Below are 230,686 nucleotides of genomic sequence, written 5' to 3'. Positions count from 1 at the left end.
GTTTTTATTAAATAGTAGATAGAGATTAGAAAAGCATCGCTTAAAGTGAACTCGACAATGTTAGAGATACTTCTAACAATAGAGTTATAGTTCACAGGGCGATGCTTTTTATTAAAGCATTTTTTAGTTAAATTCAAATCCTTTTTTATACATGAAGTCTTTCATATGCGTTCTATTTGGTTCTTCTAGGAAATCGGCCATTTGTTCAGACCAGGTCGTATTTTTTTGATTTGAATCACGACTTGTATAATAATCTTGTATCGTATTGTCATAGGTTGGAATCAGTTCATCATATTGTTTTGTATTATACGTATTTTCATGTAGAACAGCTTGTAATGGTAGACGTGGTTTAACCCCATTGTCTTCGTTGGGTACACCAATTGACATTCCGAACAATGGTACGACACCTTTAGGGAGTTCTAAAATATCGCTAATTTCTTGTATAGCTGTCCGAACGCCGCCTATATAACAAATGCCGTATCCCTTAGACTCAGCTGCAATCGCTACGTTTTGAGCGAATAACCCTACATCGATGGCACCAACTAAAGTATTCTCTGCAACAGAATAGTCAATCGTGCGACCAAGTAGTTTTGCGGCATGTTCCAAACGGTAATAGTCCATACAGAAGACAAGTACTGCTCCGGCAGTATAAAATTGCCGTCTGTTTTTCGATAGTTCGGCTAGCTGTCCGCGCTTCTCGGTATCTGTAACATGGATAACAGAATAAGCTTGTACAAAGTGTGATGTGGCAGCGTGTTGACCAGCAAGAACAAGTTCTTCTACGATTTCTTTTGCAATAGGTTCATCCTTATATTTTCTGACGGATGAATGTGAAGTTAATAAATCAATAACCATGAAATACCTCCTATGATAAGTTTAAATAGTTTAATTACTTAGATGTTAACAGAGTTGAATTGAGTTACACTACTATTAAAGCTTAGAAGGGTGTGCGATATATGAGTTGGTTAGAAAGTATTTCACTTTCCACGACGTTATTAATCATATTTCTTGTCGTTATTCCGATTGCGTTTTTTCTCTTTCTTTACTTATATGATCGAAAACAAAAGCAACATGCCGTTTTACGGAACTATCCAGTATTGGGAAGAATGCGCTATATACTAGAGAAAACAGGCCCAGAGTTCAGGCAATACTTGTTCGATGATGATAATGATGGTAAACCATTTAACCGTCAAGAATATTTAGGAATCGTGCTCCCGGGAAAGTATTTAAATAGTGTCATTGGCTTCGGGTCAAAACGTGATTTTGAAAATCCGGGCTACTATATTAGAAATTCAATGTTCACAAAGCAAAATGAGGAAATGCGTGTAGACAATGAAGACCTAGTCGATACAAAGCGTTATATTGTCGATGAGGATGGATTGTTTACTCGGAAAGAACATCATGAAGAAATTCCTGCATTGCCTTGGCTCTTACTTGAAGAGGACGCAATTGTGATAGGTCCTAATTGTGAGCATCCATTTCGTGTCAGGAGCTTACTTGGTCAAGCAGGTATGAGTTACGGGGCACTAGGTGAAAACGCGATTACGGCTTTATCCAAAGGGATTGGCATGGCTAAAGGTGCGTGGATGAATACGGGTGAGGGGGGATTATCCCAATATCATCTATCAGGCGGTGCAGATATTATTGCGCAAATCGGTTCAGGTCTTTTCGGTTTTCGAACTGAGGATGGGGAGTTTAGTTGGGAGAGATTGCGTGAAAAAGCAGACATGCCAGAAGTAAAAGCTTTTGAGTTGAAGCTTGCGCAAGGTGCTAAGATGCGGGGCGGACATGTTGAAGGACAAAAAGTAACGGAAGAAATTGCAGCTATTCGTAATGTTGTTCCGTTCACGTCAATTAATAGCCCCAATCGGTTTCATCAATTTAGTGATTATCCTAGTCTTTTTGAATTTATTGAAAAAATTCGTAATCACTCAGGAAAACCTGTAGGTATTAAAGTAGTCATTGGTGGGAAACAAGATGCAGAAGAACTTGCTTCCTATATACATGAAACAGGGATAGGGCCAGATTTTATTTCTTTAGATGGTGCAGAGGGTGGATCAGGTGCAACGTATCAAGATCTTGCGGATAGTGTTGGTTTACCTCTTCGGTCTGCACTGATATTACTAGACGATGCGCTTCGTAAATTTGAAGTGCGGGATCAAGTTAAGATTATTGCTTCAGGAAAAATAACGACACCGGATCGCGCGGCGATAGCTTTAGCCATGGGGGCAGATCTTGTACAAATTGCACGCGGCTTTATGATTTCTGTTGGTTGTATTATGACGCACCGCTGTCATGTGAATGATTGTCCAACTGGCGTGGCAACGACCGACAAGAACTTACAAAAAGGCCTTGTTGTCGAAGAGAAGAAGTATCGAGTGACAAATTATATTTTAACTATGCGTGAAGGACTTTTCAGAATTTCAGCAGCAGCGGGACTTGACTCACCAACGAAACTGGAGCGGCATCATATAGTTTATAAAGATAATCAAGGCCGTGTATTTCCGATAGATTAAAATATATGTTACTAAATTCTAAATATTTGGTAAGATAAGGGTATAAGTTTTTACAAAGGGGGAATTGAAATGGCTTTACTTCAAAATACTGTGGGTGAGATTATTCGCCAACAAGCAGTGTTATATCCTGATAAAGAGGCATATGTATATCCCGAACATGGAATACGTAGAACTTATAGGGAGTTTGACGAGGAAACGGATGAACTAGCGAAAGCGTTTATAGGAATGGGGATTAAAAAGGGGGATAATGTAGCAATATGGTCAGACAATAAACCTCAGTGGTTACAGAGTCAGTTTGCGACAGGGAAAATGGGGGCAGTTCTCGTTACGGTGAATACAAATTACCAAGCATCTGAGTTATCTTATCTGCTAAGGCAATCTGATGCAACGACACTTATCCTAGATGAAGAATTTAAAGGAACGAGTTATATAGATATAATACGCCAGGTATGTCCAGAACTTGTTCATCATAAATCGGGCATAATCATGAGTGAAAAGTTACCTCATTTAAAACGGGTAATTATGATGACGGATCGAACAGAATCGGGTATGTATAATTGGAGCGAGTTTGTTGCACATGCTGAAGGTGTATCAGATAAGGTGTTGGAAGAGCATTATCAGTCACTAGATCCTAATGATACAATTAATATACAATATACTTCAGGAACAACAGGGTTTCCAAAAGGTGTTATGTTGACACATAATAATATTGTTAACAATGGCAAGATAATTGGAGATTATATGAAGCTTACTGAAGAGGATCGGGTTTGTATTCCAGTACCATTTTTCCATTGTTTTGGCTGTGTGCTTGGGACACTTGCAGCAGTCACACACGGATCGACTATGATATTAGTTGAGCAATTTGATCCTAAACTGATTCTTCAAGTTGTACAGGGTGAAAGGTGTACGGCGTTACACGGTGTACCTACAATGTTTATCGCTGAACTAAATCATCCGGAATTTGGAAAATTTGATACATCTACTTTGAGAACGGGCATTATGGCCGGTTCTACCTGTCCGATAGAAGTAATGCGTCGTGTAATTGATGACTTGGGAATGACTGAAATTACAATTTGTTATGGACAAACTGAAGCGTCACCAGTTATCACACAGACAAAAACAGATGATCCGATTGAGAAACGTGTATCTACTGTTGGGAAACCTCATCCTTTTGTCGAAGTCAAAATCATTGATCCAGCGACAGGTGAAATGCTCCCGGAAGGAGAACCAGGTGAGCTTTGTACACGGGGATATCATGTCATGAAAGGTTATTATAATGACGAGGAATCAACACGACAGGTAATTTCTGACGATGGTTGGCTTCGTACAGGCGACATTGCAATAATGGATGAAGAAGGTTATATAGATATAACGGGAAGGATTAGAGATATGATTATTCGTGGTGGTGAAAATATTTATCCAAAGGAAGTGGAGGAGTTTCTTTATACTCATCCTGATATATTAGATGTACAGGTTGTTGGTATACCTGATCCGAGGTATGGTGAAGAATTGGTCGCATGGATTATTCTAAAAGAAGGTAAGACATTAGATGAGCATGCTGTGCGTGATTTCTGTAAAGGAAATATATCTCACCATAAAATTCCGAAATATATCCAGTTCACAGATGAGTATCCAATGACTGCCTCAGGGAAAATTATGAAGTTCAGGCTGCAAGAAATGTCTGAAAACTTAATTGTGTAAGAAATAAGCGTATTCTCCTTACCAAAGAAAGGAGAATACGCTTATATTATTTTTGATTCTTTACATGCCATTGTGTGAAAGGTTCTAAAGCATTTTGCGTACTTAAATAGATATTCTGCACTGTACGGTTTTCAGGAGTTTCATTTTGATCAGAATAGAAGTTTGATAACGGATAGTCGATTTTACCTTCAGTCAACGCTTCGGATAATGTGCTAGTATAGTAAATGCTACCAATATTAGCCCAATAAGATGCACCAAGACACATTGGGCATGGTTCTCCACTTGCATATATAATGCAATCCGAAAGGTCGGTTGTAGAAAGTTTTTCACATGCTTCTCTTATAGCAAGTAATTCTGCATGAGCGGATGGATCGTGAAGAATATGAACTTGATTCGTTCCTCTACCAATAATTTCGCCATTTTTTACAATGATTGCTGCAAATGGACCTCCGCCTTCATTTACATTATCGGTAGCCATTTGAACTGTTTGTTCAAGCCATTTTTCGTGAGTCATACTTATTTCCTCCTGTCGTTTTATGTATATTTCCCAGGAAATCGCGTGGGATATTAAGAACTATGTCTATTATACAGTATATTTAAAATACTTTGGTTAGTTAATGATGGATTACTGATAGTGACGATAGGATATACTTGAATATAAATGCATTGTTAGGGCGATAAAATGTTGTGTGTTAAAATGAAAGTAGATACAGATGTTCGAAGGGAGTCATTTAATTGGATATTTTAATGGAACGCGCCGTACTTGTCGGTGTTCAAACTCAAAAAGACGAGCATTTTGAGTACTCAATGGAAGAGTTAGGAAATCTTGCAAAAGCTATAAATGTAGAGGTTGTTGGCCAAGTTAAGCAAAACTTGGAGAGAATTAACCCAGCGGCATATGTAGGGATGGGAAAGATTGCTGAAATTCGCAGTTATTATGAAGAAATGGATGCGAACTTAATTATCTTTAACGATGAACTTTCCTCTTCTCAAATACGTAATTTGGAAAACGGACTTGAATGTAAAGTAATTGATCGTACAATGCTCATACTTGATATTTTTGCAAGACGTGCACAATCGAGTGAATCTAGGATGCAAGTAGAACTTGCACAATTACAATATATGTTACCCCGTCTTATTGGATTACGTGCATCATTAAGTAGACAGGGCGGTGGAACTGGTGGCGGTTTCCAAAACAAAGGCGCCGGAGAAACAAAGTTAGAGCTTGACCGTCGTGTAATTGTTGACCAAATAGCTAAGTTAAAGAGAGATTTAAATAGCATGGAAGATCAACGCGTCACTCAAAGAAAGCAGCGCAAGAAAAGTGGCATTCCTGTTGTTTCACTTGTAGGTTATACCAATGCAGGTAAGTCAACGCTAATGAATGCGGTTTTAGAGAAAATTGATACTGAAGTAGGTAAGCATGTTTTTGAAAAAGATATGCTGTTTGCGACGATTGATACGTCCGTTAGACATGTTAAGTTGCCTGATAATAAAGAATTTTTATTAACTGATACGGTCGGTTTTGTTGGGAAATTACCACATAATCTTGTCAAAGCATTTCGATCTACATTAGAAGAAGCTCGAGACGCGGATTTACTTCTACAAGTTGTAGACGTTTCACATCCGGAATACAGGTTCATGATGGATGTGACAAATAAAACATTAAAAGAAGTAGGCGTTGAGGGTATACCAACAATTAACGTTTTTAATAAGTCAGATCTTGCGGATGTTAAGTATCCAAAAGTTAGTGACGATAATATTTGGTTGTCTGCCAAAGAAGGTGCAGGCTTGGATGAGCTTGCAGAACTTATTATTAAACATATATTTAGTAAATATGTAACATGCAAACTTCTAGTTCCTTTTGATCGGGGAGATATTGTTTCCTATCTAAATGAAAAAGCGAATGTAAAAGAAACCACTTATGATGAATCGGGTACGATAATGACTGTTGAAATGTTTCCGGGTGACCGTGAGCGATTTGATGAATTCGTTTTAATTTATTAATACGAATCAATTTTATAATGACCTTAATCTGCTACAACACGCAACCTATAGTTTAAGAACGCTTCAACTCAACTATTTATTATGATGGTGTAGCAATAAAACCCTGTTATGAAATTGATTAATTCACATGAAAAAATGCACCTTTGACTAATATAGTCATGGGGTGCATTTTTTTATTTTAGAGAAAGGGGGATAACTATAATATGCACATAATAATGGAGAGTTATACGTGTAGATTATTGAAAGATTTTATAGGCAGTGATGGGTCTGTAGACTTAACTCGAAAATGTAATACGTTATATGTGATTTTATTGATTGGTAGATTTAGGGAAATTTAAACTGAATAATGTTGTATAATTGAATTTAATAGTATACAAAAATTGGATTCGGGAAGGGTGTAAGAATTTGAAACATTGGATAAACGCATTTGTGATAGGCCTTCTAATTCTTGTGTTGACTGCATGTGCTAGTACCACTGATGATAAGACTAAGACGGATACGACAGATACGACAGATACGACAACTGTAAAAGGTAAGGCAGACACTAAAATTGTGACGGATGAAAAGAAAAAAAGTGATATGACCGCTGAGGAGATTTTTAATAAAGCATATAAATCCGCAAATAATATTCAAAGTTTACATGCGAAAATGAATGTTATTCAAAACATTAAGTCTGCAAACTTAGAGGCTGAGATAAATAATAAAGTAGAAATGGAAATGGATATGATTTTAGCTCCAGTCTCATTGCGCCAACATACAAAAATCAATATTAACGGTGCTGAACCGGTATCGATGCAAATGTATATGACAGAAGAAGGACTTTTCGTAAATGAACCTGAAACAGGTGGGTGGGTACAAGTTCCAAAGGAGTATTATGAAGGAACTGAAGATTCATTGATAGACGAATTGGAGCCAACTTTAGATTACAAAGTATTTGAAGAGTTTGCAAAGGATTTTAGTTTTGATGAAAATGATCAAGAATATATTATGACTTTGAATGGCTCAGGAGATAAGTTTAAAGTACTGATTCAAGAGGGGTTAGCATCATCAGGACTATCAGATATTCTTGGGGACGGTACAGAGGAATTGGAGCAGATTGTCATTCACCAATTAGATTATAAAATCTTTATTGACAAAAAAACTTTTAACACAACTGCTTATCAAATTGTAATGGATATGGAAATGGGCGTAGATGATAACAAGGCTAGAGTGACTCAAGAAGTTATGTTGGTTACAACGCAGATTAATGAAATTAAAGAAATACAAGTCCCTCAAGACGTTCTTGATAGTGTATTGGAGTAACTAGAAAACCAAACGCATGCAATGTAGTTAGACACATTGTATGTGTTTTTTATTTGTCATGTGGAGTTCCGCGTTGATTGGGTTGCTGTTTATTCTCGTTGCTAGTAGATTTGCCCTCGCAACGTATTGAGTTGGTGTTTGAATTACCTACATGCTACTGCAAGTTATGCCAATTTATGCCAAGTTAAAGATAATTTATTGGATAGTTAAACCCTTAGTGATAATCATTGTCAATTAGTGTTGACATTCATTCTCACCGTGTTATAGTTGTTATTGAGTCTAATTGATAATCGTTTTCAACAGGTGATTCTCATTTAGATTCAAATAATCGATATCGAGGCGTCCCGTCCTATGAAGAAACGTTATTTAATTGTTGCTGTAATTGGCCTATCCTTCTTATCTTTATTTGTAGGAGTGAGTCGTATCACACCGATGGATCTTCTAGATTTCCAATCGGAGAAAACGGAAATATTTTTAATTAGTCGATTGCCTAGACTTGTTGCTATTCTCCTTGCAGGTGCTGGGATGAGTATTGCGGGTCTTATAATGCAACAGCTAAGTAGGAATAAGTTTGTTTCGCCTACGACGGCCGGGACGCTAGACGCAACAAAACTCGGGATATTGGTTTCGATGCTTTTATTCACGAATGCTTCTACGATTGAAAAGATGATTGTTGCATTTGTATTTGCGCTTGCCGGCACGCTACTATTTATGCAAATTCTTGATCGCATTAAATTCAAGGATGCAATATTCATACCTCTCGTTGGGATTATGTTCGGGAATATATTATCATCGGTAACAACATTTTTCGCATACAAAGCAAATGTCATTCAAAATATGTCAGCTTGGTTGCAAGGTGACTTTTCAATGATCATGAAAGGTCGATATGAACTATTATACATAAGCGTTCCAGTCCTAATACTAACTTATTTATACGCCAATCGATTTACGGTTGCAGGAATGGGTGAAGACTTTTCAAAAAACCTTGGACTTGCTTATAGACGAATTGTGAATATCGGTTTAATACTTGTCGCATTAATTACAACAACTGTCGTATTGACAGTCGGGATGATTCCTTTTCTTGGGTTAATTATACCGAATATTGTTTCCATCTTTAAAGGAGATCATTTACAGAAGACGTTACCGCATACCGCTTTACTTGGTGCGATTTTCGTACTCGTTTGTGACATTCTAGGGCGTGTACTTATATATCCTTATGAAATATCAATTAGTTTAATGGTAGGCGTTATCGGTAGCGGAATCTTCCTTTACTTATTGTTTAGGGGGAAAGCCTATGCGTAACTCAACCAAAATGATAATTCTAAGCTTACTTGCGCTCTTGTTCTGTAGTTTATATTTGTTCCAAGGATTAAATGGAAGCTACGATTATGCATTGCCGCGCCGAGGTATAAAAGTCCTCGCAATGGCGCTAACAGGTGTAGCAATTGCTTATGCAACAATCATCTTCCAAACGATTACACATAATCGGATTTTGACACCGAGTATTATGGGGTTTGATTCACTCTATATGTTGTTACAAACACTCATGATTTTCTTTCTAGGTTCAACTAGTGTGACAATTGTCAATAAACATGTGAATTTCCTATTATCAGTAATGGCTATGATTATTTTCGCGTTACTACTATATAAGTTCTTATTTAAATCAGGGAAAAGACCAATTTATTTCTTACTTCTTGTAGGAATTATAGTTGGTACGTTTTTTGGTAGTATCTCAACATTTTTACAGGTACTCATTGATCCTAGTGAATTCCTAAGTGTGCAAGATAAAATGTTCGCAAGCTTCAATAACGTGAGTGGAGATCTCGTTTGGTGGGCGGCTGGAATTATTGTCATTGTAATACTAATTGGATTGAAATCAATGAATGATCTTGATGTTCTTTCTTTAGGTAAAGATACGGCTATTAATTTAGGTGTAGATTATCAAGCGATTGTTCGGAAAATGCTTATCTTATCCTCTGTACTCATCGCGGTATCTACCGCGCTAGTTGGACCAATCACATTTTTCGGTCTTATTGTTGCAAATTTATCTTATCAATTTTTCAAAACATATAAACATAAAGTGCTTATTTTAGGAGCATCGATTATGAGCGTAGTTGCGCTTGTCGGTGGTCAGTGGATTGTGGAAAGACTCTTTACATTTTCTACAACACTAAGCGTAATTATTAACTTCGTTGGTGGCGTGTACTTCATTTACTTACTATTAAAGGAGAGTCGATCATCATGATCAAAGTCCGAGAATTAACGAAATTTTATGGCAAAAAAGCGGTCGTTGAAAATGTTAATGTAGAAATACATCGTGGTAAAATTACATCTTTCATCGGACCAAATGGCGCTGGTAAATCGACGTTACTTTCAATGGTTAGTCGTTTGCTTGATGCAGATACAGGTGAAGTGCTCGTTGATAATCATAATATGAAGAAAATGAAGTCCAACGACTTTGCTAAGCGCGTTTCTATCTTAAAACAGTCAAACTTTATGAATGTCCGTTTAACTGTTCGTGAACTTGTTTCATTTGGTCGTTACCCCCATTCGAAGGGTCGTTTGAATGCAGAGGATTTTCGAATCGTTGAACAATCATTAGATTATATGGAATTGGCGGATATGCAGCATAGCTATCTTGATGAATTATCTGGTGGACAACGTCAGCGCGCATTTATTTCTATGGTTATTGCGCAGGATACTGATTATATATTACTCGATGAACCACTTAATAACCTTGACATGAAGCACTCTGTCCAGATTATGAAGATTCTTAGAAGGCTAGTCGAAGATCTTGGGAAAACAGTCGTAATCGTACTTCATGACATTAACTTTGCCTCTGTTTATTCGGACAGAATAGTTGCTTTAAAAGACGGTAAAGTTGTGAAAGATGGACCGACTAATGATATTATTAACACGGAATCCTTGAAAGAAATTTATGATATGGATATCCCGATTCAACAGCTAAATAACTGTCGCATTTGCGTCTACTTTAACTCTTAAATAGAAAAGGATGATTATATAATGAAGAAGATTTTAATAGCAATGATGATGTTCGCGATGATGGCTTTACTTGTAGCATGTGGAGCTGGAGATAAGAAAACAGATTCATCATCAGAGAAACCGGCTGAAGGAACGGCAGCACCAGAAGAAGAGGCAGCAAGTGATGTTGTTGAAGTGAAACATGAACTTGATGAGTCGCCTGTTGAAGTCAAGAAAAACCCTGAAAAAATTGTTGTTTTTGACTTTGGTACGCTTGATACACTTGATGAGTTAGATATTGAAGTTGCAGGACTTCCAAAGAAAACAATTCCTAGTTACCTTGAAAAGTTTGAAGATGAAAAGTATATAAACTTAGGAAGTTTGAAAGAGCCTGACTTTGAAGCAATTCATGCAATGCAACCAGACTTAATTATTATCTCTAGTCGTCAATCTGACCTATACGATGAATTTAAAGAAATTGCACCAACAATCTATTTAGGTATCGATACTACTAACTATATGGAATCATTTAAAAATAATTTGAATACGATTGGTGAAATATTTAATAAAGAAGATGAAATTGCTTCAGAACTAGCTGATATCGAAGAAGAAATTGCTGAAATTAATGAAAAAGCAAGTGGTGTAGATGGTAAAGCTTTAGTAATTCTTGGTAGTGAAGGTAAAGTAAGTGCATACGGCCCAAGTTCACGTTTTGGTATTATTCATGACGTGTTTGGCTTTAAAGCTGCAGATGATAAAATTGAAGCTTCAACACACGGACAAAATATTACGTTCGAATATATTTTAGAAACAAACCCAGATATTCTTTTTGTTATAGATCGTGATACTGCAATTGGCGCAGATTCTACAGTGAAAGCTACTGTTGAAAATGATTTAGTGAAGAAAACAGCAGCATTCCAAAACGATAAAATTGTTTATCTTGACGGAGAAATCTGGTACCTATCTGGTGGCGGACTTAAATCAATGAAAGAAATGATTGAAGAGATGGAACAAGCTTTATAATATATTTTTTAACATAAGTTGAACAAATGGAGACTGGTTCTTAAGTGAACTGGTCTCTTTTTGATTAAATTAGGTATATGAACCAATTTTATAATTCCTTATTCTAACTAACTCTCCGAACGTTTATGTAGTTTAAGCCTTAATTATAGTGGAAGATTACGTCCGTCTGTAACGGAAATAAAGTTGTTCGGATTCCTAACATGACATATCTATTGTGAAATTGATTCATATTGGATGATTTGTTAAATTAACTGAAGAACCTTACAATAAAAGGATAACTGTACGACTTTTACAATAAGGGGATTGAGCATGGATAAAAACATGGACAAGCAAAATAAAATTTCTCGTAATAAATTACTTGGACTCGCGGGTACTGGTTGGATGTTCGATGCTATGGATGTAGGGATATTATCATTTGTAATTGCGGCGATTGCTATTGAGTGGAACTTAACACCATCTGAGATGGGTTGGATAGGAAGTGTCAATTCAATTGGAATGGCTGTTGGTGCCTTTGGATTCGGTCTTTTAGCGGATCGTATTGGGCGTAAGCAAGTTTTTATGATGACAATCGTTTTATTTTCAGTTGCTAGTGGTTTGTCTGCTTTAGCGATGTCGCTTACGGTATTTTTAATTCTACGCTTCTTCGCTGGTGCTGGGCTCGGTGGAGAATTACCTGTTGCTTCAACGCTTGTTTCTGAGAGTGTAGATGCGAAAGAGCGTGGGAAAGTTGTGGTGTTATTAGAAAGTTTTTGGGCAGTAGGTTGGTTATTAGCCGCGCTCATTGCTTATTTTATTATTCCGGACTACGGTTGGCGAATCGCACTCCTTATTACTGCACTTCCCGCATTTTATGCGATTTATTTAAGAAGAAAGTTACCAGATTCACCGAAATTTGTGGAGGATGGTAAACCAAAACAGTCCGCTGGTGGAAAGCTGAAAATGCTTTGGTCGAAAAAGTATATCAGAAGAACATTAATGCTCTGGATTGTCTGGTTTACAGTCGTTTTTTCTTATTACGGAATGTTCCTTTGGTTACCTAGTGTCATGGTTTTAAAAGGCTTCAGTATGATTAAAAGCTTTGGTTACGTTCTAATAATGACATTAGCACAACTTCCGGGTTATTTTTCAGCGGCAGTACTAATAGAACGAGTGGGAAGAAAATTTGTATTGTCAGCTTATTTAATTGGGACTGCGCTAAGCGCACTCGCTTTTGGGAATGCTGATACGCTTCCGATGTTACTTTTATTTGGTGCGTTATTATCCTTTTTCAATTTGGGTGCATGGGGTGCTTTATATGCGTATTCACCTGAACAATATCCAACTGCTATTCGAGCAACGGGTTCTGGGATGGCAGCAGCAGTTGGAAGAATAGGTGGCATTTTTGGGCCTTTACTTGTTGGATCATTACTTGGAGCTGGCTATGGTTTTGGTTTGATTTTTAGTATCTTCTGTGGTGCTATTATAATCGGTGTTCTAGCGGTTGTGTTTTTAGGGACAGAGACGAAACAATTAGAGTTAGAATAAATAAAGAGCCTACCTTTTATTATGGCGGAAGCAGAAAGCGGAAGTTTCGAATGTAGGATAAAATAAGTACAACGCCAAGGAACTGCTGTGCTATTATGCTCAATTATGACTGTAGTAGGGTATTTATTTTGATATTACCAGTATCTCCTTGCTATAGTTAAAAATGTAAACAAGCAGATAGGAATGAGGAATATACATATGAAAAAAGTATTGCAATCTTTATTATTAGGTATTGTTCTAGTTATCGCACTTACAGCATGTGGCAATGACAAGCAAGATAAATCGAATGAGTCGACTGTTAAAAAGGAAGATGAAGCCAATACTGTAGAAGAAAGCGAAGAGATAGATGAGTTGGTGAATGAAGAAGAGGAAATTCCACAAGAAGAATTATTAATCGGTATCACAATGGATGATTTTAAAAAGAATTTTAATGAGTATAGATCCGAGAATGAAATAGATCTTGAAATTGGGGATTATGAATGGTCTGAACATGAGGGAAGCTTTAAGACGGCATCTGTAGAGTTAACTGATGAATATCGAGTAACGGGTCTTATTTATGAAGACGGACCTGAGTTGACATCCGCACTTTTAGAAGCAGAAGATTATGAATCTAGGGAAATTGTTTTTGGTTTAATTAAAACTTTAATTAAATCAACAAATAAAGAACTATCTGATAAGGATATTAAAGGTATTATGAAGGATTTAAGTTTAACTGATTCTAGTGATGATGGAGATGATTTGGAGATCCAAACGGTTCACCAAGGAGTTAAATATATAGTAAACGATGAAAGCGGTTATTCGCTTGAGTTTGCAATTGCGGATGAAAGAGATCCAAACTTTGAAGTAGAAGAATGAATGGATAGTCGGCCTAGCACATGGGGAAACCTTGTGTTGGGCCGTTTTTAATTAAAAGGAAAGATGAATGCCGGTAGTCTTTTCTTTAGTGGAATGATGATTATTGTTAAACTTAACAATACTGAAAGAGGTGTTCTGATGTTTCGTATTCCAGAGTCGATTGCCGAGCTTGGTAAACAACGAATAGAGGGATTTCCAGTAGAAGGATTTGTGTATGGTGAGGGACCACGCATGCCAGAACTGATGCTAATCGGTGAAGCGCCAGGAGAATTTGAACTTGTTGATGGTATTCCTTTCATTGGTCGAGCTGGTAAAGAGTTGATGAAGTCACTTGCGACAATAGGTTTGACACGAGATGATGTGTATATTTCAAGTGCGGTTCGGAGTAGACCGTATCGTTGGGGAGAGAAAAAAGAACGAGACGGTACTATGACAGAAAGAAAATATAATCGACCACCAAAACAAAAAGAAATTATTGCGCATGCGCCTATACTTGATTATGAACTGTTAAATGTGAAACCAAAATTGATCGTCACGCTGGGGAATGTTGGTTTACAGCGCTTGTTGGGAAAAACCGCGAAAGTGACAGAACTACATGGTCAATTGCTCGAAAAACGAGTTCAGTATTTGGAAAACTTGGACGACCGAACGTTTACATTGACGGATGCAACGTATAAAATTGTTCCGACATTTCATCCTGCATCCGTTTTTTATCGCCCGTCGCACAGACCTTCCTTAGAAGCAGATTGGTTAGAAATTGGTCGGTTACTTGCAAAAATGGATTAGTTCTAAAGTAATGATTTGCCGATATATACTACGTGAGCGCCGATATAACACTTAGTTGCGCTGATATAAACTTATTAAACACTGATATAACACTCGTAAGCGCTGATATACGCGTCAAACTGTCCAATATATTTGATACCACAAATAGGAAGGTAGGAAAACATGAAAAACAAGGGGAAGATGGAAAATACCTCTTCAACAAAGAGCTTTTTTACTCTATTAAAAAGTTTGAAGTGGCCGATAGCTGTGACAGTTATTGCACTAACTTTATCACTTATAGAAACTGTTGCTGGCCTCGTCATTCCACTGATTACGAAGAATCTAGTGGATACATTGACAGAGGCTTTATTTAATTGGAAAACAGCTGCAGTATTGTTCATTATCTTCATCGTCCAAGCTATTTCGGGTGGAGTTTCTTATTATTTATTAACATACATAGGGGAAACCATTGTTGCGGATTTGCGTGGGAAGTTGTGGTTTAAGGTACTTCGTTTACCGGTGTCGTATTATGATGCCAATGAAACCGGAGAGACGATGAGCCGGATTACGCAAGATACGACAACACTGAAAGATCTTGTGACTAATCATTTTGTGACGTTTATATCGGGGACTATTTCAATTATCGGCTCTATTATTATATTGTTTTTCTTAGATAGGGAAATGACACTTATTATGCTTATAAGTATTCCAATTAGTATGGCCATAATTTTCCCGCTTGGTAAAATTATGAACAAAATTGCCAAAGCAACTCAAGCTGAGATGGCGAAGTTTTCAGGACATTTAGGGCGTGTTCTTGGTGATATTCGACTTGTTAAGGCGTATCAAGCAGAACCGGCTGAAGGTAAACAAGGTGAGAAGGCGATTCGTTCATTGTTTAGTTTTGGTTTAAAGGAAGCAAGAATCCAGGCAATTATTTCACCTGTGATGACATTGATTATGATGAGTATTCTAGTTGTAATTCTTGGTTATGGTGGTGCACAAGTTTCGAGTGGGAATTTGACGCCAGGTACACTTGTTGCAATTATCTTCTTTATGTTTCAAATAATTATCCCATTTGCGCAGATGGCATCGTTTTTCACTTCATTCCAGAAAGCGGTTGGTGCTACGGAGCGAATTCAAGCAATGCTTAAAATGGAAAGTGAAGTCGCGGAAGGCGTCAAAACAGTCAGGGATGACAAGATTTGTTTCAATAATGTCTATTTTGAATATGAATCTGGTAAAGAAATTATAGGCGGCATTTCGTTTGAAGCACATCCAGGAACAGTTACGGCTTTTGTAGGGCCAAGTGGCGGGGGAAAGACAACAGTATTTTCGTTGTTGGAAAGGTTTTATAACCCAACTAAAGGGAATATTACAATTGGTGGAACCCCAATTGATACCATTGCACTTTCAACTTGGCGTGCGCAAATTGGTTACGTTTCGCAGGAGAGTCCTTTGCTAAGTGGTTCTATATTAGACAATATTGCTTATGGATTGGATGTACGCCCAACAATGGAAGAAGTTATCCGAGCTGCAGAATCGGCAAACGCTCTTAATTTTATTGAAGAAATGGATGAACAGTTTGAAACGTTAGTAGGGGAGCGTGGCATGAAATTGTCGGGCGGACAAAGACAGCGAATTGCAATTGCGAGAGCACTTCTTCACAATCCTAAAATTCTTTTATTAGATGAGGCAACATCGAATTTAGATAGTGGTTCAGAAACACATGTCCAAGAGGCATTATCAACGTTAATGGAAGGCCGAACGACGTTAATCATTGCGCATCGCTTGGCAACTGTTCTTCACGCTGATCAAATTCTCGTACTCGAAGCTGGGCAGATAACGGGTAGTGGGAAGCATGATGAACTATTTAAATCACATAAGTTATACCGAGAGTTTGCAGCAGGGCAAGGATTGTCTTAACAGGGAGATGAAATTTTGATTAGATTTGAGAATGTAACGAAACAGTTTCCAGACGGGACAAAGGCATTGAAAAATGTTTCGGTAACAATCCCGACGCATCAATTGACTGCAATTATTGGACCTAGTGGTTGTGGGAAAACGACATTAATGCGGATGATTAATAGATTGGAAGAACCGACTGAAGGCGATATATATATAGATGAGCAACTGATTTCCGAAAAGGATGTGGTAGAACTTAGGCGTTCAATAGGGTATGTCATCCAACGTATCGGCCTTATACCACATATGACAATTGAAGAAAATATCTCACTTGTTCCAGAATTATTAGGATGGGATAAGAAGAGAATTGCATCCCGTGTCCATGAGTTACTTGAAATGGTTGATTTGGATCCGACTACATTTAAAGGGCGCTATCCATTTGAACTTTCAGGTGGGCAACAACAAAGAGTTGGTGTTAGTCGCGCGCTGGCGAGTGATCCAGATATTATTTTAATGGATGAACCTTTTTCTGCGCTTGATCCAATTAGTCGGGAACAACTTCAAAAAGAATTAAAAAAATTACAGCAGAAAATAAAGAAAACAATTGTGTTTGTCACTCATGACATGGATGAGGCATTGGAAATTGCGGATTCAATTATCGTGATGCGGGATGGTCATATAGAACAAATTGCAAAGCCGGTTGATTTAATTGAACACCAGGCAAATGATTTTGTGCGTGATTTTATTGGACAGGAAAGAATTGATAGTCGTAGAGATTTTAGTCAAAGACTATTAGTAGAGTTTCAATCGTTTTTTGATGAAACATGGACTGGACATGTTGTTGAATGTGATTCGGCAACAACAGTTCAAGAAGCGATAAATATGTTGGATGCTAACCCGAATAGTCGATTAGCTATTATGGAAAATGGATTGCCAGTTGGGATAGTCGGCCATCATTCTTTATTGAAAGCATCGATGAGAGAGCGGGGCGTTACTAATGCGTAACTTTATAGAAACCGTTAGTAGTCGATCTGATTTAATAACTGAAGCTTTTTTACAACATATATTTCTTTCATTCACAGCACTTGCAATCGGTATTTTAATAGCGTTACCCGCTGGTATTCTTGTGGCTCGTTATAGTCGTTTTGCGGAACCAATTATCGGGATAACAGCGGTTTTACAAACGATACCGAGTCTAGCACTTTTCGGAATTTTGGTACCGATTATTGGGATTGGATCGAAAACGGCACTAATTGCGCTTGTTATTTATGCATTACTACCGATTGTTAGAAATACATATGCGGGGTTAACGGGGGTCGATGAATCGATTATTGATGCAGGTCGCGGCATGGGAATGACCCCGAACCAAATATTAAAGAAGATAGAGTTGCCGATTGCTTTACCAGTTATTATGGCGGGCATTCGCACTGCTACTGTACTTACGGTAGGGGTTGCGACACTTGCAACATTTGTTGGTGCTGGTGGATTGGGTGACGTTATTTATAGAGGATTACAGTCATATAATAATGCGCTTGTTCTGGCTGGTGCAATTCCAGTAGCATTGTTAGCGATAGCTTTTGATTTCATGTTAAAAAGGGTAGAGAAGAAAATAACACCAAAAGGGGGAATTTAATTGAAAAGAAGTTTAGGAGTATTATTACTTTTATTAACAATAATACTAGCCGGATGTGGTCAAAAAGATGAAATAGTGATAAGTGGGAAACCATGGACTGAACAGTTTATCTTGCCGTATGTATTAGGTATATATATTGAAGAAAAAACGGATTACAAAGTAACTTACAAAGATGGGCTAGGTGAAGTAGCGATTATGACGCCAGCTATCGAAAAAGGTGATATTGATTTATATGTTGAATATACAGGTACGGGTTTGAAAGATGTATTGAAAGAGGAATCTGCTGCAGGTGAAAGCGTAGAGAGTGTATATGAACGTGTGAAAAAAGGTTATGAGGACAAGTTTGAAGTGACTTGGCTTAAGCCGTTAGGATTTGAAAACGGCTATACGCTTGCTTATTTAAAAGATGAAGATATAGAGGCTAAAACTTACTCAGAGCTAGCACAATTATCAACAGAAAACGCAATGACATTTGGTGCACCACATGCATTTTACGAGCGTAAAGGTGACGGATTTGAAGATATGGTAAAGACATATGGATATACTTTTGCTAGCACAAAAAGTCTAGATCCAAATGTTATGTATGAAGCTGTAAAAAATGGAGATGTAGATTTAATTCCCGCATTTACAACAGATAGCAGAATTCAACTATTTGAATTAGCGACTACAAAAGACGATTTAGGTTTCTTTCCGAAGTATGAAGCTGCACCTGTTGTTCGTCAAGCTACTTTGAAGAAATATCCGGATCTTGAGAAGGTTTTAAATGAGCTAGGTGGGAAGATTAGTGCTGAAGAGATGATGCAAATGAATGCCCATGTTGATTTGGATAAACAAAAACCTGAGGATGTAGCAAGAGCATTCCTTTTAGATAAGGGTTTAATTAAGGAATAAAAGGAAAGTATTGTTGGTATATATATATAATGGAGGCCATTCACTTATGTATAAACCCATTGATGAATCATTTTTTGAAGTATCAGGTTTGGAGCTGGCTCGAAATTTATTAGGACAGTTTATTGTCCATGAATTGCCCACCGGGATAGTTGTGGCTAAGATTGTTGAAACAGAAGCATATCAAGGTGCTGAGGACCAAGCGGCACATAGTTTTGGTAATCGCAGAACGAAGCGAACTGAAATTATGTTCGAGAAGGCGGGATTTGTATACACTTACCAGATGCACACGCATACTTTAATAAATGTTGTCGGAGGAGATGTTGGAACGCCGCACGCTATTCTCATCCGTGCAGTTGAACCGGTGGAGGGAATAGAGTTTATGAGAGAAAATCGAGGTACTCAATTTAAAGATGTAGACTTAACGAACGGTCCGGGGAAATTGACGAAAGCATTAGGAATAACGAAGGATTATTATGGACATTTTTGGACAGAGCGACCATTATTTATTGCTGAAGGACCTGGTGTTAACGAAATAGCAGCAGGCCCTCGCGTTGGTATAGGAAATTCAGGTGAAGCTGTTCATTATCCATGGCGATTTTATGAGAAAGACAATGCATTTGTCTCTAAATTTCGTTGAGTTATTTAATATTAAGTTTAGGTTTTAAGTAGTTATCCTATTCGAGAAATAAACTAAGAACAGATTTAGCAGCTGGTTCTTTTTGACTTTTGAAGTTTGTAAAACGTACATAGTCGTGTTATGTTTTCGTATATTACCTTTTTTAAGTCGGATAATTAGAACTGATTTTGTTTTAATGCAACTAGAAGAAATGGGATGAAGTAATGGGGAAAGTTTTGAAAATGGCAAGTGCTTTCATAGGAATTATTGTAGGTGCAGGATTTGCTTCTGGTAAGGAAGTTTTACTCTACTTCACGAGTTTCGGTAGTTTAGGAACGATTGCAGCTATAATAGCGTCTGTACTTTTCGCATATTTAGGTATGACTTTAACTAGACTGGGAAGTCGTTTAAGAGCAACGTCACATAAAGACGTCATATATAAAATTAGTGGTCGTTATTTGGGTGTTATTGTTGATTACATTATTATTTTCACCCTTTTTGGTGTCGGGGTCGTAATGATTGCTGGCGCTGGTTCAAATTTAAATCAGCAGTTTGGTTTAGAACCTTTTATTGGAAGTTTACTTATGGTTGTTATGATTTTTCTAACTGCAATGCTAAGTGTTGATAAAGTAGTGGCGGTTATCGGAAGTATTACGCCGTTTCTAATTGTAACGGTAGTCATTGTTGCAATTTATAGCTTAGTAACGATGGATACGTCTTTCAGTGTTCTGGATCCAATTGCGCGTGATGTAAAAACAACGTTGCCAAATTGGTTCATTGCTGGAATTAACTATGTGTCATTTAATATTGCGTTAGGTGCATCAATGGCACTTGTAATGGGTGGGGCAGAAGAAGATGAGAAAATCGCTGCTTGGGGTGGATTAGTTGGTGGCGTTGGTCTTGGTTTGCTAATACTTTTAAGCCATCTTGCTATCTTTTCGAAAGTGGATATCGTTGCGGATTATGATTTACCGATGTTGAAGATAGTATCTGATATATCACCAGTTTTTGGAATACTCATGTCCCTCATACTATTTGGAATGATTTTCAATACAGCTGTTAGTATGTTCTTTGCTTTTGGTTCACGCTTTATGGAAGCGGGTACGAAGAAGTTTAAAGTGTTTATTGTTATATCTCTTGTCATCGGGTTTGCTGCAAGTTTTGTAGGATTTACTGATTTAGTAGAATTCTTTTATCCTTTAATTGGGTACTTAGGATTGTTTCTCGTTGCAGCACTTATTTTAGCGTCATTTAGACTACCGCCTAAAGTTAATAGATAATATGAAGGTCAGCATATAGTCTCGCTATTCAGCGTGATAATATGCTGACCTTTTACTATACATATCTGGGATTGCATTGGATTTATCCGATTAAAAATGTTTTAATAGTACTAAGTACAAGTTACATCGGAAGGATGAAAGACTTGCTTCACTATAAAACATTTGAAAAAAACCCAAGTAACCCGTGGGTAACTTTTCTCCACGGAGCGGGCGGTAGCTCTTCAATTTGGTTTAAACAAATACGCGAATTTAGGAAAAACCATAATGTTCTTCTTTTAGATTTAAGAGGACATGGACAATCTGGTAGAGGTCTTTGGGAAAAAGGGGATACTTTCTCTGATATTTCAAAAGAAGTTATTGAAGTACTAGATGAAAAAAATATTGAGAAAACCCATGTAATCGGCATGTCACTGGGTACGGTTGTGGCACAAACGATGGCTGATAATCATCCTGAACGTGTTGAGTCACTCATTTTAGGCGGAGCAATAATCCGTTTTGATATACGTACAAAACTATTATTATGGACCGCACGTGCGACGAAGTCTTTTGTTCCTTACATGTTTCTTTATAAAACATTTGCCTATATCCTGATGCCGCTAAAAAAGCATGAAGAATCTAGATTAGCATTTGTTAATGAAGCTAAGAAAATGTGTCAAAAAGAATTCATTAAATGGATGTCGCTGACAAAGCTTATTAATCCGTACTTATCAAATCTCCAAATCTCAACAACAGCTATACCTACATTGTTTCTAATGGGGGATGAGGATTATTTATTCATTCCGCCAATTGAGGAAGTTGTCCGTCGGAATAAGGGTTTTGAGTTTGCTAAAGTTGAAGATTCTGGTCATGTTTGTAATATTGATCAACCTGAAGTTTTTAACCGATTATCGATAGCGTATATTAATAAAATAGAACAAAAAAAAGCCGCTAATTGAATAGCGGCTTTTTAATATTTTAAACGTTTGCAGTTTCTAGCGCTATTGCTGGACCGAAGAACTCAAAGTGTAATTTATCTTCAGTAACGCCAATGCTATATAATTCTTTTATTACGACTTGCATAAATGCAACGGGTCCACAAACATAAACGTCGCTGCCTTCTATTACGTTAGATGCGAGGAACTCTCTGTTAATGAAACCATCGCCTTCTTCTGAGTAAAGTGCTTTATATGTTGAATTAGGTAATGAAGCATTAATACTACGAATCTGGTCATCAAATGCTTGGTGTTTACGAGTGCGTGCTGAATGTAAGAATGCGACAGAACGCTCAGGTGAAACTTTTGAAATTGTTTCGTACATGCTCATCATAGGCGTGATTCCTACACCGCCACTAATAAAAGTAACCGGGACTGTACTTTCAGTATCAAGGTGGAAATCTCCAGCAGGTACGCTTACTTCTAAAGTGTCACCAATATTCATTTTATTGTGAAGGTAAACGGAAACGACGCCATTCACTTCAAATTCTGACTCGCGTTTTACAGAAATTCGATACAAGTCACCTGTTTCTGCTTGAGACAAACTGTATTGACGGTTTAAAGTATATTCAGCACCTGGAATTGTAATGCGTACTGTAATGTATTGACCAGGCTTATAAGAAGGAACATTTTTACCGTCTACGGGTTTAAGATAAAACGATGTAATGACGTCACTTTCCTCAACTTTATCAACAATTTTAAAGTCTTTGAAATCTCTCCAACCATCGTCTGCTTGCTCAGCTGTATTGTACATTTCTTTTTCAATGCCGATAAATACCCCCGCAATAACACCGTATGCTTCTCCCCATGCACCAATAATTTCAGGAGTTGCAGCATCACCGAGTACTTCTTTAATTGCGCCTAAAAGATAGTAGCCAACAATCGGATACTGATCTTCTTTAATGCCTAATGATTTATGTTTGTGTGCAATTTGAACGACAGTTGGTAAAATTGCGCCTAAGTTATCGATATTTGCAGCAGCAGCATAAACTGCATTTGCAAGAGCTGTTTGTTGACGACCTTGTGACTGATTCACATGATTGAAAACGTTCAAAAGTTCAGGATGCGCTTCGAACATATTTTTATAGAAAACTGTTGTAATTGTTTTTCCGTGTTCTTCTAAGACGGGTACAGTCGACTTGATAATGTCGATCGTTTCTTTTGATAGCATGGGTAAGCACGACCTTTCTTATTTGTATAAACCAATCATAACAGCTATCATTATTTAAAGATATATATTAAATACATGTTTAAAGAGTGTTGCTTTTTTAGTCACATTCCTTTCACAGTTTCGACATATTGGCTATAATAGCATGAGGAAAAGCGGTGATATTATGCGTTTAACAATGTATACAGATTTTTCTTTACGCGTTCTTCTGTATCTTGGCATTAAGGGAACAGATGAATTATCTACAGTTCAAGAAATTTCAGATACATATAAGATATCGAAAAATCACTTAACGAAAGTAGTACATGAGCTTGGGAAAATGGGCCTCATTGAGACTGTTCGTGGGCGTGGAGGCGGCATTCGGCTAAATGTAAATCCGAATCAAATTAATATTGGTGAAACAGTACGCAAGACGGAAGACGACTTCTATCTTGTTGAATGTTTTAATTGTGAAACGAATCAATGTGTCATTACACCGGTTTGCCGATTGAAAGGCGTTTTGCATGAAGCCTTGGCCGCTTATCTAAAAGTGTTGGATAGTTATACACTTGCTGATTTTGTGGAAAACAATGAAGGACTTGCTGCTATTTTATTAGGCGAGAAATTGTGATAAAGTAGCATAGGATTATAAGAAAGAGCAGGAGGAATTATTTAAATGGAGAAAATTTTAATTTTTGGGCATAAAAATCCAGATACAGATTCAATTTCATCAGCAATTACATATGCGTATCTTAAACAGCAAATTGGTGTGGATGCGGAAGCAGTGCGTTTAGGTGTTATATCAAATGAAACAGCTTATGCATTGGCGCATTTTGGTTTTGAAGGGCCGCGTTTAATCGAAAAAGCTGCACCTGAAGCAAGTAAGGTTATTCTGGTTGATCATAATGAAAAGCAACAAAGTGTGGATGATCTTGATGATGTACAAGTTATTGAAGTTGTGGATCACCACAGAATTGCAAACTTTGAAACGAGCGATCCGCTTTACTACCGTGCCGAGCCAGTAGGTTGTACTGCGACAATATTAAATAAGTTATTTAAAGAGCATAATGTAGCGATTCCTAAAAATATTGCTGGACTAATGCTGTCAGCAATTATTTCGGATTCACTGTTATTTAAATCACCAACTTTTACAGAAGAAGATCGTTTGGCAGCAGAGGAATTGGCTCAGATTGCTGAAATAGATCCGCTTGTGTACGGTCTAGAAATGCTAAAAGCAGGTGCTGATTTAAGTGGGAAAACACTTAAGGAGTTACTATCAATTGATGCAAAAGAATTTACATTGGACGGCGGATTAAAAATTGAGATTGCACAAGTGAATGCAGTTGATATAGCCGAGGTTATGAAGAATCAAAAAGAGTTAGAATTACTAATCGGAGACGTTATTGTTAAAAAAGGATTGGGTTTATTCCTGTTTGTCGTGACAGATATCATCAATAATGATTCGATTGTTTTAGCACTTGGCGAAGAAGCAGTTCGTGCTTGTTCAGCATTTAATGTCATTTTGGTTAATAATACAGCGACATTAAAAGGTATCGTTTCACGTAAGAAGCAAATTGTACCTGTATTAACAGATGTGTTGAAATAATTAAAGTAAGTTTTGGCTACGCTGATTTTATGGCGTAGCCTTTTTTTATTTATCTATTGCTAATTCGAGCTGTGATTTTTCATAAATCTAGTGGCTTCGTTGCGGGTCCTTCTAAAACGGAACCGTCCTTTCTGAAACGGGACCCGTGACATGGGCAATCCCAAGTTTCCTCAGCATTATTCCACCTTGTCTTACAACCCATATGCGTGCAAGTCGGTTCATGTAGACGCATCGTATAACCACTTGCAAGTTCCTTTACAACCAGACCTGTATTTTTAAATGCTTGCAATAATAAAGAACTGAATTCAGTTCGATCAGGTGCATAAAGTTGTATGGCTGGGTTTGTTTTTCCAATAATTTGATCGCTAATAATTTTTGCACTAGCTATAGAATTAGTCATTCCCCATTTTCTATAACCTGTACTTATATAGACATATGGTAGGCTGGAAGAAATTACACCCGCATAGGGAATCATATCGGGCGTCTGTGGATCTTGAGCAGACCAACCAGTTATAAATGTTGATAAATTAAATTGTTTTTTCAAATCGCCGTACAGCATATCATACTTTTCTTGCGTATCGACTTTTGCTCCGGCTGGGTGACTCTCACCTGATAAAAGAAAATAGTTCTTGCCATCAATTTTAGCGGTTCGAATAGAACGTTTGGGCTCATCAACAGCGATATACTGACCGCGCAAAGGCATATCAGCTTCGGCCGCAACGATATACGAGCGATCAACTGAAAGCTTCATAATTTGCATGCCGCGAAGTGCCTCTATAGGATAATGTGTGCAAAGAATGAGTTCGCTAAATTGAACTTCATGTCCTGACTTCATGGACAATAAGCGATTTGCGAAATCCATTTTTTGTACATCAGACTTTTCATAAATGCGCGCACCGGCTTCCACAGCCATACGAGCTAATTTCTGACCAAATCGAACAGGATGAATTTGACTTTCGTTTTTTAAAGTGAGTGTTGCATCTATTGAAATGGGTAATTCAGAATTATTTCCAAATTCACCTGGAATGCCGATTGTTTTGTATGCGCTAAACTCTTCCTGGAGCAGTTCAGTTCCAATACTTGATTGGGAATAAAGGATTGAATCAGCTTCATATAATTCATCATCCGTAGCGATAGACCTGCCGAAATGGATTGCTTCTTCATTGATTTTATAATAAAGTTTTGCATCATCTAGTCCGAATTTCTTTAACAACTTAGCGTAAACTAGATCGTGCTGAGCGGTTAATTTTCCAGTCGAATTCCCTGAAGCACCCGCTAAGAGATCATCTTTTTCTAAAAGAACGACATCTTTTCCTTCTTTTGCAAGAAAGTATGCATTTGCAATTCCGCTTAAGCCACCTCCGATAATGCAGACGTCACATTTAATATCACTATCCAGCGTTGGATAGTGGTCATTTGAATATGCAGTTTGTAACCATAATGATTTTGACATTCCGATAACCTCCGTTTTAACCTTATTCTTCTAGGCATATTCATTGTTGCCTAAAAAGAAAGAATTTATGATTAAAGAGAGGAGTGGTGTAAATAATGAGAATAGAAATTTGGTCAGATTATGTATGTCCGTTTTGTTATATTGGAAAACGAAGATTGGAAGAAGCTTTAAAAAGTACAGGATTGGAAGATAAAGTAGAGATTATTTTTAAAGCATATGAACTTGGGCCTGACTCACCAAAAACATCTGATAAAATGATGCGTGATACACTCGTTGAGAAGTACAATATGAGTGCTGAAGAAGCGAAAAATATGACGGATAATATTGAACTTCAAGCGAAAGAAGTTGGATTAAACTATGACTTTGATAATATGCGACCAGCAAATACTTTTGATGCACACCGTCTAGTCAAACTTGCGGAGACTGAAAAGATTGGCGGAGAAATGGCTGAAAAGCTGTTGCATTCTTATTTTGTAGAGGCTAAGCAAATTGGTGATAACGATGTGCTCGTACAACTTGCTGTAGAGATAGGACTTTCAATTGAGCGAGTGAAGCAGATGCTTGATTCAGATGAATTCGTTCAAGAAGTGAAAGCGGATATTGCAGAAGCAGGGCAAATCGGTGTGAAAGGGGTACCGTTTTTCGTAATTAATCGTAAATATGCGATTTCTGGTGCTCAACCAGCTGAGGCATTTGCAGAAACGCTACTAAAAGTTGCTGAAGAAGAAAATTAACTTAATCACCAGAGACACTGTCACTATTTGTGACAGTGTCTCTGGTTTTTTACCGTGAAAATGTATTTTATTTAAAAAAATGAATAGAATAGAAGTCATCTCAATAACTATTCCTTGTCAAAAACGTAAAATCCAAGCATACTAAAAGAGGTGAAATGGTAATCGAAAGGATTGGGTGTTGATGTCGAAGCATCGTTGGTTTGATGAACTTCAAAAAGAAATTAAAGTAGGCATAATAAAAATAGATGAACCCTTAAGTAAATATACTATGACAAAACTCGGCGGACCGGCGGACCTTCTAGTCATTCCTAGTAATAGTGAAGAGGCGGAAGCTACAGTGCGCTATGCGTATCAAAATGAAATCCCGCTACTTTTACTTGGCAATGGTTCGAACATGGTTGTGCGTGATGGTGGCGTGCGAGGAATAGTCCTTCATTTATCTATGTTGAAGACCATTCAAGTCACTGGAACTTCTTTACATGCTGAAAGTGGTGCAGATATTATTGACGTCTCTAGGCATGCAGCGGCAGCATCGTTGACTGGATTGGAATTTGCATGCGGCATACCGGGTTCAGTCGGAGGTGCGATGGCAATGAATGCTGGCGCATATGGTGGAGAAGTCAAAGACGTTATTGTCAAAGTAACTGTTCTAACGAAGACGGGCGAGAAAATTGTCCTGACGAAGGAAGAACTAGAACTTGGCTACCGGAAGAGCATCATTACGAAAGAAGGCTATTTCGTGTTGTCTGCGGATTTCAACCTCGTAAAAGGAGATAAAGAAGAAATTGATGCGAAGGTGGCGGATCTAACTTACCAGCGTGAATCAAAGCAACCGCTTGAATTCCCTTCAGCTGGTAGTGTTTTTAAGCGCCCACCAGGTTATTTTGCAGGAAAACTTATTCAAGACTGTGGTATGCAAGGAAAAGGTTACGGCGGTGCTGAAGTTTCAACAAAGCACGCTGGTTTTATTGTAAATAAAAGTAATGCAACTGCTTCTGATTACATTCGAACAATTGAGATGGTGAAAGCAAAAGTGAAGCAGGAATTCGGTGTGGAATTAGAGCTTGAAGTTAAGATTGTCGGCGAAGAATCGAAGTAAAGTGAATCATAAACAAAAAAAAAAGGAGTGGAGGTATTTAATATACCTTCCATTCCTTTTTTAATTTAAACAAGTTATTGTAGTAGCATCTAATACTAAGTCATCAGCAATATGCACCTGACACATCTTACTATTATTCATGAATTTGAACACGCCGTTGTTAAAGTCGGTTCCAATTTCCTTGAAAAATATTCCCTCGTATTGCACATTTTTAGAGTAAGTAAACTTAATGCGATAGCCGTCTCCTTCTTCAACCAAGTAAGCGCGAATCCCTTTTTCAAAGATGCCTTCGATTTCATCCTTAATAGAACGATCAACGGAAACAACGTGGAAGTCTACAAATGTAATTTCGCGAAGCAAAACGTTCATAAAAGAACCCTTTGTAATTTCTTCCCATCTGCTTTGTGCAGTCTGCCCAATAATAATTTGCGTAATATTGTTTCGGTGTGCGACTTCTGCAATAACTTTGGCAAAAGGGCGCTTCTCGTTGTCACGAATGAAAAACTCATCCACTTCTAATTCTTCAGCAAGTACTTTCCAACGTTCCACGTATTCTGATTTCTCAGCATCAAATTCATCGAAAGGAGCGGGATCGACTGTCAGTATATAAAGGGGGCAATCCATGATGCTCGCCATTTTATAACCTCTTCTAATTAAACGCTCGCCATTTGGACCGTAGTAGACACAAACTAGGATACTCTCATCCATACGACCTTTTACTTTACCCATGACGGTATTCACCTCTTAACTATTTTTGTCTTTCCAGTGTACTAAATCATTGGAATTTACTGCGTATTAATATGCTTCATAGTGCTTATAGGTAAATAATAGTGTATAATTTCCAGTGTATTCTTATTGAAGAACTTCCCCTTAATTGATTATTAACCCTTTAGGCTAATAAAGCCCTCTATGGCTTTCCATTATCCTGTTTGTCATAGCTCTCGTCAAGTATTCCTTGAAGTATTAGAAGACATCTTACTAACTATGGACTGGAGGTTTATTTTTGCTAACATTGTCGATAGCAATTTTCATCCCCTTTTTGGCAGCTACCCTCATCCCATTCATTTATAAGCGAGTGCCACAAATTAATATAGGTTGGTTTGTACTTATTGTGCCTATCATTCTATTTATCGGATTAGCTCGTTATATACCGACAGTTTCTGCCGGGGAGCAATACATAAAAACAATTTCTTGGATTCCGTCAGTTGGCATTGATTTTACAACACATTTAGATGGGCTAAGTCTTATCTTTGGACTCCTAATTACTGGAGTGGGGAGTCTGGTTATTCTTTACTCCATTTATTATTTATCTGCAAGAGAGTCATTAGGGCATTTTTACGTTTATTTATTGTTGTTTATGGGTGCAATGCTCGGACTTATATTTTCGGATAATATGATGGTGCTCTATGTTTTTTGGGAATTAACAAGTATTTCTTCATTCCTACTCATTGCCTTTTGGTATCATAGAAAAAAATCTAGGTATGGTGCTCAAAAGTCACTTCTAATTACAGTGGCTGGTGGAATGGCTATGCTAGTAGGTTTTATCATTCTTTATCTAATGACTGGGTCATTTAGCATCACGGAAAATATCGCATTAATTGGTGAATTTACAGATCACCCTCTCTTTTTACCTGCAATGATTCTCGTTTTACTTGGTGCTTTTACAAAGTCGGCACAATTCCCATTTCATATTTGGTTACCGGATGCGATGGAAGCACCGACGCCAGTTAGTGCTTACCTGCATTCAGCAACGATGGTAAAAGCAGGTATATATTTAGTTGCACGTTTCACACCTGTTTTTGGTGGGGAAGTGGTTTGGTTTTATGCAGTTAGTGGTGTTGGAATTTTCACTCTCCTATGGGGGTCGCTGAACGCAGTTAAACAAACGGATTTGAAAGCTTTACTCGCTTATTCTACGATTAGTCAGCTTGGACTTGTAATGAGCTTGTTTGGGTTAGGTTCCGCCGCGTTAAACCCTGATTATCAAGTAGATGCTGTTCTATATACTCAAGCAACATTTGCAGCTTTGTTTCATCTTGTGAATCACTCCACCTTTAAAGGTGCGCTATTCATGGTCATTGGGATTGTCGACCATAACGTCGGGACACGTGATATCCGAAGGCTTGGCGGTTTGATGTCGCTAATGCCGGTGACTTTTACAATTGCTTTAATTGGTAGTTTTTCAATGGCAGGATTACCACCATTCAACGGTTTCTTAAGTAAGGAATTATTTTTTGAAGCAATGTTAACCATTCGAAATTTAGAATTCTTTTCAATTGGTGCATGGGGATTACTGTTTCCTATTTTGGCTTGGGTTGCGAGTATATTCACCTTTGTTTATAGTATGATCATCGTTTTCCAAACTTTCTTCGGTGCACATCAGCCGGATAGACTTGATAGAAAAGCGCATGAGGCACCTATTGGCATGTTAATTGCGCCGTCTATCTTAGCTGGTTTAGTAATCGTTATTTTCTTTTTTCCAAATGTGATAGGAAAGTATTTATTAAAACCTGCAATGACCGCAATATATCCTACACTTTCTAAAACGAATGATTTAACACCGAAAATTTCTTTCTGGCATGGTTTTAACAGCGATCCACTGCTCATGACATTTGGTGTTATTATAGTTGGAATTATTTTGTATATGCTGCTCCGTTTTTGGCGACCAATTTATAAGATTGGTCCAATGCGCTGGAATTTAGATACGCTTTATAATGGCCTACTTGCCAAATTGGAAGAAAGTTCTTCATACTTGACGAATACTTATATGACTGGATACTTAAGGGATTATCTTGTTTATATTTTTTCTTTTTTTATACTTGGCGTAGGAGGAATCTTTGTATTAACGGGTGGTTATTCCTTTGATTTATCTAATGATGCCCCAATTACTTTAAATGAATATATTCTTGTCATTGTGATGATTGTGGCGGCTGTTGCTATTCTTTTCGTTCATTCTCGAGTGACAGCGATTTTATTGAATGGTGTACTTGGTTATTCAATTGCGTTATTTTTTGTGTTTTTCCGTGCACCTGATTTAGCTTTAACCCAAATTGTTGTTGAAACTGTAACGACTGCTTTATTTCTACTATGTTTTTACTTTTTACCTGAATGGAAAAGAGAGAAGTCATCTCGACCTTCTAAAGTATTCAATGCTGTGATTGCGGTGTCCGCGGGTGTCCTTGTCACAGCTATCGCGCTTTCTGTACAAGGGAATAAAATGTTTGAATCTGTTTCGTTTTACTTTGAAAATGCGTATGAACTTGCAGGCGGAAAAAATATTGTGAATACGATATTAGGAGATTTCCGTGCATTTGATACGATGCTAGAAGTTGTCGTTCTTTTTATCGCCGGTGTTGGTGTTTATACACTTATTAAGCTCAAGGCGAGAAAGGGGGAGCGGGATGCCGAAAACGAATGATGTGATTTTACAAACGGTAACGAAACTCGTTGTATTTATTATTTTAACATTCGGAGTTGAGTTATTTTTGTCAGGTCATAATAATCCAGGTGGTGGGTTCATAGGAGGTCTCGTTCTGTCTTCAGCGTTTGTCCTACTTTATTTGGTATTTGATATTGAAACAGTTCATCAAGGGATTCCTGTTGATTTTAAACGAGTAGCAGCTCTTGGCGTATTACTAGTTGTTGGGACTGGTGTTGGTGCAGTGTTATTTGGTACGGCATTTTTAAGTCATACATATGGTCATTTTTATTTGCCAGTGTTCGGCGAAACAGAGCTAGCGACAGTTGTTTTGTTCGAAGCGGGTGTAGCTTTGACCGTAATTGGAACGGTTGTGACGATTATTTTAAGTATTAGTGAGGATGTGTAGCGATGGAAACGTTAATAACGATTCTTGTAGGAGTCCTTGTGACCGTGGCCGTGTATTTGCTGCTGTCTCGTAGTTTAATTCGTGTCATTTTAGGGTCCGCCATTTTATCTCATGCCATACACTTGTTGTTAATGGTCATGGGTGGTTTGAAAAAGGGGAGTGTGCCGCTATTAGGTGAAAATGCGGACAGCTACACAGATGCGCTTCCGCAAGCGCTCATTTTAACAGCGATTGTCATTAGCTTTGCTGTGACGGCATTTTTATTAGTGCTGGCGTATCGGACATACAAAGAAACAGGTACTGATGACCTTGATGAATTAAGAGGGGTTTCAGATGAATAATATTCTTGTGATGCCGATGATTATTCCATTATTGACAGCGGTTGTCCTCGTTTTTCTCCGTCCTTATGTGATATTGCAAAGAGTGTTGGCATTCGCCTCAATAGTTGCGACTGCAATTGTAAGTTTTGTTATTTTAAATTTAATTCAAACTGAAGGTGTTATGCGAATCGACTTTGGAGGATGGCTACCACCTTATGGCATATTATTTGTAGCTGATTCATTCGCAATGTTACTTGTGTTAACCACAGCAATTGTTACTGCAATTGTGTTACTTTATGCTTTTTCTACAATAGGACCAGAACGCGAAAATATGTATTTCTATACATTTGTATTGTTCTTAATTGCCGGTGTAAATGGATCATTTATGACTGGAGATTTATTTAATTTATTCGTCTGTTTTGAAGTGATGTTGTTGTCTTCATATGTGCTAATGACACTTGGTGGGCGAAAAGTTCAACTTGTTGAATCAATTAAGTATATTGTAATTAATGTCTTATCTTCCTGGTTTTTTCTACTCGGAATTGCATATTTGTACGGTACAGTAGGTACGTTGAATATGGCACACTTATCGGTACGTATAGCGGAAGTCGGGCAAGGACCTCTATTAACTGTGATTAGTCTTATCTTCTTAGTTGTATTTAGTTTGAAGGCTGGACTGCTTCTTTACTTTTGGCTACCGGGTTCCTATAGTGCACCGCCAACAGCGGTTGCAGCACTTTTTGGCGCATTATTAACAAAGGTTGGTATCTATGCGCTATTTAGAGTGTTCACGCTCATCTTTTATCATGAGCCAACAATTACACATAAGTTAATCGGTATAATGGCTGTACTTACAATGATTGGTGGAAGTATAGGCGCGATTTCATCCAAGGATATACGAAAAATCATTACGTATAATGTCGTCATAACGGTAGGATTTATTCTTGTGGGGCTTACGGTATCAACAGAAGTAGCTATGCAAGGTTCAATTTACTATATTGTGCACGATATGATTATTAAATCACTGTTATTTCTTCTCGCTGGAACGATGATTTATTTAACGGGAACAGCGCGAATTGAAAATATGAGCGGATTAATACAAAACTATCCGGCTCTTGGTTGGTTGTTTTTTATAACGACACTTTCCCTAGCAGGTATTCCACCGTTTAGTGGATTTATTGGGAAGTTATTCATTGGACAAGGTGCGGTTGAAACAGGTTCATATTCATTGCTGTTCATCGCCTTTTTATCGAGTATGTTTGTCCTTTATTCGCTTCTCCGTATCTTCATGAATACATTTTGGGGTGAAACGATTATTAGTGTTGAAGAAGAAACGCCGTTGAAAAAAAGAATTCTTTTACCGTGTGTTTTGCTTGGTGCAGCCACAATAATACTTGGTCTCGGTGTAGAGGCAATTTCACCATATGTTAATGATGCAGCATATGTATTGATGCATCCTGAGGTATATATCGATGCAGTTTTAAATGGAAAAGGGAATGATTGAAGAAGAGGTGGATGTGAATGCCGGCCCAGTTGTTATTGAATATTTTTATCGCCTTTTTATGGATGACGTTGATGGATGAAGATAAGTTGGAATTAACAACATTCTTTACGGGATTTATTGTAGGTATGGGAATTATTTTTCTTATGCATCGATTTTTCGGTTCACAATTTTATTTAAGACGTTTATTTTCAGTTGGTAAATTACTATTTATATTTATTTCGGAATTAACCCAGTCTAGTTTCCTCGTATTGCGACAAATTCTAAGACCTAGATTAAAAATTAAACCTGGCATATTCAAGTATGAAACGGTTCTAAGAAGCGATCTAGAAATTACGATGATCTCACTTCTTTTGACGTTGACGCCTGGATCAGTCGTCATGGAAGTAATGCCTGAAGGAAATATTCTTTATGTGCATGCGATGGATGTAGAAAATGAGCGAGATGCAATTTTAAATCAATTGAAAAACTTTGAGAAGGCAATTATGGAGGTGACCCGATGATAATTGAAATGATGTTAAAAACTTCACTTGTTTTATTCGCTGTAGCAATAGCGATTGCTTTACTGCGAATTATTCTCGGACCTTCAATGCCAGACAGAGTTCTTGCGCTTGATGTAATAGGTGTGAATCTTATCTCTGCGATTGCAGTTTTTTCGGTTTTATTGAATACGACAGCATTTTTAGAGGTTATCCTTATTCTTGGAATATTATCGTTTATTGGGACGATTGCTTACACAAAGTTTGCCGAGAGAGGTGTTATCGTTGAACACAAGCGAGATTATTGAATTTGTTGGAGCGCTTCTCATCCTAACCGGCGGCATTATGAGTGTAATTAGTGTGTTTGGATTAATTCGTTTACCGGATGTGTATACAAGATCTCATGCAGCAACAAAAAGCTCGACACTGGCAGTTTTACTTACTTTATCCGGTGCATTTATTTATTTTTGGGCAGCAAAGCACTTTATAAGTGTCCGCTTAATATTGGGGATTGTATTTGTATTTTTAACAGCTCCAGTTGCGGGGCATCTTCTTGTCCGTGCGGCTTATCGGACGAATGTTCCGTTGGCGGATATTTCGGAGACGGATGATTTATATGAAGTCATACATAAAGATAATGAAGCAGAAAAAACAGGTAAGCAGTGAGGGTTTGTGTAGTTAAATAGAGTAGAGTGTGGGTGGTAAAGGTGAAGTTGGATAGATATTAGCATAATACTGAAAGCGGGACGCCAATTAGGTGTCTCGTTTTTCTTTTTTGGAAGTATACATTCAAATATCTGTTTGATTAACCTTGCAACTTGAAATTTAATTGCATATACTTAATTATAATCAAACGACAATTTGAATGAGGTGCATATAGAATGGTAAAAGAAATATGTGAAGTAACGATTGTTCATGAAGATGTTGTTGAAAGAGTACAAAAGTCAATTCCGAATTTAAGTGCAGTCGTCCCTATTTTTAAAGCGCTTGGGGATGAAACTAGATTGAACATAGCTTATTCATTAATGATTGAGGAAGAAATGTGTGTGTGTGATGTGGCGGCGGTTATTGGGTCGTCTGTAGCAACTGCATCGCATCATTTACGCTATTTAAGGGAGCATTCACTCGCTAAATCACAACGTAAAGGAAAAATGATTTATTATTCTCTGGCTGATGATCATGTTCGGCAACTTGTAACGATTGCCCACGATCATTCGATGGAAGGTGATGGAAATGGCGACAAATGAAAAATCGGAATACCGCTTGGAAAATCTAACTTGCGCAAGTTGTGCAATGAAGTTCGAAAATAATCTAAATAACCTACCGACCGTCGAAGAGGTCATATTAAACTTTGGTGCATCTAAACTGACAATTACGGGTACCGCAACTGTTGACGAATTAGAAGCAGCTGGTGCGTTCGATGGTATTAAGGTTTATGAGGCGAATAAGCGACGAATCGAACCAATTATTCCTTTTTATAAACGGAAAGAAAATATTGTTTCAATGTTATCGCTTATCTTTTTAATTGTAGGCGCTTTTTTATCATTTAAGTATACTGAAGAATATAAACCTGCCATCATCCTTTTTGCAATTTCCATCGCAATTGGTGGGGCTGGAATGTTTAAAACAGGTTTCAAAAACTTAGCAAGACTAGATTTCGATATGAAAACGCTAATGACAATTGCTATAATTGGAGCGGTGATTATTGGTGAGTGGCGTGAAGGAGCAGTAATCGTCTTTTTATTCGCAGTGAGCGAAGCACTTGAAGCTTACTCGATGAATAAAGCGCGTCAATCCATTCGTTCTTTAATGGATATTGCACCGCCTTTTGCTACAGTCAAACGTGGGAATGAGTTATTAGAACTTGCGACAGAAGATATTATAATAGGTGATGTGCTTATTGTGAAACCAGGTAGCAAGATTGCTATGGATGGTATGGTTTTATCAGGTATATCTACAATTAATGAAGCAGCAATAACCGGTGAATCAGTACCGGTCTTAAAGAAAAAAGATGATGAAGTATTCGCGGGTACGATGAACGAGGAAGGTGCATTGGAAATAACCGTCACTAAACTTGTTGGCGATACGACGATTGCGAAAATTATTCATCTCGTTGAAGAAGCTCAAGCCGAAAAAGCACCTTCTCAGAAGTTTGTCGATCAATTTGCGAAGTATTATACACCTGCTATTATCGCGTTAGCTGCACTAGTAGCTGTCGTTCCGCCACTATTGGGAGCGGATTGGCATATATGGGTTTACCAAGGACTGGCGGTGCTTGTAGTTGGTTGTCCATGTGCGCTCGTCATATCAACACCTGTTGCTATCGTAACTGCTATTGGCAATGCTGCACGTCAAGGTGTTTTGATTAAAGGCGGTATTCACCTTGAAGAAACAGGGAGATTACGAGTCATCGCTTTCGATAAAACAGGTACGCTAACGAAAGGGTACCCTGAAGTAACGGATTTCATCTTAGCAAACGGCGTGGATCAGAAAAAACTTCTCCAGTCAATTGCTGCAGTTGAATCCCTATCCCAGCACCCACTTGGAACCGCGGTTACTAAGTATGCATATGAAAATGGTGCGGTGAAAGTTGACTCATCTAATTTTCAATCAGTGACAGGCAAAGGAGCCTATGCTGAAATAAACGGCGAAACAACGTATATTGGTAGTATAGATTGGATTCAAGAACTTACTTCATTACCAATAGATGCAGTAGAAAAAGCTACGGAACTACAAAAAGCGGGTAAGTCAGTTATGGCGATTGCAGTAGATAATTTATACTGCGGATTACTTGCGGTAGCAGATCCAGTACGTAAGGAAAGCCGAGATGTACTTCTTAAACTAAACGAAATAGGTATTCATCATACAGTCATGTTAACCGGAGATCATCCTGCTACTGCGGCAGCTATTGCTGGAGAACTGGGCATGACAGACGTGCGCGGTGGGCTTATGCCGGATGATAAATTAGCTGCAATTAAAAGTCTTAGTGAGAAGTACGGACGTGTTGCAATGGTCGGTGACGGAATTAACGATGCACCAGCACTAGCGGCTGCTTCGGTAGGTATTGCGATGGGTGGCGCTGGAACTGATGCTGCATTAGAGACCGCAGATATCGCATTAATGGCGGATGATTTAGAAAAACTTCCTTATACAATAAAGTTAAGTCGAAAAACGTTGCGGATTATTAAGGAAAATATTATGTTTGCATTAGGGTTGAAAGTGTTGGCTTTACTATTAATTATTCCAGGGTGGCTCACTTTATGGATTGCTATCTTTGCGGATATGGGTGCAACGTTACTCGTTGTTATTAATTCGCTTCGCCTAATGCGTATCAATAAGTAGAATACTGTAATTTTTAATTTTTTCGGAGGCGAGTTTCTATGAGGTTAGAAGAGTGGACAATGGAAGAGCAAGAACAACTTATTCATTTTATGACGACAAACACATGGCCATTTGACGGGGAATCTCATCCAGGTCGAGAAATTGTTGAAAAGGCAATTGAAGAAGGCGGATATGAGTCTGATGAAGTGAAAACATTTTGGGTAGAAAATGAAATAGGTAACAAAGTAGGAATAATTAGAATTTATGATTTACAAGATGAAATTCCACTGTTTGATCTTCGGATTGCAAATGAGTCCAGAGGTCATGGCTATGGCTCTAAAGCGCTTAGACTCGTTGCAAACTATGTATTTAAGCTGCCAGAGCGTAAAATTAGACTTGAAGGTCATACAAGACAAGATAATCTAGCGATGAGAAAAACATTTGAACGTGCGGGATTTGTGAAAGAAGCCCATCTTAGAAATGCTTGGTTTTCTCCGAAAGAAAATATGTATTATGATGCTGTTACTTACGGTATAACGAGGGAAGATTTCTTGGCAGGTACGACGACTCCTGTTGTCTGGGAAGATGATGGCAAAGAGAAGCAAAGAAAAAAGAGAACCTCATCTTTAATTCCGGAATTCCCAAATTCTTTTGAATCAGAACGACTCATCATTCGCGCACCAAAAGTTGAGGATGCGTTTGAAGTATTGAATCAAACGCATAGCTCATTGTCTTCACTTCAAGAGTGGATGTCATGGGCCCAGGATGAGCCAGATTTAAATGTGATTGAAGAAAACTTACGCCAAGCAGTAGCGGATTTTATTACAAGAAAAGATTTACGTTTTCATCTATATATAAAGGAGACTGGCGAGTTTATAGGTGTGACTGGTTTCCATCGCATCGACTGGAAAATTCCTAAACTCGAAATTGGTTATTGGCTTACTACTGAGCGTGAAGGAAATGGCTATATGACTGAAGCTGTTCAGCGCATGACCAGGTTTGCTTTTGTGGAATTAGAGGCAAGAAGAGTTGAGATTAGATGTGATGAAGAAAATACGAAAAGTCGATTTGTTGCAGAGCGTGCCGGCTTTAAGTTAGAGGGAGTATTAAAAAACGATTCCTTGTCCGCGCGTGATAAAAGTTTACGTCACACATGTATCTATGCGAAAATAAGATAATGACTTAGCGGGATGCTTTCAAAGAAATAAAAAAGAAGCCGACAATTAGTTCAGCACTTTATGTGCAAGTCGGCATTCTTTTTACTTTTATTTCATATGCTTTTCATTGATGTTAAATCTAGACGGCTCGTCTACCTGAGATAAGTTGTATGATGAATAGAATGCCGGCAAGTACTAGCAGGAAGTGAATTAAACCACCGCCTAATTTCATAGCGAAACCAATTATCCAAAACGCTATAACTGCTACAATTAAGAACCAAAGTATTTTTCCCATATTATTTCACTCCTTTATTTTATGGCTTGTAATAAGTAGTTACCCCGAAAAAATAGTCATTAAACATTGCGAAGTTTATCATAATCATAAGTTTGTCTTTAAAATTGAATTGGGGGGCATAACTATGGCCACGGTAGGCATGGAAGATTATATTGAGCAAATCTATTTGCATATAGAGGCGAGAGGCGTTGCGCGTGTTTCTGATGTTGCTGAATCACTCGATGTACTCCCTTCATCGGTAACTAAGATGGTTCAGCGACTTGACCGTGAAGGATATGTTAATTATGAAAGATACAAAGGGTTAGAGTTAACAGAAAAAGGGTTAGCATTTGGGAAAAAACTAGTGAAACGTCATGTTATCCTTGAAGACTTTTTACGGATTATTGGTGTAGAAGAAGGACAGATATATGAAGACGTTGAAGGTATTGAGCACCACTTAAGTTGGAATGCGATTGCCAGAATTACTGATCTTGTCGAGCAATTAGAGCTGGATGATAATTTTTTACAGAAGCTTAGAAATAGTGAGAAGTTAGGAAGAGGATGATAAAATGGAAGAGTTAAAATCTGGATATATTAAAGAGTTACTTGTAACTGGTAAAGAAGGTTCAAGATGGATACTAGACGGATACGGTGAGGAAATTATGATGAACGTTTCCGACGCCGATGATGAGTTGGAAATAGACGACAGCGTTGACGTATTTCTTTATGCGAACAGACGAGGCGAATTAACAGCAACTATGAATATGCCAAATATGACTTTTGGTACATTTGGCTGGGCTCAGGTAATTAGAATTGACGAGGATGAGGGCGTTTATGTAGATATTGGCTCTTCTTTTGAGGTGCTCGTTAATCGTGCTGACTTACCACAAGTTCGTTCACTTTGGCCAAGGCAGGACGACGAACTTTATATGACACTCCGTACTGATTTGGGTGGTCAAATATTCGGCAGACTTGCAACTGAGGAAAGAATTATGGAGCATTATACAAAAGCTGAGCCTTCTGATTTTAATAAAAACTTAAAAGCAAGAGCGTATCGCTTGCTACCTATTGGTTCATTTCTTATGAGCATCCCAGAGAACTTTCGTGTCTTCGTACATAATACAGAACAAGAAAAAGAACCACGTCTTGGGCAAGAAGTTAATGTAAGGATTGTCGATGTACATGATGATGGTACAGTAAATGCTTCTATGCTTCCGCGCGCAGAGGAACGCATGACAGGCGATGCAGGTACGATTATGGATTATTTGATAGAAGCAGGTGGCAAAATGCCGTTTACTGATAAGTCAGCACCTGAAGAGATACAAGAAACATTTGCGATGAGTAAAGGTTCATTTAAACGCGCACTAGGCCGGCTGATGAAGGAAAGAAAAATAATCCAAGAAGATGGTTGGACTTCTAAAACAGATTGAGGTTTGGGAACCTTATTTTAATTGAAACGTATTATTTGTAATTAAAAGGAGGCGTGTCGATGAAACGCATGTTAGTAATGATTACTGCAGCAGCATTGTTTTTCGGGGTAATTCTTCCGAGTACAACGCAAGCTGATTCTGTAATTAATGAAAAGCTAGGTGTGCCGATAGTCGTGTACGGGGCAAACTTATCCGATGCTGAAAAGGAAAGTGTGAAGAAAAGTCTTGGTGTTGATAAAGAAGCTGAAGTAGAAGAAATCTCTGTCGATGGAAAAGATTTAATCACATATATAAAGAATGGTAATGCCAGCGCTAGAATGTACTCTTCTGCAAAAATTACTAGACAAGAAGAAGGTAAAGGTCTCGTTATTTCAATCGTAACTCAAGACAATATTACTCAAGTAACACCTGATATGTACGCAAATGCGATGTTAACTGCAGGTATAGAAGATGCAATTGTTGAAGTGGCATCACCGAAAAAAGTAACTGGCCACTCTGCGCTTGTCGGAATCTATAAAGCTTATGAAGTAACTGGCGAAAAATTAGATACTGACCGGACTAATGTCGCTAATGATGAATTAAATCTTTCAACTCAATTATCGGAAGATGGTGGCGTTGATAGCGATAAGGTTTCTGAACTTATGACTGAACTTAAAAAACAAATATCAGAGAAAAATCCCGCGACAAAAGAAGAAGTAGAACAAATTGTTAACGAACAACTGCAAAAGTTGAATATCGAACTTAGCCCAGCTGATCGCCAGCTTCTCATTGATTTGATGGATAAAATTAGAAGCTTAGATATTGACTTCAGTAAATTATCTACTCAGTTATCAGATATGAGTGAGAAAATTAAAGAAAAGCTTGGTGAGATTGATCCAGGATTTTGGGATAAGGTAAAAGCTTTTTTTGCAGATCTTGCAAATTCGATAAAATCAATTTTCAACTAATTTTTATATTTGAACTTAAATTAAAAGCAAAATAATTGTGACAATAAGTGTAGAATAGTAAACTTAAGGTGTTCTACATTTATGCACATATATTTGTGAATGTAGATAGACGATTTAATTAGAGTATATATAAAATAGAAGAGACGAAAGGAGTTACGATTTATGAAGTTAGAACTAGTAGAATTAGATGGAGATGCTTATGCATTTCGCAATATAGTAGATAATAAAATGTTGGCAGAAATTACTTGGACAATGCTCGGGGATGTCATGGTAATGGATCATACATTTGTATCTCCTGAATTACGTGGTCATGGAGCTGCCAAGAAATTACTTGATCGTGCTGCACAATATGCACGTGAAAATGAATTTAGAATGGAACCCATATGCTCATATGTCGTAACGGCTTTTGAAAGATACGACGAATATGATGATATTAAAGTATAAAAATAGGCAATCCGTTTTGTTTCAAACGGATTGCCTTTTTTTATCTATTTTCCATTACAGTAATATTATAAAGTAAGAAATAGCAGTTAGAAGTGAAGCCCCTGTGAGGGCATAGACTACATCAGATTTATTATAAACGAGCTTATTTTCCAATTGTACCTCCGCCTTTCATATGTAGTAGTTTTATCTAGTTCGTTACTTTTAAAATACCCGAAAGATTAAAAGTGAAACATTTTCATTTATGAAAGTGTTTGGAACTTAATTGTTATGGTTAGTTGATGTCTGCAAAAGCTTATTTTAAGTGCTAATTATATAAATAAAGCCCGTATTTAATAAATATTTGAGTTAAGGGATTGAGGGATTTAGTGTAGATTATATAAATGTGGCCCACATTTAATAATCATTTGAGTTAAGGGGTTAAGGGGTTAAGTGATTAAGTGATTAGGTAATTAAGTGATTTAGTGCGGATTATATAAATTAAGCCCATATTTAATAATCATTTGAGTTAAGGGATTAAGGGATTGAGTGTAGATTATATAAATGTGGCCCAAATTTAATAATCATTTGAGTTAGGTGATTAAGGGATTAAGTGCGGATTATATAAATAAAGCCCATATTTAATAATCATATGAGTTAAGGGATTAAGGGATTTAGTGTAGATTATATAAATGGAGCCCACATTTAATAATCTTTACTGAAACTATTTCTCTTGTTATACGTATAGATTGTAGATGATTCAAAGGAAGAGGGAGATTTTTTGAAGAGAACTGCGGAAAAGATATTATCAATTATTGCCGCTGTATTTACAGGAATGTCGATTATTTCAAGTTTTGCGGGTTTGTCTTTATTAAAAAGCTTTGCGGCTGACGAAGGTTTGCAACAAGAATTTAAAGCAGGTCTATTATCTGATCCTACTCTGACGACAGAAGAAGTAGATATGATTTTGTTCTTCATAGACATGATGGAAGGATTAAGTTGGTTTATTATTATTGTTTTGTTTATTAGTTTTATCACAACGATTATTGGTATTATTTTTATATGGAATAATAAAAAGCCGAAACTTTCGGGCATTATGTTTATCATTGCTGGATTATTTACATTCATCCTTTCACCAACGTCAATTCTTCTCTATATTGCAGGCATTCTTTGCTTTACGAGAAAACCACCACTTCAAAGTAAACCAGTATATGAAGATGATGGTTTTGGCAGTTCGATGAGACCACTATAAAAAAAGGACATCACTCAATACGAGTGATGTCCTTTGCTTATTTAGATAGAATAGACGTATTGAGCAGTTTCTACGGGATGACCTTCAAATACTTCTTCAAAGACATCGATTAATTTAAAACCTTGTTTCTCATAAAACTCACGGCCACTAATATTGTTACCATCTACATATACAAATAATTGAATTGCGTCTTCCAACTCGGCTAATGCAACTTGCATTAATTGTTTGCCGAAACCTGTTTTTTGATAATTAGGTAAAATATACATTGCTGTCAATTCAGCATCACCGTCATTATCAACATTTGTGAAGTTTGCGAAGCCAATGGGCGTCCCTTCACATTCTGCAATTAAAAATAATGTTTTCTCCAACCGTTTCAGTAACATCGGATTTGAATAGGAGCGATCGATGAAGCGGTCCTGAATTTCTTCGGGTATAATCCCGTAATATGTCTTCTTCCATGTTACACGGGCAATGTGCTGCACATGCACGATATCTTTTACTGTCATCATTCGTATCATAGCATCATCACCTCATAAGAGCCTTTTTGTTATCATAACAAATATAAGAGAAGAAGACTACAATCGTGATAAAATCCATCATTTTTATAATGACTTAACATATCCAGATTAATATAAGTTTTTAATTAATAGGAACAGGGTATACTAGAACTAGAACAATTAATTAACCTAGGAGGCGTGATATTAATGGTACGTAAGAAGAATAATAAATTATTAATTGCAACCGCAGCAGCAGGGGCATATGCTTATTTTAGCAAAAAAGAAAATCGTGATAAAGCTCAAATTGCTTTTAATAATATGAAAACAAAAGTAGATTCATTTATAAATACTCAAAAAATGAATCGCTCTAGTGAAACAAATATGGGTAATCCGGATCCGTATGATGTTCAAGATAATAAGATGGTAAGTGAAGGTGCACAGACAAGCGTTCATTATTACAATCAAGAAATTGAAGATGATAATAAAGACAAATCAAAAAAAGATGGATTATATAATAAAAGTGATTCAAAATCTTCAGATCAAATTACTGGAAACTAATTGGTGAAAAAACATATTATTTCATGAAAGCACGTCCGAATTGGGCGTGTTTTTGTGAATTCAATTTATAAATCATATAAAATTAAGTTTTATTTAATACGAATTGATAAGATATTTTTCTAATCGACTTCGAATAATTGTAATAAAAGTATAAAGTGTTGTATAATTTTTAGTAGTTTGAAATAGTGGGTGAACCTATTGAAGAAGAAAATTGGATTGTTATCAATAATGGTTTTAACGGCAGTAGTATTGAGCGGTTGTGCTGCGGTTGAGAATCAAGAAGGTATGTTTTATAATTACTTTGTAAAGCCAATGGAATGGTTACTAACATACTTTAGTGACATGTTTAGTGGTAGTTACGGTCTTGCTATTATCATCATTACAGTTTTGATTAGACTTGTTTTATTGCCTTTCATGCTTAAAAATTATAAGAGGCAGCAAGATATGAAAATTAAAATGGATGCACTTAAACCAGAAATGGAAGACATCCAAAAAAAGATAAAGCAAGCAAAAGAAGAAGCGAATAAAGAAGATCAAATGAAGCTTCAGCAGGAAATGATGGGTCTGTATTCGAAGCATGGCGTTAATCCGCTCAATATGGGGTGCTTACCGCTTGTGATTCAAATGCCGGTTATCATGGGACTATATTTTGCGATATTACATTCGCCGGAAGTAAAATCACATCCATTTCTTTGGTTCAGTCTTGGCGAACCAGATATGATTATGATGTTAATTGCAGGAGCTGTTTACTTTGTCCAGGCGCGTGTGTCTCTTTGGACAATGCCTGACCAGCAAAAGCAGCAGATGAAGATGTTTATTTACTTGTCTCCAATCATGATTATGTTCATTTCATTTAAAGCAATGGCTGCGTTACCGTTATACTGGGTAGTAGGTGGTTTGTTCCTCATATTCCAAACATATTTGGGTCGTAAACTTTACTTTAAAGAAGTTGTACCTTTAACAGACGAGCAAATAGCTGAAGCGAAAAAAGAAGCTGAAGCAAATAAAGAAGTAGAAATGAAAAAAGAAGTAGAAACAAAAGAAGTAGAAACAAAAGAAGTAGAAATGGAAAAAGAAGCAGAAACAAAAGAAGCACAATGGAAAAAAGGAATTGAACTTGATAAAGAATAATCAAAAGAATAAAATGAGGCCGGGGTAGTCCCCTCGGCCTTTTTTGGAGGCAAATTTAGTGCAAATAAAATCGTTATTTATAATTGGAATCGCAATGTCTGTCGTTGCTTCATTTTACTATGTGATACAACTTAAGATCAACATGGCAGTAATGCCGATGATGATTTTATTTACGTTAACAAATGCAATGCGCGCAAATTCATTTAAAAAGCAGGGCATGGAACGAGAAGCGAAATGGATGCGTATATTATCTGTTTTTTTTGCAATAGCATTTGTAGTTTTGTTTGTCATCAATGTAGTGCTATAAAAAAGACGTTCCCAAGGGAACGTCTTTTTTCAATAGGAGAACTTCTTTCTTGTTAGAAGAACAATAATAATAGCTGGTACTGTAACGAAAATCATTCCAAAAAAGGCTAGACCTGGTGTGATATCATATAGCCAACCACCAACGAAAGTCAAAGTTGCAACGCTTAAGCTCATTGCCAACGCGGCATACATTCCTTGTGCTGATGGAATTAAATCTTTTGGTAAATTCTTTGAAATGAAATTGATAAATGCAAAGTGAGCAACACCGAAAGAAACTGCGTGCAGCAACTGTGCCGCGATAAACACTGCAGTAAATGGAAATATAAAGATGAGGACCCAACGAATCGTTGAACCGATTCCAGCGATTAGGAACATCGTTGAAACACTTACATTTGATAACCATTTATCAGCCTGCGTAAAAAATATGATTTCCAAAAGAACAGCAACGTTTAAAATAATACCTATATAAAAGCTATTTACGCCAAGGTCGTCCAAAAAGATAAATCCGTAGTTATAGTATGATGCATGTGCACCTTGTAAAAGAATTGAGACAACTAAAATCACGACAAATGACTTCGACGATAAAAGTGATTTAAATTCTGTGCCTCGTTTTTTGGTGAGTAACTTATCGGGTTCTTTTCTTAAAATCTCTGGAGCTGTACGCATAGAAAACAATGAAATTAACGCTAATCCAAAAATCATTAAGTATAGAATTGCGCGTTCATCCCAAATAGAAACGATAGCACCAACAAGAAGTAAAGCGATTGTATAACCAATTGATCCAAATGAACGGCTTTTGCCGTAATTAATATGTTCTGTTTGCATTAGAAGTGAAGCGCCGCTTTCTACGGAAGGTAAAATGATTGGATAAACAATACTAAAGAGCGTTGTAACGATTAATAGGCCTATAAATGACGAATTTGGTATATATAAAATAGCTAATGCGAGCGAAATAAAAGATAGCCATTTAGTAAGCCGTATCAATGTCATCCGCTTTGTAAGGAATGGGAAAATGAAAAGAGTAGAGGCTGATCTGGCAATCATTCCCACACCCATAATGATGCTTGCCTGTGTTACTGTTAACCCTTTTTCAATCGTTAGCCATCCAGTCCAATAGGGAAGGAATACTCCCCATGTAAAGAAAAAGGCAAGAAAACTGAAAGAAAGCCATCTTTGGTTATTCATTTCTCTACCCCTCTGTATTTGTGTGTATGAATCCTATTGTATATTTAAGTTAAATGATAGCATACATACGACGACTAGAAAGAAAAATCATGTTAAACTATAAAGATATTATAAAAAGGTAGGTTACTAAATGAAAAGAAAGCCTAACTATAAATTTAAGTCAACAAAAAAACAACGAAGCAAAACTACCACGTTAGTACTGTTGTTATCGGGTATTATTATGACTGGTCTTGTAATTTGGATTGGCATTAATGATTGGGATGTAGAGAAAAGCTTGGACAGATTTAAAGTAACTACTGATGAGATTACTAATACTACTAAGCAGCCAGAGCCTCCTGTTGAAATAGCGGAACCAGAGGAAGAGGAAGAAGATGCTGAAGTGGAAAAGCCAGCTTTAAATATCGATGCAGGTGGCTATATACATGATCAATTGCTCCCTGCAGAACCTACTTATGTCGATGGCATATTGATTGCGAATAAAAAGTATCCATTACCGGCAACATTTGCTTTGGGTGAAAATCCTGAAGCACGTGCTGAATTCAATAAAATGGCTGCTGAAGCGGCTTTGTCGGGGTTCAAACTTACAGCGTTTAGCACATACCGCTCTTTTGATTACCAGACGGAACTGTATGAACGTTATGTTAATAGGGATGGAAAAGAAGCGGCTGACACATATAGTGCGCGTCCTGGCTATTCGGAACATCAAACGGGTCTGGCCTTTGATATTGGCGAAGTCAATTTAGAAAAGCATTGGGCATCATCAACATTTGGTGATACGGAAGCGGGTATGTGGGTTGCTTCGCATGCACATAAATATGGCTTCATCATGAGATACCCATTAGGAAAAGAAGAAGTGACTGGCTATATGCATGAATCATGGCATTTCCGTTATGTCGGTGCTGACATTGCAACAGAGATATTTAATAAGAACATTACTTTAGAAGAATACCTAGGCATATAAAACGACATATTAAAATGGACATCCACAATGGGTGTCCATTTTACTTTTATAATTATAAAATCGGTGAAATTAAATTTGCAATAGATTCTTTTAATTTAATGACAGTAGAGCGATTGTTGTACATTTCAAGTGTTAATTCTGTAGATAACAGTAGATCTTGTTCAAACAGTTCTGCAAGCTTATGTGATGTTTCGGGATCGTAAATGAAAGCATTTACTTCAAAGTTTAGCTTGAAACTACGAACATCAATATTTGCTGTGCCGACTGTTGACACTTGATCGTCTACCACAATTTGTTTGGTGTGCAAAAAGCCGTTTTCATAAATATATATTTTTGCTCCGGCTTTAAGTAAGTACCCAACATTTGAATAAGTTGCCCAGTAGACAAATATATGGTCTGGTTTATTTGGAATCATAATTCTTACGTCCACACCCGATAAACATGCAATTCGCAGCGCATCAAGAAAACTAACATCAGGAATAAAGTAAGGGGTTTGAATATATATATACTTTTTTGCTAGAAAAATCATCTTTAAATAGCCGTCTTTAATTTGTTCCCATTCCGAGTCTGGTCCACTTGAAACGATTTGCATACCAACTGAACCTTTTTGTGGGATGACCGGAAATAGGTGATCACTATATTTAATTTTATGATGCGCAGAAGCCTGATTCCAATCTAATATGAACCTACTTTGAAGCGGGTGTAGTGCACTACCTTCAATGCGTAAATGTGTATCGCGCCAATACCCAAACTTTTTATTATGTCCTAGATATTCATCGCCGACATTAAAGCCTCCGATGTATCCGATGCGACCATCAACCACGACAATTTTTCTGTGGTTCCGGTAATTCATCCGGGGATTAATAAGAGGTAAAATTGCAGGGAAAAACGCTTCAACTTGGCCACCATTGTCTGTAAGATCTTTAAAATGCCGCTTTTGAAGACCTCTAGATCCCATATCATCATACAATACCCGAACTTGAACACCTTGCTTCGCTTTTCGGATAAGTACATCTAAAATTCTTGAACCTAAATTATCTAGCCTCACAATATAATATTGGAAATGAATATGATCTTTTGCCATTTCTAAATCATGAATAAGGGCTTCAAATTTGGCTTTTCCATCATTAAATATTTGAACATCATTATCCTGAGTAAAAACAGCATGATTGTTACGAAGATGGAGATAAATCATGTCTTGATGTTGTACGGTCTCTTTAATTCGAAATTCCAGTGTGTTGTCTTCAATGGCTCCAATTTGATAATCAATTAGACTGTCAATCCCGATTTTATCTTGATCTTTCCAGCGATAAAAATGTCTTTTACCTAATCGTCTTCCGAATAAAAGATAGATTATGAAACCGAATAATGGGATGAAAAATAATACCATGAGCCACGCCCAGGTCGATGTAGCATCTCTACGTTCTAGAAAGATTAAAGCAATCGCAAGGAATAAGTTCAATATAAGAACAAAGGTTACAGTAAAACTTATAAATTGTGTCATATATGCCTCCCGATAAGTTAATTAAATAGACCTTATATCTAGTATAGCTCAAGCTTTCCTAGATAATGAAGGAATAGGAAGATTTCCATAAATCTATATAAATTTTTAATTCATTTTATCAAGTACTTTAAGTTAAGTTACGGTTTATTACTTATTCGTAATATTTATATTTTTAGTTTCCTTAGATAAATAATTTTCGTAGTTATCAAACTATTTGAAATTATCAGTAGTGCGAACAAGTGAAATTTATTATAATAATAGTGTACGCAGTTTTTTATCCTAGAAGGGTAATCTAAACGGTACAAAAAACTAAATGGGAGGTAGATTATGATTAAATCAATGATGAAATTTAGACTCATTTTCGCACTCGCACTTCTTTTTCAACTAGTTGCATTGCCTTTACAATCAGTAGCTGAAGAAGCTGATACGAAGGCGCCGTCTTGGGTTACCCCTGTCAATTATTTGGCACTAGGCGATTCTCTTGCATTCGGTATCAGTTCCGATGGGCTACCGGGTGAAGGGTATCCTGACTATCTTGCACAGTCACTAAAAGCGACAAATGTACTGAAGTTCTCAAATAAAGGTTTTTCATACCCAGGTTATACAGCAAATGATGTTTTGAAAGACTTTAAAGATAATGTTACAAAACCTGTTATGGGCATTGGTCAAGAAGGACAAAACTTGAAATTGGATCAATCTATCACAGAAGCTAATTTGATAACAATTAGCGTTGGTGCAAATGATGTACTTAAGTATATTAAGCTTGACCCTGTAACTGGAAAAACACAAATTGATTTTCCTGGTATATCTGCAGCGGTTACCCAAGTAGGGGTAGATTATAATTCGATTTTCCAAGAAATCTATAAAATTAACCCTAATGTTCAAATCTATGTAATGGGCTACTACAATCCGTTTCCTCATTTAGATGCTGAACTTCAGCCTCAGCTTAATCAGTTGCTTATTGGGTTAAATGGTGCAATTCGTGCTGGTATGACAGGAACAAGTGCTGTTTTTGTTCCAACAGCAGATGCAATTGCTACTGATTTTATGGCTCACGTACCGAACCCGAAAAATATTCACTTAAGCGAAGCGGGTTATAAAGTTATAGCAACGCAATTTAGCAATCAATTACAAGAAAGTTATAAATGGATTGCAAAAGATACGCTAACAGCTACTGTTAAAAATGATACAACAGTTTCACTAGCTTGGTTGCCAGCAGCCGATGATAAAGCAGTAACCGGCTATGTAATCTATAACGGAAAAGATAAAGTAGGTCGAGTAAGTGGGGATATTCATGCGTTTGATGTGGGGAATCTTACTGCGAATAAAGACTACACATTTACAGTTTCAGCGGTCGATGAGGCAACAAATGAAAGTATTTTAAATCCTAACGTGGCCATTAAATTAGGATCAGCACCTGCAATCTTCTCAGATATCGAAGGTCACGGTGCGAAAGAGTTTATCGAGCAAGCAGTGGCAGCAGGCATCGTTTCAGGTTATTCAGATGGCACATTTAGACCAGAGAAAGAGTTAACACGTGCACAAGCTGCATCAATTCTTGTGCGAACACTAAAAATTAAAGCTGACAAGCCAGCTCCGTTCCAAGACATCTTACATTATGCACCGAAAACACAAGCGGAAATCGCAGCCGCTTATCAATTTGGCATTGTGAAAGGCAAAAATGGTGAATTCAAACCGAATGAATCTGTTACACGTTCGCAACTAGCGCTTATGGTGAAGCGTGCTTACGAACTTGTGAAAAAAGAGCCTTATATTCCTACTGAATTAGCACCGTTTACTGACATCGCTAACTATGATACAGAAGCAAAAAATGCGATATCTATGCTCCATGCATTTGGCATTGTTGATGGAGTGGACGGTAAATTTATGCCGGGTAGCGCAACGAAACGTAGTCATGCAGCGAAAATTTTCGTGAACTATGCTGCATTGGCTAAGTAAAGTTTAATTGAAATGAAAAAGCAAATCCGCCACTCCTTTATATAGGAGGTGGCGGATCTTTTAATTCTGATTGTTAGAAAGAATTACTCAGCCGCTACTTCAACATTACGCAACGACTTTGTTGACTTCCTAAACGCGAAAATTAAACCAATTGACAACACCGCAAGAACCGCTGATAAGAAATACATATTACCTGCTTGTTGTGTGAAAACCCACGTAAACAGAAGTGGTCCGATGATACGCCCGATATTATCCATAGAGTACGTCAAACCAGCAGCTGTGCCGTATTTTCCACCAGATTCCTTCGTTGTCAATGAAACTAAGACAGTACGTGCAAGCGCATTACCTCCAGTGAAGACACTGAGTGCGACACCTGCCCAAAAGAGATTTGAAGTAAACGGGATGAGTAGAAGTCCAATAACTGTGACAAGTTGTCCGCCAATAATCCACTTCGTTTCTGAACCATTTTTTACACGACGAACAACACCGCCCTGAATCGCTGCGTCAACGAACCCGCTCGCCATGAATAAATAACCGAGCTGAAGAGGGGTAATTTCGATTTTATCAATCTGGAAAAGTTGAAACGTCGCTTCAAGTCCCGCAAGAAGGAAAGTGACCATAAATGAAAATAAAAACAAATAACGAATACGGTACTTCCAGAAAACAGTAGAGCCTTTAGGGATAATTGCGCGTTTATTTCCTTCACCGCGACGTTTAGGTTCTTTCAAAATAATGCTTGCATATACGAGAAGGAGCAAGGTTAGTAAACCAGATGCTAAATACGGAAGTTGTAGACTAACATGGCCTAAAATGCCGCCAATTGCAGGTCCAAAGATAAAGCCGAGTCCTATCGACATACCGAGCAATCCCATATACTTATTTCGATTTTCCTCATTTGTCATATCCGCAACAAACCCAGTGACAGCTGTATAGAGAGCACCCGAGAATACGCCTCCGACAACTCGTGAAACATAAAGAAGTGGTAAACTTTCTATGAATAGCGCAAAAAGGAAGAAGCTAAGACTGAAGCCAATAAGGCCGATCAATATAAGTTTTTTTCTTCCAGTCCGATCTGACAATGAACCCCAAAGTGGCGCAGTGAAAAATGAGGAAAGTGCATATACAGTTAGAAGCCCGCCGACATGAACCTCGGAAAAACCTTGGTCCAATATAACTTCAGGAAGAATAGGGATAACAATTCCGAATCCGAGATAAACGAAAAATTGCACAGACATAAGTAAGAGTATTGCTTTCTTCATAGTAAACCCTACTTTCTTTTAATTCGCTACATTCATTCTACTCTTTGATACATATTCAAACAAAGGAAAAGGGCGCGGACTCCAGTTCGCAATGAATTAGAAGCAAGTAACAAATTTGTGAAAGTTCAAAACGCGTTAATCAAAGCATGCAACGAAACCATAAGTACGCAACGTATTTGTGGAACCATGCAACGTGCTAGTTGAAGTACGCAACGTTTTCGGTAAACCTCGCAACAAAATCAGAAGTACGCAACGTATTTGTGGAACCATGCAACGCGTTAGTTGAAGTACACAACGTTTTCGGTAAACCACACAACGAAACCATAAGTACGCAACGTATTCGCGAAACCTTACAACGTAACAATCAAAGTACATAACATATTCGTGGAACTTCACGATATTTGGACAACACCTAACTATACCTCTCAAAAATTTTGTTATTTTCTTTTTATTAAACATGAAAAAACCGTGTAATATCTACACGGTAAGCATTTTCGATTAAAATGGTTTTGAAAATTAAGTGAGAATTATTAACCTGTAACCTTATAGCCTTTATCTTCAATCATAGCTGTAATTCTTTTCAATCCTACAATGCTTGCATTATATTCTATTTCTACATTTCCTGCCTCAAGGTCAACAATAGCCCGAGTAACACCTGGAATTCTATTTATATTTCCTTCAACGACTTCTACACAGTGTGCACAAGTCATACCTTCTACTTGTAATGATGATTTTTCTATCAAAATAATAACCTCCTTTGTTTTTTTCGTAAAATTACATAACAGCACGAACTTTGGAGCAGTATTCTATGCAGAATTATATAATAAAGTATGGCACATATAATTATAAGTAGAATCTTAACTACAGTACTTAAACGTAATACACCTACTGCTGGTATGTCAAATAGTCTGACTTATAATACTTTTTTACAATAAAGATTAAATATTTTACAATAGGTTTACTTTGTAACATAATTGAAAGATTTAAAAATGTATTAAAGTGGTATACTACTATTAACAAAACTTATCGCGGCGTTAAAAATCTGCGATATTAAAAATAGGTGTGCAACATTATTAATTTCAAAACGTTTTAAAATAGAGAAAAGAAAGGTCGAGGTGGATAAAGATGGCTAAAGAAAATGATATAAAAAAAATCATCTCCAACTTGGCGAAGCTAGGTGTTTCGGCTACTATAACAAAATCTCGTTTGGAAATGCTGAAAGCCTTAGTTCCGCCTGTACATGACCCGCACATTCAATCGACATAAAGTGAACGACAATATTTGGGTTTATCTCAATTACCCACCAACTGTCCTTGTGTAAAGGAAAAATAAAAGCTCCGACAGAATCCAATGATTCTGTGCAGAGCTTTTTTGGTTGAGCAATTACTCTTCATCGCCCGATTCGAACATATAAGTACGGTGATGAAATTTCATGCTGAAGATGAGACCAATTGCGAGCATGTTACTCATAATTGAACTACCACCATAACTAATAAACGGTAACGTAATCCCTGTAATAGGAAGTAGTTGAATGTTCATGCCGATATTTTCGAACACATGGAATGTAATCATCGCAATTACACCTGTACAAACGTAAAGGCTAAATGGATCTTTAAGTTCAAGGGCAATCTTCGTTAAATGATATATAAGAACAAAAAACAATCCGATAACTATACTAGAACCTATGAAACCATATTCTTCGCCAATAACTGCGAAGATAAAGTCGGTATGATTTTCTGGAATGTACACTTCACGCCCTTGAAATCCTTTACCGGACATGCCACCAGAACCAATTGCTGTCATAGCTGTTAGCAAGTTATAGCCTTCATTCGAAGGATAAGATTCGGGATCAAACCAAGAGTATATCCTTTTAAAGTGATAAGGTTGAAAACCAAGGGTCTGCATAAAATCTTGTGCATATAGTGCTAAGTATAAAAATACTCCCCCTAGAGTAGCTCCGCCAATAAATAAAGGAACTAGTATTTTCCAGCTAATCCCTGCAACTATAATAACTGCAACGGTAATCGCGATAAACACTAGTGCTGTTCCTAAATCGGGCTGCTTAGCGATAAAAAAGGCAGGTGCAAGAAGGACCAACATAATTTTTCCGAGAAGAAAAGAGTCGGTTTGTAATGATTTCACTATATGCTTTTTATGGTGATCACTTACAAGCCTTGCCATTCCCAAAATAAAGGCGGTTTTTATAAATTCAGATGGTTGTATTTGTCCGATAACCGGAAGGTGAAGCCATCTTTTTGCTCCTTTTCGGATTTCTGCAATTTGACCTTCTCCACCAGGGGCAAAATGAAGAAATATTAATACTAAAACGCCGAATCCATATAAGTACCAAGAAGCCTTTTTATATTGTTCTGGGTCAAAATACATCACCATACCTACAACAAATGCGCCAATAATGTACCAGCGAACTTGTGCTGCAGCATGATTGACGCTGGATACACCTGATGTTTGTGCGGAAGAAATTGCAAACAAACTGACGATACAAAACAGCAATAAGATAAACGCAAGCGTCCAATCAAAACGGTCCGAAGGTTTATTAGGTATTTTCATTACTTTTATCACCTTTAAATTATTTAATTTTTTATACATATAATTGATTTCATATATTACCGAACTATATGTTATATCTATCTAATAACTATACAACAAAAGAGACGTTTGTGCTTGTTGAAAAGTTGCTATTTTTATTAGTACATAGATTTTTTTTGTTAATCATTCATGCCAGCGTGCTGCTCGTGGTAAACTAAAGGAACAAAGAAATTGAATCTTGGGAGGAAATAAAATGAAATTGAAATTAGGATTAGTTTATGGTGGAAAATCAGCGGAACATGAAGTTTCTTTATCAACTGCACGTGCTGTTATGCAAGCCGTAGATTTTAACAAGTTTGAGGTAATTCCTGTTTATATCACATACGAAGGTGAATGGAGAAAAGGGAACCCCCTTGAAAAACCTGTAGAAACTATTGAAGAGCTACGTTTACTAGGCGATGGAAGTACTAAATCAGATAGTATTCATGATTTTTTAAACGGCGATGCTGGAGCTCCAGATGTCATTTTCCCCTTACTACACGGAACTAACGGTGAGGATGGTACTGTACAAGGTTTTTTTGAAGTAATGAATATTCCATATGTCGGAAACGGTGTTCTTGCATCATCAGCAGGTATGGATAAAGTAGTTATGAAGCAATTATTTGCACAAGCTGGACTTGAACAAGTGCCTTATGTCCATTTCATTCGCAGTAGCTGGCGGAAAGATAGTGAACTATTTATTGAACGAATGGAGCGTGAACTAGGGTGGCCTATGTTTGTGAAGCCGGCTAACTTAGGCTCGAGTGTGGGAATAAGTAAAGCGCATGACCGAGAAAGTTTAGTCACTGCTGTGGAGTTCGCACTGAAGTTTGATCGTAAAATAATAGTTGAACAAGGTGTAGTAGCACGTGAGATTGAATTATCCGTACTTGGAAATGATGAGCCTGCTTGTTCAGTTTCAGGTGAAATAAAACCAGTAACTGATTTCTATGATTATGAAGCAAAGTATGCCGATGGAAATACAGCACTTGTCATTCCGGCTGAAGTAACGACTGAAGTCAAAAACAACATGGAAGATATGGCAATTCGTGCATTTAAAGTGCTCGATTGCGCTGGACTTGTCCGTGCAGATTTCTTTTTAACCGCGGATGATAAAGTACTAATCAATGAAGTGAATACGATGCCAGGTTTTACACCAACTAGCATGTTCCCACTCCTATGGCAAAACACGGGTTTAACTTATCCTGAATTAATTAATAACTTAATTGAACTTGCACTTGCGCGTCACGCTGAAAAAGCAAAAATACAATATACGATGGATTGAGGTTTTCTAACTTGAATAAAGCATTAAGAGATATTGCAGACTGGCTACATGCAGACGGGCAAAAAGTGAGCGAAGTTATGATTAATGGCGTTTCAATTGATTCGCGAATTATTAAAGCGGGTGATTTATTTATCCCGTTTCGCGGTGAACAAGTAAATGGCCATAAATATGTAATAAGTGCTTTTGAAAAGGGGGCAGTTGCATCCCTTTGGATGAAAGATGAACCAAATCCTCCAACAGATATACCGCTTCTATTCGTAGATAACACTGAAATTGCATTACAAGAAATGGCGCGTAATTACCGTGAAGAACTTCATTGCAAGGTTATCGGTATTACAGGTTCAAATGGTAAAACATCTACGAAGGACTTAGTCGCAAGTGTTTTGGCACCCTATTTCAATGTGCGGAAAACTGAAGGGAATTTTAATAACGAACTCGGTCTTCCGTTAACTATTTTATCGCTTGATGAAGCAACTGAATATGCAGTTCTTGAGATGGGGATGAGTGGTTTCGGTGAAATCTCCTTTTTATCAATGTTGGCAAAACCAGATTCCGTTGTCATTACGAATATTGGAGAAGCACATATGCTTGATCTAGGTTCGCGTGAAGGAATCGCGAAAGCTAAATACGAAATTATTGATGGACTTATAGATGGTGGGAAGCTTTTCTATGATGGGGATGAACCTTTATTACGTTCGCTAATTAAAGGGCAAGCAATCGTTCAATCTGTTGCATTTGGTAACTGCGAAAATAATGATTTGTCGCTTTATGGTGTCGAATCAACAGATGAGGGAAGTATGTTTAAGACGCAAGGATTAATTGATGGGGAGTTTACAATTCCAGTTTATGGCGCTCATCAAGTGAAAAATACGCTTGCAGCAATCTTAATTGCATTGGAAGCTGGCTTGGATATAACTCAAATTGAATCGGCTTTGAAACAAGCGAAATTAACTGATATGCGCATGCAACCCATTCAAGCTATAAATGGTGCGCTTTTTATAAATGATGCTTATAATGCAGCGCCAACCTCCGTACGTGCTGCACTTTCGTTTATTAAAGAAACTGATTTGCGTAAGAAGAAATGGCTTGTGCTTGGGGATATGTTAGAGCTGGGGGAAGAAGAAAGGGTTTATCATGAATCACTTGCTCTTGATATTAAAGAAATGGATCTTGAAGGGATACTCCTTTATGGACCAAGAATGAAGTGGCTATATGACGAACTTTCTAGACAAAATATTGGCACGCAACTCAATTGGTCAGAAGACGACTACGGATCACTAGTTAAAGTGATACAAACGGAAACAGACAAAGATTCATTAATTTTAGTAAAAGGCTCAAGAGGTATGGCGCTAGAACAAATTATCCTTTCCGTGAATCATATTGGTGATGCCGATTGAAAACGGGCGTTTTATTTATCCATGGTTTTACTGGGGGGACCTATGAAGTACAGCCGCTTATTACATTTGTGAAAGCAAATACAGATTGGGAAGTCGAGGCACCTACTTTGCCTGGGCATGGTGTAACGCTTAACTTGGCTAAACTTTCAGCTGAATCTTGGATGATGGAAGCGGAGCTAGCGCTTAGAAGGCTGCGAAAAAGGGTGGATCGTGTCATAATTGTTGGCTTTTCAATGGGTGGTTTGATTGCAATATATTTAGCACTACGGTATCCGGTTGACCGCCTGGTTTTATTAAGCGCAGCTGTAAAATATGTGAGTCCTCGTGTGCTTCTTGCGGATGTTCGTATTATGTTGACGGAGTCGATTACTCGAAACTATGCACCGAACACGTTTTATCATATGTTTGAGTATAAATTATCGAATACACCACTTCTTTCAACATTTGAGTTCCTTCGAATAGTTGAAATGGTAAAGCCTTATTATGGATCCATTCAAATGCCAGTTTGTATTGTACAAGGAGAAAAAGATGCAGTTGTGCCGGCTTCGGCAGCGGAGCATCTTTATAAAAGACTTGGATCGTCGGAGAAGAAGTTAATAAAATCACCGACTGGACAACACCATATATGCTATAGCGCAGATTGTAATGACTGGTTTTTAAAGGTTTTAGCATTTATGAAATCAGACGATTAGTTATCAACGGAATTGTTCTTCAAGCATAATAATTGCAATGAAGCTAAATTTATGTTATTCTATTAAGAGCATTGGATACATTTCACGGGACTCTTCACTTATTGGAGAGTACTTTTTTTTGAATAAAACGGTTTGTTCATTTCGTTAATTAACGAATGTACTTTGGCCAAACCGCTCGGCAAAAACCGGGCTTTCCCTTTCAACCATAACCTCTGCAATAATACAGAGATTGTAAAATATCGGAAACGTTCCCTTTCAGGCTCGACTTTGCCGCGCTTTCATTTGCAAATGTAACCAATTGTCAAATGAGGAAAAAGGAGATTGAAAAATTTTGACTAAGTTTTCAGAGTTAAATATTAGTGAATCAACACAACGCGCTTTAGGTAAAATGGGATTTGAAGAGGCAACACCTATCCAAGAAGGTACTATTAAAATGGGTATGGAAGGCCGAGATATTATCGGTCAAGCACAAACAGGTACTGGTAAAACAACTGCGTTTGGCGTTCCAATCATTGAAAAAGTAAACACATCTGATAAAAATGTACAAGCGCTTGTTATTGCACCAACACGTGAATTAGCGATTCAAGTTTCTGAAGAAATTTATAGAATCGGTAGTGACAAACGCGTTCGTGTACTTTCAGTTTATGGCGGACAAGAAATTGGTCGTCAAATAAGAGCACTTCGTAATAATCCACAAATTATCGTAGGTACGCCAGGTCGTCTTCTTGACCACATTAAGCGTAAAACTTTAAAGCTTGATAATGTTCAAACGCTCGTTCTAGACGAAGCGGATGAAATGTTGAATATGGGTTTTGTTGAAGATATTACTGAGATTCTTTCAAGCGTTCCAGATAATCGTCAAACACTATTGTTCTCGGCTACTATGCCAGGTCCAATTCGTAAAATTGCAGAAAGATTTATGAAAAACCCAGAAATGGTTAAAATTAAATCAAAAGCAATGACGGTTGATAATATTGAGCAGTTTTTCGTGAAAGCACAAGAACGTGAAAAGTTTGACGTCCTTTCTCGTATTTTAAATGTTCAACAGCCAGAACAAGCAATTATTTTTGGTCGTACTAAGCGTCGCGTAGATGAGCTTTCACACGCTTTATCGATTCGTGGATATATCGCTGAAGGAATTCATGGTGATTTAACGCAAGCTAAACGTATGTCGGTTCTTCGTCAATTTAAAGAAGGAAAAATTGATATTCTAGTTGCGACAGATGTTGCTGCTCGTGGACTTGATATTTCTGGCGTTACTCATGTATATAACTTTGATATTCCACAAGATCCAGAAAGCTATGTTCACCGTATTGGTCGTACTGGTCGTGCTGGAAAAAGCGGTGTAGCTGTTACATTTGTAACGCCACGTGAAATGGGATACTTACGTATTGTAGAAGAGACAACTAAAAAGGCTATGACGGCTCTAGTGCCACCATCTTCAGATGAAGCACTTGTTGGGCAACAACGTCTAGCTGTTGAGCAACTTTCTGAAATAGTTGAGAAAAATGGCTTAAATGACTATACACAACTTGCAACTGAAATGTTAGCTAAGTTTGATGCGACAGATCTTGTTGCAGCAGCGCTTAAAAACATGACACGTGAACCAAGTGATACGCCTGTATCGATTTCTGAAGAACGTCCACTTCCAAGTCGTGGCGGTGGCGGAAGTCGCGGTCGCGGTGGTTATAAAGGTAACCGTAGCAGTGGTAGTGGTGGAAGCCGAAGCGGTGGAGGCGGAAGTCGTCCACCACGCAGTGGTGCAAGTCGTAGTGCTAGTGGAACTCGCAGTAGTGGGGGAAGCGGCGGCAGTGGCGGTGCAGCTCGTCGTACTCGTGAAAGCGGGGCGCGCGGCGGAAGTCGTCCTCGCGGTTAATAAAAAGCAAGTTAAATTATTATTGAATTCGGGAAGCGCATTATGCGTTTCTCGAATTTTTTTGTATAGAAAAAATCTATGTATATAAGACTAAAAAAACGTTGTGTCTGAATAATTTCTTATTTATACAGTGAATTTATTTTAATAAAAAGTTTTTATTCTAAAAAGATATTGATTTAGTGCGTATTTTAACGATATTATGTATAGCTTAGTTGTCGTGGAAAAGTGGATTAAATGAAACGTTATCAATTTTTAATCGTATAGTGTATATAGGGGAAAGGGTGTGACTATATTGAGAGAGAGACCAGTGAATCGTATTTCTGAGAAAGGACTTCGAGTTTGGCGGTTATATGGTATTATACAGACTTTTTTTGTGTTGCTTTTAGCGATTGGTGCTGGGGTTCTAACATACATATTTGAATGGCAATGGTGGATTTATATTCTAGGTATAAGTGTTGTAATTATGTATGCTTATTTATTTGTTTATTTATTCCCGAAGATTAAGTGGTTGCGTTGGCGTTACGAAGTACGTGAATCTGAAATAGAGTTACAACATGGTTTGTTTATCGTGAAGCGGACATTAATCCCGATGGTTCGTGTACAACATGTCGATACATCACAAGGACCGATTTTACGCAAATATAATTTAGCGGGCATCACGATTTCGACTGCTGCTACAAATCACGAAATTCCAGCACTCATTACAGAAGAAGCAGATGAATTGAGGAGCCGAATTTCTGCACTTGCAAGGGTGGCGGAAGACGATGTCTGAGAAACGTTTTAAGTTGCACTGGGTTACAGCAGTAATTGAGTCATTAAAGACTGTGAAAGAGATGTTCTTGCCGTTGATTATACTAATATTTGCAGATGGCTGGAGAGCTAGTGGTTCAGGTCCATGGTATCAAGAATATTGGTCTTTTATTTTATTGAGTGGACTTATAGTTATCTTGCTTGTAAGTGGTCTAATTAAATGGAAACGCTTTGAGTATTGGTTTGAAGAGGATGAACTTAGAATCGAATCGGGTTTATTTATTCGGAAAAAAAGGTATATTCCATTTGACAGGATTCAAAGCCTGGACTATACAGAAGGCATTTTTCATCGTCCATTGAAGCTGGTAAAGGTGAAGGTTGAAACTGCTGGGAATTCTGGAACGTTAAAGGCTGAAGCGGAATTGACGGCAATTACGAAGGAAGCTGCAGACCGGGTTGAAAAAGAGATGTCGAAAGCCAAAAAAAGAAAAATAAATGCTGGGATTGAAGAGCAGGTAATTGAAGAATTCCCGACGAAAACGAATCAGGTTTTCACGATGTCTACACAAGATCTATTGATTTTGGCAACAACATCAGGTGGTATTGGCCTAATTCTGTCTGGTGTAGCCATTTTTATGACGCAATTTGCGAATATGATACCATTTAATTGGATATATGAGGAGATTTCTGGATTTATTAAAAGTGGTTTACTTATCGTTGCAATTGTAGTATTTCTGGGATTCTTCATTGTATGGGGGGTCTCGGTCGTGATGACTTATTTGGCTTATTACAGTTATTCAGTATCTCTAGATAAAGAAGATATCATTATAACAAGAGGATTGATTGAAAAAAAGAGAGCGACAGTTCCGTTGAAGCGTGTGCAATGTGTGCGTGTAATTGAAAATCCTTTTAGACAGCTTTTTGGATATGCTACTGTCGTCATTGAAAATGCAGGTGGGGGTCTCGGTGATGGTGCTACCATTAATCTATTTCCGCTTGTTAAAAAGTCTGCTATTAATGGTCCGTTAAAAGAAATCTTTTCAGAATTAATTATTGAGGAGCCTGCTCGAAAGTTACCTATTCGGGGTAGGCGCTATTTCTATCGTATTAACTTTCTTTGGATGCTGCCAATAGTGGGCGTATTAACTTATCTATTTTACCCGTATGGTTTACTTTCCCTTTTACTTAGCCCCTTTATTGTTCTATGGGGGATGTGGCAACACCGATCTGCTTCGTACGAGATATACGGTAATCAATTAACGATGCGATTTAGAAGATTTAATTTAAATACCGCTTATTTAATGAAAAATAGAATTCAGTCTATGGAAATGAAACAAAATTACTTTCACCGAAAAAAAGGTGTGGCGACTATTTCCGCTCGTGTAAAATCGGGTATGAGGGCTTTTAATGCGCAGGTTAGCCATATGGAGGAAGTTGAAGCTGAACGTATTTTGGGATGGTATGAACCGTCAATGTTTGATTGTGAAAATGAAGAAAAGGACAGTAGGACAGAATAGTCACATCTGTCCTTCTCTTATCTTTTATTCCAACTCAATATTCTCTTAGGATTAAAGTAACTTAGGCCGATTAGAAAACCAACTATGAGCCCAGCAATATGTGCTGTTGCATTAATTCCTGGTTGAAGGAAGGTCATGACAAGACTTATTACTATTATAGGCAAAATTATTTGACGGAGTTCAGGAATTGACTTTTTCGTATAATAAATAAGTGCACCGAACGCACCGAAAATACCGAAAATCGCTCCACTGGCACCAACATGTGCATAGTTAGGCTCTTTTAAAAAGTAAGTGGCTATGTTCCCGAAAATACCTGCGAGCATATAAAGTGTGAAAAACCGCATCTTTCCGCAAACCTTTTCGAGTTCAGGTCCAAATACAAACAGACTAAACATATTAAATAGAATATGTGTAATCCCGGCATGTAAAAACATAGGCGTTAAAAGACGCCACCACTCTCCATCAGAGATAAGGTAGTTAATCCCCATTCCTGCAAAACGAATCTCGCCGCCGATAAACGGGATTAGAGTGATTAAGAATATAGTTATATTTAATACTAGAAAAGTTGTAACCATTGGATAAAATCTGATATATTCGGAAAAGCTTTCTCTACGGGTAAACATTTTTTCACCTCAATCCGTTAGTCTATTATACATATATTTAATGCGTAAAGGAAAGGAGAGAGGTTCGATGATTTCAGGAATTGGGTTGGATATTGTGGAGATAGAACGCATTGAGAAAATAGATGCAAGATCGACTAAGTTCAGATCTAGAATACTTAATAAAGATGAAATGGAAATATATAATTTATTAAAAGACTTTCGTCGACCTGAATTTCTTGCTGGTCGTTTTGCAGGTAAAGAAGCATTTTCCAAAGCGCTTGGTACTGGAATTGGTGTAGATTGTAATTTCACAGATATTGGTATAATCCCTGATTTGAAAGGAAAACCGACACTTTATTTTAAGGGAACTGAAGTTAATGGATTTATTTCAATAACACATACGAAAACAGTTGCAGCTGCTCAAGTAATCCTTCTTGCATAATTGTGTAACCATTCTCATAAGATGACATACCCGATTGAAATGAGAAAGGATGAACAATTTGCGAAGCCGAATATTAGTTTTATTATTAGCAGTGATGGCAATTGTCTTAGTAGGATGTGGAGCACCATCGAAAGAGGATGTAATGAAGAAGCTCAGCGGGAAATGGACTGATACGAAAGGGTATGAGTTACAGGCGACAATGGAGATTAAGACGGGATCAGAGCCGAGAATCTATGATGTGGATGTTTGGCATACAAAACCTGATTTTTATCGAGTTAATGTCTCGCAAAGCGGTAATGATGATTCTCAGATGATTGTCCGTAATAAAGACGGTGTATTTGTCGTAACGCCATCACTGGGCAAGACTTATAAGTTCCAAAGTGATTGGCCTGCACAAAATAGTCAAGCGTACTTAATTGGTGCATTATCAGATGATATTAAAGCGGACAAAAATGCTACTATGACCGAAGAAGACAAAATGTATATTTTTGAGACAGAAACAAGAAACAATCATAAGAAAATACTTCCGACACAGCAAATTCATATTGATAAGAAGACGCTTTTACCGACTTATGTTTCCGTATTAGATGAAAATAAGGAAGAGCAGATTCGTATTACTTTTAAAAAGATAACACTTGGGACAGAGCGGAAAGCAGCAGATTATGATGTTGAGTTATCACCTGAAGAACCTAAGGCTAAAGAAGATGATGAAGCTGGAGAAGAAAGTGAAGATGGAAAAGAAGAAGATGCGTCTGAAGATACAACGGGTTTTAGTGCATACTATCCAACAGTTAAGTGGGAAGGCGTTACATTGGAAGAAGAACAAGTAGGAGCACGTTCATTCTTAACTTATAGTGGAACAAAAGAATACACGATTATTCAGGAACGTGCGACTAAATCTGAATCAAGATTACCTGTTTCTGTTGTAGGTGACCCAGTTGATCTTGGATTCACAGTTGCTGCGCTTACGGATAATTCAATACGTTGGGAGAGTAACGGTATTTCGTTTTTCATAGCATCTGAAACTTTGTCTAAAGATGAAATGATTGAAGTTGCAACGTCTATGTCCGCAAGTGAAATGAAATAAGATAAAATTGTTTGACGAAGAAAGGGAGAAAGACTCATAATAGAACCACTATAGTATAAATGAGGGGTTATTATGGAGACTTCGACAAATTTTCGTCCGACTAAAGCAATTGTTAAATTGTCAGCAATTGAAGAAAATATTAGGTCTCTAAAAAGGTATTTAAATACAGGTACATTGATTATTGTTGTTGTCAAAGCGGATGGCTATGGTCACGGTGAAGTCCAGGTTGCGAATGCAGCGCTTGAAGCTGGTGCCGATATGGTATCAGTTGCAACGCCAGACGAGGCTGTTCAACTTAGAAATAGCGGTGTAGTTGGAGATGTCCTAGTCATGGGTCCTTCACCTGTTTCCTTTGCGAAAGTGGCTGCAAGACTTGATATTATTATTGCGGTGCCAAATGCGGAATGGTTGCAGGCGGCACTTGTTAATGAAAGCCAATTTATAAAACCACTGAAGATTCATATCAAAGTTGACAGTGGAATGGGAAGGATTGGATTGCGCGATGCAGAAGCGCTAAAGGCACTTGAAGAAATCTCGAGAAGTACAAAACAGATTATTATAGATGGCATCTTTACACATTTTGCTTGTGCAGATACAAAGGATCCTACTAGCGCATCTGAACAATTTAAATTGTTTATAGGCTTGGTAAAAATATTAATTGAAAAACCGAGACTTGTCCATGCATCTAATAGTGCAGCTACTCTTCTTTATCCAGATTATGCACTCGATGCTGTCCGTTTTGGGATTAGTGTGTATGGCATTCCGCCATCAGACTTTGTAGGAACACAACTTCCTTTTGAGCTGGAAAGATCATTAGCGTTAGAGACTGAATTAGCGCAAGTAAAATTACTTGAAAAAAATAACCCGGTCAGCTATGGTTCAACGTATAAAACATCCGAAAATGAATGGATTGGAACAATTCCAATTGGTTATGCAGATGGTTTGCGTCGTGGACTTCGAGGGCAGGAAGTATTAATAGGTGGCAAAAGAATGCCGATTGTAGGCACGATTTGCATGGATCAATGTATGGTGAAACTCACTAAGGAATTCGCGGTCGGTGAAAAAGTGGTTTTAATTGGACGACAAGAAGACGAAGAAATTTTGATTGAAGAATGGGCCGAACGCTTAGGCACAATACCATATGAAATCGTAGTTTCAATTACGAAAAGAGTACCAAGAGTTTATATATAATTAAATTATAACGATATGAATGTGAGTAAATTCGACAAACCTTATAATTTTTTGTTGATTCCTGTCAATCTATTTCATTTGATGTCTTCTCTTTGTGGACATTAAATGTTAAGATGAAGGTGTAGAAAAATGAAGAGCGGGTTTGTTGGAGGTGCTGACAATTGCGTGAGAAGAAGAGCGTAAGGGAAGTCATAATGAAGATTCCAAAACGAATGCTAAATGAAAATGAACATACGGTCGTCCATCAAGAGTTGGAGCGCGGGGATTTTGTTTATATTTCGACAAAAGATGAACTAAACATTATTAGAGAAGCTATGATGAAGGGTTATGTCGAAATGTCGCAAATTAATTTAACAATCGCCCATGAGTGCTTGCACATTGAGTTTGAAGCGCAACATACGATGGAACGTCTTGTAAGCGGAGGATGAGAATTTGGCAATAAAACGTGGAGACGTCTTTTTTGCAGATCTGTCGCCTGTCATTGGTTCTGAACAGGGAGGAACAAGACCCGTTCTTGTGATTCAAAATGATATTGGTAATCGGTTTAGCCCGACTGTTATTATTGCAGCGATTACAGCACAAATTCAAAAGGCAAAATTGCCGACACATGTAGAAATTGATGCGGAACGTTACCATTTCGAGCGGGATTCTGTGATCTTGCTCGAACAAGTCCGTACGATTGATAAATCAAGACTAACTGATAAAATTACACAACTAGATGAATTTTTGATGGAGCAGGTTGATGAAGCATTGGAAGTTAGCTTCGGCCTCGTCAAATTTTAATAATACATATAATAGAAACACCATGGGCTCATGCCTATGGTGTTTTTTCATTAATGTTAAAAAGAGTGAAATATTATTAAGTATTCGATATAATGATTACATATATACAATCAAATGTAACTGCAAGGAGGATTCTGGAAAATAGATGAATAAAAAAATGGCTGAAAATGTAAATGTTCATATGGAGGAACTTCTGGAGAATTGGAAGGACATGATGAAGGAAAGCAGTGATGACAGGTTCTTTCACTTCATGCCAGAGGATCTGATTGATAAAACGAGTAAGGAATTTGCTCAGTTAATGACATCAAATCTATTGGAAAGCGATAATATTAGCATTGCTATACTATCCGACTTCACTGGAAAAGTTGTGCGCTTTGGGTGGTCAATAAAGTTTGTTAATAAAGCAATTGATAACTTTTCAGAAGTTACTTTCTCTGTACTTGAAGAGAAAGGAATTATTAATGAATCAAATTTGAGGGCATATATTGGTATCTTTCAAAAGTGGATTACACCACTTCGCGAAAGCATAATTGAAGCGTATTCAGTTCAATGGGAACGTAAAGTGAGCTTGCAAAAAGTGGCGTTACAAGAATTATCAGCCTCTTTAATACCAGTATTCAGAGGTATTTCCGTCATGCCTCTTGTCGGTACAATTGATACAGAGCGTGCAAAGTTAATTATTGAAAACTTACTTGAAGGTGTTGTAAAGCAGCGCGCGGGAGTGGTTTTGTTGGATATAACAGGCGTTCCAATTGTGGATACTATGGTGGCACATCACATTATTCAAGCGGCAGATGCTGTTCGTCTAATAGGGTCAAAATGCATGCTAGTTGGAATTCGCCCCGAGATAGCGCAAACAATTGTAGCACTTGGTATTGACTTGAATGATTTCACTACGACCAGCACATTGCAACGTGGGATGGAGGAAGCATTGCAGCTTACGAATCGTAAAATAGTGGAGGTAGAAAATTGAAAAACATGCGTATTCCGATTTTGAAGCTAAAAGACACGTTAATTGTATCAATTCAGTGGGAACTTGATGACCAGACAGCGCTTCAATTTCAAGAGGACTTATTGAATAAAATGCATAAGACAACTGCAAGAGGTGTTCTAATTGATTTAACATCTATTGATTTCATCGATTCGTTTATTGCGAAAGTACTAGGTGATGTTATTAATATGTCTAAGTTAATGGGGGCCAAAGTTGTTCTAACTGGTATACAACCTGCTGTAGCGATAACACTTATAGAACTAGGTATTCGTTTAGAAAATGTTATGACAGCACTCGATCTGGAAAATGGATTGGATAAACTCCAGACAGAATTGGAGGACTAAATATGAATTACCGGTCTTCTGTAGATATATATACAGAGTGGGATATTGTGGCTGCACGTCAGCTTGGCCGGGATGAAGCGAGGGCAATCGGTTTTGGGACGGTTGATCAAGCGCGTATAACGACGGCGATTAGTGAATTGGCTCGTAATATTTATCTGTATGCTGGAAAAGGAAAGATTGAAATTGAAAGACTTTATGAAAATGGACAGTTTGGAATGTGTGTAATCGCATCAGATGATGGACCTGGAATAGAAGATCATCGAAAAGTGATGACTGATGGATACACAACTTCTGGCGGTCTTGGTGCAGGAATGCCAGGCGTTAAGCGTTTAATGGATGAATTTGATTTAGTTTCAAAGGTAGGAGTAGGAACAACGGTTACTGCAAAGAAGTGGTTGCGGTAGAAAGGGGAACACTGAATGCCTCGCGAAGTAGGAAGTAGATATAAAGAAATTGTGAAACAGTATATTGAAAGTCAAAGTGAAGAAGATTTATACGCGGGTCAAAAAATTAGCAGGGACTTTATTGAAAAAGAGATATCACCTGAAGAAGTTATCAGTATTCATAAAACAGCGCTACAAGAATCTTTTCCGGAACTCTCATCAAAAGTTTGGCATTCATATGACTTTTTAATTGAAATGATGGTTCATTATGGACTCGCTTTGCAGGAGCACCAGAGTCTAATTAGAAAGCAAGAAGAAATCCAAATGGAAATGAATATAGCTGCAAAAGTTCAAGATACATTATTGAAAACAAATGTTCCGAAACTTTCAGGCTTGGATATAGGTTTAATTTCAATTCCTTCAAAACAAATGAATGGAGATTATATCTATTTTGTTAGTGATGAAGAAAAATATGCAAGTGTTGCAATCGCGGATGTCATTGGCAAAGGAATACCAGCGGCTCTATGCATGTCTATGATTAAATTTGGAATGGATAGTTTGCAAAATGAAAAAACATATCCTAAAACTGTTTTAGGTGTCGTTAACCGTGTTGTAGAAGAAAGTATTGACGATTCAATGTTTATTTCAATGTTTTACGGGAAATACAGTTCTATAGACTCGGTGTTTACCTATGCCTCTGCTGGACATGAACCAGCTTTACTTTACAGAGCTTCGGAAGATACTTTCGTTCAACTAGAGGCAAAAGGTCTTCTACTTGGTGTTCAGCCTAATGTAGAGTATGAAGAGCGTTCTATCGTTTTAGAAGACGGTGACTTTATAGCTATGATGACAGATGGCGTAACTGAAACAAGGACTGATGAAGGTTTTATTGATGAAGAACTTATTAAGACGCTTTTAAAAAGCGTAAAAGAAGAAAATGCGCAAACAATCGTAGATACTGTTTACCAGCATCTAGGCGGAATGCAAAACTTTCAATTACGCGATGATTTTACAATTGTTATATTTAAAAAAGATGTCTGATAATGTTTAAACGATCTAAGTAAGTGGTACATAAGCTATATAGATTAGAAACTTTATATATTTAAGAGATAATATGAATTGGGGTGCGGAATTGAACTTACAAGTTAATTTACTAGAAGAGGATAATGTCCAAATTTTTAAGGTTATTGGTGAAGTCGATGCTTTTACAGCGCCAATTTTAAAAGAACGATTGACATCAGTCCAAAATATACCTGGACTTCAAGCAGAAGTCGATCTTTCTGAGGTAGAGTATATAGATAGTACTGGACTGGGTATTTTTGTGGGATTTTATAAGGTACTAAAAGGAAATGGTGGACATGTGAAAATTACGGGTGTTAATAAAAGGCTCAAACGCTTATTTGAAATTACTGGCCTTGATGGGGTATTAGAAATTGTTGGGAAAGAAGGTGCTAATAGTGACGAGACTCTATGATTATGTTGAAATAAAGATACCGGCTAAAGCCCAATATGTTGGAGTTGCCCGATTAACAATTTCTGGATTGGCGAGCCGACTTAATTTCACATTCGAAGAAATTGAGGATTTGAAAATTGCTGCAAGTGAAGCGATTACGAATGCTGTTCAGCATGCTTATAAAGAAGAAGAAAATGGAGAAATTGTTGTGGGATGTGCTCTTTTTGAAGACAAAATTGAAGTAATGGTAGCGGATAACGGTTCAAGTTTTGATTTTGAAGAAACGAAAAAGCATGTTGGTCGCTATAATGATCAAGAAGAAGTTAAGTTTCTCCGTGAGGGTGGACTTGGCTTATATTTAATAGAATCTTTAATGGATGAAGTTAAAGTTTATCACAAGGAGGGCGTGTCAATCTTTATGACCAAGTATCTCGGTGGAGAGCGGGTGGATGGTGATGTCGAAACAATCTCCTCTTAAATCAAGTACTAAAGAAGAAGTTCTTCAGTGGATAAAACAATATCAGGAAACTCAGGACGAAGAAGCGCAGACGAATCTTGTGATGAATTATGAGCGCTTAGTTCATTCGCTTGCTCGCAAGTATTCAAAGGGAAAGCCATATCATGAAGATTTTGTGCAAGTAGGTATGCTTGGTCTTTTAGGCGCAATTCGTAGATACGAACCTGAGTACGGAAGAAGTTTTGAAGCTTTTGCGGTACCCACAATAATAGGTGAAATAAAGAGATTTATGAGAGATAAAACATGGGCAATACATGTTCCCCGTAGAATTAAAGAACTTGGACCGAAAATTAGAGCTACAGTTGAAACGTTAACAATTGAAATGCAACGTTCGCCACTCGTCAGTGAAATCGCAGAGTATTTAGAAGTAGATGAAGAAGAAGTTTTAGAGGCGATGGAAATGGGGAGAAGTTATCAAGCGCTTTCTATGGATCACACATTACAAGCTGATTCAGAAGGTGGAACTGTGACGTTATTCGACTTAGTTGGCTCAAATGATGATGGCTATGAAGCAACTGATCAACGCATGCTCGTAGCAGATGCCCTCGTCGTTTTGTCGGAAAGAGAAAAGCAAGTTATACAGTATACATATATAGAACAATTAAGCCAAAAAGAAACAGGAGATTTACTCGGAATTTCACAAATGCATGTTTCAAGGCTACAACGTAAAGCAATAAAGAAGTTACAGGAGAATATAACTGAATCTAGTGGCGGTGTAAGCTGATGGAAGAAGTTCGAACTAAACATGTTGAGTTATATATCTATCAAGAAGCAAAGCATGGGAATATAGAGTCTGGGGATACGTATTTTACGCACGCAGAAGATGATTACTTTATCTTTGCAATTGCAGATGGTCTTGGGAACGGTCCTATTGCAAGACAGTCAGCAGAAATAATACCAAATGTTCTTAAAGAACATCATAATGAATCGATTGATGAATTACTAAGCCGTTGCAATGAATATATGTTTAAGAAACGTGGCGCTGCAGTCGCGATTGTTAAGATTGATTATAAAAAAAGTACAATTCAATATAGTTGTGTTGGTAATGTTCGTTTTTATATGCTTCAAAATGGCGAGAAAATGATTTACCCACTTCCGGTTATGGGCTATTTGTCTGGTCGGCCTCAAAATTTAAACACTCAGGAGTATGATTACCACGTAGGAGATTTATTTTTTCTACATTCGGATGGCGTTGTACTAAGAAGTCCAAAGTCGGTATTGATGGAAAGTGCTGGATCATACGAGCTTTATCGAAATGTTCTGGATTCAATTGAACACGGCGACGATGCTACGTTTATAGCAGGAAGCTTGCTCATGTAAGACAGGGGTAAGCTTTTTTGTGTTAAAATAGAAAGTATAAAGAAAGGAAGTTATTTAAATGAATCATATTTTGAGACTTACCTCTGAAAGAGCGGCTGTTCGTGCGCAACAAGCTGAAAAGGTGATTAACCTACTTGATGCCGGAAATACAGTACCATTTATAGCTAGATATCGTAAAGAAGAAACGGGATCGTTAGATGAAGTGCAGATTAAAGCGGTTGAGGATGCATATGCCTATGTAAAAGGCCTAGAACAAAGAAAAGAAGAAGTACTTCGTATTATTGATGAGCAAGGTAAATTAGATGATGAACTTAAGAGTGCGATAGAAAAAGCGACAGTTCTTCAACGAGTAGAGGATTTATATCGTCCATATATGCAAAAACGAAGAACTCGTGCAACAATGGCTAAAGAAAAAGGACTTGAACCTTTGGCGACCGAATTATTAGTACTTTCCGACACGAATGTAGAAACCATAGCAGAGCCTTTCGTAGATTCAGAAAAAGAGGTAGAGACAATTGAAGATGCGTTAGCGGGAGCAAGAGATATATTAGCAGAGGTATTTGCTGATGATGCGTCAATTCGAGAAACAATTCGTAAAATCGCATGGGCAGACGGTACAATTGTTTCAGCGGTTAGAAAAGATGCAGAAGACAAAAAGAAAGTATTTGGAAATTATTATGAATACGATGAACCTTTGAAAAAAATTGTTCCGCACCGCACGCTTGCGCTTAACCGTGGTGAAAAGGAAGATGTTTTAAGGGTCGGTATTTCATTTCCAGAAGATAGAATTATTGGCGTGATGGAAAGAGAATTAATTTTAAAGCTGCACTCACCTTCAGCAACGCAAGTAAAAGAGGCAATTACGGATTCATTTAAACGGTTAATTGCACCTTCTATTGAACGTGAAATACGAGGGGAACTTACAGAGAAAGCGGAAGAACAAGCAATCCATGTCTTCTCAGAAAACCTAAAAAGTCTTTTATTACAACCACCTTTAAAGGGGAAAATTGTACTTGGCGTAGATCCAGCATTTCGTTCAGGATGTAAACTTGCAATCGTCGATGAATCTGGAAAGCTACATGAAGTATCGGTTATATTTCCGCATCCTCCAAAACCGGAGAAAGAGAAATCAAAGCAGGCTATATTAGCGCTTTTAAAAAAATATGATGTATCTATTATTGCAATTGGAAATGGAACTGCTTCGCGTGAAACGGAATTATTCATCGTTAACTGCATAAAAGAGGCAGAATCAAATGTATCTTATGTCATTGTAAATGAAGCGGGAGCAAGTGTTTATTCGGCATCTCAACAAGCGAGAGATGAATTTCCGAATCTTCAAGTCGAAGAAAGAAGTGCTGTTTCAATTGCTCGAAGGTTACAAGATCCACTTTCTGAGCTTGTTAAAATTGATCCAGGTTCTGTAGGCGTTGGTCAATATCAGCATGATGTTGCGAAGAAAAGACTAGCAGAATCGCTTTCATTCGTCGTAGAGACTGCGGTCAATCGTGTAGGTGTAAATGTCAATACAGCATCTTCTTCGCTTTTACAATATGTGGCGGGATTATCAAAAACAGTTGCCGAAAATATTGTGAAATCAAGAGAAGAAAATGGATTATATAAAAAAAGAAATGAACTAAAAAAAGTACCGCGCCTTGGTGCTAAGACATATGAACAAGCGATTGGTTTCCTACGAGTACCGGAATCAACAGATCCGTTTGATTCTACCGGAATTCATCCGGAAAGTTATAAAATTGCAGATCAGTTACTTGAGAAAGCCGGCGTTGGGAAAAAGTTACTTGGAAAAATAGAAACAACGGAAGCTCTTTCTAAATTAAATGTTACCGAGTTATCTACGGAATTGGATATAGGAGAAGTAACATTGAAAGACATTATTGATACACTTCAAAGACCAAACCGTGATCCGAGAGATGATTACCCACAACCTTTATTGAAAGCGGATATCCTAGACATAAAAGATTTATATGAAGGGCTTGAAATGCAGGGAACTGTTCGAAATGTAGTTGATTTCGGCGCGTTTGTCGACATTGGGGTGACGGAGGATGGACTAGTTCATATATCTAAATTAAAAAAAGGGTTTGTAAAGCATCCGTTAGACGTCGTAGCCTCAGGAGATATTGTGACTGTGTGGATTGACGGTGTGGATAAAGCAAAGGGTAGAATTTCATTAACAATGCTATCGCCTAAGAAAGTGGATGTATGAATAGGGATGTGATTGGTGATGATGGACAACGAGTTACAAGTTCTTGTTGAACAGATTTCGGTTAACATTTTTAAAAAACCTTTTTTACATCAAGCTCATCATAATGCAAGATTAAGAACGACGGGTGGGCGATACATGCTTGCTGATCATTCGATTGAAATAAATCCAGTAGTTTTAAAAATGTATGGCATTGAAGAGTTGGTTGGCGTAATTAAACATGAGTTATGTCATTATCACCTTCATATAGAAGGAAAGGGTTATAAACATAGGGATGCAGATTTTAAAAACCTATTAACAATGACATCCTCACCTAGGTTTTGCATGCCACTTGCCGAAAGAAATAAGAAGATGGTTTCAGCACATCTATATATTTGTACATCTTGTAATTTGCAATATGTGCGAAAGAGACGAATGAATGTTGATAAGTATAGATGTGGAAAATGTGGTGGGGCTATTGTTTTCGAAGGATAATAAAGTGTCCTAATAGGGTAACGGAATACACTTCGAGGGGATTGAATAGTTAGAGATTTCATCTGTAACCCCGGTCTTAAAGGCAATACCAAGAGTCCAAAAAGATAATTATAATATAAGGTTGACGAGAACGATATTCCTGTCTATAATAGGAAAAGTCGAATAAGAAGTTGCTCAGAACAAATATAAAGCATAAATCTTCTTCGAGATAATTCTATTATAGAAGGCCCCTTGGTCAAGCGGTTAAGACACCGCCCTTTCACGGCGGTATCACGGGTTCGAATCCCGTAGGGGTCATTAAAGATTTTTCAACACGAACCTGTGTTGAAAATATCTACCTTAAATCACTATTCAAAACGAAGTTTTGAACTTAAGGTAATTTCCGAGGAACCAATCGGAAATCGTTTTACCGAAACAACACGAACCTGTGTTGAAAATATCTACCTTAAATCACTATTCAAAACGAAGTTTTGAACTTAAGGTAATTTCCGGGGTACTAACCGGAAATTGTTTACCGAAACAACACGAAACTGTGCTGAAAATATCTAAAACGTTCTTTTCATTAACCTTATGCAATTTGGGAAGAAATCAAAAGAGCTTATAACGAAGAATAAACTTCATATCTCATTACATTGGGGTATAGCCAAGCGGTAAGGCAACGGACTTTGACTCCGTTACTCGTTGGTTCGAATCCAGCTACCCCAGCCAATTTTTAAGATTGCTAAAGCAATCAGAAAAATTTGCGAAGGACGCGAAGCGTTCGAAGAAAATGTCTTTATGCAACTAGTACAACCGAATATCTCCTTATTATAATAAAGAGCCATTAGCTCAGTTGGTAGAGCATCTGACTTTTAATCAGAGGGTCGTAGGTTCGAATCCTACATGGCTCACCATTTATTTCAAAAAAACAATTGACAATTCATTACAAACGTGTAGAATAGAACTTGTCGCTAAATTAATGCGGTAGTGGCGGAACGGCAGACGCGCTAGGTTGAGGGCCTAGTAGGGGTTAACCCTGTGGAGGTTCAAATCCTCTTTACCGCACCATATACTTCCTAAATAGCAAAGAGTTTGATTAGATACAATATCCCGCTTTTGATTGAAAAATCACTGTAGGATGCATTGATAAAATGCGAGTGTAGTTTAATGGTCAAACCTCAGCCTTCCAAGCTGATGATGAGGGTTCGATTCCCTTCACTCGCTCCAATATATTATTTAAAAATAGTTGTTGACAACATAAACAACTAGTGTTATATTTAAGTAGTTGTCATTACGAAGACAATAAACACATGAACCTTGAAAACTGAACAGCAAAACGTCGATATAAGTCATTCGTGTTTACACGATATGATTAATAACTCAGGACGCTTCGGCGCACTTGAGTATAAACGTTTCTATATGAAACAAAATTGTCATTCAATAGATGTAGTTAACGCTACAACTATTAATGCCAGCAAAAAGAAATGAGCTTTCATTTTCTTTATGTTGTTGGCCTCTGTTACATAACGCTATGCGAAGTGTATTGGTAGTCAACTATTATGGAGAGTTTGATCCTGGCTCAGGACGAACGCTGGCGGCATGCCTAATACATGCAAGTCGAGCGAACAAACTTTGGAGCTTGCTTCAAAGTTTTGTTAGCGGCGGATGGGTGAGTAACACGTGGGCAACCTGCCCTGCAGATGGGGATAACTCCGGGAAACCGGGGCTAATACCGAATAATCAGTTCGTCCGCATGGACGAACTCTGAAAGACGGTTTCGGCTGTCACTGCAGGATGGGCCCGCGGCGCATTAGCTAGTTGGTGGGGTAATGGCCTACCAAGGCAACGATGCGTAGCCGACCTGAGAGGGTGATCGGCCACACTGGGACTGAGACACGGCCCAGACTCCTACGGGAGGCAGCAGTAGGGAATCTTCCACAATGGACGAAAGTCTGATGGAGCAATGCCGCGTGAGCGAAGAAGGTTTTCGGATCGTAAAGCTCTGTTGTAAGGGAAGAACACGTACGGGAGTAACTGCCCGTACCTTGACGGTACCTTATTAGAAAGCCACGGCTAACTACGTGCCAGCAGCCGCGGTAATACGTAGGTGGCAAGCGTTGTCCGGAATTATTGGGCGTAAAGCGCGCGCAGGCGGCCTGTTAAGTCTGATGTGAAAGCCCCCGGCTCAACCGGGGAAGGTCATTGGAAACTGATAGGCTTGAGTACAGAAGAGGAAAGCGGAATTCCACGTGTAGCGGTGAAATGCGTAGAGATGTGGAGGAACACCAGTGGCGAAGGCGGCTTTCTGGTCTGTAACTGACGCTGAGGCGCGAAAGCGTGGGGAGCAAACAGGATTAGATACCCTGGTAGTCCACGCCGTAAACGATGAGTGCTAAGTGTTAGGGGGTTTCCGCCCCTTAGTGCTGCAGCTAACGCATTAAGCACTCCGCCTGGGGAGTACGGCCGCAAGGCTGAAACTCAAAGGAATTGACGGGGACCCGCACAAGCGGTGGAGCATGTGGTTTAATTCGAAGCTACGCGAAGAACCTTACCAGGTCTTGACATCCCACTGCCCGGTATAGAGATATACTTTTCCCTTCGGGGACAGTGGTGACAGGTGGTGCATGGTTGTCGTCAGCTCGTGTCGTGAGATGTTGGGTTAAGTCCCGCAACGAGCGCAACCCTTGATCTTAGTTGCCATCATTAAGTTGGGCACTCTAAGGTGACTGCCGGTGATAAACCGGAGGAAGGTGGGGATGACGTCAAATCATCATGCCCCTTATGACCTGGGCTACACACGTGCTACAATGGACGGTACAGAGGGTCGCCAACCCGCGAGGGGGAGCTAATCCCATAAAACCGTTCACAGTTCGGATTGCAGGCTGCAACTCGCCTGCATGAAGCCGGAATCGCTAGTAATCGTGGATCAGCATGCCACGGTGAATACGTTCCCGGGTCTTGTACACACCGCCCGTCACACCACGAGAGTTTGTAACACCCGAAGTCGGTGAGGTAACCCTTAGGGGAGCCAGCCGCCGAAGGTGGGACAGATGATTGGGGTGAAGTCGTAACAAGGTAGCCGTATCGGAAGGTGCGGCTGGATCACCTCCTTTCTAAGGATATATGTCCATAGTCGGATTACACCTTTGGTGTATGAAAGCTAGGCATACGGAAAATCGACGTTTTGCGTTCAGTTTTGAAGGTTTATTAAGTTTAATTAAGCTTTGCTTGATTAAACGACCATAAAACCATTTTTTGTCTTTATGGTTACTAATAATAATTCAAAACTTGTTCTTTGAAAACTGGATAAAACAATAATTGAAACAAATCAAGAATCAACCAAGATAAACAGAACTTCGTTTATCTATGATAAACAGAACTTCGTTTATCTATGATAAACATGTTTTTGTTTATTTTAAAGAACGACCTTTTTACGAAACGTTGATTTTTACATCGCTGTAAAATCACGTTTATTTAAAAGATAAGAATTAGCGACGCAATGCGACGATAAGACCTATTTTTTGGTTAAGTTAGAAAGGGCGCACGGTGGATGCCTTGGCACTAGGAGTCTATGAAGGACGGCACTAACACCGATATGCTTCGGGGAGCTGTAAGTGAGCTTTGATCCGAAGATTTCCGAATGGGGAAACCCACTGCTCGTAATGGAGTAGTACGTTTACGTGAATACATAGCGTAATCGAGACAAACCCGGAGAACTGAAACATCTAAGTACCCGGAGGAAGAGAAAGAAAAATCGATTCCCTGAGTAGCGGCGAGCGAAAAGGGAACAGCCCAAACCAGGAAGCTTGCTTCCTGGGGTTGTAGGACATGCTATACGGAGTTACAAAGGAATGGATTAGGCGAAGCGACCTGGAAAGGTCCGCCGTAGCGGGTAATAGCCCCGTAGTCGAAAGTTCATTCTCTCCAGCATGTATCCTGAGTACGGCGGAACACGTGAAATTCCGTCGGAATCCGGGAGGACCATCTCCCAAGGCTAAATACTTCCTAGTGACCGATAGTGAACCAGTACCGTGAGGGAAAGGTGAAAAGCACCCCGGAAGGGGAGTGAAATAGATCCTGAAACCGTGTGCCTACAAGTAGTCAGAGCCCTTGTTGACTTTCCTTCGGGAGAGTCACGGGTGATGGCGTGCCTTTTGTAGAATGAACCGGCGAGTTACTGATTTCATGCAAGGTTAAGCAGAGAATGCGGAGCCGCAGCGAAAGCGAGTCTTAATAGGGCGAATTAGTATGAGGTCGTAGACCCGAAACCAGGTGATCTACCCATGTCCAGGGTGAAGGTAAGGTAATACTTACTGGAGGCCCGAACCCACGTATGTTGAAAAATGCGGGGATGAGGTGTGGGTAGCGGTGAAATTCCAATCGAACCTGGAGATAGCTGGTTCTCTCCGAAATAGCTTTAGGGCTAGCCTCAAACTTTAGAATCTCGGAGGTAGAGCACTGTTTGGACTAGGGGCCCATCCCGGGTTACCGAATTCAGACAAACTCCGAATGCCGATGATTTATGTTTGGGAGTCAGACTGTGGGTGATAAGATTCATAGTCGAGAGGGAAACAACCCAGACCACCAGTTAAGGTCCCAAAGTCTCTGTTAAGTGGAAAAGGATGTGGCGTTGCCCAGACAACCAGGATGTTGGCTTAGAAGCAGCCATCATTTAAAGAGTGCGTAATAGCTCACTGGTCGAGTGGCGCTGCGCCGAAAATGTACCGGGGCTAAACAGAGCACCGAAACTGTGGACTTACATCTTAGATGTGAGTGGTAGGAGAGCGTTCTAGGGGCGTCGAAGTTAGACCGTAAGGACTAGTGGAGCGCCTAGAAGTGAGAATGCCGGTATGAGTAGCGAAAGAAGGGTGAGAATCCCTTCCACCGAATGCCCAAGGTTTCCTGAGGAAGGCTCGTCCGCTCAGGGTTAGTCGGGACCTAAGTTGAGGCCGAAAGGCGTAGACGATGGATAACAGGTTGATATTCCTGTACCACCTCCCCGCCGTTTGAGTAATGGGGGGACGCAGTAGGATAGGGTGAGCGCGCTGTTGGTTATGCGCGTCTAAGCAGTGAGGTGTGAAATGAGGCAAATCCCATTTCTATAACATTGAGCTGTGATGGCGAGGGGAATTATTCCCTGGAGTCCCTGATTTCACACTGCCAAGAAAAGCCTCTAACGAGGCGGGAGGTGCCCGTACCGCAAACCGACACAGGTAGGCGAGGAGAGAATCCTAAGGTGATCGAGAGAACTCTCGTTAAGGAACTCGGCAAAATGACCCCGTAACTTCGGGAGAAGGGGTGCTCTGGTAGGGTGTTAAAGCCCGAGAGAGCCGCAGTGAATAGGCCCAGGCGACTGTTTAGCAAAAACACAGGTCTCTGCAAAACCGCAAGGTGATGTATAGGGGCTGACGCCTGCCCGGTGCTGGAAGGTTAAGGGAAGAGGTTAGCGCAAGCGAAGCTTTGAACCGAAGCCCCAGTAAACGGCGGCCGTAACTATAACGGTCCTAAGGTAGCGAAATTCCTTGTCGGGTAAGTTCCGACCCGCACGAAAGGCGTAACGATCTGGGCACTGTCTCAACGAGAGACTCGGTGAAATTATAGTACCTGTGAAGATGCAGGTTACCCGCGACAGGACGGAAAGACCCCGTGGAGCTTTACTGTAACCTGATATTGAATTCTGATGCAATCTGTACAGGATAGGTAGGAGCCTTAGAATCCGGAGCGCTAGCTTCGGAGGAGGCGTTGGTGGGATACTACCCTGATTGTATTGGACTTCTAACCCATGCCCCTTATCGGGGCAGGAGACAGTGTCAGGTGGACAGTTTGACTGGGGCGGTCGCCTCCTAAAGAGTAACGGAGGCGCCCAAAGGTTCCCTCAGAATGGTTGGACATCATTCGCAGAGTGCAAAGGCATAAGGGAGCTTAACTGCGAGACCTACAAGTCGAGCAGGGTCGAAAGACGGGCTTAGTGATCCGGTGGTTCCGCATGGAAGGGCCATCGCTCAACGGATAAAAGCTACCCCGGGGATAACAGGCTTATCTCCCCCAAGAGTCCACATCGACGGGGAGGTTTGGCACCTCGATGTCGGCTCATCGCATCCTGGGGCTGTAGTCGGTCCCAAGGGTTGGGCTGTTCGCCCATTAAAGCGGTACGCGAGCTGGGTTCAGAACGTCGTGAGACAGTTCGGTCCCTATCCGTCGCGGGCGCAGGAAATTTGAGAGGAGCTGTCCTTAGTACGAGAGGACCGGGATGGACACACCGCTGGTGTACCAGTTGTCTTGCCAAAGGCATAGCTGGGTAGCTACGTGTGGACGGGATAAATGCTGAAAGCATCTAAGCATGAAGCCCCCCTCGAGATGAGATTTCCCATTACGCAAGTAAGTAAGATCCCTCAGAGATGATGAGGTTGATAGGTCCGGGGTGTAAGTACGGCGACGTATGTAGCTGACGGATACTAATTGATCGAGGACTTAACCAAATAACGTAAGAAGCAAGTGGGCTGATTCCCCTGATTTGTGTAGATTATCTGTTTTATTCAGTTTTGAAAGAACAATTAAATTCTTTCAATATAAGTATGGTGGCGATAGCGAAGAGGTCACACCCGTTCCCATCTCGAACACGGTAGTTAAGCTCTTCAGCGCCGATGGTAGTTGGGGGTTTAACCCTGCAAGAGTAGGACGTTGCCATGCTTGTATATTATTTTGACATTTATATGTAGGTAAAGAGGACTCAAAATTGTTCATCTACATTGCATTGTCAAAAGTAAAGAGACATATTTAAATTTTATTTCTCTTTTACATACTATGGTCCCGTGGTGTAGCGGTTAACATGCCTGCCTGTCACGCAGGAGATCGCGGGTTCGATTCCCGTCGGGACCGTCATTTAACTTTATAAAAAACCGATTGAGGAGTCATTTCCTAAATCGGTTTTTTTGTTGTTTAAAAATAATAGGAAACTGAAGTTGACAATACAACTAGAGATTGGCACTATTAATATATAGCTGAATAAGTGAGGCTGCAACAGAAGTTTCATTTTTGCAGAGAGGAATATGAAAATGATGAAAGAATTTAATGTGTATTCTATAGAAGAAACACAATTATTTGCGATAAAATTGGCAGAACTGCTCACGCCTCCAGATGTAATTACACTTGAAGGGGATTTAGGTGCTGGAAAAACCACATTTACACAAGCACTTGCTAAAGCCCTTGGAGTTACACGAACGGTTAGTAGTCCAACGTTTACAATTTTGAAGCAGTATGAGGGTAAATATCTATTTAATCACCTTGATGTGTATAGATTAGCTGGAAGTGATGAAGATCTTGGATGGGACGAGTTGTTCTACGGAGATGCAATATCTGTTATTGAATGGGCTCACTTAATAGAAGATGATTTGCCTAAAGAACGTTTAGAGATTCAGTTGATTCATAAAGGTGATAATACACGGCAGATTAAAGTAACACCGCTAGGGGAACGATACGAAAAGATTTGTGAGGGGATTTATTTATGATTTGGCTTGGAATAGATACAGCTAATACACCGTTGTCCGTCGCAATTGTAAAGGATGGAGTCTTACTTATTGAAGAGACGGCTTCAATCGCAATTAACCATTCGCTACGTGCGATGCCGGCAATTGCTGAGATGATGGAAAAGGTAGGAATTACACCGAAAGAAATTGATTCCATTGCGGTATCAGAGGGTCCTGGCTCTTATACAGGTGTTCGAATCGGTGTTACAATTGCTAAGACACTAGCTTGGACGCTTAATGTACCGCTAGTTGGTGTTTCTAGTTTGAAAGTGATTGCTTCTAATGGAATATTTTTTAATGGATTAATCTGTCCAATTGTAGATGCTAGAAGATTTAATGTTTATTCAGGAGCTTATCAGTATACAAATGGAGAACTATTTTCAATACTTGAAGATGGGCACTATTCAATGGATGAACTAATTAAAGGTCTTCAAAAGTATGATGATGCTGTACTGTTTATTGGGAAGGATACCCATATGCACAAAGATACATTGCTTAATAAACTTGGGGAACGGGTTGTTATAGCACCTTTTCAGTATAATCTTCCGCGTGCATCATCTTTAATTTATATAGCTGAGAAAACGGAAGAACATCAAAGTGTTCATGCGTTCGTCCCGGAATATAGACGCATTGCTGAAGCAGAGGCAAACTGGCTTAATGCGAAAGGGAAGGGTAGCGAGTGAAAACTGTAATTGAGTACAGAGAAATGATGGAAAAGGATATCTTATCAGTTGTAGAAATTGAGAAAGAATCATTTGGTACGCCATGGACTGAAGAGATTTTTGAACACGAGATGAATGGTAATGATTATGCTCATTATATTGTTGCTTTAGATGGAGATAGAATAATTGGGCATTGCGGAATGTGGATTGTGCTTGATGAATGTCAAATTACGAATGTTGCAGTTCGCAAGGAATTACGGGGGAGAGGTATTGGTGAGGGACTAATGAGACGGGCGATTACTTTTAGCGATGAGATGGGTGTTACATTGATGACGCTAGAAGTCAGGGTAAGTAATGAACCTGCTCAAAGTCTTTACCGTAAACTAGGGTTTCAAGATGGCGGCATTCGAAAAAAATATTATACGGACGACCATGAAGATGCGCTCGTCATGTGGGTGGAGTTTAAATGAAAAAAGATATATATATATTGGGAATTGAGACAAGTTGTGATGAAACTGCGGCATCAATTGTGAAAAATGGAATTGAAATTGTTTCAAATGTTGTTGCTTCCCAGATTGACAGTCAAAAAAGATTTGGTGGCGTTGTTCCAGAGATTGCTTCACGTCATCATGTAGAACAAATTACAATTGTTATTGAAGAGGCTTTGAAAGAAGCAATGTTAGAGCCAAAGGATCTTGATGCCGTTGCTGTTACAGAGGGGCCTGGACTTGTTGGTGCATTATTAATAGGTGTCAATGCAGCAAAAGCATTTGCATTTGCCAATGGGTTACCGATAATAGGCGTTCATCATATCGCAGGTCATATTTATGCAAATGAATTAATGCAAAGAATGACATTTCCGCTACTTGCGCTTATCGTGTCAGGCGGCCATACTGAGCTCGTTTTAATGGAGAAGCATGGTTCGTTTAAACTTATAGGTGAAACGCGTGATGATGCTGCTGGTGAGGCATATGATAAAGTTGCTCGGGTTCTAGGCTTACCTTATCCAGGTGGACCAGAAGTGGATAGATTAGCTTCGGGCAGTGAAGAGGAAGTTGTATTCCCAAGAGCTTGGCTTGAAGCGGGTTCATATGATTTCAGTTTTAGTGGTCTAAAATCTTCGGTTATTAATTATAAACATAATATCGAACAGCGCGGTGAGAAAATAAACAAAGCGCAAGTTGCTGCTGGTTTTCAAAATAGCGTAGTTGATGTGCTAACGACAAAAGCATTGAAAGCCGCGAAAGAGTTTGGCGTAAATCAAGTTATTGCTGCAGGTGGTGTGTCAGCAAATAGACAATTGCGCGATTCGCTTGATGAGGTATTTAAGAACGAATCTATTCCATTTTTCGTACCGACAATTTCACTTTGTACTGATAATGCAGCAATGATAGCCGCTGCGGGATCATCAATGTACTCATATGGTGTTCGAGGTACACTTGAGATGAATGGAAGACCGGGCATGGAACTAGAGTCATGGAATAGTTAATTAATAAAAACACGGAATTTGTCGTATTCAGACAATTTCCGTGTTTTTTTGATTGTGGTTAGTTTTCATTTGTCAAGAGGAACATTCGTACTTATTAACAATTTGTGCATAACATGTGGATAGAAAGCATCGGTGTAGTGATAAACACGTTGGTTTTAGGATAACTTTGTTAGCAAGTAAATTGTTTTCTGTGGACTATGTGCATAACTATGTTGATATGTTGTTTTAATAACATTTGGCCTGTGTATAAGGTTGTGGAAAAGGATTCATCTGGAGTGACAGTATTCGACAACAAAATGAATAAGCGCTTCCCATAAATGAGTCCTAGGGTAGCGCTTTTCAAATTATAAAGTTTCGAGTTCTTCTAGTAAGATAAGCCATTTTTCAGCTGATATATCATGCTCCGTTTGGAGACTATCTATATTAGCTTGGATTTCCATTAATTTTAGATGGTCGTCTGAGAAATCGGGGTGTTCAAGTTCGGTTTGAAGTTGCGAAATATTTTTATCTAGATTTGCAATTTCTAATTCGATTTCTGTGATTGCCCGAGTTAGTCTTCTCTTCTGTTTTTTTAACTCTTTATCATCATCCAGTACAATTTCTTTGGTTTGTGTTTTATTAGCAAGTGCAGCATTTTTGTCTGCTAGAAGCTCGGCTTGCTCTTGCTTTTTGTCAATAAAGTAATCATAATCACCAAGATATTCTACGGCGCCGTTTGCTGAGATATCAATTACCTTTGTTGCTATTCGGTTAATGAAGTACCTATCATGCGAAACGAACATTATTGTTCCTGGGAAGTCATCTAATCCATTTTCAAGTACTTCTTTACTATCCAAATCTAAATGGTTTGTTGGCTCATCTAGAATAAGTGTATTCGATTTTTGTAGCATTAATTTAGCAAGGGAAAGTCGTGCTTTTTCTCCTCCGGATAATGAAGTAACGGATTTTCCAGCATCATCGCCTGTAAATAGGAAGCGCCCTAAAATACCGCGTACATCCTTTTCGTTCATAGTCGGCCAGTCACTCCAAAGTTCTTCTAAGACAGTGCTTGTCCCCATTAGTGTTGCTTGTTCTTGATCATAGTATCCGAATTGGACATTTGTACCGTAGCGAATTTCTCCGCCCAGTGGTTTTTGTATCTTAAAGATTGTCTTTAACAAAGTAGACTTTCCAACACCGTTTGGTCCAATTAACGCAATACGATCGCCTTTATACACGCGCATATCAAGGTTTTCTGATACAGGCTTGTCGGAATAACCAATGGCGAGCTTATCAATTGCCAGAACGTCGTTGCCGCTTTGCTTATCAATTGTAAATCTAAAATTAGCTGACTTCTCGTCGCCATCAGGGGAATCCATCCACTCTGTTTTTTCCAACACTTTGCGCCTACTTTGCGCCATTTTAGAAGTAGATGCCCTTGCTATATTCCGTTGAACAAAGTCTTCAAGATTCGCTTTTTCACTAGATTCACGTTCAAACAGTTTCATATCACGCTCATAGTTTTTCGCTTTTTCATTAAGATAAGTCGAATAGTTTCCGACATACTTTGTTACTTTTCTTCTTGAAACTTCATAAACAACATTTACAATTTCATCTAGAAAATAGCGGTCATGTGAAACAATAAGTAGTGCTCCTTCATAGCCCGTGAGATACTTTTCAAGCCAGCCAAGCGTTTCTATATCTAGATGGTTGGTCGGTTCATCGAGAATGAGTAAATCTGGATTACGCAGTAGCATTTTCGCAAGGGCAAGCCTTGTTTTTTGACCACCAGACAGTAGATTCACGGATTTGTCATAATCCTCAGGATAGAATCGCATACCGTGCAAGATAGAACGTGTGTCAGATTCATATTGATACCCTTTTGCATCTTTGAATTCAGTTTGAAGTTCATCGTACTCGGATGAAACACGAGCAAACTCATCTGGATCCGAATAGACCTTAGCGTCAGCCATCTGTTCTTCAAGTGAGCGAATTCGTTTTTCCATTGCACGAAGGGGTTCGAAAACTGTCATCATTTCATCCCAAATTGTGAGTGCTGAATCAATACCCGAATGCTGTTCTAGATAGCCAACTTTGATGTCTTTGGGGATAATTAAGTCACCAGAGTCTGAAGTATCTTCACCTGCTATTATTTTTAATAAGGTAGATTTCCCAGCACCATTTCGACCGACAAGAGCAACACGGTCTCTTTGGTGAACTTCAAGTTGTACATTATCCAATATGGTCGTTCCCGAAAATGATTTAGTTAATCCATTTACTTGTAATACAATCACATAGAACACCTCTATTCTTATATAGTCTATTATAACTGCAATCTGCTCGCAATAGTCAGCTTTACAATAATAAGCTTTTACGGTACGATAGAAACGATTTTAGAAGCACGCTGGAGGGGTATTATGATTGAAGAAACACCTAAAATTTCACAGGCGACGTCAAAAAGACTGCCACTTTATTATAGATTTCTTCAAAACTTTGCTGCTGCCGGGAAGAAGCGTGTATCCTCAAGCGAATTAAGCGAAGTAATGAAAATAGATGCGGCAACGATTCGAAGGGATTTTTCTAATTTTGGTGCGCTTGGTCGAAAGGGATATGGCTATGATGTCGATTATCTTGTAGACTTTTTCCGCAACACACTTGACCAAGATGAAGAGACGGACGTTGCGTTAATAGGCGTTGGTAGTCTCGGTAGTGCTTTTTTAAAATATAACTTTCATAAAAACCACAATACACGTATTGTACTTGCATTCGATCCGAAAGCACCTATAGAAGGAAAGTTAACGAGTGGAATAGCAGTTTTCCATCCGGACTTGATTCAAGAAAAGATTAAAGAGTACGGAATTGAATTAGTTATTCTAACGGTGCCAGCTCATAGTGCTCAAGAAGTTACGGATGGTTTGGTTGATTTGGGGATTAAAGGTATTCTTAATTTTACACCAGTTAGATTGTCGGTTCCAGATACGATTCGCGTACACACAATTGACTTGTCAGTGGAATTACAAACGCTTATTTATTACATGAAAAATGACGTAAAATATTCATAATTACAAACGTTCATTCATAGCTAAAACAACAGTTTTCATGTAAAATATAATCATACAGAAGATTGAATTTCAATTCTTCTAATAGGGAGGTGTCCGATTATGCCAGGTCCAATGAGTCTAATTATTATCGCGATTATTGCGTTACTTGTATTCGGTCCGAAGAAGTTGCCTGAAATCGGAAAAGCATTTGGTTCTTCATTGCGCGAATTTAAAAGCGCTACAAAGGGTCTCGTCGAAGATGACGATGATACTACTGTGAAGAAGATAGAAGATAAGAAAGAAGAAGTGAAGTAAGTAAGGGTGTTAGTCCGATGAATGAAAAGAATTTAACAATCATTGAACATATAGATGAATTTAGAAAGCGGCTGTTTGTTATCGTCGTTTTCTTTGTTATTGCAGTACTTGGTAGTTTCTTTCTGGCTAAGCCGCTAATTCAATTTCTTCAGATTGACGGTGAAGTTAGAAATATTTCATTAAATGCATTTAATGTTGTCGATCCAATTATGATTTACTTGAAAGTCATCATCTTTATTGCGGTCATTATTATTTCACCGGTTATTATGTATCAGTTTTGGTCATTCATTTCACCAGGGCTTCATGAAAAAGAGCGTCGAGCGACACTTAGTTATATTCCATTTACGTTTTTACTTTCAATAGGCGGCATCTCGTTTTCTTATTTTGTTTTACTCCCTTATGTAATGAAATTTATGATGAACTTATCAGATGACTTGGGGATTATACAAACAATCGGTATTAACGAGTACTTTAGCTTTCTATTTCAGTTAACGATTCCATTTGCTGTGGTGTTTCAATTACCTGTTGTTCTTTTGTTTCTAACGAGGTTGGGTATATTGAATCCCACGTTACTAGTAAAGTTTAGAAAGTATGCGTATTTTGGTTTATTTGTTATCGCAGCCTTTATAACACCGCCAGATATTGTGTCACATTTATTTGTGACAGTTCCGCTGTTTATCCTTTATGAGATTAGTATTGTCATATCCCGTGTTGGATATCGAAAGTATTTGAAGGCGGAGCAACAGCGTCAAATTGATGAAGTTGAAGAACAATAAAAAATTCTTCCATCCGATAAAGGGTGGAAGAATTTTTTTATTGAAATAAGTTGAAGAATGCTTCGTTTAATTTCTGGAACTGCTCTAACTTTTCGATATTAAGTTGAATAATAACAACAAAACCATTCATTAAGAGATGGGCAATTATAGGTGCTAACAATCTCTTTGTTTTATAATAAATGAATGAGAAAACGAGAGCTGGTGCCATATAAACTAGTAAATGTTCAAGCTCACCATGAACTGCAGCGAATACAATAGCGCTAATTATTGCCGCAATGAAGAAGTTTGTTTTTTGATATAACCCACCAAAAAGAACCCGTCTGAAAATGATTTCCTCCAGTAGTGGTGCGAAAATGACCATGGACAAAATAATAATAGGTGAAACCCTGGCGATATCAGAGAGCATTGCCGTATTATCAGAACCAGCCTCTATGCCGAACCAAATCTCTATGTTGGCAGCAATTACTTGACCAAGTAATGCTAAGAAAAAGCCAATGACACCCCATAAAATTGTTTTACCATATGAATACTCTTTTCCTTTGAAAACGTTTAAAAACTTTTTGTTTTTTAAGATTAAAATAATAAAAATTATTGCCGCAACCAGATTCACACTGAATAATGCCCATGCAACACCGTGGTACTTTGCTTCTTCTAATGTTAAATTTGCATCTCCGGTGAAAAATTGAATAAAGGGTTTGGCGAAAATAATACTGCATATATGCATAACGATATATGTCATAATGAGATAAATAGAGATTTTCCAGTTTTTCAAGTTTTCCATCCTTTCCTATAACTAAGTGAAACTGTAAGTCTTTTCGCATGTGAATACTTATGACGTTTAGATTTGTACTTTTGCTATATGGATGATGTTATTTTATCTGTTTTAGAGAAGATAAGCAAAGAGAACAAAATATGAGTGCTTTACTTGCAAATTAAGCAAATGTTTACTATCATTAGAAATGTGTTAGCACTCCATATGGATGAGTGCTAAAAAATGATTTATTAAATTTGAGGAGGTTGTTTTACTTGTTGAAACCATTAGGTGACCGTATCGTAATTGAGCTAGTTGAGGCTGAAGTAAAAACATCAAGCGGCATTGTATTACCAGACTCTGCACAAGAGAAACCGCAGGAGGGTAAAGTAATCGCTTCAGGTACTGGACGTGTTCTTGACAATGGCCAGCGTGTTGAGCTTGAAGTTAAAGAAGGCGATCGCATCCTTTTCTCAAAGTATTCTGGAACAGAAGTAAAATACGAAGGTAATGAATACTTAATCCTACGTGAAAGCGACGTTTTAGCGATTATCGGCTAATTAAAGGTTATATGAAAATAAAAACGTGAAATTTCAGGAGGGAACTTATAAATGGCTAAAGAAATTAAATTTAATGAAGATGCACGAAGCGCAATGTTACGTGGAGTAGATGCACTTGCAAATACAGTTAAAGTAACACTTGGACCAAAAGGACGTAACGTAGTTCTGGAAAAGGCATTTGGCTCACCACTAATTACGAACGACGGTGTAACAATTGCTCGTGATATCGAACTTGCAGATAAGTTTGAAAATATGGGTGCGAAACTAGTTGCCGAAGTAGCTTCAAAAACGAATGATATCGCAGGTGACGGAACAACGACTGCCACTGTTCTTGCTCAAGCAATGATCAGTGAAGGTTTGAAAAACGTTACAGCAGGTGCAAACCCAGTTGGAATCCGTAAAGGTATTGAGCTAGCTGTATCAACTGCTGTTGCTGGATTAGAAAGCATTTCTAAGTCAATTGAAGAAAAAGAAGAAATTGCACAAGTTGCTGCTATTTCATCAGGTGACGAAGAAGTTGGGAAACTAATCGCTGAAGCAATGGAGCGCGTTGGTAACGATGGTGTTATTACAATTGAAGAGTCAAAAGGATTCACAACTGAACTCGACGTTGTAGAAGGTATGCAATTTGACCGTGGATACGCGTCAGCTTATATGGCTACTGATACGGACAAAATGGAAGCTGTATTGGACAACCCTTACATCTTAATTACAGATAAAAAGATTACTAATATCCAGGAAATCCTACCTGTACTTGAGCAAGTTGTTCAAGAAGGAAAGCCACTACTAATGATCGCTGAAGACGTTGAAGGTGAAGCACTAGCTACACTAGTTGTAAACAAACTTCGCGGTACGTTTAATGCTGTAGCGGTTAAAGCACCAGGATTTGGTGACCGTCGTAAAGCAATGCTTGAAGATATTGCGATTCTTACAGGTGGAGAACTTATCACTGAAGATATCGGTTTAGATCTTAAAGCAACTGACATTACGCAATTGGGTAGCGCAACGAAGGTTGTTGTTACTAAAGATAATACGACAATTGTTGAAGGTGCTGGAAATTCAGTACAAATCCAAGGTCGTGTTAATCAGATTCGTACGCAACTTGAAGAAACAACTTCTGAATTTGATAAAGAAAAACTTCAAGAGCGTCTTGCTAAACTTTCAGGCGGCGTTGCTGTCATTCAAGTCGGTGCAGCTACTGAAACTGAACTTAAAGAACGCAAACTTCGTATTGAAGATGCTTTGAACTCAACACGTGCAGCTGTAGAAGAAGGTATTGTTTCTGGTGGCGGTACTGCACTTGTAAACGTTTATAAGCAAGTAGAAACTTTACTAGAATCTACTAAGGGCGACGTTGCTACTGGTATTCGCATTGTACTTCGTGCACTTGAAGAGCCAGTTCGTCAAATCGCTAACAACGCTGGTCTTGAAGGATCAATCGTTGTAGATCGTCTTAAGCGTGAAGAAATCGGTATCGGTTTTGATGCAGCTGAAGGCACATGGGTTAACATGATTGAAGCAGGTATCGTGGATCCAACTAAAGTTACACGTTACGCACTTCAAAACGCAGCATCTGTTGCAGCTATGTTCTTAACGACTGAAGCTGTAATTGCTAGCGTTAAAGAAGAAGGCGGCATGGGTGGAATGCCTGATATGGGCGGTATGGGTGGAATGGGCGGCATGATGTAAGCCATACTGTCTAAAAGATATTTTACAGCGTCAACCTTGTAATTTAAGGTTGGCGTTTTTTTATAGAGGTTTTTACTACTTGGAAATAGCTCTTAGGGGTTATTTGAAAAGTTGAAAAATGACTATCTTTATTTTCGTATTTTTTTATTTATCATGAATGATATGAAGTAATATTCAGTATTTATTCATTCGAATTTAATAAATATTTTCAGTTCACGATTCATGAATTCAATAATTCTGGTTTATTCAAAAAAAACAGTCCTAAGGTACCGGTTCTGATTTCATTTAAGATATTTATGTAATGAATTACTTATAAGGAATAGTTTAACTGAATATCGTCTAAACGATTTATTATGGATAATCTTGGATAACACCATAAGGCGTAGTGTCTATATACCCAGTCGTTTATAGTCTAATAATGATTTTTTTTGACAATCAATTCAAAACTATGCTTACATTAAATGGACTAATAAAAAGTCTTTTGAATTACAGGAAATACCTGAATTGGAATGGTGAATAGTAAACCCTCGTTTCAATCAGTTATTTTATAAATACTATAAATGAAATGGAGATGTTTTTAATGTCAGGAATTATTCGTGTAACACCCGCAGAGCTATCAGCAATGGCAAACCGCTATAATCATGAATCAGGCGAAGTTGCATCACAGATTGGCCGTTTAGACGGCATGATTGGTGAATTGCAGTCAATGTGGGAAGGTGCATCAAGTGCAGCATTTGCTGAACAATATGAACGTCTTAAGCCACATTTCAATGAAATGAGAGAATTGTTAAACGAAGTGGGGATCCAGTTGAATCGTGCAGGCGAATCATTACAGGATGCAGATCAGCAAGTTGCCAGTCAAATTCGTGGCTAATCCAATCAATACAAAAGAGTTCAGGAGCGTCTTTTTCTCTAGAAGAAGACGCTTCTTCCTAATGAGGTGAATGAAATGTACATAGAAGTTACAGTGGACTTAACAAATTACAATGGAGATATATTCGATCTTAGGCATTCCAATTATCATTCAATGAAAAAGTTAATTGATATCGCTTGGCAAGCCCAGGGCATCTTACGTTAGAAGTTTGTGGGGTCACGACAGGAGACAGACTTGAAATCGTCTAAAGGGGAAATCTAAATGTCTAAAAAAATGATAACCTATTTGAAAGGTTTAGTAGATGCAGAATTAAATAGCGAAGAGAATAGAGTTACACTCGTATTTCAAAAAGAACGAATTGGTCTTAAAAGTATTGCTGTTTTATCTTTTTTAAAAGATTTGGAACCAAAGATTAAGAAAGAACTTCTATTAAATATGAGCCTGAAACTTTATTTATATGGGGAATCATTAGTACCGCAACCGTGACCATTACTATGTTAACAAATATCTACTTTTTAAATCGAAATCAGGAAATTGAAACTTTCGTGATGGAGTAAACGTATGAAAGTAAAGACCGTGATTACGGTAATTGTAATGTTCATGTTCATATGGCTCCCCGAACGGAAATAATATAAGGACGCTCATTTTTCTGCGTTTAATTATACTCAGTATGGTTGTAATGTTCTTTTTTTTCATACCTAAATTCGTTCAAGTATCTCCTAATGATGAAAGGAAATGGAGGGTTCGATAATGCTTTTTTACTACTATGCCTTGAAAGCAAAAAAACAAAAAGATGTGGAACAGTTAAATGCATGTCAGAGCGAATTGCAAACGAACCAAAGCGAGTTTACTAATAATACGTGGAAATGCTTGAATCCAGAATTGACAACAACGACATGGCACGGAAAACATGCTAACGATTTTGAGGACATTCGGAATTCGGGTATTCATTCTCCATATCTAGAGATTGCAGGGGAACAATTTGCAAATGTCTTTAAAGCAATTACTGCGAAAATCACAGAGTTAAACGCTGAAATTGTATCCATTCAACAAATAATTGACAGATTACTTGCTGAAATCGAGGCACGGAATTCTAATGCGATTCAATAATCTTATGGACGGGAGGAATATGGATGTCAACAGAAATTAAGGTCATTTATGCAGATGTAGAAAATCAATTAGCTGAAATGCAAGGGACTACTGAGGCGATAAATCCAAAAGCAGCTCCCCCTATTACAGGAAATACATTGGATGTTGTTACCAAACTGACAGAGTTGTCCACGCAGTTAGAAACAATTTTGGCAAGTTATCAGAAAATATTGATCAGTAATATTCAAACGACTGAACAATCTGTTCAATTTATCCGTGAATCGGATGAGAAAGTTGCCACTGGTGTCGGCGCCGCTGCAACTGGAAGGGGAAGTGCAATGAAATGAAAATAGTGAATGTCAGTACATTTATAGAAGGAATTAAAAACAATATAGAATTACTGGATCGTCTCCAAACAGATACTAAAAATATCGAATCTTCTATCGAGAAACTGGTTGTTATGGATGAGTCACTGAAAGGGAAGGGAGGAAATGCAATTAGAACGTTTTATAACGAATGCCATTTACCATTCCTCCAATTTCTGTCTTTATTTAGAAGCAACTTCAATAGTGTTCTTACACAAATGAAATCTGCACTTGATACACTCGAACCGAATCCGGATGGATATATCCAAATCAGCTTTTTGGAAGGTGAAGTGGGATCCGAACTTATAAAGATTGCGAAATTGACGGAAAGCCTAACCGATGAAGCTAATGTCATTATGGGTAAAGTTTCTGATATTGTTTCCCTTCCACTACTAAATGACGAAGATGTACAACGAGGGGTGAAATCTGCACAAAAAGACCTGGATGGCACCGTTGCTGATGTAAATATGTTTGATTCTTCTCAAACAAACGCTTTAACTAGCGTAGAATCAGACTTGATAACAATGGAGCTCTGGATAATGGATATCCAGTCTTTGATGCAGGGAAATTTGACAGATGTATCTTTCCCAGCAGACATGTGGGCAAAATATGCTCCAACGACACCTTTACAGATTGTTACAGAACATCGGTTATCACCTGGAGGTAGTACGTTGTCGAGCGGTGAGCAGAAAGAATTCGGAAATGGCTACGTTAATCTGGAGGATCTGAAGAGCATGAAAAAGGAAGCGGGTACCACAACTGCAAAAGAGAGAATCAGTTCCGTTGATAAACCTTTGGAAGAGCTGGCTAATGGAAATATATCATGGCAAAGCAATGACGGCAATCATGTTGTTAGTACAGGTAGCGCAATCAATTATCAAGACTTGGGTGTGAAGCCGGATAAGATTAATTTATACGGCTACGACGTACATTACACTGTTAAGGACGGTAATTTCATGGTTTTTAAAGATAACCCAAGTTTACATTATTATACACAGGGAGCTGAGCAGGGGCAGTTCAACTACTTCTCGGGTAAAGTAGCCCAAACGACAGCCAATCTAATTGGAACGGGTGGGATTTTCAAAGTACTTGGTAAAATCCCTGGCGCCAATAAAGCTGCGGACGCCATAAATAAGAAATCTCCACATGTAGGCTCAGGGACGAAAACAATTGGTTCATATGAAATTCAGAAAAGGATTCCTGTTTGGGGTGAACTCATTGGTACCCCGGTTCCAGCTGTAGGTTCAAAAACAGTGATTCTCTATATAAGTGAAGACGGCGATAAATGGCCAAAAAGGGTCCGTTTCGAGATCAGCCCAAAAGGCGAGGTCACTCCGCATAAATGGGAAGTGAACTAATTTGTGAGTAGGGTGCATTAGTAAAGGAGGTACGGAATGGGACCGATACAAATCATCATTCTTTTTACAGTTTTTATCATCGTGAAAAATTACATGTGGGAAAAAGAGAAAAAAAAACCGACTGTGTTAGGCACAGCCATTGAAATTATTGTCATTGTAGTTATTGTGTTGGCATTGGATTACTTTTTTCCGATATTAAGATAATGAAATGTCAATTCATGCTTACTAAATAGAAACTGGATGCATCCATAATAAAAGGTTGTACAATAAATGACGTGGGTGAAAGAAAATCCACTACTCTTTTTAACAGAGTAGAGGATGGAATTTCGCTAACGTCTTTTTCTTATATAGTGATAGTGAACTACAAATACTACCTTCTACATGCTCTATTTCCGTTCCCAGCGGACGGGTTACACGGGGCGGGTGGTAAGTCTCCTCGGTCGCATTCGCTCCACTTAGTTCAATTGATTAATCGTTCGATGAATCAATGGCACATACAAGTCATGAATCACGAAGACATGAAATAGGATCGCCAATTGAAGCGTTACTGGCACCTGTTACTTACAAATGCATCTAATCGATCGAGTACAGAATCCAACTATTATACGCTGTTTGGGCAGCGACTAGAAAGTAGTATCGTAGAAGAACTGTTAGTCTACAGTCCTGTTTTAAAGGATAATTACACTCTTTATCAAGTGTTGTTACAAGCGATGTCTACGCGTGATTTCAAGTCAATCAATGCCTGTTTAGCGAAACCCGCGACAGCACTCATTTCAACCTATATGAGAACAAGTTTAAAGACAGTAAGAAAACAGCTTCCGTTTATCGAAAACAGCTTTATTTATCCTTATACTAATGGTCGAATTGAAGGCATTAATACTCAAATCAAGGTTTTAAACCGTGTTGCTTACGGCTATAGAAATTTCTTGAATTAGAAAAAAGCGGATTCATATTCACTTTAAGCTGAAAGCAATTGATTCGAAAATTATTAACACACATCAAAAACCCTTCTACTCCAATGCAGGATAAATCTGCTTTGAAGCCTAACGGCTCTAGGTTTTAAGCTATTCTAGTTGATTGGCGTGCAAGCAAGAAAGATTGAACTATATCTTTCTGCTCTTAACGGCGACTCTGGCGGGTAGGACGAATGTAGTTCAAATTCGTCCCGGGGACAGGTAAGACCCAGCCGGGAGCGAAGCGATCCGATGCGGCTTACCGCCCACCCCGCAGAACGCGTCAGCCTGGAACAGAAAATCAATGGTGAACCGGACTATTTATTTCCACTTACTTTAGCCAGTCATAGTCGACAAGATATTATTCGAGAATATGAATTAACAGCATCTGCAGTAGATAGGTAGATTACACAATTCAGGCAGTCTGGTTCTTTCAAAGAGAAAGATAATAAACCTCCAGAAGAGCAGGAATTGGTTATCCTACGTAAGCGAAATAAACAGCTAGAAATGGAAGTAGATATTCTAAAGCAAGCAGTGCTGATTATGGGACGAAGATAGATGTGATTCAACAGAACCGACACAAATATTCTGTATCAGCAGTGTGTAAAGTCTTACAAATAGCACGCTGCACCTTTTATTACGATACTGAAATATCGGCTCAAAAAGAACAGCGAAAGATTGGAGAAGAACGAATACTAAAAGAAAAAATTAATGTAATTTTTAAAAACAACTTTAAAGTTTATTGCACACGGAAACTAAAAATAGAACTAGATAAATAGAATGAAGACTTTACAATCTCCAGACGTCGAATTGAAAGATTGATGGGTGAACTTGGCATTCAATCAAAATACGCTAAACCGTCTTATAAACCAATGACGACAAGACCAAACGAAGAATCCGTTAGTAACGTTCTAAATCTAGAATTCGAAGTGGGCAAAGAAATATCCGTATTAGTAAGCGACTTAACTTACGTGAAAGTAAGACACCGCTGTAGTTGCGTGTGCTTCTTAATTAATTTATACAATCGTGAAATTGTCGGGTGGAGCGTCGGAGCACAAAAAGACGCAGCTCTAGTCCAACATGCCTTTGATTAGGTTAAATCCCCATTAGGGAATGTGAACTTGTTTCATACAGATCGCGGTTCTTAGTTTAAAAACGTAGGGATTGATGAATTATTAAGTGGTTACAAAATCAAAAGATCACATTATCATAAGGGGAACCCTTATGATAATGTGATCGCAGAGGCAACTTTTAAGATTCTAAAAACAGAATTAATCAACGGAACGCACTAACAAACCCTTGAACAGCTGTCTCTTGAACTTTTCGATTATGTCAATTGGTACAATAATATCCGTTCGCACAGCACGTTGGGCTACCTAAGTGGGGTTACTTATAAAAATTCAGCCCTTAATAAAATTGTTTGATTTAGTGTTGACATACCAATTGGTGAGAGGCCTTTTTTGTGTTTCAATTAACTACTACTACTACTACTCTCTTACAGTTAGATGGATAGTAGTTAGAAATTGGTTCTATGAATTTAACAGGGGGCACCACACAAACCACCCTCAATAAATCGGTATTCCCTTCTTCTCCAGCAATCCCTTTAGCTCTGGATATCTGTTTCTGCTAAGTGGCAACTTGGAGTCGGTGTCGATTAAGTCAACGGAATAGGATCTTGAGAAGGGATCAGGATAAATTGCCTTAATTTGGTGGATCGGTACTAAAAAGGATTGATGGGGTCGGTAAAATTCGAAAGGTTCAAAGATGACTTCAAGATTTTTCATTGTGTCGCTGGAAACAATAGAATTGTTGTTTTTGCAAATGATAGAAAGAATTCTTCCTTTTTTTTCGACGTATAAAACATCATTTATGCTAATAATTTGAATGCCGTTTGCAGTTTTCATGCCGATTTTCTGTTCTTTTTGTGGACTTGACGAAGGTTGCTTGATTTCTTTCACCCTGTTTAATGCTATTTCTAGCCGTAAGACGTCGATGGGTTTAGTTAAAAAGTCAACAGGATGGGATTCGTATCCTTTTAAAGCAAAGCCTGCATGTCCTGTGATGAAGATGATGGAAGCCGATGGATATAGTGGTTGCACGTGGTTTGCAAGTTCGATTCCTGTCATACCATCCATTTCAATATCTAAAAACAGTAACTCGACTTCGTGTTCCTGTAAAAATGCAATGGCACCTTTTCCACTATTTACTATGCCAATAACGTTTATAAAAGAAAAGGATTGTAAGTACCCTGTTAAAGTGTCAATAGAATTTTGGTCATCATCTACGATTAACGCGTTAATTTGCATAGCGTTTCCATCCTCCCTTCAGAAATTAATGTATGAGTGGATGCTCAAAATGTCGGGTAGAATGTATTAAATTACCTTACTGATAAACATCGCACTGTATATATGTGATACTTTCAATTTTGTGTTATTGGAATTCGTGCATTCATCGTGATTTTTCCATCGCTGAGTATAGGAAATAGAACTCCCCCGTAGTGAGCAATAATATCAGCAATCGTCGGCAATCCAATTCCTTCATGTAACGATTTAGTTGAGAAACCAAGATCAAACATATGTTGCAACTGCTGTTCCGTCATATTTGTTTCATTTGTGATTGCGAACCGAATGTAGTCGTGATCTTTGGATATTTCAATTTCAATTATAGGTTTTTCTATTATATTTTGTTCTACTTCTTCCATTGCATTATTTATTAAATTTCCAAGTATTTTATTCGCTTCATAAATCGTGCACGGCATGTCTTCCAAATCATCTTGTAGATGAAAGTTCAATGTAATTCCTTTTTGCATAGATATGATGTTTAAGGTCGATAACATTGCTCCGATTGCAGGATGATGCAAAGGCAGTAACGCGTTAATTTGCCGTGCTTCTTCTGCGACGTCTTCGATATAGTTACGAGATTCCTCATATTTATCGTTGTTGATCAGCCCATAAATAGAGTTTAAATGAATATTGAAGTCATGTCTCTGTGACCGAATAATTGTATAAAAGGATAATAAATCTTTTTGATATTCCTTGTCCAATGTAAATTGGATACGCTCAATATTATGCACCACAATATTTCTAGAAAAGAACAACAAGAGAAAACACGTCAGGATCGTCCAAAACATGACGAAAATTCGGTAATTTATTGTGAAATATAGTAATTGAGTGTACGTGTAATAAAGAAAGAGATTTACGGATATTAGAATTAAAATAATGAAAACAAGATGAAATTTGTATAAATTAGATTGTGCACCCTCTTTTAAAGGAAACAACCATCTTTTTGGAAATAAAACAGGCGCTTGTCTGTACACGACTAAGGATATAAATATATTGCTCATCATAACGAAAACAGTGAGCGCCACTTGAATGACAGGGTCACTGGATACATCGCTGCTTAGTAAAGCGATATCGAACAAATTATGGGCGAATAGTTTAATAATCGCTAAATCGTATATAAGGGCTAGAAGAATCGCCAAAATCGTTTGTGAGAAAGGAACTTTTAGAAGCAAAACGATAACAGGAATTAAACCTGCGTATAAGGCTATTAAAAGTAGGTTGCTGTCAATTATTAACTGGGCTAAGTAATAGAGTACCCCAAACGTCAAACTGAGATAAATAGTGTATCTTCCGATTTTAGAAAGGTTTACTTCTACTAATGAAAAACCAATTAAAAGACTCGTATGTATTGCAATTGCCGAACTGACGATAGAAATAAGAATTAAAGCAAGATTCCAATCCATCCAATCACCTATAACTTTATAATAAGAACAAAGCTCATTATACCATATTTATGATGTTGTCTCAAAAAACATGTCATGCATTCTGCAGCAGATTGGTGTTAAAAAGTATAATAAACATCTGCATCAAAATTGGGCAGTTATCCCGAATAGTTAGAATACATACCCAGATAAACACGAAAACTACCCAGATAATGAAATGCTATTGAAATTAATAGACGCAAGAAAGATAATTAGGACATTACTTTTGGGTTAATAAAGTGAATATTGAAACAGGTCAAGGAGGTATACGTTCGTTCGATAAGATGAAAGTATAAAGTAGTGATCCGCCCAAAAAACAATAGATGAATATTTATACCCAATACTACTTATTTGTACCATAAAGATTAATAATTTGGAGGGGATCAGATGTCTAGAATGATAGAAGTAACAAAAGACAGTTTTAAACAAGAGGTAATGGAATCTGCCATGCCGGTTTTAGTTGATTTTTACACAGATGATTGTGGGGCATGTACCGCATTAACACCATTACTGGAAGAGTTATCTGAAGAATATGCAGGTAAGATTTATATGACAAAATTCTATGTAAGCATAGAGGAAGTCCTAGCTAACTCAAATGAAGTTATGAATAAATACGACGTGATGGGATTCCCTACGATACTCATACTTAAAAATGGTGAAGTTTTGAACTCATTATTAGGCAGTCAAACAATGGGTACTTTACTCGAGGCACTCGAAGCGATTGATAACTAAAAAAATATAGACAAACATGTACTGAATAGCTTGTAAATTAAAAGGAGGAACAAATGATGCGTAAATTAATGTTGATTTTATTCACTATGCTTTTGGCTCTGGGAATTGCTGCTTGTGGAAACGATAAAGCAAAAGAAACGGATAAAGATATAGAAAAAGATCCAGTTGTAAAAGAAGACGTAGCAAAAGAGGAAGACAAAGCAGATGAGAGTGCAGCTGCCGAGGGCGAAACAGGCTTTGAAGATTTGATTATTTATATGGAAGCAATGGGTTTTGAAATGGGCGATCCTGTCGAGCAAGTAGAAGGAGTAGCTGAATCACTAGGCGCAGAGAAAGGTATTCTAATTCCTGTAGATGAGATTGAAGTTCAGCTTTATCTATTTGATCCAGAAGGTCCTAATTATGATGAAGAGAAGTATACAGGAGCTAAAACAGACGGCATTATCACAATCGATATTGGCGGAGAAGAATTTCCGATTCCAGTATTAGTGAATGGCAACTTTGGACTTGCGAATCATGAAGACCATTATAAAGGCAAAGAAATTGTAGAAGCTTTTAAAGATTTTTAAGATAAATAATTTTTAGTGGTCGTTCCCTGTGCATCTGCCAATAAAGTGGTGTAGATGTATGGGGTATGTGGCCAATTATCTTGATTTGATCTTTAAAGGCTTTTTACTTGAATTGATTTTAGAGAAAGTAATTTCCGGCATACGAAGGGGTGAGATTGTCATGAAAAAGCGGAATGAGAAAGATCATATAGTAAATAAAGATATCGATACAAAAGAGAAAACATGGAAACCTTTTATTAAATTGTTGTTTAGAGCGAAATTGCCTTACTTTTGGATCATTGTTGTTACTGTTATTATGTTGTCTGAGTCAGCATTAACGCTAATGTTTCCGCAATACATAGAAAAAATTGTCGGAGGGAATGTACAACGAGCAATAGTACTCGGTGCAGTTGCGGTAATTGTTGGAAGGATAGTTCTGACAGGCGTCTCCAGGTTTATTACAAAAATCACGATGTATAAAATTGATAAAAGTTACCGGAACTTAATATGGAAACAGCTTATGCATTCGCCAATTAAGTTATATGACAAAGTGAAACCGAATGAAATGATTAGCCGTGTAACAACGGATACTTCTAAAATCAGCATTATCTTCTCCTATATTGTGCCCTCATTCATTTCAATTATATTCATGACGGTCGGAGTCATCGCGACTCTCTTTACGTATGATTGGAGACTCGGGTTAGCACAGGCCATTTTTGTACCCATTTACGTAGGCTTTTACTTTTGGTATGGCCGATGGAGCTATAGTGTAAATAGAACCGTTCAAAGTAAATTAGCTCGATTGACACAATTCTTATCCGAGTTGTTGCAAAATATCCCGTTAATTAAAACATTTGTTACTGAACAGCAAGAAGATGTTCGGGGCAAGAAGAATATTCAGTCGTTCTATAGAGCATCGGTAAATAGAGGACTCATTACGTGGATTGAACATCCGATGACTGGAATATTAGGTGTCATTCAATCCGTTCTCGTTATTGGGTTAGGTGTTTGGCTCATATCGAACGGCAGTATTGAACTCTCCCAGTGGGTCGCATATTTCATCTATGTTGATTTATTGTATGGCGTTTTGGCGACATTTGGATCCTTGTATGTCATGTTGAAGGAAAGCCAAGGTGCTACAGCTCGCATCGCACAAATCGTGGAACATCCAGAAGAAGCGTATATTCGAAAGCAAACCTTAACAAATGTAGAACAAGACCTTATATTTAATGATGTGAATTTTAATTATGGCGACAAGAAAGTGTTGTCGAATGTGAGCTTTACCGTTCCGCATGGCAAACTCACTGCAATTGTTGGTCCGAGTGGAGGAGGAAAAACGACGATTCTTTCACTAATCCAACAATTTTATCAAGCGAATCCAAATTCAATCAAATTAGGCGATACACCTATAGAAGACTTTCATTTAAAAGAATGGCGCGATGCATTTGGATATGTTGCTCAGGACAGCACGATGTTAAGTGGAACGATTCGAGAAAATATTATGTACGGTGTAGACCGTGAAGTAAGTGATATAGAGTTGAATGAAGCAGCTCTAAAAGCGAATGCTCTTAAATTCATCCAAGAAACTCCGCATGGTTTTGATTCGGATGTCGGTGAAGGCGGCGGAAAACTGTCTGGTGGACAACGTCAAAGAATTGCGATTGCAAGAGTTATTTTAAGGAATCCGCAATTTATCTTACTTGATGAAGCAACGTCAAGTCTAGATACTCGCTCCGAAAAAGTTGTTCAAGAAGCAATGGATAATTTAATGCAAGGTCGAACGGCGATTGTTATTGCGCATGATTTGACTACAGTAAGAGATGCCGATCAAATTATTGTACTCGATGCTGGAAAGGTTAGCGGCATTGGCAAACACGAAGAACTAATGGAAGAAAATGAACTATATCGGTTATTTGTAACTTTGCATTCAAATTCTCCAACGAGCTAATTGAACAATTTGAACTTTAAGGGGTGAGAAGATTGGAAGAAAGTAAAAAACATAGTTGGAAAGACTTTTTCGGTCTCGTATTAAAATCTAAATTGCCATGGGGCTTATATTTACTGACGTTTATTGCCATGCTCTTAACTTCAACAGTTTCCTTAGGTTCTCCACTTGTACTAAGAGAAATAATGAGCGGTAATATTTTTGATAAGAAAATTGTTATGTTGTTTATCGGTTTATCCATCGCAGTTGCATTATTTGTGAGCATCTCTGGGTTTATTCGTGTATATGCTGTAGCGCAAACAAATAGAAATATACAAAATACAATATGGTCAAAGTTTATTCGAGTGCCTTTACCTTTCTTTAATAAAAACTCATCATTATTGTTAATTAGTCGGTTAACCCATGACCCAACTCATATAAGCGGTGCGGTCAATTCGCTCTTGGGCGTTCTCAATTCAACGTTTGCTCTTGTTGGTGCGATAGCGATTATGTGGAGCATGGATACAAAGCTGACGCTCGTCTTATTGCCCGTTATTCCGTACATATTAATTGTTTCTTTTGTTGTCGGTCATTTTACACAAAGGGCTCAAGAAGGTGTACAAAAAGAGTATTCTGGTATGACCGCATTCTTTGCCGAAAGATTGCCTAAAATACGGTTGGTAAAATCATTTGGTAAAGAGAAAACAGAAGTTGAGCAAGGTGAAATCGTTATTGAGAAGCAATATAAAGCAGATTTTTCTAGAGCATTTGTAGATTTATATGCGGAACCATTGCTACAAAGTGTTCAAGCATTGATCACAGGACTAATCTTGATTTACGGTGGTTATTTAACCGCGAAGGGTGAACTTGGAATTGGATCTCTGGTCGCATTTTATTTATACAGCAACGGAATTCAAAACAACGTCATCAGTTATGGAACGTTTTGGCAAAAACTTAAAGAGGCAAAAGGCGCCTCACATAAGATTTCTGAAATTATCGATGCGGATAGCGAATTGCCGACGCGTGAAAAGTCATTTAAGGACGTATTTGAAAAATCGTCTGGCGATATAAAACTTGAAAATGTGTCTTTCCGCTATGAAGATCGAAACGTATTAACCAATCTCAATTTCACAATACCTGAAGGCAAGGTAACTGCGCTTGTCGGACCTAGTGGAAGTGGTAAAACGACAATCCTTTCATTAATTGAGCGTTTTTATAAGCCGAATGTCGGACAGATTATTTTTGGAGATACACCTGCTGAGAAAATTCACCTTGATGAATGGCGGAATTCATTTTCCTACGTGTCCCAAGGCAGTCCTTTATTATCAGGAACAATTCGTGAAAATATTGTTTACGGATCTGATCCGCTTACAAGTGATGAGGATGTAATGGCTGCGGCGGAAAAAGCGAATGCTTCGGCATTTATCACTGAGTTTCCTGATGGTCTCGATACTGAAGTTGGAGAAATGGGTTCTAAACTTTCGGGCGGTCAGCGGCAGAGAATCGCAATCGCTAGGGCAATCTTGAAAAATCCTAAATATCTATTATTAGATGAAGCGACATCAAGCTTAGATGCAGAGACATCTAGCAATGTACAAAAAGGATTAAATCAATTAATGACAGGTAGAACAACAATTGTTGTTGCCCATAATTTATCGACAATCCGAAAAGCCGATCTCATCGCTGTTATTGACGATGGGAAAGTAAATGGTATTGGCACACATGAACAGTTAGTTGAAAGCAATGATTTGTACCGTGATTTGGTTGATATTCAATTTGCGAAAGAGCAAAAGCTATCATGGTAAAGGAGGAAAACAAATGAATGCAATAATAGATAAGAAAATTGAAATCGATGGTCTGAACCTTCATATCGTGCCCAGCAAAAAGTATAAAACAATTACAATTGTCGCGAAATTTAAAGCACCATTGAACCGTGAAACAATTACGAAAAGAGTTTTGTTGCCTTATATTTTACGACAGGGTACAAAGAGTTATCCAACAAGGGCTGATTTGCAATTTAAATTGGATGATCTTTACGGTGCATCATTGTCACTTGACGGTTCTAAGGTTGGGGATCATCATGTCATCAGCGTTCGTATGGAAATTGCGAATCAAAAGTACATTAACGATGAGTCCTCGATTATCGAAAATGCAATTGCGTTATTAAATGAAGTGGTATTTAATCCGAATACGGAAAACAATGCATTTAAAGCATCTGTTGTCGAGCGAGAGAAAAAAGCATTGCAACAACAAATCAGTTCAATCATCGATGATAAAGATAGTTTTGCACAAATGCGTTTGGTAGATGAAATGTGCGCAGGTGAACCATATCAGATTCATGCGCATGGTTATGAAGAGGACTTGGCTGAAATTACACCTGAGACTTTATATGATTATCATCTGTCATTAATATGTGAAGATGAATTAGATATTTATATTTTAGGTGATTTTGATGAAGAAAAAATTACGAATACAGTTGAAAAAATTATCAACCGAAATAAGCCTGAAGTTCAATCCCCGACTACTAGCTGCCCGGATAAAAAACCAGGTAAGCTTAAAGAGATAATTGAGGAGCAAGATCTACAACAATCGAAATTGCACCTAGGTTATCGAACGGGTATCACATACAAAGACGACGAATTCGCTTCTTTGTTAATTTTTAACAGCTTATTCGGCGGATATCCTGGCTCGAAGTTATTTATTAACGTACGAGAAAAGCATAGTTTGGCTTATTACGTCGGATCTGGATTTGATAGTTATAATGGTCTTTTATTCGTTTCAAGCGGTATCGCTTCAACGGATTATGAAAAAACAAGGAGCATTATTGACGACCAAGTTCAAGCGATGCAAGATGGAGACTTTACAGATTTAGAAGTGGAAGAAATCAAAAGCTTAACTGCGAGCCAATTCTTAGAAGCTATGGATCATGCGCAAGGTTTAATCGAATTATTGTATCAAAACCAATTAGGTGGAAGAACTGTAGGACTTGAGCAATTGCTTTTGGAGATTCAAAAGGTCACTAAAGAAGACGTCGTCCAAATGGCAAATGAAGTAGTTGCGGACACGGTTTATTTCTTAACAGGCAAGGAGAAATCAGAATGAAAAAATTAGCATACACTACGATTGATGAAACGATATATACGGAGAAACTTGAAAATGGCTTAACTGTGTTTTTATTGCCAAGACAAGAAATGTCTAAAGTTTACAGTTTCTTTACTACGGACTACGGATCTCTTGACCATACATTTACGCCAATTGGCAAGAGCGAAAAAGTGACTGTACCAGAAGGGGTCGCGCATTTTTTAGAACATAAACTATTCGAAAAAGAAGACCGTGATGTGTTCGAAGACTTTGGGAAGCAAGGTGCATCTGCGAATGCGTATACATCATCAACGGAAACAGCTTATTTATTCACAGCAACAAATAATATCGAACAAAACCTGAAAACTTTGCTCGATTTTGTCCAACAGCCGTATTTCACAGAGGAAACAGTTGAACGGGAAAAAGGTATTATTGTTCAAGAATTGCAAATGTATTTGGATCAAGCCGATAGATGTTTAACTATGGGTTGTGTGCAAGCAATGTTTAAAAATCATCCCGTTCGAAATGAAGTGCTTGGAACTGAGGAATCAATCAATGCCATAACGAAGGATGATTTATACACAAGTTACAATACATTTTATCATCCGGATAATATGATTTTATTCATTGCAGGTAATTTTGAAGTCGAGGCAATCATGACTTTAATTAAAGAGAACCAAGCGAGTAAAACATTTGAAAAGCCGTCAGAAATTCATCGTTTTATGCCTGAAGAGCCAAAAGAAGTCGCCCTAAAAGAAACGACAATCGATATGCCTGTTTCAGCATCTAAATGTAACGTTGGACTCAAGGAATATGTGAGCAAGCTAGACAAAAAGGAGCTTCAATCAAGACTTCTGTTACAGTCCATGGTATTGGAATATTACTTTGGCGGAAGCGGCGAGTTTTACAAGGAGCTGTACGATACAGGTTTAATCGACCGCACATACTTTATAGAAACTGCAGTAGAAGCGGATCATGGGTACAGTATAATTGGAAGCAACACGGAAGATCCTGAGGCATTCGCAGTTAAAGTGAAAGAATTATTGCTGTCTACGAACAATCTAGAGATTTCAGCGGAGTCCTTTGACCGCATGAAGAAAAAGAGAATCGGACAACTACTTCGTGCGATGAATTCCTTGGAGTATATCGCCAGTGAATATGTGCGATACGAACGTCTCGGACTTGATTTCTTTGAACTTATCCCAACTATCCAAGAAATGCCGTTGGATGAGCTGAATGCATTCGTGAAGAATTGGGTGACAGAAGATCAGATGTCTGTTTCGAAGATGTTTGCTTCATAAAATTTCACCATTCTTACAAAAAAAGGACCTGAAAAGGTCCTTTTTCAAGTTAGGTCGAAAATAAGTATGTTACAAGTGGAGTAAAATCATTTCTAGAAAAAAGGAGAACGTATCATGCACAATATCTATCAGCTAGCGTCAATAAAGGAAGAAATAGATGTAATCGTTCACTTAACAGAAGAGCCGGTTGTCTTGCAAAAACGAATGGCGGAAATGAGCGGAATCCATTTCACTATGGAAGACTCAGAGAAAGTAGAAGCGGCAGTAAACTTACAGCAACAGCAAGTCATTAACGAAATGGACGCAAGAAATATTCAATATAAAAAAATACTTACGTATAGAACAGTGCTGAATGCCATTTCTATTATCATTAAATCAAAAGATTTAGATCGAATCCTTTCTATAAAAAATGTACGCTTTATTGAACCTAATTTGGAGGCCAAGGCAATGGGAATGACTTCAGCACATAGCGAAGCTTCTTTTGATTCAGAAGTTGATCCCATCTATTCGGAGATAAAGGCTCTTTGGGCCGAAGGTATTGATGGAAAGGGCGTAAAGGTAGCAGTGCTTGATTCAGGGATTGATAAAAATCACCCCGATTTAAAAGACGCATATAAGGGTGGGAAAAACTTTGTCGATCAGTCAAACCCTGAGGAATATAGCCGTCCAAGGGATGACAATGATCCTTCGGAAACATCCCCTGACGAACGTCCAAAAGAAACACCTGAAAAGTATCCGACAACTGGCGCTCCTTTCGAAACCTATCATGGAACCCATATTGCCGGTATTATCGCCGGTAAAAATGGGAACGGTGTCAAAGGCGTAGCTCCCAAAATTGACCTGTATGCTTACCGCGTACTAGGTGCCTATACTGGTGGAAACACATCCACCATCATAAAAGGCATTGAAGAAGCAGTTGTCCAAAAGATGGATGTCATTAATCTTTCGTTGAGCGATGACAGTGACTTAGAAAGTCATGCATTGTCCATTGCTATTAACAACGCAGTCCTAGCCGGAGTAGTTGCTATAAGCACTGCTGGAAATGCCGGATCGGTTCGGGGATCGGTGCGGGCTCCAGGAACAGCTCGATTAGGTATTTCTGTGGGGAACTCGACTTTATCAGATGAAGTAGATGGCTCAAGCTCGCGTGGACCTTCAAGACCAAATTTTGATATTAAGCCAGATATTGTGGCGCCCGGTACAGAAATCCTTTCCACAATGCCAAGTTATTGTGCAGGAAATCCGGAAACGTCGTATAAGGATGCATACAAAATTGAAACAGGTACATCCCAAGCAGCCCCATATATCGCAGGTGTTGCTGCACTCATTAAGCAAGCCCATCCAGATTGGACACCCTTTGATATTAAAGTGGCCATTTCAAATACTGCTAAAGTACTCGATACGAAAATGCATAATGTATTTGATCAAGGAGCAGGACGAGTTCAGCCATATGCCGCTGTCCATCCTACAATACTCGCTTACACCATAGAGGAAGTAGATATAAATGGTGAGGGAGAAATCGTTGAAAATAGAAAGGGCGCAGTTACTTTCGGAGGCCTAACATTAAATGAAAATGTTTCAATTACAAAACCGATTATCGTGAAAGATATAAAAGGTGACGGTGGCGTTTACGATGTAATAATTCATGTAACGCATCCATTTGCTCATGCAAAGATAACGGTCGATCAGCCTTCATTCACACTAAACGGTGAGTGCTTGCTTCATGTCACGTTAACAGCTTCCAAAAATGAAAACCCAAAATATCGTGATGAAATCTTAGGTTATATTCATATTAGTAATTGTGAACATACAGTTGAAATCTCACTACCGTTCGCAGCAGACTTTAGCAACGGAGCAATTGTTACACCGGCCATTGAAGAATTTAGTATAACGAGGAAAGACGTATCCTTTAACGCAGGTGGATTGGAAGCTAAGGTGAATGTAACGTTATCAATTAATAGTGATTTATCCTACCCGTCCCTTGAAATCATTGACTATTTTACGAAAGCGCCAATTGACAGCTTGTTCTATAATAACGGGCTAAGCTTAGGTAAACGGAAATTTCCAATTCTCCACAAATACACCTCTTGCTGGACTAATGAAGACACGACGCTTGAGGATAGAATCTATACAATCGATTTTGCGGGAATGGCGAAAGTTACATCACTTACAAATAGTATTGGACCCGTTTTTATTAAATCTACAAATCCTAAAGTAACTGGTTCAATCCATTCTTCAAACATTTCAGGACAAATAACAGATCAATACATTGATTTTAATAATGCTTTGACAGAAATCGGCGATGGATTTGATTTGAATGAAAAACTACACGCTTCGTATATTGTAACTAGTGACGGAAAACCAGGTATTCGAGTACCTTTCTTGCTGCATCAAGACGGTACATATTCAGTCAAACTAGATTCATATCAGGCTGGAAAGGATTTCGTTACAGTATCTATTACAGATGCCGCAGGAAATACTGGTGAAAAATTGTTGCATTATGCTACAGGAGAACAAGGAATTAATAAGTAATGACAGTTTATTTACTGCGTAGGTTGCAGAAGGACTAGACGATTTAATTAAACAAAAACTATGCGCTCACCAGTTTCTACAGTCATCCCGTATGTACCTTGTAGTGAGTAAAAGTGTCTTTATCATCTAAAGTGAAGCTTAAAATTATTTTAGATCCCATTAACCATTTTTTACATTAAGTGTATATTGGAATGGGAAATCTCCGATAGTGGAGAAAATACCTATCCACTAAATAACTTTGCTTCAGACTGTACCTCAGCAATTGACATTATGCTGTGAAAATATAAGTTATTTTATAAGAGTAAAGTAAAATAAGACTTATATGTGAATTTTATAGAGCAATATTCTTTGTGTTTACACGAACCTAAGTACGTAAATCGCGAAAACCTTCAAATATATGTTAAGATTAGGAGTGTTCAGATTCTTTGTAAACCTGAACGTTTTTCAATGAAAAGATTTATTCCTCTCTACAGAGTCAATTTCATAATTACCTTAACTTGCTACAACGAACAACATATTGTTCGAGAACGTTCTAACTCGACTATATGTTGTGGTGGTGTAGCAATAAAACACTATTATGAAATTGATTGACATGGTACTTCTATATAAAAGATTTATTATTTGCCAAAGTACGTGGTAATAATTTTATTCAATACTAATTATATGGGGGCTATACTATTTACACAATTGGATTTGTAATAAGTCATAAGAACAATGAAAAAAGAAGAGCGTTACTTCCCAAGGACATACCGCAAATTAAATGCGTTGAAAAGTTATTTTTTGAAGAGGGTTATGGAATCGATTTAGGTTGTTCTGATGAAGAATATAAAGCCCTTGGCGCCAATGTTGTTTCTAGAAGTCGTGTATTGGAATGTGATGCAATCGTCGATGTTAAACTAGGCGACGCTGATTATTTTGATCAGTTGACTCCTGGCAAACTGTTGATTGGTTGGGCACATGCAGTTCAAGATATTAAATTTACAGATGCTGTTTTAGCTGGAAATCATACAGTTATTGCTTGGGAAGAAATGTTTGAAGGTGGAAGATATATCTTCTATCGCAATAGAGAAATCGCCGGAGAAGCTGCTATTCTTCAAGCTTACCAATATTGTGGCAAGATGCCGTATGATACCAAGGTTGCAATTCTGGGGAATGGTCATACTACAAAAGGTGCTTTAAGAATTCTCCATGGATTAGGAGCAGATGTTGACGTCTACGGCAGGAAATTGGAGTCTTTATTCATAAAAAATATGAATAATTATGATGTACTCGTAAACTGTGTGATGTGGGATACAAGTAGAACAGATCGAATCATCTATAAAGAAGATTTAAAAAACCTTAAAAAAGGTGCCATGATTATTGACGTGAGTTGCGATCCTAATTTAGAAATTGAGACATCACATCCTACAAGCATTGATGATCCAGTTTATACAGTAGACGGAATTATTCATTATGCTGTGGATAATACGCCTGCAATGTTTCCGCATACAGTTACAAAAGTGTTAAGTGAAGGGTTCTCAGGAATGGTAGATATGCTTTCTGGTGGCGATTGGTCAGATATGGTTCGGCAAGCAATTGTCATAGAAAAAGGTCATATTCTTGATGAAAATATTGTGGAATTTAGAGAAACTAGGGGTTTGTTAGTTAAATAAAATTAACTATTAAGCAGAATATATAGAAGACCAGAGAATCCGCAAGGGACTCCCTGGTCTTTTTTGTGTGCCTAGCATGAGATACTAATTAAGTGTTTATTTGTCATTACAAAAGAAAGTACTCTTTACTGGTTGTGCATTAAGGAAACTAGTGAAAATAAATAATTGATTTAATGAGTGTGAATCTATTAAGATATTATTAACTAAAAATGCTTAAACGCAATTGTAAGAAGGGGTCGAAACCATTACGGGTTCGTACCCCTTCTCACTTGTTTGAAGTTTATAAAAAAATTAATAAGTAATCCAACTTAATCCCGTAGTTCCTTCACCCGCATGTACGCCCACGCAAACACTAAGTGAAACAACTTGTACTTTTAAAGTTGGAAAATCTTGCAACAGTTCATTCTTCCATATTTCTGCGTCAAGGACATTATTGCAATGAACAACAGCAACTTCTGGCACAGTACCTTTATCCATATCCGCAAGAAGTAAAGAAGTCACTTTGTTTTTTGCTCGCTTATTTGAACGGACTTTTTCTTTCACAACAGTTTTACCATTCTCAAAATTAATGACTACTTTAATGTTCAGCAAATTACTTAAGAATGTTTGTGTTCCAGAAACGCGTCCACTTTTATGTAATTGGTTTAGACTAGCAGGAATAAAACACAATTTCGATTTAGTTGTTGTTTCATTAATGGTTGCAATAACTTCTTCTACGCCTTTCCCTTTTGCCAACAGTTCATGGCCGATTTCAATCATTTTAACCATTGGAAATGAACCGATTTTTGAATCAATAGGATAGACTTTGAAGTCTGTCATTTTGGTTGCAGTCTGTGCGCTTTCAAATGTGCCTGAAAGTCCACTTGATAAGTGTAATGCAATCGCACAATCGTATCCTTCTAACTGCAGCTTTTCGTATATAGAAAGCATCTCTCCAATTGCGGGTTGTGAGGTTTTAGGTGAAGCTTTTGATAAGTGCAATTTATCGTAAAACTCACCTTGTGTAATATCGATGGATTCCCTATATGATCCATCGGGAAAACTAACACCAAGGGGTAGGATATGTACATTATATTTTCGGATGAAAGCATCATCCAGTTGCGCAGCTGTATCCGTAATCCAAGCTATTTTCTTCATTAAAAAAATTCTCCTCTAAAAACAAATTTCATATCGGAATCAGCTATCTACTACCGATAACTTACACTACAGATTAATAGTGTACTAGTGACAGTTGTCATATATAGAAGAAGTTTTAAATTTGCTGTCATAATTTGAACATATATAGCTTCTTTCTTATTATCTAAAAGTTTATATTTATACGCAAAGTAGGTATTATAAACATTGATATTTCACTAGGCTACGAGAAGAACAAAAAAAGAAGACACTCTAGTTATGAAGGTGATAATGAATGCATACTAGAGTATGATCGGGAAGAAATTAATTTGACATTATATAAGCCCTAAACTAAAAATCAAATTAAACAGTATTAAAAATTAAGCGTCGTTTATCCTCTAGCTTTTCCTTGTCCATTGGTTCAAGAACAGTATGATTGAAGCGGTTCCAAATATATTCACTCATTTGTAGTACTACTTGTTTTGTTTCCGCGGAATTTGTACTACTGCGTGCGATATACAAGAGTATATCTAGCATAGCGTTCAGCACAATACCATTATCTCTTCCATAAAAACTGACTTGACTAAATGCCGCATAAAAATAATCTTTTGTACTCGGACGAGTAACAATTAAACACATAACATTTTCCTTTGTTACATGCGCAATCTGAGTGCGAGTGATAAAATTCGTTTGCAAGTCAGTAAATTTAACAATTCGTTGTCAGGCCCTTATATAAGTTGAAAGATTTTAGTCCAATGTGAATTTGTAGTAAAAATTTTTAAAGTAAACCATTGAATATATAATGGTTTTTTTATTTGTTAAATTTTAGTAAGTAAATTTATAAAACAGTTATCCAGTTTTTATTTAGCTGGGAATCATATTTTAAAAATATAAAATACTTAAAAGTGTTGGAATATTGCCACATTAATAGTATGATAGTCTTTAAGGCGAATAATGCCTTTACTATGAATAGTACAAAAAAGGGGAGGGCTTTAATTCATGAAATTGAAAAAGTGGTCGTTTTTACTAGCTCTAGTATTGGTAATGAGTTTGTTTTTAGCTGCATGTAGTGGGGATGACAAGGACAAGGACAAGGGTAAAGAAGATGAAGCTGATAAAACAGTGGACCAAGATAAAGAGAAAGATGAAGGCGAAGCAGCAGGACCTTCAGATCAGACACTAACCGTGAACATTAAATCAGAACCACCATCACTAAACCCAGGTTCAGCAACGGATACTACTTCAGGTGCTGTATTGTATCAGACATTTGAAGGTTTAATGCGTATAAACCAAGAAGATGTAATCGAAGAAGCAATGGCAGAAAGTGCTGAAATGTCTGAAGATGGATTGACATATACTTTCAAAATCCGTGAAGATGCAAAATGGTCAAATGGAGATGCTGTAACAGCTAAAGATTTCGAATACGCTTGGAAATGGGTATTAGACCCAGCAAATGTTGACACAGACTATGCCTACCAATTATATATGATTAAAGGTGCTGAAGATGCTAAGGAAAATGGTGGATCACTAGACGATGTAGGTATTATCGTAGAAGATGATCAAACATTAGTAGTAGAGTTGGCACAACCAACTGCTTATTTCCTTGAATTAACAGCATTCTACACATACTTCCCAGTTAACCATCAGGTTACTGCAGGAAATGCAGGTTGGGCAAATGACCTGACTGATGATTACGTAACAAATGGTCCATTCCTTATGTCTGAATGGAAGCATAAAGATAAAGTTGTTCTTACGAAAAACCCAGAGTATTGGGATGCAGAAACAGTAAAATTAGAGACAATTAATATGTTGATGATTGAAGATGAAAACACAGCAAAACAAATGTATGATGCAGGAGAATTAGATTGGCTAGGTCTGCCTACAGATGTAATCCCATTGGCAGCAATTCCAGCATATAAAGAAGAAGGTGTTTTAAATATATCTCCACTTGCAGGCGTCTACTACTACGCATTTAACGTAAAAGAAGAGCCATTTACAAACGTGAATATACGTAAAGCATTTGCTTTAGCAATTAACCGTGAAGGTATTGTTACGAATATCACACAGGCTGAACAACAACCAGCTATGGCATTAGTACCGCCTTCAATTTTCGAAGAGAATTCGAAAGGTTACTTTAAGGATAATGATTTAGAGACAGCAAAAGAGTACCTAGCAAAAGGTTTAGAAGAATTAGGTTTGGATAAATTACCAACTGTTAAGCTTTCTTACAATACAAGTGAAGCACACGCTTCTATTGCACAAGCGGTTCAAGATATGTGGAAAGAAAATCTTGGCGTAGATATTGAGCTTCACAACGAAGAGTGGGCTGTATATCTTGACTCGATGGGTGCAGGAGATTTCCAAATGGGTCGTATGGGTTGGTTAGCTGACTTTAATGACTCAATTAACTTCCTAGAAATCTTTGAAACGATTGGTGGAAATAACTATACCAACTGGGAAAGTGCTGAGTATCAAGATCTTTTGAAACAATCACGCGCAGAAACTGACCCAGATGCACGGAATGCTTTATTACGTCAAGCTGAAGAAATCTTCATGGAAGAGTTACCAATTGCACCAGTTTACTTCTACACAAACGTGTGGACGAATAAAGAATATGTTAAAGATGTTGAAGTATCACCTCTAGGGCAAGTTCAGTACAAGTGGGGCTATATCGACGGAAAGTAATAAAGTCTAGTAGACTTTTATAGAGAATCATAGGAGGTGATTTATTCTCACCTCCTATTTTTTGTCTAAATAGATAAGAAAGAAAGAGCAATTAGACTTCTTAGGATTACGGAGGTGTTATCGTTTGACTAGATATTTGCTTAAACGAATTGGCTACATTTTACTATCACTCTTTTTTATTATAACAATTACGTTTGCTTTGATGAAATTAGCTCCTGGGGGACCATTTACTTCCGAAAGAAAAACTTCTCCTGCAATTGAAGAGCAAATGAAAGAAGCTTATGGACTCAATGATCCGATTCACGAACAGTATTTCAAGTATCTTATAAATGCTGTTAAACTAGATTTTGGACCATCATTTAAGTATGAAGGTCAAGAAGTTATGGATATTATAAAGAGAAGTTTTCCATACTCACTGATTTTAGGATTTGAGGCAATCTTCATAGCTTTAGGATTGGGTGTATTATTCGGTGTGATAGCCGCCATAAGGCATAATCGCATGGGTGATTATACTGTGATGGTTATTGCAATACTTGGTATTTCAGTACCAAGTTTTATCATGGCAACCATTCTTCAATATGTATTTTCAATTAAATTGGGAGTGCTCCCAATTGCTAGATTTGAAACTTTTGCTCATACGATATTACCAGCATTTGCTTTAGCAACAACCCCACTTGCTTTTATCGCGAGACTTATGCGTTCTAGTATGTTAGATGTTTTAAGTGCAGATTACATTAAAACAGCGAAGTCAAAAGGATTAAGTGAGCAAGTTGTTATCTATAAACATGCATTAAGGAATGCGATATTACCGGTAGTTTCATATTTAGGGCCATTAGTTGCAGGTATATTAACAGGAAGTTTTATTATAGAAAAGATATTTGCTATACCCGGTTTAGGAAATGAGTTTGTAGTGAGTATTACAAACCGCGACTATACCGTTATTATGGGAACTACAGTATTCTTTAGTATGATTTTACTCGTTTCCATACTGATAGTGGATCTTATTTACGGTTTAATTGATCCACGAATCAAAGTAACCGGAAAGGGGGCCAATCATTAATGTCACAAATCCAACTTAAGAATTCAGATTTCGAAAGATTGGAAGTAAATTATGCAGAAGCAGAAAAAATAGTAGGTGAAAGCACATCGTTTTGGAAGGATGCTTGGCGTCGTTTTAAGAAAAACAAACTGGCCCTTTTCGGAGTTGGTGTTATTATCCTGTTAGCAATTATGGCCCTAATTGGTGAGCCGATCTCAGGACATACTTATGATAAAACGAATTTAATGAATGCAAATAAAGCGCCCTCAGGCGTCCATTGGTTTGGTACAGATAACCTAGGGAGAGACGTATTCGCAAGAACTTGGTATGGTGCGAAAATCTCTTTATTTATTGGACTAATGGCTTCTTTAATTGATTTAATTATAGGTGTTATTTGGGGTGCACTAGCAGGTTTCTTTGGGGGAAAAGTTGATGAATACCTTATGCGTATTGCTGATATTTTGTACGGTGTCCCTTATTTACTTGTTGTTATTTTATTAATGGTCATCATGCCGAAAGGATTATGGACCATGATACTTGCCATGACAATAACCGGGTGGATTAGTATGGCCAGAATTGTGCGTGGCCAGGTTATGCAATTGAGATCGTCGGAGTATGTACTCGCATCTAGCTCCCTCGGGGCTAGTAACACGAGGCTACTCGTAAGGCATCTCATACCTAATACACTTGGCCCAATTCTCGTAACATTAACATTAACGATTCCAACTGCAATATTTACGGAGGCATTTTTGAGCTATCTTGGTTTAGGTGTACCTGCACCACGGGCTAGTTGGGGTACGATGTCAAATGATGCTTTATCCTCCTTTCAATATTATCCATATCAACTCTTTTTTCCAGCATTCTTCATCTGCTTGACGATTCTTGCATTTAATGTCATTGGTGATGGGTTAAGAGATGCAGTGGATCCGAAAGATCGTAAATAATGGGGGGACTATAAATGAAAAAAATACTTGAAGTAAAGGATCTTTCCATCTCATTTGAAACATACGGAAACGACGTACAGGCGGTCCGTGGTGTTTCTTTCGACTTACATGAAAAAGAAACGCTAGCAATTGTCGGTGAATCTGGATCTGGAAAAAGTGTAACCGCTTATTCTGTAATGCGTTTGATTCCAATGCCACCAGGTAAATATGCTGGGGGAACGATTTTATTCGAAGGTGAAGATTTAACACAGAAATCAGAAAAGCAAATGCAAAATATCCGCGGTAAAGATATAAGTATGATTTTCCAGGACCCTATGACATCTATTAATCCGACGATGAGAATCGGAGCACAGATTGCTGAAGGTCTTATCAAGCACCAGAAACTATCTAAAAAACAAGCACATATGCGTGGCATCGAACTGCTGAAACTGGTAGGGATTCCAAACCCTGAAACTCGAATTAAGCAGTATCCGCATCAATACTCGGGAGGAATGCGACAAAGAGCAATGATAGCAATTGCTCTAGCCTGTAATCCTAAAATACTTATTGCTGATGAACCAACAACTGCCTTGGACGTAACAATTCAGGCTCAAATACTTGAACTCATGCGTGATGTACAAGACAAAACTGGTACTGCAATTATTCTGATTACCCATGATTTAGGAGTTGTGGCGAATGCTGCAGACCGGGTAGCGGTAATGTACGGTGGCAAAATTGTTGAGACAGGCAATGTCGATGAAATATTTTATAACCCAAAACACCCTTATACATGGGGATTACTTGGTTCAATGCCGAAGTTGGATAGTAAAGGTAAGGAGTTACAAGCGATTCCAGGATCGCCGCCAGACCTAGCTGATCCACCTAGAGGCTGCCCTTTTGTGACAAGATGTCCATATGCCATGAAAGTTTGTGAAGCTCACATGCCTTGGTACACACAATTGTCAGAGACGCAAAAAACAGCTTGTTGGTTATTAGATGAACGTTCGCCGAAAGTGGAAATACCTGACTCGGCAGTTGTTGGAGGTGTGAGAACACATGGATAAAGGCCGAGAAAAGTTATTAGAGATTAAACAGTTGAAAAAGCATTTTAATATTGAACGTGGTAGTGTTTTGAAAGCAGTTGATGGAATCACATTTGACATTTATAAAGGGGAAACTTTCGGCTTAGTCGGAGAGTCAGGTTGTGGAAAGTCTACTGCCGGGCGTGCGATTATGCGTCTTTATGAGGCAACCGAGGGAGAAGTAATATTTAAGGGTGAGGATGTACATGCGAAAAAATCGAAAAAAGAATTAGTAAAGTTTAATCGAAGTATGCAAATGATTTTCCAGGATCCTTACGCCTCCTTAAACCCTAGAATGACGATAAAAGATATCGTTGCAGAAGGTCTTGATATACACAAATTGGTGAAAACGAAAGCAGAACGAACAGCGCGAGTCAATGAATTATTGGAAACGGTTGGTTTGAATAGTGAACATGGAAACAGGTATCCGCACGAATTCAGTGGCGGTCAGCGTCAGCGAATTGGAATAGCTCGTGCATTAGCCGTAGACCCAGAATTTATTGTAGCAGATGAACCGATTTCTGCGCTAGACGTTTCTATTCAAGCTCAAGTAGTCAACTTGTTAGGGAAATTACAGAAAGAAAGGGGATTAACCTATTTATTTATCGCTCATGATTTATCGATGGTAAAACATATTAGTGATCGTGTAGGCGTTATGTATTTAGGAAATATGGCCGAAATAGCAACAAGTGATGATTTATATGAAGATCCTATGCACCCTTATACACAAGCATTGTTGAGTGCGATACCGATATCAGATCCTGAAGTTGAACGGAGTCGTGAAAGAATTCTCATTGAAGGTGATTTACCGAGTCCGATCAACCCGCCTAGCGGCTGTCGATTCAGAACGAGATGCCCATTCGTAATGGATGTTTGCAGTAAAGTAGAACCCGAACTTAAAGAGTATAAGAAAGAACATTGGGTAGCTTGCCATCTTTATGATGAAGAACATAATGAAGAATATATAGTAAGACAAAAATAGAGAAACAAGGCCCGCTATATTGCAATGGGCCTTGTTTTTTATTGTTGTAAGCGCATGAATACTCTATAATAAAGGGATTACTGCGTTTAATGTCGAATAAAGAGTTTAGGTAGGTTTTAATTTTTAAGTAAAGTTAGGTCAGATTAACTTCCTATAATAGAACTTCCTACAGTTGAAAAGTTTACCTTTTAAAAAATAATTAGCGAAATTACCGGAGTATATTCCCACATACGAAAGCTAAAGTATGATTTACATAAATAGTAGATTCAAAAAAAATTTACATTAAGCTAGATAGATGAAGTAAGAATATGGGGTGTGAAGATTGAAAGAACAAACAAGGTACCTTAGACTTGCGAATATAACTAAATTAATTAATACAAAGCTTGATTTAAGAGAAGTGTTGAATCAGGTTACAACAGCCATATCGGAGGAAATCGTTCAATGTGATTCGGTCGGGATTTATTTGCCTCAGGAAGATGGATTATTTAGAGGTTTCGTCGGTAAACCCGAAATTATTAATGGTATGACAATTGATATGCATGTTATTGATACTGATTACGATTTATTAGCAAAGCAAGTAATCGAAACACAAAAAACGATATATATACCGGATACATCAAAGGATAATCGGCCGGATCAAAGGGCGGTGGAGGGTTTTCAAATAAAGTCTCTTTTGGTACTCCCTATCTCCGGTGACAATGAATTATTCGGACTTGTTTTTTTATTTGATTATGGCATACCGATGAATTTAACGAAGATGGAAATTCAATCTGTCCAGTCATATGTTAATATGGCTGCAGTTGCAATTCAAAATGCCAAACATTTAACGAATAAAGAGGCTCTTATTAAGGAGAAGCAATTATTACTTGATGTAGCGCGTGACTTATCATTGTGTTCTTCAATGCAAGAGGCAATTAATAAGTGTTTTCTTTATATCGCGAAAGTATTAAATAATAATAATATAGGCTTACATTTACTTGATCCTGTGGCAAAGATGAGAATTAAGCCAACAACATTAAGTAAAAATAGTGACTGGACTGAAGAAGAATGGATAAAAAGTCACGATGAAATAAAGTTCGATGAGGAAAATGATATAGTATTTAAAGAAGTAATCAAATATAAAAAAGCGATGCACATTCCAGATGTTTTTGCAGATGAAAGAGTTAATCATGATGTTTGTCGTAACTTCGGTATTCAGTCTATGTTTATTCTTCCTATTGTTTCAATGGGGAAAGTTTTGGGGCTTATCGTTGTTGTGGATCTTCATGAAAAGGGTCTTAATTATTCAAAAGTTAATCAACAGTTAGCACAATCTATTATTGATACGACTGCCTCTACTTTATCAAACTTATTAAATATGGAAAAACAAGATTTAATTATCGAGGAAAGAACGTCGGAAATAACAGAAAAGAATAAAGAACTTGAAAGTACAATGAAAGAATTACAGCGACTTGGTCGAGAAAAGGAACTAATTCTCAACTCAGCGGGAGAAGGAATATTTGGTTTAGATTTAAATGGCGTGATTACGTTCTGCAACCCAGCTGCAGAATCCATGCTAGGTTATAAAATAAAGAACGAGCTAATCGGAAAGCCTGAAAGTATCATTTTCAATAGAAACAATAAGAAAAAAGGCGAGGTTAACTTTTTTAGACAAGACCAATCTAGTTTTCCAGTTGAATACGTAATATCATTCATTAAAGAAGGAGATATTATTGTCGGGGATGTCGTGACTTTTAAAGATATCTCGGAAAGGAAAAAGATGGAAGGGGAAATTAGATATCATGCCTATTACGATAGTTTAACAAATTTACCTAATAGAGTTCTATTGAAAGATCGGCTTGAACAAGGGGTGAGTTATGCTAAAATTCATGAGGGGAAATTGGCAGTTCTGTTCATGGATTTAGATCGTTTTAAATCAGTTAATGATTTGTTGGGGCACAGCTATGGGGATTTACTGTTGGCAGATGTAGCAAAGCGAATTAGTTCTTGTATACCGAAAGGTGCAACTGCATCTCGGCAAGGTGGAGATGAGTTCATCATATATTTACCGTTTATTAAGTGTGAGATAGAGGTTGAAGAGACCGTTAATAATATAATTGAACAATTTAACAAACCTTTTAACTTAAAGGGAAATGAAATACACATTCATAGTAGTATTGGTATTAGTTTATTCCCGCAAGATGGCGATACTGCAGAATCATTAATTAAAAATGCCGATATTGCGATGTATCAGTCGAAAACAGTATCGGGTAATACCTATAACTTTTATAAAGTTGGAATGGATACTAGAACATTTGAAAATGTTAAATTTGAAAATGCTCTATATAAGGCATTAGATCGTGACGAACTTGAAATCTATTACCAACCTCAAATTGACTATGAAATAAAAACTATAGTTGGTGTTGAAGCATTACTAAGATGGAATCATCCGACAGAAGGATTGATTTCACCAGATAAATTTATTCCTATAGCAGAAGAGACGGGCTTAATCGTTCCTATTGGGGAGTGGGTTCTTAAAAGTGCGTGCGAACAAATAAAAAAATGGCAGGAACAAGGACATGCGTTAATTAGCGTGTCAGTAAATTTATCAGTTCGTCAGTTTGAACAAAATAATTTATTCCAAATCGTAAAGAACATTCTAGAAAGCGTAGGGGTGTCCCCTGAATTTTTATGTCTAGAAATTACCGAAAATCAAATCATAAAAAATACAGAATTAACGATACAAACGATGGAGCAATTAAAGGGATTAGGAATAAAAATAGCCATTGATGATTTTGGAACAGGCTATTCCTCTTTAGGATATCTGAAAAACCTACCAATCAATATATTGAAAATAGATAAATCTTTTATTCAAGAATTAGAGAGTGATGACGATAATTCGGCAATTGCAAGTACGATTATTACTTTGGCGAATAACCTGCATCTTGATGTGATTGCTGAAGGCGTAGAGACAAAAGAACAAGCGAAATTCCTAGCTTTAAGGGAATGTTTCTTAATGCAAGGCTATTACTTTGATGCACCAATGAAGGCTGAAAAATTTGAAGAAAAATATCTGATTAATTTGGAGGAGTTTTCATGAAAGCAGTTCGTGCGGTATTAGATTATTTAAAAGTTAGTGGCGTAAAGCATGTTTTTGGTATCCCAGCAGGTTCAGTAAATGCTTTTTTTGATGAACTGTATGACATGCCTGAAATAACACCAATCGTTACAAAGCATGAAGGTGCAGCATCTTATATGGCAGTTGCTTACGCTAAATATACTGACAACATGAGTGTATGTATAGCTTGCAGTGGGCCGGGTGGAACAAATCTTATTACAGGTGCCGCAAATGCAATGCGAGAACATATTCCTGTTTTATTTTTAACAGGTGCAGTTCCGGTCAACACTGTCGGTTTAAATGCCTCCCAGGAATTAGATGCTGAATCAATTTTTAAATCAGTGACAAAGTATAGTGTAACAGTTACAGATTCAAAGGATTTACTCAAAGAAGTGATAAAGGCAACTGAAATAGCTATGACTGGTGTACCTGGTCCGGTTCACATTGCTATGCCGATTGATGTCCAACTCGATAAAATTGAGCGTCTTGAAATACCTGGACCTACGAAAAGAACACCAATTGTTCCAAATATAGATACAATAAAAATTGTTGCTAAAGAGCTAGTAAATAAGCGGAGTGGTTATGTTTTTGTTGGTCAGGGAGTAAGAAACTCAGTAGAGCAATTACTAGAGTTAGCTGAGATGCTAGACTGGCCAATTATTACAACGCCTCAAGCTAAGGGGTATATTCAAGATTCACACCCTCTTCTAGCTGGTGTATTCGGCTTTGCAGGTCATGAAGAGGCCTCTAGATTAATAAATGAGGGCGATGGCGAAGCGTTACTAGTTGTGGGTTCAAGTTTAGGAGAGACAGCAACGAATAATTGGAATTTAAATCTTACTAAAGACCGTTATACCGTTCAACTAGACTATGATCAATCGGTTTTTAATCGAAAGTATGAGATTAATGTACCTGTTTTAGGTGATATTAATTTAAGTTTAGAAGTATTGATAAAGGAATTAAAAGAGCTGGGCATATCGAGAAAAAGTACTTCATTTGTAAAGCATAAGAAAGATCCAGAGAGTATTGAAGATTACAACACTAAAAATGTATTGATGCGTTTACAAAAATATGCACCTCATGGAACTAGGTATACAGTAGATATTGGCGAGTTTATGGCATATGTTATTCATCATATGAATGTGCTAGATTCTGATTCATTTGATATTAATGTGCATTTTGGTGCAATGGGAAGTGGGATAGGGTCAGCAATTGGCTCAAAACTAGCGGAACCTGAACGACCGGTGATATGTCTTACCGGTGATGGTTGTTTTTTCATGCATGGAATGGAAATATTAACAGCGAAAGAAAATAAGTTGCCGATTATATTTGTTGTAATGAATAATGCGCGTTTGGGGATGGTCTATCATGGACACTCGTTACAGTATAAACGCTCTCATCCAGCATTTGAACAGGAACCGGTAAACATTGCAGCAATGGCCTCGGCAATGAACATACCGAGCAGAAGAATTGAAGCAATGGAAGACCTGACTCAAGATGTTATTAACGATCTAATTAATTTAAAGGGTCCATCTATTTTAGAAATATCTTTAATAGATAATACGACACCACCTATGGGCGACCGCGTGAAGTTTTTATCATCTTTTGGAAAATGAAATAGAAAAAATCCTAGAAGGCAGGTTAGTAACCTATCTTCTAGGATTTTTTCATTATTATTATAAATGATTGTATAATTTGTTCGTGACTTCAATAATTGCGCCTATTGTTTGCCCCTTAAATGCATTGGAAACAGATTGACCTGAGGGATTCAAAAAATAAAAATTCCCGATTTCTTCATTATAGGCAAATCCAATCTTTGTTAAAGAATGTTGCAATTCAATAGGAAGATTTTCTAATCCAGTTTGCTTTTTGAAATAGCTTGTTGTATAAATTTTTACATCTACATCTCTGGTTCCTGTATGAATAACAAATAAATCCTTTTCGTTTTTAACAAGCCATTGCTCTTTTGAAAATAATGAAATTCTTGATTTTCCTAGTGAAGCAATGCCAACTAAATTCATACCAAAAAAGTGATTTATCATCAATCGAACTTCAGCACTCGTAACTTTATTGTTATGATGATCTAGATACAAATCTAAGATGATTTTTGACGGAGGAATACTAGGCGAGTCAATATCCGTAGATGTTGGAACTTCAAATGTACCTAGTTTTTCTTTAGTCAAAACAGGAACCGGCTCTAAACTGAATTTGAAAGCTTGTTTAACAGCCTCATATATCACTGAGCTAGTTATTCCATTCTTGTGCCAATCAATGTACAGGTCCATTATTTCTATCCTAGTCATCTTATTAATATAGTTATTTAATTCTAATTCTGATAGATCCTCTTTTATTCGGTGCGTACTTTTTATAATTTGCCTAGTCTGTTTGGAATAGGTCATTGGTAAAGTGTCTATCATACAAAAACCTCCTTATAAAATAAAAACCAAGCAATCTAAACACGTCTTCGCTTACTTACACAATAATCATACAATACTAAGTGGTTAAATGTAACACTATTGTAAAATAAAGGATGAGTATCCGCGGATGCTTCAACTAGTAGTTCTCCGTCTAGCTATTTGTTTATTTATCAAACGGTAACTACTTACATTGCTGACAGAGACTTTTTTCATTGAGCACATCCTTTTAAGATATGCATAAATCAACGTTTTTCGGTTTATAAGAAAATATAAATTGATGATCATTCCAAAGTGTGAATTAATATGTACCAGAAAGAGGGTGTTCTAAATGACGAACAAAAGTGGAAAATCAATCAAAAAGCGATCAAGTTTAGCCCTTAATGTTTTGAAAAACGTTGTTGATTACACTAAAATTGAATTTGAAACACAGAGCTAAATTTCTTAAAAACAAATATAATGGTTAGGATTATTAATCAATATAAATTAAGGGAGAGTAATATGGGAGCATTAATAAATAGAAAGATTACTTTAATAAAAAGACCAGAAAAGGAACCTAATGCTAGTCATTTCAAAATGGTTGAAACAGCCGTGCCAGAACTTAAAGATGAGGAATTTTTAATCCAAAGCTTATACCTATCTGTTGATCCTGGAATGAGAGAGATGATGAAGGATCAAAAATCGTATACGCCGGCATTTCAATTAAATGAAGCGTTAACGGGAAGATCCATCGGGCGAGTCATTAAATCCAATAACTTGAACTTTGTACCAGGTGATATTGTATATGAAAGACTAGGGTGGCAAGATTATTCAGTTTCTGATGGAAAAAAACGGAAAAAGTTGATCCAAATATAGCGCCAATTTCGACTTATCTCGGTGTACTTGGAGTTCCTGGATTGTGTGCGTATTATGGTTTGTTTGAAATAGGTTTGCCGCGACCAGGTGAAACTGTTGTTGTTTCAGGGGCTGCCGGAGCCGTTGGGATGATTGCGGGACAAATTGCGAAACTTCTAGGATGTCACGTAGTTGGAATCGCTGGGTCAGATCATAAAACCAAGTATTTAATTAATGAACTGGGCTTTGATGTAGCTATTAATTATAAAACAACAATAGATATTAAAGCCGATTTACAAAAAGCATGCCCAAATGGTATTGATGTGTACTTCGACAATGTTGGTGGAGATATTACAGATGCCGTTTTAACTTTAATTAATTATCAAGCTCGTATTGTGATATGTGGGCAGACTTCCCAATACAACTTAGAAAAACCTGATTATGGTCCAAGAAACCTTAATTTACTTATAACAAACAGTGCCATGATGAAGGGGTTTGTCGTGTACGATTACGCAGATAAAAACGAAGAAACTATTTTAAAATTAGCGCATTGGATTAGGACAGGCGAGCTTAAATATAAAGAAAACATTGTTGATGGGCTTGAAAACGCGCCTCAAGCTTTCGCAGATCTTTTCCAAAGTAAAAGTTTTGGAAAACAGTTAGTGAAGATATGGGAATAACATGATAACAATCGCTTTAGCTTGAAGTTCATTTTAAATGGGTATAATGTTTAGTATGTTGATTTCGACAAGTAATTAAATAAAAAGGAGATAACTAAATTGAGTAAACCATTATTAGTAATTGTTGGGGCAGGCCCTGGGGTAAGTGCAGGTATTTCAAGAAAATTCGGTAGTGAAGGATTTAAAGTGATTCTTCTTGCAAGAAGACAGGAATCATTAGACTCACAAATTTCTGAACTTCAGAAGAAAAACATAGAAGCCTATGGAATAACTGCTGATGTCCTAGTGTCAGACGCATTAACAGCAGCATTTGATCAAATAAAATTAGAGTACGGCACGCCCGACGTTTTGATTTATAATGCAGGTTCTAATACTGTTAATACCCCTTCAGATTTAAGTGTAAAAGATTTATTAAAAGACTTTAATGTGAATGTAGCAGGTGCTTTATTAAGCTCCCAACAAGTTATTCCAGAAATGATTGAGCGGAAAAAAGGGACGATTATATTCACAGGTGGTATGCTCGCATTGAATCCTGTTAACTCAAGGGCTTCTGCTTCAATAAGTAAAGCAGGATTACGAAATTTAGCATTTACCTTTGCAGATGAACTATTACCACATGGTATTACGGTAGGTACTGTTACTATAGGAGGCGTAGTAAAACCAGATACTTTTTTTGATCCAGATCTAATTGCTGAAGCTTATTGGGAAATCTTTGTGAAGAAAGATAAAAAAGAAATTATATTTAAACAATAATAATATGAATGGTTGCCAAAACCTCTCATAGTATTCGATTAATTCATTAAGGATGCTTTAAAAGTAAGTTAACGCCCACCTATTTTCGATAGGTCGGCGTTAACTTATTTTTATTTGTAATAATTTTTCAGAAACTATATTCATAAAAGAGAATGTATGGGTATTTTTAGGGGAATTGTATAAATATTCGATTGTAATCTCATAATAATAGAGATGGGTTTTTATAGTACTAAGAAATTAGTATTTAAATGAAGATAGATGTGCAATCAAAAATAGTAAATAGAGGAGGATAAAAATGACTGAAGATTATCAGGAAGACGATAAGCAAAAGAAAAATGATAAAACATATGACCCTAGTCGTAGAAAATTTTTGAAAAATACAGGATTGGTAGCTGGTGGAGTCGTAGGAGGTTCATTTCTAGGCGGATTACTAACAAACAACTTCATGACTAAAAATGAAACGGGTACCCAGTCGGGAACGGAAAATACGGTAGACTTTTCAGAAGCGTTACAGTTTTTTACGCGTCATGAAGATTTTGCGGTGCTACAGGCGGCAACTGAGCAAATTTATCCGAAAGATGAGAATGGTCCAGGTGCAATTGAATTAGGAGTTCCCTATTTTATTGACAAGCAGTTAGCGGGTCAATGGGGGGTAAATGCTAGAGACTACCGGCTAGGTCCATTCGTGCCAAAGACTAAACCAAGCGAAAGAGCTGAGGAAAAGCGGGGCGAACAATCGATTTTGGATCGGGGTAGTATTTTTCTACTTGGCATTAGGGTAATGAATGATGAAAGTATGAAACGATTTAATACTAGTTTTGATAAAGCTACTGAAGAGCAACAAATTGAAGTTCTGCAGGATTTACAAGATGGGAAGATTAAAATGAATGGTTTATTATCATCCGAATTCTTCTTCTTGCTTCAAAGAACTACAATAGAAGGTGCGTATTCAGACCCACTATATGGTGGTAATAGAAATATGGCTGGTTGGAAAATGAAAGAATTTCCTGGAGCGCAGGCCTCATATGCAAATGTAATTGAGAGTGAAGATTTTGTGAAAATGGATCCAGTTAGTTTGAAAAACTATCAGGGACATTAATCATAAGTTCATTAGGAGGAAATAAAATGGTCAATAAATTAGATAAGGTCAACGTAGTAATTGTAGGATCAGGATGGACCGGTGGAATTGTTGCGGCAGAACTTACAAAAGCTGGTCACAAAGTCGTGATCCTTGAACGAGGTAAAGATAAAAAACATGAAGATTTTATTGGTACAAAGGACGAACTACGTTACTCGCAACGTTATGATTTGATGCAGAACCTTCATAAAGAAACCATAACATCAAGAAGTGATATATCCCAAAAAGCACTTCCGGTAAGAAACAATGTGAATGCGAGATTGGGTGAAAATACGGGCGGAGCTGGCGTTCATTGGAATGGATGGAGTTTTCGCTGGCTACCTTATGATTTTGAAATATATAGCAAAACAGTCGAACGTTATGGTAAGGACAAACTACCGAAAGATTCAACAATCCAAGACTGGGGGATCACTTACGATGAGTTGGAGCCTTATTTCGACAAATTTGAAAAAACAGCTGGAATTTCAGGTGAAGAAAACCCACTCGGACCGCCACGCTCCGATAAGTATCCTAATCCGCCACTAAAAACTACGCCAGCTGTTAATTTATTTACAAAGGTAACCAAAGAATTAGGCTATCATCCTTATCGAATGCCCTCTGCTAATGTATCGCAAGCTTATGAAAATCCTGACGGAGAAAAGCTAAATGGATGTGTATACTGCGCATTTTGTGAAGAATACGGTTGTGATTTTGGTGCGAAAGCTGACCCTATCGGAACGGTACTTGCCACCGCTAAGAAAACAGGGAATATGGAACTTCGAAACGGGGCGAATGTAACAAGAGTCAGCCATGATGGGAAGCGTGCGACGGGTGTGGTTTATGTCGATACGAATACTGGACAAGAATACGAACAACCTGCTGATATCGTCGTGCTTGCTGGATTCGTCTTTTCAAACACGAAATTACTTTTACTATCAAAAATTGGTGTTCCCTACAATCCGCAAACTGGTAAAGGAATAATCGGTAAAAACTTTACTGGTCATTTCTCAAATCTTTCAACCTATATTGGTGCACGCGGCTACTTTGAAGATAAGAAATTTAACCTCTTTATGGGAACTGGTGCACTTGGTGTGACTATAGATGATTTTGCAGGTGATAATGAAGATCATACAAATTTTGATTATTTGCATGGTTTCGAAGTCCACTTTAGTCAGTTAGGAGCGAGACCGATCTCCAATAACCAAGTCCCAAATGGAACACCTATATGGGGGAAGGAATTTAAGAAAAACTCCTTACACTATACGAATCGAAACTTATTTATAACATCACAAACTGGATTTTTACCAAATAAGTACACCTATTTGGATTTAGATCCAACCTATAAAGATTCACTAGGTAATCCACTATTACGTGTTACTGTTAAATATTTGGATGATGATCGTAATAGAAGTAAAGCTGGTGTAGCTAAATGTGAAGAAATAATGAATAAAATGGGTGCAGATATTATTGATGTAGACGTAGTTGCTGATGATGTAGAATTTGACCACAAATTTTATACTGATCACTTTTTAGGAGGTGTTATTATGGGCGCTAGTCCTGATAACTCCGCAGTCAACACTTATTCGCAAATGTGGGATATGAAAAATCTATTTGTGGTAGGTGGCTCTTCTTTTCCACATACCGGTAATTATAATCCTACTGGAACTATTGGAGCATTTGCCTATCGTGCAGCTGAAGGAATAAATAAGTTCTTGAGTGAAGGCGGCGCACTAACTCAAAAAGAGCAGGAAAGTAATGTTTGATTGCTTTAGATTGAAATAGAAATGTCGAAAAGCTAAGAAGTTTATACAATTTCTAAATCAAAGATAAATCTAAAAAGAAGTGGTATATAATATCTTTTCGGATGTGGGGTTAGTAAGTTATGACCGTTACTTTCATTTGGAGTTTCCGGAAACTTAATTGCCAAATATAATAACTTATAGATTTATTGGAGGCTACTCATTAGTTGACTAAAACTTTGAGAAGCCTTTTTGTTGTCCTTTTATATATTGAAATAATCCATTGTTGTAAGCTTAGTTCACAATTATATTCATACTAGAAGATTACATTGATAATTATCTAATCATGTAGGGGGGACATTTGAAATGTTTTATATGAATCTTAGAGCTGTGTCAATTATTCCAAAGCCTATTATAATTCACGTAGTTGCCAGTTTACTATTTGTCTAATAATGTAATTAAGATGGGCAATAGTAAACAAAAAAAGATTGAGCAGAAAATTAAGAAAATTTTGTTTACTCTTATTTACTTATAATATAATATAAGACATGAAACAAACAACAAATGGATAGATTTAAATGTCAATCAAACATTATAGTAAGTGCTTTCTATTGGTAGGAATAGTTCTATGTTTATTTATGCTAGCTGCCTGTGCTTCAAATTACGATGCTGCAAAAATGAAGACATTGATACAAGTAATCTGAAGCTTGAACACATTATTGAGAAAGCGAAAGAGGAAGGACAAATTAATTCTGTGGGAATGCCGGATGCATGGGCAATTGTCCATTTGAAAAAGTAAGTGAAGTGATTAGTGATAGTTCATGCCCTACTGAATGGCAAGAAATATTAGCTCAGAAAGATATTATATGGACGACAGTTAGTTTAGGAGGGAATAAATAATGCTTATAGACTATCATGTGCATTTGGAAGAAGGACCTTATACATTTAGTTGGATGGAAAGGACAATAAAGGCACTGGAAACATTTCAAGAAGAATCTTCAAAAGATGTGGGCACTAAAGAACGGATTACAGAACAAATCGAAAGATTACAAAGAAGAATACAAGATGGTTGTTATGGGGAAGAGTGGCTAAACTTATATTTACAAAAGGCAAAAGATATTGGATTGAAGGAAGTCGGTATTGTAGATCATTTGTACAGATTCAAGGAAACTTCTGATTACTTCAATAAGTGGATGAATGTGAATCTGAATGATGCAATTGGACGCAAACAGAATGAATGGCTTACAAATGTTATGACTGAGAATATGAAGGAGTTTACCGAAATAATTTTGGCCGCAAAAAAAACGTGGGAAAAAGAAGGCGTTACTTTAAAACTAGGGATTGAAGCTGATTACTTTTATGGAGGAGAAGAGGAATTAATTAATCTTCTGGAAGGTTATCCATGGGATTTTGTTGTAGGTTCAATTCATTTTGTTGATGGTTGGGGTTTTGATAACCCAAAAACAATTGATGTGTTTAATGAATGGGATGTTAAAGAATTATATACACATTTTTTTGAGACTGTAGAGAGAATGATCCGATCTGGCCTATTTGATTTTGTGGCCCATCTGGACAATTTAAAGTTGTTTAATGTTCGAGTTGAAGATGATTCGTTTAATCGTTATTGGTATGAAAGAATCGCTCAAGCTTTGGTTGACACGGATACTGCAACGGAAGTTAATGCAGGACTCTATTATCGTTATCCTGTTAAAGAGATGTGTCCTGGGCCGGAGTTTCTATCGATATTAGTTAACAAAGGAGTTCAATTTACACTTTCTTCTGATTCCCATTATCCTGATGACTTAGGGAATTATACCAAACAAAATTTGGAAACTTTAAAAGGGCTTGGATTAACGCATCTTGTAACGTTTGAAAATCGTGAAAAAGTTTTAAAGAAATTATAAACATAGAAATATCCCAATTAAGATTTAAAAAGCTGTCCGGAATAATTAAATATATTTTTTGGGCAGCCTTTATTTAAATGAAAAGCAGCAAAGAGTTAGTCGTTTTACCTAGAATGGATGAGGGAGGAATTGTAAATGGAGTATTTGGGACTTATCTATGAAGAACAAATAATCCAGAACCTGGAAGTATACTTAAGGTTACTTATAAGTGCACTACTTGGTATGTTTATTGGATGGGATCGAACTTCCAAAAACAAACCTGCAGGATTAAAAACATTTACTTATGTATCCGTTTCAAGTACATTAATAACGCTAGTTTCCATTTATAGTGCAGAGTTTTTTGGGGCATCTAATCCTAATAATAGAATGGATCCAATGCGCCTTGCCGCACAAATAGTAACGGGTTTAGGTTTTTTAGGTGCTGGTTTAATCATGAAGGATGGTCTACGTGTCAAAGGCCTGACGAGTGCAGCAATGATTTTCTTTGCGGGCGGTGTTGGTATAGGTATAGGGGCGGGTTTTTATGGTTTGGTATTTTTCACAGTAATTATTACATTCCTATTAACGAAAGTCAGCAATTTGATTGAACAAAAAGAAGATAGATTAAAAAGGAAAGCAGATTTGAAAAATGTTGCCTAAAATCAAAAAAATAAGCTGAATTTAATAATATGAATCAATTTCATAACTTTGATCTGGAAAGATTTGAGTTATGAAATTGATTCAAATGAAAGGTTATTTTATATTTACGAATAATGCGAAAGATCTGTACAAATAATTTTGAATTAATATCCAAAGTGTCAAGTAGCGGGAATTGCGAAAATCCTATTCTTGATTACCCAAGTACCTACATGTGAAAAAAATTTAAAGATTATAGAATTGGTTGATAAGCTAGTATGGATGTTCCGAACCCGTAAAATGAAAAAAACTCTACAAAATAGTAATTATACAAATAAATTTAAGATACAAAAGAGAATTATTAGGTCACATCCTGCGAAACTTCAGCGGGTTGTGATCTTTTTGTTGATTGCTATTTTAACAATTCGATAAACAGTTCTTAAATAATAATGTCCTTATAGAAAGTAGTTAGGTGAAATTTCTTTCGTACTTTAGTTCTTATGCTGATTAAAACGCATATAGTGGATAATATTATAAAATTAAGCTAGCTAAATCGTTCTTTGGAAGTAATCATTTACTTACTTTATGTAGATGTTTTAGAAACAGATGCAAAGGGATTTATTGATATTGGACAAACTGTTAGTTTTATATTTAACTTACTTAACTTGCTGTAAAGTGAAAGGTTCGAATAATCTGAATATAATGTCGTTATAGCTCTAATAGTAGTTTATAATAGTCTGAGGAGGGATACGAAGTTTTGAAAGTAATGGATGTTATGAGAGCTGAAAAGTAAGAAGACGGAATTGAGTCCAATTGAATTAATAAGTAGCGCCTTCTATGACTTCCTTTTTATCTCTTATATTTTTGATTCGAAAATGATTTTCATTCGATCAAAGATAGATTTATTTATAACCCAAAAGAGTATTCGTCTCCAGATGATATTACTCTCGGTGTAGAATCGCTTTTTAGAATTGTATTGAAAATTGTAAGCTTAGACGATGTCGGATAAAGATATTCCAAATTTAGGAGGGATTGTATGAGCAAAAAGAAGTTTAATACTATCTTCATTGTGACAGTTACTATTCCATTTTTACTGTTAATATTTCCATTATATGAAATTGCTAACAAAGCTGAACCCATAGTAATGGGACTGCCATTTTCATTTTTTTGGGTTATTCTTTGGATTGTAATAACATTTATAGCTATATTAATCTTGCATAAATTTGATCCATCTAATTTGGAAGAAGGTGAAGAATGATGGCTCATTGGCAAATAGCACTAGTTATTATGATTGCTTATTTAGTAGTTGCCCTTGCTGTTGGTATGCTTGCAGGTAAAGGAAGAGATTCAAGTTCATTGGATGAATTTGCTGTTGCAGGAGGTAAACTTGGTCTCATCGTTATGTGGTTCTTAATGGGGGGCGCTGTCTTTAGTGCATTTTCATTCTTAGGAGCCCCAGGCTGGGCGTTCGAGAAAGGGGCACCAGCATTTTATATTATTATCTATACTGCTTTTGCTATTCTACCTTGGTATCTTATTGGACCAAAGATATCAAAAATCGGTAAAAAGTTTAACCTTTATACACTATCTTCCTTTTTGAAATTAAGGTATCGTAGTAAAACTTTAGGCGTTATTGTCGGTTTAATCGCATTATTAGCATCTGTTCAGTACTTGGCGACGCAGCTAACAGGTATGGCAATCATATTTGATATTATGACTGAAGGCAGAATTCCTTTTTGGCTCGGTGCATTACTGTCTTACGGAATTGTTGTTATTTACGTTGCAACAGGTGGTCTTCGTGCTGCCGCGTGGTCTGACGTATTCCAAGGTTTACTTATGATCGTAATCTCATGGGTTGTTGGCTTGGCTATTGTTTTTCAGCTTCATGAAACGATGGGAAGTATGTTTACAACTATTGCGATAGAAGACCCTGCGTTCCTACAAATAGGAAAAGAAGGTTCTAACATGGGGAAAATACCATTTACGACAACAATTCTTGTGTCGGTCATTGGTTTTCTAATGTGGCCACATTTATTTTCAAAATCTTACGCTTCAAATGCCAAGACAATAAAGAAAACAGTACTTGTTTATCCAGTATTTGCATTGTTCTTAATTCCACTTCTTCTAGTAGGTTTTGCTGCAAAGGGTGTAGTCGATGCAAACGTTTTGGAAAGTGCGGATCAAATATTACCGTACCTCATAACAACGGTGATGAATCTTCCGGGTTGGTTATATGGGCTTGTTGGAGCAGGAGCGCTAGCGGCTGCAATGTCTACGGCTGATGCAATCACTCACAGTGCATCGTTAGAAACAACTGACGGTATAATTCGAAACATTAAGAAAGATATACCGGATAGAACAGTACTTCGTATTATGCGTATTGGCGTTTTCGTTATCGGAGGAATTGCTTACTTCATTACTGTTTTTGGAGGACAAGGATTAGTTGCACTTCTACTCGGTGCGTATGGTGCAATCGTTCAGTTTGCGCCAGGGGTTTATAGTGCTTTATATTGGCGTGGGGCAACTGCCAAAGGTGTAGTAAGTGGGTTACTAGTAGGCGCGGTACTTAATTTCTACTTTCAGCTTGTTGCGGAATCCACACCATTTGGTATCCATGCAGGAATAATAGGTCTAATCGCAAACGTAATTATTTTGGTAGGAATTAGTTTAATTACGAAATCACCTGGAAATGAAGAGGAAGATGTTTATTTGCGCAGTTAAGAACTTTTTAGAGTCCTCCAGTTATGGGGATTGAATAGGAGGAGAATAAATGACCGCGGATATTGTGTTTATCAACGGAGAAGTGATTACTGTAGATTCTAACCAGTCAATATTAGAAGCTGTTGCGGTAAAAGGAAATATAATAACTAATACAGGAACGTCTGATGAAATAAAAAAGAGTATTGGAAGTAATACAAAGGTTATTGATTTAAAAGGGAAATCATTAGTTCCGGGGTTTATAGACTCTCACCTTCATTTGACGATTTACGGTACAAATCTTCTTGGGGTTAGTTGTGTCGATCCTCATATCAAGTCATTGAATGATATATATGATGGAATTAGCAAAGAGGCTGGAAATAAACAACCTGGGGAGTGGATTAGAGCGTGGGGCTTTAATGAACATGATATTAAAGAGAAACGTTTTCCAACGAAAGAAGAATTGGATACTATATCCACAGTCCACCCAATTGTTATCATACGTACTTGTAACCATACGTCAATTGCTAACAGTAAAGCATTGGAAATGGCAGGATTTACAAAACAATCGATTAATCCAGAAGGCGGAATAATTGAAAAGAATTGTCAAGGAGAACTGACAGGGAAACTAATTGAAAATGCACATATGCATTTATTCAATGTTGCTTCTTTTTCAGATGTTGAACTTAAGGAAGCGATGGGGCTAGCATCGGATACGTTTGTTAAAGCTGGAATTACAAGTGTGCATGATGCCGGAGGTTATGGTTCGGGCATGGATATTCTTAAAATTATGAAGCAAAGTATTAATTCAGGAGATATCAAGGTTAGGGTTTATGCAATGATTGGTTCTTTGACTGATTCTAAAACATTCATCAGGGAAGCGATTGATGCCGGATTTGTAACGGGGATAGGGAATGAACGGTTTAAAATTGGACCCGCAAAACTCTTTTCAGATGGCAGTAGTACAGGTCCGACACTTGCTACTAGAGAACCGTATGATAGCGATCCAACTAACAAAGGAATACTTTATTTCAGCCAAGATGAACTGAATAAGGTTTTAGGAGAAGCCCATGCAAAGGGTTTTCAAATAACTGCGCACGCACAAGGTGATAGAGCAATTGAAATGGTTTTGGACTGTATTGAAAACGCTTTAGATGAAAACCCACGTGAAAATCATCGACACAGGATTGAACATGCAGGTATCGCTTCACGAGACCTACAGGAACGTATGAAGCAGTTGGAAGTTATTATTGTTCCAAATCCTGGATTTATGTATGTAAATGGAGATTCGTATATAGAGTATTATGGGGATAGAGTCGAGGTTATGTACCCTGCAAGAGACTATATTGACCAATCAATTCCTGCTGCTTTTGCGTCTGATACGCCTGTAATAGTTTATGAACCGCTGTTAGGAATTCATGCAGCTGTGAACAGAAAGACCAAAAGCGGGCAAGGAGTCGGTGTAAGTCAAAGTATCAACGTTTTGGAGGCGGTAAAAGCCTATACTTTGATGGGTGCATATGCAAGTTTCGAAGAGCAAATAAAAGGAAGCATTGAGGTAGGTAAGTTAGCGGATCTTGTAGTCTTAAATGAAAGCTTGCTAACAGTTGAAAAAGAAAAGATAAAGGATATAGATGTTGATATGACAATGATTGATGGCGAAATATTATTCGAAAGAATTGCTACACATTTGATGTAGTAAATAGAGTAACACGAACTCGGAAATCCCAGGACCGCTAACTTTTAGCGATACTGGAATTTTTCGTAATTTAAAGAGTCAATATGCTGTTTTCGTGGCTTTAAATGCCATGCTAATATAGTTTAAGGTCAGGAGTTGGTCAACAGTGGAAGTCTATCTACCCCATTAAAAATAGGGGTGCAAATGCGCACCCCTATAACATTATTTTAATAGGTCAATCAATTTCATAATTGGGTTTTATTGCTACTCCACCACAATATATAGTTGAGTTGAAGCGTTCTCAAACTATATATTGCGTCGTTGTAGCAGATTAAGGTCTTTATGAAATTGATTCAGGTAAGTAGGAAAATACCTTATCCTTCGAAATCTTCATTGTCCTTAAATACCTTTTTCATAATTGAAACGATAAAGTCAAAATCTTCATCTGTACAAGAAAGCGGGGGACTAAGTGCTATAATATTGTTAAATCCAGCAACGGTGTCACCATTTCTACCGATGATTAAACCGTTTGCTTTACATTCACCAATAATTTTTACTACTCGCGCATTAGTTGCAGGTTCTCTTGTGTCTTTATTTTCTACTAGTTCAATACCTAGTAAAAATCCTAGTCCACGAATATCCCCTACAAATGGATGGTCCTTCAAGTCTGCTAATTCCTTTAGAAGTCGTTCGCCAAGTTGAGCTGAACGTTCAAAAAGTTCTTCATTTTCCATAATTTCTATATTTTTTAGTGCAACAGCACAAGCTGCTGGGTTTCCACCAAAAGTATTTACGTGTCTGAAGTGACTATTCTCTTCTCCAGTGTCGAACTTTTCATAAATGTCTTTACGAACAGCCGTAACTGAAAGTGGTAAGTAAGCACTTGTTAATCCTTTGGCCATAGTAATGATGTCTGGCTTTAGATTAAAATGCTGAAAACCAAATGCCTTTCCAGTTCGTCCGAATCCGCAAATGACTTCATCGATAATAAGTAGAACACCGTGACGGTTACATATTTCTTGAACTTTTTCAAGATAAATTGGATGAGGTATTAGAATGCCGCCACCTGTAATAAGTGGTTCCATAATAATCCCAGCAATTGTTTCTTTTTGCTCCCAAATAATTTTCTCTTCAAATTCTTGTGCTCTTTGAATGCTGTATTCTTCAATAGATTGCCCTTTTGGCCTGCGATAATTATCTGGGGGTGCAACGTGTAAGAATCCAGGTGCAAGTGGCTCGTATTTGTATTTGCGTAACGCTTGACCAGTTGCGGCAAGTGCCCCCATTGAGCTACCGTGATACGCTCGGTAACGTGAAATGAATTTAAAACGAGATGCTTCTCCGTTTTGTTGGTGGAATTGGCGAGCAATTTTAAATGCTACTTCATTGGCATCCGATCCACTGTTTGAGTAAATAATTTGGTAGTCATCACCGAGCATTTCATTCAACTTTTCCGCAAGTTCAATTGCCGGACCATGACTTTGTGTCATCGGCACATAAGCCATTTTCTTCATTTGTTCATAAGCCGCAAGTGCAAGTTCCTCTCGACCATAACCGATATTTACAGCCCAAAGTCCAGACATACCATCTAAATATCGATTTCCATTATGATCTGTGATCCATGCACCACTTCCACTTTCAACAATCATAGGTGGATTCTTTTCATTGTAGGCGGAAATATGATGCCAAACATTATCCTTATCTTTTTTCACCAATGATTTTGCTTCATTTTGTGTTAAAGTCATTTTTCTACTTCCTTTCTTGTTTTAAAAGGCAATTTCTAGCTTAATAACGTGCAGTCAACATTTTCTTGCGAGTATAAAACTCAATTCCATCACGGCCATTTGCGTGCAAGTCACCGTAGAAAGACTTTTTATATCCAGAGAACGGGAAGAATGCCATTGGAGCTGGAACACCTAGATTGATGCCCAGCATTCCCGCATCAATTTCTTCTCTAAAGTACCGAATCGCTTTTGCACTATCAGTAAATAAACATGCACCATTTGCAAAGTCAGATTGATTAGTTAGTTCGATTGCTTCTTCTAATGTCTCAACTCGTACGACAGATAAAACAGGTGCAAAGATTTCTTCTTTCCAAATCTTCATTTCTGACGTGACGTTGTCGAAAATTGTAGGACCAACAAAGTAACCACCTTCTGATGTTGACTCGCTGTTACGTCCATCAAATAAAAGATTCGCACCTTCTTTAATGCCAGATTCAATATAACCAAGCGTCTTATCCTTATGTGAATCACGGATTACTGGTCCTAGGAATATACCTTCTTCCAAACCATTCCCGATTGTCATTTTATTCGCTTCATCTACTAGTCTTCCAACTAATTCGTCCGCTATATCGCCAACAGCGACAACTACCGCACAAGCCATACATCTTTCGCCAGCAGATCCAAAGGCTGCATTAATAATGTTGGTAACTGTTAAATCCACATCTGCATCAGGCATAACAATAGAGTGGTTTTTTGCTCCCGCTAACGCTTGAACTCTTTTACCATGAGAAGTACCTGTTTTATATACATACTCAGCAACTGGTTGAGAACCAACGAAAGAAACTGCTGGAATATCCGGATGACTTAAAATGCCATTTACAATATCATGAGCGCCGTGAACGATATTGAAGACACCTTTTGGAAGTCCGGCTTCATTTAATAATTCTGCAAGCCGATTCGCTAGAAGAGGGGTTCTTTCAGATGGCTTGAGAATAAATGTATTACCACTCGCGATGGCTAGTGGGAACATCCAACACGGTACCATCATTGGGAAGTTGAACGGAGTTATCCCTCCAATTACACCAATTGGGTAACGGTACATACCTGACTCGACACCTGTTGCTATATCCGGTAATTGATTTCCCATCATGAGTGTAGGAGTGCCTGCTGCAAACTCAACACATTCAATACCGCGAAGCACTTCGCCGTATGCTTCAGTATAGTTTTTCCCATTTTCAGTCGTAATGATTTTTGCGAGTTCTTCCCAGTGTTCTACTAATAACTGTTGATATTTGAATAGTATTCTTGATCGTTGTGGAACAGCGACTTTTTTCCAAGTAGAAAATGCAGTTTTTGCTGCTTCTACTGCTTTTTCTAAATCATCTATTGTCGAGATTGGTACTTTTGCTAGTATTTCTCCAGTTGCTGGATTTGGTACGTCTTCGTATCTTTCAGTCGTTGACTTTACCCATTGTCCATTAATGAAATTTGAAAGCTCTTTTTTTTCTATTGCTACGATAGTCATATATATTCCTCCTATTAATTGTACTTGCTAGTTGAATGAGTTTTCGTTACACTACACTCTATATATTACAAATTATTTAGAATTTTGTCACTTTACATAATGTGAAATGAATTGTGTATTAATTTAACATTCTGGAGGGATATTTTAAATGAATGAATTAAAACTAACTGTAGGTAATGTCATTTCTCGTGATCTATTCAACAACGCAAAAGTCGTTGCAGGAGCAGGAGGTTTGGATAGGCATGTGAAATGGTCTCACATACTTGAAACAACGGAATTTGAGTCACTAATAAATGGTGGCGAGCTCATCCTGACAACGGGTGCAGTTATTGAGCTAAGTAAATCGGCACAAATACAGTATATGGAACTACTTATAGAAAAAGGCGCAGCTGCTATTTGTATCGAGGTAGGCAGAGACTACGAAAAAATATCATCTGAAATCATATCTATTGCAAACGAAAATGACTTTCCTATCATTATATTTGAGGAAATCGTTAAATTTGTAGATATCACCCAGGATTTACATACATTTATCATTAATCAACATCACGAGATGCTTTCACAACTCGACGGACTTTCAAGGAAGTTTGGTGCACTATCACTTACACATAACGGGATTTTAAAAATCCTTCAAGAATTACACCAATATTTCCAATCAAATACTTTCTTTATAAATGACGATCCAAAACCATATTATTTCCCTCTAGAAGGCAAAGAACTAGAATTGTTAATTCGAAACAAAATTGAAAGTTCTCCATCAGATAACTTAGAGCAAGGGATTTTCACAATCGGAGAAGATTCATTTGCAATTATGCCGGTTCGTGGACTTGGTCAAATTTGGGGCTATTTATGCATGCATGTTAAACAGCCGCTATCTGAAGAGTTTATATTTATTATCTTAGATCGAGCTAGTCTTGCTATTATGCAAATTTTATTGCGAAATCGGACTATTGATGAACGCCAACAAAATTTGGAAGGGAAGTTCATACGGAAATTATTAAATGGACAGGAATATGATTCGAATGATATGCACAATTATTTTCCTACGCCTAGTCGTAATATGCATTTCCGGATTTTTATTATTCAATTAGACTTTATCGAAACAGATTTTCTAGATGAAGAATGGGATGAAGTGAAACTTCAAAGGTCGATGCTTATAAGGTCTCTTTTCAAACGAAATGGTTTTTTTCCTGCCGTATCAATTAAAAAAAATGAAATTGCAGTAGTTGCTTCTTTTATTGCATCTGAGGATTTGAAACGAGAAACTGCTAGGTTTTCACAAGTTACAAAAGAAATCACTAAAATTAAAGAGAATAGCTTTATAGAAGGACATAAATCTGTTTTCGGTATTAGTACTGTCTACAAGGACTCTAAAGATATAAAAAAAGGATATGAGGAAGCAACCACGGTGCTACAAATGCACGATGCAATAACGCTGAATTCAAATTTTTATGAAGAGATTGGTGTATATAAGATTCTACAACCATTATTAGATGCAGGTTATCTTGAAAGATTGGTTAATGATTATTTAGCTCCATTAATTGATTACGATGAAAAAATGCAAAGTGATCTGTTAGAAACACTTACAGTATTCTTGGAACAAATGGGTTCTAAAAAGGAAGCTGCTGAACGTTTATTCATTGTTAGGCAAACGTTGTATCATCGTATAGATAAAATAGAGCAGCTATTAGGCGATAACTTTATGGAACCCCAAAATCGAATTGCATTGGAAATTGCGATTAAAGCATATGAGTTATTACAAGGAATTGAAGTTAACAATAAATCCTAATTACATACAGCATGCCTTTATTAGAGGGGTTATTTGTCGGATTATTTGATAGTGTAATATAATTGAACTAGAAAGATGGGGATAATATGGGAAAATGGTTCCCGAAGTTCTATGATTTGGCAATGAAACCATTAGAGGCCACGCGATTTAAAAAAATTAGAACTCAGCTTGTTCAGAATGCAGAGGGAAAAGTGTTAGAAATCGGATCAGGGACAGGTATTAATTTCCCGTATTATGAGAAAGCAGCGAAAGTAGATGCTGTCGAACCTAATTTGCTTATGAATGCACGCGCCTTAAAGCGTGCGAAACTTTCTAATGTCCCGATTGAATTGCATGAGGTTTCCGCAGAAAATCTTCCATTTGCAGATAATACATTTGATACCGTAGTGGCAACATTAGTGTTTTGTACGATTCCTGACCCAATCAAGGCGTTGAAAGAAATTCAGAGAGTAAGTAAAAAAGATGCGAAGCTTTTATTCTTTGAACATGTTTGTATGGATCAGCCTTTATTAGCGAAAGCCCAAGATATCCTTACGCCTATTTGGTCAAAGCTTTGTGATGGCTGTCAATTAAATCGGGATACTCTTTCACTAGTGAAGCAATCTGGTATCGTGATTAAAGATTTAGAAGGATATTATGCACGCTTGTTTTTGTACATAGAAGGTATAAATGTAAAGTGAAAAAACAAAGCAGAGACTTCAGCTAAGAGAAGCGGAATCTAATTTAATAAACCTGCAATGCTATTTAAGCTCATAGTGAAAATAAATACGGCCTTGATTTATGAATCTAAATCAAGGCCGTATTTATAACGCTATAAGGAAGTATTTAATACTTTAGGTAAATAACTGAATTATCCTTCGCAAAATTGGTCGTGTTATAAAGAATAAGAACATCATTAATTGCTTGTTCCTTTATATATGCCTGCATACTCGCATGATAGTAGCGCAAATCAATCATATGAATTTCCTCAAAATGGTTGGCGAGAAATGGGACCATTGCATGAGCATAAGAGTCTTTAATGAGCAATAACTTCTTGCCGTTTTTTACATTAGATTTGATTACTGCCTGTGCATGATTACCGCCTGTGAAAAATGAGTATTTATCTCTTTTTTGTAGGAAGTCCTTGTCGTATAGTGAGTCCAAACGAGTACCATCTTCAAAGGTAATCGAGTATTCTATTGGAAATTTAGGTTTGAAAATTTCAATTGTATCTGGTTCGATGCGATGATCATTTGCCTTCGAATAAAACGTCCCATAAAAGTCATTGGCTACTGTTTCGGTGGTAAAGTCTTCTATTTGAAGGGGTTTTAGGTTCATTGTCTTTGAAATTTCTAAGTAACCGTAAAATGCCCCTCTAGTTGTCCAATGATGATCTGTTCGGTAATAAATTGATGATTGTTTCACCTTCTCCAAAGGTGTGAAGACATCGACCATTTGTATGGAAAAGTCCAATTGAGACGCGACTCGGTCAGTCGCTTCTTGTTGAATACCTGACTGAGCAAATAGCGGTAGTTTTTCGGGATAAAGCTCAATAGATGTTGGTACTAATGTTACATAAAGATTCGTATTCGGATTCTTTTCTTTAAATATATTTAGATTCGCAATATTTTTATCAAGTTGGGTCGTCAAAGGTTCATTTTTTTCGAAAAGATAGTCATCCTTACCAAAATAGACGTCGTTATTCTCCTGTTTAAGTACTGCTTTTTCTGCCCTCACTTTTAGGCCCGTCCACCATTCTTTGTTAAAGAATTGATCACTCATATACGATTCAAAATCTCGATTAAAATCCCCGGACAAAAAGCGGTCCTTTGTGAAAGTTGGAAACTGACCAAGGGGCCGGTTTTCGAATTCAGAGAAAGAAGTATCCTCCTTCAAAAAATTGAACAGCCCTACACCGCCGATAAAACAGAGGAATGTCGCGATTAATAAATATTCTTTTATTTTCATCTTGTCACTCCTTGTCTCTTAAAATCGGAAGTATAAAAACGGGTTGAACGATTCATCTACTAAATAAGCAGTTGCTAACAATAATATAGAGACTAATACGATAAATTTAATAAACTGTCGAGTAGTCAACCACAAAATACTTTCTTTTCGAAGCAATGCTTGATCGACAATTTTCCAAGCAGGTGTGGCCGCAATTCCAGCAATGACAAACAGTACTAAGTTTGTGTAAAGGTTGTATAGAAACTGTGTGTCATAAAGTTCCGCAAAACCAAACATCACTTTCAAATAGTCAATCCCTAAACTAAAGTCTTCCGAGACGAATAATACCCAACTAATGATAACGACAAATAGTAAATACGTATGCTGAAAGAATGCAGGCATTTTCTTTAGGAAATTCAACAACCCGGCTTTTTCAATTGTGAGAATGACACCAAAATACAATCCCCATAACATGAAGTTCCAACTTGCGCCATGCCAAAGTCCTGTTGCGGCCCAGACAATGAAAATGTTTCGATAGTTGTTAAATTTACCTTTACGATTACCCCCTAGTGGAATATACAAATAGTCCCGAAACCATGACCCAAGTGTAATATGCCATCTTCGCCAAAACTCTGTCGCACTTTTTGCTATATATGGATATCGAAAGTTTGTCGGGAAATTGAAGCCAAACATCTTGCCCGATCCAATTGCCATATCCGAGTAGCCGCTAAAATCGAAGTATATTTGAAATGTGAAAGCGATAATTCCTAACCAAGCTGCTAACACGGTTAATTCTCCAGGTCCAAGCGACTGTGTATCATTCCAAAGAGAACCAATTGAATTGGCAATGAGCACTTTTTTTCCAAGGCCTATCGTGAAAATTTGAACACCTTCGTAAAATTGACTGCGGTTCCATTTCCGGTGCATTAAATCCTGTTCGATGTCTTGATAACGAACAATAGGGCCTGCGATTAATTGTGGAAATAAAGAAACATAAAGCGCGAAAGTAATTAGATTTCTTTGTGGTTTAAGTATACCCCGGTATACATCAATCGAATAAGACATCGTTTGGAAGGTAAAAAACGAAATTCCGATGGGTAATGGCAAATCGAGTGGGGAAATACCAATCCCGGTTAAATGATTCAAGTTGTCGACTAAAAAATTCGCATACTTGAAAAAAGTTAACACACCTAAATTTATGATGATAGATGAAATAAGTGCCAGTTTAGCTTTTAAAGGCGAATTTTCTCTATGTTTATGAATATAAAGTCCGTGAAGATAGTCCACACCAGAAGAAAATATTAATAAGACGATGTAAATGGGTTCTCCCCAAGCATAAAAAAATAAACTGACCGCTAATAAGATTAGATTCTTTAATTTTCGGGGGCTTATATAATAAAGTAAAAGAGCGACTGGTAGGAAAAAAAACAAGAATGTTAAACTGCTGAAAACCAAATGATCACATCCAATTAGTGGTTGTCTATTTTAAAATGAACACGTCTAGTTAAAGACGTGTTCATTTTAAAAATTACTTAAAGTTATTGTCGAATGCCTCTACCATTTTTTCAGGATTTGTAGAAGTGACATAGATAAGATATTTACCATTTGTTTTAATAATATTTTGTTTCACTTTTTCATATTGATCTGGTAAATACTGTTCCCATGTTTGGACTTGTGCTTTTAATTCGCGTTCAAGACCTGCTTTTAAAGCTTCTACATCTTCTTCTGTTTTTGCTTCAAGCATAATAATTTCATCTGCATTGACATTCATCATAGCAAACATTGCTTTACCATTTGCAAGTAAACCTTGCTCAAGTTCCATTCTTTCTAAAAGTATTTCAACAGCAGGATTATCATCACTTTGCGTCAAATCTTCAATGAAATAATTATTTAGCAGCTCTTCCTTTGTTAAATTATCGCCTTCTTGTAAGTTTTCCACCATCGCATCTTCAACAGATGCGTACGTCTTATCAAATGATACTTCTTCAGCACCAGATGTATTTTCTTCCTTTTTTGATCCGCATGCGGCTAACATTAGCATTACTAGTAATATTGTAGTAACCAACTGAAACTTCTTCATGTAAATCCTCCTAATATATAGAAATAATTTGTATCACAATCTATTAGTCGTATCTAAATGGAATTAGTTACAAAAAAGAACAAATGTTGATTTAGTTCCTGTAATAATCAAGTAAGAAAGTGGTTAATGTTTTTTAATGTTACCCCGTATTGAAGTGTCTAGTTAAAAAATACCCTGGCAATACTGAATGCAATATTGCTCAGGTATTTTAAATCTACTCCCCATCATCTAATTGCATTGTGGAGCGGTCATCTAAATAACGATATAATGTTGATTTGCTAATTCCTGTCGCTTCTTTTATTTCATAAAGCGTATATCTTTTACTATCATACATCGCAAAAGCCTGCTGTAAATTATCATCTGATTTCCTTGGGCGACCAATAGATTTACCTTGTTGTTTCGCAGCTTGTAATGTGAATGTTGAAGAGTGGCTCAGTAACGTAGATTGTAAACTTGTGAAAAAAGTCGCGCTTTGAAGTAGTGATACTTGTTGTATCGTTTGATTCGTTAATTGTTCATCAACGAAGTGAATGATAATTTGATCTCGTTTCGCTAATCGCAATATATCTAGAAGTTGTTGCAAAGAATCAGCTAGTACTGCAATATTTTGGACGAATATTTCATCATCTTTTTGGACAGTCATTAATAAACGTTCAAGTTCTTTTCTTTTTTTAGCAAGTCCATGGGCTTCTTTAAATAAAGTGTCAATGAAAACCCCTACATTCAATTGGTTTTTGCATTGCTGATCTTGGACAATCGGACGGGCATATCCATAGTTCATATTTTTTAGCTCCTAACTTCCCAAAACTATTCACTTATGGGACTTTAAATGTTATACTACTAACATTCTAACATTGGAATAATATTATTGTAAGTTTATGTAACATGAAAGGGGAACAATATGCATACTTTAAAACAACAATGGTTTGGGAATGTGCGTGCCGATATTTTAGCAGGTATCGTTGTAGGACTAGCACTTATTCCTGAAGCATTGGCTTTTGCGTTCATTGTGGGAGTAGACCCACGTGTCGCGTTATATGCTTCGTTTACAATTGCAGTCATTACAGCGTTTGTCGGTGGTCGTCCTGGCTTAATTTCAGCTGCAACTGGTGCGATGGCTTTAGTCCTTGTCAGTTTAATGGCGAATCATGGCCTACAATATGTACTTGCAGCAACAGTTTTAACAGGAGTCATCCAATTAATACTCGGAGGACTTGGTGTTGCTAATTTAATGCGCTTCATCCCTAATTCCGTCATGCTTGGATTTGTTAATGCGCTAGGTATAATGATTTTTATTACGCAAATGCCTTATTTACTTGGTTCTAGCAGTATTACCTATATATTTGCGATTATTACTTTAATCTTAGTATATGCGATTCCACGATTTTTTACGGCAATACCTGCACCACTCATTGCGATAGTCGTTATGACTGCGATTGCACTTATAAGTGGTGTGAAGATGCAGACGATAGGTGATTTGGGTACAATGCCGAATTCATTACCGATATTCTTCCTCCCGGATATTCCTCTTAATTTTGAAACATTTAAAATTATATTTCCATATGCTTTAGCACTATCAATTGTTGGTTTACTAGAATCACTTCTATCATCACAAGTATTGGATGACATGACGGATACGTCTAGTAATAAAAACAAAGAAGCGCGTGGACAAGGGATTGCGAATTTTATCACAGGCTTTTTTGGTGGAATGGCAGGATGTGCGTTAATAGGGCAATCAATCATCAATATTAAGTCAGGTGGACGAGGTCGTTTATCGACATTGACTTCGGGTGTATTTCTCATGTTTTTAATCATCGTTTTAGGTGATATTGTGATCAAAGTTCCAATGCCGGTTCTTGTTGGCGTAATGATTATGGTTAGTTTTACAACGTTTAATTGGGGTTCGTTTAAGTTTCTAAAACAAGCGCCTAAATCAGAATCTCTCGTTATGCTCATTACGGTTGCTATTATTTTATATACACATAATTTAGCAATTGGTGTTGTAATTGGTGTTGTATTAAGTGCTCTATTCTTTGTTGCAAAAAGTTCACGTGTCAATGTAACGGAAGAATTAGGTGAATATAAAGTAAAAGGACCTTTATTTTTTGCGTCAACGACAAAGTTTATACAGTCTTTTGATAACGTAACAGAGAAAACAATAACAATTAATTTTGAAAATAGTCAGCTATGGGATGAATCTGCAGTAGGAGCCATATTAAAGGTGAAACAGAAACTTGAAGAAAAAGGTATAGTAGTACTGATTAAAGGATTAAATTCTTCAAGTGAACAATTATACGAGAAATTAATATAAGGGGGAAACTAAATGAAGATTGCTGTAGCAATTGATGGATCAGAAAACGCTGTACGTGCAGCAAAGCATGCGATTACGCTCGCACAGTACTTACCAGAGGCATATTTAGAAATAATTTATGTAGCTGACTATAGTAAAGCCAAAGATGAGAGATTATTAACTCAAAGCCCGGAAAGCTTATCTTTAAAAAGAGAGAAAAAAGTAAATCCTATTTTAGAGTTAGCGAAACAAGCAGGGGTAAAAACGTCGGTTACGATGTTAAAAGGGAATCCGAGCCAAGAAATAATAAAGTATGTGAATCAAGAAAAAGCTGATCAGCTTGTTATCGGAAGTCGTGGTTTGAACACTTTTCAAGAAATGGTTCTTGGTAGTGTCAGTCATAAAGCGATGAAACACGTGAATTGTCCGGTTACAATTGTTAAATAAGTATTAATTCTAATAAAAGTGTTTAGAGGTTCTAATAATAGTATGGTAATATAAAGTATATAAATATTTAAAAGGATATTCTGAAGGTGTGTTGATTAGATGATAAACAAATTACAAGTTAGGCAGCTTTGTCAAGATTTCACGTCGTTATCTGAAAAGGATATTGAAACGATAGAAAGAGCAGCAGAGCAACTAACATTAATGGCTGATATTACGAGAACCAACATGTTCATTAACTGTTTAGTGAAGGACTCGCCACATGCAATTGTTGTGGCAGAAGCTTCGCCGAGTTCAGGGGAATCAATTTATAGTAATCCTTATGTAGGAACCATGGTGTATGAAGAATTTGAGCCAAGTGTTTTTTTATCGTTTCGAACGGGGAAGAAACTGTTCTTCAATAATGCTGTAACGCAAAATGGTAAACTTGTTCAGCAAAGCGTTGTACCTATTAAGAATGATTCAGATATTGTCATCGCTACATTAATTAAAGAAGAGCTTAAATTTGAGAATAAATTGATGACATCGCAAAGGAAATATGCAAAAACATCTGAGACTTTGTTATGGGAATTGTACTTCGGAACAGAATATGGACGTCCGGGACTTTCTGATATATTGAAGGAGCATTTTATACTTGTTAATTCTTCGCTTCATATCGTCTATGCAAATCCATCAGCACAAAACTACTTCTCAGAAATGTGGGGGGTAGAAGGTGGTGTTGGAAAATCAGTCACTCAGGTTATTCCTTTTATTACGCCTTTTATCGAATCTGAAAAAGATTTAATTATAGAAGAAATAAAAGTGGGGACATCCTTTTTAGAAGTTAGAAAGGTTGACATCTATCAAGATGACCATGTGTTTGGCATGCTTATTCTATTACGCGACATTACAGATTTGCGAATGAAAGAACGTGAACTTGTTTTAAAATCTGTAGCGATCCAAGAAATACATCACCGCGTAAAAAATAATTTGCAAACTGTTGCAAGTCTGTTGAATTTACAAATAAGAAGAGGCGTCTCAAAAGAGAGCAAAGGCTATCTTACGGATAGTTTGAACCGTGTGTTAAGTATTGCAGCAGTTTATGAGATTGTTTTAACTGGAGAAGATACTGATGAAGATCAAGTTGATATTGTCAGGTTATCAAACAAAATAGCGGGTATGCTTTTGCAAAATAATGACACAGAGAAAGTAATTGGACTAACGGTTAGTGATGAAGTAATTATTGCGAATTCAAAAAAAGCTGTATCAATTGCACTTGTGGTAAATGAATTGGTTCAAAATTCTATTAACCATGCATTTAAAGATAGACAATCGGGACATATTTTAGTAAAGTTTAATAATAAAATAGATCAAATAGTGTTAGAAGTTAGTGATAATGGCTCAGGTATTAAAGAGGGTGTGAAAAATTCACTAGGGTTGGATATTGTGATGATGATTATAGAGCATGACTTGTCTGGAAAATATACTATTAACTCTTCAGCGGAAGGTACAAAAATGATTGTAACACTTCCAAAAGAAGGAAAGGATTTTACATAGTATGAAAAAAAAGATATTAATTGTTGAGGATGAATCGATTATTCGATTAGACCTTTCTTCTATTATTTCTGAGAATGGTTATGAAGTTATTGGAGAAGCAGGAGATGGTGAAAAAGCTATTGAATTAGCATTTTCATTAGAACCCGATTTAATTATAATGGATATAAAAATGCCGAAATTAGATGGTTTGAAGGCATCCAAAATTATATCTAAAAAAATAGATGTTCCAATTATCTTATTAACAGCGTATAGTCAAAAGGAATTTGTAGAGCAATCCAAATACGCGAACGTAGTTGCATACTTGGTGAAACCGGTTTCAGAGGTGAATTTAATACCTGCTATAGAGGTTGCATTGAATCAGGCTGAAAAAATTCAAGAGATTCGCGATGCTGTAATTTTAGCGGAAAAAGAATTAGAACAAAGAAAGATTTTTGAAAAAGCCAAAGGCTTATTGATGGAGAAAGAAGGCCTTTCTGAAAATGAGGCCTATCAAAAGATTCGAAAGATTAGTATGGATGGCCACAAATCAATGGCTACTATAGCTGCGGGTATTATTTCTGATATGAAGTGAATTTGTTTTAACTACAAGTGAATAGTAGGGGAGCAAAGATGCTTCACGTTGGTTTATTTATCAACGGGATGCGTCTTTTTTAATATATTAATATAACAAAAGGGGAATGGTATTGGAATGGAGAATATAGGTAACTACGTAGTATACATTATTATGGTTTGTGCTGTTTTAGGAGCATTTGGTGCTATCAGAAATGCTGAAGAAGGAATTGGTAAAGAGTTTATGACTGGGCTTCATGCAGTTGGTCATATTTTCGTACCTGCAGCTGGAATTATGGCATCTATTCCGTATTTATCTCAATTTATTGATAAAGTACTAGGACCACTATTTAATTCTATCGGAGCAGATCCTGCACTTGCTGCAACAACGATTCTCGCTTCTGATATGGGTGGATATCAGCTTGCAAATGTTTTGAAAGATACACAAGAAGGACTTATTATGGCATTAATTGTTGGTTTTATGTCAGGTGCTACAATTGTATTCTCAATTCCTATGGGTCTTGCGATGCTAGATAAGCGCGATCATAAATTTATGGCACTTGGAATAATGGCAGGTGTTTTGTCAATTCCAATTGGAGCACTAATTGCAAGTGTGTTAACGCTAGTCTTTAATACGAAAGTTCGTGAAGTAATTGATACGACCAGTGCTTCTACCTTCGAGTTTGCATTATCTTACGGCAAAATATTAGCTAATCTATCGCCATTATTTATATTTGTTGTTGTACTTGCCGCAGGACTAAAATTTGCGCCTAATATTATGATTACTGGTTTCATGATTTTTGGTCGTGTAATGGATGCGGCTATTAAGTTAGTTCTCGTCTTTTCTATCGTTGAAATATTCACAGGTCTTTTTTCTACATTATTTGGTGCATGGGGATTCGACCCAATTATGGCTGACAAAGCAGACCAATTCCGTGCCCTTGAAACTGCTGGTTATATTGGAATAATGCTTGCTGGTGCGTTCCCGATGGTCTATCTTTTGCGTAAATATGCGTCTAGACCATTGGAGGCAGCAGGTAGAAAGATTGGTCTAAGTTCTACAGGTAGTGCAGGTATGTTAGCAACAATCGCTAATATATTAGCAATGTTCCAACTTGTGCGTTACATGCGTCCAAAAGATAAAGTTATTAATATAGCGTTTGCGGTTTGTGCTGCTTTCCTTCTAGGAGATCACTTATCGTTTACAGCAAACTTTCAACCAACACTTATACTACCAATTCTAATCGGTAAAATCTCTGCAGGTTTTATCGCAATCGGTTTTGCATATTGGTTATCTGTTCCAACTGCCCTACGTCTTGAACAAGAAGACCGTGATAGTGGTGTAATTCGACCAGGCGAATACTTAGAAGAAGATGTAATAGTGAAGAATAATTGACAAAAATGAACGTTGAAGGTAAAAATGGTGTACAAGCCTAATTATAGGGGTGGACAAAAATGAGTGAAGAAAAACAACGTTTTATTCAGGAATTTGTACCAGGTAAGCAAGTTACACTTAGCCATATAATAGCCAATGCCGATCCTGATATGTTCGTCAAATTGGGTATTGAAAAAAAGGGTGCGCTTGGTATTTTAACATTAACACCGAGTGAAACTGTTATTATAGCGGGGGATATCGCGACAAAAGCATCAAGTGTTGATATCGGTTTTCTAGATCGATTTACAGGGAGTTTAGTAATTGTAGGAACGGTATCAGAAGTTGAAATGGCAATGATTGAAGTGACTCGATTTTTAGCGGAAACATTAGGTTTTACAACATCTCCTATAACGAAATCATAAAGGAGTCGCTGACATGAAAAATAGAGTCATGTTAATCGGTTCAATTGGCGCTGGGAAATCCACACTTACAAATACTTTGCTGGGTAAACAGGTCAATGCTACGAAAACGCAAACACTTGTCTATAATGACTGGATTGTTGACACTCCAGGAGAATACACGGAAAATCCAATGTTCTATAAGAGTATTATGGCTACCGCATTAGAAGTGACGCATGTATTTTATATTCAAGATGCAACTGGGGATAAGTTAATCTTCCCTCCAGGTTTCAGTGCAGGTATTTCAAAAATACCTGTTGGCGTTATCACGAAGGTAGATCATCCGAATGCAAATGTCGAACAGGCTATTAAGCGTCTCAAGCAAGTAGTAGCAGGTGGCCCAATAATTAAGTCTTCTTCCGTTACTGGACAAGGTATACAATTGTTAAGAGACTTGGTTTTATGTTCGAATAAAAATGAAATAAACAGTTATCTTGAAAAACATGTAGAAGATCCGTCGATATGTTGGTGAAAGCCTTTACAATGGAACTGTTTTACGTTATGTTTAGTATAGAATCAATTAGAAAAGAATAGTATTTAGGCAATGGCGCCTCTTGTGAACAGAATGCAAATTCTGCTTTATAGGGGCGCTTTTCCTTTTTAAAGGTGGTGTAAGGATTTGAGAGGCTTACTATCTCATGAAGAAACGCTACTAAGTGCAGGCATAGATATTGGAACGAGTACGACAAAGTTGGTTATCAGTCGATTTACGCTGATGAACATGGCAGGTGGTATGCATGTACCAAGGATTGAAATTGTTGATAAAGAAGTTCTTTATCGCAGTCCGATTTTTCGTACGCCGCTTTTATCCCCAACAGTTATTGATTTAAAAGAAGTTGATAAGATTGTGCATACGGAATATGAAAAAGCTGGCGTATCCCCTAAAGAGATTCAGACAGGTGCAGTCATTATAACTGGTGAAACAGCTACAAAGCAGAATGCAGAAGAGATGATTCATCATTTGTCTGACACAGCTGGTGATTTTTTAGTTGCTACTGCTGGACCTGATCTTGAAGGTATTATAGCTGCAAAGGGTTCAGGTGCTTATGAGTACGCGAAAAGAACTGATAAAATGGTTGCCAATGTTGATATTGGCGGCGGTACGGCAAATATAGCTGTTTATGATGGTGCAACTCTTGCCGGTACAGCAACGCTGCATGTTGGTGGCCGATTAATCGAGTTTGAACGGGGGAAAATAAGAAGTATTTCAAAACCAATCCAACAACTTATTGATCAAAACGGATGGCATCTTTGCATCGGTGATGATAAAAGTTCTTCAACAATAAAAAAAGTTATTGAAGAAATGGTAAGTATTCTAACTAGAACTTTATCTAAAGAAACGATATCTAAAGATAAAGTACTTCTCTTAGGCCACGAACCAAATTGGGTTAGAAATGTGGAAGTTGTTTTTGTTTCAGGTGGTATATCAGAATGTATCTATAATCAAGAAGAGCAATCTGATTTAGATGCGATTTATGATGATATTGGTATGGAACTTGCTAGTGCATTGCGGCATGAAATGAACAATGAGCAATTTGAATGGCGAGTGCCAGACGAAACTGTTCGTGCAACAGTATTAGGTGCAGGTACACAAACGACAAATATTAGTGGTGCAACAATCCAAGTTGATAGCAATGACTTACCACAAAAAAACCTTCCTGTGTTTGAAATTTCGTTTGAAGACGATTTTTCAGTAGGCATGAATAAGTTAACGTTTGGTATGAAAGAAGCCGTTGAGGTCTATGATCCTGGAAGTGAAGGACAAAATTTCGTTTTATACTTGACGAATTTACCCTACCTTCGCTTTAAAGATATTCAATTAATGGCGAAAGAACTTCTGGAGGCACGCTTGTTGAAGCCTAATCCAGAGCAACCGTTAATTATTGTGTTGCAGAGTGACCATGCAAAAGTGCTTGGTCAGACATTACAAGCACAAGATGGGAAGCAAAGTATTTTATGTGTAGATCAAATAGATGTAGAGCACGGTGATTATATGGATATTGGTCAAATCATGCAGTCAGGTGTTGTTCCTGTTGTCATCAAAACACTGACCTTTCATTCATAAAGTAAGGGGGCGTGAAGAATTGAATCTTAAAACAACAATGGGTGGAGAAACCTTTCAATTTAGAGATTTAAAAGATGTTTTTGCAAAAGCCAATGAAGAAAAGTCAGGTGATCGACTGGCTGGTATTGCAGCTGAAACGGTTCAAGAACGAATAGCCGCGAAAACTGTACTTAGTGACATTACACTTTCAGAAATTCGAAACAATCCTTTCCTTGATCCAGATAAAGATGAAGTTTCGTTCATTATTGAAAATGATATAAATGAGCCTATTTATAACAGTATGAAAAACTGGTCTGTTGCGGAGCTACGGGAATTTATTTTAGATGACCGCAATGGCGACAGGGAATTGAAAAGAATTAGTAATGGTTTGACAAGTGAAATGATTGCGGCAACAACGAAATTAATGTCGAATCTTGATCTTGTCCATGCGGCTGCGAAAATTGAGATTCTATCCACTTGTAATATTACGATTGGTCAAAGGGGAACATTGCCATCAAGACTCCAGCCTAATCATCCAACAGACAATATTGAAGGTATGTTAGCTTCATTAAAAGACGGACTGTCTTATGGTATGGGTGATGCGGTTATTGGAATTAACCCCGTGGACGATTCGGTGGAAAGCGTTAAAAGGCTACTAGAAGCTAGCCATGACTTTATACAGACATGGGAAATACCGACACAAAACTGTGTACTTGCACATGTAACGACGCAGATGAAAGCAATTGAAAAAGGTGCTCCGGCAGATATGATATTCCAAAGTATTGCGGGAACCGAAAAAGCGAATCGTTCATTCGGTATTAGTGCTTCACTTATTCAAGATGCTACAGATATGGCGAAAACTTATTGTACAAGTGCAGGTCCAGAACGAATGTATTTTGAAACTGGACAGGGTTCTGAATTATCAGCAGAAGCACATTATGGAATGGACCAATTAACATTGGAATCAAGAAACTATGGCTTCGCAAAACATTATAATCCGTATATTGTAAATACCGTGGTAGGCTTTATTGGACCAGAATATTTATATGATAGTAAACAAGTAATTCGTGCCGGACTTGAAGATCATTTCATGGGTAAAATGCATCGCATACCGATGGGTGTCGATATTTGTTATACAAACCATATAAAAGCAGATCAAAATGATATCGAGAATCTTGGTGTTTTATTGACGGCAGCTGGAGTGAACTTTATCATTGCCACACCTATGGGTGACGACTGTATGTTGAATTATCAGTCGATGAGCTATCATGATGTTGCCACTTTAAGACATACACTTGGTAAGCCACCCGCTCCGGAATTTGCAGCATGGCTTGAGAAAATGGGGATTTTTGAAAATGGTCGACTAAGTGCTCGCGCTGGAGATCCGACAATTTTCACAAGATAGGAGGCTTTCATATTGAACGAACAATTAATTGCGTCAATTACGAAACTTGTCGTTGAACGTTTGAATATGGAAAAACAAAACGAAAAACCAGAAGTTAAGTTGAGAGATAGTGAAGCCGTTGGGAAACCAATTATTGAACAGAGTAATAAACTATCTGCCGACTCTTTAATTACAATTAAGCCACTCGTTTCAAATAAAAAGAACGAGAATAACGCAAATGTAAATAAAATTAAAAACAATGATACTAAAAAAGATGATATGGCTGCTAAAAAAGAGCAGCAACTTGAAGAAATGCGTAAAAAGACACCTTCTAGAATTGCCGTGGGACGAACAGGTTTAGGAAGTAGACCGAAAACAGCCACTTGGCTTAAATTTCGCTATGACCATGCAGCTGCTGTAGATGCTGTATACGGTGAAGTTGATCCTTCTATATTGGAAAACTTGGATATCTTTTCAGTAGAATCTAAAGTTAAAGATAAGGAAGAATACATTCGGCGTCCGGATCTTGGGCGTAAGCTTTCGGATGAATCGAAAAAAACTATTTTAGAACGGTGTGAAATGTCACCTACTGTTCAAATTGTTATTTCAAATGGATTAAGTGCTAGTGCGATTGAGACGAATATTGAAGATGTCTATTTGTCATTAAAACAATCACTGAACAACTTGAATATTCCTATTGGAACAACTTTTTATGTTGATAAAGGTAGAGTAGCCTTAATGGACGAAATAGGCGATGTCTTAACACCAGATGTTGTAATTATCCTCATTGGTGAGCGTCCAGGTCTTGTAAGCGCAGATTCATTGAGTGCTTACTTATGCTATAAACCAAGATCGGGAGCTATTGAAGCAGATCGAATGGTTATTTCAAATATTCACAAAGGCGGCATACCACCTGTAGAAGCGGGTGCATATTTAGGAACGGTTATTCAAAAAGTATTGAAGTATCAAGCAAGTGGTGTAAAACTTGTGGATAAAGAAGAATAACGTATCTCCTGGTTAAGGAACTAAAGTAGAAAGGATGTGGTTTACTTTATGCATCTGCCTAAAGTTAAAGCAGAATTATTAGCTGTGAAAATTATACCGAATGTTGATGCAGGTTTGGCTAAGAAATATAATTTGAATAGTGAACAGCGTAGTATTGGAATGTTTACACTTAATATAGATGATATTGGCTATACGGCTCTAGACGAAGCGACGAAGTATGCTGATGTAAAAGTAGTCTATGCAAAGTCATTCTATGGAGGTTCCGGCAATCCGTCCGGTCCGTTATCTGGTGAATTTATCGGTGTAATTGCAGGTCCTACACCTGAGCAAGTGCGAAGTGGCCTTGAAGCAGTCGAAACGATGGTTGAATCAGGTGCCCATTTTGAGTCATTAAATGAGGATGCGAGCCATGTGTTATATGCGCATGTTGTATCCCGGACAGGCAGTTATTTATCTGAACTTGCAGGTGTGACAGAGGGAGATGCACTCGCTTATCTAATTGCTCCTCCGCTTGAGTCTATATATGGTCTAGACGCTGCGTTAAAGGCGGCAAATGTAGATATCAAAGTGTTATTTGAACCACCTTCAGAAACCAATTTTGGTGGAGGTTTATTAACAGGCAGTCAATCTGCATGTCAGGCAGCTGCTGATGCATTTAGGGAAGCTATCATAGAACTAACTCAAAATCCTTTGCGTTACTAATTAAACTAGAATTCTTCAACTGAATTCAGCAGAAGTCTTCTACTTCTATAAGTGGTGAGATGAAAGCGAACATTTTTTCTGTCAGTTAGGTTCAACCCCGGCTAAATTAAGTTAAAGCCTCCGGCGGATGTCACAGATTTTTAGGGGAGTTTTTCGAGTAAACTCGAAAAAATCTGGACGCAATTATGCCAAGGCGAAATTGAATAGGAGCGTGATAATATGTCTGTAATCGCTGATAAAGACTTACTAGCCCTTCAAGAAATGCGGGATGCGGTAAGAAAAGCGAAAGACGCACAACTTCAATATATGTCTTTCTCACAAGAACAAGTAGATAAGATTGTAAAGGCAGTTGCTGATGCAGCATATGCCAAATCTTATGATCTTGCTGTTTTGGCAGTTGAAGAAACAGGAATGGGCGTTATTGAGCATAAAAAGATTAAAAATGATGTTGGCTCTAGAGATGTTTATGAATCAATTAAAGACCTGAAAACAGTAGGTGTTATTTCTGAAGATAAAGAAAAAGGCTTAGTGGAAATCGCAGCACCATTTGGCGTTGTAGCAGCAATTATTCCAACAACAAATCCAACATCTACTGCTTTCTTTAAAACGTTGATTGCACTTAAAACAAGAAATGCTATCGTTGTTAGTCCACATCCTTATGCGGTGAAGTGTACAATTGAAGCCTTGAAAGTATGTGAAAAAGCGGCATTGGATGCAGGTGCACCTGAAGGATTGATTGGTTGGTTATCCTTGGCGTCAATGGAAGCTACACAAGCATTAATGACTCATAAAGATACAAATTTAATTCTTGCAACAGGTGGTGGAGCTCTTGTAAAAGCTGCCTATAGTTCAGGTAAACCTGCTTATGGGGTTGGTCCAGGTAACGTTCCTGTATACGTAGAGAAGACTGCAAAAGTAGAAAAAGCTATATCGATGATTGTAGATAGTAAGTCGTTTGACTATGGTACAATTTGTGCAACGGAACAGGCCATGGTCGTTGACAAAAACATTTTTTCAATGGTTATTCGTGAATTGAAAAATAATGGCGCATACATCTTAAATGCCGAAGAAAAGAAACGAATGGAGAAAGTTATTTCTCCAGTACCAGGAAAAGTGAATCCTAAAATTGTTGGTAGAAGTCCTGCACTTATTGCTGAGCTTGCAGGAATTGAAATAGATGATTCTATTCGGATCTTCGTTGCTGAAGAAACTGAGATTGGCAAAGAAATTCCGTTTTCACTAGAGAAACTCTCGCCTATATTTGCTTTGTATCAGGCAGAAGATACACCACATGCCAAAGAGCTGTGCAGCAGGTTACTTGATTTAGGAGGTCGTGGTCACAGCTTGTCAATCCATACAGAGGATGACAAAGTGGCAAGAGAATTTTCACTCGACTTACCGGTATCTAGAATACTAGTCAACACACTGTCGTCAATTGGAGCAGTTGGTGGTACGACCGCATTAGCGCCATCTCTGACGCTTGGTTGTGGAACATTTGGTGGAAATATAACATCAGATAATATTACAGCGAAGCATCTGCTTAATATTAAACGTATGGCATATGGTATTAAAGAGGTGACGATACCTAAAAAAGGGTCAACACCGACTCCAGCTAATAACACATCAAAAGAAGATGATACTGGTAAAATCGTGAAAAGTGTCATTGAGTCGATGGGGAATAGCGGAGAAATAAATGTAGAAGAAGTATCAAAATTGGTTTCACAAGTACTAAAACAATATAAAAACTAATTATTAGGAGGAATATATTATGTCTAGAGAAATGACTGCACTAGGAATGATTGAAACAAAAGGTTTGGTAGGTTCTATTGAAGCGGCAGATGCAATGGTGAAAGCGGCAAGTGTTAATTTGGTAGGAAAAGTTCACGTTGGTGGCGGAATCGTAACAGTATTAGTGCGCGGTGATGTTGGAGCTGTAAAAGCAGCAACAGAAGCAGGCGCAGCAGCAGCAGCACGTGTAGGAGAACTAATTTCAGTTCACGTAATCCCACGTCCACATAATGAAATTGAATTGATTCTTCCACAACTATCAGATAATAATTAAGACAGCTTTGTTAAATAGTTTATGAATACAAAAGACCTCTAAGATTTGCCAAAGTTAAAAAAATACTTAATTATTCTTTAGGCTTAAACGGCAAACGAATTACTACGTAAGGAAAGCGGGGTAAACCTTAATGGATACACAGTGGATTCAATCAATTGTGGAAGAAGTGCTTCAGCAAATTAATGAAAAAGGTTCGACGTTGAAGCCGTCCGAGGTTCCCATCGCAGTATCAGCCCGTCATGTTCATTTATCTGAACATGACCTTGCTGTTTTATTCGGTCCTTCACATACATTAACGAAGTTGAAGGAACTGTCACAGCCGAATCAATTTGCGGCGGAAGAAACAGTGACGGTGGCAGGACCAAAAGGCTCTATTAGTAAAGTAAGAGTGCTCGGACCAGCTAGAAAATTGACCCAAGTGGAAGTAAGCCAAACAGATGCTTTTGCAATTGGACTTAAACCTCCACTTCGTCAATCCGGAGATATTGTGGGATCATCGGCCGTTACAATCATTGGACCGAAAGGTAGTTTATACTTGGAGGAAGGGCTAATTATTGCCCAATCCCATATTCATATGTCACCAGATGATGCTGAACGGTTTGGAATTATTAACGGACAATATGTTCAAGTGAAAGCTGAAACAGAACGCCCAATTACTTTTGATAAGGTTTTAGTTCGAGTTTCACCCTCGTACAGGTTGGAAATGCATATCGATACGGATGAAGCAAACGCTGGTTTTATAAAGACTGGTCAACCAGGGAAGCTGATTATAGAAGGTCAACCGGTTGCACCTAGCTTAGCGACACCCGAAATACCTGTATCAAAAGTTGTAAGTAGTTTATTTGAAGGTAAATTGCTTACTCAGCTAGATGTAGAGAATAGCACGTCTTCAGTTATACGCGTTCGTAAATCGACGATTATTACGCCTTTGGCTAAAGATAAAAGTAGAGATTTAGGTAAGAAAATAGAAATGATTGACGAATAAGGCGGTGATGTTATGCAACTAGGTAAAGTAACTGGCAACGTATGGGCAACTAGAAAAGAAGATGGGCTAACTGGCTTAACCTTATTATTTGTTCAACCGATATATCCTGATGGAACGGAGATTAATTCTCCAATCATCGCTGCAGATCGAATCGGCGCAGGTATGGGAGACAGGGTCATTGTTACTGAAGGTAGTTCAGCACGCTTCATAGCGCCTGATAACTCAATACCAATAGACGCTGTCATCATCGGTATTGTCGATTCGACGGAAGTCTAGTCAGTTAGAAAGGGTGAGACAGATGGTGAGAGCAGTAGGAATGATTGAAACTCGTGGATTAATAGGGTCGATTGCAGCGGCGGATGCAATGTTGAAAGCTGCGAACGTAGAGCTTATTAATCAAGAGAAAATAGATGGTGCACTCGTTACGGTCTTCGTAGAAGGAGATGTGGGTGCAGTTCAAGCTGCAGTAGATGCAGGAAAGTTGGCCGCTGCAAGAGTGGGGGAGCTAATTTCGGCTCACGTTATACCCCGTGCAGATGGTGAGACTTATAGTATGATTAAAAAGTCAATAAAGCCAGCAATCAAAAAGGCTCCGGTAAAAGAAGTTGCAAAAGTAATCGCTAAAAAAGATAAAAAATCAATGTAAAACAAAAGAAGAAAAGAGGTACAAAATGACATTTACTCGACCTAAAATTGCAGTCATCGGTGCTGGTTTTACCGGTGCAACGACTGCTTTAATGTTAGCTCAAAAAGAGCTAGGTGACATCATACTCCTCGATATACCTGAACAAGAGAATCCGACTAAAGGGAAGGCGCTAGATTTATTAGAGGCTGGACCTGTACAACGATTTAATTCTAAAATCGAAGGCACTTCTAATTACGAAGATATTGCTGGTGCAGATATGGTTATTATCACTGCTGGAATTGCTCGGAAACCGGGAATGAGCCGTGATGATTTAGTTTCAACTAATGCTGGGATTATGCGTGCAATTTCAGAAAAGGTAGCCCACTATGCACCTGATAGCTATATTCTCGTTTTGAGCAATCCAGTCGATGCAATGACATATGTTTGTTATAAAACAACAAAGTTTCCAAAGAATCGTGTAATTGGTCAATCAGGCGTTCTTGATACGGCAAGATTTAATACTTTTGTTGCGAAAGAACTAAATATTTCGGTTGAGGACGTTTCTGGATTTGTATTAGGTGGACACGGCGATGAGATGGTTCCGCTTATCCGTTATTCCTATGCAGGTGGAATTCCGTTGGAAAGACTTATTCCAGCGGAGCGACTTGAGGCCATTGTTGAACGCACAAGAAAAGGCGGCGGAGAGATTGTCAACTTACTTGGCAACGGCAGTGCATACTATGCTCCGGCTGCGTCTCTAGTGGAAATGGCTGAAGCGATTATCCGAGACAAAAAACGTATTCTCCCTTCAATTGCTTATTTAGAAGGAGAATATGGATATAATGATTTGTACTTAGGTGTACCAACAATTCTTGGTGGAAATGGCATTGAAAGTATTATTGAATTGCCACTAACGACCGAGGAAAAAGCAGCACTCGATCATTCTGTAGAAACTGTCCAGGACGTTATGAAGTTGCTATGATTCAACAAAAGGCCATCTAACATAAATTGTTAGATGGTTTTTTTATTTTAATTTAGAATAAACAATTTCAATCTCTAAATAATTGTAATTGATTCTCAAACAGCTCCTTGTTATTTTATCTCCATTAAGACTCCTCTCTTTCCACATACACGCTACTCATGTAAAATATATAACGTTGATAAAAAAATAAGGCTACACCAAAATTACTGCTTCAACTTAAGTTGATTTTTTATTACTAGTATAAATCCAATAAGATTTTTGGGGATGAAGTGTTATCTTGGCATCCCATAATGAGAGGAATTGAATTTAAAGATGAACGAAAACTTTTGGCGTGATTTACCACGACCATTTTTTATATTAGCCCCGATGGAAGATGTAACAAATGTTGTTTTTCGCCATGTAGTGAGTGCAGCAGCGAAGCCGGATGTGTTTTTTACAGAGTTTACGAACACGGAAAGTTATTGTCATCCTGAAGGGATCTATAGTTTGCGCGGGCGCTTGGCATTTACAGAAGATGAACAACCTATCGTTGCACATATTTGGGGAGACAAGCCCGATCACTTTAGGGAAATGAGTATTGGTATGGCGGAAATGGGGTTTAAAGGTGTGGACATCAATATGGGCTGCCCTGTGCCTAACGTAGCGTCGAAAGGAAAAGGAAGTGGTCTAATTCGTTTCCCTGAAACTGCGGCAGCAATCATACAAGCTGCAAAAGCAGGGGGATTGCCTATTAGTGTGAAGACAAGACTTGGTTACACAGACGTAGACGAGTGGCGCGGCTGGTTGACACATATATTTGAGCAAGACATCGCAAATCTATCCATTCATCTGCGTACTAGAAAAGAAATGAGCAACGGAGAAGCGCATTGGGAGCTAATTCCAGAAATTAAGAAGCTCCGTGATGAAATAGCACCCGATACATTGTTAACGATAAATGGGGATATTCTTGATCGTCAAAAAGGTTTGGAGCTCGCCGAAAAATACGGTGTTGATGGGGTAATGATTGGACGGGGTGTCTTTAAAAATCCATTTGCCTTTGAAGTAGAGCAGAGAGAACATAGCAGTAAGGAATTGCTTGATCTTTTACGATTACATCTAGACCTCCATGATAAATATTCAACTGAATTAGAGCCACTTCCATTCAAACCACTTCTTCGCTTTTTCAAGATTTATGTACGTGAGTTCCCTGGGGCTGGAGAATTAAGAAATCAATTGATGAATGCGAAGTCAACAATTGAAGTACGGGACTTGCTAAATAACTTTGAGGGATAGTAGTTGATGGTACGGGGTGACGGTCGAATCGTTAAATTCTCAACACTTGAATACTTTTTCAGCATTCACAATTTAATCGTGGTCATTAATTGTGCCTTGTTAAACAACATCGCCTATTAAGTTCTATCCAATGCTAAATTGGTTTTTGAGTCTCATTTACTTCCACCCCGATATCTTTTCTCATGAAAAAAATGTCCACACAACATTGAATTTTAACGTTGTGTGGACATTTTATATAGTTTTTCAAATCTAAAAATTTACTCGCGTTTCTGAGTTGCTTTCATTTTATCTTTTGCTGAAACGAGTGGGATTTCTCTTAAAAATAACGCTGCGATTACGCCTGCCAACATGATGAATGCAGCGGTAAGGAAAGTAGTCGTCAGTGCATCACTAAAGACATTTTTGACATTGCTAACGATTTGCTCTGCCATTGGCAATAAATCTGCAGGTAGTTGTTCAATAATTTGGTCTAATTTCGGCTTATCCAATAGTTGTAGTAAGTAATACTGCAATCGCCAACCCTTTATATTTCCCGGTTTTGGTCTTAAATGTCCATTTGTCAAAGGTATCCGGCTTGGCTATCTTGGAATATTTTTGCAAAAAGTAATAAAGAAGAATGGTGTAGGAAAATACGAAATCGTTAATTTAAAGTATTACTTTACAAAAGAATCAAAAAAAAGGCAGTGGAATTTAAATTGTTATGTTCTTTATTGAATTTGTTTAAATATGAAAAGTAATAGAAGGAAATGCTGACTTCTTTAACGAATGTACTATAGAAGCAGGTATTTACAAATAGAATGGAGGACGTGTCATGATATATAAAATAGAACGTATACAGAACCTTGGGGAATTAGATGTAGAAAGAATGGTAAAAGAAAGTGAACAGGGCGGATATCGATTCCTTACTAGGCTAGTTGAAGATTATAAGGAAGGAATAAATACTTTTAATAAACCGGGCGAAGCTTTGTTTGGTGTTAAAGACGAAACCGGGCGTACGGTAGCTATTGGTGGCATCAACGTTTCTCCTTTTAGTGAAAACCAAAAAGTAGGCCGACTACAAAGACTTTATGTAAAAGATGATGCACGAAGATATGGAGTTGGATCACTCCTTCTACATGTAATATCTGAACATGCGAAAGAGTATTTTAGTTCTCTTTCAGTCCGAACGGAATCATCTATTGCAGATGAGTTTTACCGTGCTAATGGTTTTGAATTTGATGATTCAGAGGCAGAAACAACGCACGTCAAAGTACTGACTGCATGAAAAGAGATGAAAGTTAGACCTAATGATTATTTTATATGAGATAATCGTCCAGAGAGTTAAAAATTGCTAAGTCAATTATGGAAGTAAGTATCGATTTGTTAAATTAGATGGTTAATTTATATTAATTTGTTAAAAACATGAAAGCCACCTAGAGGGCTTTCTTTTTTTACATCAGATACCTTCTTAATATAATGATATTGTGTAACAGAAGTAAATAGACTGCTAAACCAAGTATTCAACTATTTAAAAGTGAGGTGTAATGGATAGCGATGGAAAGGATGAGAATCAGATAACTTATATATTAAAGAAGTCTTGACAGCTCGGAAAAAAATCGTAAAATTATTAAAAATACCCCATTCCAATATACACAATCATTTTGGGACGCATGACAAATAGTCTCCTATTATGTTTTATAAAACCAAATAGGAGACTATATTGTTTGCTATATGATGCTTTGGGAAGCCACTGAAAAATCTATTATTGATAACGGTTTTCTGCATTCCCAAACTGCTGTTTTCTGTTCAAATAGGACGCTTTCTGCAAGAGAAGAATACAGTCCATTCATTTTTCGGACAGTATCATAATTAGTGGTCAATTTCTTTATCAAATCTAAAAATGGACTTCATTTTATTGTATGAAAAATATACTAAAAATAAAGTGGTGTCCCGATGGTTTTGAAACGTCAAATTGTCGCTCTAATCAATTTTACAAACATTTATAAAGTTAAAAGACGTATGTTTTTGGGTGGCTTCAAATCACGTGAGAGACTTTTCACGTTATACTTCTGTAGAACCCTTAATTGGCTTCGGATTTTTAATAGCAAATGATACTAGAAGTCCTAAAACAGCAATATATCCTGCCACCAGGAAAGCTACATTGACTCCGTGAATGGCACCTGAAACCGTGCCGTCATCAATCGTATGTGTAATTGTGATAGCGACTAGAACTGCAGTTCCAATTGCACCTGAAATCTGACGGAACGTATTGTTCATAGCGGTACCGTGAGAAATTAATTGATTTGGCAACTGATTCAGACCAAGCGTTGTAGATGGCATCATTACCATGGCGATGCCGAACATCCGAACCGCGTTCAAGGCTGCTAAATATGTGAAAGTCGTTTCTTCAGATAAGTTTGTAAACATGAATGTTGTCACTGTAAGGATGACAAATCCAGTGCGCAACAGCCACTTTGCTCCAAACTTATCGAATAGTGTACCTGTTATTGGGTTCATGATACCCATTATGATGGCGCCGGGCAAAAGCATTAGTCCGGAATGTAAGGCGCTGAATCCAAGAAGGGTCTGCATGAAGATGGGTAAAATCACAGTTGTTGCAATCATCGAAGCGAATACGATCATACCGAGTGTTGTTGCAAGCGTGAACACTTTGTTTTTGAAAACCCGGAACTCGAGAATTGGCTCATCCAACTTCAATTGTCGCCGAATGAATAAATAAAGTGAAACAGCTCCGACTATAATGGCTATGCCAACGTTCACATGAAACCATCCCGTGTTACCGGCGATACTGAAGCCGTAAAGGAGTCCGCCAAATCCAAGCGTGGAAAGAACAATGGATAAGAAATCCATTTTAGGATTAGTTAATTCCGTCACGTTTTTTAGCAATAAGGAGGCTGCAATTATAATTACTAAAGCAATTGGCAAAACAACATAAAAGACGCTTCTCCATGCAAAGTGATCCACGAGATAACCCGATAAGGTGGGTCCAATTGCCGGTGCAAATGCAATGACAAGACCAAACATACCCATCGCTTTCCCTCGTTGTTCAATGGGGAAGAGGAGGAACAAAATTGTTTGTAGTAGTGGCATCATAATCCCTGCGCCTGCTCCTTGAAAAACCCGTCCGAGTAACAAGATGGAGAAATTAGGAGAAACTGCTGCGATAAATGTTCCAATTGCGAATATACTCATTGCTGTAATAAATAACTTCCGCGTTGTATATTTTCCGATTAAAAATGCCGTAATTGGAATCATGATTCCGTTAACGAGCATGAAGATGGATTGGAGCCACTGGACGGTACTTTCCGAAACTTTTAAGTCCTTCATGATTGGCGGCAAGGCTGTGGCGAGAAGGGTTTGATTCAGTATTGTAATAAACGCACCGGATAGTAAAACAGCCATTAATGGGATATTTTTTTTAAGTTCAAAAGTTTGTAAGTGTACCACGAATAATTTATCACCTCTTTTTAGTTAATCATTCCTATAATAAATCAGTACTTAATTTAAACTAGACATGTTTCATAAGTTTGTGGTTAATTTACTATAAAAAATTTATTGATTATTTGAGTGCGGTTTTTTGATTACATAAATTGGAAAGTGAAGCATAGTAATAATAGATGTCGTAATTGAATTATCGAATAGCTAAACAATATTATTAATTGTCATAAATGTATGATGCACAATCACGGTAAAATCATGCACATATATGCCAAAATTGAATGATAGACAACAAACTTTTTCATTTTTCAAAGTGTCTGAGGAGAATTACAATAGGAAATGTGTACATACCATTTTAAAATATAAAATTGGGAAATGGTCATTCTTTAAAAAAGCAGTCTATTACGATCGGGATGGTATTATTATTGAGGTGCTTACTGACCGAGTGAAGTATGTAAATCTTCTAGATAAACTGTATTTTTTAACTGGCGTTACGGAATCGATTCACCAAATGAATAAAGTATTCGACTATGTGTTTGTTGTTACGCATCAATGCGGTGTTGGTTTAGGTTTAGTAAAAGAATCAGAGTTACAGGTGATACATGTCTATATGCTGGACAAGATCCGAAAAGAAGGCTATAAAGTTTTCAATATTGGGATGTCACCGCTATCAAATGTCGGTCAGTCCAAGTATTCCTTCTTAAGTGAAAAAGTCGCAGCGCAAATATTTTTACACGGCCAATACTTTTATCATTTCAAGGGACTTAAAAACTTCAAATTAAAGTATGCGGATTTTTGGAAATCAAAGTATTTAGCGTACCGAAAAAAGTCTTCGTTAACGTTTACAATGGCGCAAATCACGCTGTTAATTAGAAAAAGAAGGCGATAACCTGTATAGCAGCAAGCTTGTAATTACTTTAGCTAGCAGTTTATAATGTGTTCCGTGACAACTCTAGATGAAAGAAGTATGATGAATGAGGATTGTACGTTTGTTTGGAAAAAAGTTTGAAAGTAAGCAACGTTATGACAATAATTCAAAACATAATCAGTTTCATATTGCATATTGATAAACATTTGGTTGAAATCATACAAAGTTTTGGTTTATGGTCATATGCAATTTTATTTTTAATCGTGTTTGTTGAGACGGGTCTCGTTATTTTCCCTTTCTTACCAGGGGACTCTCTGCTATTTGCAAGTGGGGCTCTTGCGGCGATGGGTGCATTTAACATTGTCATTCTACTCATCATCTTCTTTTCTGCGGCTGTTATCGGCGACACGGTAAAATATCATTTTGGTAAGAAAGTTGGGTATACAATTTCACCCGGAAGTTTTTTGGGAAGATTTATTAATCAAGAAAAAATGGATAAAGCTGAGGACTTCTTTAATCGGCATGGTGGGAAAACAATATTGATTGCTCGTTTTATGCCGTTTATTCGCACGTTTGTACCATTTGTAGCAGATGCCAGCAGGATGAACTATCGTTATTTCCTGATTTATAATGTTTTGGGTGCTGCGATATGGGTAGGAATATTTACAATTGCAGGCTACTTTTTCGGTAATATTGATATTGTCAAAAACAATTTTTCAACTGTCCTTTTATTAATTATTTTTGTATCTGTCCTGCCAGCTATTATCAGTATTATACAGGGGCGTTTAAAGAAAAAGTAAATGGCTAGATTTCAGGGATACTAGCCCTTCTGCTAATCTACTAAAAGAGCATCAACCAAATTAATGGTCGATGCTTTTTAGATTTTCAAATATTATAATCGAGATGACGCTTAGTGTATTTATATAGAAAACATGTATTTGTTGACATATAATTGTCTACCCCCTAAACTAAAGCTATTGGTTGAGGGGGTAGACGATTATGAAAGAAAAATTATTGGAAGCAGTCGAGTTATTTGAAGAAGTAATGATCTACGGTACAGAACATGTTATCAAAAATATGGATAATCCTATTTGGAAAGAATACTCACCTGAGCAAATCCAAGTACTAAAAATTCTATCTTCATACGGGGAACTGTCGAATGGGAAACTTGCTGAAATTCAGGGCGTACATAAAAGTGCTATATCGAGTCGCTTAAAAAAGTTAGAAGAAAAAGGACTTATCCTATCTGAGCGTGATAAAAATGACCAGCGTACCAAAATAAGTAAACTTACTACAGAAGGAATTGATGTCTTACAAGCCTCAAATCAGGCAGTTTTTGAGAATATTGAAACCCTAATTATGGGTCGTATTGCCGAGGATGAACTAGAAGCATTTGTTAAGACGTTCCAAAAGCTTAAAGAAATTTTGCAAATGAAGGAGATGTAATTTATGAGAACTATATTAAAATTTAGATGGCCTATCTTCATCGGCCTGCTTGCACTAACTATTGCTTTGTTCGTTCTAGCACCAAATTTAGCAAAACAAGCGGAAGATGCTGGTAGTGTACAATTGCCGCCTACCTCAGATTCACAAAAAGCTGCAAATATGCTTAAGAAAGCTGGAGCCTCTGAAGATATGATTTCACTCGTCTATTCTTTGGAAAAACCAGTTGATGCTAAAACTAAACAAGAAATTCAAGCAGTTGTAAATAAGTTAGAAGCATTGGGTCAGCCAGTTAAATCAATACTTAACCCGTTTGAGAGCGCTGAAATGGAAGCACAACTGGTGTCAAAAGATCAATTGACGGTGCTTGTTCCCATTACTGTTGATGGATCATTTGACGAAATTATTGCCCTCGCAGATAAGATTCATGACGAAATTATACCGAAAGATCAGACAGTCTATTTAACAGGGGAAGCCATTATTAGTAATGACGTGAACCAAAGCGCACAAGATGGATTAAAGAAGACTGAAATGATTACTGTTGTGCTAATTTTTGGTTTGCTATTGATTGTTTTTCGATCAATCGTCACGCCGTTCGTTCCACTTCTTGCAGTTGGAATTTCATATCTACTAAGTCAATCGCTCGTAGCATTTTTCATTGATTGGTTTGGTTTTCCTGTTTCAAATTACACACAAATATTCTTAGTAGCCATCCTTTTCGGACTTGGAACGGATTATTGCATACTATTATTAAGTCGATATAAAGAAGAGCTTCTTGCGGGTCATGAAGTAGAAGATGCGATTATCAACACGTATAAAACAGCTGGTCGCACGCTTTTTATTAGTGGACTCGCGGTATTTATTGGTTTTGCGGCAATAGGATTTGCAGATTTCCCTATCTTTAAATCTGCGGTGGCCGTAGCAGTTGGGATAGCTGTACTGCTTATTGTACTATTTACGATTGTTCCGTTATTTATGCTTCTATTAAGAGATAAATTATTCTGGCCTTCAAAACAGGCTATCGCACATAAAGATAGTAAATTGTGGATTGGTTTTAGTAAAATCTCAGTCCAAAGACCGCTCACAGCGATGTTGATCGTATTAGCAATAACGTTACCTCTTCTTTTGTCATACGATAATGATTTGTCGTTTAATACAATTGATGAAATTGATGCTAGTAAAGAATCTGTAATAGGGCTTAATGCGATTTCAGAAGGGTTTGGAGAAGGAGATTCTTTACCAGTTCAAGTATTATTGAAAAAAGATACATCTATTGTTAATGAAACAGATGTAACTTATTTAGAAGAAATAAGTAGGAATCTTGAGAAGGTTGAAGGTGTGAAAACGGTTCGAACGATTACACGACCAACTGGTGAAATAATTGAAGACTTGTATGTCGATTATCAACTTGGATTAATGGGAGACGGCGGTAGCGATGCTGTTAGTGGAGTTGGAGAAGTTCAAAAAGGGCTTGCAGAAGTTCAAGGTGGATTAGAACAAGTAACCGGCATGTTTAGTAATCCTTCAATGGTAGAATTAGGTAGCGAAGGAGTTCAACAAGCTGCAGAAGGTATCGGTCAACTGGCTGGAGGCGTAGATGCTTCTAATAAAGGACTTGATGAAATTGGTTCAGGTTTGGAAGTATTATCTACAACTTTAAAAGAAATGAGTGAGTCGGAAAGTGTGCGCGCTACCGGATTGTTCATTCCGTCAGGAACATTTGAAAACGAAGAATTCAAACCTGTAATTGATAGATATACTTTTGGAGACAAGTCAGGGGTATTACTTGAAGTTATTTTGGATGAAGATCCTTATTCACCTGAAGCGATTCAAATAGTACAGGATATTAAAGATAGTGTAAATCGGTCTGTAATCGGAACACCGTATTCTGATGCTGAACTTGCATTTAGTGGCGTTTCAAGTATGAATTTAGATTTGAATGATATTTCATCAAAAGACTTTACGCGTACAGTTACAATTATGCTAATTAGTTTGTTTGTAGTCTTGACAGTTTTATTCCGGTCTGCAATCATGCCGTTATATATGATAGGTTCGCTGTTACTCACTTACTATTCATCTATCGCTATAACTGAGCTTATTTTTGTTAACTGGTTAGGGTATGATGGAATTAGTTGGGCAGTGCCATTCTTTGGATTTATCATGTTGATTGCGCTAGGCGTTGATTATTCTATATTCCTACTTGACCGCTTCCGCGAAGAAAGTATTAAAGGATTGACTATTGGCGATGCGCTTACAACTGCCATGGCGAAAATGGGAACAGTTATTATTACCGCGTCGATTATACTTGCTGGTACGTTTGGGGCGATGATGCCTTCTGGTGTATTAAGTCTTGCACAAATTGCAACTATTGTTATCACAGGTTTACTTTTGTACGGACTCATTATTCTCCCGTTACTAATACCAGCGATAACTGTATCATTTGGCAGAGGTGTATGGTGGCCGTTCCGAGGTAAATAAATTCTAGAAAGATTAGTATAAAAGAAAAAACAAGCTACTATCCTAGTAATTTCATTAGGTAAGTAGCTTGTTTTTATTTTAACGAAATGAAAACTGGACATTTGCAAGATATTTACTAGAAGGTATACTGAGTTATATAGCTTTGTAGTATTATGCCGTATTAAACATCGAAAACTATGGTATAAACTAACAATTCATTAGAAGGAGACGGTAAAAATGATTAGTGAAAAATTAGCAGGTGCATTAAATGAACAAATGAATAATGAATTCGCGGCAGCTCAAACATACTTATCAATGGCTTCTTATTGCGAACACAGCAATTATAACGGTTTTGCACATTACTTCCTGCAACAAGTAGAAGAAGAACGGATGCACGCGATGAAAGTTTATTCATATTTAAATGATCGTGGCTTCCATGCTGTAATTTCAGCTATTCCGGCTCCAGCAACATCGTTTGAAAGTATACTCCATACATTTGAAGTTGCATTGGCACAAGAAAAAGAGGTTACAAAGTCATTTTATCGAATTATGGATATGGCGTGGGAAGAGAAGGAGCATGCAACAATTTCTTTCCTCAATTGGTTCCTTGATGAACAAGTTGAAGAAGAGGCAACGTTTGATAAACATATTGAATATTTAAGAAGAATTCGTGAAGATAAAAACGCACTGTTTATTTATGAAAAAGAGCTTGGACAAAGACAATTTACGGAAGAGTAAACTATGGTAACTTAGTCTGTCTCAAATAAGGGACAGAGATTTTTGGAGAAGTTACTGCTGTTGTATTTAAATTAAAAAAATACTTAGTTAAATTCAGTGCTCTGATAATATTTCTAATTAAGAGTAGCGCCCTTCGTACGATAGGAGGGCGCTATTTGATGTTTATATTTACGTGGTTTGAATTTATTCCTATTAATTTCCCTATAAACATTGAGTAGTCTATCATTATCTTTATGAAGAATACATTTCCTTTAGTGATGGCTTTAAGTAAGGGTTCTAGTTTTCCTTCATTCAACTCTCTAAATCGTTTGGCATAATTAGCAGGAAATGGCATAGAATCTATTTATACGGGGAATTTTCCTATATGTATTTCACTAGTACAGGAGAGGGGTTGTAATTATTGGCATACACGGATAATTACGAAAGGGATGTCTATGGTACCATGTCATTTTGGTTACGGAATGATTATGATCATGGTCGTTTCTTTGACAGGGAAATTAGTTATCATGAACCAGAACTTGCAAAAGCAAACCAGCATATGCTCGTGCAGTTGGGCAATGTATTCACTAGGGTAGAAGAGAAAAAGGAGGACTTGGGTACATTACTTCATGATGCTAAGCATGTTACCAATGAGTTTGTCAGTTTACTTTCCTACACGATGGATAGGGCTTTACATTGTAATGTTATCATTTCAACGCCAACCTCACTTCTTGACCATATGATTCGGGAAGCAGAAGAGTCATTGAATATCTTTGCAGTGCTAGAATCGGGTAAGGAACTCACGCCTGCGAATGCGAATATGCATACCAGTCTAATGTGGTTAAGGCAAATGTCCGATCATCTTGGGTTCATACGTCATTATCTGGATACAACAAATTATCAACTGCATGAAGAATTGCTTGCAAAGATACAAAAGTTTAACAACTTTCTGCTTCAAGCGCAGGCAATGAACACGATGTTACGTCATCCACGTAATGAAATATCACCTGCACAGGAAACCTTTGATAAAATGCTTATTACTAACCTTAAGGAAATAGAAATGGATTGGCTTGGAATCGATGCCTTAATAAAAAGGTGTGCATTAATTACGACAGCACCACCGGATTTGTTAGAGCATATCGCAAGAGAGGCCCACCATACATGGAAGAATCTTGAGGAAAAGGTACTTCGTTAAATGCTTAACCCGGAAGTTACAACATATACGAAAAGTGATTGAACCAATTGGTTCAATCACTTTTTTTCTTTATTAATGAAGGGTTAAGAATTCAATTGAATCCCTGGCGGACAACTCCCTCTATTTTACTTGCCCACACCCAAATGAATAGTGGGGAATAGAATAGGAGAGTATCAAAAAATATATGAAAGCGGTGTTTAGGATGAACACAAATAATGTTCAATCGCAAGGAAATAATGGATTAGGGGAGTCTATAATTAGGAAGAGATGGGATCCAATTTGCAAGTCATATCAAAACTATGGTGTATTACTTCCTAATCCCACATCAGGAGAAACTAACTATGGAGGGGTATATCCAAACATGCCTTATGGTCCTGTTTATGCCTATCCAACCTTTCCATTTAAACATGACCAACAAATGTACGATAGCTCGGTGTGGTGGAAATAGACCAAGTATCCTTAGAGTAAACACGAGTTGTGTGAAAATAGGGAACTTTTTCGGTGCGCACGAAGAATAGCCGTCTATTACGATTTTTTAATCGAATAGACGGCTTCTTCTTTATTGTTTGACCTTAATCTATATCTTTGATATTATAGGGGTACAGGGTATATGTACTTGGTGAGGAGTGGCATTATGCAGAATACAACAAAAACAACTGTCCAACCAAACAAACAACAGCTTCTCAACCGCTTAAAGCGTGTTGAAGGACAAGTAAGAGGAATACATCAGATGGTTGAGAATGACCGATATTGTGTGGATATTTTACATCAGATTAGTGCAATTCAATCAGCAATGAATAAGGTTTCTTTAGCTCTCTTAGAGGATCATACGCATCATTGTGTCGCAAATGCGATTAAAGGCCAAGATGGAGAAGCAGCCATAAAAGAACTAATGGCTGTTATGAAAACAATGACGAAATAAAATGTAAGCTATTTTGGCTATTTAAATAAATTACAATATAGGAGGTCATTAAAATGACTGAAATAATAAAAGTGCAAGGCATGTCTTGCGCCCATTGTGTGAATGCAATTGAGGAAAGCGTAGGTAATCTTAAAGGTGTTACTTCTGTAAAAGTCGAGCTTAGTAGCGGTGAGGTTACTGTTGATTTTAATAATGAATTGACAACATTGAATCTGATTCAAGAAACAATAGAAGACCAAGGTTTCGACGTCAATTAAACTGTTGGAATCATTTGAATATAACTTAGGGGTAGGTTGAGAGAAATGATTATACCATTTGGTGTAATTATTCTTTTTGAGTGAATTATACCCCTATATAGTATTGGAGGAAAGATAGATGTCGAAGACTGAACAAACATTGCAAATTAATGGGATGACATGTGCAGCTTGTGCAAACCGTATTGAAAAGGGACTTTCCAAAATAGAGGGTGTTGAAAAAGCGAATGTAAACTTTGCTTTAGAAAGATCGACAATCATTTATGACCCAGAGAAAACAAATGTAAATGAATTTATAGAAAGAGTTGAAAAATTGGGCTATGGCGTCATACAAGAAAAAGAGACGTTTGATATATCAGGTATGACGTGCTCGGCGTGTGCAGCAAGAATTGAAAAAAGAATTAATAGGATGGATGGTGTTTCAAATGCTTCGGTTAACTTTGCTATTGAAACACTGGTTGTTGAATACAACGATACTGAAATCAAACCTTCTGACATGGTTACGGCTGTAAAAAAAATGGGCTTCGAGTTGACGCCTAAACAAGATAGTAAAGAGAACATTGATCACAAAGAGGAAGAAATTCATAAGCAACAACGAAAGTTCATCTTTTCACTTGTATTAACAATTCCGTTGTTATGGACAATGGTTGCCCATTTTAGTTTTCTATCATTTATTTATTTGCCGGCTATTCTTATGAACCCGTGGTTACAACTTGTGCTCGCAACACCGGTTCAATTTATTGTTGGTGGTCAATTTTATAAAGGAGCATACAACGCTTTGCGAAATAAAAGTGCAAATATGGATGTATTAGTTGCGCTTGGTACTAGCGCAGCTTACTTTTATAGTCTATATCTTGCGTTGGAATGGGTAAAGGCAGGAAGCGTCGGAATGCCAGAGCTCTATTTTGAAGCATCTGCTGTCATCATTACATTAATCGTACTCGGTAAATTATTTGAAGCCCGTGCAAAAGGGAAAACAAGTCAGGCAATTCAAAAGCTACTAGGTATGCAGGCTAAAACTGCCCGATTACTGATAAACGGAATTGAAAAAGAAGTTCCAATTGAAGAAGTCGTATTTGGGGATATTATTCTTGTGAAGCCAGGTGAAAAAATACCGGTGGACGGAGAAATCATTGAAGGATATTCCGCAATTGATGAATCAATGATTACAGGTGAAAGTGTTCCTATTGATAAGGTTTCTGGAGATACAGTGATTGGCGCAACAATTAATAAAAATGGTTCTTTGCAAATAAAAGCGATAAAAGTAGGGAAAGATACAGCGTTAGCACAAATTGTGAAAGTGGTTGAAGAAGCACAAGGATCTAAAGCGGATATTCAACGCTTGGCGGATCGAATTTCAGGTGTGTTTGTACCAATAGTAGTTATGATTGCGGTCGTAACATTCATCGTGTGGTATTTTGTGACAGGTGATTTCCGTTCTGCTTTAATTCCAACAATATCTATTTTGGTCATCGCTTGTCCTTGTGCACTTGGTTTGGCAACGCCGACATCGATTATGGCGGGTTCAGGTAGAGCTGCTGAAATGGGGATTTTGTTTAAAGGCGGTGAACATTTGGAGAATACACGGATAATTGATACCGTTGTGTTGGATAAAACAGGAACAGTGACAAAAGGTGAACCTGCTTTGACAAATATCACAGTGACAGATGGGTTTAAGGAAGATGAAATACTGCAACTAATCGCGACAGCTGAAAATAAATCCGAACATCCATTGGCACAAGCAATTGTTCAAGGTGTAAAAGAAAAAGGTCTTTCGCTACTTGAAACGACTGATTTTGAAGCGTTGCCGGGATATGGCATTCGGGCTGTAGTTGGTGGTAAAGAAATTTATGTAGGGACAAGAAAATTGATGCATTCACATCAAATCGACCTTTTGGATGTAGAATCTACGATGGAAGCATTTGAAAGTGAAGGGAAAACAGCGATGCTTATTTCCGTGGATAAGCAAATTGCTGGAGTCGTTGCTGTAGCAGATACAGTGAAAGAGACATCTAAAGAAGCAATTACGAGAATGCAGGAATTGGGTTTGGATGTCATCATGCTGACAGGCGATAACCAACGAACTGCTGAAGCAATCTCTCGACAAGTTGGACTCACGAAAGTAATTGCCGAAGTTTTACCTGAGCAGAAAAGTGAGGAGATTAAAAAGCTTCAAGACCAAGGTAAAAAAGTGGCAATGGTTGGGGATGGGATTAACGATGCACCTGCACTTGCTATGGCGGATATCGGTATGGCTGTCGGAACAGGTACTGATATTGCGATTGAAGCTGCGGATATTACACTGATGCGTGGGGATTTAAATAGCGTAGTGGATGCTATTATTATGAGTAGGAAAACAATGCGAAATATAAAGCAGAATTTATTTTTTGCTTTCTTTTACAACATAATTGGAATCCCAATTGCTGCAATTGGCTTATTGGCACCGTGGGTTGCTGGAGCAGCGATGGCGTTTAGTTCAGTATCTGTCGTGTTGAATGCGTTACGTCTTCAGAAAGTAAATACTAAGAGTTGATAACAAAAAACAATTTAAACATCCTATTCCGACGTTGTCAAAAGTTGGAAGAGGATACGCAGGAACAATAGGAGGTCTCGGTACACTCATCGGTACTCCTCCAAATATTATTTTGGTAGCACAAGTCAAACAATTATTTGATGTAGAAATTTCTTTTGCAAGCTGGATGTTAGTTGCAGTCCCTATAGTTGTTGTGCTTCTATTCTTTGCATGGGTTTACTTAGGTAGGTTTGCATTTAAGATGACTATCAAAGGATTGCCCGGTGGGAAGGAAGTTATAGAGAAAGAGCATCTTCTTCTCGGAAAGACAACATATGAAGAAAAAGTTGTAGGTTCTATTTTTGCATTTGCGGCATTTATGTGGATTACACGTGAATTTATATGGATAAATATTATTCCAGATTTAAAGGATGGTATGATTGCAGTTCTTGCAGCTTCTCTACTTTTTGCTATACCTACGTCTAGAAAATATGGGAAGCGAATTCTTGATTGGGAGGATTCAAAAGAGATACCTTGGGGGATTCTTCTACTGTTTGGGGGCGGACTTGCAATAGCAGCAGGTTTTCGTGAAACAGGTCTCTCTGAGTGGATAGGCACACAACTTACTGTTCTTGATGGTTTTAATATAGTAATAATCATGGCATTTTCAGCCTTACTCGTCCTTGTACTGACTGAGTTTACGTCTAATACGGCGACTGCTACAATGATATTGCCTGTGCTAGCTGCTCTTGCATTATCATTGGATATTCATCCTTATGCTTTGATGGTTCCTGCTGCTATGGCGGCAAACTGTGCATTTATGCTACCTGTTGGCACACCTCCGAATGCGATAATATTTGGAACAGGAAAGCTGAGAATTGTTGAGATGGTAAGGGTGGGTTTCGTAGTTAATATACTTGTGTTGGTATTAATTGTACTCGCTGCTTATTATTTAATGCCACTTTTCTGGGGTATTGATTTAAATGTTGTACCGCTTTCGTTTTATTAAATAAAGAATGGCTTGTGTAGTTATGATGACCAACTTGCCATACAGAAAGCCGATTCCTAGCGCATATAGGAATCGGCTTTTATGTATTTGAAAGGTCATTTTTCAAAGTGGTATAAGAAGCACAAAAAAACTTGATTTTTAAACTTGTCATGTACATATTCACGTGATATTATATGAATGTAAACAAATTATACAACTAATTAGACAAGTGTACAGAGTTGTTTTTATTTAAGGGTAATGACATGCAACTTATTGGATATGCTATGAAAGCGTATTCACTAATTTCCAAAAAAACAAAGAAATAAAAAAAGAGGAGAATGCAAAATGACAGCACAAGAACATAAACAAACACCACATATTCAACCAAACGGGGTAGAGATTGCAGAGACAATTCTTTTACCAGGTGATCCTTTGAGAGCTAAATTTATTGCTGAAAACTATTTGGAGAACGTTGAGCAATTTAATTCAGTTCGGAATATGCTTGGTTATACAGGTACATTTAACGGCAAGAAGATTTCAGTTATGGGAACGGGTATGGGGACGCCGAGTATGAGTCTTTATTCTTGGGAATTAATTAATATTTTCGGTGTGAAGAATTTAATTCGTATCGGTTCTGCTGGAGCAATTCAAGATGATTTGAATATGTATGATATTGTTTTTGCAATGGGTGCATCAACTGATTCCAATTATGTGGACCAATATAATTTACCAGGGCATTATTCAAATATTGCTTCGTTTGATTTGCTTGAGAAAGCAAAAAAAGTAGCAGATGGAAAAGGCTTTGAGGTGAAAATTGGAAACGTTCTTTCAAGCGATGTGTTTTATAGTGCTGACACAACGGCATTAAAAAAATGGAGTGATATGGGAATTTTAGCTGTTGAAATGGAGGCGGCTGGTCTTTATATGAATGCTGCACATGCTGGTGTTAACGCACTTTGTATTTTAACTATAAGTGATCTTATTTTCAAAAATGAGCAGACGACGGTTGAGGAAAGACAAACCGCATTTACAAAAATGATGGAAATCGCTTTAGAACTAGCTTAAATCTAAGTCTGTTCATTTCTGTTATCTCCTGTTTAATACGCATATACAAATGAAATATAAACTTTGCGAGGAAGTGTAGAGATGACTAAAGTAAAACAAGTAGCAAATAATGAACAAATAGTAAATGTGAAAAAAGCAATTCCTGTCATATTGATTTTGTTTGTATTCTCATTAATCATAGACAACTCATTTAAAATCATTTCAGTTGATTTGGCTAAAGATTTTGGTCTGTCACCTACAACAGTCAGTTGGCAAGTAACTTTAGCAGGACTTGTGATTGGCATTGGAGCAGTCGTTTATGCGACGCTTGCGGATACAATTAGTGTGCGAACTTTATTGGTCGCCGGAATCTTGTTGATTTGTATCGGTTCCATTATGGGCTTTATTCTACAACATTCGTTTGCTCTTGTTGTACTAGCGAGAATTATACAATCTGCGGGTTTAGCTGCAACTGAAACTTTGTATATTATATTTGTTGCAAAGAATATGCCAAAAGAACAGCAGAAAATGTTTTTGGGATTTAGTACAAGCGCCTATTCCATTGCACTTGTGATTGGTACGTTGACCGGCGGATATGTATCTACATATTTGAATTGGACAACATTGTTTCTAATCCCATTGCTGACTCTTTTAATACTGCCTTTCATACTCAAGTATCTTCCGAAAGAAAAATCTAAAGGCTTTAAAGTTGATATAATTGGATTATTGTTAGTTGCTGTAGTTGCTGCTGCATTAATATTATATGTAACGAAGTTTAACTGGATAAATTTCGGCTTATTCATTGCATCATTAGTACTGTTTCTTCTGTATATAAGTAAAAGCACCAAAGCTTTCATTGGAATTACATTCTTTAAAAATAAACGCATGCTATCAGTCTTAGGTGTGGCATTCATCATATATACGCTACAACTAGCATATATCTTCATGTTCCCATTCCTTATTGAATCCATATATGGAATGAAACTAGATAAGATATCACTATTATTTATTCCTGCTTATGTGTTAGCAACGATTATAGGTGCAATGTCCGGTAAAATTGCTCAGTTTTTAGGGAATAGACAATGTATCACTCTTGCGATTTCATTAATAACAATAAGTTTACTACTTGGTGGATTATTTGTTGAAACATCGATGTGGATATTTGTTTTCTCTATGATCTTATTCTCAGGTTCATTTGCATTAATGTACGCGCCTATGCTTGATACGTTGATCAGTACAATATCACCGGAACAATCGGGCACAGCTCTTGGTTTTTATAATTTATGCTTAAATATTGCTGCTTCAATCGGGATTGCTTATGTAGCGGCGATGATGGATAGTCAATTACTTAAACAGAATGTCCTTGGTTTTGTTGGGGAAGGAAACGCAAGTCTCTATAGTAATATCTTATTAATTCTTACTTTCATTTCACTTGTATCATTAATGGTATACTGGCTTTTAGTAGCTCGTAAAACAAAAAAAGCTTAATTAGTTGAATGAAATGAGCGTGATAAAAATGAATAGTGATATAAAAAATAATCATAGTCTTAAAAAGCCGCTTTATATAAAGGTGTATGACAAAATATTTAAACTGATTATGGATGGGGTATATCCCCCTGAGAGTCAATTGCCATCTGAACCGGAATTGGCAAAAATGATTGGCGTCAGCAGAATGACATTAAGACAAGCATTGGCTTTACTTCAAGATGATGGATTGGTGAAAAATATTCATGGTAAAGGGAATTTTATTATTAAAAATAAAAAAGACTCTGTACTGCCAGGTTTGGAAACTTTAGGAAACCCGATACACAAATGTCATAGTGAAACAATTGACGAAGTGGAAATGAATTTTAGACTTGATTTAGAAAGTGATTATACTCGGCAAGTGTTGAAAAGAAAAATGGCAGCTGTAGTGGCCATAGAGCGTTGGTATAAAAGTGATGATAAAGTTGTTGCATATGCCTTTACATTTATGGCCATTGAAACTGTAGCCGAATTAGACTTGGATTTGCAAGATGATAATCAAGTGCTAAATATGCTAGAAAAAGATATTTATAATATTGCGAACCACGCTTCTATAGATATTAAACGATCGACGGCAGGTAATGCTCCTTCGCAAAAGTATCATATCTTTGGTGGTGAGCAATGTGATCTAATTACCGAAAGTGTTTATCAAAATGAAAAGTATCCCCTTGTTTATAACAAATTCTATATTCCAAAGAGATTTAGCAAAATGCTCATTAATGCTACAAAGTGATACACTATAAAGCTTCATTATTTTGGTTGTACAATAAATGACGTTAGGGAAAGAAAATCGCCTCTCCACGAAACAGGAGAAAGAGATGGAATTTCACTAACGTCATTTTCTTATAAATTTGGGGCCAATTTAAGTAGAAACAGGCTTTATATACGTTCTTAGACGTATATAAAGCCTGTTTTTTTTTGATCAATTTTTTAGGGTTATTAAGCTTAGAACTAGCACATAATAGAGATTGTTAGAAAAAATATTGGAAGGTGATATAAGTATGCAGCTATTTGAAGTAGAACCATTATTTGAAGGACAAGTACATGAACGGCTCCAGTTTAAGTTTGTATATGAAGGAAATGACTACCAAGGTCTTTTTGAAGAAGGGGAGATTAAATGGTATCATCCAAAACCCGAAGAATCGCTTGAAGAAGCGGTTATTGACGTTATTGAATCTAAAGTTCACGATTTAATAAAAAATTACTTACAATAAAGAAAAGAGCCTCACACAGAAAAAATGGCGTGGGGCTCTTCTTTATTAAAAGTTTGGCATAACTTTCCTAGCGAAAAGTATGAGCCAAGTACTAAGAACAAAAGGCATAGTAAATGCAGGAAGTCCGAATGGGATGAGCCAGGTAGACAAGCTAGCTGTTACAGGTACGGTTAATGCGGCACCTATGACGCCTGTTAATATTGCATAGCGATTCTCGCTTGTATTGAATACAACAGTAACAGCAAGAATTGTTAAAATCGCATTGTATCCGTAAAGCCCCATATAGATTAAAGTATTCTCAGCACCTAGTCCATAAGCAACTAAAAGAGAAGTTGCGTTACCAATTATTGCATACACGCCAAATCTCCAGCCTGCCCAAAATATGGCCACGAATATCAATATTCCAGATAAAATCGAATGGAGGAAAAAGATTTGTCCGATGCCATTCATTGCTCCTTGTAGCAAGTCGATTTTGCCGGCGATATCTAATTGCCAGTGAGATAAATCCTGTGGAGCCAAATCGGGTGATATTTTGAACGCTTGTAGTTTATAAGCGGATAGAAGGACTAACCATGAAACAATAATATATGGAAAAGTTAATACTGGTATACCTGTATTTTTCATAGCATGCATCATAGCAGCTGTAACAACTGCTGAAAGTGCCGCCCCAAATAGAGCTATAATCCAATGATTAGGTCCTGTTAAAAACAACATTAAGGCAAGTCCAGTTAGTACAGGATTAAATCCATGAAGACCCAAGTTTATACTTTGTTCATCTGCGCCACCTATTTTTGCTACGCCAGTTCCTATTAAAGCGGATAAAAGCGCTATAATTCCTAGTTTAAATGACATAGAGGTGATTGCAAGTAGAATAATGATACCAGTAATAACATTATCTATAAACATTACTTGTGATATTCCTTTAAATGATGCTGAAAGGAATGAAACAAGTGTACCTCCGGTTCGTGGCTTTCGTATTTCGTTTGGCATAACACTCTTCCCTTCTGATTGGTTAGTACTCCTTTATAAATGTTTTTATGTTGTTAAGGCGATTAAATCTATGCCGTCAATAAACTGTATAAAGGAACCTTTTTATTTTACTCGCTTTTAATTCACATTGAAAGGGTAAATAGTTCCAAGTTCCTAGAATTAATTAATATTGCCAAATGGTATAAGCGCGGCCAAACTGGGCAAATTGACTAATGTATGATTATTTTTAAACGTAATTCTATTTCATAGTAATTTATTTTTTTACCAAAGGAGGAAATTTATCAATGCATTTATTACCGCGTGAAATTGACAAGCTTATGATTGTCGTAGCAGCAGATGTTGCGAAGAGACGAAAAGAAAGAGGACTTAAATTAAATCATCCTGAGGCTGTAGCACTCATCACGTATGAAGTGATTGAGGGAGCCCGCGATGGAAAAACCGTAGCACAGTTAATGGAGTACGGGGCAAGAATCTTGGGAAGCGATGATGTTATGGATGGTATACCCGAAATGATTCATGATATTCAGGTAGAAGCAACTTTTCCGGATGGAACCAAACTTGTAACTGTACACACACCGATTAAATAAAAAGTGACAGGAGGACTACTTAATGATACCGGGACAATATATTTTGAAAGATGAAGATATCATTATTAATGAGGGAAAGCTGATTCACCATGTAACAGCTATAAATACCGGGGATCGTCCTATTCAAATAGGATCTCATTTTCATTTTTATGAAGTGAATGAAGCGCTAAAATTCAACAGAGAAGATGCATTCGGAAAACGTTTAAATATTCCTGCTGGAGCAGCTGTTCGTTTTGAACCTGGTGATGAAAAAGAAGTTGAACTAATATGTTATTCAGGTGAACAGAAGGTCTATGGTTTTAATAATAAAGTTGACGGTTCAGTTGAAAGAGGGTGTAGTCATTGAGTTTTAATGTTCCTAGAAAGCAGTATGCACAAATGTATGGACCAACTACAGGGGATTCTATTCGCTTAGCAGATACAGATTTATTTATCCAAATTGAAAAAGACCATACCAAATATGGTGACGAAGTTGTTTTTGGTGGTGGAAAAGTAATTCGGGATGGTATGGGGCAGCATCCTTTGGCGGTGCGAGCAGATGGTGTAGCGGATGTAGTCATAACAAACGCAATTATCTTAGACTATACCGGGATTATTAAAGCAGATATTGCAATTCGTGATGGGAAAATTGCTGGCATAGGAAAAGCTGGTAATCCACTAATCATGGATGGTGTAGATATTATTATCGGTGCTTCAACTGAAATTATTGCCGGGGAAGGTACTATCGTGACAGCTGGCGGAATAGATACCCATGTTCACTTTATTAATCCAGCACAAATCGAGACTGCATTAGCATCTGGTGTTACAACGCTAATTGGTGGGGGTACAGGACCAGCGGCAGGATCAAAAGCAACAACCGTATCACCAGGTGAATGGAATATACATCGTATGTTAGAGGCGGCAGAAGGAATGCCTATTAACGTAGGTTTTACGGGTAAGGGACAAGCTGCATCCGAAGGGCCACTTGAGGAACAAGTACTCGCAGGTGCAATTGGTTTGAAAGTACATGAAGATTGGGGTTCAACGGCTTCAGCACTTGATTATGCGTTAAGAGTAGCAGATAAATATGATGTGCAAGTAGCCCTTCATGCAGATACTTTGAATGAGGGTGGGTTTATGGAAAACACCATGGCGGCAATTAAAGATCGTGTTATTCATATGTATCATACGGAAGGCGCTGGCGGCGGTCATGCCCCAGACTTAATCAAATCAGCGAGTTATATGAACGTATTACCATCATCTACGAACCCCACATTACCATACACGGTTAATACAGTAGATGAACATCTCGATATGTTAATGGTTTGTCATCATTTAAATCCATCTATTCCGGAAGACTTAGCATTTGCAGATTCACGGATTAGACGTGAAACAATTGCTGCGGAAGATGTCCTGCAAGATATGGGTGTTTTTAGTATGGTTAGCTCTGATGCGCAAGCTATGGGACGAGTGGGAGAAGTGATTTTACGCACTTGGCAAACAGCAGATAAAATGAAGAAACAAAGAGGGATAATGGAAGGCGATAGCGAGCATTCCGACAATAATCGTGTCAAGCGATTTGTAGCGAAATATACGATTAACCCCGCTATTACACATGGTATCTCTGAACATGTCGGCTCAATTGAAGTTGGAAAGATTGCCGATCTCGTCATTTGGTCACCTGCATTTTTCGGCGTAAAGCCCGAAATGATTTTGAAAAATGGGTTTGCTGTAGAAAGTTTAATGGGTGATGCCAATGCGTCGATTCCGACACCACAACCAGTTATATACCGCCCTATGTACGCACAATATGGTAAGGCGCTTTCCTCAAGTTCAATCACATTTATTTCTCAAGCTGCTTTTGATAATAAAGTGCATGAGAAACTAGGCTTGCAGAAAATGATTCTTCCTGTCCGAGGTATCCGTAATTTAACAAAGAAAGATATGAAGCTAAATTTTGAAACACCTGAAATTACAGTAGATCCACAAACTTATGAAGTGAAAGTAAATGGTGAGCTCATAACCTGTGAACCGTTAGATATAGTGCCAATGGGCCAACGATATTTCTTATTTTGAGGTGAGTGCATTGATTGTAGAAGAAATTGTAACAAATATTGAACAAATGAGTAAAGATGAGATAAATGAGCGCCATATTGAAAAAGTGTATCTTGAAAGTGCTTTTCTAATGAAGCGAGTTCAGAGAGTGAAGACGGATCACGGTAAAGAAATTGGTATTCGTTTAAAAAGACCGAAAGATTTAATAGCTGGCGATGTTTTGTTTATGGATGATAAAAACTTAATCATTATTGATGTGCTTTCAGATGATTTATTAGTTATAAGTCCTCGAGACATTAAAGAAATGGGTAGCATTGCACATCAACTAGGAAATCGCCATTTACCTGCACAATTTGTAGAGGAGGATATGCTTGTTCAATATGATTACCTTGTCGAAGATTTATTGAAAAAGCTGCAAATTCCTTATAAGCGAGATGAGCGGAAAGTGAAACAAGCATTCAGACATATTGGGCATAGCCATGACTAAAAACACACTTTCCTTATTCCAACTATGCGATTCTAATTTTCCTACTGGATCGTTTAGTCATTCTTTTGGGCTAGAGACGTACATTCAACAAGATGTAGTGCAAAACAAAGAAACGTTTCAGCAATGGCTTTATGCTTATTTAAATGAGCAGCTCATCTATTCGGATGGGCTTGCTTCTCATTTAGTTTACGAAGCATTGGAAAGAGATGACTTTGAAGCGATATGGCATTTAGATCGGCTTTTAACTGTTCAAAATCTACCGCGTGAATCAAGGGAAGGAACTCAAAAAATAGGACAACGAATGTTGAAACTTGTTGAGTCTCTATATAAGATTCCCGTATTAGAAATGTATACAGAGCGAGTTCAGCAAAAAAAGTCTTTTGCGCATCCCGCGATTGTATTTACGATTGTAGGTCATTACCTAGGAGTGTCATCTTCCGATACGACAAACTACTACTTATACTCAGCCGTTTTAAGCTTGGTGCAAAATGGTGTACGGGCCATTCCATTAGGACAAACAGAAGGGCAGAAAATTATCCAGGAGTTTCAAGAAACTTTGGCGGCAACAGCTGAAAAGATTTTAAAATTAACGATAGAAGATTTTGGAATTGTTGCGCCTGGTTTAGAGTTATCACAAATGCATCATGAACGTGTCAGAATTAGAATATTTATGTCTTAATTATAAAAAGGAAGTGTTCGTTATGGGACCAATAAAAATTGGCGTTGGAGGACCTGTTGGGTCGGGAAAAACAATGTTAGTTGAAAAGTTGACTCGTCATTTAAAAGATGAAATTAGCATGGCCGTTGTCACAAATGACATTTATACAAAAGAAGATGCCAAATTTCTAATCCAAAATGGTGTACTTACGGCAGATCGCATCATTGGTGTAGAAACAGGTGGCTGCCCACATACAGCAATACGTGAAGATGCCTCCATGAATTTCTCGGCTATCGATGAACTAACCGAGATGCATCCGGATGTTGAAATAATATTTGTCGAAAGTGGTGGCGATAATCTAGCCGCGACATTTAGTCCGGAACTTGTAGACTTTTCAATCTATATAATTGATGTAGCCCAAGGTGAGAAGATTCCACGAAAAGGTGGACAAGGAATGATTAAGTCAGACTTGTTTGTTATAAATAAAATTGATTTAGCGCCTTATGTCGGGGCAAGCCTTGAAGTGATGGAGTCTGACACGAAGGTGTTTCGAGGTAATAAGCCTTTTGTTTTCACGAATTTAAAAGATAATACTGGACTTGATCAAGTTATAGATTGGATTAGAAAAAATGTCCTGTTAAAGGGATTGGATTAAAGTGGAAGAGTGGACTGGGCTTTTAGATTTAGATGTAGAAGAACGCAGTGGTAAAACTGTTCCTAAAAATGTGTACTTTCAAGGTGCGTTTAAAGTGATGCGTCCAATTTATCATGATGGTTCAGGTCAAGCTTGTTATTATATATTAAATCCAGGCGGCGGTTATTTAGATGGAGATCGTTATCGCATGAAAATTACGCTTGAGAAAAACGCCAAACTAACTTTGACAACGCAATCAGCAACAAAAGTATATAAAACACCGCGTACAGAAGCGTATCAGGAAACTGAAGTTGAACTGAAAGAAGGAAGTTATTTTGAGTACATTCCTGACCCGTTAATTGCTTATAAAAATGCCAGATATAAGCAAAAAAACGTATTCCGAATGGCGAAGGGTGCTGTACTCCTTTATACAGATATACTTACCCCAGGTTGGTCTCCTGAAGGTGAAAATTTCAGCTATGATACGCTCCAACTTATAAATGAAATCTATAGTGAAAATGAGTTAATTGCTTATGATCATGTAAGATTAAATCCATTAAACCAAAATATGAATGAGCTTGGATTTATGGAGGGATTTACACATCTAGGGTCTATGATTGTCGTCGGTGAACAGGTGGATGATGCCTTAATTGACCAGTTATATAAAACTTTGAATGAAGAAACTGCAGATAATAAAATTGGTATATCAAAGCTACCTATATCAGGATTCACACTGCGAGTATTTGCAAATAAGACGCAAACTATTGAAAGAATGTTCACTGCATGCCATAGTTTAATCAGCCAAGAGTGGTTTAATAAGAAACCCAGTTTCTTAAGAAAATATTAATGAACAGAACTCGGTTATCAACATGGCCGAGTTTTTTAAGGTTGATATGACTATGTTCCGATGATATAAATCATACAATCTAAGTACTAATTTTTAGGTATTAGAAATTTAGAGTGGATTTATGTTGATTCTTTTTTTTTTTTTTTTAGAATTAAATTTCTAGTAGTTTGACAATTCTTTAAAGTTTGTGTATTGTGATAAGCATTAACTTAATAGATTACTTTCTTATCCAGAGAGGTGGAGGGACTGGCCCTTTGAAGCCTCAGCAACAGACAATTTGTACTGTGCTAATTCCAGAAGTGTATTAACTTGGAGATGAGAAGAGAAATGAGCGTATACGCTAAACTCTTCTTTTACATAAGGAGAGTTTTTTTGTTCAGAAAATTGGAGGGGATTTAATGTCGAATCAATTATTAGAGGCTGTTAACTTACTAAAAGGAAAAAAGTGGGTAGACTTAACACATACATTTGGACCGGATTCACCACATTTTGCAGCGTTTGATGCAGCAGAGTTTACGACGTTATTTGATCATGACGATGGATTTTTTGCGCAAAGTTTCAAATTTGCAGGACAGTACGGAACACATATCGATGCACCGATTCATTTTGTGAGAGACACCAGATATGTCGAAGAATTAGATTTAAAGGAATTGGTTTTACCGCTTGTCGTTATTGACAAATCGAGTGAATCTGCTGAAAATCATGATTTTACGCTAACAGTACAAGATGTATTAGATTTTGAAGAAGTACATGGCAAAATTGACGCAGGGACATTTGTCGCGCTTAGATCAGATTGGAGCAAACGCTGGCCAAACGAAGAGGCGTTTAATAATAAGGATGCCGAAGGAAATAACCGTATTCCAGGTTGGGGGCTAGATGCCTTAAAGTTTTTATATGAGGAAAGAAATATAAAAGCAGTTGGACATGAAACATACGATACTGATTCGAGTATTGATTTTCAACGTAATAAAGCGCTACATGGTGAATACTATGTGCTTGAACAGGATACGTTCCAAGTAGAATTGTTAACGAATCTTGATCAATTACCAGCTACTGGTGCAATTATCTTTAATATCGTACCGAAACCAGAAAAAGCATCAGGATTTCCTGTAAGATCTTTTGCAATCTTACCTTAATTAAAAACGAATGTGTAAATATGAATACTATCGAAGTCTGAATTTATTAAATACATTGACTATATAGACTTGATTATTCTTTCTTAAAAGTGTTGCAAATTAAAATACATTGATGTAAAGTGATGTTAATAAACAAATCACACAACTTAATAGATTTTCTTATCTAGAGAGGTAGAGGGACTGGCCCTATGACACTTCAGCAACCGCCAAGTTTTGGCAAGGTGCTAATTCCAGCAAGTCTGAAAATGACTTGGAAGATGAGCAGACCTCTAATTTATTTTTTAGAATCATCTTCCTAGCGAAATACGGAAGGTGATTTTTTTATTTGCTTTTATTATTGAGAGGGGATTAGTTGATGGTTAATTATAAAAAAGAAACTGAGTTAGCGCAAATTGGCAATAAGAAAGACGAAAGCTTAGGTTCAATTAACACCCCTGTGTATTTTTCAACAGCATATAGACATGATGAAATAGGATTAGGTAACGGTTATGCGTATTCTAGAACGGGAACACCGACCAGGGACGTATTACAAGAAGGATTAGCACGACTTGAAAATGGTGACAATGGATTTGCTTGCAGCTCAGGGATGAGTGCAATTCAACTCGTATTTATGTTATTTGAAAAAGATAATCATTTCATCGTATCCAGAGATATTTACGGCGGCTCATATAGAATGTTCGAAATATTTGAGAAGAAGTATGGCTTTACTTTCTCTTATTGGAACGGTGAGAATCCAGATGAGTTGGAGAAACTAATCCAACCAAACACAAAAGCAATATTCCTTGAAACACCGACAAATCCATTGATGAAAGAAACGGATATTAAGGAGACTTCTAAATTCGCGAAAAAAAATGATTTACTTTTAATCGTTGATAACACTTTTTATAGTCCGTATATTCAACGTCCAATTGAAGAAGGTGCTGATATTGTCATTCATAGTGCTACTAAATATTTAGGCGGACATAATGATTTACTAGCTGGTGTCGTTGTATCAAAAGGTAAAGAGATAGGAGAAGAACTGGAATACTTGCACAATGCTTCAGGCGCAATCTTAGCACCTTTTGATTGTTGGCTTTTAATGAGAGGTCTAAAAACGTTAGCGATTAGAATGGCGCAACATGAACGAAATGCTAAACAAGTGAAAGAATACTTACTTGCTCATTCGCTTGTAACTGATGTTTATTATCCTGGTAGAGGCGGTATGGTTAGCTTCTTAATTAAGGATGAGGCACTTGTCCCGACATTTCTAAAATCATTAGATTTAATTACTTTTGCAGAAAGTTTAGGTGGAGTTGAAAGTTTTATCACTTATCCTGCGACTCAAACCCATACAGATATTCCTGAAAAAGAAAGAAATGAATATGGTTTAACAAATTGCTTACTACGTGTATCAGTAGGGATTGAACATGTAGATGATTTGATTATAGATTTTGAACAAGCTTTTGAGGTATGTAAAGATTTGTTGAAACAGAAAGTCTAGGAGAAGGAAGTGTAGTTATTGAACTTGCTAGATACTTTAAAAGAACGCATTTTAATAGGGGACGGTGCAATGGGCTCGCTTCTCTATTCACATGGCGTGGATCGATGTTTTGAAGAATTGAATCTTACACATCCCGATCAAGTACTTCAAATTCACCAAGCTTATATTGCGGCAGGTGCCGATGTTATTCAAACGAATACATATGGCGCAAATTATATTAAACTTTCACGCTATGGTTTAGAGGATAGTGTGAAGAAAATTAACCAAGCGGCTGTAAAACTTGCAAAAGATGCTGCGAAAGATGGCACGTTTATATTAGGAACGATTGGAGGTATTCACGGATCTCAGACGTTAATTGGTACAAAAGAGGAAATCAAGAGGAGTTTCCGTGAACAGCTGTATTGCTTACTTTTAGAAGGTGTCGATGGCATTATTTTGGAAACGTATTATGATTTTGAAGAACTATCGACTGTGCTAAAAATAGCACGAGAAGTGACAGACTTACCAATCATAGCGAACGTATCCATGCATGAAGCGGGTGTGCTCCAAAATGGGATGGAGCTTGCCGAGGCTTTGCAGCTGTTAGATGATTTAGGTGCAGACGTAGTTGGAATAAACTGTCGTCTTGGGCCTTATCATATGCTTAAATCACTAGAAACGGTTCCACTACTTAAGCGTGCAAGATTAGCAGTATATCCAAATGCTAGTTTTCCAGGTTATAGAGATGGGAAACTATTTTACGAAAATGAACCTGAATATTTCAAAGAGAATGCGAGTAAATTCAGGAATGCAGGCGTTAGTCTGATGGGCGGTTGTTGTGGGACGACGCCAGAACATATCAGTGCGTTGGTAGAAGGACTAACAAATCGAAAGCCAATTACCGAAAAGCAAGTGAAAAAGAAGAAAGCGAAAGTTGAATTTGTTGAATCAAAGGAGACGCGTGCAGAAAACTTAGTGGATATTGTAAAGAGAAGGCATTCAGTTATTGTTGAGTTTGATACACCGAAGCATTTAAATACTGAGAAATACTTTTTAGGTCTTCAAGCCTTAAAAGATGTAGGCGTTGATGCAATAACGATAGCGGATAATTCCTTAGCTAGTCCAAGGATTTGCAATGCATCTATGGCATCGATAATTAAGCATAAATACGATATGCCACCACTTGTCCACATAACGTGCAGAGATCGAAATTTGATTGGACTGCAATCGCATTTAATGGGTTTACACCTTACTGGAATAACAGAACTACTTGCAATAACAGGTGATCCTACTAAAATTGGAGATTTTCCTGGAGCGACCTCTGTTTTCGATATGACATCATTCGAACTATTAGAGTTAATACAAAAATTTAATGCTGGTATTTCTTGGTCAGGCAAGTCATTGCAGGAAAAAACCAACTTTAATGTGGCCGCGGCATTTAACCCGAACGTACGTCATTTGGACCGTGCAACGATAAGGCTAGAGAAGAAGATTGAGGCGGGTGCAGACTATTTCATTACACAACCAATTTACAGTGTTGAAAAAATTGTGGATGTGTATGAAGCAACGAAACACTTGAAAGTACCTATTTATATCGGAATAATGCCACTTACTTCATCGACAAATGCTGAGTTTCTACACAACGAAGTACCAGGTATAAAGCTGACGGATGAAGTTCGTGCGCGAATGGCTTTGTCTGCGGGCCATCGGGATAATTCAACGCAAGCTGGAATAGAAGTTGCGAAAGAACTAGTTGACGTGGCATTGAAGTATTTCCGTGGTATTTATTTAATAACACCGTTTACTCGTTATGATATGACGGTAGCATTGACTGAGTACATTAACGAAAAAGTAGGCGTGAATGAAGAGTTTAAAGTTATTCAAGATACCGGAATAAAGATTTAAAAAATAAAAAATTATAATAGAAATAGGAGAGATTATAATGACTAAAGTAATCAGCACAAACATAGGATACCCGAGAATCGGTGGAATGCGTGAATGGAAAAGAGCATTGGAAAGTTTTTGGAGTGGTGCAATATCAGAAGAAGAATTACTACAAAAAACAACGGATATTCGTCTAGATAATCTTAAAAAGCAACAGGAGATTGGCATTGATTTGATTCCAGTTGGCGATTTCTCTTTATATGATCACGTGTTGGATACTTCAGTTATGTTTGGGGTTGTGCCTACAAGATTTGAATATGAGGGTGGAAAAGTTCCACTATCTACTTATTTTGACATCGCGCGTGGAAACAAAGACGCGGTTGCATCAGAAATGACGAAATGGTTTAATACAAACTATCACTATATCGTACCGGAACTAGACAATGTAACACCAAAATTAGTTGAAAATCGTCCTTTGACATTCTATAAAGAAGCGAAAGAAAAACTCGGTATTGAAGGTAAACCAGTTGTATTAGGTCCGGTTACATTCATTAAATTTGCGAAGTCTTCTGAAGAAGGAAACTTTGTTGCACAACTAGAGAAGTTCACACCACTTTATGTACAATTAGTGCAAGAACTAGTAGAAGCTGGCGCGGAGTATCTTCAGATTGACGAGCCAATCTTCACTTTTGAGCAATCAAAAGAAGATATTGCAGCAATACAAAAAGCATATGAAGCAATTACAAGCGCAGCTCCACAATTAAAAATTATTTTACAAACGTACTTTGAGAAAGTCGCAAATTACGAAGCGTTTGCAGCACTTCCAGTATATGGATTAGGCTTAGACTTCGTACACGGTGATTCGCTTGAATTAATCAAAACAAATGGTTTTCCGAAAGACAAAGTACTTTTTGCTGGTGTAATAGACGGAAGAAACGTGTGGAGAGCAGATTTAGATGCTAAGTTGGTTCTTTTAGAAGAAATTGTGAATCACGTAGATAAAGAGCGTCTTGTAATACAAGGATCATCATCCCTTCTTCATGTTCCGGTTAGTACTACGCCTGAACAAAAAATAGATTCTATTATTAAAGGCGGTCTGGCTTTCGCTGACCAAAAACTAGCTGAAATCGTCGTATTGCAAAAAGGTATTTCAAGTGGAAAAGATTCGGTTGCTGCTGAGCTCGACGAAAGTCGCACTGCATTATCAACGTTAAATAATTCCAAGTATCGCCAGAACGTTGAAGTAAAAGGGAATATTGAAAAACTAACTGCGGATGATGTGAATCGTGCGAACCCATTTGCTGAAAGAATTATTAAGCAACGGAAGCGTTTTAATCTACCACTACTTCCAACAACTACAATTGGGAGTTTACCACAAACACCTGAAGTTAGAAGAGAAAGATCTAAATGGCGTAAAGGTGAAAATACAACAGAGCAATACGAACAATTCATTAAAGGGCAAATTGATAAGTGGATTGCGATTCAAGAAGACATTGGCATTGATGTTCTTGTCCACGGTGAATTTGAAAGAACGGACATGGTTGAATACTTCGGTGAAAAATTTGAAGGATTCGCAGTTACACAGTTCGGTTGGGTTCAATCATATGGATCACGTTGCGTTAAGCCACCACTCATTCTAGGTGATGTCGCATTTAGCGAACCAATTACTGTAAAAGAAAGTGTGTACGCACAATCACTGACAGAAAAAGCTGTAAAAGGAATGTTGACAGGACCTGTAACAATCTTGAACTGGTCATTCGTGCGTGATGATATACCTCGTTTTGATGTATTGAATCAAATCGCTTATGCGCTTCGTCATGAAATCGAAGCATTAGAGGAAAATGGCATACACATGATCCAAGTTGATGAGCCTGCACTAAGAGAAGGTTTACCACTTGATCCAGCTAAGGAAAAAGCATATTTAGATGCAGCTGTACATGCATTTAAATTATCGACAGCTTCAGTTCAAGATGACACGCAAATTCATACACATATGTGCTATTCTGATTTCAACGGAATTATTGAATCTATTAGTGATCTTGATGCGGATGTTATTTCGATTGAAGTATCTAGAAGTCATGGAGAATTAATCGCTGCTTTTGAAAACAATACGTACGATAAAGAAATCGGCTTAGGTGTCTATGATATCCATAGTCCACGTGTACCAAGTAAAGAAGAAATGAAGCAAAATATTAACCGTGCACTTCAAACGATTCATCCAAGCCAATTTTGGATTAACCCAGACTGTGGTTTGAAAACGAGAAACGAAGAACAAACTATCTCTGCTTTAAAAGTAATGGTAGAAGCAGCAAAAGAAGTTAGAGCAGAACGATTAGCTGAGATTAAATAAGTTATATGATGAATGCCTTTCCTACTATTGATGTGGGAAAGGCTTTTTTAGTAGAACTATTTCAGTTAATTAATAAAGCAGAAGCATAAATGTAGACATGCTGAAAACTGCAATTATTCTTATACTAATTTCTAGCAATAAATTATCATATTAGTATGAAATATGAGAAGATTAAATAGACACGGTGTTAATAGCTACTTAGTTATTTTTACTGAATAATGCTACTAAAAATCCAAAATAAGTAAGTAAAAAACAAGCACTAATGTCTCTACTTGAGAACTCGATGTGAATTAACAAGAGGGAGATGGTTATTCTGGGTATACAAATTAATCAAATATTAGAATTCAATTTATTAAAAAAATCTACCATTTTAACGGGAGAAGATACGATTACAGATAAATTTGTAGAATGGGTATCAGTAATTGAAAATCCTGTGGAAAATTTTGTTAGAGAAAATGAATTTGTACTTAGCACAGGTATAGGATGTTATGGCAATACTGATGAGCTAATGCGATTTGTAAATGACGTATATAACTCGGGTGCATCGGCCTTAGCGATTGCTACAGGGAGGCATATTTTTGAACTACCTGAAAAAGTAATTGAGTTTGCAAATGATAGAGATTTTGTGATTATTGACGTACCATGGGAAATTCGATTTGCTGATATCGTACATGAAATTATGAGTCAGTTGGTTGATTTTAGAAAAAATGAAACAGATCGACCTAAAGATATTCAGCAACATTTAATACAAATGATATTAGAAGGAAAAACAATAGAATACATTACAAAGTATATAGAAGAAGAATTAAAAAGACCTGTCTTAATTTGTAATGAAAAAGGAGATTCGGTTGCAGGCACTGCAAACCATAAAGAGGTTTTCACGATGTGGAATCAACAAAGAAAAAGCGTCGAGATACAAGAATCTCATCATCCTATGCATTCTGAAGTTAAAAAATTGGAAAGTGGCAATATAGAACTTTTCCATTTAACAATTAAATATAACAATAGATATAAAGGAGACTTTTTCATTTTAGCTGAAGTTGGCGATGGGTTAACAGAGCAAGAGATTACCATTTCTGAACAAGCTGTCGTTGCTGCTGCATTATGGTTCTCACGAAATAGTGCTGTTATGGAAGCAGAAGGTCGTATGCAAAATGAGTTTTTATTAAGCTTGGCTACAGGTGAAAAAATGTCGGATGAGCATATTGATTCGCATGCAGAATTTTTTAGGTATGACCTAAAACTACCTTATGTTTGTATCGTAGGTTTTCCTGAAAATTTAAAGGATTTGATTCAGCAACAACCTAGTCGGACTGTCTCAAGAAAATCTGATTTAGAGAGAATGAATACGTATATAAAAGAAGGTATGTTATACGCTGCTGATAGTATACAGCGTAAAATTTTATATGCATATAAAAATAATGAAGTAATAATATTTTTAGAAACATCGAATTTCGCAGCTTCTGATACGGTAAATCAGTTCCTAGATTTAGTTGAAAGAAGGTTTAGTCATTTACTACCAGGGGTCACTTTCTCGTGGGGATTGGGGAAGCATGAAGAAGGTGTCTGGAATTATGAAAAAAGTTTTAAAAAAGCTAAAGCTGCATTAGATATGGGGAGAAGTCAAAGGGGCATTGGCACTAGAACTAATTTTGAAGAAACCCAAATCAATAGGCTTCTACTAAGTTTAGCTATAAACGAAGATGTACAAAACATTACAATAGCTACAGTTACACCTTTGGTTGAATATGATAAGAAGAGGGAAATGGATCTAGTAAACACATTTATTTCGTATAAGAATAATGGCGGAAATGTTAGCCAAACTGCTCGAGATTTAAATCTTCATCGACAATCACTTTTATATCGATTAAGAAAAATTGAATCATTAACGGAGCTATCATTAGTAAACCCAGACGATTTATTTTTATTAGATTTCAGTATTAAAATTTGGTCTACTGGGATTGTTAACAAAAATGCAGATTAACTAAAAGTATTATCAAATAAGATGGAGTTGGAAATGATCTATTTCTAACTCTATTTTTTTGTCTAAAAAACTGTATGAAGAACTTTTATAATATTCATACAATAGTGCGGATGCTTTAAGCGAAGTTCATTACTATAATAAGAATAAGAGTAAAATAAATTGAATGTTTCAAAATAATGTTTTCAACAATATGAGGAGGGATTCGGATGATGCAACTACCATTTAGTTTAGAAGAGTATCAACATAGGGTGGATAGAACAAAGTCTAGTATGAATAAGAGAGGCATTGATGTGCTTCTAATTTCAGATCCAGCAAATATGAATTATCTATCTGGTTATGATGCTTGGTCATTCTATGTCGATCAAATGCTCATGGTCATTATTGACGAAGAGCAACCAATATGGATAGGCAGAGAAATGGATGCGGGCGCTGCAAAGATAACTACTTGGTTAAAACATGAAAACATTATTGCTTATCCTGAAGACCACGTCCACTCCGATAGTAAACATCCTATGGAATACATTGCTAAAGTCTTAACTCATGCAAATCAATCGGGGAGACGAATCGGTCTGGAAATGAGCTCTTTTTATTTCTCGGCACTTGCCTACAATAAGCTAACAAAGAACATGCCGAACGCGCAGTTTTCAGATGCAAGTTTACTTGTAAATTATGAGCGTATTATAAAGTCAGAAACGGAATTAAAATATATTAAAAGAGCAGCGAAAATAGCAGGTAACGCCATGGATACAGCAATTTCTTCAATCCAAGAAGGCGTAAGAGAATGCGATGTAGCGGCGAATATTTACCATGATTTAATTAGCGGAACAAGTGCTTATGGGGGAGATTATCCATCTATCGTCCCTTTATTGCCAGCGGGAAAAAACACATCGACACCTCATCTAACATGGACGGATAGAAAATATACGAATGAAGAAATGGTCATTATTGAATTAGCTGGTTGTCACCAACGTTACCATTCACCACTAGCAAGAACCTTGTCGATCGGGAAGCCAACTGAACAAGCACTTACGACTTCTAATATTATCGTAGAAGGAATAAATGCTGCGATTGATGTTGTTAAACCAGGTGTCAGATGTGAGGATATCGAAAAAGCATGGAATGATGTGATATCTAAGTACGGTATCGTGAAGGATTCAAGAATAGGCTACTCAGTCGGTTTAAATTATCCACCTGATTGGGGCGAGAAAACTGCAAGTATTAGAAAAGGCGACCAAACGATTTTACAGCCCAATATGACATTTCATCTTATACCTGGTTTATGGTTTGACGACTACGGAATTGAAATAAGTGAAACGATTCGAGTAACAGAGAACGGTTGTGAAGTATTAACAGAGTTTCAAAGAGAACTAATCATCAAGGATCAAATAAATCTAGCTATATAGAATTTAATAGTTAGGAATGCTGAATCTGCAATAAAACTGCTAATTTCATAAGAAGAATTGGAATTGAGTTTTACAGAAGAAAGGCGGCTTGATTATGAAGACGAAAGAGCTTGGAAACGCTATGTTCATCGCAGGAAAATGGGTTGAAAAAGAAGATGTTATAGAGGTATTGAACCCCCAAGATAATTCATTTATTAGCAGCGTTCCTTCAGCATCAAAAGAAGATATGTTGCATGCTATTGAAGAAGCAAAAGAAGGTGCTAAAATTGCTGCTGCAATGCCTGTTCACGAAAGAATAAAGGTCTTAAATAAAGCTGCAGAGTATGTTGAAAAGAATGCGGTTCGCTTTGCAGAGATGATTTCGTTAGAAGGTAGCAAAACGATTACTGAATCAAGGTCTGAAGTAAAGCGATGTATTCAGACGCTGAAAATAAGTGCAGAAGAATCAAGACGTATTCATGGAGAGACTATACCTTTCGATCAATCAGAAGGTAGTGAAGATCGGGTCGGCTATTATTATCGTTTCCCTATAGGAATAATTGCTGCTATTACACCGTTCAATGATCCTTTGAATTTAGTTGCGCACAAAGTAGGCCCTGCAATCGCCTCTGGTAACGCAATTATTGTTAAACCTGCGACAGCGACACCACTAAGTGCACTCCTCTTAGCTGAAGCTTTTGAGTATGCGAATTTGCCTCCTAAAGTATTATCTGTCGTTACAGGAAAAGGGAGTATTATCGGAGATCCACTCGTTACACATCCAGCTGTTAGGATGGTTTCATTTACAGGCGGACTTGAAACTGGTGAAGAAATTGCGCGTAAAGCTGGTTTGAAAAAGCTTAGTATGGAACTCGGCTCGAATTCGCCTGTTATTGTCTTAAAAGATGCGGACATAAGTAAAGCAGTTGAAGCAACCGTTTCAGGCGCTTTTTATGCAGCAGGTCAAAACTGTCTTGGCGTACAACGTATATACATTGAGCAAGATATATATGAAGAATTTAGTAGTCGATTTACTGAACGCACAAGTCTTTATAAAGTTGGAGACAAAATGCTAGATATTACAGATATGGGTCCAATGATTAATGAGGCAGAAGCAATCAGAGTCGGAAATTGGGTTAATGAAGCGATTACAAAGGGTGCGGAGTTATTAATTGGTGGACAACGAAAAGGCGCATTTTATTCACCTACAGTTTTAATCAACGTTCCCTCAGATTGCACGATTGCACATCAAGAAGTATTTGGTCCGGTTGTCTTACTTTATTCTGTTGTGGATCTAGATGCGGCAATTGAAAAATCAAATGATGTGGATTTTGGCTTACAGGCGGGCATATTTACGCAAAATATTGAAAAAGCATTTGAAGCAATTGGCAAACTAAATGTTGGTGGAATTATGATAAATGATAGTAGTGATTACCGCATTGATGGGATGCCGTTTGGTGGCGTTAAAGGTTCTGGGATAGGCAGAGAAGGCGTTAAGTTTACCATACAAGATATGACGGAACCTAAAGTCGTAAGTTTTAAATTGGCACATAAACGATTCAATTGATGAATAGAATAGAAAGTTCAATTATTCATGTACGTTTTACTTTTGATTAAAATTGGAGGAGACAACAATGACATTGAAACCAACTGAAAATATGCAAGCTAAATATGAGGAATTAGCAGCAATTGATAAAAAGCACTTTATGCATCCAACGACTTCTTTAAAACAACAACAGGAGCAAGGACCAAGTTTTATCTTCACTGAAGGTAAAGGGATATATTTGAAGGATATTCGTGGTAAAACAGTTATCGATGGACTTTCCTCTTTATGGAATGTAAATATAGGACACGGAAGAGAAGAACCTGGTCAAGCTGCGATGGAGCAAATGAAAAAACTAGCGTTTAGCTCCACCTTTGCAACGAATAGCCATGAACCTGTTATTCGTTTGGCTGAAAAAGTGGCTCACTTAACACCAGGAGATTTGTCGACTACCTTCTTTACTTCTGGTGGATCAGAAGCGAACGACACAGCATTTAAAACGGTTCGTTATTATTGGAGTTTAAAAGGTCAACCAAATAAAAAGAAAATCATTTCACGAAATAAATCTTATCATGGCGTATCAGTTGGTTCTGCAAGTGCGACTGGACTACCAGCTTTTAGAGCATTTACTTCATTAGCGCCGGATTTCTACTATGTGGATTCGTCAATCGAAGCATTGAAGGAAAAGATTGATAAAGAAGGTGCAGATACAATTGCGGCATTTATCTCAGAACCAATTCAAGGATCTGGGGGAGTAAATCTACCACCTGAAAACTATTTTAAAGAAGTTAAAGCGCTTTGTGAGCAAAATGATATACTTTTTATCGCGGATGAAGTAATTACTGGATTTGGTCGAACAGGAGAACAATTCGGTATGAATAATTTCGGTGTAGTACCTGACGTCATGGTAATTGCAAAGGGAATTACGAGTGGTTATGCGCCGCTAGGAGGAATGGTCATTACTGAAAGGCTGAGGGATGAACTAATTGACTTGTCTGATGGTGTTTACATGCATGGATTCACTTATAGTGGTCACCCAATGTGTTGTGCGGTAGCATTGAAAAATCTAGAAATTATTGAAGAAGAAAATATGCTAGAAAACGTACGTAATATGGGCGAGGAATTACAAAAGGGTTTTAAATGGTTAGCAGATCGACACGATGTTATTACAGGTATGCGTGGTAAGGGCTTACTAGGAGCAGTTAGCATTGTGAAAGACAAGGAAACAAATGCTTTATTTGACGAGTCGGTTGCTGTTAAAGTGACTGCAGAAGCATTGAATCATGGTCTATTAGGGAGAGCTATAGTATACGAAGGGCAAGACACACTGGCTTTCGCACCACCATTTTGTATTAATAAAGAAGAGGTAGGAACGATTATCTCGATTATTGATAAATCACTTACGACAGTTTTGAGTAAGCAGTGACGTTGAAATATAGTTAATTAAAAATACCTTGCTATTGAACTTTCAAACAGTTCGATAGCAAGGTTTCTTTTACTTAGTTAAAGCTTGTTTCATACCTTCGTAAGAAGCTTGCCAAAACGCTTTGTTATCACGAAATGATTTCGAGGTGATTTTAATTAATTCACCAAACTTTTCTTCGTAATCATCCGCTTCTTTAGGAGGAAGCGTTTCTTTGTGTTTTTGAACGAATTGTTTTGTTTTATCAGCAATCGGCCCCCACTTAGTTACCTCATTACCATCTTTATCAATAAATATAAAGATTGGAATCGTACGAGATTTGCCGTTTGTTAAATATTGATCCATGAGCTCTAAGTTTTCATCCCGTGCTAGGAAACGGACAGGCATCTCTGTTTTTTCTACAAGATGCAACAGTACTGGGATAGTCAACATACAATGACCGCACCAAGGTTCTGCGAGTACAATAACACGCAATTGCTTGTTTTTTAGGGATTCAAACAATTTTTCGTCTTTCTCAAAACTTGCTAAATCTAGCGTATTATTAATATGCGTAAAAGCTTCTTCATGCTTTTCAAGTGTTGCGATATATTCATCTGCAGTTATACCTTTATCAAACCATTTATTTAAACTCAAACTATTTAATTCCCCCTTCATATGTTCTTCATCAAGTGTATCGAAGCGGCATGTACTGGTAAATGTTATTGCTTATTAGTGTTAGTGGTACTATAACGCTTCGGTTTCCTTTTTTGGGGTGCCTATACTTGTTATGCATGATAAATTTACAAGTGGTTCTAAACTTAATAACTTTACTCTTCAATTCATGCATCCTAATTCAAATAAACTCTAAAACAATCCACTTCATTATATGGGAAACACTATGTTATGTAGTTAAATGAATCCGTAGAGCCTTTTCATGAATAGTGAGATCTAGTCTGCTAGAGGCACTAATTTCTCAATCTCAGCCAATTACTGCCACAGGATTAACTACAAATTCATACATCACTTGCCACCCTCTCCACAAAAAGTCATATCGGATTTGATATAGCTGTGATTGTTAACGATGGACGATCTTGTTCCCAACGAACTTTCACAGGAACTTTAAATGTCTCTGAAAGAAAACCGTCATTTAGGACATCTTTTTTGAGACCAGAAGCGACAATTTTACCGTCACGAAGCAGAAGGACATGTGTAATTGTATTTACTAGTTCTTCAATATGATGCGTTACATAAATGATATGGCAATTTCTCTTAGTGATTTCTTCAGTTAAAGATAAAAGTTCTTCTCTTGAAAGGATATCTAATCCTGAGCAAGGTTCATCAAGTACGAGAATTTTAGGGTCACACATTAATGCCCGTGCAATGAGTATTCTTCTTTGTTCTCCTTGGGACAATAAATGATACGGTTTACCTTTCAAATAATATAAACGAAGACTCTTTAATAATGAATCTGCTTTATCCCAATCTTCATCAGATACTTTGTCGTAGATACCAAAAGAAGCGAATTTTCCGCTGACGATGACCCGTTCTACAGTTTCATTGTTAACCATTTGAGAAAATCGATCTAGGGAACTACTGACAAATCCAATTTCTTTACGTAGCTCTGGTAAATTCGTTCTACCGAAGACATTGCCGAGGACCTCCACATCACCAGTAGTTGGAAAATGATAGCCTGCTACAATATTGAGGAGCGATGTTTTGCCGGAGCCATTTAATCCAAGAATCGCCCATTGCTCACTTGCTTTAATGTCCCAGCTAATATCTTGTAAAATTTTGTTGCCACCCCTAGTTAAAAATACTTGAGTAAGAGATATAATTTTTTTCATTTATAGACTCCTTTATTGAATTAATAGAATTATTTGTTCGCTTAAGTATACACACCTTCATTTGGCAATTACAGTAAAATGAAGCTGCACATATTAGATGGGTTTATTTGAAAAAGATACCGTACAGGTGCAAAATGAAAAAAAACGAGGCTTTAGGCGATCAATTGCTGGAGAATTTTTGGAAATATTCATCTGCTATACTAAGTTTATGAATGTCTTAATAAGGGGGGATATTGTGGCTTGGCTTTATGTACTATTTGCCGCGATTGTAGAAATATTTTGGGTTATAGGTTTACGTTATTCAGACTCGTTTCTAGAGTGGTTTGGAACTACTATTATGATTATATTTAGTTTTTATTTTATAATAAAAGCGTGTGAAAAGTTGCCGTCTGGGACTGTTTATGCTGTATTTACTGGCTCAGGTGCTGCTGCAATTGTTTGTATTGATACTCTTGTTTTTGGTGCGGGTTTTTCAACTATGAAACTTCTGTTTATTGGTTTAATTATCGTAGGTGTTATTGGCATAAAGATGACGACAGAAAACGTTGATAATGTAGCTGAAGATGCAGAACAGGAGGTCAATTAATTGGAGTGGTTTTATTTGGTGATTGCTAGTTTAGGTGAAGTATTTGGTGTGATAAGCATAAATTGGTATATTCAGAAGAAATCAATGGCAAGGCTAGGGCTAGTTGTTGTCACATTTACTTTTGGATTTATCTTTTTGGCGTTGGCTATGCGTGAAATACCAATGGGAACGGCGTATGCGATTTGGACAGGCTTAGGTGCAGCAGGTGCTGTTTTAATGGGCATTTTATTTTTTAAAGAACCAGCAAGCTGGAAACGCCTTGTCTTTTTAATATTCATCATTGCGGGAGCAGTTGGGCTAAAGGTTTTTAGTTGAAGAAATGTTATTTAGTTCTAGGAGGCAAGAGATGGCAAGACAACATGATTTTACAGATGGTAGTATATTAAACAGTTAATCATCTTCTCTGCTCCTATTATCTTAACCAATCTACTACAGGTCTCCTATCAGCTTATTGATAGTCTTTGGATGGGGAACCTAATTGGTGCAGACGCACTTGGTGCAGTTGCTATTTCTGGTACTGTTATTTTTACAATGCTTTCATTTGTAATTGGGCTTAATAATGCTGCACTTACGATATTATCGCAACAAATAGGTAAAGGGAGTGAATCTGGACTCCAACGCTATTTGAATGCATTTGTAGTTATACTTACTGGGATGTCTATTATGCTTGGGATTATTGGCTTTATTTTGTGTTAGTTGCAGTATTATTGAACACTGTTTTAGACCCGGTTTTTATTCATATATTTGGTTGGGGTGTCGATGGAGCGGCTTATGCGACGGTTATTTCACAGGGGTTAGCCTTTGTGACAGGCGCTGTTTATACTGTGCGAAAAAGACTCGTTCCTTTTACTATCCCTCATATTCCTGCAAGGAAGGAAGATTCAGATATTTTTAAATTATGAATTCCGGCAGGATTACAAATGAGTGTCATTTCAGCTGGTATATTGGCAATAATGAGTATTGTTGCTTCTTTTGGTCCAGCGGTTGTTGCAGGATATGGGGCTGTCCAGCGGCTCGAAAGTTTAATTGTTATACCTGCACAAGCACTAGGTACAGCGGTTAATAGTATGGCGGGACAAAATGTTGGCGCTAGTAAGTGGGAACGAGTCCGTAAAATCACTTTATATGGTTTCCTTTATAATTTAATCGTAATGGTTGTAATCGCACTTGTTGTATTTTTGTTTTCGGGACATGGAATTCGTCTGTTTATACAAGAACCAGAAGCTGTCAAGTTTGGAACAGAATACTTGACGATGATTGCATTTTTTTATCCATTCTTAGGAATAAATTTTATCTTAAATGGCGCTGTTCGGGCCGCGGGTGCGATGTTCCAAGTTCTTGTACTTAATATTTTTTCCTTTTGGGTGCTGAGATACCCAGTTACTTATACTCTTTCAAGTTTATATGGTGAGAAGGGAATTGCGCTTGGAATAGGATTCAGCTTTGTAATTAGTAGTCTAATCGCTTTTCTTTATTATAAATATGGTAAATGGCGGAAGATTGAGGGGTTTTAAATTTAAGTCGAGTTATTTTATTAAATGGTCTTTCAAGTTATCCATTGCTTTGAGTGCTATTTTAATTAGAAAATAATATTATCTTTTAAAGTAAAGATTAAATACTGATATAATAGAAGGAAACGATAATTGAGGTGAATGACTTTGGTGGAAAATACCGAAAATAAGATTTACTGGACTTTATTACATTGTAATAATTGGCATATACATATAGCTGCTACAGAGAAAGGACTTACATATGTCGGTCCGCAAAATGCAACAATTGAAGAGTTAATGGAATGGGCGAATAAATGGCTTCCTGAACTGACTCTGGTTGAGGATGCCGAAGTAATGAAGCCGTACACCATGGAATTAGTAGAATACTTAGAAGGTCGGTTAAAAAACTTTAGTGTGCCACTTGATCTTTATGGGACACCGTTTCAGATATCTGTATGGCGGGTTTTAAGTGAAGTTCCATATAGCAAGACAGTATCATACACGGATATCGCAGTCCGTATAGGAAAGCCTAATGCTGTACGTTCTGTTGGCGGTGCGATTGGTGCGAATCCGGTGTTAATTGCAATCCCTTGTCATCGTGTCATCGCCAAAAGTGGCGCACTTACAGGTTTTCGGGGTGGCTTGGAGATGAAAAAACAATTATTAGATATAGAAAAATAAATGGTCAACTGTATTAAAGGTGGAAGAGACAAAAAAGTTAACTAATAGTATAATGGAAGTATTAAATTGATTTAGGGAGAGATGACATTTGAATACAATAGAAGAGAAATTAGCTTCAACATGTGTTTCTGATGCGTTAGGTGGATTAAATCATATGAACGTAGCAATAAAACCACTAGATTCAAATTGGCATGTGGTTGGTAAAGCTTTTACAGTACAAGTTCCACCAGGTGAAAACTTTTCGGTTTTGGAAGCAATCTCACAAGCGAGCCCTGGAGATGTGCTAGTTATTGACGGAAAAGGCGATACGAATAACGCGCTTGCCGGTGATTTTGTATTGGGTATGGCGAAAAAACTTAAAATTCAGGGCATGATTGTTGATGGTGTTATTAGAGATAGAGCTGCAAGTATAGATTTAGGCTTTCCTGTATTTTGTAAAGGTACTGTTCCGGCAGCGGGAAGGAAAGCAAGTAAAGGACAAGTGAATGTTCCAATTCAATGCGGTGGTGTCATCGTTCACCCAGGTGATTTGATTGTGGCAGATATAGATGGCGTTGTTGTAATTCCGAGTGCGGATATAGAAAAAGTGAAAAATAGCGCACTTGAAAAGTTAAAACTGGATGATGAACGTGAACGAACTGTAAACGCAGATGAAGAATCTGTGCGCAAACATTTGGCGAAAGTTTTAGGACGCTAATAAGATATTTATTGAGGTTTCCTAATTAAAATGTTAAACATAATTAGTTTTAGGGTAGATGGTGTATAATGGTCAACACTTAGTAACTGGAAGAAGGAGACTAACATGAGTTCAAATTATGCAGATGATAGCTACGCTTTACATACGGATCTTTATCAAATAAATATGGCTGAATCCTATTGGGCCGATGGTATTCATAATCGAAAAGCGGTTTTTGAATTATTTTTTAGAAGATTGCCGTTTGGTAATGGCTATGCGATATTTGCCGGTCTTGAACGGATTCTAGATTATCTTAAAGAATTTAAGTTTAGTGATAGTGATATAGCTTATTTAAAAGAGGAATTGGGTTTTAAAGAGGATTTCCTTTCATATTTAAAAGAGCTTCGTTTTACGGGTGATGTCTATTCAATGGTGGAAGGAGAACTTGTCTTTGCGAATGAGCCAATTATCCGCGTGGAAGCACCTTTAGTAGAGGCGCAACTATTAGAGACGGCACTTTTGAATATTGTTAATTACCAGACGCTAATTTGTACTAAAGCGAGTCGGATAAAACAAGTCGTGAAGGATGAAATGGTTTTAGAGTTTGGGACACGCCGTGCACATGAAATGGATGCAGCAATTTGGGGTGCGCGTGCAACGATTATTGGTGGTGTCGATGCTACAAGTAATGTGCGAGCGGGCAAAAAATTCGGCATTCCTGTTTCGGGAACGCATGCCCACTCACTCGTACAAGCGTATAAAAGTGAGTACGAAGCATTCCATTCTTATGCAAAGCGTCATAAAGATTGTGTTTTTCTAGTGGATACATATAATACATTAAAAATCGGCGTACCAACTGCTATTCAAGTGGCGAAAGAATTAGGCGATGGCATTAACTTTATTGGAATTCGTTTGGATAGTGGCGATATTGCATTCTTATCGAAAGAAGCGCGTCGAATGTTAGATGAAGCAGGTTTCCCGAATGCGAAAATCGTTGTTTCTAATGATCTAGATGAGTATACAATTCTAAACTTGAAAGCACAGGGTGCACAAGTTGATATTTGGGGAATTGGTACAAAGCTTATTACTGCATACGATCAGCCGGCACTTGGTGGAGTATACAAAGTCGTTTCCATTGAAAATGAAATTGGTGAAATGGAAGATACGATTAAAATTTCATCAACTGCAGAAAAAGTAACCACACCTGGCCGAAAAAAACTATATCGAATTATTGATAAAGAAAATGGTAAGGCAGAAGGTGATTATATTACTATGCATGATGAGGATCCGGTATCTGAGAAGCGTCTTAAAATGTTCCATCCTGTTCATACGTTCATATCAAAGTTCGTAACAAATTTTGAAGCGAAGGATTTACATGTAAAAGTTGTTGAAGAGGGTACGGTTATCTATGAAAATCCTTCAATTAAAGAAATGACTGACTATGCGAAAGAAAACCTGGATTTATTATGGGATGAATATAAGCGCTCTCTAAATCCGGAAGAATATCCCGTAGATTTAAGTCAAAAGTGTTGGGATAATAAAATGCGGAATATTGAAGAAGTCCAAGAAATGGTAGAGAACTTTAGTAATAAATAAGGAGGTGGCATAATGAAGCTCCAAGAGAAAATCATTGCAGAGTTAAAAGTTAAACCTGTAATTGATCCTCATGAAGAAATCCGGAAATCCGTTGACTTTATGAAAGACTATGCGAAAAGATATGACTTTTTAAGTGGTTTTGTACTTGGTATTTCAGGTGGGCAAGACTCGACGCTAGTTGGTAAACTTGCGCAACTAGCTATCGACGAATTAAATAGTGAGCATGGATCCAAGCATTATGATTTTATTGCGGTTAGACTACCATATGGCATGCAGTTTGACGAAGATGATTGTCAAGACGCGCTTGAATTTATTCAACCTTCGAAGTGTTATACGGTAAATATTAAAGAATCTGTTGATGCTAGTGAAAGAGCATTGTTAGCTGCAGGCGTGACTCTTACAGATTTTGCAAAGGGCAATGAAAAAGCTCGTGAAAGAATGAAAGTCCAATATAGCATCGGAGCAATGCATAATTGTGTTGTCCTAGGAAGCGATCAGGCGGCTGAAGCAATTACAGGATTTTATACAAAGTTTGGTGATGGCGGTGCAGATTTAATGCCTATTTTCAGACTTAATAAAAGACAAGGCAAGCAATTACTTCAGGCGTTAGGGTGCCCTGAACATCTGTATTTAAAAGTTCCGACTGCAGATCTCGAAGGTGATCGCCCAGCAATTGCTGACGAGTTAGCTTTAGGTGTGACATATGATTATATTGATGATTATTTAGAAGGAAAAGAAGTTCCTCAAGAGCCGCGTGAGCGAATTGAAAGCTATTATCTTCGTTCTGCTCATAAGAGGCATATGCCGATTACGATATTTGATGATTTTTGGAAGTAGAAGATTCCTTTCGAGGGGTCTTTTTTTGTCCTTAAGTTGAAGAGGAATGGTATATCCTGTATTATAAAATTGATTGTGTAAATTTTCCGCCAAATAGTAATTACTAGATATTTAGGGGGTTGAAAATGAATTATAAAGAAATGATCGAAAAAGTTATAGCTAATATTGAACAAGTAATTATTGGTAAACGGAATATATCAGAATTAAGTCTTCTCGCACTTCTCGCGGGTGGGCATGTTTTACTTGAGGATGTTCCTGGCGTTGGAAAAACAATGATGGTAAAAGCATTAGCGAAATCAATCGGTGCAGACTTTAAGCGCATTCAATTTACGCCGGATTTATTGCCATCAGATGTTCTTGGTGTATCTATATATAACCCAAAAGAGATGGAGTTTGAATTTAGACCAGGTCCTATTATGGGGAACATCGTTCTTGCGGATGAGATAAATCGAACATCACCTAAAACACAGTCTGCGCTACTTGAAGGAATGGAAGAGTCAACTGTGACAATAGATGGAGAAACAATGCAGATTCCACAACCTTTTTTTGTAATGGCAACACAAAATCCGATTGAATATGAAGGTACATATCCGTTACCAGAAGCACAACTCGATCGTTTTTTATTTAAGTTGAAAATGGGTTATCCTACAGTACTTGAGGAGATTGAAGTGTTAAATCGTGCAGAAAAAGAAATCTCTTTTCATAAACTAGAAACAGTTCTGTCAATCGAAGAGTTAAAAGTTTTAAAGAGTGCCGTAAAAGACGTGATTGTAGGAGATACTATAAAGTCTTATATTGTTAGGCTTGTTAATGAAACAAGAACGAACCCTTATGTATATTTAGGTGTGAGTCCACGGGGGTCACTAGCACTTATGAAGTCTTGTCAGGCCTATGCTCTGATGAGAGGGCGAGCGTATGTAACGCCAGATGATGTTCAATATTTAGCACCATTTGTATTTGAACACCGCATGATTTTACGTCCTGAAGCAAAATATGAAGGGATTACGACTGCGGAAATTATTGATCGGATTATAGTCAGAGTGCAAGTGCCGATTGATAAGGTTGCACTTGAATGAAGAGGACTCTAAAACGTTTTTCTAGTATCGGTCGTTTCTTATTTGTTTGGTTCGTTCTCATATCTGCATTCGTCTTTGCGATGTTTCAAGGTGGGCAAGTGAGTTGGACAATTTTTTATAGTATCTTACCATTCGTTTTATATTCCATTTTATTATTTATATATCCGCTTATAGACATCCAAGTAGGTAGAGTTATTAAAGTTCCAGTTATAGAAAATGGCGGAAAGCTCGTCGTAGCAATAAGCTTTAAAAGGAAATGGCATTTCCCACTTTTATATACTGTCATATCCGAGAAGTGGCGAGATGAAGGTCAACCATTCTTGGCAAAAGAAACACGAAATAAGTTGTTTTTAATAGGCTTCCGGAGAGAAATAACTTGGCACTATGAAATTAATCAGGTGCCGCGTGGAGAACATGTCATTGAAGGGATAAACATTGAGGTATCTGATTTTTTTGGTTGGATTCGTAAAACTCGCTTCGTTCAGATGTCCACTACCTTATTGGTGTATCCAAAAACTGCGGAAATTCATTACACCGAGGCAGGTACCCAAAATGAACAAGGCATGATGACTGCACCTTTTAATTTAATAAAGGATATGAACTTAGCTACAGGTGTAAGAGATTATCAGACAGGCGACCGTATGTCATGGATTCATTGGAAATCATTCGCTCGTACGCAGACATTAATGACAAAGGAATTTGAAGATAAGAGGTCACGAGAACTAACGATTATTCTTGATAGTCGCCCATCCAAATCATTTGAGGAGCAAGTTACTTTGGCGGCTTCGATTTTGAAAGATGTATCAAGACAGCAGATAACTACGGATTTTCTTTCAATTGGGGATGGTCATACAGCTTTTCCGTCGCTTCAATTTGAGGAAGATTTTAGGCAAGCGCAAATTCACTTAGCTAAAATAAAACCTTCTGAAAAAGAATTAACAACAAAAACGGGTAACTACGGAAGTATGTTCCAAACAGGTGGAAGTACTATTGTCGTTACAGGAAGTCCGAATTGGACATTTCTTGAATCAATTGTTAAAAATGTTAAAAGTACATCGTCTATTATTTGTTTTGCTGTAATAAAAAAGGAAGATTCACAGCAAATTGATTTTTTAAGGAAAGTTGAATTTGCAAAAACGAAGGGAATTGTTGTACATATTTTAACACAGGAACGATTTTCAGAAGCGTTTAAAGAGGTGACAAGCCTATGAGTGAAAAACGAATGAATAAGTTGCTGATATTAATCCTTTATATATTTACTTTTATTTTGCTTCGTGAATGGTTAATTCCCGTTATGATGCTTACAAAGACGGGCGGTTTATCGCTCTTTTTATATTTTATTATATTGTCATTTTTATTAAAGTCAATTGGAAGTAAATGGTGGTTATCTCTAACTCTAAAAGCATTATATATTTTTTGGGTTATCCACCCTATTTATTTTGAAACAATAATACCTAATTTTAAAATAGCCAATCTTATAATAAAAGATTTATTATCGAACTATTCTATTATTGTCAGCGGTGATTGGGAAAGCATTTCAAATCCTTTTAGAACAATTTTATTTTTTGTATTACTTTGGATGGTGGTATATCTTCTAAGTTATTGGATTGAAACGAAGAAGACGGTCCTGTTTTTTTATATTTCTACTGTCATCTTTATTGCTATTATTGATACATTTACTGCATATTCAGCTAGTGGCGCTATCATTCGAATTATGGTAACAGGGCTATTGCTCATTGGTTATATCTATATTATTAAACTTGCTGACAGGCATGATACAGTACTTAATTTAAAGGTTTTGGTGTCAATGTCGATTCCGCTTTTATTAATTGTTGTTGTAAGTATTTTATTTGTAGTTTTATTGCCTAAACGTGGTCCTGTGTGGCCGGATCCGGTTCCTTATTTGCAGGCTGCTGTAGATGGTTCAGATAAAGTTGCTGAATCTGGTATAGCAAAAAGCGGTTATGACCCTGATGACTCGACGTTGGGTGGTCCATTTGTGGAAGATGATACACTCGTTTTTGAGTCGGTTGTTGATAAAAAACAATATTGGAAAATTGAAACGAAAAACACGTATACATCCAAGGGTTGGGCGCCCATGGATAATTCAGATGTTACAATTTATAGTTCTGGGCATAATATGGGCGAGTATGTATCAAATGGAAATATTGAAAACGAAGAAAATAAATTGGTAGAAATTAATTTGTTTGAGAAGTTTCCGTTTCTAGTTTACCCTTACGGAATGTCGAAAGTGAATACTACTGAAGATATTACTTTTCTTTATTTAAAGGGAAGTGGTCATTATTTAACTGAAGCTGAAGATGAAGCTTACGCACTCCCATCTTACGAAGTAGAATATACCGACCATGATTTTAGTTTAAAAGCTTTACGGGCGACAAAAATGGATTCATTTAATGAAGAGGAAGATAACTTTGCGGACTATTTGCAGTTGCCGGAGGAACTTCCTATTAGAGTCGCTGAATTAGCTTTAACAATAACTGAGTCAACTGAAAGTGTTTATGATAAAACAAAAGCGATTGAGCGCTACTATGGCAGAAGTGGTTTTAAATACGACCGAGAAAAAGTAGCGATACCTGATGAAGAGGACGATTATGTCGATCAGTTTTTATTCGATACGAAGATAGGGTATTGTGATAACTTTTCTACTTCAATGGTCGTAATGCTACGAACACTTGGTATACCGGCACGGTGGGTAAAAGGTTTTGCACCAGGTGAACTTGGACGGAATGCGAATGATGAGCGTGTGTATAAAATTACAAATAATGAAGCACATTCATGGGTAGAGGCTTATATGCCTGGAATTGGTTGGATGCCATTTGAACCGACAATTGGCTTTTCAGGTCCAGCAAGTATTGATTATGATGTCGAGCTAGAAGCGAACGATCCTGAAGTGGAAGAAATGCCTGAACAGAAAAGACTTGAACTCGAGAAGACAGAAAAAATAGTGGAAAAGAAAAAAGAGTTTGATTTATATAAAATGTTAGGTTCTCTAGGGCCGTCGTTACGTAGTAATCTATGGCAAGTAATGGGTTTCGGTATCGGATTAATAGTTATTTGTGTTGTCCTTTATAGTTATAGAAGAAAATGGATTCCGAAAATCCTAGTTTTAAATCGAAGTGCACAAATTGTAAATTGGAATACATTCGAGAAAAAATTTAAGATTCTTTTAAAGCAATTGGAGCGTTGCGGAATAAAACGACAGAGTGGTGAAACGTTGTCTGTTTATGCAATCCGTGTTGATGCGCATCTGGATGGACAAATGATGAAAGAATTTACAAATGCATATGAAATAGGAATATACGGTGAGGATAAAGTAAGCCACGATTGGCAACGCTTACAGAAGGTGTGGGAACATTTAATCATTAATACTACGAATTGATTTTCTGCACTTTTAGAAGTAAGATTAGTAAAAGAATTGCTTTGATAGTACGCATATCGATTGTTTTAAGTTAACGGAAATGACTTGAATAATTATAGTAAGCAATCTTGGAATAATGAGGAAGAGGTGGAGTTTATGTCAACAGCTCCTTTATTAATTGAACAAGAAAAAATTGTGATTTTGGATTATGGTAGCCCATATAACCAGCTCCTCACCCGCACGATTCGTCAATTGGGAATGTATAGTGAATTACACCCACATACAACAACAGCAGAAGAAATCAAAAAGATGAATGCTGTTGGAATTATTTTATCAGGTGGACCAGTTTCTGTTAATGAAGAAGATGCTTATGGCATCGATCCAGAAATTTTTTCAGCGGGTATTCCATTGCTTGGTATTTGTTACGGTATGCAACTTATCGTTAATCATTTTGAGGGAACTAGTAAGAAACTTGGAGAACGTACTTATAGTACAGAACAAGTGACTTTAGATACAACTTCTACTCTTTTTAAAGGCTTAGTTGAAAAACAAGCTGTTTGGTTGAGCAATGGAGATTGTGTTGCTTCATTACCAGAAGGATTTAAAACACTTGCAAGTAGTGATGACTGTGAAATTGCTGCAATTGGCGATGATTCACGCCATATTTACGGTTTACAGTTTCTTCCTGAAGTCCTTCATTCTGAACATGGACATGACTTCCTTAAGCATTTTATCTTTGAAATGTGTGGAGTGAAAGAAAAGTGGACAATGAAAGGTTTCGCAGAAATCGAAATCGGAAAAATTCGTGCTACAGTCGGTGACAAAAAAGTCCTTTTGGCGCTAAGTGGCGGTGTCGATTCTTCAGTTGTTGCGGCTTTACTTCATAAAGCAATTGGTGACCAGTTGACTTGTATCTTTGTTGACCACGGACTTCTTCGTAAAGGTGAAGCAGATGGCGTTGTAAAAACATTTGGTGAGCAGTTTAATATGAACTTAATTAAAATTGACGCACAAAGACGTTTTCTTGATAAATTAATCGGTGTATCTGACCCAGAAACTAAGAGGAAAACGATTGGTAACGAGTTCATCTATGTATTTGCTGATGAAGCAGCGAAACTTGACGGAATCGATTTCCTTGCGCAAGGAACTATATACACAGATATCCTTGAAAGTGGAACGGCTACAGCACAAACAATTAAATCTCACCATAATGTAGGTGGATTACCTGAAGATATGGACTTCGAACTAATTGAGCCACTTGAAGCTTTATTTAAAGATGAAGTACGTGCATTAGGTACTGAACTTGGTTTGCCGGATGAAATCGTTTGGCGTCAACCATTCCCGGGTCCAGGTTTAGGTGTACGTGTTCTTGGAGAAATTACTGATGAAAAGCTAGAAATGGTTCGTGAATCAGACGCGATTTTACGTGAAGAAATTAAAATTGCTGGTCTTGATCGTGATATTTGGCAATATTTCACAGTACTACCTAATATTCAAAGTGTTGGTATGACTGATGGGAAACGTACTTATGCATATGCAATTGGTATTCGTGCAGTTAACTCAGTAGACGGCGTAACTTCGGATTGGGCAAGAATCCCTTGGGATGTTCTGCAAAAGGTAAGTGCTAGAATAACTTCAGAGGTTCCAAATATTAACCGCGTTCTTTACGACGTTACGAGCAAGCCACCATCAACAATAGAGTGGGAGTAAGTTTAAATAAATTTGAATAAATTTGAATTTAGTTCGCATCCGTTTGAATGGCACTAAATTCAAACGGATGCGAACGCTCTAAATTCAAATTACCATGAATTTAATAATTCCTACCCAGTTTGAATGGCACTAAATTCAAACGGATGCGAACGCACTAAATTCAAACTTCCATTGTACTTAACAACTTAAATCAATTACAATAACTCCGTATGTAACTAAAAGAATACTTTATTTACGAAAGAGTTTATATTGGAAAAGTATATGGCTTAATGTCATATGCTTTTTTAAATTCAAAAAATAAGAATTAAAGGAAGATATTCATGAAGAAATATTTTGAGTTTGACAAGTTAGGGACAAGTTATCGTCAGGAGATAATTGGTGGTTTAACTACATTTCTGGCTATGGCTTATGTTTTAGTAGTAAACCCTATTATGTTATCGCTTGAAGCGGTACCAGATTTACCGGATGCAATGCGGATGGATAAAGGTGCTGTGTTTGTTGCGACAGCAGTTGCGGCAGCTATTGGCTCTTTATTAATGGGTATTATTGCGAAATATCCTATTGCACTGGCGCCTGGTATGGGTTTAAATGCATTTTTTGCATTCACGGTGGTATTAGGATACGGAATACCATGGCAAACGGCGTTAACTGGAGTACTTTTTTCTGGACTTATTTTTATCATATTATCACTTTCTGGATTAAGGGAGACGGTTATAAATGCCATTCCCGCCCAGCTTAAATATGCAGTAGGAGCAGGAATAGGTCTGTTCATAACGTTTCTTGGGTTCCAAAATGCAGAAATAATTGTAGGCGACCCTAATACATTAGTCGGTCTTGGCGATTTATCAAAAGGATCGACGTTACTTGCGATTTTTGGTCTTGTCTTAACTGTTATCTTAATGGTGCGAAAAATTGGAGGAGCAATATTTTATGGAATGATTGCAACTACCGTTTTAGGAATGACTACTGGACTAATTGAGCTTCCTCATAAAATTATTGATAAAGTACCTCCTATATCACCAACCTTTGGAGCAGCGTTTGATGTATTTTTTGATGATCCAGCTTCATTGGTCACAGCGCAATTTTTAGTCATCGTCATTACATTCTTATTCGTAGACTTTTTTGATACTGCAGGCACACTAGTTGCAGTTGCAAATCAGGCCGGTCTTATGAAGGATAATAAGTTGCCACGTGCTGGTAAAGCATTGATTTCAGATTCACTTGCAACAGTATCAGGGGCCATTTTAGGAACATCAACGACAACTTCGTATATAGAATCAACAGCTGGGGTTGCCGCTGGAGCCAAAACTGGTTTCGCTTCTGTTATAACTGCATTACTGTTTCTGCTTGCGCTTTTCTTTTCGCCTCTTTTGCTAGTCATTACACCTGCAGTTACTGCGCCTGCATTAATTATAGTAGGTGTTCTAATGGTATCTACTTTAGGGAATATTGAATGGAATCGTTTTGAAATAGCTGTTCCGGCATTCTTTACAATCATCGTCATGCCACTTAGTTATAGTATTGCTACTGGGATTGCGGTTGGTTTTGTCTTTTATCCTATTACAATGATATTAAGTGGTCGTAGGAAAGAAATACATCCTATTATGTATGGTTTGTTTATCATCTTTATACTATACTTCATCTTTATTAAACAGAATTAGTTTTAACACGTAGTTCCTGATCGCGAAGGGGACTACGTTTTTTTTATGGGCATGTAGTGATACTCTATAGTAGAGTTTTGAATACAGTTGTTTAATCTATGGGGATAAAAGCATGAAATGTTAACTTGAATAAAATCTATCTTAAACATTATGTTTTTTGGCTTGACTTATTTATCACATATGTTATGATTAGATTTCATTAGAAAGACGAACGCGTTTCGAACAATACTTTTTAAAAGTAATTGTTGACATTCGAATCACACTCTGTTATATTTAATGAACGCCGAAGAGGACGAGCAATTAACGACATTCTTCGACAAATAAATGAACCTTGAAAACTGAACAGCAAAACGTCGATATAAGTCATTCGTGTTTACACGATATGATTAATAACTCAGGACGCTTCGGCGCACTTGAGTATAAACGTTTCTATATGAAACAAAATTGTCATTCAATAGACGTAGTTAACGCTACAACTATTAATGCCAGCAAAAAGAAATGAGCTTTCATTTTCTTCTTGTTCTGGCGGTCGAGACGTAGTGCAGTGCTAGGAAGCGATTGAGCGAAGGAAGGAACGTACATTAGTACGTGACTGACGGAGTGAGAGAAGTTGACAACGCAATGTGCTGCGTATCGGCTAGCCAGTATTATGGAGAGTTTGATCCTGGCTCAGGACGAACGCTGGCGGCATGCCTAATACATGCAAGTCGAGCGAACAAACTTTGGAGCTTGCTTCAAAGTTTTGTTAGCGGCGGATGGGTGAGTAACACGTGGGCAACCTGCCCTGCAGATGGGGATAACTCCGGGAAACCGGGGCTAATACCGAATAATCAGTTCGTCCGCATGGACGAACTCTGAAAGACGGTTTCGGCTGTCACTGCAGGATGGGCCCGCGGCGCATTAGCTAGTTGGTGGGGTAATGGCCTACCAAGGCAACGATGCGTAGCCGACCTGAGAGGGTGATCGGCCACACTGGGACTGAGACACGGCCCAGACTCCTACGGGAGGCAGCAGTAGGGAATCTTCCACAATGGACGAAAGTCTGATGGAGCAATGCCGCGTGAGCGAAGAAGGTTTTCGGATCGTAAAGCTCTGTTGTAAGGGAAGAACACGTACGGGAGTAACTGCCCGTACCTTGACGGTACCTTATTAGAAAGCCACGGCTAACTACGTGCCAGCAGCCGCGGTAATACGTAGGTGGCAAGCGTTGTCCGGAATTATTGGGCGTAAAGCGCGCGCAGGCGGCCTGTTAAGTCTGATGTGAAAGCCCCCGGCTCAACCGGGGAAGGTCATTGGAAACTGATAGGCTTGAGTACAGAAGAGGAAAGCGGAATTCCACGTGTAGCGGTGAAATGCGTAGAGATGTGGAGGAACACCAGTGGCGAAGGCGGCTTTCTGGTCTGTAACTGACGCTGAGGCGCGAAAGCGTGGGGAGCAAACAGGATTAGATACCCTGGTAGTCCACGCCGTAAACGATGAGTGCTAAGTGTTAGGGGGTTTCCGCCCCTTAGTGCTGCAGCTAACGCATTAAGCACTCCGCCTGGGGAGTACGGCCGCAAGGCTGAAACTCAAAGGAATTGACGGGGACCCGCACAAGCGGTGGAGCATGTGGTTTAATTCGAAGCTACGCGAAGAACCTTACCAGGTCTTGACATCCCACTGCCCGGTATAGAGATATACTTTTCCCTTCGGGGACAGTGGTGACAGGTGGTGCATGGTTGTCGTCAGCTCGTGTCGTGAGATGTTGGGTTAAGTCCCGCAACGAGCGCAACCCTTGATCTTAGTTGCCATCATTAAGTTGGGCACTCTAAGGTGACTGCCGGTGATAAACCGGAGGAAGGTGGGGATGACGTCAAATCATCATGCCCCTTATGACCTGGGCTACACACGTGCTACAATGGACGGTACAGAGGGTCGCCAACCCGCGAGGGGGAGCTAATCCCATAAAACCGTTCACAGTTCGGATTGCAGGCTGCAACTCGCCTGCATGAAGCCGGAATCGCTAGTAATCGTGGATCAGCATGCCACGGTGAATACGTTCCCGGGTCTTGTACACACCGCCCGTCACACCACGAGAGTTTGTAACACCCGAAGTCGGTGAGGTAACCCTTAGGGGAGCCAGCCGCCGAAGGTGGGACAGATGATTGGGGTGAAGTCGTAACAAGGTAGCCGTATCGGAAGGTGCGGCTGGATCACCTCCTTTCTAAGGATATATGTCCATAGTCGGATTACACCACTGGTGTATGAAAGCTAGGCATACGGAAAATCGACGTTTTGCGTTCAGTTTTGAAGGTTTATTAAAGATTAATTAAGATTTTTTTAATTAATTGGCCATAAAACCATTTTTTGTGTCTTTATGGTTACTAATAATAATTCAAAACTTGTTCTTTGAAAACTGGATAAAACAATAATTGTAACAAATCAAGAATCAACCAAAATAAACAGAACTTCGTTTATCTATGATAAACATGTTTTTGTTTATTTTAAAGAATGACCTTTTTACGAAACGTTGATTTTTACATCGCTGTAAAATCACGTTTATTTAAAAGATAAGAATTAGCGACGCAATGCGACGTTAAGACCTATTTTTTGGTTAAGTTAGAAAGGGCGCACGGTGGATGCCTTGGCACTAGGAGTCTATGAAGGACGGCACTAACACCGATATGCTTCGGGGAGCTGTAAGTGAGCTTTGATCCGAAGATTTCCGAATGGGGAAACCCACTGCTCGTAATGGAGTAGTACGTTTACGTGAATACATAGCGTAATCGAGACAAACCCGGAGAACTGAAACATCTAAGTACCCGGAGGAAGAGAAAGAAAAATCGATTCCCTGAGTAGCGGCGAGCGAAAAGGGAACAGCCCAAACCAGGAAGCTTGCTTCCTGGGGTTGTAGGACATGCTATACGGAGTTACAAAGGAATGGATTAGGCGAAGCGACCTGGAAAGGTCCGCCGTAGCGGGTAATAGCCCCGTAGTCGAAAGTTCATTCTCTCCAGCATGTATCCTGAGTACGGCGGAACACGTGAAATTCCGTCGGAATCCGGGAGGACCATCTCCCAAGGCTAAATACTTCCTAGTGACCGATAGTGAACCAGTACCGTGAGGGAAAGGTGAAAAGCACCCCGGAAGGGGAGTGAAATAGATCCTGAAACCGTGTGCCTACAAGTAGTCAGAGCCCTTGTTGACTTTCCTTCGGGAGAGTCACGGGTGATGGCGTGCCTTTTGTAGAATGAACCGGCGAGTTACTGATTTCATGCAAGGTTAAGCAGAGAATGCGGAGCCGCAGCGAAAGCGAGTCTTAATAGGGCGAATTAGTATGAGGTCGTAGACCCGAAACCAGGTGATCTACCCATGTCCAGGGTGAAGGTAAGGTAATACTTACTGGAGGCCCGAACCCACGTATGTTGAAAAATGCGGGGATGAGGTGTGGGTAGCGGTGAAATTCCAATCGAACCTGGAGATAGCTGGTTCTCTCCGAAATAGCTTTAGGGCTAGCCTCAAACTTTAGAATCTCGGAGGTAGAGCACTGTTTGGACTAGGGGCCCATCCCGGGTTACCGAATTCAGACAAACTCCGAATGCCGATGATTTATGTTTGGGAGTCAGACTGTGGGTGATAAGATTCATAGTCGAGAGGGAAACAACCCAGACCACCAGTTAAGGTCCCAAAGTCTCTGTTAAGTGGAAAAGGATGTGGCGTTGCCCAGACAACCAGGATGTTGGCTTAGAAGCAGCCACCATTTAAAGAGTGCGTAATAGCTCACTGGTCGAGTGGCGCTGCGCCGAAAATGTATCGGGGCTAAACAGAGCACCGAAACTGTGGACTTACATCTTAGATGTGAGTGGTAGGAGAGCGTTCTAGGGGCGTCGAAGTTAGACCGTAAGGACTAGTGGAGCGCCTAGAAGTGAGAATGCCGGTATGAGTAGCGAAAGAAGGGTGAGAATCCCTTCCACCGAATGCCCAAGGTTTCCTGAGGAAGGCTCGTCCGCTCAGGGTTAGTCGGGACCTAAGTTGAGGCCGAAAGGCGTAGACGATGGATAACAGGTTGATATTCCTGTACCACCTCCCCGCCGTTTGAGTAATGGGGGGACGCAGTAGGATAGGGTGAGCGCGCTGTTGGTTATGCGCGTCTAAGCAGTGAGGTGTGAAATGAGGCAAATCCCATTTCTATAACATTGAGCTGTGATGGCGAGGGGAATTATTCCCTGGAGTCCCTGATTTCACACTGCCAAGAAAAGCCTCTAACGAGGCGGGAGGTGCCCGTACCGCAAACCGACACAGGTAGGCGAGGAGAGAATCCTAAGGTGATCGAGAGAACTCTCGTTAAGGAACTCGGCAAAATGACCCCGTAACTTCGGGAGAAGGGGTGCTCTGGTAGGGTGTTAAAGCCCGAGAGAGCCGCAGTGAATAGGCCCAGGCGACTGTTTAGCAAAAACACAGGTCTCTGCAAAACCGCAAGGTGATGTATAGGGGCTGACGCCTGCCCGGTGCTGGAAGGTTAAGGGAAGAGGTTAGCGCAAGCGAAGCTTTGAACCGAAGCCCCAGTAAACGGCGGCCGTAACTATAACGGTCCTAAGGTAGCGAAATTCCTTGTCGGGTAAGTTCCGACCCGCACGAAAGGCGTAACGATCTGGGCACTGTCTCAACGAGAGACTCGGTGAAATTATAGTACCTGTGAAGATGCAGGTTACCCGCGACAGGACGGAAAGACCCCGTGGAGCTTTACTGTAACCTGATATTGAATTCTGATGCAATCTGTACAGGATAGGTAGGAGCCTTAGAATCCGGAGCGCTAGCTTCGGAGGAGGCGTTGGTGGGATACTACCCTGATTGTATTGGACTTCTAACCCATGCCCCTTATCGGGGCAGGAGACAGTGTCAGGTGGACAGTTTGACTGGGGCGGTCGCCTCCTAAAGAGTAACGGAGGCGCCCAAAGGTTCCCTCAGAATGGTTGGACATCATTCGCAGAGTGCAAAGGCATAAGGGAGCTTAACTGCGAGACCTACAAGTCGAGCAGGGTCGAAAGACGGGCTTAGTGATCCGGTGGTTCCGCATGGAAGGGCCATCGCTCAACGGATAAAAGCTACCCCGGGGATAACAGGCTTATCTCCCCCAAGAGTCCACATCGACGGGGAGGTTTGGCACCTCGATGTCGGCTCATCGCATCCTGGGGCTGTAGTCGGTCCCAAGGGTTGGGCTGTTCGCCCATTAAAGCGGTACGCGAGCTGGGTTCAGAACGTCGTGAGACAGTTCGGTCCCTATCCGTCGCGGGCGCAGGAAATTTGAGAGGAGCTGTCCTTAGTACGAGAGGACCGGGATGGACACACCGCTGGTGTACCAGTTGTCTTGCCAAAGGCATAGCTGGGTAGCTACGTGTGGACGGGATAAATGCTGAAAGCATCTAAGCATGAAGCCCCCCTCGAGATGAGATTTCCCATTACGCAAGTAAGTAAGGTCCCTCAGAGATGATGAGGTTGATAGGTCCGGGGTGTAAGTACGGCGACGTATGTAGCTGACGGATACTAATTGATCGAGGACTTAACCAAATAACGTAATAAGTAAGTGGGCTGATTCCCCTGATTTGTGAAGATTACCTGTTTTATTCAGTTTTGAAAGAACAATTAAATTCTTTCAATATAAGTATGGTGGCGATAGCGAAGAGGTCACACCCGTTCCCATCTCGAACACGGTAGTTAAGCTCTTCAGCGCCGATGGTAGTTGGGGGTTTCCCCCTGCAAGAGTAGGACGTTGCCATGCACTAAAGAAGTCATTACCTTAACTGGTATTGGCTTTTTTTGTTTATAAAGAATTATTTCTTAAACTCTAAGGATGGATGAAAGTAAAAACGAGAATATATTGTAATCAAAACAAATTACATTTCTCAATTTTTTTAAAAAATGAATTTCTAATTAACAAAAAAACAATACTTTATCATATAAAATCATTAATACTTGAAGTCTTCTTGTTTTCAAGATACGCTAATTAAATACGGAAAGGAATGGTTATCTTGCAAATGGTTTTAATAATATTTTCCATCAATATAGTGTATGTCACATTCTTTACCGTACGCATGATTTTAACACTTAAAGGATATAGGTATATAGCGGCCGGTGTAAGTATGGTTGAAGTTGTTATCTACGTAATTGGACTAGGGTTAGTGCTAGATAATCTAAATGAGATTCAAAACTTAGTTGCATATGCAATAGGCTACGGCTGTGGTGTAGTTATTGGGACAAAGATTGAAGAAAAGATGGCGCTTGGCTATATTACTGTCAATGTAATTACTGCAGATGTAAATAACAAATTACCTGCAATCCTACGTGAAAGTGGTTATGGCGTGACTAATTGGTCCGCAAGTGGACTAGACGGAGATCGGTCTGCTATGCAAATCCTAACGCCTCGTAAATATGAATTGAAGCTTTATATGAAAATAAAGGAATTAGATCCCAAAGCTTTTATTATTTCTTATGAGCCAAAGACAATCCATGGTGGATTTTGGGTTAAATCTGTTAGAAAAGGAAAGTTATTTAAATGAAACCAAATAAAACAGTGTGGTTTGAAGTGTCTGAAGGTGAAACTATTAGTAACTGTTTAAACAGAATCGCAAGCGAAGGATATTCTGTTACAGGTAAAAAAGAAATACCGGTATTTGCGGAGGTAAATGGTGAAGATATACCAATTCAACAAATCATTAGGTTTAGTGGTGTGTTAATAGAAAAATAAACAAACAAAAGACGAACGATCTAAAAAAGAAACTTATAAACGTTCGGTTTTTGTTGACGTATGTCTTTTCACTTGTTAAAATAATAAGAGTAAATAAGGTATTAGATCCCCATATATACTGTGGAATTGGCCACAGTGTTTCTACCAAGACACCTTAATGTCTGGACTATGCGGGAAAGCGACTTTCAGGAATTATTGCGGAAGGTGTGAACTGGCCGATGGGTACACTCAACTTAACGCATATTAATACTTCCTCGAATACTCTGCTTTTCATGCTAGATGAAAAGTAGGTTATTCGAGGATTTTTTTAATTAAAAAAGGAGCGGATATTTAGTGGAGCCTAAAGTTGGCGTTATTATGGGCAGTAAAAGCGATTGGGAAACAATGAGACATACATGTGATATTTTAGATGAACTTGAGGTTCCATATGAAAAGAAAGTTGTTTCTGCACATCGTACACCTGATTTAATGTTTGAATATGCCGATACCGCACAAGAGCGTGGTTTAAAAATCATTATAGCCGGTGCAGGAGGGGCAGCTCATCTTCCGGGTATGGTTGCTTCCAAAACATTACTTCCTGTAATTGGGGTTCCAGTTCAATCGAAAGCACTTAATGGAATGGACTCTCTACTGTCAATTGTACAAATGCCAGGCGGAGTTCCTGTTGCAACAGTTTCAATTGGAAAAGCTGGAGCGACGAATGCCGGTATACTTGCTGCTCAAATATTAGCGATAACGGATTTTGATTTGCAAAGTCGTATTCAATCACGTCGAATGGAAATGCGCAACGTCTCTATTGAAAGTAGTGATGAGTTATTATGAAAACAATCCTTCCAGGTCAAACGATTGGTATTATCGGTGGTGGTCAACTTGGGCGAATGATGGGTATGGCAGCTAAAGAAGCAGGTTTTAAGATTGCTGTATTAGACCCTACTAAAGATTCGCCTTGTGGACAAATTGCAGATATTTGCATAGTTGCTTCTTACAATGACAAAGCGGCACTCCAAGAATTAAGTGATGTGAGCGACGTGATTACATATGAGTTTGAAAATATTGACTATGAAGGCTTGAAGAAATTATGTGAATCCACAAATGTTCCACAAGGGGCTGAACTTGTACGAATCACACAAAATCGAATAAATGAAAAAGCAGAAATTACAGCTTCGGGTGCTCCAGTAGCTAACTATATTACTGCACAGACGTTCGAAGAATTAAAAAATAAAATAGATGTAGTTGGTTATCCTTGTATAGTGAAAACAGCTTTTGGTGGTTATGACGGTAAAGGGCAAGTAAAACTGGAATCTGCTGAAGAGCTTGAAGAAGCACAATCGTTATTCACTCATTCGGCTTGTATCGCTGAAGCGTTCGTTCCATTTGATAAAGAAATTTCTGTCATTATTCAACGCAATGCGGCTGGTGAGTCTTATTGTTTACCGATTGCTGAAAACATTCACGTAAATCATATTTTACATGAATCAATTGTACCTGCTCGAGTAAATAAATTTGTTTTAGAGAAAGCTGAAGCAGCTGCTTTGAAAATTGCAGATCACTTACAACTAGTTGGCACACTGGCTGTCGAAATATTCGTATTACCAGATGGAGAAATAGTCATTAATGAACTAGCACCACGGCCACATAACTCAGGTCACTATTCAATTGAGGCTTGTAATATATCACAGTTCCATCAACATATTAGAGCAATTTGTGGCTGGCCTCTTCGGAAACCTAAATTATGGGGACCAAGCATAATGGTAAACATACTAGGTGAACATGTAGAACCGCTATCCAAAGTTGTTACGGATTATCCGGATTGGTCATTTCATCTATATGGTAAAGCAGATGCTAAAGAAAAACGTAAAATGGGTCATGTAACAATAATGACGAACGACATTGATAAGACCTTAGAGGAAATTGAATCAACTGGAATTTGGACTAATTAAAAGCATTTGATGAATAGTTATTCTAGAACCCCAATATTAATTAATTTAATATCATTCCATTAGGAGGAAAAAAAATGACTAAAGTAAATGTATATGTAACGCTTCGTGAAAGTGTAGTAGATCCACAGGGGATTGCGACTAAAGATGCGCTTCAAAACTTAGGATTTACAGAAGTTGAAGGTGTTCGCATTGGTAAACTTATTGAACTTGAGATTGATGGAAAAACGATAGATATAGATGCACGTGTTAAAGAGATGTGCGATAAGCTACTTATTAATAAAGTGATTGAAGACTACCGTTACGAAATCGGGGAGGTTGCGAGCAAATGAAGTTCGCTATTCTAGTTTTCCCGGGATCAAGTTGTGACATCGATATGCACCACGCGATTAGTGTTGTTCTTGGAGAAGAAGTTGAATATATATGGCATTTAGAGGCTGATAAGCTCGTAGATTTTGATGCAGTAATTATTCCACACGGCGCAGCTTATGGCGATTATCTTCGCCCGGGTGCACTTGCAAAAGGTTCTATTGCTATTGAAAGTTTAGTAACATTCGCAGCCTCGGGTAAGCCAGTTTTAGGTGTTGGAAATGGTTTTCAAATTCTAACAGAAGTTAATATTTTACCAGGTGCATTTATTCTGAATGAAGGACTCAAATTCAGGTCTGGAAGAGCTAAGTTATCTGTTAAAAACGCTAACTCAGCTTTTACATCTCAATACGATAAGGATCAAGAGATTACAATTCCATTCGCACATCAATTTGGGAATTATTATGTAGATGAAAAAACTGTACTTGAACTTCAAGAAAATAATTTAATTGCCTTTACATATGTAGATGGAAATGGTGACGGCAGTATAGCAGATATTGCTGGTGTTCTAAATGAACAAGGAAATGTACTAGGCATTATGCCATTACCTGAACGTGCAGTCGAAGAAATTATCGGAGGAACAGATGGGTTATCTCTCTTTAAATCAATCTTAAAAGGGTGGAGTGAAAAAAATGTCAGCAATGCATGAACCGAACACTCAACAAATTATAGACGAGAAACTATATCTTCAAATGGGTATGACTGAAGAGGAATTTGAACGCGCTGTAAATATGTTAGGTCGCCTTCCGAATTATACTGAAACGGGTTTATTCTCTGCAATGTGGTCTGAACATTGCTCATATAAAAGCTCTAAACCAGTCCTTCGTAAGTTTCCAACATCTGGTGAACGTGTTCTTCAAGGTCCAGGTGAAGGTGCAGGTATCGTTGATATTGGAGACAATCAAGCAGCTGTATTTAAAATGGAATCCCATAACTCACCGTCAGCAATTGAACCTTTCATCGGTGCTGCAACAGGAGCAGGTGGAGTATTACGTGATGTCTTCTCAATGGGAGCTCGACCAGTAGCACTTGTTAATTCACTCCGTTTCGGAGATTTAACGGATGCGCGGGATCGCTTTTTATTTGAAAAAGCTGTTTCAGGTATTGCGAGTTACGGAAATGCGATTGGAATTCCAACAATTGCAGGAGAAGTACAATTTGATAATTGTTATTCAAAACGCCCACTTGTAAATGCAATGGCTGTTGGTTTATTAAATCATGAAGACATTCAAAAAGGTGTTGCGGCAGGTGTTGGTAATATCATTATGTATGCTGGCGCGACTACAGGACGCGACGGTATTCATGGGGCGACGATGTCTTCTGTCGAACTTACAGTAGATGAAGATGCAGAGTTACCTGTAATGCAAGCGGGGGATCCGTTCCTAGAAAAATTAGTGATGGATGCCTGTCTTGAACTTGTTAAAACAGATATGCTTATCGGGATACAAGATATGGGAGCGGCTGGTTTGACGTCTGCATCAGCTGAGATGGCTTCCAGTGCTGGACATGGTGTAGAGATGAATCTAGACCTTGTACCGCAACGTGAAGAAGGTATGACGGCTTATGAAATGATGTTATCTGAATCTCAAGAACGTATGTTAATTGTTGTGAAAAAAGGCCGTGAACAAGAAGTTACTGATCTTTTTGCGAAATATGGTGTTGAGGCTGTTGCGATTGGTACAGTAACTGACGATAAAATGCTTCGTCTTCTTCATAAAGGGGAAGTTGTAGCGGAAGTGTTGGCCGATGCACTTGCTGAAGACTCACCGGTTTATCATAAGAAATCCGAGGAACCTGCTTATTATAGAGAATTTCAAGCGATGGAAATGACTGAGCCGGTTGTAGATGATTTAGGTGAAACATTAAAAGCGCTATTAAAGCGTCCAACTATTGCTTCTAAAGAGTGGGTTTATAATCAGTTTGATACACATGCAAGACGCAATACTGTCGTAGCTCCAGGGTCATCTGCAGGTGTCATTCGTGTGGATGGAACGAATAAAGGTCTTGCGATGACGTCTGACTGTAATTCACGTTTTGTTTATTTGGATCCAGAAATAGGCGGTAAAATTGCAGTTGCAGAAGCTGCTCGTAATCTAATTTGTTCTGGAGCAGAGCCTATTGCGATTACGGATTGCCTGAACTTTGGTAGTGCGGACAAGCCAGAAGTATTTTGGCAGTTTGAGAAAGCTGCAGATGGTATATCTGAGGCGTGTATTAAATTGAACGCACCTGTAATTAGTGGAAACGTTTCATTATCAAATGAAGTAAATGGCGTTCCGATTTATCCGACACCGACGATTGGTATGGTTGGGCTCGTTCACGATTTGTCGCATGTAATTACAACAGAGGCAAAAAATGCTTCAGATGTTATCTATGTTATTGGTGAAGCAGCACTTGATTTCGGTGGTAGTGAACTTCAACAAATGTTGGATGGTAAGATTTCAGGGAAAGCCCCATCAATTGACTTAGATGTTGAAGCAGCTCGTCAACAAACACTTTTAGCCGCAATTCAAAACCATCTAGTCGAATCAGCAACAGACTTGTCAGAAGGTGGATTATCAATCGCACTTTGTGAGACATTGTTTGGTGCAGAAGGTTTAGGTGTAGAGGTAACACTATCTGAATCACCAGTTACTGCTTTATTCAGCGAAACACAATCTCGTTTCCTTGTAACTGTTAAAGAAGAGAATGTTGCTGCGTTTGAAAAAGCAGTGACAGATGCGTTGAAGATTGGTCTCGTAACAGCAACTAATCGTGTTGTAATTAATGGGAATGAAAATGCAGTACTTATAGATGGATCTGTGGAAGAATTCCGTTCTGCTTGGAAGGGAGCTATTCAATGCTTGCTGAACTCAGAGGTTTAAACGAAGAGTGCGGCGTGTTCGGTATTTGGGGTCGTGTAGATGCGGCGCAGATCACTTATTATGGTCTGCACGCATTGCAACATCGCGGACAAGAAGGAGCCGGAATTGTTACTAAAGAAGGTAGTAAATTTCATGTAATTAAAGGCGAAGGTCTAGTCAATGATGTATTTTCTGGCAATGGAATAAATGATTTAAAAGGAAACTCTGCAATTGGACAAGTTCGCTACTCAACAGAGAATGGTCGTGGCATTGAGAATGTTCAACCACTCGTTTTCCGTTCAACAACTGGAAGTCTTTCCGTTGCTCATAACGGGAACATTGTAAATGCAGTTGAATTAAGGGAGCATCTTGAACGTCAAGGTAGTATTTTTCAGACTAATTCGGATACAGAGGTTTTAGCGCATTTAATTAAAAAAAGTAGTGGTTCTTTAAATCAACGCGATCGTGTGAAGAAAGCGTTGGCGATGCTTAAAGGTGCATTTGCGTTTGTCATTTTAACAGATGATGGATTAATGATTGCACAGGATCCGAATGGTCTTCGTCCACTATCAATAGGGAAAATAGGTAATGCATGGGTGGTCGCATCTGAGACATGTGCTTTCGATATTATTGGTGCAGAAACAGTCCGTTCGGTTGAGCCGGGTGAACTGATTACGATTAATGATAAAGGTTTACATTCGGATCGCTTTGCGCCAGCCGCTGACCGTGCGATTTGTTCGATGGAATATGTTTATTTCGCACGACCGGATTCTAATATTGATGATATTAACGTTCACATGGCAAGAAAGCGTTGTGGTAAACAGCTTGCGCGTGAAATGAAAATTGAAGCAGATGTTGTAACTGGTGTACCTGATTCAAGTATTTCAGCAGCTATTGGATTTTCTGAAGAGAGTGGAATTCCATATGAACTTGGGTTGATCAAAAGCCGTTATGTGGGGCGGACCTTTATTCAACCATCGCAGGAGTTACGAGAACAAGGCGTTAAGATGAAACTTTCTCCTGTACAGCAAGTCGTGAACGGGAAAAGAGTAGTCATGGTTGATGATTCCATCGTGCGCGGAACAACATCTAAACGGATTGTTAATATGTTAAAAGAGGCGGGCGCGACTGAGGTGCATGTTGTGATTGCTTCCCCCCCACTTGTTAGTCCATGTTTTTACGGAGTGGATATTAGTACGGATTCTGAATTAATTGCAACTGGGAAAACGATTGAAGAAATTTGTGAAATAATCGAAGCAGATTCACTAACATTCTTATCTCCTGAAGGAATGATAAATGCAATAGGGCGTCCAGATAAAACAAAAAATTGTGGTCAATGTTTGGCTTGTTTCACTGGAGAATATCCGACGGAGATTTATTCGGATACCGTTTTACCATATAAAAAAGAGATTATTTGATAGGGGAATTATCGATGTCTAATGCATATGAAAAAGCAGGTGTCAATATAGAGGCTGGGTATGAATCAGTCGAAAGAATGAAATCACATGTTGAGAGAACTGTACGTAAAGGGGTTGCCGGAACATTTGGTGGCTTTGGTGGAATGTTCGACCTTTCTGCACTCAAATTTAAAGAACCTGTTCTTATTTCGGGTACAGACGGTGTTGGAACTAAGTTAAAGTTAGCTTTTATGACTGATAAGCATGACACAATTGGTATTGACTGTGTTGCGATGTGTGTCAATGATATCGTTGCACAAGGCGCGGAGCCACTTTATTTCCTTGATTATATTGCACTTGGAAAAGCAGTTCCTGAAAAGGTTGAAGCGATAGTTAAAGGAATAGCAGATGGCTGTGTTCAATCGGGTGCAGCACTTATCGGAGGAGAGACGGCGGAAATGCCAGGTCTTTACAAAATCGATGAATATGATTTAGCTGGGTTCGCTGTAGGTGCTTGTGAAAAAAGTGATGTCGTTACAGGTGAGAAAATTGTTGAAGGTGACGTTCTTGTTGGGATCGCATCGAGCGGTATTCATTCCAACGGTTATTCACTCGTTAGAAAAGTAGTGCTTGAAGATAATAATTATAAAATTGAAGATATTATCGAAGGATATGA

203 protein-coding genes, 6 tRNA genes, 6 rRNA genes, 5 pseudogenes and 3 riboswitches (1 of these 223 running past the window's edge) are annotated in these 230,686 nt (G+C 37.8%); of the genes and pseudogenes, 189 read left to right on the top strand and 31 right to left on the bottom strand.

Annotated features, from left to right (window positions below; all coding sequences use genetic code 11):
* Positions 1-123: 123 nt before the first annotated feature.
* Positions 124-855, bottom strand: coding sequence for an oxygen-insensitive NADPH nitroreductase (gene nfsA / locus AC3RV6_RS16775; RefSeq protein WP_489747097.1), 732 nt, complete (start codon positions 853-855; stop codon positions 124-126).
* Positions 856-956: 101 nt separating this feature from the next.
* Between nfsA and AC3RV6_RS16770 the strand changes: the two genes are divergently transcribed.
* The gene (locus AC3RV6_RS16770) at positions 957-2,516 is read left to right on the top strand and encodes an FMN-binding glutamate synthase family protein (RefSeq protein ID WP_489747096.1); all 1,560 of its coding nucleotides are present in this window, start codon (positions 957-959) and stop codon (positions 2,514-2,516) included.
* A 69-nt stretch (positions 2,517-2,585) separates the two neighbouring features.
* Positions 2,586-4,217 carry an AMP-binding protein gene (locus tag AC3RV6_RS16765; RefSeq protein WP_489747095.1) on the top strand — a complete coding sequence of 544 codons (1,632 nt, stop codon included), beginning with the start codon at positions 2,586-2,588 and terminating at the stop codon, positions 4,215-4,217.
* A 46-nt stretch (positions 4,218-4,263) separates the two neighbouring features.
* Here the strand turns inward: AC3RV6_RS16765 and AC3RV6_RS16760 are convergent, their stop codons facing one another.
* Entirely contained in the window at positions 4,264-4,731 is a 468-nt protein-coding gene (locus AC3RV6_RS16760; RefSeq protein ID WP_489747094.1) for a nucleoside deaminase, read from the bottom strand.
* A 221-nt stretch (positions 4,732-4,952) separates the two neighbouring features.
* Between AC3RV6_RS16760 and hflX the strand changes: the two genes are divergently transcribed.
* The 16 genes from hflX (at position 4,953) to AC3RV6_RS16680 (ending at position 21,932) form a co-directional block, all read left to right on the top strand.
* A complete protein-coding gene (gene hflX, locus AC3RV6_RS16755) occupies positions 4,953-6,224 on the top strand; it encodes a GTPase HflX (RefSeq protein ID WP_489747093.1) in 1,272 nt (423 codons plus the stop codon).
* Between the two features lie 405 nt (positions 6,225-6,629).
* Positions 6,630-7,526 (top strand): DUF6612 family protein, encoded by an 897-nt coding sequence (locus AC3RV6_RS16750; protein WP_489747092.1) that lies wholly within the window; start codon positions 6,630-6,632, stop codon positions 7,524-7,526.
* 351 nt (positions 7,527-7,877) lie between these two features.
* Positions 7,878-8,828 (top strand): ABC transporter permease, encoded by a 951-nt coding sequence (locus AC3RV6_RS16745; protein ID WP_489747091.1) that lies wholly within the window; start codon positions 7,878-7,880, stop codon positions 8,826-8,828.
* Entirely contained in the window at positions 8,821-9,771 is a 951-nt protein-coding gene (locus AC3RV6_RS16740) for an iron chelate uptake ABC transporter family permease subunit (RefSeq protein ID WP_489747090.1), read from the top strand. Before AC3RV6_RS16745 ends, AC3RV6_RS16740 begins: the two co-directional genes overlap by 8 nt.
* Positions 9,768-10,529 carry an iron ABC transporter ATP-binding protein gene (locus tag AC3RV6_RS16735; protein ID WP_489747089.1) on the top strand — a complete coding sequence of 254 codons (762 nt, stop codon included), beginning with the start codon at positions 9,768-9,770 and terminating at the stop codon, positions 10,527-10,529. Before AC3RV6_RS16740 ends, AC3RV6_RS16735 begins: the two co-directional genes overlap by 4 nt.
* 21 nt (positions 10,530-10,550) lie before the next feature.
* The gene (locus AC3RV6_RS16730) at positions 10,551-11,531 is read left to right on the top strand and encodes a siderophore ABC transporter substrate-binding protein (protein WP_489747088.1); all 981 of its coding nucleotides are present in this window, start codon (positions 10,551-10,553) and stop codon (positions 11,529-11,531) included.
* A 309-nt stretch (positions 11,532-11,840) separates the two neighbouring features.
* Entirely contained in the window at positions 11,841-13,055 is a 1,215-nt protein-coding gene (locus tag AC3RV6_RS16725) for an MFS transporter (RefSeq protein ID WP_489747087.1), read from the top strand.
* 198 nt (positions 13,056-13,253) lie between these two features.
* Positions 13,254-13,910, top strand: a complete 657-nt coding sequence (locus AC3RV6_RS16720; protein WP_489747086.1) for a hypothetical protein — start codon at positions 13,254-13,256, stop codon at positions 13,908-13,910.
* Positions 13,911-14,048: 138 nt separating this feature from the next.
* Positions 14,049-14,696 (top strand): uracil-DNA glycosylase, encoded by a 648-nt coding sequence (locus AC3RV6_RS16715; RefSeq protein WP_489747085.1) that lies wholly within the window; start codon positions 14,049-14,051, stop codon positions 14,694-14,696.
* 162 nt (positions 14,697-14,858) lie between these two features.
* Complete coding sequence (locus AC3RV6_RS16710) at positions 14,859-16,598, top strand: ABC transporter ATP-binding protein (RefSeq protein WP_489747084.1); 1,740 nt, start codon at positions 14,859-14,861, stop codon at positions 16,596-16,598.
* 15 nt (positions 16,599-16,613) lie between these two features.
* On the top strand, positions 16,614-17,582 hold the full coding sequence (locus AC3RV6_RS16705) for an ABC transporter ATP-binding protein (RefSeq protein WP_489747083.1): 969 nt from the start codon (positions 16,614-16,616) through the stop codon (positions 17,580-17,582).
* Complete coding sequence (locus tag AC3RV6_RS16700) at positions 17,575-18,210, top strand: ABC transporter permease (RefSeq protein WP_489747082.1); 636 nt, start codon at positions 17,575-17,577, stop codon at positions 18,208-18,210. The genes AC3RV6_RS16705 and AC3RV6_RS16700 overlap by 8 nt, the downstream gene beginning before the upstream one ends.
* Positions 18,211-19,101: a glycine betaine ABC transporter substrate-binding protein gene (locus AC3RV6_RS16695; protein ID WP_489747081.1), complete on the top strand. Its 891-nt coding sequence runs from the start codon at positions 18,211-18,213 to the stop codon at positions 19,099-19,101. It abuts the gene before it with no gap.
* A gap of 46 nt (positions 19,102-19,147) precedes the next feature.
* Positions 19,148-19,738, top strand: coding sequence for a DNA-3-methyladenine glycosylase (locus AC3RV6_RS16690; RefSeq protein WP_489747080.1), 591 nt, complete (start codon positions 19,148-19,150; stop codon positions 19,736-19,738).
* Between the two features lie 203 nt (positions 19,739-19,941).
* Complete coding sequence (locus tag AC3RV6_RS16685; protein ID WP_489747079.1) at positions 19,942-20,997, top strand: YkvI family membrane protein; 1,056 nt, start codon at positions 19,942-19,944, stop codon at positions 20,995-20,997.
* 143 nt (positions 20,998-21,140) lie between these two features.
* Positions 21,141-21,932: an alpha/beta fold hydrolase gene (locus AC3RV6_RS16680; protein ID WP_489747078.1), complete on the top strand. Its 792-nt coding sequence runs from the start codon at positions 21,141-21,143 to the stop codon at positions 21,930-21,932.
* 19 nt (positions 21,933-21,951) lie between these two features.
* Here AC3RV6_RS16680 and hmpA read toward each other — a convergent pair whose 3' ends face one another.
* Positions 21,952-23,139 (bottom strand): NO-inducible flavohemoprotein, encoded by a 1,188-nt coding sequence (hmpA, locus tag AC3RV6_RS16675; RefSeq protein ID WP_489747077.1) that lies wholly within the window; start codon positions 23,137-23,139, stop codon positions 21,952-21,954.
* A gap of 163 nt (positions 23,140-23,302) precedes the next feature.
* Here hmpA and AC3RV6_RS16670 point away from each other — a divergent pair, with 163 nt between their 5' ends.
* The gene (locus AC3RV6_RS16670; protein ID WP_489747076.1) at positions 23,303-23,746 is read left to right on the top strand and encodes an Rrf2 family transcriptional regulator; all 444 of its coding nucleotides are present in this window, start codon (positions 23,303-23,305) and stop codon (positions 23,744-23,746) included.
* Positions 23,747-23,791: 45 nt separating this feature from the next.
* A complete protein-coding gene (locus AC3RV6_RS16665; RefSeq protein WP_489747075.1) occupies positions 23,792-24,721 on the top strand; it encodes a manganese-dependent inorganic pyrophosphatase in 930 nt (309 codons plus the stop codon).
* A gap of 79 nt (positions 24,722-24,800) precedes the next feature.
* On the opposite strand, the gene AC3RV6_RS16660 is transcribed toward AC3RV6_RS16665, so the two are convergent.
* A complete protein-coding gene (locus AC3RV6_RS16660; RefSeq protein ID WP_489747074.1) occupies positions 24,801-26,174 on the bottom strand; it encodes an FAD-dependent oxidoreductase in 1,374 nt (457 codons plus the stop codon).
* Between the two features lie 95 nt (positions 26,175-26,269).
* Here AC3RV6_RS16660 and AC3RV6_RS16655 point away from each other — a divergent pair, with 95 nt between their 5' ends.
* A complete protein-coding gene (locus tag AC3RV6_RS16655; protein WP_489747073.1) occupies positions 26,270-26,908 on the top strand; it encodes a DsbA family oxidoreductase in 639 nt (212 codons plus the stop codon).
* A gap of 181 nt (positions 26,909-27,089) precedes the next feature.
* Complete coding sequence (gene murB / locus AC3RV6_RS16650; protein WP_489747072.1) at positions 27,090-28,007, top strand: UDP-N-acetylmuramate dehydrogenase; 918 nt, start codon at positions 27,090-27,092, stop codon at positions 28,005-28,007.
* A 60-nt stretch (positions 28,008-28,067) separates the two neighbouring features.
* Here the strand turns inward: murB and AC3RV6_RS16645 are convergent, their stop codons facing one another.
* On the bottom strand, positions 28,068-28,736 hold the full coding sequence (locus AC3RV6_RS16645) for a histidine kinase (RefSeq protein ID WP_489747071.1): 669 nt from the start codon (positions 28,734-28,736) through the stop codon (positions 28,068-28,070).
* Positions 28,737-29,010: 274 nt separating this feature from the next.
* On the opposite strand from AC3RV6_RS16645, the gene AC3RV6_RS16640 reads away from it, so the two are divergent.
* The 10 genes from AC3RV6_RS16640 to AC3RV6_RS16595 all read left to right on the top strand — a co-directional run bounded on the left by AC3RV6_RS16640 (position 29,011) and on the right by AC3RV6_RS16595 (position 38,633).
* Positions 29,011-31,425, top strand: a complete 2,415-nt coding sequence (locus AC3RV6_RS16640; RefSeq protein WP_489747070.1) for a Na+/H+ antiporter subunit A — start codon at positions 29,011-29,013, stop codon at positions 31,423-31,425.
* Positions 31,409-31,834: a Na(+)/H(+) antiporter subunit B gene (locus AC3RV6_RS16635; protein WP_489747069.1), complete on the top strand. Its 426-nt coding sequence runs from the start codon at positions 31,409-31,411 to the stop codon at positions 31,832-31,834. The genes AC3RV6_RS16640 and AC3RV6_RS16635 overlap by 17 nt, the downstream gene beginning before the upstream one ends.
* 2 nt (positions 31,835-31,836) lie before the next feature.
* Positions 31,837-32,175, top strand: coding sequence for a Na(+)/H(+) antiporter subunit C (locus AC3RV6_RS16630; RefSeq protein ID WP_489747068.1), 339 nt, complete (start codon positions 31,837-31,839; stop codon positions 32,173-32,175).
* Positions 32,168-33,658: a Na+/H+ antiporter subunit D gene (locus AC3RV6_RS16625; RefSeq protein WP_489747067.1), complete on the top strand. Its 1,491-nt coding sequence runs from the start codon at positions 32,168-32,170 to the stop codon at positions 33,656-33,658. Before AC3RV6_RS16630 ends, AC3RV6_RS16625 begins: the two co-directional genes overlap by 8 nt.
* Before the next feature lie 17 nt (positions 33,659-33,675).
* A complete protein-coding gene (locus AC3RV6_RS16620) occupies positions 33,676-34,158 on the top strand; it encodes a Na+/H+ antiporter subunit E (RefSeq protein WP_489747066.1) in 483 nt (160 codons plus the stop codon).
* Positions 34,158-34,442, top strand: a complete 285-nt coding sequence (locus tag AC3RV6_RS16615) for a Na(+)/H(+) antiporter subunit F1 (protein WP_489749295.1) — start codon at positions 34,158-34,160, stop codon at positions 34,440-34,442. The genes AC3RV6_RS16620 and AC3RV6_RS16615 overlap by 1 nt, the downstream gene beginning before the upstream one ends.
* Positions 34,420-34,800 (top strand): Na+/H+ antiporter subunit G, encoded by a 381-nt coding sequence (locus AC3RV6_RS16610; RefSeq protein WP_489747065.1) that lies wholly within the window; start codon positions 34,420-34,422, stop codon positions 34,798-34,800. Before AC3RV6_RS16615 ends, AC3RV6_RS16610 begins: the two co-directional genes overlap by 23 nt.
* Before the next feature lie 215 nt (positions 34,801-35,015).
* Positions 35,016-35,381, top strand: coding sequence for an ArsR/SmtB family transcription factor (locus AC3RV6_RS16605; protein WP_489747064.1), 366 nt, complete (start codon positions 35,016-35,018; stop codon positions 35,379-35,381).
* Positions 35,368-37,476 carry a heavy metal translocating P-type ATPase gene (locus AC3RV6_RS16600; RefSeq protein ID WP_489747063.1) on the top strand — a complete coding sequence of 703 codons (2,109 nt, stop codon included), beginning with the start codon at positions 35,368-35,370 and terminating at the stop codon, positions 37,474-37,476. The genes AC3RV6_RS16605 and AC3RV6_RS16600 overlap by 14 nt, the downstream gene beginning before the upstream one ends.
* Positions 37,477-37,514: 38 nt before the next feature.
* Positions 37,515-38,633, top strand: a complete 1,119-nt coding sequence (locus AC3RV6_RS16595) for a GNAT family N-acetyltransferase (protein ID WP_489747062.1) — start codon at positions 37,515-37,517, stop codon at positions 38,631-38,633.
* Between the two features lie 118 nt (positions 38,634-38,751).
* Here AC3RV6_RS16595 and AC3RV6_RS16590 read toward each other — a convergent pair whose 3' ends face one another.
* Positions 38,752-38,907, bottom strand: a complete 156-nt coding sequence (locus AC3RV6_RS16590; RefSeq protein ID WP_489747061.1) for a lmo0937 family membrane protein — start codon at positions 38,905-38,907, stop codon at positions 38,752-38,754.
* 124 nt (positions 38,908-39,031) lie between these two features.
* On the opposite strand from AC3RV6_RS16590, the gene mntR reads away from it, so the two are divergent.
* From mntR to AC3RV6_RS16565, 5 genes are all read left to right on the top strand, one after another.
* Positions 39,032-39,451: a transcriptional regulator MntR gene (gene mntR / locus AC3RV6_RS16585; RefSeq protein ID WP_489747060.1), complete on the top strand. Its 420-nt coding sequence runs from the start codon at positions 39,032-39,034 to the stop codon at positions 39,449-39,451.
* A 4-nt stretch (positions 39,452-39,455) separates the two neighbouring features.
* Positions 39,456-40,316: a CvfB family protein gene (locus tag AC3RV6_RS16580; RefSeq protein WP_489747059.1), complete on the top strand. Its 861-nt coding sequence runs from the start codon at positions 39,456-39,458 to the stop codon at positions 40,314-40,316.
* Positions 40,317-40,375: 59 nt separating this feature from the next.
* Positions 40,376-41,263, top strand: a complete 888-nt coding sequence (locus tag AC3RV6_RS16575; RefSeq protein ID WP_489747058.1) for a DUF1002 domain-containing protein — start codon at positions 40,376-40,378, stop codon at positions 41,261-41,263.
* A 162-nt stretch (positions 41,264-41,425) separates the two neighbouring features.
* A complete protein-coding gene (locus AC3RV6_RS16570) occupies positions 41,426-41,707 on the top strand; it encodes a GNAT family N-acetyltransferase (protein ID WP_489747057.1) in 282 nt (93 codons plus the stop codon).
* 757 nt (positions 41,708-42,464) lie between these two features.
* Entirely contained in the window at positions 42,465-42,935 is a 471-nt protein-coding gene (locus tag AC3RV6_RS16565; protein WP_489747056.1) for a DUF4064 domain-containing protein, read from the top strand.
* A gap of 41 nt (positions 42,936-42,976) precedes the next feature.
* Here AC3RV6_RS16565 and AC3RV6_RS16560 read toward each other — a convergent pair whose 3' ends face one another.
* A complete protein-coding gene (locus AC3RV6_RS16560) occupies positions 42,977-43,453 on the bottom strand; it encodes a GNAT family N-acetyltransferase (RefSeq protein WP_489747055.1) in 477 nt (158 codons plus the stop codon).
* A gap of 186 nt (positions 43,454-43,639) precedes the next feature.
* Here AC3RV6_RS16560 and AC3RV6_RS16555 point away from each other — a divergent pair, with 186 nt between their 5' ends.
* The 3 genes from AC3RV6_RS16555 (at position 43,640) to AC3RV6_RS16545 (ending at position 45,428) form a co-directional block, all read left to right on the top strand.
* Positions 43,640-43,990 (top strand): hypothetical protein, encoded by a 351-nt coding sequence (locus tag AC3RV6_RS16555; RefSeq protein WP_489747054.1) that lies wholly within the window; start codon positions 43,640-43,642, stop codon positions 43,988-43,990.
* Between the two features lie 228 nt (positions 43,991-44,218).
* Positions 44,219-45,121, top strand: coding sequence for a membrane protein insertase YidC (gene yidC, locus AC3RV6_RS16550; protein WP_489749294.1), 903 nt, complete (start codon positions 44,219-44,221; stop codon positions 45,119-45,121).
* Between the two features lie 58 nt (positions 45,122-45,179).
* Positions 45,180-45,428 carry a CLC_0170 family protein gene (locus tag AC3RV6_RS16545; protein ID WP_489747053.1) on the top strand — a complete coding sequence of 83 codons (249 nt, stop codon included), beginning with the start codon at positions 45,180-45,182 and terminating at the stop codon, positions 45,426-45,428.
* A 29-nt stretch (positions 45,429-45,457) separates the two neighbouring features.
* Here the strand turns inward: AC3RV6_RS16545 and AC3RV6_RS16540 are convergent, their stop codons facing one another.
* Complete coding sequence (locus AC3RV6_RS16540; protein WP_489747052.1) at positions 45,458-46,612, bottom strand: 3-phenylpropionate MFS transporter; 1,155 nt, start codon at positions 46,610-46,612, stop codon at positions 45,458-45,460.
* Positions 46,613-46,742: 130 nt separating this feature from the next.
* On the opposite strand from AC3RV6_RS16540, the gene AC3RV6_RS16535 reads away from it, so the two are divergent.
* Positions 46,743-47,573 carry a M15 family metallopeptidase gene (locus AC3RV6_RS16535; protein WP_489747051.1) on the top strand — a complete coding sequence of 277 codons (831 nt, stop codon included), beginning with the start codon at positions 46,743-46,745 and terminating at the stop codon, positions 47,571-47,573.
* A 52-nt stretch (positions 47,574-47,625) separates the two neighbouring features.
* Here AC3RV6_RS16535 and cls read toward each other — a convergent pair whose 3' ends face one another.
* Complete coding sequence (gene cls / locus AC3RV6_RS16530; RefSeq protein ID WP_489747050.1) at positions 47,626-49,077, bottom strand: cardiolipin synthase; 1,452 nt, start codon at positions 49,075-49,077, stop codon at positions 47,626-47,628.
* Positions 49,078-49,404: 327 nt separating this feature from the next.
* Between cls and AC3RV6_RS16525 the strand changes: the two genes are divergently transcribed.
* Positions 49,405-51,036: an S-layer homology domain-containing protein gene (locus AC3RV6_RS16525; RefSeq protein ID WP_489747049.1), complete on the top strand. Its 1,632-nt coding sequence runs from the start codon at positions 49,405-49,407 to the stop codon at positions 51,034-51,036.
* An 83-nt stretch (positions 51,037-51,119) separates the two neighbouring features.
* Here the strand turns inward: AC3RV6_RS16525 and AC3RV6_RS16520 are convergent, their stop codons facing one another.
* Entirely contained in the window at positions 51,120-52,295 is a 1,176-nt protein-coding gene (locus AC3RV6_RS16520; RefSeq protein ID WP_489747048.1) for an MFS transporter, read from the bottom strand.
* Between the two features lie 530 nt (positions 52,296-52,825).
* Positions 52,826-53,038 carry a copper ion binding protein gene (locus AC3RV6_RS16515; RefSeq protein ID WP_489747047.1) on the bottom strand — a complete coding sequence of 71 codons (213 nt, stop codon included), beginning with the start codon at positions 53,036-53,038 and terminating at the stop codon, positions 52,826-52,828.
* 382 nt (positions 53,039-53,420) lie between these two features.
* Here AC3RV6_RS16515 and AC3RV6_RS16510 point away from each other — a divergent pair, with 382 nt between their 5' ends.
* Complete coding sequence (locus tag AC3RV6_RS16510) at positions 53,421-53,561, top strand: Lmo0850 family protein (RefSeq protein ID WP_489747046.1); 141 nt, start codon at positions 53,421-53,423, stop codon at positions 53,559-53,561.
* A 117-nt stretch (positions 53,562-53,678) separates the two neighbouring features.
* Here AC3RV6_RS16510 and AC3RV6_RS16505 read toward each other — a convergent pair whose 3' ends face one another.
* The gene (locus AC3RV6_RS16505; RefSeq protein ID WP_489747045.1) at positions 53,679-54,863 is read right to left on the bottom strand and encodes an FtsW/RodA/SpoVE family cell cycle protein; all 1,185 of its coding nucleotides are present in this window, start codon (positions 54,861-54,863) and stop codon (positions 53,679-53,681) included.
* Between the two features lie 232 nt (positions 54,864-55,095).
* Between AC3RV6_RS16505 and AC3RV6_RS16500 the strand changes: the two genes are divergently transcribed.
* The 6 genes from AC3RV6_RS16500 to AC3RV6_RS16475 all read left to right on the top strand — a co-directional run bounded on the left by AC3RV6_RS16500 (position 55,096) and on the right by AC3RV6_RS16475 (position 62,398).
* Complete coding sequence (locus tag AC3RV6_RS16500; protein WP_489747044.1) at positions 55,096-56,166, top strand: D-alanine--D-alanine ligase; 1,071 nt, start codon at positions 55,096-55,098, stop codon at positions 56,164-56,166.
* An 11-nt stretch (positions 56,167-56,177) separates the two neighbouring features.
* Positions 56,178-57,563 carry a UDP-N-acetylmuramoyl-tripeptide--D-alanyl-D-alanine ligase gene (locus tag AC3RV6_RS16495; RefSeq protein ID WP_489747043.1) on the top strand — a complete coding sequence of 462 codons (1,386 nt, stop codon included), beginning with the start codon at positions 56,178-56,180 and terminating at the stop codon, positions 57,561-57,563.
* On the top strand, positions 57,560-58,255 hold the full coding sequence (locus AC3RV6_RS16490) for an alpha/beta hydrolase (RefSeq protein ID WP_489747042.1): 696 nt from the start codon (positions 57,560-57,562) through the stop codon (positions 58,253-58,255). The genes AC3RV6_RS16495 and AC3RV6_RS16490 overlap by 4 nt, the downstream gene beginning before the upstream one ends.
* 331 nt (positions 58,256-58,586) lie before the next feature.
* Positions 58,587-60,131 (top strand): degradosome RNA helicase CshA, encoded by a 1,545-nt coding sequence (cshA, locus tag AC3RV6_RS16485; RefSeq protein WP_489747041.1) that lies wholly within the window; start codon positions 58,587-58,589, stop codon positions 60,129-60,131.
* 292 nt (positions 60,132-60,423) lie between these two features.
* A complete protein-coding gene (locus tag AC3RV6_RS16480) occupies positions 60,424-60,903 on the top strand; it encodes a PH domain-containing protein (protein ID WP_489747040.1) in 480 nt (159 codons plus the stop codon).
* Complete coding sequence (locus AC3RV6_RS16475) at positions 60,896-62,398, top strand: PH domain-containing protein (protein ID WP_489747039.1); 1,503 nt, start codon at positions 60,896-60,898, stop codon at positions 62,396-62,398. Before AC3RV6_RS16480 ends, AC3RV6_RS16475 begins: the two co-directional genes overlap by 8 nt.
* Before the next feature lie 17 nt (positions 62,399-62,415).
* Here AC3RV6_RS16475 and AC3RV6_RS16470 read toward each other — a convergent pair whose 3' ends face one another.
* Positions 62,416-63,021 carry a rhomboid family intramembrane serine protease gene (locus tag AC3RV6_RS16470; protein ID WP_489747038.1) on the bottom strand — a complete coding sequence of 202 codons (606 nt, stop codon included), beginning with the start codon at positions 63,019-63,021 and terminating at the stop codon, positions 62,416-62,418.
* Positions 63,022-63,088: 67 nt separating this feature from the next.
* Here AC3RV6_RS16470 and acpS point away from each other — a divergent pair, with 67 nt between their 5' ends.
* The 28 genes from acpS to tsaD all read left to right on the top strand — a co-directional run bounded on the left by acpS (position 63,089) and on the right by tsaD (position 83,859).
* Positions 63,089-63,442 (top strand): holo-ACP synthase, encoded by a 354-nt coding sequence (gene acpS / locus AC3RV6_RS16465; protein ID WP_489747037.1) that lies wholly within the window; start codon positions 63,089-63,091, stop codon positions 63,440-63,442.
* Between the two features lie 49 nt (positions 63,443-63,491).
* The gene (locus tag AC3RV6_RS16460; RefSeq protein WP_489747036.1) at positions 63,492-64,529 is read left to right on the top strand and encodes a LolA family protein; all 1,038 of its coding nucleotides are present in this window, start codon (positions 63,492-63,494) and stop codon (positions 64,527-64,529) included.
* A gap of 72 nt (positions 64,530-64,601) precedes the next feature.
* Positions 64,602-65,720 carry an alanine racemase gene (gene alr, locus AC3RV6_RS16455; RefSeq protein WP_489747035.1) on the top strand — a complete coding sequence of 373 codons (1,119 nt, stop codon included), beginning with the start codon at positions 64,602-64,604 and terminating at the stop codon, positions 65,718-65,720.
* Positions 65,721-65,881: 161 nt separating this feature from the next.
* Positions 65,882-66,148 (top strand): transcriptional regulator, encoded by a 267-nt coding sequence (locus AC3RV6_RS16450; RefSeq protein WP_489747034.1) that lies wholly within the window; start codon positions 65,882-65,884, stop codon positions 66,146-66,148.
* Between the two features lie 4 nt (positions 66,149-66,152).
* A complete protein-coding gene (locus AC3RV6_RS16445; RefSeq protein WP_489747033.1) occupies positions 66,153-66,503 on the top strand; it encodes a type II toxin-antitoxin system PemK/MazF family toxin in 351 nt (116 codons plus the stop codon).
* 145 nt (positions 66,504-66,648) lie between these two features.
* The gene (locus tag AC3RV6_RS16440; protein ID WP_489747032.1) at positions 66,649-67,476 is read left to right on the top strand and encodes an STAS domain-containing protein; all 828 of its coding nucleotides are present in this window, start codon (positions 66,649-66,651) and stop codon (positions 67,474-67,476) included.
* Between the two features lie 5 nt (positions 67,477-67,481).
* Positions 67,482-67,838 carry an STAS domain-containing protein gene (locus tag AC3RV6_RS16435; RefSeq protein WP_489749293.1) on the top strand — a complete coding sequence of 119 codons (357 nt, stop codon included), beginning with the start codon at positions 67,482-67,484 and terminating at the stop codon, positions 67,836-67,838.
* Positions 67,839-67,840: 2 nt separating this feature from the next.
* Positions 67,841-68,242 (top strand): anti-sigma regulatory factor, encoded by a 402-nt coding sequence (locus AC3RV6_RS16430; protein WP_489747031.1) that lies wholly within the window; start codon positions 67,841-67,843, stop codon positions 68,240-68,242.
* 15 nt (positions 68,243-68,257) lie between these two features.
* Entirely contained in the window at positions 68,258-69,262 is a 1,005-nt protein-coding gene (locus tag AC3RV6_RS16425; RefSeq protein ID WP_489747030.1) for a PP2C family protein-serine/threonine phosphatase, read from the top strand.
* 91 nt (positions 69,263-69,353) lie between these two features.
* The gene (locus AC3RV6_RS16420; protein ID WP_489747029.1) at positions 69,354-69,695 is read left to right on the top strand and encodes an STAS domain-containing protein; all 342 of its coding nucleotides are present in this window, start codon (positions 69,354-69,356) and stop codon (positions 69,693-69,695) included.
* Positions 69,679-70,152, top strand: coding sequence for an anti-sigma B factor RsbW (rsbW, locus tag AC3RV6_RS16415; RefSeq protein ID WP_489747028.1), 474 nt, complete (start codon positions 69,679-69,681; stop codon positions 70,150-70,152). The genes AC3RV6_RS16420 and rsbW overlap by 17 nt, the downstream gene beginning before the upstream one ends.
* Positions 70,130-70,915: an RNA polymerase sigma factor SigB gene (gene sigB, locus AC3RV6_RS16410; protein WP_489747027.1), complete on the top strand. Its 786-nt coding sequence runs from the start codon at positions 70,130-70,132 to the stop codon at positions 70,913-70,915. The genes rsbW and sigB overlap by 23 nt, the downstream gene beginning before the upstream one ends.
* Positions 70,915-71,511, top strand: coding sequence for a PP2C family serine/threonine-protein phosphatase (locus AC3RV6_RS16405; protein ID WP_489747026.1), 597 nt, complete (start codon positions 70,915-70,917; stop codon positions 71,509-71,511). The genes sigB and AC3RV6_RS16405 overlap by 1 nt, the downstream gene beginning before the upstream one ends.
* Before the next feature lie 58 nt (positions 71,512-71,569).
* Entirely contained in the window at positions 71,570-73,732 is a 2,163-nt protein-coding gene (locus AC3RV6_RS16400; RefSeq protein WP_489747025.1) for a Tex family protein, read from the top strand.
* Positions 73,733-73,753: 21 nt separating this feature from the next.
* Positions 73,754-74,203, top strand: coding sequence for a SprT family protein (locus AC3RV6_RS16395; protein ID WP_489749292.1), 450 nt, complete (start codon positions 73,754-73,756; stop codon positions 74,201-74,203).
* 225 nt (positions 74,204-74,428) lie between these two features.
* Positions 74,429-74,500, top strand: a tRNA-Glu gene (locus AC3RV6_RS16390).
* Positions 74,501-74,836: 336 nt separating this feature from the next.
* Positions 74,837-74,911, top strand: a tRNA-Gln gene (locus AC3RV6_RS16385).
* A gap of 109 nt (positions 74,912-75,020) precedes the next feature.
* A tRNA-Lys gene (locus tag AC3RV6_RS16380) sits at positions 75,021-75,096 on the top strand.
* A 67-nt stretch (positions 75,097-75,163) separates the two neighbouring features.
* Positions 75,164-75,250, top strand: a tRNA-Leu gene (locus AC3RV6_RS16375).
* A gap of 85 nt (positions 75,251-75,335) precedes the next feature.
* A tRNA-Gly gene (locus AC3RV6_RS16370) sits at positions 75,336-75,409 on the top strand.
* 329 nt (positions 75,410-75,738) lie between these two features.
* Positions 75,739-77,295: ribosomal RNA gene (locus AC3RV6_RS16365) — 16S ribosomal RNA — on the top strand.
* Positions 77,296-77,705: 410 nt separating this feature from the next.
* A 23S ribosomal RNA gene (locus tag AC3RV6_RS16360) occupies positions 77,706-80,661 on the top strand.
* Positions 80,662-80,756: 95 nt separating this feature from the next.
* A 5S ribosomal RNA gene (rrf, locus tag AC3RV6_RS16355) occupies positions 80,757-80,872 on the top strand.
* Together the 16S, 23S and 5S rRNA genes with 6 tRNA genes alongside form the textbook arrangement of a ribosomal RNA operon.
* A gap of 116 nt (positions 80,873-80,988) precedes the next feature.
* A tRNA-Asp gene (locus AC3RV6_RS16350) sits at positions 80,989-81,061 on the top strand.
* A 179-nt stretch (positions 81,062-81,240) separates the two neighbouring features.
* Positions 81,241-81,690, top strand: a complete 450-nt coding sequence (tsaE, locus tag AC3RV6_RS16345; protein WP_489749291.1) for a tRNA (adenosine(37)-N6)-threonylcarbamoyltransferase complex ATPase subunit type 1 TsaE — start codon at positions 81,241-81,243, stop codon at positions 81,688-81,690.
* The gene (tsaB, locus tag AC3RV6_RS16340; protein WP_489747024.1) at positions 81,687-82,391 is read left to right on the top strand and encodes a tRNA (adenosine(37)-N6)-threonylcarbamoyltransferase complex dimerization subunit type 1 TsaB; all 705 of its coding nucleotides are present in this window, start codon (positions 81,687-81,689) and stop codon (positions 82,389-82,391) included. Before tsaE ends, tsaB begins: the two co-directional genes overlap by 4 nt.
* Positions 82,388-82,840, top strand: a complete 453-nt coding sequence (gene rimI, locus AC3RV6_RS16335) for a ribosomal protein S18-alanine N-acetyltransferase (RefSeq protein WP_489747023.1) — start codon at positions 82,388-82,390, stop codon at positions 82,838-82,840. The genes tsaB and rimI overlap by 4 nt, the downstream gene beginning before the upstream one ends.
* Positions 82,837-83,859: a tRNA (adenosine(37)-N6)-threonylcarbamoyltransferase complex transferase subunit TsaD gene (gene tsaD / locus AC3RV6_RS16330; RefSeq protein ID WP_489747022.1), complete on the top strand. Its 1,023-nt coding sequence runs from the start codon at positions 82,837-82,839 to the stop codon at positions 83,857-83,859. Before rimI ends, tsaD begins: the two co-directional genes overlap by 4 nt.
* A 344-nt stretch (positions 83,860-84,203) precedes the next feature.
* Here tsaD and AC3RV6_RS16325 read toward each other — a convergent pair whose 3' ends face one another.
* A complete protein-coding gene (locus AC3RV6_RS16325; protein WP_489747021.1) occupies positions 84,204-86,132 on the bottom strand; it encodes an ABC-F family ATP-binding cassette domain-containing protein in 1,929 nt (642 codons plus the stop codon).
* 123 nt (positions 86,133-86,255) lie between these two features.
* Here AC3RV6_RS16325 and AC3RV6_RS16320 point away from each other — a divergent pair, with 123 nt between their 5' ends.
* The 3 genes from AC3RV6_RS16320 to tatC all read left to right on the top strand — a co-directional run bounded on the left by AC3RV6_RS16320 (position 86,256) and on the right by tatC (position 87,970).
* On the top strand, positions 86,256-86,900 hold the full coding sequence (locus AC3RV6_RS16320; RefSeq protein WP_489747020.1) for a redox-sensing transcriptional repressor Rex: 645 nt from the start codon (positions 86,256-86,258) through the stop codon (positions 86,898-86,900).
* Positions 86,901-86,999: 99 nt separating this feature from the next.
* The gene (gene tatA / locus AC3RV6_RS16315) at positions 87,000-87,194 is read left to right on the top strand and encodes a twin-arginine translocase TatA/TatE family subunit (protein ID WP_489747019.1); all 195 of its coding nucleotides are present in this window, start codon (positions 87,000-87,002) and stop codon (positions 87,192-87,194) included.
* Positions 87,195-87,211: 17 nt separating this feature from the next.
* Positions 87,212-87,970, top strand: a complete 759-nt coding sequence (gene tatC / locus AC3RV6_RS16310) for a twin-arginine translocase subunit TatC (RefSeq protein ID WP_489747018.1) — start codon at positions 87,212-87,214, stop codon at positions 87,968-87,970.
* Between the two features lie 37 nt (positions 87,971-88,007).
* Here tatC and AC3RV6_RS16305 read toward each other — a convergent pair whose 3' ends face one another.
* A complete protein-coding gene (locus AC3RV6_RS16305; RefSeq protein ID WP_489747017.1) occupies positions 88,008-88,742 on the bottom strand; it encodes a CPBP family intramembrane glutamic endopeptidase in 735 nt (244 codons plus the stop codon).
* A 254-nt stretch (positions 88,743-88,996) separates the two neighbouring features.
* On the opposite strand from AC3RV6_RS16305, the gene groES reads away from it, so the two are divergent.
* The 11 genes and pseudogenes from groES to AC3RV6_RS16250 all read left to right on the top strand — a co-directional run bounded on the left by groES (position 88,997) and on the right by AC3RV6_RS16250 (position 97,033).
* On the top strand, positions 88,997-89,281 hold the full coding sequence (gene groES / locus AC3RV6_RS16300) for a co-chaperone GroES (protein ID WP_489747016.1): 285 nt from the start codon (positions 88,997-88,999) through the stop codon (positions 89,279-89,281).
* A 51-nt stretch (positions 89,282-89,332) separates the two neighbouring features.
* Positions 89,333-90,970: a chaperonin GroEL gene (groL, locus tag AC3RV6_RS16295; RefSeq protein WP_489747015.1), complete on the top strand. Its 1,638-nt coding sequence runs from the start codon at positions 89,333-89,335 to the stop codon at positions 90,968-90,970.
* A gap of 580 nt (positions 90,971-91,550) precedes the next feature.
* The gene (locus AC3RV6_RS16290) at positions 91,551-91,844 is read left to right on the top strand and encodes a WXG100 family type VII secretion target (RefSeq protein WP_489747014.1); all 294 of its coding nucleotides are present in this window, start codon (positions 91,551-91,553) and stop codon (positions 91,842-91,844) included.
* Positions 91,845-91,919: 75 nt separating this feature from the next.
* Positions 91,920-92,039 (top strand): annotated as a pseudogene (locus AC3RV6_RS16285) (ubiquitin); the annotation flags it as partial.
* Between the two features lie 66 nt (positions 92,040-92,105).
* Complete coding sequence (locus AC3RV6_RS16280; RefSeq protein ID WP_489747013.1) at positions 92,106-92,330, top strand: hypothetical protein; 225 nt, start codon at positions 92,106-92,108, stop codon at positions 92,328-92,330.
* Between the two features lie 264 nt (positions 92,331-92,594).
* A complete protein-coding gene (locus AC3RV6_RS16275; RefSeq protein ID WP_489747012.1) occupies positions 92,595-92,954 on the top strand; it encodes a YwqH-like family protein in 360 nt (119 codons plus the stop codon).
* Between the two features lie 23 nt (positions 92,955-92,977).
* Positions 92,978-93,280 (top strand): YwqI/YxiC family protein, encoded by a 303-nt coding sequence (locus tag AC3RV6_RS16270; protein WP_489747011.1) that lies wholly within the window; start codon positions 92,978-92,980, stop codon positions 93,278-93,280.
* Entirely contained in the window at positions 93,277-94,656 is a 1,380-nt protein-coding gene (locus AC3RV6_RS16265) for a ribonuclease YeeF family protein (protein ID WP_489747010.1), read from the top strand. Before AC3RV6_RS16270 ends, AC3RV6_RS16265 begins: the two co-directional genes overlap by 4 nt.
* A gap of 36 nt (positions 94,657-94,692) precedes the next feature.
* Entirely contained in the window at positions 94,693-94,860 is a 168-nt protein-coding gene (locus AC3RV6_RS16260) for a hypothetical protein (RefSeq protein ID WP_489747009.1), read from the top strand.
* A gap of 332 nt (positions 94,861-95,192) precedes the next feature.
* Positions 95,193-95,591, top strand: coding sequence for a transposase (locus AC3RV6_RS16255; protein ID WP_489747008.1), 399 nt, complete (start codon positions 95,193-95,195; stop codon positions 95,589-95,591).
* A 306-nt stretch (positions 95,592-95,897) separates the two neighbouring features.
* A pseudogene (locus AC3RV6_RS16250) lies at positions 95,898-97,033 on the top strand (IS3 family transposase).
* Positions 97,034-97,174: 141 nt separating this feature from the next.
* Here AC3RV6_RS16250 and AC3RV6_RS16245 read toward each other — a convergent pair.
* Both AC3RV6_RS16245 and AC3RV6_RS16240 read right to left on the bottom strand, forming a co-directional pair.
* Complete coding sequence (locus tag AC3RV6_RS16245; RefSeq protein ID WP_489747007.1) at positions 97,175-97,915, bottom strand: LytR/AlgR family response regulator transcription factor; 741 nt, start codon at positions 97,913-97,915, stop codon at positions 97,175-97,177.
* A gap of 113 nt (positions 97,916-98,028) precedes the next feature.
* A complete protein-coding gene (locus AC3RV6_RS16240) occupies positions 98,029-99,354 on the bottom strand; it encodes a sensor histidine kinase (RefSeq protein ID WP_489747006.1) in 1,326 nt (441 codons plus the stop codon).
* A 405-nt stretch (positions 99,355-99,759) separates the two neighbouring features.
* On the opposite strand from AC3RV6_RS16240, the gene AC3RV6_RS16235 reads away from it, so the two are divergent.
* The 8 genes from AC3RV6_RS16235 (at position 99,760) to AC3RV6_RS16200 (ending at position 111,142) form a co-directional block, all read left to right on the top strand.
* Positions 99,760-100,104: a thioredoxin family protein gene (locus tag AC3RV6_RS16235; RefSeq protein ID WP_489747005.1), complete on the top strand. Its 345-nt coding sequence runs from the start codon at positions 99,760-99,762 to the stop codon at positions 100,102-100,104.
* A 53-nt stretch (positions 100,105-100,157) separates the two neighbouring features.
* Complete coding sequence (locus AC3RV6_RS16230; protein WP_489747004.1) at positions 100,158-100,673, top strand: hypothetical protein; 516 nt, start codon at positions 100,158-100,160, stop codon at positions 100,671-100,673.
* Positions 100,674-100,833: 160 nt separating this feature from the next.
* Positions 100,834-102,600: an ABC transporter ATP-binding protein gene (locus tag AC3RV6_RS16225; protein ID WP_489747003.1), complete on the top strand. Its 1,767-nt coding sequence runs from the start codon at positions 100,834-100,836 to the stop codon at positions 102,598-102,600.
* A gap of 32 nt (positions 102,601-102,632) precedes the next feature.
* Complete coding sequence (locus AC3RV6_RS16220) at positions 102,633-104,381, top strand: ABC transporter ATP-binding protein (RefSeq protein WP_489747002.1); 1,749 nt, start codon at positions 102,633-102,635, stop codon at positions 104,379-104,381.
* A 13-nt stretch (positions 104,382-104,394) separates the two neighbouring features.
* Complete coding sequence (yfmF, locus tag AC3RV6_RS16215; protein WP_489747001.1) at positions 104,395-105,678, top strand: EF-P 5-aminopentanol modification-associated protein YfmF; 1,284 nt, start codon at positions 104,395-104,397, stop codon at positions 105,676-105,678.
* Positions 105,675-106,958 carry an EF-P 5-aminopentanol modification-associated protein YfmH gene (gene yfmH, locus AC3RV6_RS16210; RefSeq protein WP_489747000.1) on the top strand — a complete coding sequence of 428 codons (1,284 nt, stop codon included), beginning with the start codon at positions 105,675-105,677 and terminating at the stop codon, positions 106,956-106,958. The genes yfmF and yfmH overlap by 4 nt, the downstream gene beginning before the upstream one ends.
* Before the next feature lie 114 nt (positions 106,959-107,072).
* Positions 107,073-109,490, top strand: a complete 2,418-nt coding sequence (locus AC3RV6_RS16205; RefSeq protein ID WP_489746999.1) for a S8 family peptidase — start codon at positions 107,073-107,075, stop codon at positions 109,488-109,490.
* A 677-nt stretch (positions 109,491-110,167) separates the two neighbouring features.
* A complete protein-coding gene (locus AC3RV6_RS16200; RefSeq protein WP_489749290.1) occupies positions 110,168-111,142 on the top strand; it encodes a N(5)-(carboxyethyl)ornithine synthase in 975 nt (324 codons plus the stop codon).
* 291 nt (positions 111,143-111,433) lie between these two features.
* Here AC3RV6_RS16200 and AC3RV6_RS16195 read toward each other — a convergent pair whose 3' ends face one another.
* Positions 111,434-112,279 carry a DegV family protein gene (locus tag AC3RV6_RS16195; RefSeq protein WP_489746998.1) on the bottom strand — a complete coding sequence of 282 codons (846 nt, stop codon included), beginning with the start codon at positions 112,277-112,279 and terminating at the stop codon, positions 111,434-111,436.
* A gap of 339 nt (positions 112,280-112,618) precedes the next feature.
* Positions 112,619-112,894 carry a hypothetical protein gene (locus AC3RV6_RS16190; protein WP_489746997.1) on the bottom strand — a complete coding sequence of 92 codons (276 nt, stop codon included), beginning with the start codon at positions 112,892-112,894 and terminating at the stop codon, positions 112,619-112,621.
* A gap of 360 nt (positions 112,895-113,254) precedes the next feature.
* On the opposite strand from AC3RV6_RS16190, the gene AC3RV6_RS16185 reads away from it, so the two are divergent.
* The 7 genes from AC3RV6_RS16185 (at position 113,255) to AC3RV6_RS16155 (ending at position 123,679) form a co-directional block, all read left to right on the top strand.
* Positions 113,255-114,940: a peptide ABC transporter substrate-binding protein gene (locus tag AC3RV6_RS16185; protein ID WP_489746996.1), complete on the top strand. Its 1,686-nt coding sequence runs from the start codon at positions 113,255-113,257 to the stop codon at positions 114,938-114,940.
* 124 nt (positions 114,941-115,064) lie between these two features.
* Positions 115,065-116,000: an ABC transporter permease gene (locus tag AC3RV6_RS16180; protein WP_489746995.1), complete on the top strand. Its 936-nt coding sequence runs from the start codon at positions 115,065-115,067 to the stop codon at positions 115,998-116,000.
* Complete coding sequence (locus tag AC3RV6_RS16175) at positions 116,000-116,923, top strand: ABC transporter permease (protein ID WP_489746994.1); 924 nt, start codon at positions 116,000-116,002, stop codon at positions 116,921-116,923. The genes AC3RV6_RS16180 and AC3RV6_RS16175 overlap by 1 nt, the downstream gene beginning before the upstream one ends.
* 14 nt (positions 116,924-116,937) lie before the next feature.
* A complete protein-coding gene (locus AC3RV6_RS16170; protein ID WP_489746993.1) occupies positions 116,938-117,966 on the top strand; it encodes an ABC transporter ATP-binding protein in 1,029 nt (342 codons plus the stop codon).
* Positions 117,959-118,966: an ABC transporter ATP-binding protein gene (locus tag AC3RV6_RS16165; protein ID WP_489746992.1), complete on the top strand. Its 1,008-nt coding sequence runs from the start codon at positions 117,959-117,961 to the stop codon at positions 118,964-118,966. The genes AC3RV6_RS16170 and AC3RV6_RS16165 overlap by 8 nt, the downstream gene beginning before the upstream one ends.
* A 322-nt stretch (positions 118,967-119,288) precedes the next feature.
* Positions 119,289-122,045 (top strand): bifunctional diguanylate cyclase/phosphodiesterase, encoded by a 2,757-nt coding sequence (locus AC3RV6_RS16160; protein WP_489746991.1) that lies wholly within the window; start codon positions 119,289-119,291, stop codon positions 122,043-122,045.
* Positions 122,042-123,679 carry a thiamine pyrophosphate-binding protein gene (locus AC3RV6_RS16155; protein ID WP_489746990.1) on the top strand — a complete coding sequence of 546 codons (1,638 nt, stop codon included), beginning with the start codon at positions 122,042-122,044 and terminating at the stop codon, positions 123,677-123,679. The genes AC3RV6_RS16160 and AC3RV6_RS16155 overlap by 4 nt, the downstream gene beginning before the upstream one ends.
* Positions 123,680-123,739: 60 nt before the next feature.
* Here AC3RV6_RS16155 and AC3RV6_RS16150 read toward each other — a convergent pair whose 3' ends face one another.
* Entirely contained in the window at positions 123,740-124,480 is a 741-nt protein-coding gene (locus AC3RV6_RS16150) for a hypothetical protein (protein WP_489746989.1), read from the bottom strand.
* Positions 124,481-124,978: 498 nt separating this feature from the next.
* Between AC3RV6_RS16150 and AC3RV6_RS16145 the strand changes: the two are divergent.
* From AC3RV6_RS16145 to AC3RV6_RS16105, 9 genes and pseudogenes are all read left to right on the top strand, one after another.
* Positions 124,979-125,991, top strand: a pseudogene (locus AC3RV6_RS16145) (NADP-dependent oxidoreductase).
* Positions 125,992-126,090: 99 nt separating this feature from the next.
* Positions 126,091-126,744 (top strand): SDR family NAD(P)-dependent oxidoreductase, encoded by a 654-nt coding sequence (locus AC3RV6_RS16140; RefSeq protein ID WP_489746988.1) that lies wholly within the window; start codon positions 126,091-126,093, stop codon positions 126,742-126,744.
* A gap of 295 nt (positions 126,745-127,039) precedes the next feature.
* Positions 127,040-127,843: a gluconate 2-dehydrogenase subunit 3 family protein gene (locus tag AC3RV6_RS16135; RefSeq protein WP_489746987.1), complete on the top strand. Its 804-nt coding sequence runs from the start codon at positions 127,040-127,042 to the stop codon at positions 127,841-127,843.
* Positions 127,844-127,869: 26 nt separating this feature from the next.
* Positions 127,870-129,624 carry a GMC family oxidoreductase gene (locus AC3RV6_RS16130; RefSeq protein WP_489746986.1) on the top strand — a complete coding sequence of 585 codons (1,755 nt, stop codon included), beginning with the start codon at positions 127,870-127,872 and terminating at the stop codon, positions 129,622-129,624.
* 875 nt (positions 129,625-130,499) lie between these two features.
* A complete protein-coding gene (locus AC3RV6_RS16125) occupies positions 130,500-131,504 on the top strand; it encodes a histidinol phosphate phosphatase domain-containing protein (RefSeq protein WP_489746985.1) in 1,005 nt (334 codons plus the stop codon).
* A 135-nt stretch (positions 131,505-131,639) separates the two neighbouring features.
* Positions 131,640-132,143, top strand: a complete 504-nt coding sequence (locus AC3RV6_RS16120; protein ID WP_489746984.1) for an MgtC/SapB family protein — start codon at positions 131,640-131,642, stop codon at positions 132,141-132,143.
* Between the two features lie 1,012 nt (positions 132,144-133,155).
* Positions 133,156-133,377, top strand: a complete 222-nt coding sequence (locus tag AC3RV6_RS16115) for a hypothetical protein (protein WP_489746983.1) — start codon at positions 133,156-133,158, stop codon at positions 133,375-133,377.
* Positions 133,377-134,840 (top strand): sodium:solute symporter family protein, encoded by a 1,464-nt coding sequence (locus tag AC3RV6_RS16110; protein ID WP_489749289.1) that lies wholly within the window; start codon positions 133,377-133,379, stop codon positions 134,838-134,840. Before AC3RV6_RS16115 ends, AC3RV6_RS16110 begins: the two co-directional genes overlap by 1 nt.
* Positions 134,841-134,889: 49 nt before the next feature.
* Positions 134,890-136,515: an amidohydrolase gene (locus AC3RV6_RS16105; RefSeq protein ID WP_489746982.1), complete on the top strand. Its 1,626-nt coding sequence runs from the start codon at positions 134,890-134,892 to the stop codon at positions 136,513-136,515.
* 353 nt (positions 136,516-136,868) lie between these two features.
* Here AC3RV6_RS16105 and AC3RV6_RS16100 read toward each other — a convergent pair whose 3' ends face one another.
* Positions 136,869-138,239, bottom strand: a complete 1,371-nt coding sequence (locus AC3RV6_RS16100) for an aspartate aminotransferase family protein (RefSeq protein ID WP_489746981.1) — start codon at positions 138,237-138,239, stop codon at positions 136,869-136,871.
* A gap of 40 nt (positions 138,240-138,279) precedes the next feature.
* Positions 138,280-139,743, bottom strand: a complete 1,464-nt coding sequence (locus AC3RV6_RS16095) for a CoA-acylating methylmalonate-semialdehyde dehydrogenase (protein WP_489746980.1) — start codon at positions 139,741-139,743, stop codon at positions 138,280-138,282.
* Positions 139,744-139,891: 148 nt separating this feature from the next.
* Between AC3RV6_RS16095 and AC3RV6_RS16090 the strand changes: the two genes are divergently transcribed.
* Positions 139,892-141,532: a PucR family transcriptional regulator gene (locus AC3RV6_RS16090; RefSeq protein WP_489746979.1), complete on the top strand. Its 1,641-nt coding sequence runs from the start codon at positions 139,892-139,894 to the stop codon at positions 141,530-141,532.
* A gap of 86 nt (positions 141,533-141,618) precedes the next feature.
* Positions 141,619-142,212, top strand: coding sequence for a class I SAM-dependent methyltransferase (locus AC3RV6_RS16085; RefSeq protein ID WP_489746978.1), 594 nt, complete (start codon positions 141,619-141,621; stop codon positions 142,210-142,212).
* 145 nt (positions 142,213-142,357) lie between these two features.
* Here AC3RV6_RS16085 and AC3RV6_RS16080 read toward each other — a convergent pair whose 3' ends face one another.
* From AC3RV6_RS16080 to AC3RV6_RS16065, 4 genes are all read right to left on the bottom strand, one after another.
* Positions 142,358-143,479: a DHHW family protein gene (locus tag AC3RV6_RS16080; RefSeq protein ID WP_489746977.1), complete on the bottom strand. Its 1,122-nt coding sequence runs from the start codon at positions 143,477-143,479 to the stop codon at positions 142,358-142,360.
* Between the two features lie 18 nt (positions 143,480-143,497).
* On the bottom strand, positions 143,498-144,913 hold the full coding sequence (locus AC3RV6_RS16075) for an MBOAT family O-acyltransferase (RefSeq protein ID WP_489746976.1): 1,416 nt from the start codon (positions 144,911-144,913) through the stop codon (positions 143,498-143,500).
* Positions 144,914-144,986: 73 nt separating this feature from the next.
* Complete coding sequence (locus AC3RV6_RS16070; RefSeq protein WP_489746975.1) at positions 144,987-145,538, bottom strand: DUF4358 domain-containing protein; 552 nt, start codon at positions 145,536-145,538, stop codon at positions 144,987-144,989.
* Positions 145,539-145,752: 214 nt separating this feature from the next.
* Positions 145,753-146,319, bottom strand: a complete 567-nt coding sequence (locus AC3RV6_RS16065; protein WP_489746974.1) for a recombinase family protein — start codon at positions 146,317-146,319, stop codon at positions 145,753-145,755.
* A gap of 120 nt (positions 146,320-146,439) precedes the next feature.
* Here AC3RV6_RS16065 and AC3RV6_RS16060 point away from each other — a divergent pair, with 120 nt between their 5' ends.
* From AC3RV6_RS16060 to AC3RV6_RS15975, 18 genes are all read left to right on the top strand, one after another.
* On the top strand, positions 146,440-147,849 hold the full coding sequence (locus tag AC3RV6_RS16060) for a SulP family inorganic anion transporter (RefSeq protein ID WP_489746973.1): 1,410 nt from the start codon (positions 146,440-146,442) through the stop codon (positions 147,847-147,849).
* A gap of 12 nt (positions 147,850-147,861) precedes the next feature.
* Positions 147,862-148,275 carry a universal stress protein gene (locus AC3RV6_RS16055; protein WP_489746972.1) on the top strand — a complete coding sequence of 138 codons (414 nt, stop codon included), beginning with the start codon at positions 147,862-147,864 and terminating at the stop codon, positions 148,273-148,275.
* A gap of 99 nt (positions 148,276-148,374) precedes the next feature.
* On the top strand, positions 148,375-149,808 hold the full coding sequence (locus AC3RV6_RS16050) for a histidine kinase N-terminal domain-containing protein (protein ID WP_489746971.1): 1,434 nt from the start codon (positions 148,375-148,377) through the stop codon (positions 149,806-149,808).
* A gap of 1 nt (position 149,809) precedes the next feature.
* Entirely contained in the window at positions 149,810-150,379 is a 570-nt protein-coding gene (locus AC3RV6_RS16045) for an ANTAR domain-containing response regulator (RefSeq protein ID WP_489746970.1), read from the top strand.
* Positions 150,380-150,496: 117 nt separating this feature from the next.
* Positions 150,497-151,753, top strand: a complete 1,257-nt coding sequence (eutH, locus tag AC3RV6_RS16040) for an ethanolamine utilization protein EutH (protein ID WP_489746969.1) — start codon at positions 150,497-150,499, stop codon at positions 151,751-151,753.
* Between the two features lie 59 nt (positions 151,754-151,812).
* The gene (locus AC3RV6_RS16035; protein ID WP_489746968.1) at positions 151,813-152,154 is read left to right on the top strand and encodes a BMC domain-containing protein; all 342 of its coding nucleotides are present in this window, start codon (positions 151,813-151,815) and stop codon (positions 152,152-152,154) included.
* Between the two features lie 13 nt (positions 152,155-152,167).
* Entirely contained in the window at positions 152,168-152,662 is a 495-nt protein-coding gene (locus AC3RV6_RS16030) for a EutP/PduV family microcompartment system protein (RefSeq protein WP_489746967.1), read from the top strand.
* Between the two features lie 147 nt (positions 152,663-152,809).
* Positions 152,810-154,255, top strand: a complete 1,446-nt coding sequence (locus tag AC3RV6_RS16025) for an ethanolamine ammonia-lyase reactivating factor EutA (RefSeq protein ID WP_489746966.1) — start codon at positions 152,810-152,812, stop codon at positions 154,253-154,255.
* A gap of 19 nt (positions 154,256-154,274) precedes the next feature.
* Positions 154,275-155,639 (top strand): ethanolamine ammonia-lyase subunit EutB, encoded by a 1,365-nt coding sequence (locus AC3RV6_RS16020; protein ID WP_489746965.1) that lies wholly within the window; start codon positions 154,275-154,277, stop codon positions 155,637-155,639.
* Between the two features lie 12 nt (positions 155,640-155,651).
* Positions 155,652-156,623: an ethanolamine ammonia-lyase subunit EutC gene (eutC, locus tag AC3RV6_RS16015; RefSeq protein WP_489746964.1), complete on the top strand. Its 972-nt coding sequence runs from the start codon at positions 155,652-155,654 to the stop codon at positions 156,621-156,623.
* A gap of 48 nt (positions 156,624-156,671) precedes the next feature.
* Positions 156,672-157,325, top strand: a complete 654-nt coding sequence (eutL, locus tag AC3RV6_RS16010; RefSeq protein WP_489746963.1) for an ethanolamine utilization microcompartment protein EutL — start codon at positions 156,672-156,674, stop codon at positions 157,323-157,325.
* A 219-nt stretch (positions 157,326-157,544) separates the two neighbouring features.
* The gene (locus AC3RV6_RS16005) at positions 157,545-159,074 is read left to right on the top strand and encodes an aldehyde dehydrogenase family protein (RefSeq protein WP_489746962.1); all 1,530 of its coding nucleotides are present in this window, start codon (positions 157,545-157,547) and stop codon (positions 159,072-159,074) included.
* A 19-nt stretch (positions 159,075-159,093) separates the two neighbouring features.
* On the top strand, positions 159,094-159,387 hold the full coding sequence (locus AC3RV6_RS16000; RefSeq protein WP_489746961.1) for a BMC domain-containing protein: 294 nt from the start codon (positions 159,094-159,096) through the stop codon (positions 159,385-159,387).
* A gap of 130 nt (positions 159,388-159,517) precedes the next feature.
* Positions 159,518-160,372 carry a phosphate propanoyltransferase gene (gene pduL, locus AC3RV6_RS15995; RefSeq protein ID WP_489746960.1) on the top strand — a complete coding sequence of 285 codons (855 nt, stop codon included), beginning with the start codon at positions 159,518-159,520 and terminating at the stop codon, positions 160,370-160,372.
* A 12-nt stretch (positions 160,373-160,384) separates the two neighbouring features.
* Complete coding sequence (locus AC3RV6_RS15990) at positions 160,385-160,648, top strand: EutN/CcmL family microcompartment protein (RefSeq protein WP_489746959.1); 264 nt, start codon at positions 160,385-160,387, stop codon at positions 160,646-160,648.
* 22 nt (positions 160,649-160,670) lie between these two features.
* Entirely contained in the window at positions 160,671-161,018 is a 348-nt protein-coding gene (locus tag AC3RV6_RS15985) for a BMC domain-containing protein (protein ID WP_489746958.1), read from the top strand.
* Between the two features lie 25 nt (positions 161,019-161,043).
* Entirely contained in the window at positions 161,044-161,979 is a 936-nt protein-coding gene (gene mdh / locus AC3RV6_RS15980) for a malate dehydrogenase (RefSeq protein WP_489746957.1), read from the top strand.
* A gap of 312 nt (positions 161,980-162,291) precedes the next feature.
* On the top strand, positions 162,292-163,251 hold the full coding sequence (locus tag AC3RV6_RS15975) for a tRNA dihydrouridine synthase (protein WP_489746956.1): 960 nt from the start codon (positions 162,292-162,294) through the stop codon (positions 163,249-163,251).
* 257 nt (positions 163,252-163,508) lie between these two features.
* On the opposite strand, the gene AC3RV6_RS15970 is transcribed toward AC3RV6_RS15975, so the two are convergent.
* Complete coding sequence (locus AC3RV6_RS15970; protein WP_489746955.1) at positions 163,509-163,814, bottom strand: hypothetical protein; 306 nt, start codon at positions 163,812-163,814, stop codon at positions 163,509-163,511.
* A gap of 248 nt (positions 163,815-164,062) precedes the next feature.
* Here AC3RV6_RS15970 and AC3RV6_RS15965 point away from each other — a divergent pair, with 248 nt between their 5' ends.
* Entirely contained in the window at positions 164,063-164,515 is a 453-nt protein-coding gene (locus AC3RV6_RS15965; RefSeq protein ID WP_489746954.1) for a GNAT family N-acetyltransferase, read from the top strand.
* 776 nt (positions 164,516-165,291) lie between these two features.
* On the opposite strand, the gene AC3RV6_RS15960 is transcribed toward AC3RV6_RS15965, so the two are convergent.
* A complete protein-coding gene (locus tag AC3RV6_RS15960; protein WP_489749288.1) occupies positions 165,292-166,653 on the bottom strand; it encodes an MDR family MFS transporter in 1,362 nt (453 codons plus the stop codon).
* Positions 166,654-166,957: 304 nt separating this feature from the next.
* Here AC3RV6_RS15960 and AC3RV6_RS15955 point away from each other — a divergent pair, with 304 nt between their 5' ends.
* The 14 genes and pseudogenes from AC3RV6_RS15955 (at position 166,958) to AC3RV6_RS15890 (ending at position 181,827) form a co-directional block, all read left to right on the top strand.
* Complete coding sequence (locus AC3RV6_RS15955; RefSeq protein WP_489746953.1) at positions 166,958-167,578, top strand: phosphatidylglycerol lysyltransferase domain-containing protein; 621 nt, start codon at positions 166,958-166,960, stop codon at positions 167,576-167,578.
* A gap of 134 nt (positions 167,579-167,712) precedes the next feature.
* Entirely contained in the window at positions 167,713-168,357 is a 645-nt protein-coding gene (locus tag AC3RV6_RS15950; RefSeq protein WP_489746952.1) for a VTT domain-containing protein, read from the top strand.
* A 199-nt stretch (positions 168,358-168,556) separates the two neighbouring features.
* Positions 168,557-169,003, top strand: coding sequence for a MarR family winged helix-turn-helix transcriptional regulator (locus tag AC3RV6_RS15945; protein ID WP_489746951.1), 447 nt, complete (start codon positions 168,557-168,559; stop codon positions 169,001-169,003).
* Positions 169,004-169,006: 3 nt separating this feature from the next.
* On the top strand, positions 169,007-171,478 hold the full coding sequence (locus AC3RV6_RS15940) for an MMPL family transporter (RefSeq protein ID WP_489746950.1): 2,472 nt from the start codon (positions 169,007-169,009) through the stop codon (positions 171,476-171,478).
* Positions 171,479-171,694: 216 nt separating this feature from the next.
* Complete coding sequence (locus AC3RV6_RS15935; RefSeq protein WP_489746949.1) at positions 171,695-172,195, top strand: ferritin; 501 nt, start codon at positions 171,695-171,697, stop codon at positions 172,193-172,195.
* 400 nt (positions 172,196-172,595) lie between these two features.
* Positions 172,596-173,369, top strand: coding sequence for a DUF2935 domain-containing protein (locus AC3RV6_RS15930; RefSeq protein WP_489746948.1), 774 nt, complete (start codon positions 172,596-172,598; stop codon positions 173,367-173,369).
* A 634-nt stretch (positions 173,370-174,003) separates the two neighbouring features.
* The gene (locus AC3RV6_RS15925; RefSeq protein WP_489746947.1) at positions 174,004-174,291 is read left to right on the top strand and encodes a metal-sensitive transcriptional regulator; all 288 of its coding nucleotides are present in this window, start codon (positions 174,004-174,006) and stop codon (positions 174,289-174,291) included.
* A 53-nt stretch (positions 174,292-174,344) separates the two neighbouring features.
* On the top strand, positions 174,345-174,548 hold the full coding sequence (gene copZ / locus AC3RV6_RS15920) for a copper chaperone CopZ (protein WP_489746946.1): 204 nt from the start codon (positions 174,345-174,347) through the stop codon (positions 174,546-174,548).
* 118 nt (positions 174,549-174,666) lie between these two features.
* Entirely contained in the window at positions 174,667-177,078 is a 2,412-nt protein-coding gene (locus AC3RV6_RS15915; RefSeq protein WP_489746945.1) for a heavy metal translocating P-type ATPase, read from the top strand.
* Positions 177,079-177,130: 52 nt separating this feature from the next.
* Positions 177,131-178,066: pseudogene (locus AC3RV6_RS15910) on the top strand (SLC13 family permease); the annotation flags it as partial.
* A 324-nt stretch (positions 178,067-178,390) separates the two neighbouring features.
* Positions 178,391-179,110 carry a purine-nucleoside phosphorylase gene (gene deoD / locus AC3RV6_RS15905; RefSeq protein ID WP_489746944.1) on the top strand — a complete coding sequence of 240 codons (720 nt, stop codon included), beginning with the start codon at positions 178,391-178,393 and terminating at the stop codon, positions 179,108-179,110.
* A gap of 81 nt (positions 179,111-179,191) precedes the next feature.
* Positions 179,192-180,577, top strand: coding sequence for an MFS transporter (locus AC3RV6_RS15900; RefSeq protein ID WP_489746943.1), 1,386 nt, complete (start codon positions 179,192-179,194; stop codon positions 180,575-180,577).
* Between the two features lie 28 nt (positions 180,578-180,605).
* Positions 180,606-181,346, top strand: a complete 741-nt coding sequence (locus AC3RV6_RS15895; protein ID WP_489746942.1) for a GntR family transcriptional regulator — start codon at positions 180,606-180,608, stop codon at positions 181,344-181,346.
* Between the two features lie 268 nt (positions 181,347-181,614).
* Positions 181,615-181,827 carry a DUF5342 family protein gene (locus AC3RV6_RS15890; RefSeq protein WP_489746941.1) on the top strand — a complete coding sequence of 71 codons (213 nt, stop codon included), beginning with the start codon at positions 181,615-181,617 and terminating at the stop codon, positions 181,825-181,827.
* 45 nt (positions 181,828-181,872) lie between these two features.
* Here AC3RV6_RS15890 and AC3RV6_RS15885 read toward each other — a convergent pair whose 3' ends face one another.
* On the bottom strand, positions 181,873-182,817 hold the full coding sequence (locus AC3RV6_RS15885; protein WP_489746940.1) for an urea transporter: 945 nt from the start codon (positions 182,815-182,817) through the stop codon (positions 181,873-181,875).
* Between the two features lie 284 nt (positions 182,818-183,101).
* Between AC3RV6_RS15885 and AC3RV6_RS15880 the strand changes: the two genes are divergently transcribed.
* The 15 genes from AC3RV6_RS15880 (at position 183,102) to AC3RV6_RS15810 (ending at position 201,228) form a co-directional block, all read left to right on the top strand.
* Entirely contained in the window at positions 183,102-183,404 is a 303-nt protein-coding gene (locus AC3RV6_RS15880) for an urease subunit gamma (protein ID WP_489746939.1), read from the top strand.
* Between the two features lie 22 nt (positions 183,405-183,426).
* Positions 183,427-183,750: an urease subunit beta gene (gene ureB / locus AC3RV6_RS15875; protein ID WP_489746938.1), complete on the top strand. Its 324-nt coding sequence runs from the start codon at positions 183,427-183,429 to the stop codon at positions 183,748-183,750.
* Positions 183,747-185,459 (top strand): urease subunit alpha, encoded by a 1,713-nt coding sequence (gene ureC, locus AC3RV6_RS15870; RefSeq protein ID WP_489746937.1) that lies wholly within the window; start codon positions 183,747-183,749, stop codon positions 185,457-185,459. Before ureB ends, ureC begins: the two co-directional genes overlap by 4 nt.
* Positions 185,460-185,469: 10 nt before the next feature.
* Complete coding sequence (ureE, locus tag AC3RV6_RS15865; RefSeq protein ID WP_489746936.1) at positions 185,470-185,925, top strand: urease accessory protein UreE; 456 nt, start codon at positions 185,470-185,472, stop codon at positions 185,923-185,925.
* Positions 185,918-186,604, top strand: coding sequence for an urease accessory protein UreF (locus AC3RV6_RS15860; protein ID WP_489746935.1), 687 nt, complete (start codon positions 185,918-185,920; stop codon positions 186,602-186,604). The genes ureE and AC3RV6_RS15860 overlap by 8 nt, the downstream gene beginning before the upstream one ends.
* Before the next feature lie 22 nt (positions 186,605-186,626).
* Entirely contained in the window at positions 186,627-187,238 is a 612-nt protein-coding gene (gene ureG / locus AC3RV6_RS15855; protein ID WP_489746934.1) for an urease accessory protein UreG, read from the top strand.
* A 1-nt stretch (position 187,239) separates the two neighbouring features.
* Positions 187,240-188,064: an urease accessory protein UreD gene (locus AC3RV6_RS15850; RefSeq protein ID WP_489746933.1), complete on the top strand. Its 825-nt coding sequence runs from the start codon at positions 187,240-187,242 to the stop codon at positions 188,062-188,064.
* A 222-nt stretch (positions 188,065-188,286) separates the two neighbouring features.
* Positions 188,287-188,386, top strand: a riboswitch (SAM riboswitch).
* Positions 188,387-188,462: 76 nt separating this feature from the next.
* Positions 188,463-189,200 carry a cyclase family protein gene (locus AC3RV6_RS15845; RefSeq protein WP_489746932.1) on the top strand — a complete coding sequence of 246 codons (738 nt, stop codon included), beginning with the start codon at positions 188,463-188,465 and terminating at the stop codon, positions 189,198-189,200.
* Positions 189,201-189,356: 156 nt separating this feature from the next.
* Positions 189,357-189,464: riboswitch (SAM riboswitch) on the top strand.
* A 91-nt stretch (positions 189,465-189,555) separates the two neighbouring features.
* Complete coding sequence (locus AC3RV6_RS15840) at positions 189,556-190,680, top strand: PLP-dependent transferase (protein WP_489746931.1); 1,125 nt, start codon at positions 189,556-189,558, stop codon at positions 190,678-190,680.
* A gap of 18 nt (positions 190,681-190,698) precedes the next feature.
* On the top strand, positions 190,699-192,564 hold the full coding sequence (locus AC3RV6_RS15835; RefSeq protein WP_489746930.1) for a bifunctional homocysteine S-methyltransferase/methylenetetrahydrofolate reductase: 1,866 nt from the start codon (positions 190,699-190,701) through the stop codon (positions 192,562-192,564).
* A 37-nt stretch (positions 192,565-192,601) separates the two neighbouring features.
* Complete coding sequence (gene metE, locus AC3RV6_RS15830; RefSeq protein ID WP_489746929.1) at positions 192,602-194,893, top strand: 5-methyltetrahydropteroyltriglutamate--homocysteine S-methyltransferase; 2,292 nt, start codon at positions 192,602-192,604, stop codon at positions 194,891-194,893.
* 304 nt (positions 194,894-195,197) lie between these two features.
* Positions 195,198-196,877 carry a PucR family transcriptional regulator gene (locus AC3RV6_RS15825; protein ID WP_489746928.1) on the top strand — a complete coding sequence of 560 codons (1,680 nt, stop codon included), beginning with the start codon at positions 195,198-195,200 and terminating at the stop codon, positions 196,875-196,877.
* Between the two features lie 206 nt (positions 196,878-197,083).
* Positions 197,084-198,280, top strand: coding sequence for a M24 family metallopeptidase (locus AC3RV6_RS15820; RefSeq protein ID WP_489746927.1), 1,197 nt, complete (start codon positions 197,084-197,086; stop codon positions 198,278-198,280).
* A 94-nt stretch (positions 198,281-198,374) separates the two neighbouring features.
* On the top strand, positions 198,375-199,826 hold the full coding sequence (locus AC3RV6_RS15815; RefSeq protein WP_489746926.1) for an aldehyde dehydrogenase family protein: 1,452 nt from the start codon (positions 198,375-198,377) through the stop codon (positions 199,824-199,826).
* A gap of 67 nt (positions 199,827-199,893) precedes the next feature.
* Positions 199,894-201,228: an aminotransferase family protein gene (locus AC3RV6_RS15810; RefSeq protein ID WP_489746925.1), complete on the top strand. Its 1,335-nt coding sequence runs from the start codon at positions 199,894-199,896 to the stop codon at positions 201,226-201,228.
* A 69-nt stretch (positions 201,229-201,297) separates the two neighbouring features.
* On the opposite strand, the gene AC3RV6_RS15805 is transcribed toward AC3RV6_RS15810, so the two are convergent.
* Complete coding sequence (locus AC3RV6_RS15805; RefSeq protein ID WP_489746924.1) at positions 201,298-201,858, bottom strand: thioredoxin family protein; 561 nt, start codon at positions 201,856-201,858, stop codon at positions 201,298-201,300.
* Between the two features lie 392 nt (positions 201,859-202,250).
* Complete coding sequence (locus AC3RV6_RS15800) at positions 202,251-203,048, bottom strand: ABC transporter ATP-binding protein (RefSeq protein WP_489746923.1); 798 nt, start codon at positions 203,046-203,048, stop codon at positions 202,251-202,253.
* Between the two features lie 235 nt (positions 203,049-203,283).
* On the opposite strand from AC3RV6_RS15800, the gene AC3RV6_RS15795 reads away from it, so the two are divergent.
* From AC3RV6_RS15795 to purM, 24 genes and pseudogenes are all read left to right on the top strand, one after another.
* Positions 203,284-203,634 (top strand): DMT family transporter, encoded by a 351-nt coding sequence (locus AC3RV6_RS15795; protein ID WP_489746922.1) that lies wholly within the window; start codon positions 203,284-203,286, stop codon positions 203,632-203,634.
* On the top strand, positions 203,635-203,949 hold the full coding sequence (locus tag AC3RV6_RS15790; RefSeq protein WP_489746921.1) for a DMT family transporter: 315 nt from the start codon (positions 203,635-203,637) through the stop codon (positions 203,947-203,949).
* Positions 203,950-203,980: 31 nt separating this feature from the next.
* Positions 203,981-205,148, top strand: a pseudogene (locus tag AC3RV6_RS15785) (MATE family efflux transporter).
* A 138-nt stretch (positions 205,149-205,286) separates the two neighbouring features.
* Positions 205,287-205,805 (top strand): methylated-DNA--[protein]-cysteine S-methyltransferase, encoded by a 519-nt coding sequence (locus AC3RV6_RS15780; protein WP_489746920.1) that lies wholly within the window; start codon positions 205,287-205,289, stop codon positions 205,803-205,805.
* Between the two features lie 88 nt (positions 205,806-205,893).
* Positions 205,894-206,502 carry an RraA family protein gene (locus AC3RV6_RS15775; protein WP_489746919.1) on the top strand — a complete coding sequence of 203 codons (609 nt, stop codon included), beginning with the start codon at positions 205,894-205,896 and terminating at the stop codon, positions 206,500-206,502.
* A 105-nt stretch (positions 206,503-206,607) separates the two neighbouring features.
* A complete protein-coding gene (locus AC3RV6_RS15770) occupies positions 206,608-208,077 on the top strand; it encodes a nicotinate phosphoribosyltransferase (protein WP_489746918.1) in 1,470 nt (489 codons plus the stop codon).
* 12 nt (positions 208,078-208,089) lie between these two features.
* A complete protein-coding gene (gene nadE / locus AC3RV6_RS15765) occupies positions 208,090-208,914 on the top strand; it encodes an NAD(+) synthase (RefSeq protein WP_489746917.1) in 825 nt (274 codons plus the stop codon).
* Positions 208,915-209,039: 125 nt separating this feature from the next.
* Positions 209,040-209,990: an AAA family ATPase gene (locus tag AC3RV6_RS15760; RefSeq protein ID WP_489746916.1), complete on the top strand. Its 951-nt coding sequence runs from the start codon at positions 209,040-209,042 to the stop codon at positions 209,988-209,990.
* Entirely contained in the window at positions 209,987-211,201 is a 1,215-nt protein-coding gene (locus AC3RV6_RS15755) for a DUF58 domain-containing protein (protein ID WP_489746915.1), read from the top strand. Before AC3RV6_RS15760 ends, AC3RV6_RS15755 begins: the two co-directional genes overlap by 4 nt.
* The gene (locus AC3RV6_RS15750; RefSeq protein ID WP_489746914.1) at positions 211,198-213,390 is read left to right on the top strand and encodes a DUF4129 domain-containing transglutaminase family protein; all 2,193 of its coding nucleotides are present in this window, start codon (positions 211,198-211,200) and stop codon (positions 213,388-213,390) included. The genes AC3RV6_RS15755 and AC3RV6_RS15750 overlap by 4 nt, the downstream gene beginning before the upstream one ends.
* A 135-nt stretch (positions 213,391-213,525) precedes the next feature.
* Positions 213,526-215,079, top strand: coding sequence for a glutamine-hydrolyzing GMP synthase (gene guaA / locus AC3RV6_RS15745; RefSeq protein ID WP_489746913.1), 1,554 nt, complete (start codon positions 213,526-213,528; stop codon positions 215,077-215,079).
* A 320-nt stretch (positions 215,080-215,399) separates the two neighbouring features.
* A complete protein-coding gene (locus AC3RV6_RS15740) occupies positions 215,400-216,740 on the top strand; it encodes an NCS2 family permease (RefSeq protein WP_489746912.1) in 1,341 nt (446 codons plus the stop codon).
* A gap of 646 nt (positions 216,741-217,386) precedes the next feature.
* A 16S ribosomal RNA gene (locus AC3RV6_RS15735) occupies positions 217,387-218,943 on the top strand.
* Positions 218,944-219,331: 388 nt separating this feature from the next.
* Positions 219,332-222,287, top strand: a 23S ribosomal RNA gene (locus AC3RV6_RS15730).
* Between the two features lie 95 nt (positions 222,288-222,382).
* Positions 222,383-222,498: ribosomal RNA gene (gene rrf, locus AC3RV6_RS15725) — 5S ribosomal RNA — on the top strand.
* Positions 222,499-222,754: 256 nt separating this feature from the next.
* On the top strand, positions 222,755-223,276 hold the full coding sequence (locus AC3RV6_RS15720; protein WP_489749287.1) for a DUF2179 domain-containing protein: 522 nt from the start codon (positions 222,755-222,757) through the stop codon (positions 223,274-223,276).
* Complete coding sequence (locus AC3RV6_RS15715) at positions 223,273-223,464, top strand: NETI motif-containing protein (protein ID WP_489746911.1); 192 nt, start codon at positions 223,273-223,275, stop codon at positions 223,462-223,464. Before AC3RV6_RS15720 ends, AC3RV6_RS15715 begins: the two co-directional genes overlap by 4 nt.
* 89 nt (positions 223,465-223,553) lie before the next feature.
* Positions 223,554-223,653: riboswitch (purine riboswitch) on the top strand.
* Positions 223,654-223,797: 144 nt separating this feature from the next.
* Positions 223,798-224,286 (top strand): 5-(carboxyamino)imidazole ribonucleotide mutase, encoded by a 489-nt coding sequence (purE, locus tag AC3RV6_RS15710; RefSeq protein ID WP_489746910.1) that lies wholly within the window; start codon positions 223,798-223,800, stop codon positions 224,284-224,286.
* Entirely contained in the window at positions 224,280-225,404 is a 1,125-nt protein-coding gene (gene purK / locus AC3RV6_RS15705; protein WP_489749286.1) for a 5-(carboxyamino)imidazole ribonucleotide synthase, read from the top strand. Before purE ends, purK begins: the two co-directional genes overlap by 7 nt.
* A gap of 74 nt (positions 225,405-225,478) precedes the next feature.
* Positions 225,479-225,733, top strand: a complete 255-nt coding sequence (gene purS, locus AC3RV6_RS15700) for a phosphoribosylformylglycinamidine synthase subunit PurS (protein WP_489746909.1) — start codon at positions 225,479-225,481, stop codon at positions 225,731-225,733.
* The gene (gene purQ, locus AC3RV6_RS15695) at positions 225,730-226,419 is read left to right on the top strand and encodes a phosphoribosylformylglycinamidine synthase subunit PurQ (RefSeq protein WP_489746908.1); all 690 of its coding nucleotides are present in this window, start codon (positions 225,730-225,732) and stop codon (positions 226,417-226,419) included. Before purS ends, purQ begins: the two co-directional genes overlap by 4 nt.
* Complete coding sequence (purL, locus tag AC3RV6_RS15690) at positions 226,403-228,634, top strand: phosphoribosylformylglycinamidine synthase subunit PurL (protein ID WP_489746907.1); 2,232 nt, start codon at positions 226,403-226,405, stop codon at positions 228,632-228,634. Before purQ ends, purL begins: the two co-directional genes overlap by 17 nt.
* Entirely contained in the window at positions 228,610-230,031 is a 1,422-nt protein-coding gene (gene purF, locus AC3RV6_RS15685) for an amidophosphoribosyltransferase (protein ID WP_489746906.1), read from the top strand. Before purL ends, purF begins: the two co-directional genes overlap by 25 nt.
* Positions 230,032-230,045: 14 nt before the next feature.
* Positions 230,046-230,686: the 5' portion of a phosphoribosylformylglycinamidine cyclo-ligase gene (gene purM, locus AC3RV6_RS15680; RefSeq protein ID WP_489746905.1), read on the top strand. Its footprint extends 418 nt past the window's final position; only the first 641 of its 1,059 coding nucleotides appear in the window; its start codon is at positions 230,046-230,048; its stop codon lies off the right edge, out of view.

It is taken from the genome of Sporosarcina sp. So3-204 (assembly GCF_058068165.1).
The sequence above is the reverse complement of the archived record's forward strand: the minus strand, read 5'-3'. Positions and strand labels throughout refer to the sequence as shown.

Coding starts and splice junctions, on each gene's coding strand:
- nfsA (WP_489747097.1), bottom strand. CDS start 855: ATGGTTATTGATTTATTAACTTCACATTCATCCGTCAGAAAATATAAG.
- AC3RV6_RS16770 (WP_489747096.1), top strand. CDS start 957: ATGAGTTGGTTAGAAAGTATTTCACTTTCCACGACGTTATTAATCATA.
- AC3RV6_RS16765 (WP_489747095.1), top strand. CDS start 2,586: ATGGCTTTACTTCAAAATACTGTGGGTGAGATTATTCGCCAACAAGCA.
- AC3RV6_RS16760 (WP_489747094.1), bottom strand. CDS start 4,731: ATGACTCACGAAAAATGGCTTGAACAAACAGTTCAAATGGCTACCGAT.
- AC3RV6_RS16745 (WP_489747091.1), top strand. CDS start 7,878: ATGAAGAAACGTTATTTAATTGTTGCTGTAATTGGCCTATCCTTCTTA.
- AC3RV6_RS16740 (WP_489747090.1), top strand. CDS start 8,821: ATGCGTAACTCAACCAAAATGATAATTCTAAGCTTACTTGCGCTCTTG.
- AC3RV6_RS16735 (WP_489747089.1), top strand. CDS start 9,768: ATGATCAAAGTCCGAGAATTAACGAAATTTTATGGCAAAAAAGCGGTC.
- AC3RV6_RS16730 (WP_489747088.1), top strand. CDS start 10,551: ATGAAGAAGATTTTAATAGCAATGATGATGTTCGCGATGATGGCTTTA.
- AC3RV6_RS16725 (WP_489747087.1), top strand. CDS start 11,841: ATGGATAAAAACATGGACAAGCAAAATAAAATTTCTCGTAATAAATTA.
- AC3RV6_RS16720 (WP_489747086.1), top strand. CDS start 13,254: ATGAAAAAAGTATTGCAATCTTTATTATTAGGTATTGTTCTAGTTATC.
- AC3RV6_RS16715 (WP_489747085.1), top strand. CDS start 14,049: ATGTTTCGTATTCCAGAGTCGATTGCCGAGCTTGGTAAACAACGAATA.
- AC3RV6_RS16710 (WP_489747084.1), top strand. CDS start 14,859: ATGAAAAACAAGGGGAAGATGGAAAATACCTCTTCAACAAAGAGCTTT.
- AC3RV6_RS16700 (WP_489747082.1), top strand. CDS start 17,575: ATGCGTAACTTTATAGAAACCGTTAGTAGTCGATCTGATTTAATAACT.
- AC3RV6_RS16690 (WP_489747080.1), top strand. CDS start 19,148: ATGTATAAACCCATTGATGAATCATTTTTTGAAGTATCAGGTTTGGAG.
- AC3RV6_RS16685 (WP_489747079.1), top strand. CDS start 19,942: ATGGGGAAAGTTTTGAAAATGGCAAGTGCTTTCATAGGAATTATTGTA.
- hmpA (WP_489747077.1), bottom strand. CDS start 23,139: ATGCTATCAAAAGAAACGATCGACATTATCAAGTCGACTGTACCCGTC.
- AC3RV6_RS16670 (WP_489747076.1), top strand. CDS start 23,303: ATGCGTTTAACAATGTATACAGATTTTTCTTTACGCGTTCTTCTGTAT.
- AC3RV6_RS16665 (WP_489747075.1), top strand. CDS start 23,792: ATGGAGAAAATTTTAATTTTTGGGCATAAAAATCCAGATACAGATTCA.
- AC3RV6_RS16660 (WP_489747074.1), bottom strand. CDS start 26,174: ATGTCAAAATCATTATGGTTACAAACTGCATATTCAAATGACCACTAT.
- AC3RV6_RS16655 (WP_489747073.1), top strand. CDS start 26,270: ATGAGAATAGAAATTTGGTCAGATTATGTATGTCCGTTTTGTTATATT.
- murB (WP_489747072.1), top strand. CDS start 27,090: ATGTCGAAGCATCGTTGGTTTGATGAACTTCAAAAAGAAATTAAAGTA.
- AC3RV6_RS16645 (WP_489747071.1), bottom strand. CDS start 28,736: ATGGGTAAAGTAAAAGGTCGTATGGATGAGAGTATCCTAGTTTGTGTC.
- AC3RV6_RS16635 (WP_489747069.1), top strand. CDS start 31,409: ATGCCGAAAACGAATGATGTGATTTTACAAACGGTAACGAAACTCGTT.
- AC3RV6_RS16630 (WP_489747068.1), top strand. CDS start 31,837: ATGGAAACGTTAATAACGATTCTTGTAGGAGTCCTTGTGACCGTGGCC.
- AC3RV6_RS16625 (WP_489747067.1), top strand. CDS start 32,168: ATGAATAATATTCTTGTGATGCCGATGATTATTCCATTATTGACAGCG.
- AC3RV6_RS16620 (WP_489747066.1), top strand. CDS start 33,676: ATGCCGGCCCAGTTGTTATTGAATATTTTTATCGCCTTTTTATGGATG.
- AC3RV6_RS16605 (WP_489747064.1), top strand. CDS start 35,016: ATGGTAAAAGAAATATGTGAAGTAACGATTGTTCATGAAGATGTTGTT.
- AC3RV6_RS16600 (WP_489747063.1), top strand. CDS start 35,368: ATGGCGACAAATGAAAAATCGGAATACCGCTTGGAAAATCTAACTTGC.
- AC3RV6_RS16595 (WP_489747062.1), top strand. CDS start 37,515: ATGAGGTTAGAAGAGTGGACAATGGAAGAGCAAGAACAACTTATTCAT.
- AC3RV6_RS16590 (WP_489747061.1), bottom strand. CDS start 38,907: ATGGGAAAAATACTTTGGTTCTTAATTGTAGCAGTTATAGCGTTTTGG.
- mntR (WP_489747060.1), top strand. CDS start 39,032: ATGGCCACGGTAGGCATGGAAGATTATATTGAGCAAATCTATTTGCAT.
- AC3RV6_RS16580 (WP_489747059.1), top strand. CDS start 39,456: ATGGAAGAGTTAAAATCTGGATATATTAAAGAGTTACTTGTAACTGGT.
- AC3RV6_RS16575 (WP_489747058.1), top strand. CDS start 40,376: ATGAAACGCATGTTAGTAATGATTACTGCAGCAGCATTGTTTTTCGGG.
- AC3RV6_RS16570 (WP_489747057.1), top strand. CDS start 41,426: ATGAAGTTAGAACTAGTAGAATTAGATGGAGATGCTTATGCATTTCGC.
- AC3RV6_RS16560 (WP_489747055.1), bottom strand. CDS start 43,453: ATGATACGAATGATGACAGTAAAAGATATCGTGCATGTGCAGCACATT.
- AC3RV6_RS16555 (WP_489747054.1), top strand. CDS start 43,640: ATGGTACGTAAGAAGAATAATAAATTATTAATTGCAACCGCAGCAGCA.
- yidC (WP_489749294.1), top strand. CDS start 44,219: ATGGTTTTAACGGCAGTAGTATTGAGCGGTTGTGCTGCGGTTGAGAAT.
- AC3RV6_RS16540 (WP_489747052.1), bottom strand. CDS start 46,612: ATGAATAACCAAAGATGGCTTTCTTTCAGTTTTCTTGCCTTTTTCTTT.
- AC3RV6_RS16535 (WP_489747051.1), top strand. CDS start 46,743: ATGAAAAGAAAGCCTAACTATAAATTTAAGTCAACAAAAAAACAACGA.
- cls (WP_489747050.1), bottom strand. CDS start 49,077: ATGACACAATTTATAAGTTTTACTGTAACCTTTGTTCTTATATTGAAC.
- AC3RV6_RS16525 (WP_489747049.1), top strand. CDS start 49,405: ATGATTAAATCAATGATGAAATTTAGACTCATTTTCGCACTCGCACTT.
- AC3RV6_RS16520 (WP_489747048.1), bottom strand. CDS start 52,295: ATGAAGAAAGCAATACTCTTACTTATGTCTGTGCAATTTTTCGTTTAT.
- AC3RV6_RS16510 (WP_489747046.1), top strand. CDS start 53,421: ATGGCTAAAGAAAATGATATAAAAAAAATCATCTCCAACTTGGCGAAG.
- AC3RV6_RS16505 (WP_489747045.1), bottom strand. CDS start 54,863: ATGAAAATACCTAATAAACCTTCGGACCGTTTTGATTGGACGCTTGCG.
- AC3RV6_RS16500 (WP_489747044.1), top strand. CDS start 55,096: ATGAAATTGAAATTAGGATTAGTTTATGGTGGAAAATCAGCGGAACAT.
- AC3RV6_RS16475 (WP_489747039.1), top strand. CDS start 60,896: ATGTCTGAGAAACGTTTTAAGTTGCACTGGGTTACAGCAGTAATTGAG.
- AC3RV6_RS16470 (WP_489747038.1), bottom strand. CDS start 63,021: ATGTTTACCCGTAGAGAAAGCTTTTCCGAATATATCAGATTTTATCCA.
- acpS (WP_489747037.1), top strand. CDS start 63,089: ATGATTTCAGGAATTGGGTTGGATATTGTGGAGATAGAACGCATTGAG.
- AC3RV6_RS16460 (WP_489747036.1), top strand. CDS start 63,492: ATGAACAATTTGCGAAGCCGAATATTAGTTTTATTATTAGCAGTGATG.
- alr (WP_489747035.1), top strand. CDS start 64,602: ATGGAGACTTCGACAAATTTTCGTCCGACTAAAGCAATTGTTAAATTG.
- AC3RV6_RS16440 (WP_489747032.1), top strand. CDS start 66,649: ATGAATAAAAAAATGGCTGAAAATGTAAATGTTCATATGGAGGAACTT.
- AC3RV6_RS16435 (WP_489749293.1), top strand. CDS start 67,482: ATGCGTATTCCGATTTTGAAGCTAAAAGACACGTTAATTGTATCAATT.
- AC3RV6_RS16430 (WP_489747031.1), top strand. CDS start 67,841: ATGAATTACCGGTCTTCTGTAGATATATATACAGAGTGGGATATTGTG.
- AC3RV6_RS16425 (WP_489747030.1), top strand. CDS start 68,258: ATGCCTCGCGAAGTAGGAAGTAGATATAAAGAAATTGTGAAACAGTAT.
- sigB (WP_489747027.1), top strand. CDS start 70,130: ATGTCGAAACAATCTCCTCTTAAATCAAGTACTAAAGAAGAAGTTCTT.
- AC3RV6_RS16405 (WP_489747026.1), top strand. CDS start 70,915: ATGGAAGAAGTTCGAACTAAACATGTTGAGTTATATATCTATCAAGAA.
- AC3RV6_RS16400 (WP_489747025.1), top strand. CDS start 71,570: ATGAATCATATTTTGAGACTTACCTCTGAAAGAGCGGCTGTTCGTGCG.
- AC3RV6_RS16395 (WP_489749292.1), top strand. CDS start 73,754: ATGGACAACGAGTTACAAGTTCTTGTTGAACAGATTTCGGTTAACATT.
- tsaE (WP_489749291.1), top strand. CDS start 81,241: ATGAAAGAATTTAATGTGTATTCTATAGAAGAAACACAATTATTTGCG.
- tsaB (WP_489747024.1), top strand. CDS start 81,687: ATGATTTGGCTTGGAATAGATACAGCTAATACACCGTTGTCCGTCGCA.
- tsaD (WP_489747022.1), top strand. CDS start 82,837: ATGAAAAAAGATATATATATATTGGGAATTGAGACAAGTTGTGATGAA.
- AC3RV6_RS16320 (WP_489747020.1), top strand. CDS start 86,256: ATGATTGAAGAAACACCTAAAATTTCACAGGCGACGTCAAAAAGACTG.
- tatA (WP_489747019.1), top strand. CDS start 87,000: ATGCCAGGTCCAATGAGTCTAATTATTATCGCGATTATTGCGTTACTT.
- tatC (WP_489747018.1), top strand. CDS start 87,212: ATGAATGAAAAGAATTTAACAATCATTGAACATATAGATGAATTTAGA.
- groL (WP_489747015.1), top strand. CDS start 89,333: ATGGCTAAAGAAATTAAATTTAATGAAGATGCACGAAGCGCAATGTTA.
- AC3RV6_RS16290 (WP_489747014.1), top strand. CDS start 91,551: ATGTCAGGAATTATTCGTGTAACACCCGCAGAGCTATCAGCAATGGCA.
- AC3RV6_RS16280 (WP_489747013.1), top strand. CDS start 92,106: ATGTCTAAAAAAATGATAACCTATTTGAAAGGTTTAGTAGATGCAGAA.
- AC3RV6_RS16275 (WP_489747012.1), top strand. CDS start 92,595: ATGCTTTTTTACTACTATGCCTTGAAAGCAAAAAAACAAAAAGATGTG.
- AC3RV6_RS16270 (WP_489747011.1), top strand. CDS start 92,978: ATGTCAACAGAAATTAAGGTCATTTATGCAGATGTAGAAAATCAATTA.
- AC3RV6_RS16265 (WP_489747010.1), top strand. CDS start 93,277: ATGAAAATAGTGAATGTCAGTACATTTATAGAAGGAATTAAAAACAAT.
- AC3RV6_RS16260 (WP_489747009.1), top strand. CDS start 94,693: ATGGGACCGATACAAATCATCATTCTTTTTACAGTTTTTATCATCGTG.
- AC3RV6_RS16245 (WP_489747007.1), bottom strand. CDS start 97,915: ATGCAAATTAACGCGTTAATCGTAGATGATGACCAAAATTCTATTGAC.
- AC3RV6_RS16240 (WP_489747006.1), bottom strand. CDS start 99,354: ATGGATTGGAATCTTGCTTTAATTCTTATTTCTATCGTCAGTTCGGCA.
- AC3RV6_RS16235 (WP_489747005.1), top strand. CDS start 99,760: ATGTCTAGAATGATAGAAGTAACAAAAGACAGTTTTAAACAAGAGGTA.
- AC3RV6_RS16230 (WP_489747004.1), top strand. CDS start 100,158: ATGATGCGTAAATTAATGTTGATTTTATTCACTATGCTTTTGGCTCTG.
- AC3RV6_RS16225 (WP_489747003.1), top strand. CDS start 100,834: ATGAAAAAGCGGAATGAGAAAGATCATATAGTAAATAAAGATATCGAT.
- yfmF (WP_489747001.1), top strand. CDS start 104,395: ATGAATGCAATAATAGATAAGAAAATTGAAATCGATGGTCTGAACCTT.
- yfmH (WP_489747000.1), top strand. CDS start 105,675: ATGAAAAAATTAGCATACACTACGATTGATGAAACGATATATACGGAG.
- AC3RV6_RS16205 (WP_489746999.1), top strand. CDS start 107,073: ATGCACAATATCTATCAGCTAGCGTCAATAAAGGAAGAAATAGATGTA.
- AC3RV6_RS16195 (WP_489746998.1), bottom strand. CDS start 112,279: ATGAAGAAAATAGCTTGGATTACGGATACAGCTGCGCAACTGGATGAT.
- AC3RV6_RS16190 (WP_489746997.1), bottom strand. CDS start 112,894: ATGTGTTTAATTGTTACTCGTCCGAGTACAAAAGATTATTTTTATGCG.
- AC3RV6_RS16185 (WP_489746996.1), top strand. CDS start 113,255: ATGAAATTGAAAAAGTGGTCGTTTTTACTAGCTCTAGTATTGGTAATG.
- AC3RV6_RS16175 (WP_489746994.1), top strand. CDS start 116,000: ATGTCACAAATCCAACTTAAGAATTCAGATTTCGAAAGATTGGAAGTA.
- AC3RV6_RS16170 (WP_489746993.1), top strand. CDS start 116,938: ATGAAAAAAATACTTGAAGTAAAGGATCTTTCCATCTCATTTGAAACA.
- AC3RV6_RS16165 (WP_489746992.1), top strand. CDS start 117,959: ATGGATAAAGGCCGAGAAAAGTTATTAGAGATTAAACAGTTGAAAAAG.
- AC3RV6_RS16155 (WP_489746990.1), top strand. CDS start 122,042: ATGAAAGCAGTTCGTGCGGTATTAGATTATTTAAAAGTTAGTGGCGTA.
- AC3RV6_RS16150 (WP_489746989.1), bottom strand. CDS start 124,480: ATGATAGACACTTTACCAATGACCTATTCCAAACAGACTAGGCAAATT.
- AC3RV6_RS16135 (WP_489746987.1), top strand. CDS start 127,040: ATGACTGAAGATTATCAGGAAGACGATAAGCAAAAGAAAAATGATAAA.
- AC3RV6_RS16130 (WP_489746986.1), top strand. CDS start 127,870: ATGGTCAATAAATTAGATAAGGTCAACGTAGTAATTGTAGGATCAGGA.
- AC3RV6_RS16125 (WP_489746985.1), top strand. CDS start 130,500: ATGCTTATAGACTATCATGTGCATTTGGAAGAAGGACCTTATACATTT.
- AC3RV6_RS16120 (WP_489746984.1), top strand. CDS start 131,640: ATGGAGTATTTGGGACTTATCTATGAAGAACAAATAATCCAGAACCTG.
- AC3RV6_RS16115 (WP_489746983.1), top strand. CDS start 133,156: ATGAGCAAAAAGAAGTTTAATACTATCTTCATTGTGACAGTTACTATT.
- AC3RV6_RS16110 (WP_489749289.1), top strand. CDS start 133,377: ATGGCTCATTGGCAAATAGCACTAGTTATTATGATTGCTTATTTAGTA.
- AC3RV6_RS16105 (WP_489746982.1), top strand. CDS start 134,890: ATGACCGCGGATATTGTGTTTATCAACGGAGAAGTGATTACTGTAGAT.
- AC3RV6_RS16100 (WP_489746981.1), bottom strand. CDS start 138,239: ATGACTTTAACACAAAATGAAGCAAAATCATTGGTGAAAAAAGATAAG.
- AC3RV6_RS16095 (WP_489746980.1), bottom strand. CDS start 139,743: ATGACTATCGTAGCAATAGAAAAAAAAGAGCTTTCAAATTTCATTAAT.
- AC3RV6_RS16090 (WP_489746979.1), top strand. CDS start 139,892: ATGAATGAATTAAAACTAACTGTAGGTAATGTCATTTCTCGTGATCTA.
- AC3RV6_RS16085 (WP_489746978.1), top strand. CDS start 141,619: ATGGGAAAATGGTTCCCGAAGTTCTATGATTTGGCAATGAAACCATTA.
- AC3RV6_RS16080 (WP_489746977.1), bottom strand. CDS start 143,479: ATGAAAATAAAAGAATATTTATTAATCGCGACATTCCTCTGTTTTATC.
- AC3RV6_RS16070 (WP_489746975.1), bottom strand. CDS start 145,538: ATGAAGAAGTTTCAGTTGGTTACTACAATATTACTAGTAATGCTAATG.
- AC3RV6_RS16065 (WP_489746974.1), bottom strand. CDS start 146,319: ATGAACTATGGATATGCCCGTCCGATTGTCCAAGATCAGCAATGCAAA.
- AC3RV6_RS16060 (WP_489746973.1), top strand. CDS start 146,440: ATGCATACTTTAAAACAACAATGGTTTGGGAATGTGCGTGCCGATATT.
- AC3RV6_RS16055 (WP_489746972.1), top strand. CDS start 147,862: ATGAAGATTGCTGTAGCAATTGATGGATCAGAAAACGCTGTACGTGCA.
- AC3RV6_RS16050 (WP_489746971.1), top strand. CDS start 148,375: ATGATAAACAAATTACAAGTTAGGCAGCTTTGTCAAGATTTCACGTCG.
- AC3RV6_RS16045 (WP_489746970.1), top strand. CDS start 149,810: ATGAAAAAAAAGATATTAATTGTTGAGGATGAATCGATTATTCGATTA.
- eutH (WP_489746969.1), top strand. CDS start 150,497: ATGGAGAATATAGGTAACTACGTAGTATACATTATTATGGTTTGTGCT.
- AC3RV6_RS16035 (WP_489746968.1), top strand. CDS start 151,813: ATGAGTGAAGAAAAACAACGTTTTATTCAGGAATTTGTACCAGGTAAG.
- AC3RV6_RS16030 (WP_489746967.1), top strand. CDS start 152,168: ATGAAAAATAGAGTCATGTTAATCGGTTCAATTGGCGCTGGGAAATCC.
- eutL (WP_489746963.1), top strand. CDS start 156,672: ATGCATCTGCCTAAAGTTAAAGCAGAATTATTAGCTGTGAAAATTATA.
- AC3RV6_RS16005 (WP_489746962.1), top strand. CDS start 157,545: ATGTCTGTAATCGCTGATAAAGACTTACTAGCCCTTCAAGAAATGCGG.
- AC3RV6_RS16000 (WP_489746961.1), top strand. CDS start 159,094: ATGTCTAGAGAAATGACTGCACTAGGAATGATTGAAACAAAAGGTTTG.
- pduL (WP_489746960.1), top strand. CDS start 159,518: ATGGATACACAGTGGATTCAATCAATTGTGGAAGAAGTGCTTCAGCAA.
- AC3RV6_RS15990 (WP_489746959.1), top strand. CDS start 160,385: ATGCAACTAGGTAAAGTAACTGGCAACGTATGGGCAACTAGAAAAGAA.
- AC3RV6_RS15985 (WP_489746958.1), top strand. CDS start 160,671: ATGGTGAGAGCAGTAGGAATGATTGAAACTCGTGGATTAATAGGGTCG.
- mdh (WP_489746957.1), top strand. CDS start 161,044: ATGACATTTACTCGACCTAAAATTGCAGTCATCGGTGCTGGTTTTACC.
- AC3RV6_RS15975 (WP_489746956.1), top strand. CDS start 162,292: ATGAACGAAAACTTTTGGCGTGATTTACCACGACCATTTTTTATATTA.
- AC3RV6_RS15965 (WP_489746954.1), top strand. CDS start 164,063: ATGATATATAAAATAGAACGTATACAGAACCTTGGGGAATTAGATGTA.
- AC3RV6_RS15960 (WP_489749288.1), bottom strand. CDS start 166,653: ATGGCTGTTTTACTATCCGGTGCGTTTATTACAATACTGAATCAAACC.
- AC3RV6_RS15955 (WP_489746953.1), top strand. CDS start 166,958: ATGCCAAAATTGAATGATAGACAACAAACTTTTTCATTTTTCAAAGTG.
- AC3RV6_RS15950 (WP_489746952.1), top strand. CDS start 167,713: ATGACAATAATTCAAAACATAATCAGTTTCATATTGCATATTGATAAA.
- AC3RV6_RS15945 (WP_489746951.1), top strand. CDS start 168,557: ATGAAAGAAAAATTATTGGAAGCAGTCGAGTTATTTGAAGAAGTAATG.
- AC3RV6_RS15940 (WP_489746950.1), top strand. CDS start 169,007: ATGAGAACTATATTAAAATTTAGATGGCCTATCTTCATCGGCCTGCTT.
- AC3RV6_RS15935 (WP_489746949.1), top strand. CDS start 171,695: ATGATTAGTGAAAAATTAGCAGGTGCATTAAATGAACAAATGAATAAT.
- AC3RV6_RS15925 (WP_489746947.1), top strand. CDS start 174,004: ATGCAGAATACAACAAAAACAACTGTCCAACCAAACAAACAACAGCTT.
- copZ (WP_489746946.1), top strand. CDS start 174,345: ATGACTGAAATAATAAAAGTGCAAGGCATGTCTTGCGCCCATTGTGTG.
- AC3RV6_RS15915 (WP_489746945.1), top strand. CDS start 174,667: ATGTCGAAGACTGAACAAACATTGCAAATTAATGGGATGACATGTGCA.
- deoD (WP_489746944.1), top strand. CDS start 178,391: ATGACAGCACAAGAACATAAACAAACACCACATATTCAACCAAACGGG.
- AC3RV6_RS15900 (WP_489746943.1), top strand. CDS start 179,192: ATGACTAAAGTAAAACAAGTAGCAAATAATGAACAAATAGTAAATGTG.
- AC3RV6_RS15895 (WP_489746942.1), top strand. CDS start 180,606: ATGAATAGTGATATAAAAAATAATCATAGTCTTAAAAAGCCGCTTTAT.
- AC3RV6_RS15890 (WP_489746941.1), top strand. CDS start 181,615: ATGCAGCTATTTGAAGTAGAACCATTATTTGAAGGACAAGTACATGAA.
- AC3RV6_RS15885 (WP_489746940.1), bottom strand. CDS start 182,817: ATGCCAAACGAAATACGAAAGCCACGAACCGGAGGTACACTTGTTTCA.
- AC3RV6_RS15880 (WP_489746939.1), top strand. CDS start 183,102: ATGCATTTATTACCGCGTGAAATTGACAAGCTTATGATTGTCGTAGCA.
- ureB (WP_489746938.1), top strand. CDS start 183,427: ATGATACCGGGACAATATATTTTGAAAGATGAAGATATCATTATTAAT.
- AC3RV6_RS15860 (WP_489746935.1), top strand. CDS start 185,918: ATGACTAAAAACACACTTTCCTTATTCCAACTATGCGATTCTAATTTT.
- ureG (WP_489746934.1), top strand. CDS start 186,627: ATGGGACCAATAAAAATTGGCGTTGGAGGACCTGTTGGGTCGGGAAAA.
- AC3RV6_RS15845 (WP_489746932.1), top strand. CDS start 188,463: ATGTCGAATCAATTATTAGAGGCTGTTAACTTACTAAAAGGAAAAAAG.
- AC3RV6_RS15840 (WP_489746931.1), top strand. CDS start 189,556: ATGGTTAATTATAAAAAAGAAACTGAGTTAGCGCAAATTGGCAATAAG.
- metE (WP_489746929.1), top strand. CDS start 192,602: ATGACTAAAGTAATCAGCACAAACATAGGATACCCGAGAATCGGTGGA.
- AC3RV6_RS15825 (WP_489746928.1), top strand. CDS start 195,198: ATGGTTATTCTGGGTATACAAATTAATCAAATATTAGAATTCAATTTA.
- AC3RV6_RS15820 (WP_489746927.1), top strand. CDS start 197,084: ATGATGCAACTACCATTTAGTTTAGAAGAGTATCAACATAGGGTGGAT.
- AC3RV6_RS15815 (WP_489746926.1), top strand. CDS start 198,375: ATGAAGACGAAAGAGCTTGGAAACGCTATGTTCATCGCAGGAAAATGG.
- AC3RV6_RS15810 (WP_489746925.1), top strand. CDS start 199,894: ATGACATTGAAACCAACTGAAAATATGCAAGCTAAATATGAGGAATTA.
- AC3RV6_RS15800 (WP_489746923.1), bottom strand. CDS start 203,048: ATGAAAAAAATTATATCTCTTACTCAAGTATTTTTAACTAGGGGTGGC.
- AC3RV6_RS15780 (WP_489746920.1), top strand. CDS start 205,287: ATGACTTTGGTGGAAAATACCGAAAATAAGATTTACTGGACTTTATTA.
- AC3RV6_RS15770 (WP_489746918.1), top strand. CDS start 206,608: ATGAGTTCAAATTATGCAGATGATAGCTACGCTTTACATACGGATCTT.
- nadE (WP_489746917.1), top strand. CDS start 208,090: ATGAAGCTCCAAGAGAAAATCATTGCAGAGTTAAAAGTTAAACCTGTA.
- AC3RV6_RS15760 (WP_489746916.1), top strand. CDS start 209,040: ATGAATTATAAAGAAATGATCGAAAAAGTTATAGCTAATATTGAACAA.
- AC3RV6_RS15755 (WP_489746915.1), top strand. CDS start 209,987: ATGAAGAGGACTCTAAAACGTTTTTCTAGTATCGGTCGTTTCTTATTT.
- AC3RV6_RS15750 (WP_489746914.1), top strand. CDS start 211,198: ATGAGTGAAAAACGAATGAATAAGTTGCTGATATTAATCCTTTATATA.
- guaA (WP_489746913.1), top strand. CDS start 213,526: ATGTCAACAGCTCCTTTATTAATTGAACAAGAAAAAATTGTGATTTTG.
- AC3RV6_RS15740 (WP_489746912.1), top strand. CDS start 215,400: ATGAAGAAATATTTTGAGTTTGACAAGTTAGGGACAAGTTATCGTCAG.
- AC3RV6_RS15720 (WP_489749287.1), top strand. CDS start 222,755: ATGGTTTTAATAATATTTTCCATCAATATAGTGTATGTCACATTCTTT.
- AC3RV6_RS15715 (WP_489746911.1), top strand. CDS start 223,273: ATGAAACCAAATAAAACAGTGTGGTTTGAAGTGTCTGAAGGTGAAACT.
- purS (WP_489746909.1), top strand. CDS start 225,479: ATGACTAAAGTAAATGTATATGTAACGCTTCGTGAAAGTGTAGTAGAT.
- purQ (WP_489746908.1), top strand. CDS start 225,730: ATGAAGTTCGCTATTCTAGTTTTCCCGGGATCAAGTTGTGACATCGAT.
- purL (WP_489746907.1), top strand. CDS start 226,403: ATGTCAGCAATGCATGAACCGAACACTCAACAAATTATAGACGAGAAA.
- purF (WP_489746906.1), top strand. CDS start 228,610: ATGCTTGCTGAACTCAGAGGTTTAAACGAAGAGTGCGGCGTGTTCGGT.